At 43.1% G+C, this 230,686-nt stretch carries 198 protein-coding genes, 10 tRNA genes, 3 rRNA genes, 2 pseudogenes and 3 other annotated features (2 of these 216 cut by a window edge); of the genes and pseudogenes, 29 read left to right on the plus strand and 184 right to left on the minus strand.

The features are described 5' to 3' along the window. From ACWPWY_RS13445 to gpr, 15 genes are all read right to left on the minus strand, one after another. Window positions 1-548: the 5' portion of a site-2 protease family protein gene (locus tag ACWPWY_RS13445; RefSeq protein WP_454192141.1), read on the minus strand. 130 nt of this gene lie to the left of the window's left edge; 548 of the gene's 678 nt are visible here — the first part of the coding sequence; it begins with the start codon at window positions 546-548; the stop codon falls past the left edge of the window. Between the two features lie 3 nt (window positions 549-551). Continuing rightward, window positions 552-1,514, minus strand: a complete 963-nt coding sequence (gene prmA, locus ACWPWY_RS13450) for a 50S ribosomal protein L11 methyltransferase (RefSeq protein WP_454192142.1) — start codon at window positions 1,512-1,514, stop codon at window positions 552-554. Between the two features lie 161 nt (window positions 1,515-1,675). After that, entirely contained in the window at window positions 1,676-1,873 is a 198-nt protein-coding gene (locus tag ACWPWY_RS13455; RefSeq protein ID WP_454192143.1) for a YfhD family protein, read from the minus strand. A 26-nt stretch (window positions 1,874-1,899) separates the two neighbouring features. Continuing rightward, window positions 1,900-2,262: a hypothetical protein gene (locus ACWPWY_RS13460; protein ID WP_454192144.1), complete on the minus strand. Its 363-nt coding sequence runs from the start codon at window positions 2,260-2,262 to the stop codon at window positions 1,900-1,902. Between the two features lie 137 nt (window positions 2,263-2,399). Continuing rightward, window positions 2,400-3,524, minus strand: coding sequence for a molecular chaperone DnaJ (dnaJ, locus tag ACWPWY_RS13465; RefSeq protein WP_454192145.1), 1,125 nt, complete (start codon window positions 3,522-3,524; stop codon window positions 2,400-2,402). A 149-nt stretch (window positions 3,525-3,673) separates the two neighbouring features. Further along, window positions 3,674-5,515, minus strand: a complete 1,842-nt coding sequence (gene dnaK / locus ACWPWY_RS13470) for a molecular chaperone DnaK (RefSeq protein ID WP_454192146.1) — start codon at window positions 5,513-5,515, stop codon at window positions 3,674-3,676. 336 nt (window positions 5,516-5,851) lie between these two features. Further along, window positions 5,852-6,448, minus strand: coding sequence for a nucleotide exchange factor GrpE (grpE, locus tag ACWPWY_RS13475; protein WP_454192147.1), 597 nt, complete (start codon window positions 6,446-6,448; stop codon window positions 5,852-5,854). Between the two features lie 196 nt (window positions 6,449-6,644). Beyond that, a complete protein-coding gene (hrcA, locus tag ACWPWY_RS13480; RefSeq protein WP_191798822.1) occupies window positions 6,645-7,676 on the minus strand; it encodes a heat-inducible transcriptional repressor HrcA in 1,032 nt (343 codons plus the stop codon). Between the two features lie 134 nt (window positions 7,677-7,810). Beyond that, complete coding sequence (locus ACWPWY_RS13485; RefSeq protein ID WP_454192148.1) at window positions 7,811-7,972, minus strand: hypothetical protein; 162 nt, start codon at window positions 7,970-7,972, stop codon at window positions 7,811-7,813. 189 nt (window positions 7,973-8,161) lie between these two features. Next, complete coding sequence (locus tag ACWPWY_RS13490) at window positions 8,162-8,626, minus strand: N-acetyltransferase (protein ID WP_454192149.1); 465 nt, start codon at window positions 8,624-8,626, stop codon at window positions 8,162-8,164. A 76-nt stretch (window positions 8,627-8,702) separates the two neighbouring features. Further along, window positions 8,703-9,884, minus strand: coding sequence for a radical SAM family heme chaperone HemW (gene hemW / locus ACWPWY_RS13495; protein WP_454192150.1), 1,182 nt, complete (start codon window positions 9,882-9,884; stop codon window positions 8,703-8,705). 316 nt (window positions 9,885-10,200) lie between these two features. Beyond that, window positions 10,201-12,015 (minus strand): translation elongation factor 4, encoded by a 1,815-nt coding sequence (gene lepA, locus ACWPWY_RS13500; RefSeq protein WP_454192151.1) that lies wholly within the window; start codon window positions 12,013-12,015, stop codon window positions 10,201-10,203. Window positions 12,016-12,139: 124 nt separating this feature from the next. Beyond that, window positions 12,140-12,499, minus strand: coding sequence for a hypothetical protein (locus tag ACWPWY_RS13505; protein ID WP_454192152.1), 360 nt, complete (start codon window positions 12,497-12,499; stop codon window positions 12,140-12,142). Window positions 12,500-12,528: 29 nt separating this feature from the next. Next, entirely contained in the window at window positions 12,529-13,815 is a 1,287-nt protein-coding gene (locus ACWPWY_RS13510) for a stage II sporulation protein P (RefSeq protein ID WP_454192153.1), read from the minus strand. 198 nt (window positions 13,816-14,013) lie between these two features. Continuing rightward, complete coding sequence (gpr, locus tag ACWPWY_RS13515) at window positions 14,014-15,015, minus strand: GPR endopeptidase (RefSeq protein WP_454192154.1); 1,002 nt, start codon at window positions 15,013-15,015, stop codon at window positions 14,014-14,016. Between the two features lie 198 nt (window positions 15,016-15,213). On the opposite strand from gpr, the gene rpsT reads away from it, so the two are divergent. Next, window positions 15,214-15,483 (plus strand): 30S ribosomal protein S20, encoded by a 270-nt coding sequence (rpsT, locus tag ACWPWY_RS13520; protein WP_454192155.1) that lies wholly within the window; start codon window positions 15,214-15,216, stop codon window positions 15,481-15,483. Between the two features lie 227 nt (window positions 15,484-15,710). Here rpsT and holA read toward each other — a convergent pair whose 3' ends face one another. From holA to ACWPWY_RS13575, 11 genes are all read right to left on the minus strand, one after another. Continuing rightward, window positions 15,711-16,733 carry a DNA polymerase III subunit delta gene (holA, locus tag ACWPWY_RS13525; protein WP_454192156.1) on the minus strand — a complete coding sequence of 341 codons (1,023 nt, stop codon included), beginning with the start codon at window positions 16,731-16,733 and terminating at the stop codon, window positions 15,711-15,713. Window positions 16,734-17,035: 302 nt separating this feature from the next. Next, complete coding sequence (locus ACWPWY_RS13530; protein ID WP_454192157.1) at window positions 17,036-18,394, minus strand: zf-HC2 domain-containing protein; 1,359 nt, start codon at window positions 18,392-18,394, stop codon at window positions 17,036-17,038. Continuing rightward, on the minus strand, window positions 18,395-18,940 hold the full coding sequence (locus tag ACWPWY_RS13535) for an RNA polymerase sigma factor (RefSeq protein ID WP_191798812.1): 546 nt from the start codon (window positions 18,938-18,940) through the stop codon (window positions 18,395-18,397). 566 nt (window positions 18,941-19,506) lie between these two features. Next, a complete protein-coding gene (locus ACWPWY_RS13540) occupies window positions 19,507-20,205 on the minus strand; it encodes a DUF1961 family protein (RefSeq protein ID WP_454192158.1) in 699 nt (232 codons plus the stop codon). Continuing rightward, window positions 20,202-22,835 carry an exo-rhamnogalacturonan lyase family protein gene (locus ACWPWY_RS13545; protein WP_454192159.1) on the minus strand — a complete coding sequence of 878 codons (2,634 nt, stop codon included), beginning with the start codon at window positions 22,833-22,835 and terminating at the stop codon, window positions 20,202-20,204. Before ACWPWY_RS13545 ends, ACWPWY_RS13540 begins: the two co-directional genes overlap by 4 nt. A gap of 49 nt (window positions 22,836-22,884) precedes the next feature. Next, window positions 22,885-23,742 (minus strand): carbohydrate ABC transporter permease, encoded by an 858-nt coding sequence (locus ACWPWY_RS13550; protein ID WP_454192160.1) that lies wholly within the window; start codon window positions 23,740-23,742, stop codon window positions 22,885-22,887. A 15-nt stretch (window positions 23,743-23,757) separates the two neighbouring features. Next, a complete protein-coding gene (locus ACWPWY_RS13555; RefSeq protein ID WP_454192886.1) occupies window positions 23,758-24,669 on the minus strand; it encodes an ABC transporter permease in 912 nt (303 codons plus the stop codon). Between the two features lie 128 nt (window positions 24,670-24,797). Then, window positions 24,798-26,405, minus strand: a complete 1,608-nt coding sequence (locus tag ACWPWY_RS13560; RefSeq protein ID WP_454192161.1) for an extracellular solute-binding protein — start codon at window positions 26,403-26,405, stop codon at window positions 24,798-24,800. Window positions 26,406-26,440: 35 nt separating this feature from the next. Beyond that, window positions 26,441-28,384, minus strand: coding sequence for a polysaccharide lyase family protein (locus ACWPWY_RS13565; protein WP_454192162.1), 1,944 nt, complete (start codon window positions 28,382-28,384; stop codon window positions 26,441-26,443). A gap of 94 nt (window positions 28,385-28,478) precedes the next feature. Next, window positions 28,479-29,390, minus strand: coding sequence for a helix-turn-helix domain-containing protein (locus tag ACWPWY_RS13570; protein WP_454192163.1), 912 nt, complete (start codon window positions 29,388-29,390; stop codon window positions 28,479-28,481). 259 nt (window positions 29,391-29,649) lie between these two features. Further along, window positions 29,650-30,651, minus strand: coding sequence for a helix-turn-helix transcriptional regulator (locus tag ACWPWY_RS13575; RefSeq protein ID WP_454192164.1), 1,002 nt, complete (start codon window positions 30,649-30,651; stop codon window positions 29,650-29,652). A 116-nt stretch (window positions 30,652-30,767) separates the two neighbouring features. Between ACWPWY_RS13575 and ACWPWY_RS13580 the strand changes: the two genes are divergently transcribed. Both ACWPWY_RS13580 and ACWPWY_RS13585 read left to right on the plus strand, forming a co-directional pair. After that, on the plus strand, window positions 30,768-31,679 hold the full coding sequence (locus tag ACWPWY_RS13580) for an SDR family oxidoreductase (RefSeq protein ID WP_454192165.1): 912 nt from the start codon (window positions 30,768-30,770) through the stop codon (window positions 31,677-31,679). A 511-nt stretch (window positions 31,680-32,190) separates the two neighbouring features. Then, window positions 32,191-32,586, plus strand: a complete 396-nt coding sequence (locus ACWPWY_RS13585) for a hypothetical protein (RefSeq protein ID WP_454192166.1) — start codon at window positions 32,191-32,193, stop codon at window positions 32,584-32,586. Between the two features lie 132 nt (window positions 32,587-32,718). Here the strand turns inward: ACWPWY_RS13585 and ACWPWY_RS13590 are convergent, their stop codons facing one another. The 3 genes from ACWPWY_RS13590 to ACWPWY_RS13600 form a co-directional block, all read right to left on the minus strand. Then, window positions 32,719-35,586: a ComEC/Rec2 family competence protein gene (locus tag ACWPWY_RS13590; protein ID WP_454192167.1), complete on the minus strand. Its 2,868-nt coding sequence runs from the start codon at window positions 35,584-35,586 to the stop codon at window positions 32,719-32,721. Between the two features lie 121 nt (window positions 35,587-35,707). Further along, on the minus strand, window positions 35,708-36,226 hold the full coding sequence (locus tag ACWPWY_RS13595) for a deoxycytidylate deaminase (RefSeq protein ID WP_454192168.1): 519 nt from the start codon (window positions 36,224-36,226) through the stop codon (window positions 35,708-35,710). A gap of 77 nt (window positions 36,227-36,303) precedes the next feature. Beyond that, window positions 36,304-36,849: a ComEA family DNA-binding protein gene (locus tag ACWPWY_RS13600; RefSeq protein WP_454192169.1), complete on the minus strand. Its 546-nt coding sequence runs from the start codon at window positions 36,847-36,849 to the stop codon at window positions 36,304-36,306. A gap of 119 nt (window positions 36,850-36,968) precedes the next feature. Here ACWPWY_RS13600 and comER point away from each other — a divergent pair. Further along, window positions 36,969-37,832, plus strand: a pseudogene (comER, locus tag ACWPWY_RS13605) (late competence protein ComER); the annotation flags it as partial. Here comER and leuS read toward each other — a convergent pair. The 17 genes from leuS to spoVAC all read right to left on the minus strand — a co-directional run bounded on the left by leuS (window position 37,813) and on the right by spoVAC (window position 55,709). Continuing rightward, window positions 37,813-40,251, minus strand: a complete 2,439-nt coding sequence (leuS, locus tag ACWPWY_RS13610; protein WP_454192170.1) for a leucine--tRNA ligase — start codon at window positions 40,249-40,251, stop codon at window positions 37,813-37,815. The pseudogene comER and the gene leuS sit on opposite strands and share 20 nt — an antisense overlap. A 119-nt stretch (window positions 40,252-40,370) precedes the next feature. After that, window positions 40,371-40,608 (minus strand) — a binding site (T-box leader). Between the two features lie 132 nt (window positions 40,609-40,740). Further along, a complete protein-coding gene (locus tag ACWPWY_RS13615) occupies window positions 40,741-42,435 on the minus strand; it encodes a M3 family oligoendopeptidase (RefSeq protein ID WP_454192171.1) in 1,695 nt (564 codons plus the stop codon). A gap of 143 nt (window positions 42,436-42,578) precedes the next feature. Beyond that, a complete protein-coding gene (locus ACWPWY_RS13620; RefSeq protein WP_454192172.1) occupies window positions 42,579-43,352 on the minus strand; it encodes a class I SAM-dependent DNA methyltransferase in 774 nt (257 codons plus the stop codon). A 323-nt stretch (window positions 43,353-43,675) separates the two neighbouring features. Continuing rightward, on the minus strand, window positions 43,676-44,572 hold the full coding sequence (locus tag ACWPWY_RS13625; RefSeq protein WP_454192173.1) for a CvfB family protein: 897 nt from the start codon (window positions 44,570-44,572) through the stop codon (window positions 43,676-43,678). Continuing rightward, complete coding sequence (gene rsfS, locus ACWPWY_RS13630) at window positions 44,569-44,916, minus strand: ribosome silencing factor (RefSeq protein WP_454192174.1); 348 nt, start codon at window positions 44,914-44,916, stop codon at window positions 44,569-44,571. The genes ACWPWY_RS13625 and rsfS overlap by 4 nt, the downstream gene beginning before the upstream one ends. A gap of 3 nt (window positions 44,917-44,919) precedes the next feature. Next, a complete protein-coding gene (gene yqeK, locus ACWPWY_RS13635; protein WP_454192175.1) occupies window positions 44,920-45,525 on the minus strand; it encodes a bis(5'-nucleosyl)-tetraphosphatase (symmetrical) YqeK in 606 nt (201 codons plus the stop codon). Then, window positions 45,506-46,099 carry a nicotinate-nucleotide adenylyltransferase gene (locus ACWPWY_RS13640; RefSeq protein WP_454192176.1) on the minus strand — a complete coding sequence of 198 codons (594 nt, stop codon included), beginning with the start codon at window positions 46,097-46,099 and terminating at the stop codon, window positions 45,506-45,508. The genes yqeK and ACWPWY_RS13640 overlap by 20 nt, the downstream gene beginning before the upstream one ends. Before the next feature lie 39 nt (window positions 46,100-46,138). Next, complete coding sequence (gene yhbY / locus ACWPWY_RS13645) at window positions 46,139-46,435, minus strand: ribosome assembly RNA-binding protein YhbY (RefSeq protein WP_191798789.1); 297 nt, start codon at window positions 46,433-46,435, stop codon at window positions 46,139-46,141. 100 nt (window positions 46,436-46,535) lie between these two features. Next, entirely contained in the window at window positions 46,536-47,396 is an 861-nt protein-coding gene (aroE, locus tag ACWPWY_RS13650) for a shikimate dehydrogenase (RefSeq protein ID WP_454192177.1), read from the minus strand. A gap of 41 nt (window positions 47,397-47,437) precedes the next feature. Beyond that, complete coding sequence (gene yqeH / locus ACWPWY_RS13655; RefSeq protein WP_454192178.1) at window positions 47,438-48,562, minus strand: ribosome biogenesis GTPase YqeH; 1,125 nt, start codon at window positions 48,560-48,562, stop codon at window positions 47,438-47,440. Further along, entirely contained in the window at window positions 48,559-49,086 is a 528-nt protein-coding gene (locus ACWPWY_RS13660) for a YqeG family HAD IIIA-type phosphatase (RefSeq protein WP_191799429.1), read from the minus strand. The genes yqeH and ACWPWY_RS13660 overlap by 4 nt, the downstream gene beginning before the upstream one ends. 81 nt (window positions 49,087-49,167) lie before the next feature. Continuing rightward, the gene (locus ACWPWY_RS13665) at window positions 49,168-51,387 is read right to left on the minus strand and encodes a DUF4129 domain-containing transglutaminase family protein (protein WP_454192179.1); all 2,220 of its coding nucleotides are present in this window, start codon (window positions 51,385-51,387) and stop codon (window positions 49,168-49,170) included. Then, window positions 51,384-52,631, minus strand: a complete 1,248-nt coding sequence (locus ACWPWY_RS13670) for a DUF58 domain-containing protein (RefSeq protein ID WP_454192180.1) — start codon at window positions 52,629-52,631, stop codon at window positions 51,384-51,386. The genes ACWPWY_RS13665 and ACWPWY_RS13670 overlap by 4 nt, the downstream gene beginning before the upstream one ends. A 6-nt stretch (window positions 52,632-52,637) precedes the next feature. Continuing rightward, entirely contained in the window at window positions 52,638-53,594 is a 957-nt protein-coding gene (locus ACWPWY_RS13675) for an AAA family ATPase (RefSeq protein ID WP_454192181.1), read from the minus strand. A gap of 291 nt (window positions 53,595-53,885) precedes the next feature. Then, a complete protein-coding gene (spoVAE, locus tag ACWPWY_RS13680) occupies window positions 53,886-54,236 on the minus strand; it encodes a stage V sporulation protein AE (protein ID WP_454192182.1) in 351 nt (116 codons plus the stop codon). A 1-nt stretch (window position 54,237) separates the two neighbouring features. Next, window positions 54,238-55,260: a stage V sporulation protein AD gene (spoVAD, locus tag ACWPWY_RS13685; RefSeq protein ID WP_454192183.1), complete on the minus strand. Its 1,023-nt coding sequence runs from the start codon at window positions 55,258-55,260 to the stop codon at window positions 54,238-54,240. Next, complete coding sequence (gene spoVAC, locus ACWPWY_RS13690) at window positions 55,257-55,709, minus strand: stage V sporulation protein AC (RefSeq protein ID WP_454192887.1); 453 nt, start codon at window positions 55,707-55,709, stop codon at window positions 55,257-55,259. The genes spoVAD and spoVAC overlap by 4 nt, the downstream gene beginning before the upstream one ends. 543 nt (window positions 55,710-56,252) lie before the next feature. On the opposite strand from spoVAC, the gene ACWPWY_RS13695 reads away from it, so the two are divergent. Continuing rightward, window positions 56,253-57,326: a M42 family metallopeptidase gene (locus ACWPWY_RS13695; RefSeq protein ID WP_191798781.1), complete on the plus strand. Its 1,074-nt coding sequence runs from the start codon at window positions 56,253-56,255 to the stop codon at window positions 57,324-57,326. Between the two features lie 107 nt (window positions 57,327-57,433). Here ACWPWY_RS13695 and ACWPWY_RS13700 read toward each other — a convergent pair whose 3' ends face one another. Next, window positions 57,434-58,144 carry a metal-dependent hydrolase gene (locus tag ACWPWY_RS13700; RefSeq protein WP_454192184.1) on the minus strand — a complete coding sequence of 237 codons (711 nt, stop codon included), beginning with the start codon at window positions 58,142-58,144 and terminating at the stop codon, window positions 57,434-57,436. Window positions 58,145-58,514: 370 nt separating this feature from the next. On the opposite strand from ACWPWY_RS13700, the gene ACWPWY_RS13705 reads away from it, so the two are divergent. Further along, window positions 58,515-59,258: an ABC transporter ATP-binding protein gene (locus ACWPWY_RS13705; protein ID WP_454192185.1), complete on the plus strand. Its 744-nt coding sequence runs from the start codon at window positions 58,515-58,517 to the stop codon at window positions 59,256-59,258. Further along, window positions 59,258-61,216: an ABC transporter permease gene (locus tag ACWPWY_RS13710; protein WP_454192186.1), complete on the plus strand. Its 1,959-nt coding sequence runs from the start codon at window positions 59,258-59,260 to the stop codon at window positions 61,214-61,216. The genes ACWPWY_RS13705 and ACWPWY_RS13710 overlap by 1 nt, the downstream gene beginning before the upstream one ends. Window positions 61,217-61,221: 5 nt before the next feature. Here the strand turns inward: ACWPWY_RS13710 and ACWPWY_RS13715 are convergent, their stop codons facing one another. The 9 genes from ACWPWY_RS13715 to ACWPWY_RS13755 form a co-directional block, all read right to left on the minus strand. After that, window positions 61,222-62,211 carry a sensor histidine kinase gene (locus tag ACWPWY_RS13715; protein ID WP_454192187.1) on the minus strand — a complete coding sequence of 330 codons (990 nt, stop codon included), beginning with the start codon at window positions 62,209-62,211 and terminating at the stop codon, window positions 61,222-61,224. Continuing rightward, complete coding sequence (locus ACWPWY_RS13720) at window positions 62,208-62,882, minus strand: response regulator transcription factor (RefSeq protein ID WP_454192188.1); 675 nt, start codon at window positions 62,880-62,882, stop codon at window positions 62,208-62,210. The genes ACWPWY_RS13715 and ACWPWY_RS13720 overlap by 4 nt, the downstream gene beginning before the upstream one ends. Window positions 62,883-63,086: 204 nt before the next feature. Further along, on the minus strand, window positions 63,087-63,788 hold the full coding sequence (gene sigK / locus ACWPWY_RS13725) for an RNA polymerase sporulation sigma factor SigK (protein WP_454192189.1): 702 nt from the start codon (window positions 63,786-63,788) through the stop codon (window positions 63,087-63,089). A 135-nt stretch (window positions 63,789-63,923) separates the two neighbouring features. After that, window positions 63,924-67,364 carry a glycoside hydrolase family 2 TIM barrel-domain containing protein gene (locus ACWPWY_RS13730; RefSeq protein ID WP_454192190.1) on the minus strand — a complete coding sequence of 1,147 codons (3,441 nt, stop codon included), beginning with the start codon at window positions 67,362-67,364 and terminating at the stop codon, window positions 63,924-63,926. Window positions 67,365-67,417: 53 nt separating this feature from the next. Next, on the minus strand, window positions 67,418-69,838 hold the full coding sequence (locus tag ACWPWY_RS13735) for an ABC transporter permease (protein ID WP_454192191.1): 2,421 nt from the start codon (window positions 69,836-69,838) through the stop codon (window positions 67,418-67,420). Window positions 69,839-69,843: 5 nt separating this feature from the next. Then, window positions 69,844-70,602 (minus strand): ABC transporter ATP-binding protein, encoded by a 759-nt coding sequence (locus ACWPWY_RS13740; protein WP_454192192.1) that lies wholly within the window; start codon window positions 70,600-70,602, stop codon window positions 69,844-69,846. A 97-nt stretch (window positions 70,603-70,699) separates the two neighbouring features. Next, entirely contained in the window at window positions 70,700-72,127 is a 1,428-nt protein-coding gene (locus tag ACWPWY_RS13745; protein WP_454192193.1) for a HAMP domain-containing sensor histidine kinase, read from the minus strand. Between the two features lie 22 nt (window positions 72,128-72,149). After that, entirely contained in the window at window positions 72,150-72,860 is a 711-nt protein-coding gene (locus ACWPWY_RS13750) for a winged helix-turn-helix domain-containing protein (protein ID WP_454192194.1), read from the minus strand. Between the two features lie 157 nt (window positions 72,861-73,017). Then, the gene (locus ACWPWY_RS13755) at window positions 73,018-73,299 is read right to left on the minus strand and encodes a DUF6509 family protein (protein WP_454192195.1); all 282 of its coding nucleotides are present in this window, start codon (window positions 73,297-73,299) and stop codon (window positions 73,018-73,020) included. Between the two features lie 257 nt (window positions 73,300-73,556). Between ACWPWY_RS13755 and ACWPWY_RS13760 the strand changes: the two genes are divergently transcribed. Beyond that, complete coding sequence (locus ACWPWY_RS13760; protein WP_454192196.1) at window positions 73,557-74,621, plus strand: hypothetical protein; 1,065 nt, start codon at window positions 73,557-73,559, stop codon at window positions 74,619-74,621. 145 nt (window positions 74,622-74,766) lie between these two features. On the opposite strand, the gene ACWPWY_RS13765 is transcribed toward ACWPWY_RS13760, so the two are convergent. Together ACWPWY_RS13765 and ACWPWY_RS13770 are read right to left on the minus strand one after the other, a co-directional pair. Next, a complete protein-coding gene (locus ACWPWY_RS13765; protein ID WP_454192197.1) occupies window positions 74,767-76,194 on the minus strand; it encodes an aldehyde dehydrogenase family protein in 1,428 nt (475 codons plus the stop codon). Between the two features lie 58 nt (window positions 76,195-76,252). Beyond that, on the minus strand, window positions 76,253-76,669 hold the full coding sequence (locus tag ACWPWY_RS13770) for a hypothetical protein (RefSeq protein ID WP_454192198.1): 417 nt from the start codon (window positions 76,667-76,669) through the stop codon (window positions 76,253-76,255). Window positions 76,670-76,880: 211 nt separating this feature from the next. On the opposite strand from ACWPWY_RS13770, the gene ACWPWY_RS13775 reads away from it, so the two are divergent. Both ACWPWY_RS13775 and ACWPWY_RS13780 read left to right on the plus strand, forming a co-directional pair. Further along, on the plus strand, window positions 76,881-77,840 hold the full coding sequence (locus tag ACWPWY_RS13775) for a DMT family transporter (RefSeq protein WP_454192199.1): 960 nt from the start codon (window positions 76,881-76,883) through the stop codon (window positions 77,838-77,840). Window positions 77,841-77,889: 49 nt separating this feature from the next. Continuing rightward, window positions 77,890-78,732 (plus strand): sulfurtransferase, encoded by an 843-nt coding sequence (locus ACWPWY_RS13780; RefSeq protein ID WP_454192200.1) that lies wholly within the window; start codon window positions 77,890-77,892, stop codon window positions 78,730-78,732. A 152-nt stretch (window positions 78,733-78,884) separates the two neighbouring features. Here ACWPWY_RS13780 and ACWPWY_RS13785 read toward each other — a convergent pair whose 3' ends face one another. From ACWPWY_RS13785 to ACWPWY_RS13800, 4 genes are all read right to left on the minus strand, one after another. Then, window positions 78,885-80,492, minus strand: a complete 1,608-nt coding sequence (locus ACWPWY_RS13785) for a hypothetical protein (protein ID WP_454192201.1) — start codon at window positions 80,490-80,492, stop codon at window positions 78,885-78,887. Between the two features lie 90 nt (window positions 80,493-80,582). Beyond that, window positions 80,583-81,182 (minus strand): ATP-binding cassette domain-containing protein, encoded by a 600-nt coding sequence (locus ACWPWY_RS13790; protein ID WP_454192202.1) that lies wholly within the window; start codon window positions 81,180-81,182, stop codon window positions 80,583-80,585. 299 nt (window positions 81,183-81,481) lie between these two features. Further along, a complete protein-coding gene (locus tag ACWPWY_RS13795; RefSeq protein WP_454190226.1) occupies window positions 81,482-82,840 on the minus strand; it encodes an IS1182 family transposase in 1,359 nt (452 codons plus the stop codon). A gap of 236 nt (window positions 82,841-83,076) precedes the next feature. Beyond that, a complete protein-coding gene (locus ACWPWY_RS13800) occupies window positions 83,077-83,958 on the minus strand; it encodes a DUF4850 domain-containing protein (RefSeq protein ID WP_454192203.1) in 882 nt (293 codons plus the stop codon). A gap of 220 nt (window positions 83,959-84,178) precedes the next feature. On the opposite strand from ACWPWY_RS13800, the gene ACWPWY_RS13805 reads away from it, so the two are divergent. From ACWPWY_RS13805 to ACWPWY_RS13820, 4 genes are all read left to right on the plus strand, one after another. Further along, window positions 84,179-84,934: a YheC/YheD family protein gene (locus ACWPWY_RS13805; RefSeq protein ID WP_454192204.1), complete on the plus strand. Its 756-nt coding sequence runs from the start codon at window positions 84,179-84,181 to the stop codon at window positions 84,932-84,934. Between the two features lie 195 nt (window positions 84,935-85,129). Then, window positions 85,130-85,966, plus strand: coding sequence for a YitT family protein (locus tag ACWPWY_RS13810; RefSeq protein ID WP_454192205.1), 837 nt, complete (start codon window positions 85,130-85,132; stop codon window positions 85,964-85,966). Between the two features lie 125 nt (window positions 85,967-86,091). After that, complete coding sequence (gene fabV, locus ACWPWY_RS13815) at window positions 86,092-87,294, plus strand: enoyl-ACP reductase FabV (RefSeq protein ID WP_454192206.1); 1,203 nt, start codon at window positions 86,092-86,094, stop codon at window positions 87,292-87,294. A 136-nt stretch (window positions 87,295-87,430) separates the two neighbouring features. Then, entirely contained in the window at window positions 87,431-88,546 is a 1,116-nt protein-coding gene (locus ACWPWY_RS13820; protein WP_454192207.1) for a glycosyltransferase family 4 protein, read from the plus strand. A 21-nt stretch (window positions 88,547-88,567) separates the two neighbouring features. Here ACWPWY_RS13820 and ACWPWY_RS13825 read toward each other — a convergent pair whose 3' ends face one another. The 14 genes from ACWPWY_RS13825 to thiM all read right to left on the minus strand — a co-directional run bounded on the left by ACWPWY_RS13825 (window position 88,568) and on the right by thiM (window position 105,398). Then, a complete protein-coding gene (locus ACWPWY_RS13825; RefSeq protein WP_191798751.1) occupies window positions 88,568-88,933 on the minus strand; it encodes an HIRAN domain-containing protein in 366 nt (121 codons plus the stop codon). A gap of 443 nt (window positions 88,934-89,376) precedes the next feature. Then, window positions 89,377-90,699, minus strand: a complete 1,323-nt coding sequence (locus ACWPWY_RS13830) for an IS4 family transposase (protein ID WP_454190812.1) — start codon at window positions 90,697-90,699, stop codon at window positions 89,377-89,379. A 199-nt stretch (window positions 90,700-90,898) separates the two neighbouring features. Continuing rightward, window positions 90,899-91,525, minus strand: a complete 627-nt coding sequence (locus ACWPWY_RS13835; RefSeq protein WP_454192208.1) for a 50S ribosomal protein L25 — start codon at window positions 91,523-91,525, stop codon at window positions 90,899-90,901. A gap of 179 nt (window positions 91,526-91,704) precedes the next feature. Then, window positions 91,705-94,590: a type I pullulanase gene (gene pulA / locus ACWPWY_RS13840; RefSeq protein WP_454192209.1), complete on the minus strand. Its 2,886-nt coding sequence runs from the start codon at window positions 94,588-94,590 to the stop codon at window positions 91,705-91,707. 455 nt (window positions 94,591-95,045) lie between these two features. Then, entirely contained in the window at window positions 95,046-96,320 is a 1,275-nt protein-coding gene (locus ACWPWY_RS13845) for an amidohydrolase family protein (RefSeq protein ID WP_454192210.1), read from the minus strand. A 1-nt stretch (window position 96,321) separates the two neighbouring features. Next, on the minus strand, window positions 96,322-97,758 hold the full coding sequence (locus ACWPWY_RS13850; protein WP_454192211.1) for an amidohydrolase family protein: 1,437 nt from the start codon (window positions 97,756-97,758) through the stop codon (window positions 96,322-96,324). An 84-nt stretch (window positions 97,759-97,842) separates the two neighbouring features. Then, a complete protein-coding gene (locus ACWPWY_RS13855) occupies window positions 97,843-98,880 on the minus strand; it encodes an ABC transporter substrate-binding protein (RefSeq protein WP_454192212.1) in 1,038 nt (345 codons plus the stop codon). A 34-nt stretch (window positions 98,881-98,914) separates the two neighbouring features. Continuing rightward, complete coding sequence (locus tag ACWPWY_RS13860) at window positions 98,915-99,727, minus strand: ABC transporter permease (RefSeq protein WP_454192888.1); 813 nt, start codon at window positions 99,725-99,727, stop codon at window positions 98,915-98,917. A gap of 109 nt (window positions 99,728-99,836) precedes the next feature. Beyond that, the gene (locus tag ACWPWY_RS13865) at window positions 99,837-101,159 is read right to left on the minus strand and encodes an FAD-binding oxidoreductase (protein WP_454192213.1); all 1,323 of its coding nucleotides are present in this window, start codon (window positions 101,157-101,159) and stop codon (window positions 99,837-99,839) included. Window positions 101,160-101,203: 44 nt separating this feature from the next. Continuing rightward, complete coding sequence (locus ACWPWY_RS13870) at window positions 101,204-102,010, minus strand: ABC transporter ATP-binding protein (protein WP_454192214.1); 807 nt, start codon at window positions 102,008-102,010, stop codon at window positions 101,204-101,206. A 3-nt stretch (window positions 102,011-102,013) separates the two neighbouring features. Then, window positions 102,014-102,844, minus strand: a complete 831-nt coding sequence (locus tag ACWPWY_RS13875) for a creatininase family protein (RefSeq protein WP_454192215.1) — start codon at window positions 102,842-102,844, stop codon at window positions 102,014-102,016. A 262-nt stretch (window positions 102,845-103,106) separates the two neighbouring features. Next, a complete protein-coding gene (gene thiE / locus ACWPWY_RS13880) occupies window positions 103,107-103,748 on the minus strand; it encodes a thiamine phosphate synthase (protein WP_454192216.1) in 642 nt (213 codons plus the stop codon). Continuing rightward, window positions 103,745-104,557 (minus strand): bifunctional hydroxymethylpyrimidine kinase/phosphomethylpyrimidine kinase, encoded by an 813-nt coding sequence (gene thiD, locus ACWPWY_RS13885; protein ID WP_454192217.1) that lies wholly within the window; start codon window positions 104,555-104,557, stop codon window positions 103,745-103,747. The genes thiE and thiD overlap by 4 nt, the downstream gene beginning before the upstream one ends. A 1-nt stretch (window position 104,558) precedes the next feature. Beyond that, entirely contained in the window at window positions 104,559-105,398 is an 840-nt protein-coding gene (gene thiM, locus ACWPWY_RS13890; protein ID WP_454192218.1) for a hydroxyethylthiazole kinase, read from the minus strand. Between the two features lie 871 nt (window positions 105,399-106,269). Between thiM and ACWPWY_RS13895 the strand changes: the two genes are divergently transcribed. Together ACWPWY_RS13895 and ACWPWY_RS13900 are read left to right on the plus strand one after the other, a co-directional pair. Continuing rightward, the gene (locus ACWPWY_RS13895) at window positions 106,270-108,264 is read left to right on the plus strand and encodes an endonuclease MutS2 (protein ID WP_454192219.1); all 1,995 of its coding nucleotides are present in this window, start codon (window positions 106,270-106,272) and stop codon (window positions 108,262-108,264) included. A gap of 115 nt (window positions 108,265-108,379) precedes the next feature. Then, window positions 108,380-108,589 carry a cysteine-rich CWC family protein gene (locus tag ACWPWY_RS13900; RefSeq protein WP_454192220.1) on the plus strand — a complete coding sequence of 70 codons (210 nt, stop codon included), beginning with the start codon at window positions 108,380-108,382 and terminating at the stop codon, window positions 108,587-108,589. A gap of 86 nt (window positions 108,590-108,675) precedes the next feature. On the opposite strand, the gene ACWPWY_RS13905 is transcribed toward ACWPWY_RS13900, so the two are convergent. Both ACWPWY_RS13905 and ACWPWY_RS13910 read right to left on the minus strand, forming a co-directional pair. Beyond that, complete coding sequence (locus ACWPWY_RS13905) at window positions 108,676-109,956, minus strand: MFS transporter (RefSeq protein ID WP_454192221.1); 1,281 nt, start codon at window positions 109,954-109,956, stop codon at window positions 108,676-108,678. Beyond that, window positions 109,953-110,453 carry an ArsR/SmtB family transcription factor gene (locus ACWPWY_RS13910; RefSeq protein ID WP_454192222.1) on the minus strand — a complete coding sequence of 167 codons (501 nt, stop codon included), beginning with the start codon at window positions 110,451-110,453 and terminating at the stop codon, window positions 109,953-109,955. Before ACWPWY_RS13910 ends, ACWPWY_RS13905 begins: the two co-directional genes overlap by 4 nt. Window positions 110,454-110,896: 443 nt before the next feature. On the opposite strand from ACWPWY_RS13910, the gene ACWPWY_RS13915 reads away from it, so the two are divergent. From ACWPWY_RS13915 to ACWPWY_RS13930, 4 genes are read left to right on the plus strand one after another with little or no spacing between them, the layout of a single operon-like run. Next, window positions 110,897-111,541: a hypothetical protein gene (locus ACWPWY_RS13915; protein WP_454192223.1), complete on the plus strand. Its 645-nt coding sequence runs from the start codon at window positions 110,897-110,899 to the stop codon at window positions 111,539-111,541. Between the two features lie 55 nt (window positions 111,542-111,596). Beyond that, a complete protein-coding gene (locus ACWPWY_RS13920) occupies window positions 111,597-111,734 on the plus strand; it encodes a hypothetical protein (RefSeq protein ID WP_454192224.1) in 138 nt (45 codons plus the stop codon). 1 nt (window position 111,735) lies between these two features. Then, window positions 111,736-113,076, plus strand: coding sequence for an arsenic transporter (locus tag ACWPWY_RS13925; RefSeq protein ID WP_454192225.1), 1,341 nt, complete (start codon window positions 111,736-111,738; stop codon window positions 113,074-113,076). Window positions 113,077-113,089: 13 nt separating this feature from the next. Continuing rightward, on the plus strand, window positions 113,090-113,752 hold the full coding sequence (locus ACWPWY_RS13930) for a DUF2642 domain-containing protein (protein ID WP_454192226.1): 663 nt from the start codon (window positions 113,090-113,092) through the stop codon (window positions 113,750-113,752). A 205-nt stretch (window positions 113,753-113,957) separates the two neighbouring features. Here the strand turns inward: ACWPWY_RS13930 and ACWPWY_RS13935 are convergent, their stop codons facing one another. From ACWPWY_RS13935 to ACWPWY_RS13985, 11 genes are all read right to left on the minus strand, one after another. After that, on the minus strand, window positions 113,958-114,296 hold the full coding sequence (locus tag ACWPWY_RS13935; protein ID WP_454192227.1) for a hypothetical protein: 339 nt from the start codon (window positions 114,294-114,296) through the stop codon (window positions 113,958-113,960). Between the two features lie 199 nt (window positions 114,297-114,495). Continuing rightward, entirely contained in the window at window positions 114,496-116,208 is a 1,713-nt protein-coding gene (ptsP, locus tag ACWPWY_RS13940) for a phosphoenolpyruvate--protein phosphotransferase (RefSeq protein WP_454192228.1), read from the minus strand. Beyond that, window positions 116,201-116,476, minus strand: coding sequence for an HPr family phosphocarrier protein (locus ACWPWY_RS13945; protein WP_160034496.1), 276 nt, complete (start codon window positions 116,474-116,476; stop codon window positions 116,201-116,203). Before ACWPWY_RS13945 ends, ptsP begins: the two co-directional genes overlap by 8 nt. A gap of 105 nt (window positions 116,477-116,581) precedes the next feature. Continuing rightward, window positions 116,582-118,627, minus strand: a complete 2,046-nt coding sequence (ptsG, locus tag ACWPWY_RS13950; RefSeq protein ID WP_454192229.1) for a glucose-specific PTS transporter subunit IIBC — start codon at window positions 118,625-118,627, stop codon at window positions 116,582-116,584. A gap of 246 nt (window positions 118,628-118,873) precedes the next feature. Then, the gene (glcT, locus tag ACWPWY_RS13955; protein ID WP_454192230.1) at window positions 118,874-119,728 is read right to left on the minus strand and encodes a glucose PTS transporter transcription antiterminator GlcT; all 855 of its coding nucleotides are present in this window, start codon (window positions 119,726-119,728) and stop codon (window positions 118,874-118,876) included. Between the two features lie 140 nt (window positions 119,729-119,868). Further along, entirely contained in the window at window positions 119,869-121,389 is a 1,521-nt protein-coding gene (locus tag ACWPWY_RS13960; protein ID WP_454192231.1) for a flotillin family protein, read from the minus strand. A gap of 27 nt (window positions 121,390-121,416) precedes the next feature. After that, complete coding sequence (locus ACWPWY_RS13965) at window positions 121,417-121,935, minus strand: protease (protein ID WP_454192232.1); 519 nt, start codon at window positions 121,933-121,935, stop codon at window positions 121,417-121,419. Window positions 121,936-122,100: 165 nt separating this feature from the next. Then, window positions 122,101-123,264 (minus strand): iron-containing alcohol dehydrogenase, encoded by a 1,164-nt coding sequence (locus ACWPWY_RS13970; RefSeq protein ID WP_454192233.1) that lies wholly within the window; start codon window positions 123,262-123,264, stop codon window positions 122,101-122,103. A 179-nt stretch (window positions 123,265-123,443) separates the two neighbouring features. Beyond that, window positions 123,444-125,060 (minus strand): UDP-glucose--hexose-1-phosphate uridylyltransferase, encoded by a 1,617-nt coding sequence (locus ACWPWY_RS13975; protein ID WP_454192889.1) that lies wholly within the window; start codon window positions 125,058-125,060, stop codon window positions 123,444-123,446. A gap of 13 nt (window positions 125,061-125,073) precedes the next feature. Continuing rightward, window positions 125,074-126,075 carry a UDP-glucose 4-epimerase GalE gene (gene galE / locus ACWPWY_RS13980; protein ID WP_213534292.1) on the minus strand — a complete coding sequence of 334 codons (1,002 nt, stop codon included), beginning with the start codon at window positions 126,073-126,075 and terminating at the stop codon, window positions 125,074-125,076. A gap of 3 nt (window positions 126,076-126,078) precedes the next feature. Next, window positions 126,079-127,257, minus strand: coding sequence for a galactokinase (locus ACWPWY_RS13985; RefSeq protein WP_454192234.1), 1,179 nt, complete (start codon window positions 127,255-127,257; stop codon window positions 126,079-126,081). 223 nt (window positions 127,258-127,480) lie between these two features. Between ACWPWY_RS13985 and ACWPWY_RS13990 the strand changes: the two genes are divergently transcribed. After that, on the plus strand, window positions 127,481-128,368 hold the full coding sequence (locus ACWPWY_RS13990; RefSeq protein ID WP_454192235.1) for an AraC family ligand binding domain-containing protein: 888 nt from the start codon (window positions 127,481-127,483) through the stop codon (window positions 128,366-128,368). A gap of 85 nt (window positions 128,369-128,453) precedes the next feature. Here ACWPWY_RS13990 and mgrA read toward each other — a convergent pair whose 3' ends face one another. From mgrA to ACWPWY_RS14020, 6 genes are all read right to left on the minus strand, one after another. Further along, window positions 128,454-129,455: an L-glyceraldehyde 3-phosphate reductase gene (mgrA, locus tag ACWPWY_RS13995; RefSeq protein WP_454192236.1), complete on the minus strand. Its 1,002-nt coding sequence runs from the start codon at window positions 129,453-129,455 to the stop codon at window positions 128,454-128,456. A 156-nt stretch (window positions 129,456-129,611) separates the two neighbouring features. Continuing rightward, window positions 129,612-130,349 carry an NAD-dependent protein deacylase gene (locus tag ACWPWY_RS14000; protein WP_454192890.1) on the minus strand — a complete coding sequence of 246 codons (738 nt, stop codon included), beginning with the start codon at window positions 130,347-130,349 and terminating at the stop codon, window positions 129,612-129,614. Window positions 130,350-130,379: 30 nt separating this feature from the next. Next, entirely contained in the window at window positions 130,380-131,138 is a 759-nt protein-coding gene (locus ACWPWY_RS14005; protein ID WP_454192237.1) for an HAD family hydrolase, read from the minus strand. A 127-nt stretch (window positions 131,139-131,265) separates the two neighbouring features. Further along, entirely contained in the window at window positions 131,266-132,036 is a 771-nt protein-coding gene (locus ACWPWY_RS14010) for an alpha/beta hydrolase (protein WP_454192238.1), read from the minus strand. 20 nt (window positions 132,037-132,056) lie between these two features. Then, window positions 132,057-132,725, minus strand: a complete 669-nt coding sequence (locus ACWPWY_RS14015) for a bifunctional 2-keto-4-hydroxyglutarate aldolase/2-keto-3-deoxy-6-phosphogluconate aldolase (protein WP_454192239.1) — start codon at window positions 132,723-132,725, stop codon at window positions 132,057-132,059. A 79-nt stretch (window positions 132,726-132,804) separates the two neighbouring features. Next, entirely contained in the window at window positions 132,805-133,767 is a 963-nt protein-coding gene (locus ACWPWY_RS14020) for a sugar kinase (RefSeq protein ID WP_454192240.1), read from the minus strand. Window positions 133,768-134,016: 249 nt separating this feature from the next. Here ACWPWY_RS14020 and ACWPWY_RS14025 point away from each other — a divergent pair, with 249 nt between their 5' ends. Together ACWPWY_RS14025 and ilvD are read left to right on the plus strand one after the other, a co-directional pair. Then, window positions 134,017-134,268, plus strand: a complete 252-nt coding sequence (locus tag ACWPWY_RS14025) for a general stress protein (protein ID WP_332085116.1) — start codon at window positions 134,017-134,019, stop codon at window positions 134,266-134,268. Between the two features lie 347 nt (window positions 134,269-134,615). After that, a pseudogene (gene ilvD / locus ACWPWY_RS14030) lies at window positions 134,616-136,298 on the plus strand (dihydroxy-acid dehydratase); the annotation flags it as partial. A 65-nt stretch (window positions 136,299-136,363) separates the two neighbouring features. Here ilvD and ACWPWY_RS14035 read toward each other — a convergent pair. Continuing rightward, complete coding sequence (locus ACWPWY_RS14035) at window positions 136,364-137,812, minus strand: polysaccharide deacetylase family protein (RefSeq protein ID WP_454192241.1); 1,449 nt, start codon at window positions 137,810-137,812, stop codon at window positions 136,364-136,366. A 159-nt stretch (window positions 137,813-137,971) separates the two neighbouring features. Here ACWPWY_RS14035 and ACWPWY_RS14040 point away from each other — a divergent pair, with 159 nt between their 5' ends. Further along, complete coding sequence (locus tag ACWPWY_RS14040) at window positions 137,972-139,102, plus strand: AI-2E family transporter (protein WP_454192242.1); 1,131 nt, start codon at window positions 137,972-137,974, stop codon at window positions 139,100-139,102. Between the two features lie 64 nt (window positions 139,103-139,166). Here the strand turns inward: ACWPWY_RS14040 and ACWPWY_RS14045 are convergent, their stop codons facing one another. From ACWPWY_RS14045 to cymR, 15 genes are all read right to left on the minus strand, one after another. Beyond that, window positions 139,167-140,978 (minus strand): peptidoglycan D,D-transpeptidase FtsI family protein, encoded by a 1,812-nt coding sequence (locus ACWPWY_RS14045; protein ID WP_454192243.1) that lies wholly within the window; start codon window positions 140,976-140,978, stop codon window positions 139,167-139,169. Between the two features lie 116 nt (window positions 140,979-141,094). Beyond that, complete coding sequence (locus tag ACWPWY_RS14050; protein WP_454192244.1) at window positions 141,095-143,113, minus strand: methyl-accepting chemotaxis protein; 2,019 nt, start codon at window positions 143,111-143,113, stop codon at window positions 141,095-141,097. A gap of 285 nt (window positions 143,114-143,398) precedes the next feature. Continuing rightward, window positions 143,399-144,727, minus strand: a complete 1,329-nt coding sequence (locus ACWPWY_RS14055) for a peptidase U32 family protein (protein WP_454192245.1) — start codon at window positions 144,725-144,727, stop codon at window positions 143,399-143,401. A gap of 18 nt (window positions 144,728-144,745) precedes the next feature. After that, on the minus strand, window positions 144,746-145,675 hold the full coding sequence (locus ACWPWY_RS14060; RefSeq protein ID WP_454192246.1) for a peptidase U32 family protein: 930 nt from the start codon (window positions 145,673-145,675) through the stop codon (window positions 144,746-144,748). Window positions 145,676-145,689: 14 nt separating this feature from the next. Further along, window positions 145,690-146,742, minus strand: coding sequence for an endolytic transglycosylase MltG (gene mltG / locus ACWPWY_RS14065; RefSeq protein WP_454192247.1), 1,053 nt, complete (start codon window positions 146,740-146,742; stop codon window positions 145,690-145,692). A gap of 133 nt (window positions 146,743-146,875) precedes the next feature. Further along, window positions 146,876-147,190, minus strand: coding sequence for a DUF1292 domain-containing protein (locus ACWPWY_RS14070; protein WP_454192248.1), 315 nt, complete (start codon window positions 147,188-147,190; stop codon window positions 146,876-146,878). After that, entirely contained in the window at window positions 147,191-147,499 is a 309-nt protein-coding gene (locus tag ACWPWY_RS14075; protein WP_454192249.1) for a DUF1292 domain-containing protein, read from the minus strand. A 13-nt stretch (window positions 147,500-147,512) separates the two neighbouring features. Beyond that, complete coding sequence (gene ruvX, locus ACWPWY_RS14080; RefSeq protein ID WP_191798717.1) at window positions 147,513-147,929, minus strand: Holliday junction resolvase RuvX; 417 nt, start codon at window positions 147,927-147,929, stop codon at window positions 147,513-147,515. A gap of 16 nt (window positions 147,930-147,945) precedes the next feature. Continuing rightward, window positions 147,946-148,206 (minus strand): IreB family regulatory phosphoprotein, encoded by a 261-nt coding sequence (locus ACWPWY_RS14085; protein WP_160034448.1) that lies wholly within the window; start codon window positions 148,204-148,206, stop codon window positions 147,946-147,948. A 143-nt stretch (window positions 148,207-148,349) separates the two neighbouring features. Beyond that, a complete protein-coding gene (gene alaS / locus ACWPWY_RS14090) occupies window positions 148,350-150,971 on the minus strand; it encodes an alanine--tRNA ligase (protein WP_454192250.1) in 2,622 nt (873 codons plus the stop codon). Window positions 150,972-151,738: 767 nt separating this feature from the next. Then, entirely contained in the window at window positions 151,739-152,809 is a 1,071-nt protein-coding gene (locus ACWPWY_RS14095; RefSeq protein ID WP_454192251.1) for an AI-2E family transporter, read from the minus strand. Window positions 152,810-153,114: 305 nt separating this feature from the next. Continuing rightward, on the minus strand, window positions 153,115-153,324 hold the full coding sequence (locus ACWPWY_RS14100; protein ID WP_454192252.1) for a hypothetical protein: 210 nt from the start codon (window positions 153,322-153,324) through the stop codon (window positions 153,115-153,117). 11 nt (window positions 153,325-153,335) lie between these two features. Then, window positions 153,336-153,857: a PRC-barrel domain-containing protein gene (locus ACWPWY_RS14105; protein ID WP_454192253.1), complete on the minus strand. Its 522-nt coding sequence runs from the start codon at window positions 153,855-153,857 to the stop codon at window positions 153,336-153,338. A 154-nt stretch (window positions 153,858-154,011) separates the two neighbouring features. Beyond that, window positions 154,012-155,166, minus strand: a complete 1,155-nt coding sequence (locus ACWPWY_RS14110; RefSeq protein ID WP_454192254.1) for a cysteine desulfurase family protein — start codon at window positions 155,164-155,166, stop codon at window positions 154,012-154,014. An 11-nt stretch (window positions 155,167-155,177) separates the two neighbouring features. Next, a complete protein-coding gene (gene cymR, locus ACWPWY_RS14115; protein WP_191798711.1) occupies window positions 155,178-155,597 on the minus strand; it encodes a cysteine metabolism transcriptional regulator CymR in 420 nt (139 codons plus the stop codon). Between the two features lie 278 nt (window positions 155,598-155,875). Here cymR and mnmA point away from each other — a divergent pair, with 278 nt between their 5' ends. Further along, window positions 155,876-157,006, plus strand: coding sequence for a tRNA 2-thiouridine(34) synthase MnmA (gene mnmA / locus ACWPWY_RS14120; protein ID WP_454192255.1), 1,131 nt, complete (start codon window positions 155,876-155,878; stop codon window positions 157,004-157,006). Between the two features lie 98 nt (window positions 157,007-157,104). Here mnmA and ACWPWY_RS14125 read toward each other — a convergent pair whose 3' ends face one another. From ACWPWY_RS14125 to ACWPWY_RS14145, 5 genes are all read right to left on the minus strand, one after another. Continuing rightward, window positions 157,105-157,644, minus strand: a complete 540-nt coding sequence (locus tag ACWPWY_RS14125) for a PCYCGC motif-containing (lipo)protein (RefSeq protein ID WP_454192256.1) — start codon at window positions 157,642-157,644, stop codon at window positions 157,105-157,107. Window positions 157,645-157,670: 26 nt separating this feature from the next. Then, a complete protein-coding gene (gene crcB, locus ACWPWY_RS14130) occupies window positions 157,671-158,054 on the minus strand; it encodes a fluoride efflux transporter CrcB (RefSeq protein WP_454192257.1) in 384 nt (127 codons plus the stop codon). Further along, window positions 158,051-158,455, minus strand: coding sequence for a fluoride efflux transporter CrcB (gene crcB, locus ACWPWY_RS14135; RefSeq protein WP_454192258.1), 405 nt, complete (start codon window positions 158,453-158,455; stop codon window positions 158,051-158,053). The genes crcB (ACWPWY_RS14130) and crcB (ACWPWY_RS14135) overlap by 4 nt, the downstream gene beginning before the upstream one ends. An 84-nt stretch (window positions 158,456-158,539) precedes the next feature. Continuing rightward, window positions 158,540-159,859, minus strand: a complete 1,320-nt coding sequence (locus ACWPWY_RS14140; protein ID WP_454192259.1) for a replication-associated recombination protein A — start codon at window positions 159,857-159,859, stop codon at window positions 158,540-158,542. 48 nt (window positions 159,860-159,907) lie between these two features. Then, on the minus strand, window positions 159,908-160,099 hold the full coding sequence (locus ACWPWY_RS14145) for a hypothetical protein (protein WP_454192260.1): 192 nt from the start codon (window positions 160,097-160,099) through the stop codon (window positions 159,908-159,910). A 112-nt stretch (window positions 160,100-160,211) separates the two neighbouring features. Between ACWPWY_RS14145 and ACWPWY_RS14150 the strand changes: the two genes are divergently transcribed. Beyond that, window positions 160,212-160,727, plus strand: coding sequence for a hypothetical protein (locus ACWPWY_RS14150; protein WP_454192261.1), 516 nt, complete (start codon window positions 160,212-160,214; stop codon window positions 160,725-160,727). 118 nt (window positions 160,728-160,845) lie between these two features. Here the strand turns inward: ACWPWY_RS14150 and ACWPWY_RS14155 are convergent, their stop codons facing one another. The 10 genes from ACWPWY_RS14155 to ACWPWY_RS14200 form a co-directional block, all read right to left on the minus strand. Continuing rightward, a complete protein-coding gene (locus tag ACWPWY_RS14155; RefSeq protein ID WP_454192262.1) occupies window positions 160,846-163,014 on the minus strand; it encodes a HelD family protein in 2,169 nt (722 codons plus the stop codon). A 186-nt stretch (window positions 163,015-163,200) separates the two neighbouring features. After that, window positions 163,201-164,502, minus strand: coding sequence for an NCS2 family permease (locus tag ACWPWY_RS14160; RefSeq protein WP_454192263.1), 1,302 nt, complete (start codon window positions 164,500-164,502; stop codon window positions 163,201-163,203). Window positions 164,503-164,613: 111 nt separating this feature from the next. Beyond that, window positions 164,614-165,366, minus strand: a complete 753-nt coding sequence (locus ACWPWY_RS14165; RefSeq protein WP_454192264.1) for a tRNA threonylcarbamoyladenosine dehydratase — start codon at window positions 165,364-165,366, stop codon at window positions 164,614-164,616. 22 nt (window positions 165,367-165,388) lie between these two features. After that, window positions 165,389-167,167 (minus strand): aspartate--tRNA ligase, encoded by a 1,779-nt coding sequence (gene aspS, locus ACWPWY_RS14170; RefSeq protein ID WP_454192265.1) that lies wholly within the window; start codon window positions 167,165-167,167, stop codon window positions 165,389-165,391. Between the two features lie 704 nt (window positions 167,168-167,871). Further along, window positions 167,872-169,116 (minus strand): histidine--tRNA ligase, encoded by a 1,245-nt coding sequence (hisS, locus tag ACWPWY_RS14175; RefSeq protein ID WP_454192266.1) that lies wholly within the window; start codon window positions 169,114-169,116, stop codon window positions 167,872-167,874. A gap of 736 nt (window positions 169,117-169,852) precedes the next feature. Continuing rightward, complete coding sequence (locus ACWPWY_RS14180) at window positions 169,853-170,299, minus strand: hypothetical protein (RefSeq protein ID WP_454192267.1); 447 nt, start codon at window positions 170,297-170,299, stop codon at window positions 169,853-169,855. A gap of 61 nt (window positions 170,300-170,360) precedes the next feature. Further along, complete coding sequence (locus tag ACWPWY_RS14185) at window positions 170,361-170,867, minus strand: type 1 glutamine amidotransferase domain-containing protein (protein ID WP_454192268.1); 507 nt, start codon at window positions 170,865-170,867, stop codon at window positions 170,361-170,363. A 176-nt stretch (window positions 170,868-171,043) separates the two neighbouring features. Beyond that, complete coding sequence (locus ACWPWY_RS14190; RefSeq protein ID WP_454192269.1) at window positions 171,044-171,211, minus strand: hypothetical protein; 168 nt, start codon at window positions 171,209-171,211, stop codon at window positions 171,044-171,046. A gap of 107 nt (window positions 171,212-171,318) precedes the next feature. Next, the gene (gene dtd / locus ACWPWY_RS14195; RefSeq protein ID WP_454192270.1) at window positions 171,319-171,762 is read right to left on the minus strand and encodes a D-aminoacyl-tRNA deacylase; all 444 of its coding nucleotides are present in this window, start codon (window positions 171,760-171,762) and stop codon (window positions 171,319-171,321) included. Between the two features lie 26 nt (window positions 171,763-171,788). After that, on the minus strand, window positions 171,789-173,966 hold the full coding sequence (locus ACWPWY_RS14200; RefSeq protein WP_454192271.1) for a RelA/SpoT family protein: 2,178 nt from the start codon (window positions 173,964-173,966) through the stop codon (window positions 171,789-171,791). A 314-nt stretch (window positions 173,967-174,280) separates the two neighbouring features. On the opposite strand from ACWPWY_RS14200, the gene uraA reads away from it, so the two are divergent. Next, the gene (gene uraA / locus ACWPWY_RS14205; protein ID WP_454192272.1) at window positions 174,281-175,579 is read left to right on the plus strand and encodes a uracil permease; all 1,299 of its coding nucleotides are present in this window, start codon (window positions 174,281-174,283) and stop codon (window positions 175,577-175,579) included. A 137-nt stretch (window positions 175,580-175,716) separates the two neighbouring features. Here the strand turns inward: uraA and ACWPWY_RS14210 are convergent, their stop codons facing one another. From ACWPWY_RS14210 to ACWPWY_RS14235, 6 genes are all read right to left on the minus strand, one after another. Beyond that, a complete protein-coding gene (locus ACWPWY_RS14210; RefSeq protein WP_454192273.1) occupies window positions 175,717-176,229 on the minus strand; it encodes an adenine phosphoribosyltransferase in 513 nt (170 codons plus the stop codon). 26 nt (window positions 176,230-176,255) lie between these two features. Further along, the gene (gene recJ / locus ACWPWY_RS14215) at window positions 176,256-178,658 is read right to left on the minus strand and encodes a single-stranded-DNA-specific exonuclease RecJ (protein ID WP_454192274.1); all 2,403 of its coding nucleotides are present in this window, start codon (window positions 178,656-178,658) and stop codon (window positions 176,256-176,258) included. Window positions 178,659-178,726: 68 nt separating this feature from the next. Then, window positions 178,727-179,674, minus strand: coding sequence for a cation diffusion facilitator family transporter (locus ACWPWY_RS14220; RefSeq protein ID WP_454192275.1), 948 nt, complete (start codon window positions 179,672-179,674; stop codon window positions 178,727-178,729). 88 nt (window positions 179,675-179,762) lie between these two features. After that, on the minus strand, window positions 179,763-180,674 hold the full coding sequence (gene secF, locus ACWPWY_RS14225) for a protein translocase subunit SecF (protein ID WP_454192276.1): 912 nt from the start codon (window positions 180,672-180,674) through the stop codon (window positions 179,763-179,765). Beyond that, complete coding sequence (gene secD, locus ACWPWY_RS14230) at window positions 180,664-181,914, minus strand: protein translocase subunit SecD (RefSeq protein ID WP_454192277.1); 1,251 nt, start codon at window positions 181,912-181,914, stop codon at window positions 180,664-180,666. Before secD ends, secF begins: the two co-directional genes overlap by 11 nt. Window positions 181,915-182,003: 89 nt before the next feature. Beyond that, on the minus strand, window positions 182,004-182,267 hold the full coding sequence (locus ACWPWY_RS14235) for a post-transcriptional regulator (RefSeq protein WP_454192278.1): 264 nt from the start codon (window positions 182,265-182,267) through the stop codon (window positions 182,004-182,006). A gap of 225 nt (window positions 182,268-182,492) precedes the next feature. Between ACWPWY_RS14235 and spoVB the strand changes: the two genes are divergently transcribed. Further along, window positions 182,493-184,067: a stage V sporulation protein B gene (gene spoVB / locus ACWPWY_RS14240; protein ID WP_454192279.1), complete on the plus strand. Its 1,575-nt coding sequence runs from the start codon at window positions 182,493-182,495 to the stop codon at window positions 184,065-184,067. A 4-nt stretch (window positions 184,068-184,071) separates the two neighbouring features. Here the strand turns inward: spoVB and ACWPWY_RS14245 are convergent, their stop codons facing one another. Continuing rightward, on the minus strand, window positions 184,072-184,851 hold the full coding sequence (locus ACWPWY_RS14245; protein WP_454192280.1) for a YetF domain-containing protein: 780 nt from the start codon (window positions 184,849-184,851) through the stop codon (window positions 184,072-184,074). 177 nt (window positions 184,852-185,028) lie between these two features. Here ACWPWY_RS14245 and ACWPWY_RS14250 point away from each other — a divergent pair, with 177 nt between their 5' ends. Further along, on the plus strand, window positions 185,029-185,421 hold the full coding sequence (locus tag ACWPWY_RS14250; protein ID WP_454192281.1) for a TIGR04086 family membrane protein: 393 nt from the start codon (window positions 185,029-185,031) through the stop codon (window positions 185,419-185,421). 59 nt (window positions 185,422-185,480) lie between these two features. On the opposite strand, the gene yajC is transcribed toward ACWPWY_RS14250, so the two are convergent. The 51 genes from yajC to cobA all read right to left on the minus strand — a co-directional run. Then, complete coding sequence (gene yajC, locus ACWPWY_RS14255; protein ID WP_454192282.1) at window positions 185,481-185,795, minus strand: preprotein translocase subunit YajC; 315 nt, start codon at window positions 185,793-185,795, stop codon at window positions 185,481-185,483. Between the two features lie 41 nt (window positions 185,796-185,836). Next, complete coding sequence (gene tgt, locus ACWPWY_RS14260) at window positions 185,837-186,976, minus strand: tRNA guanosine(34) transglycosylase Tgt (RefSeq protein ID WP_454192283.1); 1,140 nt, start codon at window positions 186,974-186,976, stop codon at window positions 185,837-185,839. 7 nt (window positions 186,977-186,983) lie between these two features. Further along, window positions 186,984-188,024: a tRNA preQ1(34) S-adenosylmethionine ribosyltransferase-isomerase QueA gene (gene queA / locus ACWPWY_RS14265; RefSeq protein ID WP_454192284.1), complete on the minus strand. Its 1,041-nt coding sequence runs from the start codon at window positions 188,022-188,024 to the stop codon at window positions 186,984-186,986. A gap of 7 nt (window positions 188,025-188,031) precedes the next feature. After that, the gene (locus tag ACWPWY_RS14270) at window positions 188,032-190,155 is read right to left on the minus strand and encodes a SpoIID/LytB domain-containing protein (RefSeq protein WP_454192285.1); all 2,124 of its coding nucleotides are present in this window, start codon (window positions 190,153-190,155) and stop codon (window positions 188,032-188,034) included. A 107-nt stretch (window positions 190,156-190,262) separates the two neighbouring features. Further along, entirely contained in the window at window positions 190,263-191,267 is a 1,005-nt protein-coding gene (ruvB, locus tag ACWPWY_RS14275) for a Holliday junction branch migration DNA helicase RuvB (RefSeq protein ID WP_213534383.1), read from the minus strand. A 25-nt stretch (window positions 191,268-191,292) separates the two neighbouring features. Next, window positions 191,293-191,907 carry a Holliday junction branch migration protein RuvA gene (gene ruvA / locus ACWPWY_RS14280; RefSeq protein ID WP_454192286.1) on the minus strand — a complete coding sequence of 205 codons (615 nt, stop codon included), beginning with the start codon at window positions 191,905-191,907 and terminating at the stop codon, window positions 191,293-191,295. Then, the gene (ruvC, locus tag ACWPWY_RS14285; RefSeq protein WP_191798681.1) at window positions 191,904-192,407 is read right to left on the minus strand and encodes a crossover junction endodeoxyribonuclease RuvC; all 504 of its coding nucleotides are present in this window, start codon (window positions 192,405-192,407) and stop codon (window positions 191,904-191,906) included. The genes ruvA and ruvC overlap by 4 nt, the downstream gene beginning before the upstream one ends. A gap of 171 nt (window positions 192,408-192,578) precedes the next feature. After that, window positions 192,579-193,241 carry a BofC C-terminal domain-containing protein gene (locus ACWPWY_RS14290; protein WP_454192287.1) on the minus strand — a complete coding sequence of 221 codons (663 nt, stop codon included), beginning with the start codon at window positions 193,239-193,241 and terminating at the stop codon, window positions 192,579-192,581. Window positions 193,242-193,339: 98 nt separating this feature from the next. Then, a tRNA-Pro gene (locus ACWPWY_RS14295) sits at window positions 193,340-193,413 on the minus strand. 9 nt (window positions 193,414-193,422) lie between these two features. Continuing rightward, window positions 193,423-193,502, minus strand: a tRNA-Leu gene (locus tag ACWPWY_RS14300). Between the two features lie 30 nt (window positions 193,503-193,532). Then, window positions 193,533-193,609: transfer RNA gene (locus ACWPWY_RS14305), tRNA-Arg, on the minus strand. A 12-nt stretch (window positions 193,610-193,621) separates the two neighbouring features. Further along, a tRNA-Gly gene (locus ACWPWY_RS14310) sits at window positions 193,622-193,693 on the minus strand. 10 nt (window positions 193,694-193,703) lie between these two features. Continuing rightward, window positions 193,704-193,784 (minus strand) — tRNA-Leu (locus ACWPWY_RS14315). A gap of 10 nt (window positions 193,785-193,794) precedes the next feature. Continuing rightward, a tRNA-Lys gene (locus tag ACWPWY_RS14320) sits at window positions 193,795-193,870 on the minus strand. 51 nt (window positions 193,871-193,921) lie between these two features. Next, window positions 193,922-193,998, minus strand: a tRNA-Asp gene (locus ACWPWY_RS14325). A gap of 11 nt (window positions 193,999-194,009) precedes the next feature. Then, window positions 194,010-194,083: transfer RNA gene (locus tag ACWPWY_RS14330), tRNA-Met, on the minus strand. A gap of 86 nt (window positions 194,084-194,169) precedes the next feature. Next, window positions 194,170-194,241: transfer RNA gene (locus tag ACWPWY_RS14335), tRNA-Glu, on the minus strand. A gap of 2 nt (window positions 194,242-194,243) precedes the next feature. After that, a tRNA-Asn gene (locus ACWPWY_RS14340) sits at window positions 194,244-194,319 on the minus strand. Window positions 194,320-194,374: 55 nt separating this feature from the next. After that, a 5S ribosomal RNA gene (rrf, locus tag ACWPWY_RS14345) occupies window positions 194,375-194,491 on the minus strand. Window positions 194,492-194,709: 218 nt separating this feature from the next. After that, window positions 194,710-197,397: ribosomal RNA gene (locus ACWPWY_RS14350) — 23S ribosomal RNA — on the minus strand. Between the two features lie 324 nt (window positions 197,398-197,721). Beyond that, window positions 197,722-199,269 (minus strand): 16S ribosomal RNA (locus ACWPWY_RS14355). The 16S, 23S and 5S rRNA genes sit together here with 10 tRNA genes alongside, the layout of an rRNA operon. A 383-nt stretch (window positions 199,270-199,652) precedes the next feature. After that, complete coding sequence (locus ACWPWY_RS14360) at window positions 199,653-201,233, minus strand: LysM peptidoglycan-binding domain-containing protein (protein ID WP_454192288.1); 1,581 nt, start codon at window positions 201,231-201,233, stop codon at window positions 199,653-199,655. A gap of 218 nt (window positions 201,234-201,451) precedes the next feature. Next, on the minus strand, window positions 201,452-202,324 hold the full coding sequence (gene pheA, locus ACWPWY_RS14365; protein WP_454192289.1) for a prephenate dehydratase: 873 nt from the start codon (window positions 202,322-202,324) through the stop codon (window positions 201,452-201,454). Continuing rightward, the gene (gene thrB, locus ACWPWY_RS14370; RefSeq protein WP_454192290.1) at window positions 202,321-203,283 is read right to left on the minus strand and encodes a homoserine kinase; all 963 of its coding nucleotides are present in this window, start codon (window positions 203,281-203,283) and stop codon (window positions 202,321-202,323) included. Before thrB ends, pheA begins: the two co-directional genes overlap by 4 nt. 36 nt (window positions 203,284-203,319) lie before the next feature. Next, window positions 203,320-204,606: a homoserine dehydrogenase gene (locus ACWPWY_RS14375; RefSeq protein WP_454192291.1), complete on the minus strand. Its 1,287-nt coding sequence runs from the start codon at window positions 204,604-204,606 to the stop codon at window positions 203,320-203,322. A 38-nt stretch (window positions 204,607-204,644) separates the two neighbouring features. Continuing rightward, complete coding sequence (locus ACWPWY_RS14380; RefSeq protein WP_454192292.1) at window positions 204,645-205,082, minus strand: ACT domain-containing protein; 438 nt, start codon at window positions 205,080-205,082, stop codon at window positions 204,645-204,647. Window positions 205,083-205,233: 151 nt separating this feature from the next. After that, complete coding sequence (gene obgE, locus ACWPWY_RS14385; protein WP_454192293.1) at window positions 205,234-206,544, minus strand: GTPase ObgE; 1,311 nt, start codon at window positions 206,542-206,544, stop codon at window positions 205,234-205,236. 13 nt (window positions 206,545-206,557) lie between these two features. Continuing rightward, window positions 206,558-207,301 carry a Spo0B domain-containing protein gene (locus ACWPWY_RS14390; RefSeq protein ID WP_454192294.1) on the minus strand — a complete coding sequence of 248 codons (744 nt, stop codon included), beginning with the start codon at window positions 207,299-207,301 and terminating at the stop codon, window positions 206,558-206,560. Window positions 207,302-207,447: 146 nt separating this feature from the next. After that, window positions 207,448-207,759 (minus strand): 50S ribosomal protein L27, encoded by a 312-nt coding sequence (gene rpmA, locus ACWPWY_RS14395; protein ID WP_191802270.1) that lies wholly within the window; start codon window positions 207,757-207,759, stop codon window positions 207,448-207,450. Window positions 207,760-207,777: 18 nt separating this feature from the next. Further along, on the minus strand, window positions 207,778-208,110 hold the full coding sequence (locus tag ACWPWY_RS14400; RefSeq protein ID WP_454192295.1) for a ribosomal-processing cysteine protease Prp: 333 nt from the start codon (window positions 208,108-208,110) through the stop codon (window positions 207,778-207,780). A 12-nt stretch (window positions 208,111-208,122) separates the two neighbouring features. Continuing rightward, window positions 208,123-208,434 carry a 50S ribosomal protein L21 gene (gene rplU, locus ACWPWY_RS14405; protein WP_160036361.1) on the minus strand — a complete coding sequence of 104 codons (312 nt, stop codon included), beginning with the start codon at window positions 208,432-208,434 and terminating at the stop codon, window positions 208,123-208,125. Window positions 208,435-208,447: 13 nt separating this feature from the next. Beyond that, window positions 208,448-208,535: a sequence feature (ribosomal protein L21 leader region), on the minus strand. A 76-nt stretch (window positions 208,536-208,611) separates the two neighbouring features. After that, window positions 208,612-209,802: an Rne/Rng family ribonuclease gene (locus ACWPWY_RS14410; RefSeq protein ID WP_454192296.1), complete on the minus strand. Its 1,191-nt coding sequence runs from the start codon at window positions 209,800-209,802 to the stop codon at window positions 208,612-208,614. A 67-nt stretch (window positions 209,803-209,869) separates the two neighbouring features. Next, on the minus strand, window positions 209,870-210,724 hold the full coding sequence (locus tag ACWPWY_RS14415) for a M50 family metallopeptidase (RefSeq protein WP_454192297.1): 855 nt from the start codon (window positions 210,722-210,724) through the stop codon (window positions 209,870-209,872). Beyond that, window positions 210,717-211,613: a peptidoglycan DD-metalloendopeptidase family protein gene (locus ACWPWY_RS14420; protein ID WP_454192298.1), complete on the minus strand. Its 897-nt coding sequence runs from the start codon at window positions 211,611-211,613 to the stop codon at window positions 210,717-210,719. The genes ACWPWY_RS14415 and ACWPWY_RS14420 overlap by 8 nt, the downstream gene beginning before the upstream one ends. Window positions 211,614-211,921: 308 nt before the next feature. After that, window positions 211,922-212,716 carry a septum site-determining protein MinD gene (minD, locus tag ACWPWY_RS14425; RefSeq protein WP_454192299.1) on the minus strand — a complete coding sequence of 265 codons (795 nt, stop codon included), beginning with the start codon at window positions 212,714-212,716 and terminating at the stop codon, window positions 211,922-211,924. 5 nt (window positions 212,717-212,721) lie between these two features. After that, on the minus strand, window positions 212,722-213,384 hold the full coding sequence (gene minC / locus ACWPWY_RS14430; RefSeq protein WP_454192300.1) for a septum site-determining protein MinC: 663 nt from the start codon (window positions 213,382-213,384) through the stop codon (window positions 212,722-212,724). Window positions 213,385-213,460: 76 nt separating this feature from the next. Further along, window positions 213,461-213,994 carry a rod shape-determining protein MreD gene (mreD, locus tag ACWPWY_RS14435; RefSeq protein WP_454192301.1) on the minus strand — a complete coding sequence of 178 codons (534 nt, stop codon included), beginning with the start codon at window positions 213,992-213,994 and terminating at the stop codon, window positions 213,461-213,463. Further along, window positions 213,994-214,833 carry a rod shape-determining protein MreC gene (gene mreC, locus ACWPWY_RS14440; protein ID WP_454192302.1) on the minus strand — a complete coding sequence of 280 codons (840 nt, stop codon included), beginning with the start codon at window positions 214,831-214,833 and terminating at the stop codon, window positions 213,994-213,996. The genes mreD and mreC overlap by 1 nt, the downstream gene beginning before the upstream one ends. 258 nt (window positions 214,834-215,091) lie before the next feature. Continuing rightward, window positions 215,092-216,108: a rod shape-determining protein gene (locus ACWPWY_RS14445; RefSeq protein WP_191802251.1), complete on the minus strand. Its 1,017-nt coding sequence runs from the start codon at window positions 216,106-216,108 to the stop codon at window positions 215,092-215,094. Between the two features lie 154 nt (window positions 216,109-216,262). Then, the gene (gene radC / locus ACWPWY_RS14450) at window positions 216,263-216,952 is read right to left on the minus strand and encodes a RadC family protein (RefSeq protein WP_454192303.1); all 690 of its coding nucleotides are present in this window, start codon (window positions 216,950-216,952) and stop codon (window positions 216,263-216,265) included. An 85-nt stretch (window positions 216,953-217,037) separates the two neighbouring features. Then, window positions 217,038-217,655, minus strand: a complete 618-nt coding sequence (locus ACWPWY_RS14455; RefSeq protein ID WP_454192304.1) for a Maf family protein — start codon at window positions 217,653-217,655, stop codon at window positions 217,038-217,040. Window positions 217,656-217,757: 102 nt separating this feature from the next. Next, window positions 217,758-218,096: a DUF4321 domain-containing protein gene (locus ACWPWY_RS14460; protein WP_404822638.1), complete on the minus strand. Its 339-nt coding sequence runs from the start codon at window positions 218,094-218,096 to the stop codon at window positions 217,758-217,760. 25 nt (window positions 218,097-218,121) lie between these two features. Beyond that, the gene (locus ACWPWY_RS14465) at window positions 218,122-219,426 is read right to left on the minus strand and encodes an SPOR domain-containing protein (RefSeq protein WP_454192305.1); all 1,305 of its coding nucleotides are present in this window, start codon (window positions 219,424-219,426) and stop codon (window positions 218,122-218,124) included. 126 nt (window positions 219,427-219,552) lie between these two features. After that, on the minus strand, window positions 219,553-220,920 hold the full coding sequence (gene murC, locus ACWPWY_RS14470) for a UDP-N-acetylmuramate--L-alanine ligase (RefSeq protein ID WP_454192891.1): 1,368 nt from the start codon (window positions 220,918-220,920) through the stop codon (window positions 219,553-219,555). 7 nt (window positions 220,921-220,927) lie between these two features. Beyond that, a complete protein-coding gene (locus tag ACWPWY_RS14475) occupies window positions 220,928-222,304 on the minus strand; it encodes a bifunctional folylpolyglutamate synthase/dihydrofolate synthase (RefSeq protein ID WP_454192306.1) in 1,377 nt (458 codons plus the stop codon). A gap of 69 nt (window positions 222,305-222,373) precedes the next feature. Next, window positions 222,374-225,052: a valine--tRNA ligase gene (locus ACWPWY_RS14480; protein WP_454192307.1), complete on the minus strand. Its 2,679-nt coding sequence runs from the start codon at window positions 225,050-225,052 to the stop codon at window positions 222,374-222,376. Window positions 225,053-225,131: 79 nt separating this feature from the next. After that, window positions 225,132-225,414: a binding site (T-box leader), on the minus strand. 231 nt (window positions 225,415-225,645) lie between these two features. After that, on the minus strand, window positions 225,646-226,980 hold the full coding sequence (locus tag ACWPWY_RS14485; protein WP_454192308.1) for a LysM peptidoglycan-binding domain-containing protein: 1,335 nt from the start codon (window positions 226,978-226,980) through the stop codon (window positions 225,646-225,648). A 146-nt stretch (window positions 226,981-227,126) separates the two neighbouring features. Further along, the gene (locus ACWPWY_RS14490) at window positions 227,127-228,032 is read right to left on the minus strand and encodes an RluA family pseudouridine synthase (RefSeq protein ID WP_454192309.1); all 906 of its coding nucleotides are present in this window, start codon (window positions 228,030-228,032) and stop codon (window positions 227,127-227,129) included. Continuing rightward, on the minus strand, window positions 228,029-229,333 hold the full coding sequence (gene hemL, locus ACWPWY_RS14495; RefSeq protein ID WP_454192310.1) for a glutamate-1-semialdehyde 2,1-aminomutase: 1,305 nt from the start codon (window positions 229,331-229,333) through the stop codon (window positions 228,029-228,031). The genes ACWPWY_RS14490 and hemL overlap by 4 nt, the downstream gene beginning before the upstream one ends. Before the next feature lie 46 nt (window positions 229,334-229,379). Further along, window positions 229,380-230,381 carry a porphobilinogen synthase gene (hemB, locus tag ACWPWY_RS14500; protein WP_454192311.1) on the minus strand — a complete coding sequence of 334 codons (1,002 nt, stop codon included), beginning with the start codon at window positions 230,379-230,381 and terminating at the stop codon, window positions 229,380-229,382. Between the two features lie 41 nt (window positions 230,382-230,422). After that, window positions 230,423-230,686 carry the end of a uroporphyrinogen-III C-methyltransferase gene (gene cobA / locus ACWPWY_RS14505; protein ID WP_454192312.1) on the minus strand. The gene runs 1,272 nt beyond the window's last position, so the window shows 264 of its 1,536 coding nt (coding positions 1,273-1,536); the start codon falls outside the window, past its right edge — the gene reads right to left on this strand; its stop codon occupies window positions 230,423-230,425.

Below are 230,686 nucleotides of genomic sequence, written 5' to 3' on the forward strand. Positions count from 1 at the left end.
TGTTCCAATTTGTGCAGTTTCATTCGCGCGGAAGGAGACACAAGTTCCTCAACAATTCGGTACCCGTCAAGCGGAGGGAGCGGAATCAAGTTAAAGAAAAACAAGAAAAAGTTGGTTACATTAAAAATGGAGAAAAAAGTAGAGATTGCAAACACAATTCTTTGATTCTCGATGGACTCCATGACTCCTAACTGAACAAGAAGCGCATACGTAATCGTACCGAGAACAGCAAGAAGCAAGTTGCTCAGAGGTCCAGCCGCTGACACAACCACACTCATCATACGGCGTTTCTCAAAATTATCCCGATTTACAGGGATGGGACGTGCCCATCCAAATCCGGCAATGACAAGCAGCAATAGTCCAAAAAGATCGAAATGAACTGCTGGATTGAGCGTCATACGCCCAAGCAATCTTGCTGTTGGATCTCCAAATTTATTAGCAAAATACGCATGAGAAAACTCATGGACCGTAAATGCAATGATAATCGTCAGAATAAAGAAAGGAAGACGATCCAGGTCATAGAAGAAAAACTGATTAAGAAAGTCCATTCTTTATTTCCTCGACACAAAAGCAAGCCAATCATCTTCACGATGAATATCTATGATGTCGAAACCGGCTTCTTTCAGTGCTTTCTGTACAATTTCTTCTTTGTTTTTCCAGATACCAGAAGCGATGTATAGACCGCCTGGTTTTAAACCCTGATACACATCTCCGATGAAGAGCAAAATCACTTCAGCCAGAATGTTAGCAACGACCACATCAACAGGCATGCTTACTCCAAGTTCATTATCCTGTTTGTCCAGTATGGACAGCAGGTCACTTTCATAGACTGTAATGTTGCGTTCTAATCCGTTTAGGTGTGTGTTTTCTTCGGCACTTTGCACAGCAACCGGATCGAGATCAAGCGCCAGCACATGTTTTGCTCCGAGTTTTACCGCACCAATTGCCAGAATCCCAGATCCCGTTCCTACGTCAATAAGTTCCTCCCCGCCTTGGAGATATTGCTCAAGCGCACGCAGACACAGAGAAGTCGTTGGATGTGCTCCGGTTCCAAAAGCCATCCCCGGGTCAATTTCGATAATTTTCTCATCAGGACTTGCAGGTACATATTCCTCCCATGTGGGTTTAATAACCAACTGATCTGATACTTTCAGTGGTTTGAAATATTGTTTCCATGCATTAGCCCAGCTGTCTTCATCTACTTGTTGTACCGAGATATCTACCTTTCCGGCATCTATCCCAAATTCCTGCAGTTCTTCAATGCGAGGACGAATTGTATTCGTTACTTCTGTCATATCCACGGTATCTGCAAAATACCCTTTAATCACAGCTTCCCCTTCAGGAATATCGTTCAGCGGGTGATCATACAGTTCCCCATATTGAGTTGATCTCTTTTTGTTCAGCGTCCCTGATTCTTCAATGGATACACCGCCTGCACCAGCTTCGTGCAGAAAATTAGAGATCATCTCCTCTGCTTCTTCCGTCGTATGTATTGTTATTTCATTCCATAGCATAAGTTTATTATTTCCTCCCCTATCTTCATCTTTCTCATTGTACTATATATCCTGCAGCGAGCACAAAGACTCCATGTTAATAACGTTCACAGTTATGTCCAGGTGCTTATGTAATTATAGCAATACATAAAAAAGCACCGGCTATATAGCCGGCGCTTCTTCTATTTCTGTTTGAATCTAAAATCATGTAATTCTTTCGTTTGTCGACGGTCTGCTGCTGCACTGCGGTTCAAAGCTTCAATATCTTCAAGATCTGCCTCTATACTACTGAATTCCACATCTTCCACCTTCGAGGATTGTAATTCTTTAATTTTTTCTGTTTTTGTCATCACTTTATCAATCCGTTTATTATGTGACATTTGATCTTCCTCCTAACATTGAATTATTAAATAAAGCCACCAGACTGTTCAATAATGGCAAGTGCCTCATGATGAGAAGATTCGTCAACAACCACAGTTAACAGAATATCTTTTCCTGTAGGACCGCCACCGCCTCCATCACTCATTCCGCTCGCTGTAACGTCGGCAGCAGCAAGAACTCCTGCATCTCTCGTAAAAGTGCCATCCTGGGTCACAGAAGCTAAACTGCTCATGGTACTAGTCAAAATCGGATCATTGCTGCCTCCACCCGCATATCTGCTAAAACGATCAATTGACATGTGCTCCACCTTTAAGCCTTGTAGCTTTGCAGCAACATTCTGAGCTTGTTCAGGGGTATTGAAGTAAGCGAGAATATTTTTTTCTGTCACGTCAGTACACCGCCTTTTTCATTTCATAAGAAATCCAATGATCATGTATAGTTCAAGTTTAGAGTGCCGCATAACCTATTTTTTTATACGCAAAAAAGACTGCTCATTCTTAAGATGAACAGTCTTTTTTCAGCCTATTAGTCTCCACGAAACGCACGTTTTACACGATCAAAGAAAGATTGCTCATTCTCATGCGTTTGTTCTCCGTTCAATGCAGCAAATTCACGAAGCAAATCTTTCTGTTCTTCGCTCAGTTTGCTTGGAGTGACAACGACCACTTTTACATGCTGATCTCCTTGACCGCTTCCGCGAAGATGAGGAACACCTTTTCCTTTGAGTCGGAAATAAGTTCCTGTCTGCGTGCCTGCCGGGATTTTTAGTTTCACTTTTTCTCGCAAGGTCGGGATTTCAATCTCATCACCTAGTGCTGCTTGCGCAAACGTCAGTGGAATTTCACAGTAGATATCATTTCCTTCTCTTTCGAAGAAGTCATGTGATTTAACACGAATTACGATATAGAGATCGCCTGCAGGGCCTCCGCGTAATCCCCCTTCACCTTCACCGCTCATACGAAGCTGTGCACCATCATCCACACCTGCTGGAATCCGAACGTGAATCTTGCGTTGTTTACGAACTTTACCGCTTCCTTGGCAAGTCGTACATTTTTCCTTGATTGTTTTCCCAGAACCTCCACAGTTGGAGCAAGCACGGCGATTAACCATACGTCCGAATGGAGTATTCTGAACAACCTCTTCTTGACCGCTGCCATGACATACGGAACAAGTTTCTGGTTTCGTTCCTGGTTTTGCACCGGAACCATGACATGTATCGCAGCTCTCTGTCCGTGGAATCGTAATATCGGACTCTTTACCGAATACTGCTTCCTTGAACTCAATGGTCATCGTGTACTGAAGATCATTACCTCGTTGCGGTGCATTTGGATCTCTACGTCCGCCGCCTCCGCCGCCAAAGAACATATCGAAAATGTCGCCGAAACCACCAAAGTCTTGAGCTCCGCCAAAGCCGCCCATCCCTTGATTCGGATCAACATGACCATATTGATCGTATGTTGCTCGCTTCTGTCCGTCACTAAGAACGTCATAAGCTTCTTTTACTTCCTTGAATTTCGTTTCCGCATCGGCTGCCTTGTTTACATCCGGGTGATATTGACGGGCCAGCTTACGGTATGCTTTTTTAATTTCATCTTCACCAGCGTTTTTACTAACGCCTAGTACCTCATAGTAGTCACGCTTATCAGCCACTCTTCCACCCCCATACCTTTTACAAACATAACTATAAACATAACGTATATACGTGACAAAAGGAAGAATCAAAGCACGAAATTACTCCGGCTTTGACCTTCCCATGCTTGTCACTAGTAAGGCATATGATCGTTTTTACAAACGATCATTTATTTTTTATCTTCATCTACAACTTCATAGTCAGCATCAACGACATTATCGCGTCCGCCTGCATTTTGCTCGGCGTCTGCACCTGCACCTTGTGCTTCAGCAGCTTGCTGAGCTTGCTCATACAGTTTTACAGACAGTTGCTGAACGATTTCAGTAAGTTCCTCTGTAGCTGCTTTGATTTCTTCAGCGTTATCGGATTCAAGCGTTTTTTGCAGTTTTTCTTTCGCTGCATTTGCTTTTTCTACTTCGCCTGCATCTGCTTTTTCGCCGAGGTCTTTAATTGTTTTATCTACGGAGTAGATCAATTGGTCAGCCGTATTTTTCACTTCAACAAGTTCTCTGCGTTTTTTATCTTCTTCTGCATGAAGTTCAGCATCTTTCATCATTTGTTCAACTTCTGCATCTGTCAAACCGCTGGAAGATGTGATTGTGATTTTTTGTGTTTTATTTGTTCCTTTGTCTGTAGCAGATACGTTAACAATACCGTTCGCATCGATGTCAAAAGTAACTTCGATTTGTGGTACACCGCGTGGTGCTGGAGGAATATCTCCAAGCATAAAGCGTCCAAGTGTTTTGTTACCCGCTGCCATTTCGCGTTCCCCTTGAAGTACGTGGATTTCAACGCTTGGTTGGTTATCCGCATAAGTAGAGAACACTTGGGATTTACTAGTTGGGATCGTTGTATTACGTTCGATCATCTTCGTAAATACACCGCCTGCAGTTTCAATACCCAGGGACAATGGAGTTACGTCAAGAAGAACTACGTCTTTTACGTCACCCGTAAGTACGCCGGCTTGTACTGCTGCACCAAGAGCAACAACTTCATCTGGGTTAACCCCTTTATGAGGATCTTTACCAGTCAGTCGTTTAATTGCTTCTTGTACTGCTGGGATACGAGTCGATCCACCAACAAGAACAATTTTGTCGATATCGTTAGCTGTCATACCTGCATCACTTAGAGCTTGACGAGTTGGGCCGAGTGTACGCTCTACCAGGTTCGCAGAAATTTCTTCAAATTTCGCACGAGTCAAGTTCATTTCCAAGTGTTGCGGCACGCCGTCTGCTACTGTAATAAACGGAAGAGAAATAGTAGTTGTCAGTACGCCGGACAATTCTTTTTTCGCTTTTTCCGCAGCGTCTTTCAGACGTTGTACAGCTGCTTTATCTTTGCTCAGATCAATACCTTGATCTTTTTTGAATTCACTTACCATGTAATCAATGATCACTTGGTCAAAATCGTCACCGCCAAGGCTGTTATCGCCGCTGGTTGCTTTTACTTCGAAGAATCCATCACCAAGTTCAAGGATGGATACGTCAAACGTACCGCCTCCAAGGTCATATACAAGGATTGTTTGATCTTCGGATTTTTCAAGACCGTAAGCAAGGGCTGCAGCTGTTGGCTCGTTGACAATACGAAGAACTTCAAGACCTGCAATTTTACCAGCATCTTTTGTAGCTTGACGTTGACCGTCATTAAAGTAAGCTGGAACCGTGATAACCGCTTGTGTTACCGGTTGGCCAAGATAAGCCTCTGCATCAGATTTCAGTTTTTGCAAGATCATTGCTGAAATTTCTTGAGCGGAGTAATCTTTTCCATCAATTGTTTCTTTATGGCTCGTACCCATATGACGTTTGATAGAGCTGATCGTACGATCAGGGTTTGTGATTGCTTGACGTTTTGCAGTTTCACCTACAACACGTTCACCATCTTTTTTAAAACCTACTACGGAAGGGGTAGTACGTCCGCCTTCTGGGTTAGGGATGACTACTGCTTCGCCGCCTTCCATAACCGCTACGCAAGAGTTTGTGGTTCCAAGGTCAATACCAATAACTTTACTCATGGATAATATCCTCCTTCTGTATGTGCAGGCTTTTTAGGCCCTTTTATTCAATGTATATCATTCGTAGAAATTCAGTGACTTACCCCGAATTATTTATTGGAAATCTATATAGATATTTTTAACGTGAACACATTTAAGACATGCGAAACATCTAAAACATGAAGACATGAAAACATTTAAAGCATTATGACTTTAAAACATCTAAGACTTTAAAACATCTAAACACAGAGTATAAACATTTCATGCAGTCTTTTCGACTGGCACCGAAATGTTCATACTAATGTTTTTGTCAATCAATTATTTCGCCATTCTTTCGAATGGCTAGCATAATTGATTTTACATACTTACTTTAACCATCGCTGGGCGAAGTACTCGATCTTTAATCATGTAGCCTTTTTGTACTTCTTCCACAACGAATCCTTCTTCATACTCATCACTTTCAACCTGCATGATAGCTTGGTGGAATTCCGGATTAAACGGCTGACCCACCGTGTTCATAACAGTAAGACCCTCCGCTCCGAGGACACCCTCCAGCTGGCGGAAGATCATGTTCACTCCTTTAATAAAGGAGTCCGTATCTGTATTAGAATCAGCAGTACTCATCGCACGTTCAAAGTTATCAATGACAGGTACAAGTTCAGTGATCAGCTTCGTAGTAGCATACTTCGCTAGGTCTTCCTTCTCCTTTTGAGTACGGCGACGGAAGTTATCGAAATCAGCTTGTGTACGTAAGTAGCGTTTCTCATTCTCTTCAGCAAGTGCTTTGAATTTAGCAGCTTCAGGATCAAGTACCTCTGCTTCAGTTCCCTCCTGTGCTGATTCAGTAGAATCATTCACCGGGTTTTGTTCTTCTGCAGCTTGATCCGCTTCATTCATAACGTTTTCTTGCGGAGTGTTTTCTTCTTTATCTACAAATGTTTGTTCATCTTTCAAGATGTTCACCTCCTTAAAATAGGAATAAGTCCACTACTCTGATAACGCGGTCCTCTATTCATTCCACATCAGAGCGATACAGACCTGCGTTAGTTCATAGATTTCATTATTAATCGAATCTTGTCTATTCTAAACACAACCTATATTTAAAAGAAGACAAGATTTAGAGTTACCAATTGACTGTTTCTCATCAAAATTATTTAAAACGATGAGTTAGTACGGCGGTCAGATCTTTAGATAACACATTAAGAATACTGATCACTTTTGCATATTCCATACGAGTTGGGCCCAAGATTCCAATGGTTCCTAGTGCCTCACCCTCTACCGAATAAGTAGCTGTAATCAGACTGCAATTTGAAAAGGCCTCATGCTTATTCTCGGTACCAATTCGAACCTGTACGCCGGTTGTCCCCATCTTAGGTGTCATCATCTTCAGCATGGTCGGAGTCTCTTCCAGAAGATCAAAGATATCTTTTACTTTCTCCACATCTCTAAACTCCGGCTGGTTGAGCATATTCGTTGTACCACTGAGATAAAGACGATGTTCGGATTCTCCATCCAGTGCCGAGTCAAGCAAGTGCATAAATCCTTCATAATGGGAGATGTGTTTCTCCATCTCTTTTGCAATCTCGGTGTGCAGTCTAGCTTTTAATTTATATAAAGGTACTCCCACCAGTTTGCTGTTCAGCAAATTTACTACTCGCTCCATTTCAGATAATGGGATGCCGGGAGGCAGACTTACCGTCTTATTCTCCACTTGGCCTGTGCTGGTTACGATAATCGCCACTGCCAAATTCTCACCCAGGGGTAACAGCTGAAAATGACGAAGCGAGGTATGAAACACCTCTGGACCCAGCAAGATCGAAGTATAACTGGTCATATGGGATAGGATGGTTGAAGCGTGCTGTATCACTTGTTCCATCGCATTTAATTTTTCAGCGAAAAAAGATTTGAGCTGTTGCAGCTCAGAGGGCTCCGTTTCATTCCAAGGAACCAAATGGTCAACATAATAACGATATCCTTTATGTGAAGGAATGCGGCCGGCAGATGTATGCGGCTGCTCCAAAAATCCCATTTCCTCCAGGTCAGACATTTCGTTACGGATCGTTGCCGGACTAAAACCAACATCGCCCCTTTTTGAAATGCTACGGGATCCCACGGGTTCCGCCGAACGGATATAATCGTCAACAATCGCATTGAGTATCAGTCGTTGTCGCTCGGTTAACATACGTGTGCCCCTCCCTAAATTAAATGTGGTATTCTTCATCGTTAGCACTCAACTCTAACGAGTGCTAATCAATAATACAAAAATACCAAACTGACCTGAACGTTGTCAAGTCGGTTTGGTCTTTTACAGATATCTTAACTCACACCTATTCCAGCACCGATGGCAAAAATAATGATAAATACGAGCAGACCGAGTGTAAGCCATTTTTTATTCCACTTTTCCAGAATCATGGATAATAAGATGAAAAAGAAAAAAATAGCACTCCCGATCAAACCAATATATGCAAGCATCTGCATAGAGCGAGATCTCCTTTTCAGACGGTATTAGTAAACACACCCTCCTACTATATCAGCCGCTCATGAGGCGTCTATTACATTTATCACAATTTAAGCTTTAACCAAATTCAGGCTTTGAAATGTTAATAGCTGCGAAGGAGATAAGAATTAAAAACTCTCCTATATCCTCCGCAGCTAATCGATCTACTTCTATTCACTTAATACTTTTAAAACGGCGATTTCATCACAGCAACTTTGTTTACTGCAATGAACACAATCCGTCCATACCTTTTCCGGGAAAATCTCTTTGCTTACAATAGAGAAACCGTTCTTTTCAAAAAAAGATACCTCATACGTAAGAGCCATGATTTTCGGTATTTGAAGTTCTCTGGCTTCCTCTACGAGTTTGTCTAACAGCAAGGAACCAATCCCTTGGCCTTTGTGACCCTCCGAGATTCCAAGCGATCTGACTTCCACCAGATCATTCCCCAATTGGCATAAAGAGCCGCATCCAACGACGTTACCATCGACTTCGGCCACAACAAAAAGATCAATCTGCCTCTCGAGCACATCTCGCGAGCGGGGAAGCATAATTCCTCTCTCTGCATAGCCTTTAATCATCAGGAATAACGAATCCACATCTTCTGGCGACGCTTTTCTGCATACCGCAGTCATGATTTTCTCTCCTCCTATGTATGATGCCATCAATATTTGTATAAATATACATCATGACGCATAGAAGTTCAAGATATTATTTAACGGTTATCGCACCTATGAATTCCGCAAACACTTCATTCCCGTACAGGACTCCCTGGCTGCTTAAGCGATACATATCACCTTCCGCTTCCAAGAGCCCTGCATGCAACATTTTATGCAGCGGTTTGGCAAATATGTCTTCCATCTTCACATTAAATTGCTGTTCAAACCGTGTACTTGAGACACCTTCCAGCATACGAAGCCCTACCATCAAGAAATCTTCCATTGCTTCTTCTTTAGAAATAGTGAAGGTTTCAAGACGCGGCAGACCTTTTTCAGTCGCTTCATTGTAAGGATTCACCCCACGAACATTCATATGGCGTTGTCTATGAACGTATCCATGAGCTCCCGCTCCAAGACCATAATAATCTTCATTTCTCCAATAAGTGATATTATGACGGCTTTCTTTGCCTGGCTTGGCAAAGTTACTAATCTCGTATTGGTTGTATCCCGCTTCCTTCATGCGTTCCATTAACAATAGATACATTTGAAGTTCATTATCTTCACTTGGCAACGGCAGCTGGTTCTTTTGGAACATGGTGTGGAAGAGTGTATTCTCTTCTACTTTAAGTCCATAGATTGAATAGTGCGGAAGATCAAGTTCAAGCGCCCGTGTAATACTATCAGAAAGCATCTCCACCGTCTGATTCGGCAAACCAAACATTAAATCAATAGAAAGGTTAGTCAGTCCCGTTTTACGCGCATTTTCAAGACTGCGATATACATCATCTATATTATGAATGCGGCCAATCCCTGTTAACAGTTCATTTTGGAAAGCTTGTACTCCAAAACTAACCCGGTTTACTCCGCCTTCTTTCATTACCGCCATTTTCTCTAGATCCGTCGTACCTGGATTTGCTTCCATTGAGAATTCAATGTCTTCGGACCAGTTAGGAAAATAAGTACGTACCGTTTTCAAAAAATAAGCCATTTCATCTGGTTTCAGTACAGTAGGTGTACCTCCTCCGACAAAAATTGTTTTAATTTCACCCGGAGGTGTTTGTGTTACTGTATATTCCATCTCCCGCTCGAGCGCTTCTAAATATTTCATAACCGGCTGATCTTTCAGAACATACGAGTTGAAGTCACAGTAGAAACATTTATTGGTGCAAAAAGGAATATGAATATACACCGCTTGAGGTGCGGATTGTTGCTCTGCAAGCTTCTCAAGAGTCATGCGGGTATACCCCCTTATATTTATACATCGTGTAAAGAATCATTGTATCGTTATTATAGAAAAAAGGAAAGCCAGAGTGGCTTTCCTTTTCGAATGCTTGAACATGAAAAGAGAACTAAATTCTTAAACATTCATTCATCTTTTATGCACACTTTTCGTGGAGCACTAGATGGACCAATCGTTTAATCGACCAATCATGTACACTGTCGTGATGCACCAAATGAATCAATCGTTCAATCGACCATTCATGCACACTGTCGTGATGCACCAAATGGTCGATTGTAGGTCAAATGAAATGTCTTAAAAATTTTGATGATTAATCATCAATTTTTAAGACTGCCATAAACGCTTCTTGCGGAACCTCTACGTTACCAACCTGCTTCATCCGCTTTTTACCTTCTTTTTGCTTCTCAAGCAGTTTCCGTTTACGTGAGATGTCACCGCCGTAACATTTGGACAACACGTTTTTACGCATCGCCTTAATCGTCTCCCGTGCTACTACTTTCGTACCTACGGAAGCCTGAATTGGCACCTCAAACATTTGACGTGGAATAAGTCCGCGTAGCTTCTCACAAATGATCCGGCCGCGTTGATATGCACGTTCACGGTGAACGATAAAGGACAGAGCATCAACTTGCTCTCCATTCAGCAAAATATCCATCTTCACGAGGTTCGACACGCGATACCCACAAACTTCGTAATCGTATGATGCATATCCCTTTGTGCTTGATTTCAGCTGATCAAAGAAATCATATACAATTTCCGCAAGCGGAATCTCATACGTAATCGTTACGCGGTTCGCATCGAGATACTCCATGTTGAGGTATTCACCACGTTTGTTCTGACAAAGTTCCATAACCGTACCTACATAATCATTCGGTACAATAATGTCAGCTTTCACATATGGCTCCTCGACATGATCAATTCGTCCGACTTCCGGATAATTGGATGGGTTATCAATCTCGATCACTTCACCATTCGTCAGCTTAATGCGGTAAATAACGCTTGGTGCTGTCGTAATGAGTGGAATGTTGAATTCTCGTTCAATCCGCTCTTGAATAACATCCATATGAAGCAGTCCCAAGAATCCACAACGGAAACCAAATCCAAGTGCGCTGGATGTCTCCGGTTCAAAGCTAAGGGATGCATCATTTAGTTGCAGCTTCTCTAATGCTTCTCGTAAATCATTATAGTCCGATGTCTCAATTGGGTAGAGACCGCAGTATACCATCGGGTTGATTTTACGATATCCCGGCAATGGTTCAGACGCAGGGTTCTTCGTGTCCGTGATCGTATCCCCGACACGCGTATCCCCAACATGCTTAATTCCGGCTACAACAAAACCTACATCTCCAACGTTCAGCTCGTCTACAATCGTCATACGCGGCATAAATGAACCCACTTCAATGACTTCAAAAGTCTTGTTCGTTGCCATCATCTTGATCTTCGAACCTGCTTTAATCTTCCCGTCCACGACGCGAATATATACGATAACCCCTTTATAAGGATCATAGTGCGAGTCGAAAATAAGTGCCTTCAGTGGTTTGTCTGTATCACCAGTAGGTGCAGGAACTCCCTTAACAACTTGCTCGAGAATTTCCTTAATCCCAATTCCTGCTTTCGCAGAAGCGAGGACCGCTTCACTTGTGTCCAGACCAATTACTTCTTCAATCTCCTGTTTAACCCTTTCAGGGTCTGCACTTGGTAGATCAATCTTGTTAATAACCGGAAGGATCTCAAGGTTATTATCAAGTGCCAAATACACATTTGCCAGCGTCTGAGCTTCAATGCCCTGTGCCGCATCCACAACAAGTAGTGCACCTTCACAAGCAGCAAGACTTCTCGATACCTCATACGTAAAATCGACGTGTCCTGGTGTATCAATCAGGTTAAGAAGATATTCTTCACCGTCATCTGCTTTGTAAGTAAGTCGCACTGCTTGCAGTTTAATGGTAATTCCGCGTTCCCGTTCCAGATCCATCTGGTCAAGTACCTGCTCCTGCATTTCACGCGAAGTAAGTGCACCCGTGTACTCCAGAATACGGTCAGCCAAAGTAGATTTACCATGGTCTATATGTGCAATAATACTAAAGTTTCTAATTTTTCGTTGTCTTGCTTGAATGTCTGTCATGCCTTACCCCCACAAACAGCCTAATGTCAATCATCTCATTATAGCAGTAAGCGGTACAGCCTTCAATAAGAGGAGAGCCAAAGTTGTTCTTATCAGGAAAATCTCCTGTTTTTTCCACGATTATCTAATCTGTTACACCGTTAAATAGCGAAACCACCCAGCGAATCCCGCTTTGGGAAGCTTGCTGTAAGAGTCCGGCCGTCTTCTCCGCAAATCGGTCGACTGCCGGTTCTTTTCCCGGATCGGTCACGAGTACCTCTCTCGGGGTAATGATCTGTGGTCTAGTCTGTACTATTACCGGTTCTTCCTCTAATAATACGGTTTCCTGCTGCATTGCTGGCTTTGTTAAATCTCCGGTTGGCGGCAATTCTGTCCCTTGTTTATCCAGGCTGTCAAGACCTGATCCAGCAATCTGCATTCCAAGCAGTATTCCAAATATGATAAGTACCATAAACATGAATAATCTTTTTGCAAAAGAGGTCATACGCTTTCCTCCGTCCATGTATTCGTGGTCTAGCCCTTATTTGAACTGCTCGGATTCGGATCCGTGCTGGCTTTATCGATTTTCTGATCTTCCATATACACTTCGGCGATAATGTCTGCCAGTGCTTCTGATGTACGTTTAAGCTCTGCATCGGTATTATCAATACCGCCAATTTCAATCAAAATACTGTTCTCGGACAAGGACTGGTTATACTCACCGTTGTTTCCTCCTCCGCCATTCTTTCCCCATACCCCTCTTGAAAGGCCTGGGTACAATTTTTCCATTTTTTTATGAATTTTCGCTGCATAGGCTTCGTTTTTTTCCCAATTGGGATTATCATGACCGATGATGAAAAAGACTTTAGCATAGCTTTTTCCGTTGATCGTGGCGGTTGATTTATCATGTCTAGAAGAATCTCGGTGAATATCGATGAGATACGTAAGATCATCGTTCGCGGCCATTGCTGCTTTAACGGTTTCTCTTGAATATTTATAAGAATAATTCCAGTTGTAATCTTTTTTTGTAGTTACATAATCTTCTGTCTCATGGACAACACCAATCCCTTGTGACTCCAAAGCTTTCGTAAGATAACTTCCTGGCAAAAACACATTCGCACTTGCTTTCGGGGAGGAAGGGTTGTTGCTCTTCGTTCCCAGCAGTGGATTATAGGCTTCATGCGGGTGAGTATGATAGATGAGAACCGTTTTCTTTTTCGCTTCGGCAGGGCTCGGATTTTCCGTAACCTTACCTGGAACTTCCGTGCCAGGCTTAGTGTTGCCCGGAGCCGGTGATTCACCTAGATCAGGTGCAGGTTCAGGATCCGGTTCTGCTTGACCTGGTGTTTCCCCGCTGGACTCAGCAACGTACCCAGGGTCAGGCTGATAGTCTTGCGGAGCCTCTGCCTTTTCGTTGCCTGATCCAATCCGCAGCAGTACCGGTTCGTTAGTCCCCATACCTGAAACCTGACTTGCAATAAGGCTTTTTGGATTCAGTGGATCTACACCAGTTAGCATTTCAAACACAAAGGAGGTGATCTGTTCCCCCGTTATCTCGGATTGCTGCTTGCCCTGAGCAAGATGAGGCAGTTCCATTCCGAGCATATCCATGAATATCCCGCTTGATATCGATCCTGCAAAACCTTTCATAGACGATATAGAAGAGGTGTTAAGTTTTCTCTCCGCCATTCCTCCAAGACCTAACACGACAAAAAATAGGGCAGAAACCATTATAAGTAGCATAAGTGCTCTTCCTGTTGCTAATATCCTAAGAACGCCAGCTCTCCATTTTGCCACATTCCATGTTTGTATTTTATTCACTTGAACTTGTCCACCTCCGTAAGCACTTCAGCCGAAAGAAACATCTATGCTTTTCGTTATGAGCGTAAGAGATTCACTTATTGTTCTTGCAAATCTCTCATACTTCAAAACTATGAACCGGAGGTAACAAGTAGAACTAAAAATAATAGAAACAAAAAAGAAGACCGATAGATTCGGTCTTCTTCTCACCATCTTTTGTTAGTGCGTATAAGAAGCTACGTTACTAAGATCTACGGCCTCATGAAGTGCAGCATTCAGTCCGCTTGCAATAATATTCGCGATATCTTCAATGAAATCATCGATTTCTTTTGGTGTGACAATGAGATCATGTCCAAGCGGTTCAAGTACTTCTTTAACGAGACCCAGTCGTTCCTGTTCACTTATATCATTAAGTACACCAAGGATTTGACTGCCTGATTTTGTTTCTTTGGCAAAATGAGCCTTCATCAACTCGAACGTGGTATTCACTATAGTCGAAGCGTAACAAACCGTTGGTACGCCAATGGCTATACATGGGACACCCAAAATTTCCTTTGTGATTCCTTTTCGTTTGTTACCAATTCCGGATCCGGGATGTATGCCAATGTCCGCAACCTGAATCGTCGTATTGATACGTTCAAGTGATCTGGAAGCAAGGGAGTCAATCGCAATGATCAGATCGGGGCTCGTTCGTTCGACGATTCCTTGCACTGTCTCGCTTGTCTCAATTCCCGTCAGGCCAAGCACACCCGGAGCAATCGCACTTACATTTCGGTATCCTGGGGAAACCTGGTCTGGCATGAGTTCGAAATATTGACGAGTAACCATCGTATTTTCAACAACCAGCGGCCCTAGTGAATCCGGGGTGACATTCCAGTTGCCTAAGCCAACAATCAGCACCTTAGCCGACTTCGATATTCCAATTTTCGCAATAAAATCTTCCATCTCTTTTGTGAAAGTGGCCGTAACTTTTTCCTGAAGTGTCGTATCTCCATTCCGAAGTTTTGGAACTTCCAGTGTGACATAGTGTCCAATGATACGTCCGATTCGATTCGAACCTTCTTCATTCAGTACATCAAGCCTGGTAACTTTAATATCTCCAAACTGCTCTACTTCTTCCTCTACCCCCGGAATAGGGGAACGATCATGCATTTGAGCTAATTCTCTAGCCTCCACTGCTAAATCAGTACGTACGCCATATTTTTGCAAGTCCAGTGTCATTTGGTTATGATCCTCCCTCAAAATACAGATATCCTGTAGTTTGTGACAATGGTCTTTAATTATTCAAATGTTTTTCCGATTTTGTTTTGTAGACTTGTCTTATGTTATCCTTGCTTTTTAAGGGGTCTCGTGCTAGAATATTTTAAGTTGTGAAAGGTTTGTATTTCATAAGTATTGCCTTAACAGGAGGTGAATGTAATGCCAAACATCAAATCCGCTGTAAAACGCGTGAAAACAAATGATAAACGTCGTGCTTTGAACGCTTCCCAGAAGTCTGCTCTTCGCACTTCCGTTAAAGCTGCTGACCAAGCTCTGGCTACTAACGAAGTTGAAACAGCTAAAGCTGCGATTAAAGCTGCTTCCAGAAGCCTGGACAAAGCTGTAACTAAAGGTCTTGTTCATAAAAATGCTGCAGCTCGTAAGAAATCCCGCTTGGCCAAAAAATTGAACGCTCTTACAAACGCGTAAGCAGCGCTTTCCATAACGACTAGGCAAAAAACCTGAACAGCTCTGCTGATCAGGTTTTTTTTAGTATATCCTCCATCAGCAAGAAATAATTATCCTTTACTCCCCTCAACCTAATCCGAACCCAGCATAATCAACTAAAAAACAGCGCCAAAGAGACGCTGTTTCTATCTGTCTAGTATTTTATATACAGAAAAGAGTAGGAATTGAATAGATACTACTCAGGCAACTTACGAATTGCTTCCAAGTCTCAGTAAAAACAACTCCAAGCCAAGCACTTTATCGATGGCCCCCGTTTTCATCTGATAATCAAGATCAGCAAGGGACTTCAATATGAGTCGAAGCCGGTCTGCCGGGAATTTCTTTGATTGTTCGCCTGCTATTTTCACCGCATAGGGATGCAGCCCGAGTTGACTTGCGATTTGCTGTTGTGAATAGCTTTGTCCGCCCAGCTCTTTCACTTGCAAAATAATCCGGAATTGCCTTGAGATCAGGGCGGCAATTTTGATGGGTTCTTCTTTTTGCTTCAGGAGTTCATAGAAGATGTCCAGTGCCTTTCCTAATCTAAGATTCGCAATATCTTCGACCATAGCAAAAATATTTTGTTCCGTATTTCGAGCGACAAGATCCTCCACATTCAACTTAGACAACGTTCCTCCCTCACCCGCATACAAACAAAGTTTGTCCACTTCGGCTGACAAGGTCTGCAGGCTTGTACCTGCACGCTGAATGAGGGTCTCCGCCGCTTCCTGCCCCATCGTTACCTTACGGCTGGCTGCTTGCTTCACTAGCCAACTCGTCAGTTCTTCTCCATGCATGGGTCCAAAAGAGAGTACCGTCGCTTTACTCTTCGTCGTTTTCACGATTTTTTTGCGTTCGTCCAGTTTCTCTCCCTGTACCAGGAAGACAAGAATACTGTAATCGACAGGATTATCAAGATAGGTTATTAAGGTCTCCATCTTGTGCTCTATTTTCGTATCTTTCCCCGCCGTAAATAAATTCTGATCCCGAACAAAGATTAACTTGCGGGGAACAAGAAAGGGAACCGTCTCTGCTTCTTCAATGATCTGTTCAATCGGAGTTTCTGCCGTATCATAAGAAGCCATCGCAAAATCACGGTGCTCTTCTTCTATAAGCTGTTCCTTAAGTACATCGGTAAACTGTTTAATACTATATTTTTCAGTTCCGTACAACAAGTATACGCTAGCCGGCTCTCCCTTTCGAATCGCTTTAACGGCCGTCTTTACGTCCATTCACGTACACACCTCCATCCCTTCTATCCTATCAGAAATCCAGGCAACAACAAAGGGACCTGTTCTGCTAATTTTAAGCAGAACCAGGTCCCTTTATCAACGCATCTATATAAACGAAGGTCCGAAAAATGGCTCTAGAAACCATTCGGCCCGCGGTCATACGACGCCTTCCTTAAAAACTCCGTATAAGGAGTTACCTTATACATATTCATATCAGGTGTTTATGGTGCCTGAATGATGACTCTATTTTCATATTGATTACCATTTGTGCTATCGTCTATTCGTATTAGATGATTCAGAAACTACCTCTTGTTGTCGGTGGATTGTGTTTCAGTTTGCGAAGAAGGATTAGTGGTGCTCTTGTCTTCTATCTTTTCGTCTGTTTTTTGGTCTTCCTTCGTAACAGCGTAACTATATTTCGTAGTTTTTCCATCCAACTCTACTTCATAATTATAGGTCAAGCTATCATCTGACCAGCTGCCTTTTACGAAGGTAGCTGGAATCTCAATCTCTTGCAAAAGTGTTCTTTGGTCTTTCTTTGTCCCGTCCAGACGATACACACTCAATTTGCTATCTTTATAACCTACCAAGTAAAGCCCATCGGGGGAAAGCCATTTTGGTGAGACCGATGTTGCTAGACTTGGAAAATTCTCATCCAAAGAGAGCATGCCTATGCTTGAGGTATCATCACTGCTAAGTGGCTCTTCAATTTCCGTGCTGGAAACACTTGAATCAGGAGCGACTATCTTATCGTTCTCCGACGGAGTTTTTTGTGCAACAGGATCTTGACTGAGGCCACTTCCTTTGCTGTCCGATTTTGGACTCTCATCTTTCTTGTTAGAAGTACCTGAAGAAACCGAATTGTTTGGTGAAGGTGCAGATTTATCATCATTTTTATCTAATGAAGAATTCGGTACTGTTCCCTTATCAGATGATGGAGTCTCTAATGGCGCAGCAGAATTAGGAGAAACAGACTTAGATTTATCAGGGTCGGAAGTAATTGACCTGGATCCATCCTGATTTGCAGGCTCACTAGCGGGTGCCGGCTGCACTTCTTCCACATTCGGATTTGCTTGCGAATTCGCTCTTGGAGTCACCTCAGCATTAGGTTGCTCTGGTCCCTTCTTCACATCAACAGGTTGTGGAGTAATGATATTCTCTTCTTCCTGAACTCCCCCGCCGCTTCCCGTTACTGAGGTCGGTCCGAGCTCATTTAAGCTGTAGTTTTTATCGATCTCCGCTTGATTTAATTCTTCTGGCTGATGTTGGTATACCGCAACACCAAGAACTACAGCTGCCGCTGCTGTACCCATAAGTATTCGTCCCAATCGGGTTTTCCTAAAACTCCGTGAAGCATTTCCTGTATGCACGGACAGAGGTATCATATTATCTTCTTTTTTCATTTCTTGAATAGTGCTGCCTTGCTCTTTACGACCTCGATCTATCTCATCCAACTGTGGCATAATTCGATCTACCAAGCTGAACGGAGGAGATACATCCGGCAATTTTTCGAGATCCTGGGATAGTTTTTGAAGAATTTGAAACTTATCGAAACAGCTTGCGCATGTTTTTATATGGGCTAATAACTCTTCTTTCTCTTTATCATTCAGATCATGATCAATATATCGGTGCATACGCTCTACCACCTCTTGGCATTTCATCTACGTTACACCACCTTTCTGATACTCCTGTAATAGATTCTGCAATTGCTGTCTAGCCCTAAATAAATAAGATTTTACCGTATTCAGCGGCAGATCCAAACAATCTGCAATTTCATTGTAAGAGAGTTCTTGCAAATATCTGAGCACAATGACCGTGCGATGATGCTCCGGGAGTTGGCTGATCGCCTCTTGTACATCTTGTGAAACGTAAGTAAGCATCACTTCATGTTCTACATCTTGGCGACCCTCAAATATCATCTCATGTTCATCAATCGATACCGTAGGCTTCGTTCTTCTGAATTTATCTATACAAATATTTGTTACTATACGCTGTACCCACGTTTTAAACTGTGCTTTCTCTTCGTACGAGTTGATCTTCGTATATATTCTAATTAGTGCTTCTTGCGCAGCGTCTAATGCATCTTGTTCATTATTTAAAATATAATAAGCAGTTTTGTAGACGTGCTGTTCTATATCTCTCAATAGGGTAATTAAAGCGTCGCGATCGCCTGATTGAGCGGCTCTGATGAGTCCCTGCTCTACCACAAAGGATCCCCCTCTCCTTGTATCTTTACTGACGTGCCACAATATAAAATTGTTGCAACATTATGCCAAATTTATACGTTTTATTATCATGCTAAGTATCATATGTAATTTTAACCAAAAATAAGGTAATTGAAGTAAAAGCTTCCTATAGGATATCAAATATGTAGGTCTTCGTCATTAAAATTCCCAGTTAACTATTTGTACTAATGGTTTTAAAAGGTATATAAAGCTAAATACTAGTTTATTCACTGAAGACACAAAAAAGCCGACTTCTTTTACAGAGAAAGAGAAACCAATGTAAAAGTGGGTCCGCGTGTAAGTATTTTCTTATTTCACTGTCTGACCATTCCTATACAGCCGAGACCAGGATTAAATTCATAAAATTGAAATGATAGAGAAAAATCCCCACTTTTTTATATCGGTAGATTGCCGCTTAATTTGAAGAGGAAGCAAATCTTTTTTTAAAAAATAAAAAGCCTCCTGAGAAACAGATCTTCTCCGAGGCTTATATTAATTATTTTGATGACATTCACTGATCTACACAGTGTAAGTATTTATTTTAATGTTCATTTACTGTCCTCGTGAATGAGGCCATATACCTCCAAATTGCCATACTCCGCTATAAATGGTGCCATTTGCCGAAATCCGATTTTACCGCCCCCTAGTAATGGACCGTAAGTAACCCCGTCATCCTCCCACGTAAATATCGGCAGATCATTAACAGCAAATGTAATCTTGGAACCCTGTTTAACCACAAGCATCCGGTACGGCCCATCACTATCAAGCACAGAAGGAATAGGGTCAGCACCTTGTGTAACAAGGTGGAATCCATAGCTCTTACGTAAATTGCACGTATGAAATCTGCGTTCCTCCTGCCACATTCTACGGAAATAACTAACATGCAAAGCATTCATCGCACCGTGATGGTACTGATCGTATTCGCCAGTCCGTACAGGAAGAGAAGGATCAAATAAATCCTTGTCTCCTTCGCCCGAAGCTGAGAAAAACAAAATGGCAAGGCCCGGCTCCCGGATCGGCCAAAAATCCCAAGCCACTGCTACATCGGCCGGAAACTCTTTCTCACACCAGAATACTAGGTTCGCCTTTTGCCCTTCTTTATGCCCCCTAAGGCTCTCCAGCCTCATTCGTTTCATTGGAAAGGTAACAGCTCCGTCACCTTCCATCCGAAAAGATTTCACTTCTTCAGGCGATGCCAAGCGATTCTCGTAAATGACGCTCCATTCCTTTGGAATTAATACGCTCATTTTGCACCCTCACTCCTTAAGCACTGTATGTTCTTCCTATTCATTTGCGGATTTTCCGGTAAATGCTCCGCTATAAGAGCTAGACTAATTATCGTGTTGAGTGACCACTGAGCGGCTTCGTTCGTGTTGATCCAATCGATTTCTTCAAGCGGCCCAACATGCATAACCGGCACTGCTTCCTCCTGCAGTTGGACACGGGCATAGGAGTTGTCCAGCAAAATGGACCATGCCTGCTCAGCGGTGGACCTGTCCTGCTTATAGTACGCGCCAAAAGCAGCCATCGCGATGCTAAGAACGGGATGTGCAAAACGATTTGTACTAACCTCACCAAAGGTGATGGTATCCTTTTGTTCCTGCGAGAGGTTGTAGTAGACTCCGAATTCAGCCATCATTTGTTCCCAAATCGGATCTTTCAGCAAGTCAGCCAATTCAAACCATACCTGCGGTGCTCCCATGCAAATCATCAAATGGCGTCCCCAATTATCGTCGCCCATCGGTGTTAAACGGCCCGTGTTCGGATCGTATCCGTAAGTGGGTCCAGAGATTAGACCGTATCGAGCTGCTTTGATGCTATCCATGCCAGTAAGGATCTTGTCTCGATAAGCGGTATCCTCATAACGCTCCCATCTCGTCATCCAGTTGGAACTAAATGCCGCCCAATCCGGCCCCACCCGGATATGTGTCGGATGCTCGTCCTTCGGAAAATAAGCACGCATGGGGTCGAGATGGACCGTTGTATAATCTGCATCCTTCACTTCATCCATGATATCACCAATCCGTTCATCCGCCGTCAAGTAATAGTAATACCGGTGGAGTCCTGCCATCCCAATGCGTGCTTCCTTGCAGCCACACCCCCAGTGGATTACGTTATGACGAGAGCCAAGACCTGCATACTCCCCAAAATGATAAACATCGACCTCGCTCGTATGTCTGGTCATCGCTTCAGCTAAACGAAACAAATCTTCTCTTCCAGAACGCAGAAAGAGAACCCACAGCCACATGTTTGGCACAAGCTCCGTATTCTGCCAAGCACAACCTCCCAGATCATAATTCCATACATGGCGGACAGAATCGTAGCTGTGCATGAAATCCCCATAATCCCAAAATCCATACCAACCCCGCTGCTGTGTCTCCCGCTGATAGAACGCCGCAACCCCATCCAGTTGATCCTCTAGATAAGCTTTGGAAGGGGAACTTCGATCGGGAAGACTCCATATACCGAAAGCACGCACTTCATGAAAATAGGCCGGCTCACATACGAGCAGCGAAGGAGATTGAAGTTCAGCTGTCATCTTTTTCAGCAGCTCTGTCCCGGGTGTTTCGGAAACGCACCACAACATCAACTCACTCGTATTACCAATTCCATAGGGCGTTGCTCTAAGCTCTTCAGCCCCTTCATATGATGATTCAACATGTGTTTCTGTGTCATAATGACGCAAATCCATGGCTTTTGCATCTGGTGACCAGAACCATACGGTGAATGATGCCGTTTCCTGCGACGTATGAGTAAGCTCAAGTCCTGAAGGGTACTTCTGCCAAAAGTTTCGCAGACCTGCTGCAAGTCCACCACCTTTACTCCCAATAAAGCCGAGTCCGCCGGATTGCCGCCCATCTACTGCTTTTAGCCAACAACACTCCTCTTTTGTCCGCTTCGAGATCCTATAATGTTCGGCACTGTCTTGCACAAGCTTAAAATCATCCCATGTAGCAGAGTCCTGAAGTAAACCTATGAAATTAGCATCCTCTTCAGGATGAAAATACACATGTTCACCCTTCGTTTGTTTTTCAAACCATTCACGATATTTCCCTTGGGTACGCCGCGTATGCAGCGTCTTAGGCGATTCGCTGAAGTAACCGCTGTCACCCGCAAACCGGACATGGCGGTTATATAACGGTCCTCTCATCGGAACGGAAAAAGCAATCCCCACTCCTTTGATGAAGTCCTCATTCGGATCTCCATCATAGAGCAACGTATGAACGATACGAATCGTTTCCTGCCCAGCATAGAAATAGAGACGAAGGGTAAAGGGCAGCCATTCATGACCTTCTGACATGCTGCGATGCTTGCCATCTAATTTGATGACAGCCCGGATGGGACCCTCCTGTTCTAAGACCGTTTTACTGATAACACTATGGAATTTCTCTTCACGGACAACCTTCACACCCGCGGCTTCCGATGATATCATTTCCTTGATACAGACTAGCTCTCCATGACTGCAAAGTTCAATCCCGCTGCGGGTAATGGACTGAATCAGAGCGGAACCCTGCTTAGCAACCTCGCATTCGATGATTCCTGTATCGATGACGAAGGAAGTATCCGTCTCTACCACGGTAATCTTTTGAGCTGATTCCGTAGTCTCGCCCTTGGCAATCGTATAGCTAATGCTACCTTCCGTTAGAATTCCGGTTCCAACTACAGCTGCATGCGCAGTCCATTTAACGCTGCGATCCGGCCAGTAGGCTGTTGCCCAGCTTTGCACTGGAACTTCGATTCCTGTGCTGTCCCGGAGCGAAAGCGGCTCATCCCTGCTAAGCTCGCCTTCCCTCCACGGAATTCCCCATGTCACGCCGACCGGCATTTCTGCCGGCTCTTTCAGCCAACGAAGACTAACAGCTTTTTGTAAATTCAATCATGCTCGCCTCCTTCCTCTCTCTATTTAATTCACTATTCTAGTTCAACTATCCTTTTACAGAGCCTACCATTGCCCCTTTGGCAAAGTGCTTCTGCAAAAACGGGTAAACGATAATGATAGGAATGCTCGCAATCATGACTGAAGCCATCTTAAGCATCTGGCTCGGAGGAGGCTGAACATAACCGCTCGTACTGCCAAGATCCGTATAGTTCCCGCTCAGCAGCATACTTTGCAGCAACACCTGGATCGGCCATTTTGCCGAATCATTCAAATAAATGAGTGCTAGAAAATATTGATTCCAGAATCCAACCGCGTAAAATAACCCGAATGCCGCTAGCGCTGGCAACGACAGTGGAATAATAATGTACAGCCAGGTGCGGATATCTCCGCAGCCGTCGATAAAAGACGATTCCGCAAGTTCATCCGGGATACTGTCAAAAAAGTTTTTCATCAACAGTACATTCCAGCCATTAGCAAGCGCCGGGATAATAAGAGCCCACAAGCTGTCGATTAGATTAAGCTCGCGGATGAGCATATACTGCGGGATAATGCCCGGGCTAAATAATATAGTTAATAAAATAACTATCATCACGGGCTTTCTTCCTACGAAATGTTTCTTCGACAGAGCATAAGCGAGGGAAGAGGATACAATCAGGGCGAGTACCGTACCGACCGCGGCTAAAAATATGCTGTTTCCAATGGAACGGGCAAAAGCTGGCGTAGAAATTAAATAATGATAAGCATCAAAAGACCAGTCGGTCGGAAACAAGATAAGCTTCTGCTGCACATACTCAGCCGGATCGGTAACCGATACTACGGCCACATAATAAAACGGCAATAACATAAGCAAACCAACCAATCCCAACAATACACCGTTAGTGATACGAAATAGACGATCCCCCATCTTCGCACTCCTTTCTTAAAATACGCCTTCTTCGCCAAATTTCTTTGCGATCCGGTTCGCGGCAATGACGAGGATTACGCCCACGACCGATTTGAACAACCCAGCTGCCGTACTGTAGCTAAACTGGCCCTGCTGGATCCCCGTACGATATACGTACGTATCGAACACCTCAGCCACTTCCGCTACCGCTCCGTTATACATAAGGAAAATTTGCTCGAAACCTACATCCATCATGTCGCCAAGACGTAAAATGAACAAAATGACAATGACACCGCGAATGCCCGGCAGCGTTACATGCCACATTTTCCGAAAACGGCCTGCGCCGTCGATGTTCGCGGCTTCATAGATTGCAGGGTTCACACTAGCCATTGCTGCGAGAAATACAATCGTTCCCCAACCCGCTTCCTTCCATATGGATTGCAGTGTGATGTTAATCCAGAACAAATCTGGATCCGTTAGAAAATCGATTCGCGGCCTGCCTGTAAGAACAAGCAATTCATTGATCAGCCCATCCCCTTTTCCAAGCAACAAGAACGTAAGTGCGGCAATAATAACCCATGACAAGAAATGCGGCAGGTATATGACGGTCTGTATCACTCGTTTGTACGCGATACTTCGCAGCTCATTTAACATTAGTGACAGCAGTATCGGCAGTGGAAAGAAGAAGATCAGACTGAGCATATTGATGGCAAGCGTGTTGCGAAACAGCTGCATAAAGTCATCTCGCGAGAAAAAATGTTCAAAATGTTTGAGCCCTACCCACGGACTGTTCCAAAACCCGGCGTAAGGCGAAAAATCCTGGAAGGAAATCAGAACTCCCCACATCGGCATTATCTTAAATACAAAGAAAAATAAGATTCCTGGAAGGGCGAGCAAATATAGCGAACAGCTGCGTTTAAACCTGCCTGAAAGCTTAGTCCACTTCATTAAGGAAAATGTTTGGTTACGTTCTCCTGCAGCGCGCTTCTGCTGCGAGTTTTGTTTTCTATAAGCGAGACTCCGTGTATGTAGCGGCTTCATTTCCATCCCCCTCCTGACTCATAAGAAAGCTTGGGCTATTTGCCCAAGCGCGTCTTATAAGCCTCCGTCATTTCCTCTATCATTCTAATGACTTCTGGGTCTGTACTTGTCTTCTCTACAAAATCATCCCATGCCGAAATCGGTTCCTTGCCGAGAATGATTTTGCTTTTCAAGTCCTGAATTTTCTTGTCCAGTTCAGGCAGAAGCAAATCACCTGTCGGGGAATACAGCCCGATAGCAATATCTCCCACACTTGTTGCTACTCGGTCCTGTTCCACCTTTTTGAACAGTTCATTAGCTTTCTGTTCATCTGCGGTTGGAGCAGCCGTATCCCAATCTCCTTCAATAACATTGACGATCTGGTTGAAGTCGCCGCCATTGTCGTTTTTCAGTTTTTCCTTGTCTACGACCTTCTTGCCATCGACCAACTGATAATGGACTCCCTCAATTCCGTGTTTTTGGATATCAAATACTTCTGGATTCATCCAAGTATCAACAAGCTTTAAAATGCGCTTCATTTTCTCTTCGGGTACCGTTTTGGGAATGGATAGAATGCCATTGAAACCAGAGCCTTTCGGATTATAGCCGTTAATCGATGTTAATGGATAAAAGTCGGATATTTGGAAGTCTGGATCCACTTCCTTCAGCTGATCGGCGTATTGATGAACCGTACCCGCTTTATCAACGACGATGCCAGCTTTGCCACTGCGGAACAAGTCACGTGTATCATTCAGTTTCAGCGATAACAAATCCTCAGGGAGCAGCTTTTCTTGATATGCCTTTGCTAAATATTCGAGTGACTCACGTACCTCTGGCAGAAAAGCCGTATACTGCATCTCGTTTCCTTCCCACTTCCAATGCCCGTTTACTCCTGTGAAAGAATATTCCACAGTTCCAAGCACGGGACTGATATTGCCTGCATATCCCACATCACTTGCATTAATGTACGCAGCAAGTGCGACCGTGTCCTTTTGTCCATTGCCATCTGGATCTTGTTCTACGAAAGCTTTCATTACCTCATAGAGTTCTTCCGTCGTCGTCGGCAGCGGCAGACCTACTTTGTCGAGCCAATCTTTATGGATAATGAAGAAGGAATCGCCAGTTTCAGGACGTGGGCGCGGTATGCCGTAGTTACCTCCATCTTCCATCTTGGTTAGTTCCCACGCCCCTTCTGGGATACCGTTACTAAGGTTTGGATAATCCTTTATATACGGGGCAATATCCCATAGAGCGCCTTGCCTTGCCAGTGACCTGAAGGTGCTAGAAAATGGATTGTTAATCATCGTAAGCTCAGGAAGCTTACCAGAAGCTAGCGTAATGTTCAGCTTATCAGCATAAGCATTGTTCGATACCCACTGGATCGCGAGCTTGGAATTCGTCGCTTTCTCGATCGCAAGTTTAATGACATTATCATCCGCGGCTGGCGGCGTATTTGGCGTAATGGACATGATGCTAACTTCCAGTGGAGATGTATCCTCCGCCGCTTCGCCGGTCTTTCCTTCTGCTTGCGGGGACGTATTCGTCTCCGTTTTGAGCACTTGATTCGAGTTACCACAGGCAGCGGTAAAGAGCAGTAGAAATGCCGCTAAGGAAAGCTTTATTACAGAAAGCCATTTATGTTGATTAGTGAGTCTTTGGTTCATCGTTTATCCAATCCTCTCTGTCCTCATTGGGGAAATTATTCGTTATGTTCATCAACTTCTAGACGAATGGCGTCATACAGAATACTGGTATAAATATCTCCTGTCCGGTTACCCTGTTCGTCATAAACATTTCGTGCATGCTGCAGTGTGATGACATTTTCCCCTTCTTGCAGTAATGAAGCATCAAAGGTAATTTTGAATTCTCGATAAAAACCATGAACCGCACTGCGCGGCATAGAGGAATCGCTTTTAGGTCCCGGCAGGGGATCTAGATTAACAATCTCCGTACCATTCAACTTCGCGTTCAGTGAACCGTTGCGAGAGCCTGCAATCCCAAAAGTTAAAACTGCTGTACCTTCGTAGGACTGCTGCTCGTTGAATTGAATCTTCCATACAGCCGGTGAGGGATCAAATGCTGTCTTTAACTGTGCTGGTTCTCCCGGTGTAGCGTTAACAGGATGAGCATAATTCCAGTCTGTCTGCTCGTCGCTTTCTCCGATGATAAAATTAACGCCGTCAGGAAATTGAAGAGGATAGTTCAGCCAAGATCCCCACTGATGATAGTCAGCACCGTTACGGAATTCGCCCGATGAACGGTCTGGCGTGCCGATCTGCCACAGCCGCTTGCCATTTGTTTCTGGATTCCATTCCAGCGTAGACAGCTTTGTCGTCTTGTTCTTTGTAACCGTCACACCGTCTAGCCGGTATTCTCCGAAATAACCATTAACAAAGGAATACAGCGTATAACTGCCTGCCCGCACATCCGAAATCGTGAACTTTCCTTGCTTATCCGTACGGACATAGTAATTGTAATTCAGGTTCTGGTCCTGAAAGTCAGGTGAGGGATCCGCTAAAATGACCCATGAATTAGCGGCAGCCTTTCCATCGACTGTTAACTTACCGGTTACTTCGCCGCGGCTCTTCGCATCATACAGCGGATTATCTAGCCAAGCGTAAGGCCACTTTTTAGTTTCGCTGGCCGCTTTCTTTTTGGCATCTTTCCATAACTCGCTCAATCCGTCCCCTTCGTTAACGTATAAAAAAGAAGGGCCATATATTTTTTGCCAACCTGCATAAGGAATTACGTTGGAACGACCATAATGAGATTCGTGCTCATGCCAAAGCAGGATGGGAGTCGTCTCGGTCTGATGCAGCGAATTACGCTGAATAGTAGGTCCGCCATCTACAAAATCATTGCTTGGCCTAATGATAGATAAGCCCGTTTGATCGCCGTAAAGACCGCTAACATTAAGATCTCCGACATACTGGATATGGTTATATTTGGTGTACACCTCGCCATTTGGAAGCTTGACCGTAGCGTCCATAACCTCCTCGCCAGCAACCATCTCTTCGGGGGTAGGAAGAAGTCCTTGGCGCTCATCGTCTACCGCATATTGCGTGAAAATATGGGGATCTGCCCGGAAGGCATATCTACCTTGCCCAATCGATACGCCGCCCGGTACATCCTCGGGATACCCAACAACCGTATAGAAGTAAAGTCCTGACTCACCTTTGGATAGAACAAAGTGAAGTTCCCAATCAAAAGGCAGGACCGCTGGATCAGATAACGTCAGTGCCACATCGACATGCTCCTTATCCGATGCAGTCAGCTCGTACTGCAGCTCCGTAGTCGGACCGAACTTTTTGTTCACTCCGTTCACTGCATAATTCAAGATATAATAACCGCTTCCCCCATTACCGAGAAGGTTCGGTCCTCCCTTATGTGTCAACGACTGAACAACACCACTGCTTTTATGAATGATTACGTTTATGATCCCATTGTCCAGCGTAAGAGTCTCCCCATTATCCGTTACCGTCGGTGATGCCTCGTGTTTGTTGGAATGCTTTTTGGTGTCCTGTTCATTCCCTGTCAGAGATTCGGCGAATGCCGGAAATAGCGGAGTGCTCCAGAGTAATACGACGAGTGCAACCACAGTTCCGGATCGCAACGCCTTTTGCCAAGTTTTCTTTTTGTTCATATAAACTCCCTCCAAGTCATCTTTTATAAAAAAGCCTCACTCCCAACCAGCGTCCGGCGATCCGGTCCGTATCTGTATGGGACTGTTATCTCTTCTATGATATTTTTCTCGTTTTAACCTGTTTGCGATATCCGCCCGGAGTTTGACCGAGCATTCGGTTGAATAACCGCGTGAAGAAAGAACTGTCCTTGAAGCCGACGGCTGTTGCAATATCCTCTATACTTAAATCCGTTTCTTTCAGCATCTGCTTGGCCCTTTCTATACGAATAGCATGAAGCAGCTCCGTTACACTCTTGCCCATCTCCAGTTTTAAGACACGGTGGATGTGGCGAGAACTTAGATTGAACCTGTGGGATAGGGTGGTAAGTGTCACCTTACTGCAGTAGTGCAGTTCCAAATATCCTTTGATTCGCTTGGCCAGCAACCAATGCCCTGATGTGCTTGCAACCTCTTCCTGCTCGGAGGTTTCACCTGTCCATATACGGTGGATACGTGATAGCTTAATAAGCAGTTCTGTCAGCTTACTAAATAGAATGGTATCGGAGCCAGGTTCCCGAAGCTTCGCTTCTAGAACCATATCTTCCAGCACCTTGAGAATGACCGATGACTGCTCGGCTGTTAGAGTCATAGCGTGCGGATAATTGGCAGATGTTTTGAAGAAAGGAGCCAAGTAAGATAGATTGGCTAAGGAAAGGTCGGAATGCTGTTTGCAAAACAACTCTTTTATCCGGTCCTTTAGAAAAATGCAATTAATGATGTCGATGCTAGCTCCTTCACTCATGATGTATACATGACTCTCGCCAGGGTGGATAACATAGAAATCACCCGATCGAATTTCATATTGGGTCCCATCTATGAAATGCTTGCCTTCCCCTTGTACGACATACACCATTTCCACATATTCATGACAGTGTTCGTCGATCGTATTATCTGGTCCATGAGAGGAGGGATGCACCCCAATGCCCGCTCCATTCTTCGCGCTGCCATTGAAAGTTTTGATTTCCATTCTGCCTGCCTCCTATATTGGTTACTTATAATACTAATTAAACTCATCGACTTGGTATGGATTAAATATATACTAATTTTTCCAGAATGAACATGTTCAATTCTGCCTGATTTCCGGTCTATTGTGCCATTTCCTTACATCAATTTCTTTGGGAAGTTACGAGTTTAAAATCAATAGCTATAAACTTTCAATTACATCAGGAAATAAAAAAAGGATTATCCCCTATGTTTTGGGAAAAATCCTTTTCGTATAAGATAATTTAGGACTCGTCACGTCCAGATTTTGACTCTTCAGGATGAACAACGTCATAATTATAAAAATCAATAATAGACCTTGCCATCTGAATCACTTGTTCTTTTAGCTGGAAAGGCTGAATCACTCGAATCTGATTACCAAATCCTAAAATAAATGACTTTGCTTCCTCTTCCGTATCGAATTGTAGCCTAACCGAAATCCATGATCCCTCTTGTTTCTTCAGATCTGCTATTTTTACAAACTGTTCGGTAAACTTGAGTCTTGCTAGAATATCAGGAGAAACTTCCACTTGAGCTTCATAACTCGGCAAACTACGAATGAATTGCTGTTTTGATTCTTGCCAGTAACTAGCTAACTGAAAACCCTTTGGTCTTTCAAACGGCTTGTCAAGCTTTTCAGCAGAGATAACCCTGGATGCTCTATAGTTTCTTATTTCTCCTTCGGAAGCGGCAACGACATACCACGTATTTCCTTTGGCTACTAAGCCCAAAGGTTCCACGATGCGTGTAACCACCGTTCCATCAGCCCGTTCATATTCGATCTTTATTTGATGTTGATCCCATACCGCTTGATGCAGTAACTCAAACACTTGAATCACTTCAATTGAGGGACGCCAAGCACTTGAGTCAATGTGTAGTCGATTCGTAACATCTTTCACCTCACTGTGTAGACTCTTTGGAATGCTGGCGATGAGTTTTTCTCGGGCTTCTGTCCAATCTTGTAAATAGCCAAGATCCTGTAGAAGCTCCTGAGAAGGAGATAGAAACAAAGACATGATTTCTTCTTTTTTCAATCCCGTAAGACGAGTTCGATAATTCTCCATCAGCTGCCAGCCTCCATACTTCCCCCGCCTAGCTACAACAGGAATCCCTGCTACACTTAAAGCTTCCATGTCCCGATGGATTGTCCGTTCTGTCACTTCCAATTGTTGAGCCAATTCCTTTGTAGTCAGTCTCTCTTGGTTCTGTAATAACAAAAGAATTCGAATCAATCGATCTGCCCGCACCGTATATCCCCCTTACTTTTTATATAAAAGAAATGATTCCTTACTTCTTAATATGACAATAGATGTCTACATTCATGAGTATACTATACTCATTACCAAATAGGAGCTGAGGCTATATGAAACCATTAGAGGGAAAAGTTGCACTCGTTGCAGGTGGAACCCGCGGAGCAGGTCGAGGAATTGCCATGGAACTAGGTGCGGCAGGCGCAACCGTATACGTAACGGGCCGAACAACCAGAGAGCAAATTTCAGAATATGGACGTCCGGAAACGATTGAAGAAACTGCGGAATTAGTAACGGAACTTGGGGGGATCGGTATTCCAGTTCAAGTGGATCATTTAGTCCCCGAACAAGTAGCCTCTTTAATAGAGAAAATAGAAAAAGAACAAGGAAAACTCGATATTCTGGTAAACGATATATGGGGCGGAGAATATTTGACGGAGTGGGATACACCTGTGTGGCAGCACTCTCTGGATAAAGGCTTACGCATGCTTCGTCTCGGGGTAGAAACACACTTCATTACAAGCCACTATGCCTTAAAATTGCTTATTCAAAATAAAGGAGGACTCGTGGTAGAAATCACCGATGGGACGGCTGAGTATAACGAGGATCGCTACCGAATGTCCCTATTTTATGATTTGACAAAGCAATCTATCATTCGAATGGCCAAATCTCTTGCTCACGAACTAGCCCCTCATGAATGTACAGCTCTAGCTATTACACCCGGCTGGATGCGGTCTGAAATCATGCTTGAAGTCTTCGGTGTTACCGAAGAGAACTGGAGAGATGGCACGAAAAAAGATCCGCATTTTATCATTTCTGAATCTCCGCGTTATATTGGACGAGCGGTTGCAGCGGTAGCGATGGATGAAAACAAACATGTACTAAACGGTAGCTCCTGTTCCAGCGGAGAGCTGGCAAAAAAATATCATTTTACAGATCTAGATGGGTCACAACCTGATTGCTTCCGCTATCTACAAGAAGTACAAGAAGCGGGAAAACCGGCAAACGCTGAAGGATATCGTTAATCTTATTGCAGATATGGTTTGTTATATTCCCTGTTTTTTATTGTTATCGAAATTTATCGCTATGTGCCTTTGGATGAAAGAATGGCAGATGTTCACTATTATCCTTCTGGTTACACCTTTACGATAACACTACTCATTAACCTTGCTATTTTCCTTTTCTTAATTATGCCATTCTCTATATTGGTCGATGGATTACTGATGTACGGAAGAACTAGTAAGTATTTTAGCCTACTTATTATTCTCGCATATTGTTTTTTAGGCTTGGCCGGCGGGGTTATCCTTTCGGCATTTATTCTTAATTTCTATACTTTCACTGCTCAAACTATTTACATCACTGTCGGTTCACTTGTATTTTTAACGATCCAGTTACTATTTAATAGACTTTTCCCTTCAACATGAAGGATGTAAAGTTATTGTATTACAGAATAAAGAATGATATGATTATACAATCTGAGCTCCTGAATATGGATAAAGTCTTATAACCAAATCATGTAGTAAAAGAAGGATCAAAATGAAAAAAACACTTTACATTCCCGCTTTATTGTTATTACTTATTGGATCATTATTCTTAAATATTTTTCTCTATCAGTCCCATAATAATGAACAAGAGTTATATCAGATTAATCTCAATCAAAGGTTAACTAGCGAGCTTACTTTCTTTGCTTCTAAACTTTATGAGGGTAAAATTCCAAATACTTCTCTTTTAAGTTCTGCTTCGATAATTGATACTTTATCGTATTACTCTGATATGAAAATAAGCTTCAACTTAGCAAATATCCTACAAGAGAAAATTGAGAATGAACAAACTTTAAAAAACACAGAAAAAGTTAAAGAAACGATTATGAGTATACAAAAAGCTCCAAATCAAGAGAAAATATTGGAACTGAATATTCTGCTTAAACAATAAGATAAAGATCCCGAAAGGGATCTTTTACTCACCTGCATTCACCGCACCGCACCTCTGATGATCCACGTCTAAGGCTCTTTGTCCCACAGCACAGCCAAAAATTCCGGTCGCTGATCCTTTCTTGTCTTCACCCTATTTCTCAATACCTAAAATACTCCTCGTCTGGATCTTCCCATCCCGAACCCTGATTTGAATCTCTCCCATCGTATCCGTCCTGAAAATTTCACTCCCATAGTCCTGTAGCCTCTCTGTGACAGACGGATGTGGATGACCATACGTATTATTAACTCCTGCCGAAATAACGGAAAGACGCGGCTGAAAGTAATTCAACCAATCTTCTGTCGTTGAAGATTTACTCCCATGATGAGCAACTTTTAGTACATCGATCGGAAGCATTTTGTTTTTGTTGCTATTAATGATGTTATTACTGCTATTGCTGTTAGAGCGACTTTCGTCAGATGAGTTTTTTATACGGTCCAAAATATCGAACTCTGCAGCACTGTCTATATCCCCAGTAAACAAAAAGGATACCTCCTCCATCTCCATCAAAAATACAACGGAAGCATGATTCTGCTCTTCGAGAACAGGAAGTGGGGATACTTCCTCCATACTGTCAGCTGATGACGATGTACGAAGGACATTCTCCTCAGGAGCGATAAAGGATAGGCTCGTCTCCGCATCAGGGCGATACTCCATTCCATCATAAACTTCATACATCGTCACTTTTTGTTCCAATACCGTATGTATAAGTTCTTGATAAAAAGGTTTCTCCGTTATCGTTCCATTACTTATGAACTTGGACACAGGTATATTTTCAAATACGGCTTGCAGTCCTCCCGCATGATCCTGATCCGCATGACTTAGAATAACCGCATCGAGTTTATGAACTCCCCGCTTTTTAAGCAGTGGAACAAGTAGTGACTTCCCGACTTCATATGGATCTCTTCGCTGTTTCCAGCTGGCCTGTTGTCCAAATTGAATCGTGCCGCCACCATCTACAAGAATATGCTTGCCTGTTGGAGTAGTAATTAACATACTATCCCCTTGACCTACGTCAATAAATGCGACTGTTCCTTCCCCCTTGCGATAGGGTCCTTGATAACTGATCAATAGACCTGCTAACAATACAATAGACAAGATAAACACCGTGATTCTCTTTAAAAAAGTAAAAGGTTCTCGTGCAAAATATCCTGCGCCTTGGACCGAAAATAAACTTTCCAGCTCCGGCCAAGCGGATGAAATTTGTACGGCTTGAAATACCTGATGCAGACGGGTACCACCGCTAAGTAATCTTTGTTTTTTCTCGTTATTCAGCATAGGAACAAATCCATTGGCAAAAGAAAAAGTGTGACTTGTCCTCTTTACATCCGGCTGTACCGATTGCAATAATGGCATAAGCGGAACCGTATCCTCTGAACTCAAAGGGATCGGCTGTTTGCTTATTTTCCATTCCTTGAGCAATTGAAATAGGTAATATAGCAATAAATAATAAATAAGAACGATGATATAATGAGGTTTAGCCCAAATCAGTACAAACTGATCAAAAGTATTTAGCCAGGTTACAAAATCAAAAGTCAGTTGATTCAGGGAGGAGATGACCCATACGAATGGTTTCACTGCAGGCTCCCAAATGTAAACAAGCAACAGCACAAGTGCACCGAGCGGGAGAATAAGAAAACTAATAAAACTGACAAGCAGGAAATTGGCACCAAATGATAAAAGTGAGAACTGATTAAAATAAAATACCGTCATCGGAAAAGATAACAACTGAGCCGCAATGGTAATGACCGCCGTTCCCGACAGCCACTTGGGCCATGAATGAAAGTGAGGCTGAAGTAACGGAACATACATCATAAGACCCGCTGTCACCAAAAAAGAGAGCTGAAAACTGACGTTTACCAACATATACGGATCCACCCACAACATGAGAAGAGCAGTAAAGCAAAGAATATTGAGCCCATCTTTCATCAGACCCTGCCTCGTCATATAGAGCCCCATCATCGACATTATACCTGCTCTCACTACAGAGGGAGATGAACCCGACAATAACACATAGAATGGAATCAGCAGAAAAGTCACAACAAGTGCCGTCTCCTTACTGAGCCGAAGAACAGATAATAATAACAGCAGTCCCGAAACATAAATGGCTACATGCATTCCAGATATAGCGAGAATATGGGTAAGCCCGAGTTTAGAAAAATCCCCGTACGTATCCGCATCAATCTCATCACCAATACCGATAACAAGACCTTTCATATATCCAGCATGAGGTTCTTCAAACATAGATTCCATTTGGTTTCCTAGTTCTTTTCGCGCTGAGTCACTAAGTCGGAGCACGATATACTTACTAAACCATGTTTCAAGGGGCTGATGGGCAATCCTTTCGGTACCTTTTCCTTTAAGAAGCCAGTGAATATGAAGACGCTGTAAATACTGTCCATAATCAAAACTACCAAAATTCCTCGCCGTTCCGGGGATTTCTAAGGTACCTGTAAATTGAATCTGATCCCCTCGTTTCCATCCTTCTGCTGTCTCTTGTTCTGCTTCTTCCAGCAGCTTAATCTGAACTTGCACCTTCTCATTAATTTTGGAGAATTCATCTTCCACTTCCTCTTCCTCATCACCTAAGCCTAGCGAGCGAACTCCCTGAAGTGAAAGTACGAATTGTGCCCGGTCTCCGTCCACTTTGACCTTAGAGGCAATCGTCCCCTCCACCTCAACGGACATCTCCACTATTTCAGCAGGTACCACGTTAAGCGTCATCGGCAGTTTGCTCACGTTACGTATTTCTGTCCACTCCATATAACAAGAAGACACAAGAACAGCCATCAGTAATACTAGTGAATATACTCCTTGTATTCGTTGCAGGTAGAGGAACATACCAAGCAGCAATAAGACTCCAAGGAGTATCAATAGTAGAGACCATCCATTATAAAGATAAGCTGTAGAACTCCCTATAATCCAGCACACACAAAATAAGACAAGGGGCCTCCCTTTCAATGTCCTTTTCCTCCCCACAAAAGAAAAAAGAACCCTATAAAGAGCCAGCTTTGACACTGTTCTTCATAAGGTTCTTCCTTATTATTTTCAATCCTCATATTCTATTGTTAATCGTACATCTCTAATCAAGCACGCTCATCATTGTCTCTTTTGGAGCTTCATACGTGTCAAGTGAACGGAAGGTAATTCCTTTTTGCTCCATCATTTGACGCACTTTAGATGTATCTTTCGGATATGGTCGGTGGTATATAATCTCCACGATTCCGCTGTTCGCGAGCATATTGGCACAAGTCCAGCAAGGTTCATCTGTTACATAAACACTCGAACCTTCCCGATCCGCACGATCTGTAAATAGCAGCAAATTTTGCTCTGCATGAATCGTCCGCACACAGCGCTGTTTCTTGATCATTTCTTCCTTGCCATCTTTAACGATTAATTCGTACTCTTCCGAAATCATACATCCTGCTTCTAGACAGTCTGGCACGCCCATAGGCGCTCCATTATATGCGGTTCCAAGCAACTTCTTACCCTGAACGAGAACGGCACCTACATGTCTGCGCGAACACCGGGAACGAGTAGATACCATATAAGCAATATCCATGAAGTACGTATCCCAGTCTTTTCTTACCCCCGTATTCATTCTTCTCCACTTCTCCTTACGTATAAGTTTAAATGATTGCAATGGTAACAATCAGAAAGTCTCACTAAAACAATAGTCTAATTTATCACAACATAGGGTGACATTTTCTCGAGCATCTTCATCCCTATTCCCTTAACCTTTGTCAGATCACTCGGTTTGGTAAAGGCGCCGTGTTCTGTACGATAATCGATAATGGCTTGTGCTTTCTTCTCTCCAATACCAGGTAGATCCATCAGTTCTGCACGTGTAGCTGTATTTACGGCTATTTTGCCATCTGAATTTGCGGCAGATGGAGTGCTCTGAGTAGCTTGCTCATCTATAGAAGCCGTTTCCGCAGGCATTACTGCTTCCTCTGTTGCCGGTTTCGTAGCGACTTCAGTAGGTAGAGCCTTCTCTTTGTCTTCTAAAGGAACTGCCGGCAGTATTTCCGGTAAAGTATCCTTGCCCGAATCCGCTGGGCTCTCCTCTTGCTTCTCCTCTACTGCCGGTTCACTCACAGAGATAGCAGCCCTATCATTAATAGCAGTCCACTCTGCAGGAGCTGGATCACTCTTTCCTCCGAACAAGATCAAACCACTCCCAAGAAAAGCCCCAATCGTTAACAGCACTGTCGCTTTCTTCACCGTATTCAAAACCTCCCAAACGATTATCTCATACTCACGTAAAACTTATCGTCATGTCGTCCAAGTCTTGATGCATACATTAAGAAGAACGTACCCGCGCCAGTACCGTAAAGCAAGAAAGGGGGAACCTCAAGATGTTGAAGGTCGGATTTATAGGAACCGGCAGCATGGGAAGTTTGCTCATTAACGCCTTCCTTGCTTCCGGAGCACTTGACGCGTATCAAATTACTGCAAGTAATCGAACCCGTGGAAAAGTCGTAAGCCTAGCTTCTCTGCATCCAGGTCTTTATCCAGCAGAAACAAATCGTGAAACCGTCAAAAGAAGTAATATTGTATTTCTTTGTATCAAACCGCATGAATTTAAAGAAGTCATCGAATACATTAAACCCGTCGTTACTCCTGATCAGATCGTTATCTCGATTACGAGTCCTGTTCAAATTAGACACTTGGAATCCGTATTGCCATGTAAAATCACTAAAATCATTCCGAGTATTACTCACTTAACTGGCAGCGGTGCTTCCTTATGTATTCATGGAAATCGAATGAATGATGAAGACAAAAAACGGGTTGAAATGCTATTCAGCTACATCAGCAGACCGATTCGCGTGGAAGAAGCCTATACCCGAATTAGTTCTGATTTTAGCAGCTGCGGACCTGCCTTTGTTGCCTTTTTTCTGGAACAATGGATTGACGCAGCAGTACGCAAGACGGGAATCACTTCAGATGAAGCTACTCGTCTTGCGAGTCAAATGCTGCTTGGTACAGGTAAATTACTAGCAGAAGGAGCTGTGACTCCGTCACAGCTCCAAGAACGTGTTGCCGTACCCGGCGGTATAACCGCCAAAGCCTTGAACCTGCTTGATTCAAGCCTCGCGGGTGTATTTGATCAGCTCATCCAGGTCACGCACGCGAAGTACGAAAAAGACCTGGAAGCGCTAGATGCTGAATTTGGTGCAGGTGAGATTAACCGGCAACAATATTAACCAGTTTGCCTGGTACTGCAATCACCTTACGGATGGTTTTGCCTTCTAGTGCTTCCTTGATCGCAGGAATCTCTAAGCTGAATGCTTCAAGACCTTTGGCATCAAGATCAGCTGCAACACTTGCACGCTGTACGATTTTACCGTTAATTTGAATTACGATTTCTACTTCTGCATCAACGGTTAGTGTCTCATCATATTGCGGCCAGGACACATAGCTGATGCTCTCTTCGTGACCAAGACGAGACCACAACTCTTCTGCGATATGCGGAGCAAGAGGAGCAAGTAGTTGTACAAAGTTCTCCATTGCTTCGCGCGGCAGACGGTCTGCTTTGTAAGCATCATTGATGAAGATCATCAGCTGACTGATCGCTGTGTTAAAGCGCAAATGCTCGAGATCATCCGTAACTTTCTTAATTGTTTTGTGCCATGTGCGTTTGAATTCGTCATCTCCGCCATCGCCAATTTTCTCATTAAGTGTACCATCTTCATTAATGAACAAACGCCACACCCGTGCAAGGAAACGATAAGCACCTTCTACGCCATTCTCGTTCCATGGTTTTGTTGCCTCAAGCGGCCCCATGAACATTTCGTAAATCCGCAATGTATCTGCACCGTATTTCTCCACAATCTCATCTGGATTAATTACGTTGCCGCGGGACTTACTCATTTTTTCATTATTGGTTCCAAGAATCATTCCTTGGTTTACGAGTTTATGGAATGGTTCTTTGGTATCAACAATGCCTAGATCATACAGAACTTTATGCCAGAAACGTGCATAGAGCAAGTGAAGTACCGCATGTTCTGCCCCGCCAATATACAGGTCAACGGGCAGCCATTCACGTTGTTTTTCTTTGGATACAAGTTCCTTATCATTGTGCGGATCAATAAAGCGCAGGTAGTACCAGCAACTTCCAGCCCATTGTGGCATGGTATTCGTCTCACGGCGCGCCTTCATTCCTGTTTCTGGATCAATTGTGTTCACCCAGTCCGTTGCATTAGCAAGCGGAGATTCCCCCGTACCGGAAGGTTTGATCTCATCCATCTCTGGAAGCACCAGCGGAAGTTCACTTTCAGGTACAGTTTTCATCGTACCGTCTTCCAAATGCAGAATTGGAATCGGTTCACCCCAATAACGCTGACGGCTAAAGAGCCAGTCACGAAGTCTATACGTTACTTTACCTTCGCCTTTGCCATTCTCTTCAAGCCATGCAATTGCTTTAGCAATGGCTTCTTCATTCTCAAGTCCATCCAGCATACCGGAATTTACGTGTGGGCCATCACCAGTATAGGCTTCTTTTTCCACATCTCCACCCGATACCACTTCAATGATCTCAAGACCAAATTGTTTTGCAAATTCCCAGTCACGTGAATCATGAGCAGGCACTGCCATAATCGCACCTGTTCCGTAACCAGCAAGAACATAATCCGCAATCCATACCGGCACTTTTGCACCGCTGATCGGATTAATCGCATACGCACCAGTGAATACACCTGTTTTTTCTTTCGCAAGATCCGTACGCTCAAGGTCACTCTTACGTGCTGCTTGATCTTGATATGCTTTCACCGCTGCCTGTTGCTCCGGTTTCGTGATCTTCTCCACCAGTTCATGTTCAGGAGCAAGAACTGCATAAGTTGCACCAAACAGAGTGTCTGGGCGTGTCGTAAATACTTTAAGCTGTTCTTCATGTCCTTCCAGCTCAAAAGTCACTTCTGCACCTTTGGAGCGTCCGATCCAGTTACGCTGCATATCTTTAATGCTCTCTGCCCAGTCCAGTTCATCCAGATCATCAAGTAGACGGTCTGCATATTCGGTAATTTTCAGTACCCATTGACGCATTGGTTTACGTACGACAGGGAAGCCTCCACGCTCACTTTTTCCATCAATTACTTCTTCGTTGGCAAGAACCGTTCCGAGCTCTTCACACCAGTTCACCGGAACTTCAGATACATAAGCAAGACCACGTTTGTACAGCTGGATAAAGATCCACTGTGTCCACTTATAGTAGTCAGGGTCTGTCGTGCTGACCTCACGATCCCAGTCATATGAAAATCCAAGTGATTTAATCTGACGGCGGAAGTTATTTACATTCTTCACCGTTATATCACGCGGATGTTCTCCTGTATCAATCGCATGCTGTTCCGCCGGAAGTCCAAAAGCATCCCAACCCATCGGATGAAGAACGTTATACCCGCGCATTCTTTTGTAGCGAGATACGATATCCGTCGCTGTATATCCTTCTGGATGTCCTACATGAAGACCGGCTCCTGAAGGATACGGGAACATATCAAGGGCATAAAACTTTGGTTTATCTGCCTCTTCCCCTGTTTTAAATGTTTTGTTAGCATCCCAATATTGTTGCCATTTCGGCTCAATGGATTGCGGTTGATAGCCGTGCTTCGGCTGCTCTTTCTGACTCACTGTCCATCCTCCTCGTCATATGAAACGTTAGAACCGGATCACGCCTTGCGCATGTCTATGTAACGTCAAAACGTATCACGGACCAACAAAAAAACCTCCGCATCCCATAGCGTGTCATCGCTAGGGACGAGAGGTTAGATTCCCGTGGTACCACCCTAGTTAGCGGACATACGTGCTTCGCTGTCCACTCCCTTAAGCACCCTGTAACGGTGGTGAACCGATGAGGCTTACCCTATAAATATAGCCTGACCTCATATCTCCAAGGCGAGTTCATATAACCATGGCAACCAGCTTGCACCACCCGCTGGCTCTCTGTTATGCATAGGTTCTATTACTATTCCTCTTCATCGAAAACATGTTAAGTTTAATCGCAATCATTATACAAGACAGTGACAGATAAAGTCAAATAACGCTGTAAACCCCTGTCATCCCTTTTGCTAATAAGCAGAAAATAAACACTTATAAAAGGAATTCGCGGTTCCTCTCATTTTATAGAGCTTTGTCATCTATGGAATTAAGATACTCTTCAATACTCGTAATTACAGAAGTTACACACCCGTCTTTAAACGGAGAAATAAGACCTGCCTCTTCCACCAGTTTGGTAAAGGATAAGCTTCCTCCTAATTTGCATAAGTGCAAATAATTCATCCAAGCCGTTTGATAATCCTCTCTGGACTGCTTCCAGAACTGGAACGCACAGATTTGGGCCAGTGTGTAATCAATATAATAGAATGGGGATCTGTAAATGTGAGCCTGTTTTTGCCAGAATCCGCCTTGCTCAAAGTAGAGATTACTCTCGTAATTACGATGTGGCAGATATTTACGCTCAATTTCACGCCAAGCCTGTTTACGCTGTGTGGGAGTTGCATCTGGATTACTATAAACATAATGCTGGAACTCATCTACTGAAACACCATAAGGAATAAACAGAAGAGCACTCGACAAGTGATCGAATTTATACTTTTCCACTTCATTTTCAAAGAATAGATTCATCCACGGCCAAGTAAAGAACTCCATACTCATGGAATGAATTTCAGCCGCTTCATATGTAGGAAATAAATATTCAGGCACTTCAAAATTCCGGCTCTGGTATACCTGGAATGCGTGACCTGCCTCGTGTGTGAGAACATCAATATCATCTGAAGTCCCATTGAAGTTGGAGAAAATAAAAGGAGACTTGTAATCATAAATAAATGTACAGTAACCGCCGCTTTCTTTCCCTTTCTTACTGACCAGATCCATCAGCTCGTGATCCAGCATGTAATTGAAAAACTCGCTCATTTCCGGGGCAAGTTCGTCATACATTTTTTTGCCATTCTGTACGATCCATTCCGGATCTCCCTTCGGCGCTGCATTCCCTGATGGGAATACGATATTCTCATCATAATAGTAAAGCTTATCAACCCCGACACGCTGGCGTTGACGTTCTTTCAGTTTCGTAGCGATCGGAACAATCTCCTCTAGCACTTGTTTACGGAAGTTCGACACCATATCAGCGTTATAGTCCGTTCGATTCATTCGGGCATAACCCATTTCAACAAAGCTCGGAAATCCAAGTTTTTTCGCCATCTTGGTTCTTACCTTCACCAGTTCATCGTAAATCCGGTCGAGCTGCTCTTCATGTCCACTCAAAAAAGCAGTTCGTGCTTCTTCCGCACGTTTACGCATGTTTCGATCTGTAGACCGCATGAAAGGAGCAAGCTGCGATAAGGTACGTTCTTCCCCTTCAAAAAAAATCTTAGCCGAAGCAATTAGCTTCGAGTATTCCGTAGTCAGTTTATTCTCTTGCTGCAAGTCACTGATAATGTCCGGACGGAATGTTTTGATCGTTAGCTCTGCGATCTGAAATAACTGTTTACCGTATTTTTTCTCCAGTTCGGCTCTAAAAGGGGAACTAACAAGCGCCTCGTAAAATTCGGTTGTGTACTTCTGAAAAACTGGCGATGTTTCATCAAAAAAATCCTGCTCTGTCTTATAAAATTCATCGCTCGTATCTACGGAATGACGAATCGACACCAATGTTTCCTGTGTAGATAAAGCCCCGCGGAGTTTGTTAATCTCTGCCATGGCAACATCCTGTTCATCTGCATTTTTTGCTTCGCGGAACGTGGCAAGCAGCCCGTTAAACGTTTCTTCAAATCGCCTCACATCCGGCCGTTCATAAGCATATTCACTAAACTTCATTTACTGAACACCTGCCCTTTACCTACATTTTCTATCCATTATATCCCAAATGGTTTCTTGGTTCTATGTATAGTTTCTATATAATTGAATTGTGGTCAAAAAAAGCACCTTTCTCTTGGAATCAAGAAAAGGTGCTTTGAAATCTACTTTTTAACTGCTACAAAAAATAAACGAGATGTATTCTCATTCGCTGGTTCCCATTCAAAATCCGCATAGATATTCACATCATGAAAACCTGCTTCAAACAGCTGTCGTTTCATCCATTCTGGATCATAGGCTCTCTGATTATGAACTTCTTCAAACCGGTGATATACATCGGGGCCGCTTCCCTCTGCTCGAGTAAAAATACTCAGATGATGCTCAATTTCATAACTGGAACGATCTAAATCACATGTCCAGATATAGGAAATCGATTTTTCATCTAACACAAAAGGCTGCTCTTCCTCATAACGGATAAACGTGTTTGGGTGATGTACATCAAACAGGAACGTACCGCCTGACTTGAGACCTTGATACGTTTGACGGAACGTGCGGATAATGTCCTCTTCTTTTAGCAAATAATTAATACTATCACAAAAAGAAATCACGGTATCAACGGGTTCCGGCAATTCCCAGTTTCGCATATCCTGGTGAATCCAGCGGATCGTTCCTTCACGGAAGAAACGATTACCTTGCGGAGTTTCTTCGAGCTTTTGCCGTGCTACGGACAACATATCAGCGGAAAGATCAATTCCCGTTACTTCAAATCCTGATTTAACTAAAGGAATCGTCAGAGAACCGGTGCCACAGCCGAGTTCCACAACACTTGCAGGTATTCCATGCTTCTCCCAAGCAATTCTAGCAAATCGAATCCATTCGGGGTAAGGCATGTCTTCCATCAGTTCATCATATACGTAAGCAAATTTGCGATAAGACATAGGGAACACCTCCTTGATGTTAAAAATAAAATTGAAAATAAGAAAGCGTTGGTGTCTGGAGCTTGGATAGAGGCTCCAGGCTCCAGTGGATGGATGGTTCTTACGAGCGCTGTTGGTTTCGGATTTATCGATTGTATAAAACCATGCAAGGGGTAAATCCGAAACCAAAGGCGCACGCTACGCTTCGATAGAACCATTCCATCCACTTCCGCACACTCAGCTGGCTCTTTTATTTTCAAAAATAGTTTTACCTCTAAGCTGTGGATGAAAAGCAAAGAGCCCTTAAAGGGCTCGTCACTCCGTTACAACATAAGGTTACTTGCTTATTCTTCAGACGCTTCTTCTTTTTTAACAAGATACGTCCAGTTTTCATCCTGAGTCACGAGGCCATCTTTCATAAGCTTGCCCATGGCACGCTTGAAAGCAGACTTACTGATTCCGAATTTACTTTTTATAATATCAGGCGGTGTCTGGTCAGAATAAGGCATTGCCCCATTTGGCCGTTCCTTAATAAATTCAAGGATACGATCAGCGTCCTCATTACGTCCGATTTCCTTACGTTGAGTCATAGAAAGGTTCACTCTTCCATCCTCACGAACAAGGGTTACACGAACGCTTACCTTCTCTCCAAGTCTCAGCATGCGAGTTCGCTCGGAAGAGTGAATCATCCCAATCGCGCCAAAACCTAATACCCCGCCGTCTACGAGCACAAAAGTACCCATCTGTAGCGGTTTATACACCGTTGCTTCTACCCATTCATTCATCCAGGTCGTCGGTGCATGGAACGTGAAAGGATCAAGTTCTCTTTCACCTGCGAGTTTTGCGCGCAGACGTCCTTGCCGGTCATGCTCCATAATGACAAAGACCTCATCTCCGACTTGCGGATGAAGTTCCTTCATTTCAGGAAGCTCGCGAATCGGCAGCAACAGCTGGCGTCCAAGTCCCATTTCTAGAAAACAACCTAATCTTGGATGTACGTCAGCTACGACCAGCTTCGCCATTTCTCCCAAGGTGAGGTAAGGTTTTTTCATTGTTGCTGCTGGGCGATCATCGGTATCGAAAAATAGAAAAACTTCCACTTCTTCTCCGACTTTAATATCTCGCGTCAGCTCTGAATAGTGCAGCAATACATCTTCACTGCCTGTTGATAAAAAATATCCATACGGGGATACTTCCCGGGATACCGGGAGCGTAACTACCGTTCCTGCTATTAAACTCATACTTTATTCACCACTTTGGCATCTGACCAAAGTCTTTCAATATTATAATATTCCCGCTCATCGCGGTGGAACACGTGTATTATCACATCGCCAAGATCGATTAGTACCCAGCGTGCAGAATTCATTCCTTCAAGTCCTTTTATCTGAACTCCGGATTCTTGCACCCGTTTACGGATTTCTGTAGCGATGGCTTGTACCTGTGTATCTGAATTCCCGTGACAAATAACAAAATAATCAGCAACAAGAGAAACGCCTTGAAGATCAAGGGCTACAATATTCATCGCTTTTTTATCATCTGCTGCTTCTACTGCAATCTGAAGTAATTCTTTGGATGAAATACTCATGAATCAACCTCCGATTTTGAATGTATTGGTTTTACCCATTAGCTTTATTTGCTCGATTAAATCATTACGAGTAAAAATGGTTAAAGGATAGATGACTTTTCTCTGAGAAACAAGATGTGTAATCGTACCATCGAATCCGGCCAAAAGAGCCTCTTCGAGGCTATGCTCTGCAAGTTCCCGGATCCGGTCCACTCCAGGAAAATCTCGTCCCGGCTCCATATAATCCGCAAGACACACTACTTTATCCAGAAGACTCATTCCTACACGTCCGGAAGTATGCCATTTAATCGCACTCAGTACTTCAGGATCTGTCACTTTATAGTCATGTTCCGCTACAAAAGCACCCACTTCTGAATGCCACAACTGTTTATCATGAAGAAGAAGATCTTGATTCAAGTTATTCTCCCGAATGATCTTTTCCATCTCTTTGACAGGCCAGTACTTCGCTACATCATGCAAAATAGCAGCAAGATCTGCTTTAACTGGATCTGCTCCGAAACGTTCAGCGAGTACTACCGCTGTTTGCATGACACCTTCTGTATGTTTCCAGCGCTGAGGAGGCATCTGCTCGGAGACGGCTTTAATTATTTCATCTCGATTCAGACTCATATAATCCGCTCCTTGTAATATACGTAAGGACCGAGTCAGGTACCATGAACCGCACCGATTTACCGCCTGCTAGGCGTCTTCTGATCGCAGTTGAAGAAATTTCAACCAGCGGCATCTCTGCAAGAAGCACACGGCTTTGCAAAAATTCCGGAAGATCATCCAGATGCAGATCAAATCCAGGTCGACCTACACCGATAAAGGTAATCAGCTGGACAAGCTCTTCAATCCGCTCCCACTTCGGCAAATAATTCACCATATCCGCACCGATGATAAAATAGAAATCAGTATTCGGATATTCATTGTGCATGAGCTGGATCGTATCAATGGTATAGGATACACCTCCGCGAACGACTTCAATATCAAGCGTTGAATAATCTTGATAACCTTCCGTCGCAAGTCTGGTCATATCCAGTCTTTGCTCGCCTGATGCTCCTGCTGCTTGTTTATGCGGCGGAATATGAGAAGGCATGAACCACACCTCATCAAGCTTATAAGTATCCTTTACCGTCTCTGCTGCAAGCAAATGCCCCATATGAATAGGGTCGAACGTACCGCCCATGATACCTACCTTCATACGGCCTACTCCTTTTACATCACATAATCAATTCTTTGTTTATTTTCGTGGCAATTCAATCTGCTTGTTATCGCGAGACTCTTTATATAGAGTAATTGTGTTTCCAAGAATTTGAACAAGTTCGCTGCCTGTACGCTCTGCTAGTTCAGCTGCTACTTCTTTTTTATCATCAAGGTTGTTGCTCAAGATGGAAATTTTCATTAGTTCACGTTTTTCAATCGCTTCTTCAATATGACGGAACAGGTGTTCATTTGTACCGCCTTTACCAATTTGGAACACAGGATCCAAATGATGTGCCTGTGAACGTAGAAATCTTTTTTGTTTACCCGTTAACATTGTATTAACCCCTTATAATATGCATTTTCTGTTGGAATCTGCATTCCTCTTATGTTTGTCCATTCGTATGACAGAATATGAGGAATACAGACTACCCTAATTAAAAACTTTCTAGTACTGCTTTTCTCATGGCGTGAACAGGTGCAGGAATACCAAACCAATGTTCAAAAGCAATTGCCCCTTGGTACACAAACATACCAAGTCCACCGTGAATGATACATTTCTTTTCTTTTGCTATGGAAAGCAGCTTTGTCTCCAGCGGATTATATATAAGATCGCTTACTACAATCCCTTCAGGCAAAGACTCTGGATCGATAGGAGTTTCGTGAAGATTAGGATGCATCCCTACCGAAGTCGTATTAATTACAATATCTGCATGTAAAAGTGCTTGATGTGCCTCCGATATAGGTAATCCTTGGACATGACCCATTGCTTTGAAATCCGCAGCCATCATCTCAGCACGTTCAATGGTTCGATTAAGGATGCTGATCGAAGCCGGGCTTTCCAGAAGCAATGCATATACAATTCCCCGGGCTGCACCGCCAGCACCCATCACGACAATATGTTTCCCCTCCAGGGAAGAGACGGCTTCTTCTTTGAGTGATCTGACATAACCCGCTCCATCTGTGTTATATCCGATCAACCTGCCCTCTTCATGAATCACGGTATTGACCGCGCCTGTAAGCTTCGCACTGTCATCCAGCTCATCCATATAAGACATGATCTCTACTTTATGAGGAATCGTTACGTTTACGCCGCGAAATCCCATAGACTTTATTCCTTTAACAGCTGCATCAAGGCCCTCCGGTTTCACATGCAAGGGGACATAATCCCCATGCAAACCTGTTTCATAAAGTGCTGCTTGATGCATAGCGGGAGACTTACTGTGTGCAATCGGGTCACCCATGACCCCAAGAAGCGTATACCCACTAGGTTTAAGTCCTTGTACTTTGTTTGACATCCTGTCTCCCCCTATGAACTCCCATGTTCAGATAGAGCAAATCAAATTAAGGAAGGACGAACCATAACACGAACTCCGCGCGGTGCATGTACTGCAACGAGAGCTCCTTCCTGTCCGTTCACTTTGATCCAGCCAAGACCGGAAATGAAGACATCATTACGACTTCCTTTTTTAATACGGAAATCATGACGTGTCCAAGCTGGAATATCTTCCATATCCTCACGAGATGGAGGGGACAATAGTTCGCCTGCATGATCTTTATAAAGGTCATCTGCACGCTCCAGTTTGGTCCGATGGATCTTAATTGCATTGTTGATATAACAAGTGAAAGACTGACGCTCTCCTTCAATAAAATCAAAACGTGCCAGTCCGCCAAAGAACAGAGTTTGTCCACTGTTCAGCTGATAGACAGCTGGTTTAAGCGGCTTATCCGGCATAATCGCAGATAAGTCTTTGCGTGATACAACTTCGCTATAACGCCATGGATACACGATACCTGGCGTGTCAATGATGGATGCTCCATCATCAAGAGGAATATGGACCATATCGAGCGTTGTACCTGGATATCTAGAGGTTGTAAGTTCCTGGTCTAGATCGCTGTAATCGCGAATTAATCGGTTAATGAGTGTTGATTTCCCAACATTCGTCGCACCAACGACATAAACATCACGATCTCCGCGATGTTCGTTAACGGATTCAAGGAGTTTATCGAAACCTTGATTTTGTTTGGCACTGCACAAAACAATATCTACGGTTTTGAGTCCTTGTGCTTTTGCTTGCATCTGAACCCAGTTGCGAACTTTATTCCAATTCGTTACTTTAGGAAGCAAGTCCGTTTTGTTTACCGCAAGCAATACCGGATTGTTTCCGACAAAACGTTGCAGTGCTGAAATCATACTGCCTTCGAAATCGAATAAATCGACAATATGAATAACGAGTGCATCTTTATCTCCGATTTTACTGAGCAGAGCCAAGAATTCATCCTGATCCACCGTAACGGAAGATGCCTCGCTATAATTTTTAATACGAAAACAACGCTGGCAAATAACAGGATCGCGATCCAGCGCTTTTGTGGGTGTATATCCCGGCAGCTCAGGTTGTTCTGTCTGCAGTAGAATACCGCATCCGCTACATCTTCCTTTTGTGCCGTCATGCATATGATTCATTTTTTCTTTTCCTCCTCAAGCCATAGGCCTTTCCTGCGTAGACGGGATAACGCAATACGTTCAATCCGTCTGTTAAACTTCGTCATAATTCCTTCGTCTGCAATTGCAATAGGCAGCACCAGAACCGTATATAGTCCTAGTCTGTTTCCTCCAAACACATCCGTAAGCATCTGATCTCCGACTACAATCGTTTGCTCTTCTGTTAGTTCCATCATTTTCATCGCCTTGCGAAACGGGGTGTTCGAGGGTTTACGTGCCTCATGTACATACTCAATCTTTAAGGGAGTAGCAAATGTAGACACCCGAGTCAACTTGTTGTTGGAAACAATGACCAGTTTAAACCCAGCATCCCTCACCTTCTCAAACCAAGCGATGAGTTCCGGGGTTGCTTCAGGTGCCTTGGCTCCCACAAGTGTGTTGTCAAGATCTGTAATAATTCCGCGATATCCACGTTCATATAGTGCTTCCAAATCAATATCAAACACGGTTTCCACCTGGAGTTTTGGTATTAGCCTTTTAAACAACATGTTCACCTCAATTTCATACGACAAACTATAACATAATCTGTACAGTTAGTAAAAAGGCAAAACGGACACGGGGAAAGCTTACACCCGTGTCGATTTCAGCCTTTTCTTCATTTGTCCAGCTATGCCTTGTACCTCTTGCCAAGCATTCTCCTGCACATGATCCGGGCTATACCTTGCCATTTCAAATTGTCTTAGCAGTTCAGAGAGCTCAGCTGCAACGACAGGAACTTCTTGTTCCCATCTTGTAACCGATTCTCGAAGCGTTTCGTGCTGCTCTCGGCGCAAACCTTTACGCCGAACCATACGAATCCACCGCTCTGTTTCTACGACGACTTTTTGATCCGGTGTAAGCGGCTTACCTAATCTTAGTCTGAGAACATAAAAATGCAGTACATATCGATTGCGCCATATCATATATCCTGCCCATAGGATTAATACAGATACAGCGGTCCATCCAATAATCGGACTCACGGTAAAAGCACTATCCTTTTCTTGTGTAACCGGTTCAGGTGTTTCTTCTGGTTGGACGTCTTCTTCTTCCTCAGGTGTTTCTTCTGGATCAGCGTCTTCTGTACTGGTAAGAAGCGGCATATTAAATCCTGGAGTCGCTTCCACCGGAACCCAGCCGTATTCCTCACCAAAATACACTTCAGCCCAAGAGTGAGCATCTGCGTTTGTTACCACGTATGACATGGAAGACATCTCACCGTTTATCTGTGAGAGTGCAGCATCCTCAGCAAAGTCAGCTTGACCCGGAGCATAGCCTTTTACCCATCTTGCTGGAATATCTAATGAGCGTGCCATCATGACTAGTGAAGTCGAGAAATAATCACAGTATCCTTCTTTTATTTCAAACAGAAAGCCATCTACAAAATCTTTGCTTTGTTTTAACGATAGATCAGGATTGTTTGTGTAACTGAAATTGGTTGTTAGATAGTTTTGCAGTAAACTGACTTTTTCATACGGATATTCTGATGTTGCTGTAATTTCTTTTGCTAACTCGGTAACTCGTTCAGGAAAACGATTAGGAATCTGTAAGTAATCAGAATTAACCTCATCTGTTCCGTACAGTTCTTCGTATGTTTTCGCTTTGATCGTATCCACTGGAATTAGCGGCACTTCAGACTGGATTGTATAGGTTTTAGGAAAAGGCGTGTCCCGGCTCCCATCCCAGTGAAGCTCAGCTTGTTCACTTTTCCATAATAGCGTATTCGCTTCGCTCTCTCCATCAACCGAGACCACTTCATTAATCGCATATGCCCCAAAAAGAACAGGATACACCTTATCATTAAGCATAGTGACGGATTGGATTACTTCCTTCGTATTTCCCCTCGTCGCAGCGCCGTCATTATTAAGTTCACTTCTCAAATCTGCATCATCAAAGGATCGACGCGAAGAAGAAGGTTCCTGCCAACCTGTACCTGAGTACTCATCCCGTGTCTCACCACGCCAGTAACTCCGATCTGTCGTATTTATCGTCATAACAGGAGAATAATCATAGTTAAAGCCACCGCCGAGCTGATTATCTTCTCTACTATATCCAGATTCAGAATTCGTAAAGTTTCCATTCTCCCCAGTGGAAGATAAATTCGTTGGTGTAATATCTCCTTTATATTTAACCCATGCTGTGTAAGGATCCGTCAAAATAGGAGGTACAATCGGCATATTTACACCGGCAACGATAATCAGTGAGAAGATAACAATAACGTTGGCAACAATTTTAAAAGGATTACGACGTAATCTCTTCCAGCCTAGAGGATATTTCACTTGGAATGTCCGAAGATGCAGACACACAAGCCAAGCCATCCCTGCAAATGTAGTCCAAGCTACTTGTTTCCACAGGACAGCAGGCGTGAAAGAATCCAGAATGCCTAGGGCAACAATGTTCAAACCAAGAAACATCAGCACTTTTCTCGCATCCGTTATCAGCCGAATTATACATTCCATCATTACCCATGTACAAATTGCAAACCAAACATAAGGATTCAGGCTAGAAATAAAGGCGGTAAGGTTCTCAGACAAGGTGCCATTCGGTATAAAAATACCGTAAAAAGACAATACATAATATAAAATAAATCCGATAAGGATTAATTTAAGAACCATTCGAATACTTGTACGAAATGGGATCATCATCTCACAGATCGCTACACTGATTAATGTTACGGCGACAAGTGCAGTCGTCTGCTGAAACCAGACAGGCTCTGTATAAGAGACCCATTGCAACCCGATGATGACAATCCATAATAAGGCGAAGGCGTCATACCAGGAACGTTTTTGTCTGCTTGAAAAGATTCTCATGCATTCCCTCCTCCTAGAACTGAGGGCAGCTCTTGCAAATCAGACACCCTGTACCCTTTCATTCCTCGAGTACGAAGCATTGAGATCCATTCGATGTTTGACTTTGGTTCGGATTTACTGACGATTTGAATGTGGCAAGCCGTCATCCCCCTCGAACCTGCAAAACGCAATGTTTCGAGGACCTCTGAATTACGTTCAGCAGAAATCAGAACAAAAAATGCACCTTGTGGAAAGAAACGAATTGACTCCTGCACGCTAAGCAGCAAATTTCCGGTTCCACTCGAATCCAGATCAACTAGATGATGCATCATTCTATAGCGATCATTCAAGCTATCGGTCGGCTGAAAACAAGTTGCTTTCTCGCTAAGGGTACACAGTCCCATTCCCATCCGCTCTCGGCTTCCGTACTCGAGAAGTGAGGCAGCCGTAGAAACGGCAAGTTCATATTGCTCTGAGTTTTTATAGCCGAGTGCTCTAGAATCTAAAATAATCATCGTTTTCGGCACAGACTCGTGTTCAAATTCCTTTGATTTCCATTGCCCTGTTTTAGCTGTAGCATTCCAGTGAATCCGTGATAAACGATCACCATACACATAATCACGAACGCCATTAATTTGTGTTGTCTCTCGGCGAGACTTCATCATTGCTGTCTGCGGCCCAGATAACTTGGAATTTCGATCATACAGCTGCCAGTAAGGGATAAAAACCGTTCTCGGCAGTATCCTGAATGAACCTTGGGCTTGAAATTTCCCTTTATGCTCAATCAGGCCGAAAATATCTTCACTCACGCATTCGGTATCTGTGAAGTGATATTTCCCGCGTTCGAGCGGTGGGGTCTGAAAAACAAGCGTACCGTTCCCTCGCATATTTGGAATCAGACTTTCTTCAAATGACCAAGATTCTCCATTATGCCGCTTTAACACTTCTCTAATTACAACATATGGCAATGGAAGTATACCTGGGATCTGTAAATCCAGTCGTACCTGAACTTGATCGCCTGCATGAAGCAGCTCCGCATGTTCATTTCCCGCAGTTAACTTTCGTTCTCCCCTTGTCCGGCCAACCCCGTTAAACTTGCCAATTACTAAATATATACTGAGTAAAGTGACCATACCAAAAAGCATAATCGAGGTTTTGCCGCCCTGAAACAAAACGTAAAGCAGACATGTGATCCATACTAACAGCACCATCCATAGTCTGGATCTCATAAATTGCCACGGCCTAAACCGAGCCAGTTTCAGCATTTAATATCAGCGCTCCATCGAGACAGGAACTTTTTCGTTTCGAAGCACCTGTGCAAGAACTGTTTCCTGACTGACATTATCGAGCCTAGCTTCTGGTTTCAGTACGATCCGGTGCGAGATCACATAAGGAGCTAGAACCTTCACATCATCAGGAATGACGTAATCTCTTTCATGCAAAAAGGCGTAGCTTTTCACTGCGTTCATAAATGAGATCGCAGCACGCGGACTCGCACCGAGCAGTGCTGCCGGATGTTCCCTTGTACTGCGGACGATGCCAAGTAAATAATCGGTAACCGCTTCTTCCATGTACACACTGCGAATTTCATCTTGAATGGATGCGATTTCTTCCATTGTAGTTACCGGAGTGAGTTTGTCTGCCGGTTGTCCCTGCTGATGTTGTTTTAATAGATACTTCTCTGTCTCTGCATCCGGGTAACCGAGACTAAACTTCAGCATAAACCGATCCAGCTGTGCTTCTGGAAGCGTATATGTACCTTCAAAATCAATCGGGTTCTGCGTGGCACAAAGCATAAACGGTTTAGGAAGATCATACGTATCTCCATCTACGGTTACACTGCGCTCTTCCATTACTTCAAGCAAAGCGGACTGAGATTTAGTTGTCGCCCGGTTGATTTCATCGGCGAGCAGGATATTTGTCATCACAGGGCCAGGTCTAAAATAGAACCGTTCATCTCGAGGATGAAATACGGAGACCCCTGTAATGTCACTTGGCAAGATGTCTGGATTACACTGAATTCGACGATACTCTCCCTTCATCGAACGAGCGAGTGCTTTAATCATTTGTGTTTTTCCCGTTCCAGGAACGTCTTCTATAAGCACATGCCCTCCGGCCAGCAAAGCCGTCAGAAGCAACTTAATTTCAAATGATTTGCCTAATATAGTAGATTCGAGATTCGATTTGACTCTGGATATAGTATGTACTGATTCCTTAGTCACAGGCATTTATTGTATTACCTCCTAATAGTCAGTAGTTTTTCCTTATATTGTACATGAAATAAGTGCGGAAAGTACAATTTGTAACTAGGATATATAATGAAAGAATGTATCCTTATTGTTCATTTCATACAAAAATAGGGAAGTGTGGATAGTGTAACTTACATCGGGTAGTGCAATCAAGCTGCAATCTTTTAAATGAAAGAAAAGATAGAGTTAACTTCCCCATTGTAAAATCATAAAAAAAAAACCTCATGATTTTTCTCACAAGATTTCTTTATTATTAATATTGGATACAAATTACCCTTTCGGTCTAACAAACACAGTCATGAGAAAAGAAAAGATAATCGCTGACGAAATACCGGCACTTGTGACGTTGAATATCCCTGTAATTACACCTAACCAGCCATCTTTTTCAAGCTCAATCAGCGCGCCATGAACAAGGGAGTTCCCAAAACTTGTGATCGGCACGGATGCGCCTGCACCCGCAAATTCCACAAGCGGATCGTAAATACCAAAAGCATCAGCGATTGCGCCAGCAACAACGAGTGTACTCATCGTATGTGCTGGTGTTAGTTTAAGTACATCAAACATCAACTGTCCTATCACACAAATTGCTCCGCCGACTAGAAAAGCCCATAGAAACTGCATTTTAGTTAGCCCCCTCTTTCTCAATCGCAACCGCATGTGCAATACATGGTATCGTCTCGCCTTGTTGAAATGATAAAGGGGACAATAAAGCACCTGTCGCTACGACCAATATTTTGTTTAGCTCCCCTTGCTCCATTCTCTTTAGAAGATGTCCATAAGTTACCGTTGCTGAACACCCGCATCCACTACCGCCGGCAAAGACATACGTTTGTTTCTTGAGGTCGTAAATCATGAGCCCGCAATCATTAAAGACCGTTTGCTCCATTGGAATTCCTTCTTTTTTGAGCAAATCCTTAGCAATGGGTAGTCCCACCGATGCGAGGTCACCTGTAACGACAAGATCGTAGTAACCTGGTTCAAGTCCTGTGTCGCGAAAATGAGCAATAATCGTATCTGCAGCTGCTGGCGCCATTGCGGCTCCCATATTGAAAGGATCTTTTATTCCTAGATCCATAACTCGTCCGATTGTCGCACGCGCGACAATCGGGCCTTTGCCTGTACTACTGACAACAGCACACCCAGAGCCGGTCACCGTATTTTGAGCTGTTGGCGGTTTTTGAGCACCATACTCTGTAGGATAACGAAACTGTTTTTCCACTGTGCAGTTATGACTGGATGTACCGGCAAGGACCTTGTCCCCCCCGCCAGAATCTACAATAAGCGCGGCAAGAGCTAAGCTCTCCATCGATGTGGAACATGCCCCGAATAATCCTAAGTATGGAACTCCTAGCTGCCTTGCAGAGAAGGAGCTGCTTATGATCTGGTTCATTAAGTCGCCGCCAATAAAAAACTGCAGATCATTTTTCGAGATGCCGGCATTCGCAATTGCCATTTGAGCTGCTTGTTCAAAAAGTCTTCTTTCGGCTTTCTCCCATGTCTTTTCACCAAGTTCCAAATTATCGTAAACATAATCGAAGTAGTCCCTTAAAGGACCTTCGCCTTCTTCAGGTCCTACCACACTAGAGGCTCCAATAATCTTTGGTTTGTTCTCAAATTCCCAGCTCTGCTTTCCAACTCGTTTCATAGATGGTAACCCCCAAATCCGAGACAAGCGTAAATAACTCCAATAATAAAGGCAGCGACCACACCGAAGACGATAACCGATCCGGCCAGCTTAAACATGTTCGCACCCACGCCTAAAACAAGTCCCTCGGACCGATGTTCGAGTGCAGCTGAACACATGGAATTGGCAAAACCGGTAACCGGCACAGCAGAACCTGCACCCGCAAATTGCGCCAATTTATCGTACACTCCAAAACAAGTCAGAATGACAGATGTCAAAATAAGTACTGCAACCGTAGGGCTAGCAGCATCCTTCTGCGTCATATCAAATCCGGTCATAAAAGCCTGCTGGATACATTGTCCAATCAGGCATATGGTCCCTCCAACAAGAAATGCGCGAATACAGTTTTTCAAAACAGGCCTTGAAGGCTCATGCTTCGATGCAATCTTTTTGTATTCCTTCGTATCCATCGATAGCGAAGAAGATTTCGCGCTTGTTTCCGGAGTTTTCTTTTGATCCGAAATAGCTGACACCCCCCTCATAACCCTTCGTAATTTCTCTCACACGTTCGTCGTGCCTGAGATATGTTCATTATGGGTTACTCTCACCAATCTTATGTTTGGTAAATCATCCTTTTGGATGGATAATAAAGGGGGTATTCATCTATTGCTATATCGCCACTCTCCCGTGAATTTATGTGTCATTTATAAAAAAGAACAAAAATAGTTAAAATAATTAAAACGCCGAGCATAATTAATCCTTTTCTTACGTGAGGATCCATATCTCGTCCGCTCCCTTCATCAATTTGGCAGTCTTTCGAGGAACTTTTGCATTCATTATTAGTCTATGCACTAGGCAGTTGTCTTGTGAGCAACTCTGAATCTAAGTTATGAAGTAACGTCCTAAGGACCTAAATCAGGGGAAGATGACAACATAGACAATCAGGATTTCCCAGTTCATAATAGAGGAATTGAACATTGGTACATAATTAATAAATGACAGGAGAGATGATGATGGAACAGAAAACAAAAGAACTGTTTAAAACGCTAACCGAGTTCCCTTCAGCACCTGGTTTTGAAAGAGAACTTCGTGCCTATGCGAAAAGCTTGATGTCTGAGTATACAAATGAGTTCGTTCAAGACCGTCTTGGCAGCTTATTTGGTGTATTACGCGGCAATGAAGAAGGACCAAAAGTGATGGTCGCTGGACATTTTGATGAGGTAGGATTTATGACCTCGGGTGTTACGGAGACAGGTATGGTTACTTTCCGTCCAATCGGCGGATGGTGGAGCCAAGCTGTATTATCACAAAGGCTGCAGATCATTACACCGAATGGTCCGATTACCGGCGTTGTCGGTTCCACCCCTACTCATTTGTTGTCGGAAGCACAGCGCAGCAAGCCTGTTGAGCTGAGTACCATGTATTTAGATATCGGTGCAGATAACCGCGCGGAAGCAGAATCCTGGGGGATTAAACCGGGTATGCAAATTGTACCGATCTGTGAATTCACGCCACTTAAAAACGAGAAAAAAATCATGGCAAAAGCGTGGGATAATCGTTACGGAGTCGGACTCTCTATAGAACTGCTGGAAGCCTTGCATAAAGAGAAGCTCCCGAATATTTTGTATTCTGGTGCAACGGTTCAGGAAGAACTGGGGCTACGCGGAGCACGTACCGCAGCTAATCTAATTCAGCCGGATATCTTCTTTGCGCTCGATTGCAGTGCAGCAAACGATATGACGGGAGATAAGAGTCAATTTGGTCACATCGGCAAAGGTGCGCTTCTACGGATTCTCGATCCGGGTATGCTTACCCATCGCGGTATGGTTGAGTACGTGCAGGATACTGCCGAAACGAATAAAATTAAATACCAATATTTTATTTCTCCAGGCGGTACGGATGCAGGACAAGTTCATTTGAGCGGTATCGGTGTTCCATCTACGGTGATTGGAATCTGTGCAAGATATATTCATACATCCTCTTCGATTATTCACACCGATGATTATGATGCAGCCAAAGAGCTGATCATCAAGCTCGTTCGTGGACTGGATCGTACGACAATGAATACGATTATTGAGAACTCCTAATCTGTCTGTAAAGGCATAAAGTAAAACAAAAAAAGAGGTGTCCTATTAAGCACAACGCTTAAAAAGGGCACCTTTTTTTGGATAAAATCCTTCCCAAGGAAAGATACTTATAGAAATAAGGGTGAAAAGGACAGCCAGGCAATAATAAACGTAACTCCGATAAAGAAGATTTCTACCCAGGCTCCTTGCTTTGAACCCGTACTCATCAGTTTAAATTTAATCTTCCACTTGAACGGCGGAAGTGGGCGAATCCCCCGGCTTGTTAAACTGTCAGCCAAGAGGTGAAGAGTATACGACAATCCTCCGGCAATCCATACTGCATCTCCATATGACTTGGTTGTCCCGTATAGTAGAAACGTCCAGACGGCAATGGCATACAAGGTATGGGTCAGTCCCCTATGAGGAACAAGGGTAGCCAAGATCAAAAGACTGCCAACAAGCAGATTCCATGGATGGAATGAGTGACCATACACGATGAGACCAAGTCCAATAAAGAACATAATCCACTGCCTGAGCGACCTTGAAGGCATAAAAGAAACCGTGGCAATGAGCGCAGCAAGAATCCAGTTCCACGGTGAATGAGCCATCCCATATATACCAACAGCCAGTGCCAGAATAATCAGCGCAATCTGCACAATCCTAAGCAGCCAATTGGGAATTACCCGTGTCACAAGTAGTGAGTTCGGTTCATCGATATCCGGCAATATGGAGCTTACGAGAGCAATAGCCACTGCAGGAACCGTGATTGGTATGCCACTCAGCTCTAAAAGGGATAAAGATATCCCTGTTCCAACAATAATATGGGTTCTACCCATCATGGTAATAATACTTCCCTTCTGTAATATGTATAATTCTGAGGTGTCCGGCGCTTAGAAAGCTGCATTCCATCTGAAATATCTTGACCATTATAGCACGTACGTTCGTATAGGTATACCCAAATTTAACCTCAATGTATTATAAAAAAAGTCCTTCCTCCATCGATCATCCCATCTACCTCGGTACAATATTAATAAAGGTCTTTATGTGGTTTATTCCTCTTATCATCTATTCTGTTCTATTTATTCCAAGTTATTTATTAAAAATCAATCTTCAATCTAACGTGTCAAAAATGTCACTTTAGATGTTGTTATATCGATGGTTTACGGAAAAGATAGTCGGTATAGTGTGGTGATGAAGGAGGTCGAACTTATGACGACAATTATACAAACAAAAAATCTGTCAAAATCTTACGGAAAAATACAAGTCTTAAATAATATTGATATGACAATTGAACAAGGGGAATTCACTGCGATTATGGGGCCTTCCGGCTCGGGTAAAACAACATTAATGAACACTCTCGGGGCGATTGACTCTTTTAACAGCGGAGATATTTGGATCGAGGGAAAATCCCTGTTAGATATGAAAAGAAAAGCTTTACGAGAATTCCGTCAAAAAAGAATAGGATTTATATTTCAAGACTATAATCTGCTGGATACTTTAACGGTAAAAGAAAATATTTTGCTTCCACTCGCACTGCAAAATACACCCGTTGCTGAGATGGAACAGCGTTTAGAGAAATTGATTGAAGCGTTAAATATAGAATCCATCTTACATCAGTATCCGTCTGAAATTTCTGGCGGCCAAAAACAACGCACGGCTGCAGCGCGGGCGATTATTACGAACCCAGCGATTGTGTTTGCTGATGAGCCTACAGGTGCACTTGATTCTCGGTCCGCTACTCAGTTATTGGAACAAATTCAATTGCTCAATAACGTATTTAAGACAACCGTTCTGATGATTACTCACGATCCATATGCAGCGAGTTACAGTCGGCGCGTCATTTTTCTTCGTGACGGAAAAATTGTTAATGAAATGTTTAAAGGAGAACAATCGGAAAAAGAATTCTTTGACCAGATATTAACGATACAAAGTGCATTAGGAGTGAACCGCTGATGAATGTATTTGATTTATCAAGGAGGAATATGAAACGGAACTTCCGTTTGTATACCATATATTTCATTTCTATGATTGTTGGGGTTGTCATTTACTTTACCTTTTCGGGTCTTATGTTTAACGAGGACGTAGTTACAGCCATACAAAATAAAGAAAACTACAAAATGAGTATTTTCATTGCCTCCATTATCGTCTTTTTATTTATCATGTTCTTTATTCTGTACGCGAACTCATTTTTTATGAAGCAGCGAAAAAAAGAGTTTGGCATGTATTTACTTTATGGAATGAAAGAAACACAAATTGCTGCAATGGTCTTTTTTGAAACCTTATTTCTAAGCGCTATTGCTCTAACTAGTGGGATACTAATCGGTGGGTTACTGTCCAAATTCTTCGGCAGAGTATTAATGAACTTAATGCACTACAAGGACGATATTTCGTTTTCTTTTCCACTCGAAGCTATTGCCACAACGATTCTGTTATTTGCTTTATTAACCTGCATTATTACAATTCAAAGTTATTTTAGTGTCCGTCGTGTGCAGTTAGTTGAGTTGTTTCATGCAAAAGAAAAAATGGACAAACCGCTTAGGTTTTCCATGCCTTTGGCTATATTGTCCATCCTATTCATTATTGCATCTTATTACACGATTACCCTGGCGGAAGGTACAGGTCTATGGAAAGATCATTTTGAAGAAACATTAATCGCTACAGCCGTAGCATTAATTGTCGGAACGTATTTGTTTTTCCGGCAGTTCTCTGGTTGGATATTGCAGAAAATGAGTCAAAATAAAAATTACTTAAAAGGTAACAAAATGTTGTGGATCTCCTCCCTTCGTTTTTCTATTCGGGGAAACACACTAAACTTTACATTCAATTCACTGCTTAGTGCTGTGATTATCTTTTCTGTTGGATTTATAGCTGTAGATTACGCCGTAAAAGGAGAAGTTGTAAAAAAAGAGTTTCCGAACCACATTGCCTTTTCGACGCAAGATGACGAGACACAAACATATATTGAACAACTGATAAATGACTCGCATCCTATTGTAGGTCATGAAACCATTACAGGAATTAAAACCGAAAAAAATTCATATAGAGAAACATTCTTTAGCTATCCGGAATATTACACTGAAGAGTTTTACCTTTTTCCTGAATCACAATTTAATAATGTTGTTGATTTACGTGAAACTGATGAAAAAGTTGACTTATCTGGTGAAGAGGCCCTTGTTTTAACAAGAGGAACCGATGGACAAACAACATATGAAAATCCTCAACCTGAAATCACGGTATTAGATCATCATACCTTTCGTGTAGTAGAAAAAATGAGTTTTCCGCTGTTAGGTATTCCAACGAGTCCTGGTGGAAATACAAAGCCTCAACCTTCTGTGCTCGTTATATCTAATGAAGCATTTGAGAATTTAAAACAAAATCAAACCCTTTCTTCGTATGAAATCTATCAAATCGAAGATCCGAAAACATCCAATGACTTATCAAGAAAAATATACGATATCGTGATGAAAACAGAAGGAGCCTATTATTCAGCCTATATAGATATGTATTCTGTTGATACGGAGTCATCGTCTTTAATCCTGTTCTCTGTTGCCTTTTTTGCCGTCATCGCTTTGTTTGCTTTAGGAAGTGTCATTTACTTTAAACAGCTGCGTGAAGCCACAGAAGAGCGAGAACATTACGCGATTTTACGTAAGATCGGTGTTGGTGAAAAAGAAATTAAAAACATGATTCGAAAACAATTGTTATTCGTATTTTTACCACCACTTCTACTTGGTTTAGTACACAGTTGGTATCTGTTATATTACTCCGTCATTGTATCTATAAAAGATTTACCTACCTTAACTGCGATTATTTTCTCTGTTATGGGATTATATGTAGTAACGTATTTTATCTTTTATGTATCGTCAACGTCTATTTACTATAAGATTACAAGCGAAAAAAACACACGATGAGTGAATCATCGTGTGTTTTTTAACATTAAATAGGGGTCATCACCCTTTGGAAAATGAATGGTAAATTGGGTATATACATGGGCCTCGGATGTACAGCTAATATAATGACCGAGCTTGTTCGATAATTGCTGTGCCAAATACAACCCCATACCTGTAGACTTTGTATACATCCGACCTGTTTCTCCCGTAAATCCGCGGTTAAAAATCCGCGGGAGGTCCTTTTGACGAATGCCAATTCCACTGTCTCGAATCAGCAACTGTTTTTCTTGTAAGGATTCTACTGCTGATATGGTAATCTTTCCGCCATGCCCTGTATATTTCAAACTGTTCGTGATTAACTGATTGATGATAAACCTTAGCCATTTCGGATCACTTTGAACTTGAAGTGAATCCGTCTGTAGATTAAGGCGAATCTTTTTCGAGAAAAAGGTTTGAGAATGTGTCTTGACGATCTCTTTGGTAATCTGGATTATGTCACAATTTTGAATATCGTAATCTTGGTTAAAACTATCCAGTTTGGCGTGATAAAGAGCTTGATCAACGTAATTTTCAATCTTCGTGATTTCTTCCCTTAAACTATCCACATCCATATCCGTTTGCTGCAGTAATCGAATAACCGCAATCGGTGTTTTTATCTCATGGAACCGGGAGACGATAAAATCATAGTGCTCCTTCTGCCTGTCTTGAATCTGATTCATTTCGCGGATATGTTGCTTTTTCAGATCATCGATGTATGCTTTAGCGAATTCCCCTTCCAGCGACAAACTCTCCTCATCCTCATTACTTATATGACGAATCAAACGTATATTTTGCTGATAGCGATATAATAAAAAACCGAGTAACACAATGGAAGATAAGGCAAAGGCATATAAAAAGGACCCCCATCCCCAGCCACCACTGTTATCGGTAAAATATATGGCTGCCGAGATCAGGAAACTAGTTAGATAGAGATAAATATAAGGCTTTTCATAAGTTAGAAAACGCAGGAAGGTCATTCGATCAAATACCCCATTCCTTTTCGGGTAACAATGAAATTATCCAGTCCTAGTAAAGCGATTTTCCTGCGCATTCGGTTCACGTTCACTGTCAGTGTGTTATCATCGACGAACTGATCTTCATTCCACAAGGCTTGCATTAAGTCCTCACGTGAAACAATTTTGCCGATATTCCTCATCATCAATTGCAAAAGGATGAATTCGTTCCGGGTTAACTCTGAACTCTGCCCGCCATATTCAAAGGTTGAATTGGTTATATTCAATTTCAGACCCCGATGAATGAAACTCATGGTCTCTTCCTCCGAATAGGTATATTTCCTGCGAATAAGTGCACTGATTTTTGCCACAAGGATATCAAGGTCAAATGGCTTCTGGATAAAATCATCCCCACCCATATTAATCGCCATAATAATATCCATATTCTGATTTCTAGAGGAAAGGAAAATAATCGGCACCTTAGAAATCGAGCGAATCTTTTGGCACCAGTAATATCCATCAAAGACCGGAAGATTGATATCTAATAGAACAAGGTGTGGTTCTATCTGTTCGAATTCCGTTAGAACCTGATCGAACTGGGTTACTTCCATCACATCATAATTCCACTTTTTCAGAGTATCCGCGACGATGCGTCTAATTTTCTCATCGTCCTCAATTAACATTATTTTATACATGAAATCCCTCATCATTTTAAGAATGGTCATTTCATTATTTTAGCACAATCCATAGAACCATTTTTATGACAAGAAATAACCGGACTGAGGTTCTATACTAGGATATTCTTTGCTTCTCCTACTGATTTAAAACAAAAAGCAACCCATCCGAGGATAAGTTGCTTTCTAAACGTTTACGAATCATATTTTAAAAACATCTTATATTTAATTCTTCGCCTTATAAAACTCATGATACAGTTTCATTAGTGCTCTTTTCTCGATACGAGAAACGTAGGAACGCGAAATACCAAGCTCTTTTGCGATTTCTCGTTGTGTCCGCTCTTCTCCGCCGGTTACAAGACCAAACCTGCCCACTACCACTTCTTTCTCCCGATCATCGAGAATATCAAGGTTCTGATAGATTTTACTCTTCTCAATCTTCAGCTGAACCTTTTCCATCACCTCATCTGCTTCGGTACCCAGGATATCGATAAGGGTAATTTCATTACCTTCCTTATCAGTTCCTATCGGATCATGGAGAGAGACATCTTTTCTTGTCTTCTTCAAGGAGCGGAGATGCATCAGTATCTCATTCTCTATACAACGTGCAGCAAATGTCGCCAGTTTCGTCCCTTTTCCTTGCTGGAAACTCTCAATTGCTTTGATCAGGCCGATCGTTCCAATGGAGATCAGATCCTCTTGATCTTCACCGGTATTATCAAATTTCTTCACAATATGAGCAACGAGCCGTAAATTATGTTCAATAAGCAAATTTCGTGAGCGGGCATCGCCTTCCGCCATTTGCTTTAAATGCTTTGCTTCGTCTTTCTCAGACAAAGGCTGAGGAAATGCATTATTTTTTACATAAGACACCAGTAAAGAAAGCTCTTTAATAAATAGTGCAATCGCCGTAAATAATCCAGGCACGGGTGACACCTCCTACAATTTTCGGGACAGTTCTTGGTTTGTCGTCTAATCATTGTATGTAGGCATACACCTATTCGTGCCTGTACGGTGGAAATAGCTAGCTACCGAAATCCTTACATTTCATTTCAGTAACCCTTATTGTTCGAATCGGAACCAGCCAAAATCAAAATGGCTTCCAGGCAGGAAAATAAAGGTAACTTTTTGTAATCCAGTAACTCTATTCAACTCAAATACACGTTCCACATATCCTTCGGACTCGGTGAATTCGATAAGTTGATTGTTTGAGTCCTCACTATTCTCAAAGCGAACATGAATGGTATTTTTATCTAGCTGCGATCTTCCATAAATGACAAGCTTTGAAGCTCCTTCTGCTGCGAAATCCATCTGTTCGAACGTAAGGGACACGTTGTTTCCGATTCCTTCCACTGCCTTTTCAGACAAGGTAAACGTATCCCCATAGATCCGATCACAATCTCTCGCCATATTCATCTCGAAGGCCCGATTCTTCTTCTCAAACGAGAAGCCTTTGATATGCACCTTCTTCTGCAAAACGAAGCAAAGGGATGTAACCCCGCGGAGTCTTTTGGATATTTGATACGTTTCCGCTTGATAGACATTCCACTGGGATTTTTTCTGATACACTACATCGGCCAGCAGCTCACTGCCTTCTTCCTCCGGCATACCTTCCCAAATCTGCAGTTCATAAGGCTCATCATCTAAAGCGAAGATAGGAATTGTAATTGAATCCGATCCATAGTCACCGAAATCGATATTACGATAGCAGACGTGTGTTTCCCCATCACGGCTTGTTGCTACACCTCGTTCATTACCATTGCCGACTTCCCCTTTTACTTCATCGTATAGACCTCCAAAGACAAAGCTGTATGGATCTTTAAAAGCCGTACCCAAACCTTTTGCAGTGAATTCCAACTGGGATATCATTCTGGTCTTGTCTGAACCATTCTTACTCATACAGCGTACTCGAAAGCTTCCATCCCCGAGTGCCGTAATCTTCGCTTCATGGCCAAAGGATTCAATTTGGGCTAGGTTGGACTCAATCCCTGAATCATTTACCACACTCCATATCACATCTCGGTACGAAGTGTCCGCAGGGAATAAATTAGCTTTTACCGTCATCTCTTTTGTCGATTCATCAAACTGTTGTCCGGAAGGACTCAGCAGTTCAATTTTGCGAAGAGGGATTTCATCCACATTTCCTAGATTAGGCTGCAGCTGTTTGTTTTGCACACTTGCAGAAATTCCATCTAATACGCTTTCATCTACTGGCAGAGATGTAATCTCAAGCTTTTGGCTTTCTAACCCTTTCGAAGAAACCTCAACTTGGATCGTATCTGGCTCTAAAGTTGTTCCAATGATCGCCATAAGTTTGCCGCTGAATAATCTTCGGCTTGTGCCTTTGTATGGATCGTAATCTGTACTGTCACCATTGTCTAAGCCTAATAGACGTCCGGCTCCTGTAACCTGTACTTGTACGCGGTTGCTCGCATTCTCTACCGGATTACCATGCTCATCTTTCATCGAAATCTCGACAAAAACGACATCGGTTCCACTCGCTATAACCTCATTCTGATCCGAATTCAAACCGATTTTGCTTGCATTACCAAAGGATTTTCTCACATCGACTGCAATCACTTGATCTGACTCATCATAGGCAATTGCTTTGAGTTCTCCCGCTTCATAAGGAATTTTCCACCAGCCTACCAGCTGATCTCCGTGCTCATGATCGATTTCATAAGTTCCTACTGTTTCCCCCTTGAGCTGAAGTTCAATCTTCGGTGCATTCGAGCAGACACGAACATCAATGATTTGACCCGGGTTAAAATCCCAGTATGGGAAAATATGAACCATAGGCTTCTTTTTATAATCCGTCCATGCAGCTTGATAGATATAGTAAGAGTCTTTCTTAAAATTAGCGGTATCGATCTGTCCAAAATACGAATTCTTCGTATGATACGGTGTCGGCTCACCGATATAATCAAAACCAGTCCAGATGAATTGTCCTAGCGAGAACGGCGCGTCTCTTTCTGCGATAATACATGCTTCTGCTGACTTTGCTCCCCAGCTCGTCGTGCTGTTCCCGAGTGCTGAGCACTGTTCATCATCATCATCAAGAATGGATTGTTCGAATGGGAAGTGATAAATCCCCCTACTTTGAACAACCGATGCCGTCTCACTGCCGTAAATGATCCAGTCCGGATGCTCTTCGTGATGCTTGTGATAATATTTTTCCGCATAATTATAGCCAGCAAGTTTCACAATATCCGCGCATTTCTGAGCATTTTCCCATGGCATATAGTTTGAGCCGATCGTTACTTTGGCATTTCCTTTGTAATCATGCAGGTGTACTTCTTCCATCAGCATCTTCGTTATTTCTTGTCCCCGCTCATCTGCATGCGTATCATAAATTTCATTTCCGATACTCCACATGAGCAGACTCGGACGATTGCGGTCCCGCCTTACCCAGCTTTTCACATCAATAGGGGCCCATTCCTTGAAAAAGCGTGCATAATCATAGCTTGTCTTCGGTCTTTCCCACATATCAAAAGCTTCCGAGACAATCAGCATCCCCATCTCATCGGCTAAATCCATAAATTCTACTGCGGGCATATTATGCGCTGTCCGAATGGTATTAACGCCCATATCCTTCAGAATTTCAAACCGTCTTCGTAGAGCCGTTACATTAAAAGCTGCCCCTAACGAGCCCAAATCATGGTGCTCGCATACCCCATTTAGCTTTATCTTATTGCCATTTAGCATCAATCCCTGCTGCGGGTCCATCACGATCGTTCGGAAGCCTATATTCTGAGTGATGCTTTCAACGACCTTCCATTCCTTCTCCGCTTTATCATCTGACAAGCGGCATAATAACTCTGTTTTAAGCTGATACAAATGCGGTTCATCTGTACTCCATAACAGCGGATTCTCTGTATATAGAACCTGACTTACCTTCGAACCCGCTTGCTCATCTCCAGGGATGGTCTCTACACAAGTCGTAATCATTTGGTCGTTATACAGTAAAGTATGCGATAGCTGAGTATCCTCAGCGCTATGTACGTCAGTGTCCATTTCAACACTCCATCTATGCCCTTCTTGGTTCGTGTGGATATATACTCCATCCGTCTCGATATAACTACTTTCTCTTGTCTTAAGCCATACATTGCGATAAATACCCGCTCCCGAATACCACCGGCTGTTAGGACTTTGATGCACGACTTTCACGAGAATCTCATTCTCCCCTTCAATGAGCGCGTCTGTAATCTCATATTCAAAGGAGGAGTAGCCATATTTCCATTCTCCAACATACGTATCATTCACATAAATGGTAGAGTCCATATAAACACCATCAAAGCAAATTAGCGTGTGTGTTTCTTTCTTCGAGATAGTAAAGCGCTTACGATACCAGCCAATACTATTTTCATATAAATCTAATGTGTTATAAATTAGCCAGTCATGAGGGATATCTACCGGCCCAAAATCAAGTTCTGTGGTAGCCGTTGTTTCTACATCACTCTTACAAAACTCCCAGCCATCGTTAAACAATTTTTTATGATTCACTGTGCATATCTCCCTTTCTTCCACCCTAAAATGTGTTCTCGATTAACGCCGAACTAATCAATCACAAGAATTCGTGGAGATGTGGCAGCGATTACTCTTGAGGAAGCCCACGAACCTATGCCTACAGCAATGAAGGTAACAGCCGCAAAAGAAAGAATCCCTCCCCAGTGCAAAATCAAAGGAAGCTCCGCAATCCCATAATCCGATAGAATCGTTCCTAGCAAGCTTGGAAGTAAATAAACCCCTAGTAGAATACCGATGATGACTCCCACAGCAGAAAGAACGATCTGCCCTATCGAAATCGATAATCGAAGATCATGTGAAGATAATCCAATCGATTTATAAATGCCGTAGGTTTTACTTTCTTTTCGAATAGTCATTCGGCTGATACTGTATATGATGATAATCGTTACTCCAGTGAACAACAACCCCATCATGCTCATCGGGAGAAGCAAAGAGGCTACCGCTTGTTTAAAAGTGGCATCTAATAAACTCTGCATCGTCGACGCTAACAATGCATTTTCATACTTCCGATTTATTTCACTTACAATTTCATTCGCATCTTCTTCCTGATTGATATTCACAAATCCAACAATATACTCGCCAAATTGATCGTGCAGGGCGTCTGACATAATTCTTGCAGATACAGACTGGTTTGCAATCGATTGAAAAATACCGCTGACGAGAAAGGATTGTTTATTTCCTTCAATATAAACCTGGGCGACATCTCCTACATCTTTGCCTAACTCCTCTGCAACGCGGATCCCGATAGCAATCTCATTCTTCACTTGCGGATTTCTTCCTTTAAGCGTGGTATATCCTACTTCATCATAACTTCCATCAAGTACCGAAATACTAAAATTCATAGACTTTCGATCTTCGTCTTGAGAGACTCTGTGCTCTTCAGAAGACACGACACCATTCACGTACCCTTGCCATGTTATATTTTTGATCCTGGGGTCAGAAGACCATGTTTGATGAAATGACTCACGGGAGAAGGTAGAAGAATTCACAACTCGTAAGGAAATATCTGAGGAATCATACCCCCAGGATGCCGATGTCTGCTTAATGTAACTAATGCTGTATAGAAGAACAAATCCCAGAACAAGGACAGCCGTCATAATCGTAGCCAGAAGCGTCATGAGCATAGAAGCTTTCTTGTTTTTACGTATGTTTTTTAATCCAAGTACAACCAGAAGCGGTGCCTTACCAAATGAGAAGAATCCTGTTTCTTTTTCTTTCCCCATAAATGGCTTCGTTTTCTTGCTATAGTCTATCTCTGACATTCCGTACCGAATCGCCTGCATTGGTTGAATATGGCGTGCTTTACTAGCATATAGAAAAACGGAGAGCATGATTAACACACATACGAAGCAACCCGAAGCGATAGGAATAAAATAGGCTCCGATCTTTTCTTGTGAATCCACTAGTTTTAACGATGATAATGAGCTTTCTATGATCACCCTCGATACCCACTGGCTCACTAATAAGCCTGGAATAATCGAAATTATCGAAATAAAAGCATATTGCACTAGATAAATACCTACCATTTTACCTGAAGATAAACCTAATGCTTTCATCACACCAATCGTTCTATAATTCGATAACACATCATCTGAAATGGTGTAACCAATCGTAAATAAGGCGACCAGCGTCATCACAACACCTAGAAAAATCATAATAAATCCAATTGCTTTATTCATGATTAAATAAAAAGAAGACATCTGTTCATAACTGATCTTGGTCTCCAAATAAGGAGTACCCATCTCCTGTTCAAATTGCTCCCAGTGCCCCTGACTCTGATCATAATCATCATATCGAAGTCCAATCATATACTGTTCTTTACCTTGCATACCTTGAGTCTGCTGTATATAATCCTCATGATTCATCCATATTCGTGCTTCTGTAGCGAAGGGTGCGCCAAATGGCATATCAATGACAAGGGCAGATACTTCCAAGGTGAATGGACGCTCTCCATCGGTGAACTCCAGCCTGTCTCCGACCGTTATCTCATATAGATAAGCGATCGAAGTAGGAATCCAGATCTCCCCTCTTTCTGGAGTGACACGCTCCTTCCCTTGCGCAAATAATAACTCATCTACTGCATACGGACGGCTCGGCGTATCCATCATATAGAGAGTGAGATTGGAAAGTTCAGCAGCCCGATCCTCCCCCTGTACCGACATGCCAGCTAACATCCGATAAGGTATCAAAGAGGAGGTTTCTACCCCTTGCTGCTCTTCCCACCACTGAGCGATCTGCTCCGGATGGTGCAGTTCGTCTCGTAAAAGCAACATCTCATGCGATCCTTGTGTTCTCGTATGCATCTCTGTAAATAAATTGGTAGTACTGAAGATCACATAAATAGAAGTGGTCAAAAGTAACGTCGATAATAGAATTAAGAGCCCAATCAGTCCATTCTGGATTTTCTTTTTTCTAAGGTTTGCTAGACAAAGAGTGAATACAGCATTCATAAGGCTTACTCCTTCCCTGAGATGCAAGAAAAGATAATGGATTCCCGATCCAGCAGATCACTAGAATCAAATTTGCCAAATTCGAGCACTTCTGCTACTTTTCCATCTTGAATCATAATCAGTCGATCTGCCCTAGCCGCTGCTTTCATATCATGCGTTACCATGACCACCGATTGTCCTCTTCGATTCATTTCCGTTAGAATATCAAGTACGGCTACCCCCTGATCGTAGTTCAAGCTTCCTGTCGGTTCATCTGCAAAAATGACGTCTGGATTGTTTATCAATGCTCTAGCAATCGCTGCTCGTTGTTGCTGTCCTCCTGAGGTTTGAGACGGCAAACGATGCTGCTGCTCGTCAATCCCCATCGCTTTTAGAAGTGAACGCACCGATTCCTTCACATTCTTAGTAGACTGCCCGGCAATATATCCAGGCAAAGCAATATTCTCGAACAACGTAAGATCAGGAACTAAATTTATGCTTTGATAAATATATCCGATCCGGTGGGCTCTAAACTCGGCTAATTGCTTCTCTGTGTAGCGGTCTATTCGCTCTTCTCGAAAATAAACATCCCCCACCGTTACTGCATCCAAACCACTTAGCAGATAAAGCAGTGTGGATTTCCCTGATCCCGAGTTCCCCATGATGACCGTGAAATCTCCTTCATACACTTCTAAATCTAAATTACGAATCGCATGGAATTGTTCCGTACCTGTAATATATGTTTTACACAGGTTTTTTGCCTGAATCACTGCCTTTTTCAACAATAAAAGCCTCCTCAAGATAACGTATAATCTCATTGTAGGGAGTATTTATGTATAAATCCTTATCTAAATATGAATGAAATATTACAGCCGTTAAGAGTTACCTTACAGGGATGAAGCAATAAAATACCGTTCCTTGATCAGGTACACTTTGAAAAGAAATCGAACCCTGATGTGCTTCTATAATATGTTTACAAATAGATAGACCGAGCCCCGTCCCAGCGGCCTCGGGTTTCATTCTTGATTTCCCTTTAAAATATCGATCAAAAACAAAAGGCAGATCCTGCGGAAGAATTCCTTTTCCCGTGTCTGCTATCGTTATTTTTAAATGCCCACGTTCAAGCACCGTATCCACACGAATTGAATCTCCGGAAGATGTATGTTTTAGAGCATTAGAGATTAGGTTTGTTATCACCTGCTCCAGCCGGTTCGCATCGACATGAATCAGTACATTTGGAATATGCTCGGGCTCCATAAAGACCACCCCAGTAGAACGAACGTAATGCCCGACCGGCTGCAAGATTCTAGTCAAAACGTCCTGACTGTATTGTTCGGTAAGCGTGACGGAGATTTGTCCTAATTCCTGTAAGGCGTGCTGCAGTAAATCTTCTGTTAATTGCGTCATTTTCAGCGCATTGTTATGCATCACTTCTACATATTCCATCACAGAGGGCATATCCCGGCATCCCCCCTCTCTTATCATCTCAATATAGGCGGTAAGGGTAGTAAGAGGGGTCTTCAGTTCATGAGAGATCGTAGAGACCAATTCTTTCTGTGCTTGCTCTTGTTCATCTCTCCGGCGGCTATGATGCATAATTTCCATTCTCATTTGGTCAAACATCGCATAAACCTCACCCATCTCGTCCATCGTTGTATACTCCATTGTATTTTCGTAGTTCCCTTTTAATATCGCTTCGGAATACTCTTTTAACTGATGTACCCGTCCTAGCATATTGGTTCTGATTTTCTTGGCTAGAAGAAATAACAGGAAGCATAGAGTAAGAAACAGCACCGTCATCATAATGAATAAAGAAGCAGGAACTGCATGGGGTTGTTGTGTGAAAATCTCGCTTTCAGGCATAGTAAAAATTGCATTTCCCACTTGAATATCCGTTGTTTCATCAACGATGGGAAAAGCAATCCTATAATTGCCATGGTTCTCTTTTGCATGATATAAATCGTAATGAAGTTCCGTACTTACATCGATGTTCTCACGTGTATTTTCTTCTAAGGTATCGAATAAGATCTTTCCCGCTAGATTTGTATAAAGTAAGCTCACTTGCTGATCTTGAGCCATGGACTCAAGGGTCTGCTGTAACGTAGGATCATAAGCAATCTGCTCATGATGCTCTGCTATGTATAACCTAAGGGCGTTCACTTGCAGCCGGACCTGGTTTATAACAGATTGAGAATCATTATTTTGCCTACTATCATGCGTCAGGAGCAAACCTGCACCGCATCCCCATAGTAGAATGAGACAAGTCATCCCGGCGATCAGCCATTTCCGCATCCAATCTTTCAAATACATTATGTTCTCCCACCCTGACTCGTCATTCGTTTGTACTAAACTTGTAGCCCACACCCCTCACTGTCCGAATATATTCAGGTTTTGAAGGATTTGCTTCCAGTTTTTCACGCAATCTGCGGATGTACACCGTAATCGTATTTTCATCACCATAAGCAGCGTATCCCCATACGGCATCTAACAGCTGACTTTTTGTGAACACTTGGTTTTTATGCTGGGATAGAAAAAATAGTAGCTCCAGTTCTTTGGCGGTGAGCGAGATTTCTGTCCCCTCTTTTGTTACTTGGTATGCCTTCTTATCAATCCGAATCTTTCCGATATGTAAAATTTGATCATTACTTTGCTGCATTTGCTGTGTGCCTAGCATTTCAACTCTTCGTAGGTTCGATCCAATTCTCGCAAGTAGTTCCCGTAAAGAGAATGGTTTTGTCATATAATCATCAGCACCAAATCCAAGGCCAAGCACTTTATCTGTATCACTGCCTCGCGCACTTAATATGAGGATCGGCACAGGGTTATTTTCCCGGATTTGACGGCAGAGTTCGATTCCATCTATATCCGGCAGCATGATATCTAGAATAATAAACTCCGGATTTTCTATTTCTACTACTTGTAATGCTTCGATCCCGCTGTGTGCAACACGAACTTCATAGCTATGAAGGACAAGATAATCTTTTATTACCCGAGCAATATCTTTGTCGTCTTCTACAATAAGAATCTTTCGATTAGGACTCATTTCTACTCTCCTGAACTTGAATATGTAATAGCATTCATCATAACATATATATCCATTCCATCTAGTAAAAGGAGAACAAAATAAAAAGCATACCCTGTACAGCCATGCGGCTGAACAGAATATGCTTTATTAATCCATGTCGCTACTTAAACGACATTTAGATGTGTTCTTTGCAGAATGTTTCAAGCACGATAAGTTCGTCTTCTTCAAGATCAAAATCAAGATATTTCTCTGTTACTTTTTCATACAAATCGTACTTAATAATTCCATCTTTAGGCTCGTCCGCTCTATAAATAACGCGAATGTAGATCCCATTCTCAGAGTACAACTCATCATCTTCCTCTGGATCGATTACGATTTGGAACTCATATCTTTTCCCTTCCACAATACCAAAGGGGTCGTTAATTTCCTGTACCTCAAATTCTGTAATTTTCAACATATGTTTTTATGTCACCCTTTCTGCCTTGTCTTGAAAGATTCATTATAACTGATCTTATGTACTCATACTATCCCTTGAATACTTCTTTAAAACAGAAAACTGCGTATTTGCATAAAACTACAGTCTTTTTCGACAATTTCCGATATACTTTACATAGCAACTTATTATTAACAGGAGGAGAAGTAACCCATGGCTAAATACCGGTGTAGAACAATTTTAGAACACAGAATGCCCAGAAAAAATAGGAGGGTCTTCTTGTGACTGATATTGAACTCACAAAAAAAAGAAATAACCGTTTGGTTTATGTCCTTGCAGCAGCTATAACGGTAAACGAAATGCTTAGTTTTACAATCGGAATCTCACTTCAATTTATACTTCTTGCTATGGGTACCATATTTCTCATTATTATACCTGTGACACTGATATCCAATCATCCCAAATTCGTTCGAACGATCCCGTACATCAAATACTTTATTACCATCGTAATTGGTATTGCTTTGTTTTTATTAATCAAGATCGACCCTCATATGATTAATATTATGACGATGTATTTTTTTGTGGCTATCATGGGCATCTACCAGGATCGAATTATAAATGCACTCACTCTGCTCATTACCTTGTTTATCTTATGCTTTTACTTTTTTACGCAAGGAGAAAATATATTTCATTCAACAAATGTCCAAGACCTACTTTTCTATATCATTACTTTTACTTTGGTATCTGTGGTAAATCTAATGTATTCGCAGTTTAATAACACCTTACAGCAAGAGAAAGAACAAGAAAGACAGCGAGCATTAGAAGCCAAAAGCGCCATGGAAACCATGCTCACCAAAATAACAGAATCCGTTCAATCTGCAAGTCAGTATCAAAATGATCTCCATGTGGCCACATACGAAACCAATCAACGATCGATTGAAATTGTGTCTTCCATCGAAAACATCATTGAATCGTTTGAAATGCAGAACAAACAATCTTTGCTACTTGCTAATCAGTTCAGTCAGGTTAATGAGCAGATTAACCATCTACTGTTGCCCACTCTTTTCCCAAACAAACAAAACTCTCCCTCCTTAGCTACAGCTTTGGCTGTAAATCCAGCTGTAACCGCACCTGTAGAGGAGACTCTTTTTGAGATAAAATCCATGTTACAGGACCTGGGAACGGCAACAGAAATAACAGTAGACATGACCGAATACAATAAAGGTAGTCTGAATGATGTACTCCATCTGGTCTCTATTCAACAGCAGGAAATCACATCTCTATCTGAAAGTTTTGCCAAACTCGAAAAACAGCTCAGCCGGATGAACCGGAGAAGTCAACTATAATTCTACATGGGCATTCCGTTTTGGGGATGTCTTTTTGGGTTACCATCTAAAACGTTCTAAAACCATAGCCGCCACATTCTCAGAAGAAACCGCCGAGCTAGAACTCGGCGGTTTCTTTATTCCGTTTATTTCATTATCATTCACGTTATTTCTTCTTTATCATCACGGTTCTTGAATTCGTAAACGCAGCAAGCCCTGCTCTACCATGTTCCACACCAATTCCCGACTCTTTATGGCCGCCAAATGGGAAGTCTGGTTGCATCACTTGGGATTCATTAATCCAGACGGTTCCTGTTTCAAGACGTGAAGCCACATCATATGCCAGCTCCAAATCTTTGCCCCATACAGAACCTGCAAGACCATACTTCGTATTATTGGCACGCTGTACTGCCTCATCAATATCTTTATATTTCAGGAGCGGTACGATGGGCCCAAATGGCTCTTCCTGAACCAGACGAGAATCTTCCGGTGGATTATCTACAATAGTTACAGGAATATAAAATCCTTTACCTTCAGGGATTTCTCCTTCATAGGCAATCCGAGCACCGCCGTCTTTCGTCTCTTGAATAAGATCTTTGACCTTATCATATTGCATTTTGTTCTGCAGTGGACCCAGACCCGTCTTCGGATCAGAAGGATCTCCTACCTGAATGGTCTTCGCATAAGCGATCATTTCTTTCAGAACTTCATCATAAATCTCTTCATGAATATAAAGTCGTTTTGCATCAACACACACTTGCCCTGTATTTGCAAAAGCTACCCAAAATAATCCTTCCGCCACTTGCTTCGGATCTGCATCAGGTAACACAATCGCGGCATCATTCCCGCCCAGCTCAAGAGTTGTCCGTTTTAGATTATCTGATGCGCTCTTCATTACTTTTTTCCCTGTTTCCGTTGAACCCGTAAAGGAAATTTTATCTATTTCTTCATGCGCTGTCATCCAAGGACCCAGATCATCTCCACCCGAGATGATATTCAGTACTCCTTCAGGGAATATATCCTTAACGAGTTCTGCCATACGAAGAGTGGACAGCGGCGTATTCGGTGATGGTTTAACAACGAGTGTATTCCCGGTAAGCAGTGCCGGTGCAATTTTCCAAGCCGCCAAATTCATAGGGAAATTCCAAGGGACAATCGCTCCTACTACACCAAGGGGTACATACTGCAGAACCACCTTATGTTCTTCGGAATCCTCCAAGATCTCTTCGTCCAAACGCTGCGAGGCAATTGCCCGGTACCACCGGATTGCGTCTTCCATCTCAGCCTGGCTTGCCTGAAGCGGCTTCCCATTCTCATTCATAAGCAGTTCCGTTAATTCTTCTTTGTTCTTCTCTATTACGTCAGCCAATTTCGTAAGCAGCCCTGCACGTTCCTCTGTTGATCTGCTAGACCATGCGGGGAATGCTTCCCTAGCTGCGGCAACCGCTCTATCTAAATCCTCACGTGAGGCATCAGGAACTTCAGCGATGACCTCTTCGTTGGAAGGATTAATAACGGGGATCGTTTTCTTTGTATGGATATATTCGCCGTTAATTAACATACCTACAGGTTTATTCATTGTAATCGTTTTCATTTTTGGTTCCTCCGTTTCGTTTTTACAGTTCCCACACCGGAGCTGTTTTTAAAGATTACTATTTTACTTGATTTATGTTATGCAGAATAAACTGCTTCACATCTGGCATACCAGCAAAGGTTTTGATGCTGTATGTAAATTCTACAGACTGCTCAGCATCCCATGCTTCCACCTTCTCCATAATGCCTTCCTTTAGTTGAAAGCAAATCGCTTCACCATCTACTTCAATTTCCGCAGTATGTGGATCCGCAAGACCGGTGTACATTCCTTTAGCTTTTATTTTATTAGAATCATTTGTTTTGATCTCAGTTTTGTCTTGAATCGTCTCTGTGGTTGTTTCATATATGATCGGCGTTTCATGGGAGTCTGCTGTATTCATCTCTGCAGCCGCCGCCTGTTCTGCGTTAAATGTAGCAACAGCTAACATCAATATACTTCCCGTTAACAAGGTCGAGTGATGTTTTCGTCTTTTCATAAGATTGTCCTCCCAATTCTGAGTTAAGCTTACTTTTCATTACACGAAAAAAGATGGGTTCAATCAATTTTCTGCGAAGAAGCCATGCATGACAAGTTTGTTTTTTTGCTTTTCGGCTTTGTTTTTTATCGGTATAATATGAAAGGTTGTTCGTGATTAAGATACATCTAGAGACAATGACAATACATACGATTAGATTGGGAGATAAGAAATGCAAACCAAAGAACGCTCATTTAGTAAGTATGAACTGCTTTATATCATTGGAATTGTTGCCATCTCGTTTTCTTCTATTTTTGTAAGATGGTCCGAGGCAGAAGTTTCTGTCGTCGCCATGTATCGGCTTTTTTTAACAAATCTATTGATGACTCCCTTGCTCTATAAATACCGTCATGACATCTTTCGGTTAAGCAAAAAAGAGTGGCTGACACTTGGGATCTCCGGCATCATGCTTGGACTTCACTTTTTACTATGGATGAGCTCCTTACGGCTGACTACCGTAGCCAGTTCTACGGTCATTATGACACTTGAACCTATTCTCGTTATGCTGGGTTCGATGTGGATTTTTGCAACCAAACCAAACCGCAGTATGCTCATTGGAATGGGTATGGCTGTCGCTGGTTCCGTCATTATTGGGGCTGGTGATTTCCAGGTATCTGGGCATGCACTCAAAGGAGATTTCCTCTCTTTTCTTGGCACGATTGCGGTTGCTATACATATGATTATTGGGCAATATGCGCGGAAGAACATTAGCGCTTTTGTGTATAACTTCTGGGTGTTCCTGTTCGCTGGTTCCTCCCTGGCCATGTATAATGCGGGAAACCAGATCCCTTTTACAGGTTACGATGCACGGGAATGGGGAATTTTTCTTCTTCTTGCGATTGTACCTACTCTGCTCGGTCACTATCTATTTAATTGGCTGCTAAAGGTAATGAATGCAACCACGGTATCCATGTCTGTACTTGGAGAGCCGGTGATTGCTTCTCTCCTCGCTTGGATGCTGCTTGGAGAAGCACTAACCATTCTGCAGCTCATTGCAGGAGGAATGATCCTTGCCGGGGTGTGGTTTTTTCTTCGGTATGGCGCGAGCCCTCTTCATACAGAGCTAGGGCCACTGGATGAAGGAGTAGATCCCTTGTCTACGATAAGCCCCGTTCCTCAAGCAAAAGGATAATGCGTAGATTTTTAACAACTATAGAAGCTTTCAAGAAGGAGGAAAATGAATGAATTCCATCGTAAGTATGAGATGGGTCCTGGCAAGAATGTACGAATCCGACATCTTTATTGCAGACTGCCGCTTTTCCCTGGCAGATCCTGAAGCAGGAAGAACGGCATTTCAACAAGATCATATCCCTGGAGCGGTTTATTTTGATCTAGAACATAATATGTCGTCTCCTCTACAAGATCAGGGACACGGAGGACGCCACCCTCTGCCAGATATAAACGACCTTGCGCAGCAACTGCGAAAATCAGGCGTAAGTAACGAGACACGTATTGTTGTGTATGATGATCAGGGCGGTGCGATGGCTTCCCGTCTATGGTGGCTATTGCGCTACATGGGCCATGAGGAAGTGTACCTGATGGATGAAGGATACAGTGCCTGGAAAGCAGCCGGATTTCCGGTTACGGCAGAGGTGCCAGTTCGTATACCTGCTTCTTTTACACCGCATATTCAGCAGAATCTACTCGCCAGCTTGGAAGAAGTTCGAGAAGCTTCTAAGCAAGGTTCTTCCTTACTCATTGATTCTCGTGAACATGCACGTTATTTAGGTCTTGAAGAGCCGATCGATCATACTGCAGGACATATTCCGGGTGCGATCCATTTATTTTGGAAAGAAAATCTCAACTCGGACGGTACATGGAAATCCCCAGAAGCACTTGCGTACCGCTTCCGTCACCTGCCGAAAGATCAGGAGATCATCGTATACTGCGGTTCAGGTGTCACCGCTTGTCCTAATGTGCTAGCTTTACGTGCAGCAGGATTTGACCAAGTTAAGCTATATGCAGGAAGCTGGAGCGACTGGATCTCTTATCCGGAGAATCCGGTGGCTACAGGAGATGAGTAACAACGGAGAGACCGTGTTCTTAGCATTCTTTATTATTTGATCCTATTAACGGTGGATCTCCGAGCTACTGAGAGAAAGTGGCGGTGGCTTGATCACATACATTCAAAACAAAAGGGAGCCTCTATAGGCTCCCTTTATGTTAAAGTATCAATTTATTTCACTCGTAATGTGCGGCTTCCGTATTTTCGAACAACAATAAGCGAAATGAGGAAGTAAACCAGCGTAAGAGTAACCACGGTAGCAGTAAAAATTCCTGCTGGCGCTCGTACGATAACGCTAATGCCACTTGCGAATGATACCAACATGTTTATCACATGATACAGCGGATTCTTCACATTTAATTCCGTAGCATAGGGCTGAAAGATATAATACATAAACAGATGATGGATAGAGAAAAAGACGGACAGAGATAATATGCACACCCACATCATTAGTAACTCTTTACTTAACCCTTCTCCACTCGCAGCTAACATTATAACTGATAATACCGTAGCTAGCGTTGTTGCGATCCATAAATTGAGAACTATTATTTTAATTAGCCGAATCCTAAAATGCTCGAAAGATGCAGCTCTAAAGAAGCTATACCGTAGCATACTGAGATCACAGTTATAGAACATAGCTCTGCACATTTTCTCTCCCACAGACAAGAAATACATAGCCAGTACAAGGAAGGGAAAAACAACTCCCTGATCCAGTATTAGCAACTCTTCTCTCTGTGATAGCATCATAACGACTGTCACTCCTACCACACCTAATGCACCTATAATGGCCATCCTCTTGTAAACTGGATCATAAATAAGACTGCGATGCCTGGAGAAGAACAACATATTCAGATAGCCGTAGCCTTCCTTTGTACCGATCTTCTTCTGATGCTTCTCATCCAAGATATAATCGCTTTCTTTCGATTTCACACTCGTTTTTTGCGCTTCCGACACCATACGCCCAAGATCTAGCAAGGGATCATCCCTTTTGGTTGCGGCATCGACAGCCCCACGATAGTTAGAATAACGGGCAAGTCGAACAGCTGCAAAGATACCCCCAACCACAATGACGAGACAGATTGGCAGGCTCAGCAGAATTGACGAGGTCACCGGTACCGAGTCGAACAGTAGCGGCAGATAAGCTGCTACATAGCCAAGCCCGATAACGCTCCAAACCATCACGTTATTTTTGATTAAGACCATACCCGTTTTATCAAATAGCTTAAGATGTAGATACTCCATTCCAATCCTCCACAAGGTGACAGACACCATCAACAAGATCGTCTCTGTGATGGAGGCTCCCAGCAGTGAGGTGAATAGCAGCATTGCGGGCATTAAATACACCATAAACGTTACATAACGATAACCAAGAGAAGCCTTCATATATCTTGTAGCCGATTGTCTCATTAACTTCACAGCTACGTACTTCTCCCGTTTTGGCTCCAATATGGTGGCACTGCTAACCCCTGCGACCACAAAGCTGAGTAAGAAATAAATATGTACAAATTGCTGAAGCTGAACTTCCTCAGAGAGTCCATTACCTAATCCAACTACGGGCACGTAGATAAATATCCCTAGATAGGCTAGCCTGATTACAAATCCCCATAGCAGGCTTATCAGAAATACGATAATGGAAATGGCCTTTTTCAAGTTTATATTGGCATAGATACGGTCCGTCACAAGCTTACCAATCACCGGTATCTTTTGGATGTAATAAATGAACAGGTTCGCTGTAGTAGAAGTCCGTATGGCAACAAGCGTATTAAGAGTTCTCAGCATAGCTATCAACCTTCAGCAGATTTATTATATTTTGTTCAAATTCCGCACTGTGCAACATTTCTGTTGGTACGGAAGACAATAGTCCATTGTTCAACATGACGAGCTCATCGCATAGATCGGATGCCAACTGCAGAATGTGCGTAGAGAAGACAAGAATATCATCTCTCTAAGCATCTCCTTCATCTCCGAGGCCACGATGATATCAAAAGAGGTAAGCGGTTCATCGAGCAAAATTACGGGTGGTTTCGTTATAAGGAACAGCAGCATTTGTAACTTGTTCTTCATCCCATGGGAGTAACCCTTAATGAGCCGGTGCCTATCCTCCTCTGACATACTCATCATGTCAAAATAACCGTCGATGCTTTGATCCATTCGCAGCTTATCACGGTTTATATCCATAAAGAACTTAACGAATTCATAGCCAGTCAGGAACTCAGGCAGAATCGGTAGTGAATAGACATAACCAATATCCTGCTCGCTTAGCTCTCGAACATGTCCATTCTCCTCCAAAAACACGTTCCCTTCATCCATAGCCATCTCTCCGCTCAAACAGTTGAACAAGGTCGTTTTCCCTGCGCCGTTCCGGCCGAGCAACCCATAAATCTTTCCTTTCTCAAAAGTATAACTTGCTCCCTTGAGCACCTTTTTCCCGTCAAATTGTTTAACAACATCTTCTATGATCAGACGCAATTATAAATCCCCCTTTCGACTAAAATAAGATTTAATTTTTATTTCTATACGTAAAGGAGGCAGTGTAGTTTCATTAATGCATAGACTGAACAGAGGAAAAAGCAGGGTGGAATTACCAAATGAATTGTGGGTATACACGAAAAATGCCCACCCTTTTCAGGCCGCGTAGTGACGAAAAAACCCACGCAGAGCGTGGGTTCCAGATTGTAGACAAAAGGCATTCGGAATGTATACATTCGGAATGCCTTTTGTCATTTCTACTTCTTTTCAAGAATAAATCAGACGGGTTTCTACCTGATTTACGCCGGGATTGGTCTGTTCCACGACCATCTCGCGATCTTCTTCAGATTCATGGCAGCAAACGTAAGCATCGCCTGCATGGACAATTTTTTCAGCCCTCGTAGGGTTGTCCATCGCATGCCATGCTTTTCTTTTGCATCTGCAAATACCCGTTCCACCGTTTCTTTTCGTTTCGCATAGATTTGTTTTACATGCTGGTGCTGTCTTAGATGCTCTACTTCTTCTAAGTGGTTTTGCCATACATGTCGCGTCACTACTTTTTGGTGGTTTTTGCTCTCTGTACACATGGACAAATAACGACACGATTTACAAATTTCTTTTGGAGATTTGTATTCTCGGTACCCTTCTTTATTGGTAGTCGAGTAAGGTAATACCACGTTAGCAGGACATAAATAGACGTCAAAATATTCATCATACATGTAGTCATTTTTTTGAAAACCTTCTTTTTGAGAACGTGGACGCGTATAAGGCAGCGCAGGAGTAACCCCTTGCTCTAATAAATACTTGCTAATCCAAGGTGTTTTGTAGGCCGCATCGGCTGCCACTGCTACAGGTTTTCCAATCTTTTCTTTTACCAATTCTACGAGGGGCACAAGCAAGTGACTGTCATGTTCATTTCCGGGAGTGACGATGTTACCGAGTACAAATCCGTTTCGGTCTACTGCTGCGTGAAACGAATAAGCAAATTGTTTGGTCCGTTCATCTTTGACATAGTAGCCGCTGTCAGGGTCCGTTGTGCTTTGTTTGATTTCCTTTTCTTCTTCTTTTTTGAAAGAGTCCGGCGGAAATGGCTTTTTATCGTGGTCGTCCCGGTCTTGGTTAATTTCCTCTTCCAGTTTGCGTTGGTACGCTCTTGTTTCTTTGCGTACAACCTTCTTTTCGAATTTTCGTTTGTTCGCGCTCGCTTTTACGTGTGTAGAATCGATGAAAACATGCTCCGCACTGAGTAAATGTTTCTCTGCTGCAGTCCGCAAAATACGGTAGAAAATCTGTTCGAATAGATCTGTATCTTTAAAACGACGTTCGTAGTTCTTTCCGAAAGTAGAGAAATGCGGAACTTTATCATAAAATCCATAGCCCAAAAACCAACGATACGCCATATTGGTCTGTACTTCTTCGATCGTTTTTCGCATGGAACGAATACCAAAGGTATATTGAATAAGAGGTAGTTTAATTAAGATGACCGGATCGATGCTAGGTCGTCCAATTTCCGAATAATGATCCTGAACCAAATCGTAGATGAAAGAAAAGTCGATCGCTGATTCGATTTTGCGAACCAAATGATCTTCTGGCACGAGTTGATCCAGGGCAACCATTTCAAGTTGGTCACGCTGAGTGGATGATTGTTTCGTTAGCATGATTGTCACCTCAAATAAAGTAGTTACTACTATTGTAAAATAAAAAAGACTGCAGGCAAACTAGTTTAAGCTAGTTTGTCTACAGTCTGAAACCCACGCAGAGCGTGGGTTCTTTTTTAGCGTATAGCGATGTTTCTCTTGTACAGTCCGCAACGAAGGATTCGTATTTGGTATTAGCAGCAATTCTTTTATCAGTGTGTAGGTTTACTATCAGCGTCTTCTACAGCTTTATTATCTTAATCGCCAAATTCTTTGTTCACATTAGCTACAGTCAGAGGTCCATGATGAGCATTGAAGAAATCGATCACTATATCCTGAAGATCACCCCGAGTTGTCTCTTCAGAAAGTGTAAAATCCAATTGACGAAATAGGTACCACTGGCCAACTGCATCTTTTTCGTAAGAGGCTATGCCCGTATTGTAATATCCTTCATTAATTTCTGTTGTATAAGTCGCTGTTCCCCCATCTTCCTCTCCTGCGGCTGACTGTTTCCATTCAGTAAATGACAACGGCTCATATACGGTAAACCCTTTTTCATCAGCCCACTCCGCTTGATCAGGAAAATACGTACCTATTTGAGTAATCGCACAGCCATGACAAGACCCAGCCGTGTCACTATAATGGAGCGTTTGCTCTTTATCACTTGGATCGGTCAACGTTACCCCATAAGAACCATTCGCTCCAACGATCGCGGAAGCTTCCCAACCGATGGGCGCAAGCAGCAGATATCCTGAAGCCATGTCTGAACGATAGATTAATACCGCTTGCAGGTCATCCTTCATCTCAGGTGGAATCTTAAAACTTACAGCAGTCGGTGTAAGAATTGGAGAAGGGTCTGACCGAGTACCATCATCTACGCTGAGATCTGCTTTCGTTATTTGTAATGGTAGCTCTACTTCTTCACCATGGGTACCTGGGAATTTGATAACTTTTTCTGTAGAACCGGTTAGATCAGCTTCCTTGTTCACTGCTGCCTGACTTGGAGAGGTTATTTGTGTTAGAGGTTGCTGATGATCTGTATCACCCCAAGTACTATAGATTATATAAATAGTACCAGCCAGTATAGGCAGCATAATAGCGGACATTATCCATTTTTTAAAACCTGACTTTTTCATCATTATTTTACCTCCTCTATTCCTAGCATCTTTACTGAATAGACTTGTTTATAACGATAAAAGTTACATCATTTATTTTTCATTTATTGTATTCATCTAAAATCGCATTATTTTTTCGGATCTTTTAAGGATCGATCTCGCAATCAGACAAAACACTAGACTGAAGCACGGTCCGACTTCATTGCTCTCTCATATGTTAGGGAGAAAGGGGTGAGCAGATCGTATGAACTATCAAAGTACAACCATTAAAAGCAAATGGACCAAAACAAAATGGCTTTTAAACAGCAAAAAAATAAAAAAGTATATTCCTAAAACCCTGCCCTTTACCTATGATCATTTGAAATATATGCTTTCTGAATATTCCAATGTCTACTTCAAACCTACAAGCGGCTCCGGCGGATTTCATATTATACGGATTACAAAAATAGGCGGCAGCTATCAAACGCAGCACAAATCCCTAAAGAAGCGTTTTTCTACCATGGAAGGACTCTATGAATACTTGAAAAAGCGGACGAATGGACGAGATTATATCTTACAAAAAGGGATAAAACTTGCCACGGTGAAAGGCAGACCTTTTGACATTCGTGTCATGGTTCAAAAAACAAATCAAGGCGTGTGGAAAAGCACGGGAATTTTTGTTAAGATCGGCCGACCGAATACCGTCGCAACAAACTATAACCAAGGTGGAACTATCGGATTTTTACCACAAACACTTACTCAAGCAGGATTCAAAACGAAACAAATAAATAGGATCACTGGAGAACTGATTACTCTAGGCGAATCAGTCGGAATCTTATTTAACATGTATGATACTGGATTTCAAGAACTCGGGCTTGATGTCGCCTTAGACAAGGGTGGTAACATATGGATCTTGGAAGTAAATACAAGGCCACAATTCTATCCGCTTAAACAAATGAAGGACAAAAGTATGTATTACCGCATTTTATCCTATGCCAAGCAGTATGGAAGAAAAAAATAATTTATGCGGAAGCACTGCAATAGGTATAGGTCTCCTTAGGTTTCAGTTATTCACATATTTACAGTCAGAATGGAATTCATTATAATGAGTCTATTAAAAGAGCTGCGCAATTTAGGTTTGCACAAAGCGATTAAAGGATATCCTTTCCTTTAGTCGCTTTTTTTGTGAGTAAAAGACAAACGGAGGAATACACACATGAAAAAAAGAATGTATGACATGGTTATGCTCATCGTTGGAGCCTTCATTTTTGCACTTGCTGTCAATTTATTCATTATTCCTAATGACTTCGGAGAAGGCGGCGTTACGGGAATCTCGATCATTCTATTTTATTTATTTGAATGGTCCCCTGCTATTGTGAGTTTGGTTGCAAACAGCATCTTGCTGATTATTGGATATCGACTGCTCGACAAAACAACTACGGTCTATACGATCATTGTAGTCGCATTTAACGCCTTGTTCCTGCATCTTACCGAGCATTGGTATATTGCATCGGATGAACCGGTTATCAATGCGATATTCGCCGGTTTATTTGCTGGAGTCGGCATCGGACTCATTATCAGAGTCGGGGGAACCACAGCAGGAACAACCATTCTTGCCCGGCTTGCCAATAAGTTTTGGGACTGGAATATCAGCTATGGGTTACTTTTCTTTGATCTCATTGTAGCTGGACTTTCCGTTTTTGTTATTGGGATCGAAAAAACGATGTTCACCGTTCTCATTCTCTACATCGGTACGAAAGCGATGGAATTTATCATCGAAGGATTGAACCCGAAGAAAGCAGTAACTATCATCTCTCCTCATCACGATCGAATTGCTAAGCAAGTAACCGACATCATGGATCGCGGCGTCACCGTCTTGCGGGGATATGGATATTACACGGGGACAACAAAAGATGTACTGTATATCGTAATCAATAAACAAGAAGTATCGACCCTGAAAAAAATTGTAAAAGCGGAAGATGTAAATGCATTCGTCACTATTCATGATGTTCGGGATGTATTTGGCGAAGGATTTATCGATATTTCTAAATAGGAGCGTCCTTCATTTATTTTCGTAATCATATTAGGTTTCTCACTCTCGTGAAAAATTGTTACAATAGGGTATGAATGTGTGAATATAACTGAAGATTAGAAGCGAAAGCGAGGCCTATCCATTACATGATTATAAAACCGAGAACACGCGGATTCATCTGTACCACTTCCCATCCGGTGGGTTGTGCGCGTCACGTAGAACAGCAAATGGAATATGTAAAATCAAAACCGGCAGTTAAAGGTCCTAAAAACGTCCTCGTTATTGGAGCGTCTACCGGATATGGATTATCATCCCGGATCGTAGCCGCGTTTGGCGCAGGGGCGAATACGATTGGCGTGTATCGCCCAAGTGCGGGAACTGAGAAACGCACAGCTTCTGCAGGCTGGTATAACTCAGCCGCTTTTGAAGCAGCTGCGGAAGAAGCAGGACTTATCTCTTATAGTGTGACAGGCGATGCTTTTACGGAAGAAACGAAGCAAAAAACGGTAGATGTTATTCGTGAAAAACTGGGACAAGTAGATCTTGTCGTATATAGCGTAGCAGCTCCTAGACGTCAAGATCCTGCTACGGGCGAGATGGTTAACTCGGTGCTTAAGCCGATCGGTGAGCCATACACCAATAAAACAGTCAACTTCCATACCGGTGAAGTAACGCCGATCACGATTGATCCGGCAACGGAAGAAGAAGTTCAGCATACGGTTACCGTTATGGGCGGAGACGACTGGCAGCTATGGATTCAAGCTCTTAAAGAAGGCGGCGTACTTGCAGAGAATGCATTGACCGTTGCTTACTCCTATATCGGTTCTGACATTACACAAGCGATCTATCGCGAAGGTTCGATCGGACAAGCGAAAGATCATCTTGAGGCAACGGCCCATACCTTAAACGAAACACTTGGAGAAACAGGCGGCCGCGCTTACGTAGCAGTAAGCAAAGCACTTGTAACCCAATCGAGTTCAGCAATTCCTGTCGTTCCCCTGTATGTGTCTGCGCTTTATAAAGTAATGAAAGAAAAAGGACTGCATGAGGGTACGATTGAACAAATGTATCGTTTATTCGCAGATCGTCTATATCATGCTGAAGGCACAGCCGTAGATGAAAAAGGCCGTATTCGAATTGATGACTGGGAACTTCAAGAGGATGTACAAGAAGAAGTTCGCCGTATCTGGAATGAAATCTCTACAGATAATATCAATGAACTTTCTGATCTTAAAGGGTATCGTAAAGAATTCTTCCAATTATTCGGATTTGAGATGGATGGCGTTGATTACGAAGCGGATGTGAATCCGGATGTAAAGATCCCGCAAGCTATTAACGTTTCAGAGTAAAATCATAAAAAAATAGCGATTCGATCGACAGTTCTTTTCTGACGATACGGATCGCTTTTTTTATATTAGGCTGTCTTCCTTACGAAGTGACGCATATATTATGAAAACCAGGATAGACAAGGAGGATGAATACAGGGTGCATATCCTCATCGTCAGCCCGGAGCAATTTCCTTTGCCAGGAAGCGGCTCTGTTGAAATCTGTATTCTTGCCATTGCTGAGCAGTTATCCTATCACCATCAAGTTACGGTAATCAGCCCTCTATTCTCCCATCAAAGCGAAGAAACAAGCTGGAACCCTCAGCTACGGATTAAAAGAGTAGACGCTAAACTTCCCACAGAATATAGTAAAGCGGTGATTAAAACCATCGCTCAGCTGGAACAGCCTGTCGATATCATACAAGTGGATAATCGCCCTAGATCCATGTCGAGAATAAAAGAGGCGTTCCCTTCCATTCCGGTCGTCCTTTTTCTTCATTCGTTAACCTTTATCCCGCAAAAACCCCTCATTACTTCTTCCCTTCAAAAAGCTGACCTTATCGTAACCAATAGTAAGTCGCTAAAACGAGCTGTCCTCAATCGCTTTCCTATACAGGCAACAAAACTCATTCATATCGCTCTCGGCGTTGATCATTTTCGCTTCAAACCGTTACAGGATGTAGAAAAGCGAGTTTACTATGAACTTTATGGGCTCCCGGCAGATCGATTTTATATTCTTTATGTAGGAAGACTTATTCCCCAGAAAGGGATTTCTACCCTTATTCGTGCGATTCACTATCTAAAGCCAAGCATCAAATCAAAAGCCCATCTAATCATTGCAGGAAAATCAAAAAACAGAACTTACAGGAACAACTTAAGAAAGCTTGCACGAAAACTGCACGTTCCCGTTACTTTTCTTGGTGAAATACCGCATGAACAAATTCATACGCTCTATCCGCTAGCTTCTTGTATGGTATGTCCCTCTCAGAAGCACGAGGCCTTTGGACTCGTCAATATAGAAGCCCTTTCTTGCGGGATCCCCGTGATCGCCTCCAGTAATGGAGGGATGAAAGAGATTATTAGTGATGGTTATAATGGTTTCTTAGTAACCAATTATAAACAAGCAAAAAGCTTTACTTCTCCTCTCTCCCATCTGGCTCAATCAACGGAACTCTCAAACTTGATGGGGGATAACGGAAGAACAACTGTACTAGAAAAATTTGCTTGGCAAGTAACCGCTCAAAAGCTGGAGTCCGCTTATAGGAGCTTGCTTTGATTCCCATGTACCTGCCCGCGATCAGAGTTGTTCTGATGGAGTACGGTACATAATGAACACTTCCTTCTCTTCCGCTCCCGGTTTCGTCGCTACTTCCTTTAGTTCAATAATCGCGATATCATGAAAAATAAACTGCACTACCCCTAGGGTCTGTTGCCGAAAGGAATCATAGATCCGGCCAGCACTGCGGCATCCTCGGGGAACCGAAGTTGAATTATTTGCAATATAACCAACCTGTCCATGGGAAGGCAAAACGACCCGAATCGCTTCAGGATCAGACAGATTGTCAGGATCTTTTACAAGGAATACGGGATCTCCCACTTTTACTTTTAAAGAACTTGGATAATATTTCATACCTATAATGGCGGCGTAAATCTTTTTATGCATGGTTCTTCCTCCTTCATCTCTTCAACACGCTCAACATGTAATACTTACTATATCGGTATCGTATATTCGTTCTTTTACACTATTAACTAAAACTTTTGAACTATATGAGATATTTTAATTGAATAAATTGGTCCTAAAGTCACTATTGTAACCATGATTTTTCACTTGTTATTTTTCACTGACACATGGAAAATGAGTTTTTAGATCGATTCGTTTTTCATAATTATGCAAAGTGGTTATCTTTTCTCCTTCTTCTTACGGAGAACATAAAAAGAGCTCGACCCTTAGGGTCAATGTCATTTAGTTAAGCTTTAAAGACAAAACCTGAATTAAATTTAAAACAGCACGGGAAAAAGTCCTGTGCTGTTTTTTTGTGTAAGTAAAAAAACGCACAGCAAACAAAGCGGATGAAATATCCGCTAAAAAAGTTGGTGTGAAACGGATTATGCTACTCTATAGACGAAGCTAACAACGGATCTATACCGGATTTTTCGTGTATTCTTCTGTCCTTGACGAATGGATCGAATCGGCAACATGTTTTTACGAATCAGCGCTTCCAAATCGGGTGGGGGTTCATCGTCTCGTAAGCGCAGGAAATGTCTACAAACATAAACAGCGACTGTAAAATTGACTTGATATGGGTACCGTTTATCCATTTGGGAGATAACTACGCGCGAGGTAATCATTTCAGTAAAATTGTACATGATCATTTTTGCGAAAATCTCTTGGATAATGGAATCTTGCCTCTTTGCGTGAAAATTTGTCAGACCAACGGTGTATTTTAATGCTCTGAAAGAGGTTTCAATGCCCCAACGCATGTTATAAATTGATTTGATTTCATCAGGTGGGAAATCAGTAGAGGAAAGATTGGTAATGATCGTTTCATAAGTGCCACTCGGCAGGATAAAACGAACAACCCGAAAGGAAATGGGATAAAAGATGCGCTCATGCAGATCCAAAAAATCAAATGTAGAAGTGGAAGGGATGAACTTGTAAATCTCGGGCTGAGCCTTGACCTTTTTGGTTTGTTTTTTGGTGAGTGTCCGATGAACATCAATATCAAACTCTCTACTAGAAGGCAAACGTAAGCCCGAAAGAATACCATTGGAGTTTACATCCTTTACCCGTATGACGTAGTTCCAGCCTTTTCGTTCAATATGCGCGAAGTTATTGTAACTTTCATAGCCTCGATCGGCAATAACAATGGCTTTGCCTTGGATAGGAGAACGGTCAACCATATCTGCCATTGCCCTTCCCTCGTTGCACAATCTTCGTGGCTGAACAAGGGCATCCACGTAAAGTCTGTTGCAAAGGTCATAGGCTGCGTTCAAATGCAGAAGGTTATAACCTTTTGTGTTCGGTCCACTTTGAAAATAGGTATCTGTGTCCGCAGAGTTCGTTGCGATATGCATATCCGAACCATCAACGGCAAGTAATCGATACCCACGATAGTGCTTAATATCCGTAAACAAACGCGTAAATTCATGAAATAAAAATTCCACAGCAGAGGGTAGAATTTTATTTCTCTGTTGTACAAAAGCGGACGTGGTTGCGGTGTTTACGTCATAGCCCTCTGATTCCAAGAGTTCCTTATATATACTATTGCCACCCATTGAGATGAGAAGTTGCATGACCGTTTCAAAGGGCAGTTTTTTCTTTCTGGTAAAATCTGTTTCAGGGTTTTTGACATAAGGTGCAGGTGCAGCAGACATTTCGTGTATAAGGGATGTTAGTGATTGTTTTAGTGAATTAGCGTACTCGTTCATTGGCGTAACCTCCTTGTCTCAAGGGGCTTCGCCACACATTTCCACCTGCTTGTCAAGTCTCATTTCTCGTTTGTTCACAAAAAAGAGCAGGTTATCTTTTCGATAACCTGCTCTTTTAGCATGCGCCTTAACTAAATGACATTGACCCTTAGGGTCGAGCTCTTTTTACTTTCTATTCAAATACCAATTTGCATGCATGTTATTCCTCAGTCGAACCCTCAGCTGGCTCTTCAGAAGTATCTGTGTCTTCTCCTGTATTCGTATCAGCGGCTCTAAGCACCGTTACAGAAGCAACCAACATATCTTCCGAAGAAACTAAAGTGACCCCTTTCGGCAATTTCAGATCAGACGCGGATAATTTATCTCCAACGTCCATTCCCGAAATATCCACTTCAATGGAAGCTGGAAGAGTATCGGGCAATCCTTCGACAATCAATTCTGTTTCCTGTGTCTGTAGAACACCGGCTTTTTTCGTCCCTTTTGGTGTTCCTTGGAACTCAATTGGGATCGTTACTTGAATCGATTTGTTTTTAGAAATTTGAATGAAGTCAATATGAATCAATTCATCATTTTTCTTTTGCATATCTTTAATTAGCACGGGTACTTTTTTGCCGTCTTTCACTTGAAGGTCAAATGATTCAGAACGTCCCGTACGAGCTAGACGATTTACTTCCTTCTCGTCTACGTGAATGGAAATACTATCAAACGATGGACCATATACGACGCCAGGAACTCGTCCACTTTTTCTGAGGGTAGCAAGTGCTGCACCTTTGTTCTCTGTTCTTTGTTCAGCGGTAAGTTGGGCTGTTTTTCCGTTGGATTTCATTGTAAAACATCCTCCTTCAAAGATCCGTGGTTCCATAATTTGGCCACTTGGTCATAATCTACATTACCCACGAGAGGAGGAAACCTAACGCTTTCTTGAATATTTTTCAAAATACTAGATGAGATGTCTCTCAATACATGAGAAAAAGGACTACCGAATAGGCAGTCCCTTCTCCACGATTATGCACTGCTTAAACCATGCAGCTTCATTAGTCTTCCCCCGACAGCCACCACGACTTCTCGTGTACCGCTCTTCACTTTAACCTTAATGCGCTCGTTTCCTGGAGACGAAGGAAGCTCGATGAACAAATCACGATCACCTTCTCGCCTCTCCCATTCATTGAGCCGAATGATATATCCAATTCGTTTCATACCTGGAGCAACCTTGACCTGTGCAATTACGCGCCCATCTGAAGTAGGATGGAAGGGTATCTTCCCATCATGCATTCCCGTGCCCCATACCCAAACGTTCCACCCCTCATAATGATGGTCAGGCCGTTCATACTCGATCTCAACCGTCCGGATAAAGAAGGGATGAATCTGTACATTCCATTCCGCGGTAAGTGAACCACACTGCCCCGTAATTACGCCTTTACCAGGACGAATGGCTATAAGCTTCCCTGTATGATCTATAGATACAATTCTGGGTGTTGTCGTAGCAAGCTGGACCGTTTGACTAGGAAGGACTTGATTGTACTGATCCCACACGGTCATCTGTAAACGGTAGTTCTGGGTCGCATACATCATTGGTTCTCCCGTAACCTCGATACGGGCAGGTACAAGATCATCTACGATGATACGGATAGAAGCTTGAACTTTTCCACACACAGCGGTAATGATCCCTTCACCTAGAGCTGCTCCTATTATTTTCCCTGTTTGACGAACGATAATCTTCTCCTGATCCGAAGATATCCACTGCGGCTGCAGTCCTTCTATTATTCTGTCATACTGATCCTTAAACACGACCTCAAGCTTCATTTCTTCTGCAATTTGTATAGCTTTTTTAGGAGCCCGGATGTCCATGGATGTAAGAATCTGAGCTTCCACTCCGCTTTCCTTGTCGTAGAGAACCATCATAGATAGCCGCGGAACGGTCACACTTCCTTGGACAATCTCCAGCACCTCCACTCCAGCAACATGATCATTAACGACCACATTCCATGCGCTGTCCTGAGGCAAATCCACCTTACTCTCCTGTTCTTTCCCATTATAAATAATCAAAATCCGGTTCCAGGAGTCCTTAACCTCTGTTCCTTCTAGAAGATAAGCCAGTATTCCATGCCCACAGCTGAGAACCTTCAAATGACGTTCTACTTGTTCTCGGTGCGCCATCTTAAACGCCGAATGCTCTTTACGCAAACGAAGAAGTCCGCGGTAATAGTTAAATACAGGACGAAACCTCGCCTTATTGCTCCAGCGCATTGCATTTACAGCATCCCCGCTGCGGTAACTGTTATGGTCACCGTATTTGGATCGAAGCATCTCATCTCCCGCATGAAGGAACGGAATTCCTTGGGAGGTGATCATGATTCCATTCGCAAGAAGCGAGCGTCGTACGATGTCATTACTGAGCATATTGTCAGATTCTACAAATCGGTACGGATCCGCAGATTGCACAGCATCTTGAGCCGTATATCCTCCAGAGGGTGATCCATTATGCCACTCCGGAAAAGAGAGCGCATGCCGCATACCTTGGGAAGTAACAATTTTGTCCCACAAGTTAAGATTATCGTGGGCTGTTACGTAATTGATCGTTTCCGAAGGATGGTAAGTGAAATCATAAATGGCTCCTTGAACTCCCTTTAGGACAGCACCTTCAACCCCCCACCAGCCTGTAGCAAAGCCGCTGGCATAACCATCGTTGTCCCCTTTTACAGCAGATCGATAGTTGTCATTAAACACAGCAAACCCTTTGCCTCTTTGTGCACCTTTTAAAGTTTTATCCCATAGCGGTGAATCTCCACCCGTCCACGGCTCCCCATAGACAAGAATCGTACGATCTATTTCTTGATGGAGCATAGTCGTAATTTCCGTCATCGTCCGTACATCAATCAAACCCATAAGGTCAAACCGAAAGCCGTCGATATGATACTCTTCTGCCCAATAACGAACAGAATCTTTAATATATTTCCGCACCATGGGCCGTTCTGAGGCAAGTTCATTTCCCACACCTGAACCGTTCGTAAGGTACCCCTCGCTGTTCGTGCGGTAGAAATATCCCGGTACAATCCCTTCGAATGGTCCATCATCAACGCCGAATGTATGGTTATATACCACGTCCATGATGACACGGATTCCTTTTCGATGCAGCGCCTGAACCATTTGCTTAAACTCTAAAATCCGTGTAGCTGGATTGGTTGGATCACTCGCATACGACCCTTCCGGAACATTAAAGTTTTGCGGGTCATATCCCCAATTATATTTCCCATCCGCTATAGAAGGGTCATGAACCGTCAGCTCATTCACCGTTTTAAAATCAAATACAGGCAGCAGATGTACATGTGTAATCCCTAGTTCCACCAAATGATCAATACCAACCGGACTGCCATCTTGATCGGTTAGCCCTTCCTCTGTAAAAGCACGGTACAGACCTTTCTGCTGAAAAAAGGTTTCTTCATCAATCGAAAAATCTCTTACATGCAGTTCATAAATAATCGCATCCGTTGGCCTGATCTGCGGAGGCCGTACATCATCTTCCCAATCTGCGGGATTTGTTTCCTTCATATCTATAATAGCGGTACGTGCCCCCCCTGCGGCAACTGCTTTTGCATAAGGGTCCACGGCATAATTTATTGTTCCATCTGAAAAAGAAACCCGGTACATATAAAACTTCCCGCTATAATTCCCTTCCAGTTCCAGAGACCAGGTCCCTTGTTTTCCTGCGGTCATGAGAAAAGCCAAACCGCCCTCATGGTTATGCACCATACCATACTGATCGTATTCCCCGGCATCCTCGTAGAGAACAACCTCCACTTGATTCGCCGTAGGAGCCCATACCTTAAACCTGCAGGCATTGCTCGAATACGTCAGACCCAAATCATTGTTTTTATAGTGTAAATCCTGCATACAACTCACCGCCCGTTATTGTAAGATCATTGTTTACGGACCCTGCTCTCGTATCAGTAGGTTTGTGGGTTACACCACAATTACGTTTTCGAACTGTATCATGTGTACCGACAGCAAGGTAATTAGCCTACGCTATAAAGCTCGTTCATTCCGTTACTATCAGTAATGCCATTTCATAGAGAAACTATAACTAAATGAACAGAGAATATTACGATACATCGGACTTGAACAAGCACGGAAAACGCTTACACCATGTAGTATATGTCGATATCAGCAAAGGTTGTCGGCTATTTTTCCCATAGTCACAAAAAAGGCTCCTATCTATGTTTTAAATGGAATATGAAGACTCTATTCAGTACATTTTCATCCTGTCCATAGATAAAAAGCTGCCCGGTAACGCCTTGTTAGTGGCGGATTCGGACAGTTTTTGTCAGCTCTAGCATATGGGGATTTGTCTAGCACCTCGTGATAGTTTCATGGATGAACGCAGTCTCTACGGCTGGGGTATGGGCAACTACTTCTCCCTTACATAGGACATACAAGGGTTTGGGCCGCAAACGAATGGCCTCTGCCGGATTGTTAACCGGGAGTACAACGAGATTCGCATGACTGCCTTCTGTGGTCCCGTATCCTTCGGTTAGCCCGAGCACTCCCACTGCATGTTGTGTAATCGTATCAAGGAGCGGCAGCACATCATTCCTGCCAGTCATGTGGGCTAGATGTGCTGCCATGTGCACTGCCTGCAGCAGATTTCCATCGCCGTAAGAATAGAATGGGGTGAGCAGATCATCATGTGCAATGGCAACCGGGATCCCTCCACGAAGCATCTCTTGTATACGAGCAATTCCCCGACCTTTCGGATAGGAATCAAACCGTCCCTGCATGGAGCTGTTAATCAGCGGGCACACCACAATATGAATACCTGAAGATAGAATGAGGCCGAGCACTTTTTGAAAATAGGGTTCGTTGTAGTAAGCAGAAGCGCAGCAATGGCTTGCTGTTACCTTGTCCCTGAGACCGGTCTCCACCGCAAGTGTGGTCGTCCACTCGAGAAACCGAGATTCCGGATCATCCGTTTCATCACAAAAAACATGAACAAAGCAATTTGCCTTTTGAGCCAGCTCAAAGCAAATTTGAAGGGAAGAAATCCCATGTTCACGTGTTTTTTCTCCATGTGGAATGGCGCTGACACCATCCGCTCCGAGCCTTAGTGCTTCCTCCATCCGCACCCGGTTGCCAGGGCAAGATATAATCCCATCCTGCGGAAAAGCAATAACCTGAAGGGTTACGATCTCAGCAAGCTCCTCCTTGAGTTCAAGCAGCACTTTTAAAGCCGTCATATTTGGATCCGAAATATCCGCATGACTGCGTATAAAAAGGACACCGTGGGCGATTAGTTCCCGGATCACCTTCATCGCCCGATCCCGTATATCTTCGCGGGTCAACTGTTGTTTTCGTTCACTCCAAATCGCAATCCCTTCGCTTAACGTCCCACTCGTATTCCACGCTGGCTGACCTGCCGTAAGTACGGTGTCCAGATGAATATGAGACTCTGCAAAAGCCGGCATGACTAGCCCGCCCTTACCATCCGTTATCTTGGTAGACGTAGGGATTTGGTTATAATCTGAAGTACTGGATGTCCTTACTGCAATAATTTTACCTCGATCCATATAAATATCAGATCGCTGTCCATTTAGCAGCACGACATTTTGCAAAATATGCTCCGCCATATTACACTCTCCTTTCCGGTAAAAGTGTTTCTGAGGCTTTTTCCCACATTGCTGTCATTTTAGCCGAACCCCACTGCCTCATGAACGGAGTCATACTGACCCATGTGCCGGATTTTGCAACCCAGCGTCCTGCGGGAAGCATAGTAAAGATGTCTTCCACACTACTTGCATCGATAATGACAAAATCAGCCGAACATCCCGGATGAATTCCATAATCCCCTCTACAACCGTAGATGTCAGCAGGAGCTGTCGTGATCATCTCAAGCAAGCTATTCATATCGTCCGGACTACCATAATGAGAAGCGTATCCTGTAAGCAAAGCCATTTGCACCAAATCTCCTCGTCCAAAGGGGTGGAATGGATCGTTAATATTGTCGGATGCTGTGGCAACCGGTATTCCTGCCTTCCGAAGTTCACGAACTCTCGTTACCCCTCTTCGAACCGGACCATGATCAGCTCTGCCCTGCAGATAAAGATTTGCCGCTGGTAAGGTGACCGCACACACACCCGCAAGCGACATTTTATCTATGATTTCTTCGGCTTCTTCTGGCAGCATGGAGGACAACGAACACAGATGCCCTGCGGTTACCTTGCCGTGATATCCATATTTCAGTGATTCTTCCGCCACCTTCAGCACCGTGCGCTTCATAGGGTCATCCGATTCATCACAGTGAAGGTCAATCTGGACGTCCAACCTTGCTGCAAGTTTGAATATGTCTTCAATATCTTGATCAGGAGTTGCGGATAGATGTGGAGCACCGCCAAGGCCATCAATCCCCATACGAATCGATTCTTCGATGAGTTCGAGTCCTCTTTTTCCAAGATCACGATACGGAACCATCGAAAAAAACTGAATATCTACGATACCCTCTAGCATCGATTTTGCTTCTAAAGCTGCTTCCACAGTTCTCATGGCTACCTCTTCACCTGCTGCAAGCTGAAAATCCAGGTGAGAACGCAGCTTTGTTGACCCATAGGAGACAGACTGAAGTGCGGTTCGAATCATCCGTGAACGGATGACCTCCTTCGTAAAATAGGGAGCCGCTTGGCTATATCTTTGAATGGCTTCAAGCAAGGTACCGGAATCATTCCCGACTTCACGAAGGCTGAACGCTTTATCTAGATGCATATGAATATCTACCATGCCCGGCAATAGCATTCGTTGCTTAAGATCAATTACAAGCTCACCTTCCGGATCATGACAAATTAGTTCAGAGAGATGAGAGAACGATTCTAGAGGTCTTGCCTGCTCATTATGCACAACAAAAGGTTGTTCTTCTACACTTCTAAATCGTCCGCGATCCACCACAATTTCATACGGTTTCCCTGTGTGCATCTTACCTTGCAGTGCCGCATTTATGAGCCGCATTCTACCCTTCATACAGATCACTCCTTGAAACGGAAATTGAATATGGCAGCCGCCGAGAACTGTAAGCATAAATAACCTCCTGCCATAGGGCAGTCATTTACCAGAAAGCAGATCATGACTGCCCTATGGCAGGAGGTACGCTATTATCTATTTTTATTCGGCCCGTGGAAGATATGCTGTTGTAAAAACCCCTGCGATGTCTTCCTTACTCTTAAGCAAACCAAGATCATACATATCGCCCTGTAGTTTGGTCCAGCGTTCTTCGGACATCATCCCCATGCCGCCAGCATCCGTTTCCTCTGTAAAAATCAGCTGCATCTCCTGTTCCGCCCCATATTTCATCCCTTCTAGTGTCAGATCCGGATTTCTCTCCTTTAGTACTTCATTCATTTCTTCATAATTATCCTTGTAGTAATTCCAACCTTTTACGGAAGCGGCGAGGAACCCTTTTACTACATCAGGATGTTCCTTCAGAAACGCCTCTGTCGTGTATAAAACATTGGAATAGGGCTGGAAACCAGCATCGTAAGTAAGTAAATATTTGGTCTCAACCCCTTGTTGCTTCAGTGTAAAGGGCTCCGACGTTATATAGGACTGCGTGACCGCATTCTTGTCTTCGATAAAGTTAACGAACTGTCCGGTGTAAGCCATATCTTTCACTTCATTTAGATTGTACTTCTTCTTAATGAAGTCCCAATAACCAGAGCCAGGTGCCGTATACACACTTCGACCGTCCAGATCTTCAAAATCTGTAATGTCCGCATCGGCATGAAACAACATGGCTTGGGGGCTTTTTTGAAATATTGCTGCAATAGCAACAACGGGAATCCCGGAATCTCTGGCGGTGAGCACTTCATCAGCCTGCCCCATTCCAAACTGTGCTTTACCGGAAGCCACAATCTGCATAGTAGACACTTGAGGTCCGCCAGGTTCAATGGTCATATCAATGCCCTCTTCTTCATAGTACCCTTTCGCAAGTGCAGCATACTGTCCGCCGTGCTCGGGCTGTGCAAACCAGTTGGTGACTTGCGTAATCTTCACCTTCTTCGCCGGCTCTTTCTCTGCACTTGCATCCCCGCCTGTTGTCCCCGTTCCCGTACTCGCATTACAACCAGCAAATATAAGAGTGAGTGTCATCGATACGGTAAATCCGAGCATTCTTTTCTTTAACGGAAGTCCCTTTTGATTCATTCGCCGCTTCCCCCTTATCATATGAACTCTGTTCCTAGTTCTCTGATTTCATTTCTGATTCATGCCAAGAGCTGAGTGCCCATTTTGAAAACGCACTAACGATCAAGAAAAAGGTAATTCCAAGGACAGAAGCAGAGAGTCCACAAGCAAAAAGGTAAGGCGTTTGAAGTCTCGATGAAGCTACCGTAATTGCATAACCAAGTCCACCTTGACCGCCGCCAATACCCGCAATGTATTCACCGACAATGGCCCCGACAACGGAAAGTGTACAAGATATCTTAAGTCCAGCAATAATGTATGGCAGTGCAGCTGGCAGGCGAAGTCTCCACATTACTTGCCAGCGTGAAGCATTGTACAGTTTGAACAGATTTTGCATGTTGCCTTCGGTAGAGTTCAGACCAATCAGCGTGTTAGAAATCATCGGGAAGAATCCGATCAGAAAAGCGATAATGACGATGGAGTTAACCCCCGCTCCAAACCAGATAACAATAATCGGTGCAATCGCAACGACCGGAATCGTCTGCAGGACGATCGCGTAAGGATACACTGCTTTTTCAATGATTTTGGAACTGGCGAGCAGTACCGCCCCAGCTACCCCGATTACGATACTAAGCAAAAAACCGAGTACCGATTCATACACTGTTGTGAGTACAGACGTCATCAGATTACTCCAGTTCTCTACAGCAGCAAGTACAATATCAGAAGGCTTTGGCAGCAGGTAAGGAGCATATCCCAGCATTCGGGTCACAATCTCCCACAGCGCGACTACCACAACAAAAGCAATGGCTGGGGGAATGAATTTCTCTAAAAACTCATTATTTTTCTGTGCTGGAGGGATTGCCAACATCTCAGTAGTAGAGGTGGGTGTTCCATTTCCGTCCTGACTGCTCTTCTCATATGCAAGCTTTGGTTGATTCATTGCCATGTCGCGCACGTCCTTTCTTTCTTAGGGCACTTTAGTCGATTTTTCCTGGGTTCAGCAGTCTTAGCGGATCATTCTCCAGCTTCCGCTGTTTCATCAGCGGCAAAATTCCGCGGCCGCCGGAATCCAAAGAATAGGTGTGTGGATTTGCTACGTAAATACCATTTTTATTAAAGAAATCAATGATCTCATTCAGTCGCTCCTCCGTTGTATACCGGATGATAGGAAGAGAAGCAGGACTTACCTTCCCTCGGCTCCGCATCCACTCAAAATGAAGCAGCACTTCGTCCTGAAATGTATCTTTTACGAGCTTGATCTGTTCTCTGAAATGTTCTAGGGAGAATCCTGCCTGCAAATACGTAACATTATTCTCACATTTGAGCGCCCATAGGGTAGTGTGATTCCATCCAAAATCAGACAAGCCAATGCCGCTTCGGTATTTCTCGGATGGAACAGAGTAACCTACCTCGCCGCCAAAGGTCTGTGCAAGTTCGTTAACTTGCGGAAGCGTCCTTTCTGCTGTCTCTAGAAGTACTGCCGCCTGATTCTGGCGAATGAATTTTTTGATCGGTCGGAAGAAAGAGGGTATGGGCCATTCATGCGGGGAAACGAGTCGTTTGCAAATCGATTCATCAAGAGACAAGGTATAACAGAATTCCATAGACTGCATAAAATCCTCAAAAAATACGATGGATTGTATCCATTCTGTTTTTGGTGCTAGCGGAATAACAAGTTCCGTCAAAATACCGGTTGTGCCATAGTTATGAATATAGGCATGAAGCTCATCGCCGCTTACGATCATCTTTTTCGGCTGTTCTTCCATCGTATACACGGTGGCCTCTAACACATTTCCATCCCACAGGTCTCCCCAAGTGATCGACCCGATTCCGCCCGAACCTCCGCAGACAAAACCGCCAACCGTTGCTTTCATATACGTGCTCGGGTAAATTCGAAGTTCCCTATCTCGTAACCGAGCTTCCCGCTCTAACATGCCTAATTTCACGCCGCACTGTACCCGGGCCCATCCTTCACCCCACTCTACAATGCGATCCAGTTTACTCAGATCGAGTACAATTCCACCGTTCAGCGGAACGGCCTGTCCGTAATTTCCTGTTCCTGCTCCTCTGACCGTAACAGGCATTTGATGCGCATAGGCAATCTCCAGCACCTTCACCACTTCCTCATCGGTCTCAGGTTGAATAATGCCATCCGCTAACTTATCATGCAGTTTCTTCTCCAGTACGGGAGAATACCAGTAATAATCCTTGGATAATTTCTCTCTTGAGCCTGAATCAAGCAGTACTCGATCTATCCCTAGTCCAAGCATGAAGGCTTTTTCCGCTTCGATTGCCATCATGATTCCCTCCTTTGTTTACATAACAATCCAGGGTAACCTGTTACTTAGTGGTGCAGTACATCCGAGACTTGACCCACAAGCTGACTAAATTCGGATGCAGTACGGAAAGTCTCATTGCGCGGAAACGGAACGGGAACGGGAATAGTTTCTGCAATCTTACCGGGTCTAGATGTCATAACCACGATGGAGGTGGACAAATAGACGGCTTCAAATACGTTATGTGTAACAAACAATACCGTCATTTTTTTATCCTTTTGCCATATACCAAGCAGTTCATCTTGCAGGGTCTGCCTTGTCATTTCATCCAGTGCTCCAAAAGGCTCATCCATCAAAAGCAGCTTTGGCTCAGATGCCAATGCTCTTGCAATAGACACCCGCATCTTCATCCCGCCGGACAGCTGTCTTGGCAAAGCATGAGCATAATCTTGAAGACCGACCATTTCCAGTACATGCATGGCCTTGTCGATTCTCTCCTGCTTGGGTATTTTGCGCAGTTCCATCGGCAGCGTCACATTATCAATCACTTTGCACCAGGGGAGCAGTGTGGCATCCTGAAAAACAAATGAAATATCACTTTGCTTCCTTGCTTCTGCCGGGTCCATTCCCATGAGCCGCATCGTTCCTGACGTTGGATCTCCAAGACCGGCAATCAGCCTGAAAATCGTTGATTTACCACAGCCAGACGGACCTACAAAGCTGACAAACTCCCCTTCGGGAATACAGAGATTTACATCTTGGAGTGCAATGGTACCTGTTTGATAAATTTTACTGATTCCTTCCATTTCTACGAGCGGAGTGGATCCTTTTTTTACAGCTGGCATTATCCCTGATGTGCTAATGATACTGCTCATATGTCATCTCTCCCTTGGTAAGAATCCAATTGGACCATTCTTCTGATTAAAACTAAATACAGCCATCATTTTAAATAGTTCTGCTGCATTTCTACCAGCGGAGGCAAGAATCGCCTTCCCCTTCTCTTCCGTTGCCAGCTGTGCATTACCACAAGCACCGGAAGAAGACAGATCTTTCATCAGCCAAGCAAATCGTTTATTGCTAAATTGAAGTTTTCTATCTGGTATAATGGGAGGGAATTCATTTGGAAGTTTATTTTCATGAACCCAATCCCTATGTAAAACCATGATCATGGAAGTCTCGGAATCTCCAGCATGAATGCCATACATTCGTTCTTCCTGTGTAAGCAGGTCCTTCTCATCATCTAATCCGCCGCCGTCCAGTCGAAAAACGTACATGCCTGTTTTTTCGCGGATATCTCTCGCTACTAAATTTAGAGCATCTATGTTACCGCCATGTGTATTAAATAGAACGAGTCTCTGGAAGCCTGTTTTCGCAAGACTATCCGCTATATCCATCAGCACAGCCATTAAAGTGGAAGCGGACAGTGTAACTGTTCCATTCCAGCCAGTATGTTCGTTACTTTTTCCATAAGGTAGATGGGGCAATAGCCAGATATGATCGTCACGAGTAAGATGCATGAATGCTTCCGTTAATATCCCTTCTCCAATCAGTGTGTCGGTGTAAACAGGAAGATGCGGACCATGCTGTTCCATTGCACCAATTGGTAAGATAACCATTGCCCCTGTTTTTGCTAATTCGCCGATTTCCGGTCCTGACAATCTGGGCAGGAACAGCTGATCATATGCCATTCCTTGATAACGTTCGCTCATCACATCACCACTTTCTCGTTCGTTGTTAAGACCAATGTACTGGGAAGATGCCAACCATGTAAACTAAATTAACGTAATTTTGGATAAATATATAAAATATCTCGGTTAATTTGTGCCTTCGGCACTTACAGCTTTATATCCGTGTTATGTTTAACAGGAAATTCAAGGAGGTTAGGAAAATAACAAGCAAATGATGATTTTGTTCATGAAAAAAGGATACCTAACTGATGTCAGGTATCCTTCTCATTTTATTCTTATGTTTCTAACGTCGCAGCCGCTTAACGCTCTTTGCAATATCATCTGCCAGGCTGATCGCTGAAATCACCGCTACTCCGTCTGCTCCTGCCCCCAGCACCTTAGCTGCATTCATCCCAGTAATGCCCCCAATCCCAACGATGGGCATGTCCATGCCTTGCAACCTCATAGATTCAATAATCTCCGGTCCCTGCACGGCATGTGCATCCTCTTTGGAACTCGTGGGATAAATCGGCCCGACTCCGATGTAATCAGCACCTTGATCTTCTGCTATTCTGGCTTCCTCCATTGTATGGGCAGAAACGCCGAGAATCATATGGCCGATTCGCTCTCTTACCTTTGCTGCCTCTTCATCGTCTTGCCCGATATGCACACCATCCGCTCCGATCGCAAGCGCCAAATCTACATCATCATTGACAATGAAGGGAACGCTTTTTTCTCGGCAGAGCTGCTGCAATCGAATAGCAAGTTCCGTCCGTTTCGCTCCACTAAGTGATCCGAGACCCTTCTCTCGAAACTGAAATAAGGTAATACCGCCATTAAGCGCTTCGGTTAACGTAACCACCGGTGATCTCTTGCAATTTTGACTCCCCATCACAAAATACACTTGGAGTAATCTCTTCATACGATTGTTAGAAATTCGGGTCATACCATCACTCCCTTATGCTTGGCGTATGCCCAGTGATTCGTAGGACCATGTCCGCTTCCAATACCCAGTGCATCGGTAAGAGCAGCTTGCACGAATTCTCTCGCGATCCATGTTGCTTCTCTCATATCTGTTCCCTTGGCCAATTGTGCCGTAAGTGCCGCTGCGAACGTACAGCCCGTCCCATGAGAATGAACGGTATCAACGCGTCTTCCCGAAAGCTCTGTGAAAGATGTACCGTCATATAAAATGTCCATTATGATGTCGTTCACCGCATCATGCCCACCTTTGATGATCACATTTGCCGCACCTAGATCGTGTAATCGTCTTGCCGCTTCCTTCCGATCGGCAACGGTGTGAATCTCCATTCTCGTCATGACCTCGGCTTCCGGAATGTTTGGCGTAACGACAAGCGCAAGCGGAAGCAGATGCAAGATAAGAGCTTCCACCGCTTCCGACTTCAGCAGAGAGGTTCCACCTTTGGCAATCATCACGGGATCTATGACCAGCTTGTTCACATGGTACCTACTAATCCTTTCCGCTACCGCTTCAATAATTTCACTGCCAAACAGCATCCCTGTCTTCACGGCATCCGGTCTCAAATCAGAAAATACGGAATCGATCTGCTCCACTACGAAATGAGCAGGCAGGGGATGAACTCCCTGTACCCCAAGTGTATTTTGCGCAGTGACCGCAGTAATTGCCGACATGCCAAAGGTACCCAGCTCCTGAAAGGTCTTGAGGTCAGCCTGAATACCAGCCCCGCCTCCGCTGTCTGATCCTGCAATGGTTAATGTTTTCACAACGGGCATCCTAAATCCCCTCCTTACTGAACAAAGAATGAAGATCCAAGACCGTTACATAATCTTCAAAAGAAGATGGAGTAAGATTCGATAATTCATCCAGAAAAGCAATCTGAAAACTACCAGGCCCCGCTTGTCCTCTGTTCTCTGCTGCCTTTAACGCTGCGGCTCCGTAAAATCCAAGACCAGCAGTTCCTGCTTCCATTATGGAAGGTTCAACAGCTAAAAACGCACCGATGACAGAAGTAAGCAAACACCCTGCTCCTGTCACGCGCGTTAATAGAGAATGGCCTGACTTCACGACATATCCCACATCTCCATCCGTAATCACATCTTCTGGTCCGGATACAATGACGGCGGTTCCAAGCGTACGTGCAGCACGTATGGCTAACTGTGCTCTTTCTAATATCTCGGTTTGACCTGCGTCCACCCCTTTAACAGTCATGAATTCGCCAATCAGGTGGCTGATCTCCCCTGCATTGCCTCGGATCAAAGTTACATTCACCTCACGGATCATGCGAAGGGCCGCATCCGTACGATAAGGTGTTGCTCCCGTACCAACTGGATCAAGCAATACTGGGACTCCATAAGCATTCGCAGCTTTTCCTGCCACGATCATGACGTTTACAAGGTCAGTCGTTAAGGTGCCGATATTGAGTACCAGCGCACGAGCATTTTGGACCATGTCGGACACTTCTTCCTCCGCATAGGCCATAACGGGTGATGCGCCAAGTGAAAGCAGACCGTTAGCCGTAAAGTTCGTGACTACCGTATTTGTTATGTTATGGATTAAGGGCTGTTCTTCATGAATGCGGGTAATGAGGGATGATAGTTTCTTTATATTCGGCATGTTTCATCAGACCTTTCTTTCTCGAGATAAGGGAGTCTGATCTAATGTCTTTGGCGGTGAAAAGATAGATAACTGAGGCATGAGATAAGCCTTACATTATCCCAAGAAGAATCATGATTTTTTTTGCAGAATGCACAAAAAAACGCATGCGAATGCATGCGTAAATATACATGTTCGCTCCCTACGCTGGCATTATCCATGGCAGGTTCCACCGGTCAACAACAGATTAGTTGTACTCTCAGCTTGCTTCCGCAGGCTCCCGTTCTACGATTTAGTTTTAGAATCCTTTCCAGTTTACACCAGGATATGATCATGGGCAACCCAGGTTTGACATTTCATCTGTTGCCGCATATAGTAGTTTATAACATCTATTCAAAGGAGAGAATTTCATGTCGGGGTATGTTCTTAACTAATCAAATTTCATACTGAGGATTTCTTTTTTTCGTCTCTATAGCGACGTTTATTTTTCGATGCCCTGCTATGGCGGCTAGATCATCCTCGTGAAATCAGTTAAGAACAGCGGACAACATAACTCTCCAGCGGGTAGTCACCCCCCGGATATTATTGTGAACGTAAGGCCGTGCTGTTTTTCAGCACGGTCTTTTTGTACCTCCATTACTTCTTGAAGGTAACGTTAACAAAAAAGGTTGCGTAGATATACAGATATGATTGGCGAAGAATTTATGTATGCTCTGTAAGCCACAAGCTTTTAGAGGATGCAGATCATACCTTCTGCGATCAATCCTTCTTATCGTACGCCTTACCTATCCGAAACTTCCCCATAAAAGGCAGAGCAATGAGCGCAATCGTTCATTGCTCTGCCTTTTTCTGTTTTTCACCACACTTTATAAAAGGAAAAGGAGCTTATCACATGAATAAGAGCAGTAAACAGCGTCTTGAATTCGGCATGGTAAAAGAACAACTGAAAGGTTATGCAGTATCCTATCTCGGTGAGGCTCAAATAGAGCAACTTGAACCGATCATGAATGTAAAGCTCATTCGTCAGAAACTTGGGGAAACAGAAGAAGCTCTGGAGCTGATCCGTTATAGTTCCAGCATTCCGCTTCCTTCCCTAACGGGGATGGAGAATATCATGCATCTACTGGGTACCGGTTATCTGTTTACAGAACAAGATTTTATGAATCTGCTGCAGTTTTTGAGAAGTTGTCATCAACTCCAGAAATATATGATCAGCAAACAAGACATCGCTCCAAGCGTGGCATCCTATGCGAATTCCATGCATACCTTGGATTCCCTTAGGGAGGAAATAGAAAGATGTATTCATCTAGGACGAATTACGGATCAGGCTAGCAAGGAACTGGCGAAAACCCGTAAACTAGTAGCAATCACCGAAGATCGACTGAAAAAGAAACTGGACACTTTATTAAACAAGCACCGTTCCATTTTACAAGATCAGTTAGTTGCAAAAAGGGGCGATCGTTATTGCCTTCCTATTCAAAAAGAGTTTCGAAAACAGCTAAAAGGTACCATCATCGACGAGTCAGCAAGCGGTCAGACCGTATTTATTGAACCCGTGGATATTTCGATGCTCCAAATGGAACTGAACATGCACAAAGTACAGGAACAACGTGAGGAAAGTAAAATCCTTAGTGAGCTTACCCAGCTAGCTGATTCTTATCATTATGAACTACAAGTGAATACCGATACGGTAGGTCTGTACGATTTTCTATTGGCAAAAGCACGTTATGCTCTATCTATACAGGCACGATCTGTGGAAATAACGAGTGATGGAAGCATCCATTTACATGAAGCAAGGCATCCTCTTGTAAAAAACATGGTCCCGCTCAATTTCCATATTGGTGATTCCTATCGGTCTCTCATTATTACAGGGCCCAATACAGGCGGAAAAACGCTTTGTTTAAAAACGATTGGTTTGCTTACGCTAATGGCACAATCGGGTCTGCTTATTCCTGCTGGGGAAGGAAGTCAACTCAGCATGTTTGAACAGATTTCCGTGGATATTGGAGATGGACAGAGCATTGAACATGCACTGAGTACTTTTTCTGCACACATTAAGAACATGATTGATATTCTGCGTACAGCGATTGCATCGACTCTCGTCCTGATTGACGAAATGGCTTCTGGGACAGATCCTGGTGAAGGCACCGGATTATCGATTGCCCTGCTTGAAGAATTGCATAAAAGAAAGGCGGTTGTTGTTGCCACGACTCACTTTACCGAGATCAAAAACTTTGCCGGCAGTACGCCTGGTTTTGAAAATGCGCGGATGGAATTCGACACAGAATCGCTTAAACCGCTCTATCGACTAACGATTGGGCAAGCGGGCCAAAGCTACGCTTTTGCGATTGCACTGAAGCTCGGAATACCACCTCATATCATTGAACGGTCAAGAGAAATTGCAGCTAAACCAGTCGCAATTGCCTTCCCCTTCTCAGTGGCATCTGCAGCGACTACACCAGCAAGAACGGTGGAAGATTCCTCTACCGCTCAGCCTAATCGCCACGAGGAAGCACAACAGCAAGATTTACAGCCGAAGATCCAGAAGGAGCAGCCTGCTCTCTCAAGTCCTCAAGAGGACAGTGAGGAGAAACAGAAGGACAAACCGATAAAAACGGGAGATCGTGTACTGATTCCTTTTATGAAGGAGTCTGGTATTGTTGTAGATACGGATGCAAGAGGTCAATGTACCGTGCTGGTAAGAGGCAAACGAATTCAGATCGCTCGTAAAAGATTACAACTTCAAATCTCTGCCGAAGAACTGTATCCAGAAGAGTATGACCTTGATATTGTATTTGAGTCGAAAGACGTCCGTAAGAAACGGAAATTAATGTCCAAAAAACATGTGCCCGGACTAACCATCGAAAAAAAACCTGAAGATCTGTAAGGTAGGAATTTTATTTTTACATGCGCCATTCTGTTCTGTCACACAGAGCATCTACGGCTCCCGGCACAAATATGATAAACTAAATGAAATTATAATTCAGTTAGAGAGGTTCGATATGGACACACGCTACATGAATAATCCGCTGATCTGCCCTCTATGCCGTAAACCTAATCATTGTGCTTTTGCTGCGGGAAGACCTGCTGAGGAGTGCTGGTGCATGAATCTATCTGTACCCAAACTACTACTTGCGCAAATTTCAGACGAACAAAGAGGGAAATCTTGTGTATGCGAAGCCTGTGTAAGTGCGTATATGGCAGATGCCTGAAGGTAAAAAGCACCCTAAAGAATGGACACTCACGGAAAATGTCTACTCTTTTAGGGTGTTTTTTTAGATTAGCTATACAAAATTTCTTATGCCTGGAATACTCTATCCGTCACATGATCAGAGCTTGGGAGCTTCCGGGTTGTCTTATCAAACAACCAATACAGACCAATCAACAACACAGACAGTCCGCTTAAGCCAATAATCACTTCACTTCCAAACAACTCTCCCAAAATACCTCCGCATAACGATCCAATAGGCGCTGCAATACCGCTGAGGCTATATGATGCTGAGAATACTCTACCTAATAGATGCTGAGGAATTCCTTTCTGAATATAAGAATTGATCAGAATATTAGTCACTCCACCGGGAACCCAAGACAAACCGTATATAATCATCATCATCCAGATATTTGGGCTTAGTACACTAAGGGTCCACAATATACCGCTCACCGAAAACGCAACAGCATAGATAAGCCCCATACCGATTCTCTCCAGTTTCAAAAAAGGAGCGATCAAAGCTCCAAACATACTCCCCATCGCTTGCGCCATCAGTAAAAGCCCATACAATTCGGGCCCCCCATGTAATTTACTAAACGCAGGCAAAACCACAAACGTTGCTCCCCCGACCAAATTAATGACAATCATCCCCCAAAGAAGTCTCGAGAACGATTTACCTAATAGAATTTGGATTCCTTCCAGGAGTTCTGTTTTATAGCGTTGTAATATCGCTGATATGTTCTCCTCTTTAGCGGGCTGACTCTGTTCAAGTTCCATTTGCTGCTTATGCTTCGGAATTCGGAGGAAAGAAAATAAAATAGCACTGATTATGAATAAGACGGAATCCAGTAAATAAATGGAGACAGCTCCGATGATTACGATAAGTACACCGGATACTGCATTACAGAAGGTATCGATTCCCTGACCTGCAAAGGTGAAATAGGAGTTCGCTTTGGTGAGATCTTTTTTACTAACGAAAGAAGGTAACGATGACATCTGTGCGGGGTATATGAGTGTGTTGAAGATTGATATAATCGGTGAAATGATAAGAACAAGGACAATATTCAGCTGACCAAAATAACTTGCTGCAGGAATAATAAAGAGTAGAAAAGCTTGGATGAGCTGAGTATGGATGAGCAGATGCCGTATCGATATTCGGTCGATGATCGGGCCGCTGAAGAATTGAATAAACCTGGGGATTAGTGAGAGGAAACCAGCGAGTCCCGTATAAAAAGTAGAGCCGCCAAGCTCCGATACCAGCCACATCGCCGCTACCGCATAGATAGAGTCTCCTACATTCGTGACGAGCCTTCCCAAGAACATAAATAGAAAATTCCGATTCATGAACAGATTCATTGATGGATCACTCAACCTTTCTTCTCTTGCTTAGGCTCTGTCGATATGATCTTGACTCCAATACTAAATTCTTGTTTATCATCATTCCTATCCGCTGTAGATTTTTCAAGCCAACGTTCCAGAAAGCCTCTAAATTCATTGGCCATTTCTTCTTTCTGCGCCCCAGTTAACTCCAACCGAATGCTTAATTTGGTTGCATCTGCGGACTCATATTGATCACTGAGTACGGGATCAATGATTTCTGCTCCTTCTGTGTTAAACCATTTCGACTTGGATTGATAGTACTTTTCGGTAACCCCTCCGTTCTTTTTCTCTTCCACGATGTCAAGCAGACCGCCATCATACAATTTTTTGATGTGGTAGTGAACATTCCCACCTGATTCACCAAGAAGATCAGCAACTTGCTTTGAGGTTTTCGGAGAATCGAGCAAGTACTTCATAATTTTCACTCGCAACGCACTGCTTAATAATTTGGATTGTTGAACGGAAATATTCAGCATTTCCTCATTCATAAATAAGTCTCCTTTTATCGATCTGTTTTTATAGATCATCAATCTGTGAAATTAGATTATCATTTCGAACTGGAATTGTAAACCATCATACGCTCATCTATATACGAAATTGAAGTTTGAGCTTGATCTGAAGGTAGATAAATAAAATAAGACTATTAACTGTTCACTACAGTTATAGCCTTCCACATGGTGAAAATACTATTCCTTCTCTTATCTTCTTCATTGAATTCCGATGACAAGTAAACAATCTACCTGTAAATCATAGTTAAACAACTAGATTCTACTCATTTGCAAGCCAATTGTATGTTTGGCTAGTCCCTTTTTGCTACAAGTCACATATTAATAAACTACAGATAGACTTGAAGGACCAATGGAGGGGAACATTTCTGAAATTGATTCTTCTAATCTATCAAATTTTAAGTAAGAGGAAGGGGAAATAAATAATGAATAAAAAGGGACAAAGCATGAGAGGTTTAATAGGTAAAGTAGTGAAGATTAACCGAGGTGGACCGGAATCATTTGAAGGAACATTAGTAAAGATCAGTTCCGACTATATGGTTGTACGTAACAAAGAAGGCTTCATTTATGTGAATGAATCCCATGTTAAAAGTGTAACCGAAGCAGGACATTCCCACCGTGAAAAAGGACCAAAACAGAAGCTTATCCAATCCAATGATTTTCATGGAGTACTAAAATCTTTACGTCTTAAACGCGTTCAGATCAATCAGGGAGGACCTGAAAAATTAGAAGGGGTACTCGTAAGTGTGTCTCATAATCGATTGATTATCATATTGAAAAACAATGAAATTGTTCGTGTTTTCATTCATCATGTTAAAACAATCTCTGTTCATGTCCACGGCCACAATAACGAAAACAATGAAAATAATAACCAAGCTAAAGATAATCAATCCAAGGACAACCAATCGAATGACAATAAATCGAAAGATAACAAATCGAATGATAACCAATCGAGAGGGAACCAATCCGGGGCGAGAAACAATCAATCCAGAGGGAACCAATCCGCTGGCAGACAATCCCGGGGCGCTCAATCCCAAGGGAATCGCAATGCAAAGAAAACAGCAAAATAAGATAAAGAGATAAATTAAAAACCAATTTTCAATCAAACTAAAGGGGGGAATCATCATGTTGATATTTATCGCAATCATTTTAACTGGCGTACCTCTATACTTCATTGTCCTTCCTAAGAGATATATGCCGTCCGAAGAAAAAGCCATACAGCTGACACAAGGAATTCTTCCCTTAGGAGGTGAATCCCAATAGAATGCTTGATTATCAGCTTTGGCTGACCTTTGGTGTATTCATCACTACTGTGATCTTCTTAATGTGGCGTCCACGCGGAATGAATGAATCTATTCCAACCTCTTTGGGCGCCCTTCTTCTTATCATCACTGGGGTAACCAATTATACCCACATTGTTGACATTTTCGGTATTGTCTCTGGTGCTGCCGTAACCATTCTATCTACCATCGTCATGTCCATTATCCTAGACAGTATCGGTTTCTTTCGCTGGATTGCGATCAACATAATCGATAAGGCAAAGGGGTCCGGGGTTACATTATTTTGGCTTACCATCTTACTTTGTTTCCTGATGACCATATTTTTCAACAATGATGGCAGTATATTGATCACAACCCCCATTATCATCCGCATCTGCTCTATACTTCGTTTGAAATTGCATCAAAAGCTTCCTTACCTACTCTCTGGGGCTTTAATTGCAACCGCTTCGAGTGCTCCTATCGGGTTAAGTAATTTAGCAAATCTGATTGCTCTGAAAATGGTGGGACTCGACTTAAACACCTACACACTCATGATGTTTGTCCCTTCCATGCTGGGTATTATTAGTATTATGTTATTACTCTATTATTACTTCCGCAAAAATATCCCTAAAAAGATTCATCATTTCCCTAACCAGGTCTCTTCTCCAAACTATCATCCATTACAGACACCACCTGATGAAGGAGAAAAGGTGGATTGGTGGTTATTCCGGGTCTGCATCAGCATCGTCGTTTTCATTCGCGGAGGTTTTTTTCTAGCCGAGAGCGTAGGTATCCCCATGGAGATCGTTGCAATCACTGGCGTTGTTCTCTTGTTATCCGTTAGATATTACCGTACTCGTCAAGGACTGCGAGATGTGTTTACACAGACACCTTGGCATATCTTATTGTTTGCATTCAGTATCTATGTAATTGTGGATAGCCTGCATCGGGCTGGTATCACTGAATCGTTAATTGATCTATTAAAGCCGATTGCTGAAATGGGAGATGCTGCTTTGATTGTATCCTCCGGCATTTTGCTTACCCTTCTATCCAATCTAGTAAACAATTTACCTTCCGTTATGATTGGAACTTTTGTAGTTACAGATCTCGGCTTAACAGACCATCAACTTCACCTAGCTTATCTGGCTAATATCTTAGGAAGTGATATTGGAGCACTGCTAACACCCATCGGTACCCTGGCAACACTGATCTGGATGTATATTTTAAAAACTCACCACATTCGTATCTCTTGGAAACAGTATATGAAAGTCACGTTTATTGTGATACCCATCGGACTAATCATCAGCCTGGTCTCCCTATATATTTGGACATTAATTTTGTTTTGAGAGGAGGTAAACCGTGCAGCTGATCACATCTTGGTTAGGTAAACAAACGGAATTCGTACTTTCGGGTTGTAAAAATCCGATTCAAGGAGAAATGATCGATATCGGAAATGATATTGTTGTCGTCTATGAAAATAACCGTTATATTTATATTCCGATTCATCACCTGCAGCAGATGAGACTTGCTCCCCGTAGAAGTAATATGACGGCCAACACGCCTGCTGATCCTGCCATTGATCATAGTAAAATTTCTTATCGTAAAATACTAATGAACTCAAGAGGAATCTTTAGTGAAATCTCATTAGGCGATCAATCGATTCATGGATACGTCACTGCGATTATGAATGATTACTTTGTATTTTTCTCTCCCCTTCACCACTCGGTTTATATTTCTGTAAAGCATCTAAAATATATCGTACCCTATCCGATTAACACTACTCCATTCTCCCTGAGGCATGAACATTTTCCCGTGCAACCTACCGCTATATCGCTATCCCGAACACTAGATCAACAGCTTCATAAACTGGAAGGACAACTTGTTACTTTGAATCTGGGAGCTAAACCGTACCGAGCTGGATTACTAAAAAAAATAGACGGTAACCTGCTTGAATTGGTAGAAGCCGAAGGCACATCCGTAATGATGCACACGGACCATATCCAAGCGATTCATGTACCTTAATCAACACTCATATCACAGTTTGGTGAAAATGAAGGACCCTTTGTGGTTCTTTTCCTTTTACGGTAAATCCAAATAAAATACAAGAAGACCTTACTGAGGATCTAGTCCCTGCAAGGTCTTTTTTTGATATTCTTATTTCGCTATTCTTATTTCTATAAACATTTTTATATATTCAGCATGACCATTTTATTAAATCTATCTAGGGCTACTTCTTCTCCCACACTAACTCAAGATTTGTTTCATCTGATCCCTGAATATATATTTTGTGTAGGTCATTATATTTATTTTTGATGATGAGGTGGAAGTCACCGCTAGATTTTTGAAGGCTGAGTATATTCCCTTGAATTTGTATATATAGGGCATGATCACGGTAATCTACTTTGTAACCTTTATACAGACTGGCACTATCTATAATTCCACCTGTTAAAGATATAGATTGTTCTGATACCTTGCTTTCCGATATATAGATGGATTCTGGATTGATTACATTAAAGTACGGTAACAACATGATTCCAATAATGACGATAAAAAAGCCAATTATCATTCCTATCCTCATCATAATGCTCTTCAAGAAATATTCACCTCATCCTTTTGACTAAAAGTCTAACCTGCCCTTCATGAAGAAGCAATGCTTTACCCCTTTACGGTTCAATATAAAAAAACGGTATCCGCATATAGCGAATACCGTAGTTACTGCAAAAGCAGTTATAAATTACATTGGAAAATGATAGAGGTCTTGAAAACTATTGTCCGATACTGCGAACAAGTTCAACTACTTGTTCTGCGGTTTGCATATCCAGCGCTTTTGCTGCAAGTTCTTTCATTTCTGCTTGAGACAGCTTAGTTAGCTGACTGCGAGCAGGAAGAATAGAAGTTGCGCTCATACTGAATTCATCAAGACCGAGGCCGAGAAGAAGCGGAATAGCTGTTGTATCTCCTGCCATCTCACCGCACATTCCTGTCCATTTACCTTCACGATGCGATGCATCAATGACCATTTTGATCAAACGAAGGATGGATGGGTTATATGGTTGATACAAGTAAGATACACGCTCATTCATGCGGTCTGCTGCCATTGTGTACTGAATCAGATCATTCGTTCCGATACTGAAGAAGTCCACTTCTTTAGCAAATTGATCCGCTAATACCGCAGTTGAAGGAATTTCAACCATGATACCGAGTTCAATTTTATCCGCAACTTCGATACCTTCCTTCACAAGCTTTTCCTTCTCTTCAAGAAGGACTGCTTTTGCTTCACGGAATTCACCAAGCGTTGCGATCATCGGGAACATGATTTTGAGGTTCCCATGGACACTTGCCCGCAGCAATGCGCGTAGCTGCGTACGGAAGATATCCTGACGATCCAGACAGAGGCGAATTGCACGGAAACCAAGGAAAGGATTCATTTCTTTTGGAAGATCAAGGTATGGAAGTTCTTTATCGCCACCGATATCGAGTGTACGAACAACAACCGGTTTGCCTTCCATTTTTTCAAGAACCGCTTTGTACGCGTTGTATTGTACATCCTCGGAAGGAAGCTTATCGCGTCCCATATAGAGGAACTCAGTACGATACAATCCTACGCCTTCTCCACCGTTATCAAGCACACCTGCTACATCATTAGGAGTTCCAATGTTAGCAGCAAGCTCAACATGAACGCCATCAACAGTTACAGTCGGCTCATCGCGAAGTTTTCTCCACTCTTCAACCTGAGCAGCATAAGCCGCTTGTTTGGATTTATATTCTTCTACCACGGAATCGTCCGGGTTAACAAGAACTAGTCCGTCTAATCCGTCTACGATGATCAGATCGCCATTCTTAGCTTGTGTAAGAATGTCTTTTGTTCCTACAACTGCAGGAATTTCAAGGGATCTTGCCATAATCGCAGAGTGAGAAGTACGTCCGCCAATGTTCGTTGCAAAACCAAGAACATATTTACGGTTAAGTTGTGCTGTATCCGAAGGAGTTAAATCTTCAGCAAGAACGATTACTTCTTCATCAATCTCTGCTGGATTCACAACGGTAAGACCAAGCAAGTGACCAAGCACACGTTTGGTTACGTCCCGCATATCCGCAGCACGTTCTTGAAGATAAGCACTCTTCATATTTTCAAACATTTGAATAAATGTGGTTGCTGTTTCATCCAAAGCAAACTCAGCGTTTACTTTTTCATCAGCAATTTTGGATTTTACTGGATCAATAAGTTCAGGGTCATCCAAGATCAAAAGATGAGATGCAAAGATCTCTGCTTTTTTCTCTCCAAGTTCCTGTAACGTTTTTTCTTTGATTGCTTCGAGCTCGGCTCTGGATTTCTCCAAAGCCGCCTCTAGTTTAGCAATCTCTGCGTCTACGTCGTTAATCGAGCGTTTCTCTACAGAGTAATCAGGGTGCTCCAAGATAAACGCTCGGGCAATGGCAATACCAGCCGAAGCAGCAATCCCGGAAACATTAGGCATTAATTTCGCCCAACCCTTCGTTAACCATAACATCAGTCAAAGCTTGAAGTGCTTCTGCTTCGCCTTCGCCGTTAACGATGATGCTGATTTCATCACCTTTTTCAAGACCAAGGGAAAGTACTCCCAAGATGGATTTCAAAGTTACTTTTTTACCTTTTGCTTCTGCGAAAGATTCTGCACCTTTGAATTTGTTAGCTGTGTTTACCAGCGCTGTTGCTGGACGTGCATGGATACCGTCTTCGTCTGTAATTCTGAATGATTGTTGCATATAAATTCATCCCACTTTCTGTTATTTTAGTTTGGATTTCATTTCAACCATAAAACCACGTAATACATATTACCTTTTTTTTAATGGTTGTGAACCTCAAAATTATTAATGAATTGTGATAATTTTTTCTTCTCCAGCCTTTTGGACCCCTGATTTTTCCAACTTAACCACAGAACCCTCAGGCAGATTAGAGAAAATTACCGGGGAAATAATAGATGGTGCATGTGCTTTCACATATTCCACGTCTACTTCCATAATTGGTTGACCAGCGGATACAAGATCGCCTTCTTCAACCAACACTTTGAATCCTTGTCCTTTAAGTTTAACGGTGTTAACCCCAATATGAACAAGCACTTCTTTTCCACCATCGGACAAAATGCCGATCGCGTGCTTACTAGGGAATACATTAAACACTTTTCCGTTAACCGGAGAATGTATCGTATTCTCATATGGCAGGAAGGCAAAACCATCACCTGTCATTTTCTCAGAGAAAACAGGGTCCGGCACTTGCGTAATATCCAGAAGTTCACCATTTGCAGGCATTACAATTTGCTCAGGAATAATTGCTTCACCAGACTCACCTTGAGCTTGTTCTACCTCTGGTTCTGGATCAACTTCCGGTGCCGCAGGAATACGGCCATCCATAATATCTTTCATTTGCGACTTGATTGTGTCTGAACGTGTACCGAAAATAGCTTGTACATTATTACCCACTTCAAGAACACCCGAAGCGCCTAAATCTTTCAGACGATTCTTATCAACTGTCGATTTATCTTTAACTTCAATACGAAGTCTGGTGATACATGCATCCAGGTGTTTAATATTATCCGAACCGCCAAATGCTTTCAAGATTTGATGAGGCAATTCGTCTTTAGAACCTGCACCTGTCGAACCTGTTTCAATGACTTTGTCTTCACGGCCTGGTGTTTTGAGATTAAATTTCGTAATAACAAAACGGAAACCGAAGTAGTATATTACCGCAAATGCAAGACCCACGACAATAACAAGGTACCATGGCGTACGGTTAGGAATAACTCCAAACAAGATGTAGTCAATTAAACCGCCCGAGAATGTCATCCCGATCTTAACGCCTAGAATTTGCATTACCATAAAGGATAGACCAGCAAATACAGCATGAACTGCAAACAAAAGTGGTGCAACAAACAAGAAAGAGAATTCAAGTGGTTCTGTAATACCTGTTAGAAATGCGGTAAGAGCACCGGATACCATCAGGGAACCAACAACTTTTTTGTTCTCTGGTTTAGCTGTGTGATAGATCGCCAGCGCTGCTGCAGGAAGTCCGAACATCATGAACGGATATTTACCAGTAGTAAACGTACCTGCTGTGAATTCAACTCCATCACGAAGTTGAGCCATGAATATACGCTGGTCACCACGAACCACTTCACCTGCTTGGTTGATATATTCTCCAAATTCAAACCAGAATGGAGAATAGAAAATATGATGAAGACCAAAAGGAATCAGCGAGCGTTCGATGGTACCGAAAATAAATGCTGACAGTGTCTCGTTCGAACTAATCATGCTCTGAGACACAAAGTTTAGTCCATTTTGAATCGGTGGCCATACGAGCGTAAGGATCAATCCGATTAATAATGAAAATGCTGCTGTAGCAATAGGTACAAAACGCTTACCTGCAAAGAACCCTAAGTAAGATGGAAGTTCGATTTTGAAAAACCTATTGTACATGGATGCAGCCAAGATCCCGATTATGATACCCCCGAAAACCCCGGTTTGCAACGTAGGGATACCCAGTACACTAGCATAAGCAGGTTCCTGTAGGGAAAGTACATAACTGTTTACACCCATTACGGTACCCATCGTTACATTCATGATGAGGTAACCAATAATCGCTGCGAGTCCGGCAACTCCGTCTCCGCCAGCAAGTCCTACTGCAACACCAACTGCAAACAGTAAGGATAGGTTATCAAATACGATTTGCCCTGAGTTCATAAGAACGTTGGCAATCACCTGTACCCAATGTGCTTCAAGGACAGGTACGTATTGCAGAAAGTCTGGATTGACTAACAAGTTACCAATCCCTAGAAGCAAACCGGCAGCCGGCAAGATCGCAACCGGAAGCATGACCGCTTTACCGACACGCTGCAACACGCCGAAAAGCTTTTTGAACATTTTCGTCACTCCTTCTGTAAAATCCACATAGTGTTAATTGAAAACGAAAAAAAGCATGAGTTAATAGAGTATTCTTGTTCGACCTATGGGTTATCTTGCCCCAATATAGTCTTCATCAATCATACTTTTCTCAACTCATGCCTGATCGTATCAGTAACACGTTGTAAGTATTAAGTTGTTAAGCTTGTCAAGGACTACATAATAGCACCATCTAAAAAAGAGTGCAAGCCTTTTCAACAAAAAAATTCATTTTTTTGTTTCCTGCTCTTTTTTTTGTGATAACCGCTGCAAATGTAACGCCAGATAGCTGACTTCTGCTGCATACACCGCGTGCTTCATACGTTTCTCCATAACTTTGGTTAACGTCCATGAAAGTGAATACATCTCTGGATATTCTTTACTAAGCAAAGAATCCAGTTTCTGAACCTCAGCCACTTCTTCTCCGCGCTTGATCCGTTCAATTGCGAACCTTAAATGGGTGACAAGCCTAGAATAATCTAAAGATTGCCTAGGAATTTGATAATCAAGTTTATCTTCCACGATCGCTACAAGATCGGCAATTAATTTAGAATGTTGCTGCACTTCACTTAGGTTCTGATTCGTCATTGCACTATAGATATGGAGAGCGACAAATCCTACTTCTTCTTCTCCTAAATCTACACCAAGCCGTTCCTTGATCAGATTTATGGCATAAGAAGCAAAGCGGTATTCCACCGGATATATCTCCTTAGTCTCATACAAAAAAGGATTGTGCATTACAATACCTTGTTCCATCCGTTTCATTGCAAATGCAATATGATCCGTAAGGGCAATGTGAATATGTTCATTCAACTGAACATTGCTTTCACTTGTTATATATAAAATAATATCATTTATCGTTTCAATTAGTTTTTCACTCACTCGCGGAATGAGTTGTTTGTACTGCTCTTGTTCTTCCTGATTGGTTAAGATAAACATCTTCTCTACCGTTTGAAGCGGGATGATATCTCCAGACTTTCGATGAAAACCAATCCCCTTACCGATAACAACAACTTCCTCGTGTTCTGGATGGGTTCCAATAATAACGTTATTGTTCAGCACTTTTGCCACTTTCAGGTTCACTTTTGCACCTCTTTTGCCCCATAATTCTTGTAACATCCGCGTAGTAAATTTAGATAAGGCATACTGCTAAAAGTAACAAATTATGAGGCAGAGGTCAAATGTAGATCTTATTAAACAAGGCTAATCAAACAGGTAATTGTTTAAATAGAATCTTTGGTCGCTGCAACTTCAGCAGGAATGTTGATTTGCTCTATAGCTGCCGGCTCTTCTTTACTTAGTTTTTTGGTAAAACCTTGGATAAGTTGCTCTACATCGATACCGGATACACTCTTAAGCATTTCTGGTGCAGTGGCCATCAGTTCTGTCACATAATTACTTACGCGCGCAGCACCTTCACCTTTACCTGTATCTACGACGGTTAACTTATCAATGGAAGAGATTGGCTCAGCAATTTTACCGGCAAGTTCAGGCAGCATTTTCACGATAATATCGAGTACCGCAGCTTCTCCAAATTTTTGGAAGGCTTCGGCCAATTTTTCTTTTGCTTCGGCTTCAGCTAAACCACGCAGACGAATAACTTCTGCATCTGCTGTACCTTTTGCGAGTTCTGCATCCGCCATCGCTTGACCTTCGAGTCTTTTTTGTTCTGATGTAGCCTTTGCCTGAGTTTCGATAGAATACTGCACAGCATCTGCTTCACGCATTCTTTTTGCTTTATCCGCTTCCGCTGCCTGTTCAACCGCATAACGATCAGCTTCGGCCTTTTTCTTCACTTCTGCATCGTATTGTTTTTCACGAACCATAATTTCTTTTGCTTGCAAGTCAATTTCACGTTCTTTACGTACGAGTTCAACTTTCATTTGTTCTTCAACCATCGTCTGTTTTGCACGTGCTTCTTGGATATGATAAGCCTGATCCGCTTCTGCTTTTGCTGTATCTTGATCTTTCTTAAAGGAAGCGACTTTCAATTCTTTTTCTTTAGCAGCTTCTGCAATGTTTGTATCCCTTAAAAGTTCTGCTTTTTGCCCCTGCTCTTCAGCATTGGCTTTTTGTATTCTTGCATCCCGCACTGCTTCAGCTTCGGCAATTTCAGCATCCCTTTTCACCATAGCAATACGCGGTTTACCTAGAGCATCCAGGTAACCATGTTTGTCACGTACATCTTTAATCGTAAATGATACAATGCTTAGACCCATTTTCTTGAGGTCTCTTGCCGCTACCCCTTGCACTTCTTGAGCAAAACGGTCCCGGTTACGGTACACTTCTTCTACGGTCATCGTTCCTAGAATGGCTCGCAGATGTCCTTCAAGTACTTCTTGCGCCTCACCTCTTAGGGCTTCTACCGGTTTTCCAATGAACTGCTCTGCTGCAGTTGCTACATCTTCAATGGAACTTCCTACTTTGATAATAGCTACGCCATCAGCAATAACAGGAACTCCTTGCTCTGTATATACTTCTGGAGTCGTTACATCAAGTTTGTGAGATAATAAAGAGATAAATTCGGATTGCTGGAATATCGGCCATACGAACGTACCGCCACCTCGAACAATTTTAATTTTTCGTCCGCTGTCATCATCTGAGATATATTTGTTTCCTAAAAAAGAACCTGTTACGATCATAGCCTCATCCGGACCCACTGTTTTGTACCTCGCCCAAAAAGCAATACCCAATACAAGAATCACACCTACAACAATAGCGGGAATTATAAACACATCTGACACACTCATCTCTCCTTATACATATCCATTTTAATAATCCAGTTCAGCCACTTGAAGAACGCCATCAGCAACATCGACAACAACGACTTGGGTTCCGGCAAGAATAGGTTTGGCTTCAAAACTAGTTGCGGTATGTACCGTATTTCCGCTCACCAGCTTAATCATGACCTCTCCATACCCCTTTTCTGGAACAGGAATTGTAATTTCACCCATCTTGCCTGTCAGCTCTCTTATGGAAAACCCTGTCGACATCTCACTATTCCGTGCTGGCTTTATGTAGGCAAAAAATACAAGTACGCCGCCTAGCAGTCCAATGAGCAAAGAAAGAAAAAGATGCCCTGCAGTATCAAGCTCTGTGTACTTGGAGAGCATGATTCCTGCTCCACCAAAGATGGTAATCACACTTGCAATGACCGTTGTATTCAAAAATTCAAACCCCGGCAGTTCAGCAACCCCTTCAAGCAAGCCATCCAGCAAATCTCCAAATATAACGCCGATCACTGCGAAAAGCGCTCCTCCAATCAGACAAGACCAGTATAAAGTTTCCATGTTCCACCCCCTCTCGTCTCCTTTGCACATGTAAATTAATACGTATGAATTAGGAAAATGTTTCAATATTTTGAAACCAAGGGAAAACGAATAAAAAAAAGCCCTTCGCAGAGTAAACACCTGCAAAGGGCTTTTGGTTATACCTATTATATATACAAGTACTAATTACAATGAAGCTTTGTAGATCGCCACAACATCTTCACGTTGTAACTTATTGAAATTACCAAATGGTCCGAACACCATAGCTTTATCTGCCATTGCATCAATTTGACTGTCGTCAATATCATAATCAGCTAAGCGGCTTGGCGCTCCAATGGAAGTCCAGAATGCACGAAGTGCTTCAATCCCTTCGAGGGCAATTTGCTCATCGCTTTTGCCTTCTGGATTCACTTCAAATACATTAATAGCTAAACGTTTGAATCGAGCTACATCTACATGAAGGTTATGTTTCATCCAGTTCGGGAACAAGATCGCAAGTCCACCACCATGAGGGATATCATATACAGCAGATACCGCATGCTCGATGTTGTGGGTCGCCCAGTCACCTGCAAGTCCCATACTTACCATACTGTTTAGAGCCATCGTTCCACAGTATAGAATCGTTTCGCGAAGTTCATAGTTTTCAAGATCATTGATCAGTTTTGGCGCAGCTTCCATCACTGTACGAAGCAGCGTCTCACAGAATCCAAGCTGAACCGGAGTGTTTGGATCCAAATGGAAGTAATGCTCCAGTACATGAGACATCATATCAACCATTCCATATACCGTTTGATCTAGAGGTACAGAGTACGTATGTTCTGGATCAAGGATGGAGAATACTGGGAAGACGAATGGACTTCCCCAGCCCAGTTTTTCCTGAGTATCCTGGTTTGTAATAACAGACCCGCTGTTCATTTCTGAACCTGTTGCAGCCATTGTCAGCACCGTTGCCAGTGGCAAAGCATCTTGAGGCATTGCTTCACGTTTGCAGAAGTCCCACATATCTCCATCGTACTTCGCGCCTGCTGCGATCGCTTTTGAACAGTCAATTACACTGCCTCCGCCAACCGCAAGAATTAAGTCAATTCCTTTCGTTTTACAAATCTCTACTCCTTGATGAACAGTAGACAGGCGCGGGTTTGGTTCCACACCAGACAATTCATGTACTTCTGCCCCAATTTCGTTAAGAAATGAAAGGACCCGATCATAGAGACCGTTACGCTTTATACTTCCTCCGCCATATACAAGCAGAACTTTTTTACCGTATTTCGGAACTTCTGTTTTTAAAGCTTCTAGCTGTCCTTTCCCGAAAATTAGACGGGTTGGATTATAAAATTGAAATGATCTCATCGTGAGAATCGCCTCCAGATTGGTTTGAAAGAATAGCGCCTATATTTTAATGACGTTCTCTCATTATAAGTGCCAGAGTATAGTAAAACAAATCAATAGACGAACCAAAACGAAAGATTACTAGATTTTAATGTAAAATTAGAATAAAGCACACCCTCGCTCAAGGGTGTGCTTTATTGTTAGTTCAGTTCTGTGAAACCAACATGTTGTACAAAACGGCGGAATGCAGCTTTACCTGCTTCATCCCGTTTAAATACACCGGCATGTTCAAGAATTTTCGCGAATTTGATACCTGCTTCTTCTTGAACTTTACCCACTGCTTCTTCCTTCGATAAGGAAGTTCCATATTTATCTGTAAGCTCTTCAATCCATGCTTTGTGCTTATAGAGAGCAGATTGTTCATTCGTTACGGTTTGTTGTCTAAGTTCTTGATCTCCTGCAAGCATGTCTGCGATGAGATCGAGTTCTTCTTTTAAACGACCTGGCAAAATAGCTAGTCCCATAACTTCGATTAGGCCGATATTTTCTTTTTTGAGATGGTGCATCTCTGGATGCGGGTGGAAGATTCCGTCTGGATACTCGCTGCTCGTACGGTTATTACGCAGTACTAAATCCATCTCATACTGTCCATCTTCTGTACGGCGAACAATAGGAGTTACGGTGTTATGCGGTACCCGTTCTCCACTTCCCTCTGTATGTGACAGGATATCAACTGCAGCATCACTGTATTCCTTCCACGCCTCGTAAATCTCATTTCCTGTTTCAAGAAGCGCATCCGGACTTTCGGACGTCAGACGAAGTACGGACATTGGCCATTTCACAAGACTAAGCTTCACTTCTGGAGCTTTTTCACTCGTAAATACAGCTTCCTGTACAGCCTTCTGAATTGGGAATGTATGACGTCCTCCCTGGAAGTGATCGTGCGTAAGAATACTTCCGCCAACGATCGGAAGATCAGCATTGGATCCAATAAAATAATGCGGATACTGATCAACAAATCCAAGCAAACGGCGAAGAGTATCCTTAGTCAGTTTCATCGGTACGTGATCATGATGGAACACGATGCAGTGTTCGTTATAATACACATACGGGGAGTACTGGAACAACCATTTTTCTTCATTTATAGTTAGCGGAATCGTTCTTAGATTCTGACGAGCTGGATGGTTAATCCGGCCCCGATATCCTACATTCTCCCGGCATAACTGACATTTTGGATATACAGGAGGCGGCAAAAGTTTTGCCATTGCAATCTCTTTCGGACTTTTTTCCGGCTTGGATAGATTGATTGTAATCTCCATATCGCCATACTCTGTAGACTGTTTCCAGTATACATTCTTCTTAACTCGTTCCATCCGAATATAGTTGGAGTCTATGGACAGTTGGTAGAAACGGTCCGTAGCTGCCTGAATTCCTGATTTGGACTCATTCTCGCGGAACTCCCGAATCACCTCAGATGGACGGGCCATAAGAAGACCCATAATCTGAGCATCAAGCAAATCACGATACGTATCCGTATTCTCTGCGATCAGTCCAATCTGAGCACCATAATCAATTAAAATATCGAGAACAGGCTGCGGTCCTGAAAGCTCGGACTCATCTACCTCTCCTGCAAAAGGCTCATCGAATTGAAACAAGCTCAGCAGCTGATTACGGCTGTAGTCTACATCTGCATCTTCAATGAGTGTGTGTCTGTGAGCAAACAATACCAGCCTTTCAATGGCATGAAGCGCTTCTTCTGCAGCTGGTAAGGACTGTGAAATTTCTGGAGTTGTTTCTGCACCGGCGTTCATATTCATTTCAGACATTAGTTTACTCTCCTTTGTTGTTCGTACTATAACCTTCTGGATGAGACTGATGCCAGCCCCATGCACTTGCAATTACGTCTTCCAGATTTGTATACTTCGGTTCCCAACCAAGAACAGAGCGAGCTTTTGCGGAAGAAGCTACAAGAACTGCCGGGTCTCCTGCTCTGCGTGGTTCCATTACCACTGGAATTTCAAGGCCAGTTACTTTTTTTGCGGTTTCGATCACTTGTTTTACACTGAATCCTGTGCCATTTCCTAAGTTAAATACATTGCTTTCTTCGCCTTTGCGAAGATAATCTACAGCCCGTAAATGCGCATCTGCCAGATCGCTCACATGGATGTAGTCACGAATACAAGTACCGTCTTCTGTCGCATAATCATCACCAAAAATAGCGATTTGTTTGCGCTGTCCAAGTGCAGTTTGCAGTACCAATGGGATCAGATGGCTTTCCGGTTGATGATCTTCCCCAATTTTTCCGTCCTTATGAGCACCTGCTGCATTAAAGTAACGAAGGGATACATACTTAATGCCGAGTACCTTATCAAACCAAGACATCATGCGTTCCATCATGAGCTTCGTCTCACCATATACATTTGTAGGTTCGGTACGATCTGTTTCTTCAATCGGTACTTTTTCCGGCTCGCCGTAGGTAGCAGCGGTGGAAGAGAATACGATTTTGCTAACCCCTGCATTATTCATTGCTTCCAGAAGAGTCAACGTACCAAATACGTTATTGTCATAATATTTCGCCGGATTCTGCATGCTTTCACCAACCAGTGAATTCGCTGCAAAATGGATGACAGCTTCAATCTTATTCTCGGCAAACACTTGATCCAAAAATGCTTTGTCTCGCAAGTCACCTTCGTAAAAAGCTCCGCCAAGTACCGCTTCACGGTGCCCTGTCTGTAAGTTATCCACTACAACTACTTCTTCTCCGCGTTCAAGGAGTGCCGCTACCGTATGAGATCCAATATATCCTGCTCCACCTGTAACTAAAATCGCCATTTTTTATTCCTCCCCATCCCATTCTTTAACTCCATCGCCAACACCGCATACGTAGAATTCGCCTTCAAGACCTGTACGCTCTTTATATGCAGTTCCTACTTCTTTAACAAAACGTTCTACATCATCTTCATGTACAAGAGATACCGTACATCCGCCAAATCCTGCACCTGTCATTCTAGCACCGAGAGTTCCCGGAATTTTCCGTGCTTCTTCTACCATGACGTCGAGTTCTGTACAGCTTACTTCATACAAATCACGAAGGGAGTCATGCGAAGCGTTCATCAGCTGACCGAATGTCGTAAGGTCGTTTGCGCTTAGCGCTTCAACAGAAGCTAGTACACGCGCATTCTCTTCTACAACGTGTCTAGTCCGGTTCTTCAGTACTTGTTCTCCGAGGTGTACTTCGAGCTCTTCATATTGTTCTGGCTTCAGCTCAGCAAGATACTCGAGTGACGGTACATGTTCTTTCAGAATCGAGAGAGAACGGTCACATTGCTCGCGGCGTTCGTTATATGCGGAATCTACCAATCCCCGGCGTTTGTTCGTGTTACCGATAATGAGTTTGTAAGATCCCGTTTGGAAAGGAACATGTTTGTATTCCAGCGTATCGCACATGAGCAAAATCGCGTGATCCTTCGCTCCGTTTGCAACCGCGAACTGGTCCATAATACCGCTGTTTACGCCAACATACTGATTCTCTGCACGCTGAGAAAGAAGGGAAAGTTCTACCGTATCGATCTTACCGCCTTCCATCGTTAGCAGTGCAAATCCAGTAAGAACTTCTAGCGAAGCGGAAGAAGACAATCCTGCTCCATTTGGAATTTCGCCGTGGAATAACAGGTCATATCCTCTGGTTACAGGAGTTCCTGCTTTTTTCAGTTCAACCATGACACCGACTGGATAATCGATCCACTCATCTGTCTTGGATGCACCAATTTCTCCTACCTTAACAGTTGCTGTATAAGGAATATTGGTAGAGAAGAAGTGAATCTCATCATCTTCACGCTCGCGAATGAGCAAAGTTGTACCAAATTCAAGTGCTGCTGGCAGTACATAACCGCCGTTATAATCAATATGTTCACCGATCAGATTTACACGTCCCGGAGCATAAAATACACGAATGTCAGAAGAGCTGTTACCGTACTGGTTAATAAAAGAAGCTGTAAGATTTTGCACGTTCACGGGTATATCACCTCTTGTATAAGTTGTTTTGATTTATAGGTTTAGTATACTTGAAAGCGTTACACATGGTAATGTAGTGATGTGTTTTATATATGGACAAATGTGACCTTCAAATAAAAATATGTATGGAAAACATTGGTATTAAGGGCGTGTTCACCCTGTTTTTTATGGTATAATCCTTATATCAATAACTAGATAAATCCATAAGGGAGAGCCCATCCCCATGACGCAAAACGAAATTTCATATACGTATTCTATAGCTTCTAATCCAGTTTCTTACGAAAATAGTTCTTTGCACGTTCTGTTTGCAGGCGAAAGTCAAACCAAGCCAAGTCATGCACTTGGGCCTAAAATTTATGATTACTACCTTCTTCATTACATTGAGTCTGGAAAAGGGATTTATAAAACGGAACATCACACTTACCATTTAAAAAAAGGGGATCTGTTTCTTATTCATCCTTCTCAGCTCGTAAGCTATGTATCTGATGAGAAAGAACCTTGGCGATATCGATGGATTGCTTTTACAGGGACAGAAGCCGATGAACAAGTGCAGTATACCGGATTCACTTTAGACTTACCCGTATCATCTGCAGGAGAACAAGAGGAATTTTCGAAGCTCCTCGGTATGATGCAGGAGGCCTTTTACGAGAAAAAAGAGAGTTCACATCTTACCTCCTTAGGATGTTTGTATCTTGTTTTCGCTTTAGCTAAAGAACGGCTTCTTTTAGAGTCAGCATTGCCTCTTGTGGATGCAAGAGTCGGAGGAACGGTCAAGCAAATGATCCAGTACATGTCGACGCAGTATGCTCATCCCATCTCTATAGAGCAAATGTGTTCGAGTCTTGGATATAATCGGGCCTACCTCTCTCGTATTTTCAAAAAAGAAACGGGATTATCTCCTGTAACCTATCTGCTCAAACTAAGAATTGATAAATCAAGACAACTGCTGCGAGAGAGACCCGAGTTATCCGTGGAACAGGTTTCTGCTTCGGTCGGGTTACCGGATGCCCTTTACTTTTCAAGACAATTCAAGCGTTTTTATAAACAATCACCAACCGCCTATCGAAAACAGGTACAAGAGCAGCCTGGTGACAAAAAATCATTCCCTTGAACATTCAAAAAATCCTGCCCCGAGATCACACAAGGCAGGATTTTTTATTAATTTATCATGTTCATTCGTCTATATAAGTACTGCCCTAGGATTCATTGTCTCGAAGAATATTCTCGATTCGTTCTAGTTCTTCGGGAGAAAAATCGAGATTTTGCAGCGCATCGACATTCTCCTTAATCTGATCAGGGCGGCTCGCCCCGATCAGAGCAGAGGTGACTTTTCCACCACGAAGTACCCACGCAAGAGCAAACTGTGCCAGACTTTGTCCTCTTGAAGCTGCAATCTGATTGAGTGCGCGTACTTTACGCAGTGTTTGAGGAGTGATCTGACTTTCGTTTAAGAATACAGACGAACTTTTTGCTCTTGAATTGTCAGGAATTCCATTCAAATATTTACTCGTGAGAACCCCTTGTTCTAATGGACAAAAAGCAATGCTTCCAACTCCATTTTCCTCGAGTACATCCTGAAGTCCATTTTCAATCCAGCGATCAAGCATTGAATATCTCGGCTGGTGGATTAATAGCGGTGTTCCGAGTCCATTTAGAATACGAACCGCTTCTTTGGTCTGATCCGCAGAATAGTTAGAAATCCCAACATATAAGGCTTTTCCCGAACGAACAATATGGTCTAGTGCCTGCATCGTTTCCTCAAGCGGAGTCTCTGGGTCAAAACGATGAGAGTAAAAAATGTCTACATAATCTAATCCCATTCGTTTCAGGCTTTGATCAAGACTTGATATTAAGTATTTACGTGAACCCCATTCTCCATAAGGTCCTGCCCACATGTGATATCCCGCTTTCGTAGAAATCACAAGCTCATCTCGGTAGGGTAATAGGTCACTCGCAAGTACTTGGCCAAACATCTCCTCTGCTGATCCAGGAGGAGGTCCATAATTGTTAGCTAAATCGAAATGAGTAATCCCTAGATCAAAAGCGGTACGAATCATCTCACGACCGTTCTCTAGACTATTAATTCCACCAAAGTTGTGCCAGAGTCCAAGTGAGATGGCAGGCAATTTCAAGCCTGAGCGTCCCAGCCGATTATATGTCATCGTCTCATATCTTGCTTCATTCGCTATATAAACCATTATTGTTCATCCTCTCCCTATTCCTCATGCCACACCATTCATTTCTACTGTTTATGATAGACCTTACCTCCATTCTACGCAAGAAAACGTTTACAACTAGAATAAAAATAAAAGCCCGTCTTGATAATTCAAGACAGGCTGTATTGTAACCTTTCTCTACAACAACGCATTTACTTGATCCATCACGTTACCAATCGGATCCGAAATGAGAAGATCTGCTTTGTTATCGTACGGTGTAGGCGTAGCGTTTAGGAGTGCGATGTGCTTTCCTTGAAAATACGTCACGAGCTGTGCAGCAGGCTGCACGGTGAGCGAAGTACCACCAATGATAAGCAAGTCTGCCTCTGACAAGGCATCAACGGCATGATACAGCGTACCTTGATCGAGCGATTCTCCGTAGAGCACGACATCCGGTTTTACGATGCCGCCACATTTTTCACAGTACGGCACTCCGCTCCCTGATTGCAGGATATAGTTCAAATGATAAAATTTAGAGCAGTCCATACAGTAGTTACGATGAACGGAACCGTGTAATTCATGTACAATTTTACTGCCTGCTGCTTGATGAAGTCCATCAATATTCTGGGTAATGACAGCCGTCATCTTCCCTTCTTTTTCAAGACGAGCCAGCAGACGGTGTGCTCCGCTTGGTATGGCATCCGGGTGCAGCATCTTATTACGGTAGAAATCATAGAAGATATCAGGGTGCAGTTTAAAAAAATCGATACTTAATAGTTCTTCCGGTGAGTACGGAGAATGCTGTTCCGTTTGATAAATACCAGCCGCAGAGCGAAAATCAGGAATACCACTTTCCGTGGAAGTACCTGCGCCGCCAAAAAAAACGATTTTGGAACTTTGCTTTATCCAGGTTGTTAATTGTTCAACGGGTTCCATCATGAAAGTGCACTCCATTTCATAAAAGGTCTATTCAAGCGATATTTGGGTATAACTCGTAATCACTGTATCCGCATCATGTAAATAAAACGGATCATGCGATTGTATGAAACCAACAGCAAGTGCTGATTCTGCACTTTTAGCCATCTGCATATCACCATTACTGTCACCAATGACGGCACAATCTTGCGGAGATAAACCGAGCTTGGCGCAGGCAACATGAACACTTTCTGGATGAGGCTTACTGTTCTTTACCTGATCATATCCGATTATAACATCAAAATAATCTAATATCCCGAGCCATCTCAAATGAAGCTCAGCAGTATCTGTTGAGTCAGCGGTCACCACGCCGAGTCTCAGCCCTTTTTCCCGGCATTTGATGAGAAAAGGGATTAATCCCCGTGTGGGATGAGCATGCTCCTGCTTTACTTTACTCATCGCCTGCCTGCTGATCATTCGTACATAGGTAATTGCATCATTCCATGGCATTCCTGCTGCGTACAGCTGCCAGGCAAGTACTGCCGTAGATTCACTTACGGTAGCAATGGCAAACGGCCCTTGTACATCGTAACCAATGACTCTACCACTATTGTCATACTGCGTGCCCAGTACCTGATCTCTATGCCCTGTAAAAGAATGTCCTAATGAAGCAAGCTTCTTCTCTAATTGATCCAGTACAGATGTGGCCCATGGCGTCCAAAGTTTATTTAAATCAAGCAAAGTTCCATCTTTATCAAACAAAATCCCAGAGACATATGCCTCTGCTTTTTCTGTTTTCAGTAAAGCCATCTCCAAATCCTCCCCTCTCCTATTCCATAATTAAACAATCGTCGCCTTATCATACAACAGCTTATGTAAAAAAAATTCTGACCGGATACCCGATCAGAATGAGTTATCATTTCTATAGATTACTACCTTACTTTGTGGATTCTATCTGATCCATCCAAGAAAGAAGAGAATCAGCAGTTAAGGTTAGCTGTTCTTCCATCGTGATATCAGCGGTGCCGTCCCCTTTTTGCAGACCATAGTCACCATACTGCGCATGATTTCCTCCAGGCAGATTGTAATAGATAGTATCTTGCGGAAGATAGTCTCTGCCTACCTTTACATTCTCACGATTTACTACATCATCTTTCTCCCCAATAATACTGATGACAGAAAGCGATGTATCACTCACATCTCCTTTTTCATCTGCATAAGCACCTAATAAAAACATGCCTGCAAGATCATCCGCATGACCAGCTGCAAACCTTGCAGCCATAGCTCCGCCAAGTGAATGTCCACCAATCACAAACGTTTCATCAGGATACGCTTCTATTACTTTACTAGCTGAATTTCCTCCAGCCACCGACAGATTAGCTGGCATTTTCATGACATACACGGGATGGCCGCCTTCTGCAAGCAACTGAGCTAAAGGAGCATAACTTGCTTCTTCAACAAAGGCTCCTTGATAAAAAATCACACTCACACCCTGTGGTTGTTTAGGTTGAAATTCGATCCAATTCTTCTGATCTATCACTTCAACTTGCTCTGTAGACTGCATTGCAGCTTGAGCTTTCTCCAGCGGTTCAAGGGTATTCATGGATAGATAAGCCCACATACCTCCAATAACAAGCACTACTAATATGATAATGCTCCAAATTGTTATTTTTAATTTTCGATGTTGTTTTGTCTTGCTGCTGTTCAACTCGGTCACCTTTTCTTTTCTTATTTCTCGAGGATCGCTTTTCGGTAAGCGTCGATATACTCTTCAGCCTTTCGCTTCACGTAAGTCATATCCCCTGTTTTTACTGCTTGCTGTGTTAGATCAGAGCCAATTCCTACTGCAACAGCTCCGCCCTTAATCCAATCACCTAGATTATCCAAGGACACACCGCCCGTAGGCATAAAATTAGCCTGCGGAAGCGGACCTTTCATCGTTTTGATGATGGATGGATCGTATACGTTGCCTGGAAAGAGTTTGACTACATCTACACCCAGTTCAAGCGCAGCTTGAACTTCAGCAATCGTCATCACCCCTGGCATCACAGGCACTCGGTATAAATTACACAATCTTACCGTGTCCGGATTTAGAGAAGGTCCTACAATAAAAGCGGAACCTGCCATAATAGCAGCTCTTGCTGTCTGAGGTTCAAGCACCGTCCCCGCTCCGATGATCGCAAAACGCTCTTCATCTGCTGTATCCCAGCTGTAAGTTTTACTTAGTTTTTCGATAGCCTGCAAAGCACCCGGTACGGTCAAGGTAATCTCAATTACTTTAATCCCTCCCGCAATCGCTTGCTCTGCCATTTCAACTACCTGCTTTGCAGAATCTGCACGTAAGACAGCTACGACACCATGTTCCACGATTTTTTGGATTAACTGCAGTTTTTTCATCGTCCTCACAACTCCTTATATTATGTATGATTTGTTCTACGATTTCAAAAGGTAAATTCGTTAGACCGAAGACCCCATACTATCGTTCAATATGCTGAATATTGTTCAGGGCAGCTTCTACTTGAGCATGTGTCGGGAGCGCTTCCCAGTCTCCTACCGCCTGAATAACCATGCTTCCAATTAAACTTCCGAGTTTCGTTGCCTCTAAAGGTGTCTTCCCTTGTAATAAACCAGCAAGGAAACCAGCGCAAAATCCATCTCCCGCCCCTACAGTATCAAGTACCTGCTCTGCTTTGACATAAGGAACCTGATCTATTTTGCCGTCACCCAGCACATAGGTAAGATCGGGGCCGCCTTTTACGATGGACACTGCTTGCAAAGTCGATAACTTCTCGAAAATTCGTTCCGTATTTTCCTCATCATATAAAAGTTTCAATTCATCAAGACCCGGCAGAAAATAATCTGCCTGCTCGGCTAGAGACAGAAGAACAGGTCTAGCCTCATCAATTGTCCATAACTTCAACCTTACATTAGGGTCAAAACTCACTTTCACACCAGAATCTTTAGCGATCTGGATCGCTTCCTGCACCGTCTTTAAGCTGGATGGACTAATAGCAGCTGTAATCCCGGTGACATGAAGTATTTTGGCACGGGCAATATAATCCCTGTCGAGTGCTGATGGTGTCATGTAGCTTGCTGCAGACAGCTTCCTATAATAATGCACCGAAGACTTGCCCGGGAGATTTTCTCGAATCATAAGCCCTGTTGCCATCTCTTCCTTCAACTTCGCTCGGGATACATCGACTCCTTCCCCGCGAATCGACTTCATGATCATCTGACCTAGAGGATCATTACCAAGCCATCCACACCATCCACTTCGGTGTCCCAGACGAGCAAGACCAATGGCTACATTGCTCTCTGCTCCGCCAAAAGATTTATGCAAGGTTGAAGCGTACTCGAGTCCCCTGGTATCTTGCGCGGTGAACAACCCCATGCTTTCCCCAAAAGTAACCACTTCGGGCTGAACGGATGTAATTTGCATTTTCCTGATATCCCACCTTTTCATCACAAAAACGGAGGCGTTTTTGCTTTTGATAATTTCCGTTTCGGTTCATAAACTTCCATTAAGGTTCATTAACTCCATTGTCATCTGCATTGAAACCGTTGTCAATTATAAAATTGTTAAAATAATATACTTAACAACATTTTTTTACAGCCATTGATTTTCTTCGTTTCACCGCAATTCAGCTGTGGTAATTAGATGATAATAATGATAAAGGAGAGAGTCCAAATGCCAAATTCGAAAACCAACCGTCCCAAAATGACTCGTGCAGAAGCTGGGCGGCTCGGCGGAGAAGCCACTTCAAAAAAATTTGATCGATCTTTTTATGAAAATATAGGAAGAAAGGGTGGAATCACGACATCGGAGAACCATAATGCAGATTTCTACCAAGAGATTGGAAGCAAAGGTGGACAAGCTACGGCCCGCTCCCATGACCGTACATTTTATCGTGAGATTGGACGCAAAGGGGGCCTTCGTTAAGATATCTTGCATTCTTGATTTTAAAAACATGAAAAACTTGATAAATAAAAGAGACTTTTATTTCACATGACAAATCATCTGCTCACATAAAACGAATCTAGCAAATCTTTTTAGAAGAAAATGCGAGTTCGTCGTAAAGTCATGGAGTCTTGCTCACTGGGAAATTCAGGTCTCTTTTTTGTTTTTGTATACCTAAGATCCCTTAATTTTGTAGAAATATGCCGGAAACTGTGATAGACTCATACAAATTATATATTCTATTTACGGTAAAGCCTATTTGCGGTAAAGCATTACAGAACAACGAAGCGTAATTCAAATCATTTTGATTCTGGGGGGAAACAGTCATCATGGCACCGAAAAAAATGCGTTCAGACATGATTAAAAAAGGTTTTGATCGAGCACCGCATCGGAGTTTGCTTCGTGCAGCTGGAGTAAAAGAGGAAGATTTCGGTAAACCGTTTATTGCCGTATGTAATTCATATATCGATATCGTACCAGGACATGTTCATCTTCAGGAATTCGGGAAAATTGTAAAAGATGCCATTCGTGAAGCAGGCGGCGTTCCTTTTGAATTCAATACCATTGGTGTAGATGATGGGATTGCAATGGGTCATATCGGGATGCGCTATTCGCTTCCAAGCCGTGATATTATTGCGGATTCGGTAGAAACTGTAGTTTCTGCTCACTGGTTTGACGGTATGGTATGTATTCCTAACTGTGACAAGATTACACCGGGCATGATGATGGGTGCACTTCGTGTGAACATCCCAACGATTTTCGTCAGCGGCGGACCCATGAAGGCAGGGCGTGATAGTAATGGCCGTGCATTATCTCTTACTTCTGTATTTGAAGGAGTAGGTGCTTACCAAGCAGGTAAAATTGATGATCAAAGCCTGCTCGAACTAGAACAATTCGGTTGTCCTACTTGTGGATCTTGTTCCGGTATGTTTACAGCAAACTCGATGAACTGTCTTGCTGAGGCGATGGGACTTGCCCTACCGGGTAACGGTACCATTCTTGCCGTTTCGCCAGAACGTCGTGATTTTGTACGCAAGTCTGCAACTCAATTGATGGAACTGATCAAACTGGATTTGAAACCTCGCGATATCGTAACTCATGAAGCTATTGATAATGCGTTTGCACTGGATATGGCGATGGGTGGTTCCACGAATACGGTACTTCATACGCTTGCTCTTGCTCATGAAGCAGGAATTGACTATCCAATTGACCGTATTAATGAAGTAGCGAATCGAGTACCTCATCTGTCAAAATTGGCACCTGCTTCGGATTACCATATTGAAGATGTTCAGAATGCGGGCGGTGTAAGTGCCGTTCTAAACGAACTTCTCAAAAAACCAGGTGCAATTCATGGAGATTGCATTACCGTTACTGGGAAAACCATTCGTGAGAATGTTGAAGGAGTAGAAATTCAAGATCATAACGTTATTCATGCCTTGGATAATCCTCACTCCGAACGGGGTGGACTGGCTGTACTCTTTGGTAATCTAGCACCTGAAGGTTCCATCATTAAAGTCGGGGCAGTAGATCCTTCTGTTGGCGGATATCATAAAGGTCCTGCGATCTGCTTTAACTCCCAAGAAGAAGCACTCGAAGGCATTGCAAACGGAAAAGTAACCGAAGGAAACGTAGTAGTTATCCGTTACGAGGGGCCAAAAGGCGGACCGGGTATGCCGGAAATGCTCGCTCCTACCTCCCAGATTGTAGGGATGGGATTGGGTGCCAAAGTGGGGCTGATTACAGACGGACGTTTCTCGGGCGCATCCAGAGGAATCAGTATCGGACATATTTCCCCTGAAGCCGCAGAAGGCGGACCGATTGCTTTCGTACATGATGGGGATTTGATTGAACTAGACCTGAACAATCGTAAGATTGAACTGCTTATTAGTGAAGAAGAAATGGAACGTCGTCGTGCGGAAGAATGGACAGAGTTTGAGCCTAAAGTAAAAACCGGATATTTGGCTCGCTATTCCAAACTTGTTACAAACGCAAGTAACGGCGGTGCTCTAAAAAAGTCTCTTTTACACAACTCCGGGTTCATGAGAACAGAGGATCCTTTTATGATATATATTTCTACTTAAGCTACTGGCGGCGTTCTGCTTAAATCAGAATTTCCCGCAAGAATTCCTGATTCCTCTTCTTCATACCTTTCGTCTTTTACTTCTCTTGGAGCAGTTCGCTCAGGCTTATGTACGCTCCCGAATCGTTCATAGAGTACATCCATAGGCATGATGATCATTTTGGGTATCATTTGCTGGCTGCCTTCCTTTAGACGCTTCTGCCCTTGCGGATGAATTACACTCATCAAAATTTTGAGATAAATAGAACTGGAAGCAGCAAACCATCCTTTTGGTAAATCTTTGACAAGAAACCCGAATTGCTCTGGTCCTCGGTTAATCATCGTAACACCATACAGTGCTTTTACCCCCGCTGCATCCGGATCCTTTGCAATAAGATGAGCAAGATCAGGAAGCTGTTTTTCCATTGCCCGGATCATACGAATAGCTAAATGAACCGATGACCGTGATGTCGTTCCCAGCTGATATAATTTTTTATTATCAAAATGAAGTTCAACGATCGAATCGCCTTTTTCAAGAAATTCCCCATCTGTCATGGCTACCCGTTTTCCTTGATAGGGACGAATTCGATAATGCAAAAAAGGATTCTCTGGGGTAATCGTCTTTAGATGAGTAACAAGATGAAATACTTTCTCCCAGCCTAACCATAGTTTAACGACTACTTTTTTCATACCTGTTCTCATCGTCGCAAGCCCCTCCTTCCCGTATTGTAGTGTCCTAACCGAATTTGCATTCTTTGAAGCATTGTGAAGATCAATCATCTCGTCAATGCGGATGCTTTTCAGTCCTTCGTGCTTCGCCATTTCTAGTACTTTTTCCAGCGCAAGAAGCATAATTTGCGGCGCATGTTTGTCTGCTCCTGGTGTCGTTCCGCAATCATGAAGAACCATGACTTCTCCACCCCGAAGTTTTTTCTTCATCCGTTCCGTTAAACGATCCACACCGATACGTTCTTTCCAATCGCCGAACATGCCAGACCAGAGAATAATGCGATGGTGATGCTTTTTTGAAAAGTCAAATAAATTGGTAATTCCCCACGGCGGGCGATAATATTCCGTATGCGACCCTGTTATCTGAAACACAATGGTATCTGTACGTTCAATTTGCTGGCGGACAAGCTTAGGTGACATCAACCAGTTCGTATAGTGTTTATAATTGTGGATACCAATCAAATGACCTTCGTTATGAATTCGTTTTAGCAGGTCGGGATTACGTTCTGCATGTTCTCCCACTACAAAAAATGTAGCCTTTGCATCGTACCTTTTCAACAAATCTAACAGAAGCGGTGTATAATATGGATCTGGTCCATCATCAAAGGTAAGTGCATAATCCTTTACGTTTTTCCCTTTTCGAAATACACGAAAACCGAATAACCGGCTGATTAGACTAGGAATAAATGCATAAAAGGATGTAATATAAAAAAGCAAAAGCAACAAATTTTGCATCATGTAATTCCTCACTTCTCTCGCTTTACTCGCCTGCCAATCCAAACCACACTAATTGTTATTTTATCATATTGTGAATAAAATGAACCTTTGAATTCAAATTTTACGTATACTCTAAAGTAATCCCCATTAAAAATAAAAAAAAGGAGTCGTTGTTAACGTATGCTTCCCCTATATAAAAAGTATTGGCGCACTGCTTTTGATATCGGCCTGATTGCACTCACCGTGTTCTTAATTATGTTTGTCTCAAGCAAGCTGTATCACATTGCAGCACCTGTATTTCTTTCATTTCTTGTATTTATTATTATTGAGCCACTGGCCAAGTTTCTGCACCGAAAAGGAATAAAAAAAGCAATTGCCTCCGCCATTTCTGTCCTCATGTTTCTCGGTATACTACTCGGTATATTTTTCGGACTGGGAGTAATCATCGTCTCGTCTATCATTCAATTTCAGGAAAATATCCCTTACTATACTGAAATGATTCAAACCCAATTTAATCAGTTTATGACCTTTTTACATACCCAAATCAATGCACTGCCAGCAAGCGTTATAAATCAGATCAATGATTACTTTGAGATCCTTACTGCAACCTTGTCGAACTGGGGTAAAACATTTCTTGGTTATATTATTACTATGCTCAGCTCCTTCTCTACATTTATAGGAAATTTCGCGGTTGCTATTATTCTTGCCTTTTTCCTTAGTGTAGAGATTGATATGTGGCGGGCTCTTACCAAAAGAAAAGCACCAAAAACGATCAAGAAAGCCTATCTGTTTTTAAAAGATCATGTCCTCAGTTCGATCGGTTCTTATTTGAAAGCACAGTTGATTCTCATTTCGATTACCTTTGTACTTGTATATGTAGGGTTACTGATTGTCGGAACCGGCAACGCCCTTACAATCGCACTTATATCTGCATTTTTTGATCTGCTGCCACTGCTGGGTATTCCCGTTATCTTTATTCCATGGATTATCTATTTGTTTATTGTAGGTAATACAGGGACAGCCATCGGACTGATTATTGTATTAGTAGTGACCATGCTGACAAGGCAACTGGCCGAACCTAAAATATCGGGAAATTCAATTGGAGTCACATCTGCCTATTTAATGCTGTCTTTCATGCTCATTTCCTTATCTATTTTTGGAATTGCCGGAGTGATCCTATCGCCAATCTTGCTGATCTTAATCAAGGAATTGCTTCAACAAGGATATTTACAGCGGTGGATCCATCTGCCTGAAGATGAGTTCCAATCCTCACCTTTCGTAGTAGATAAACCGGCTCCTCCTGCCGAGTAATCATCATGCAAATAAAGAAACTCTACCGTCCATCCTTATGGTGACTGTAGAGTTTCTTTATTTGCTATAGCTTAGAATGAGTCTTTGCAAGCATGTCCATAACTTGTTTAAATAAGGAGGTCGCTTTGTGCTTTGATGAGGGGGATACATTCTTGATCAGTACAGCGACCGCATATTCCGGAGACTCCACAGGGCCATAGCCGATGAACCACTGATGGTTTCGCTTCACCTTATTTTGCATTATCTGGGCTGTACCTGACTTCCCAGCAAGATGCCACGAGGCTTCATTGAGAGTCTGTCCCGTTCCCTCCTCCACTACTTTATCCATAAACTCTAACAACTTACTCGCTGTTGACTGATGAATGGCCGGCACATTTTTATCTAACAAACGCTGATGAGGAATTTCAGCGAGCAGAGATCCGTCCGCATAATGAATATGAGAGACGATTCGTGGAGACTGCACTTTTCCCCCATGAAGCAGTGTCACCATAAGATTAGCTGCTTGCAAAGGAGTAACCTGTACATCGCGCTGTCCAATAGCCGTTTGTATCCTTGTTCCTTCATCATTAAGCTGAATACTTTCATCTGTATTAAAAATCCGTCCTTTCTCCTCATGATCGAACAAGTGAAAATGATCCTGTCCTAAATAATGATCTTTTTCAAATCCAACTGTTCTGCCAAGGCCAAGCGACTCTGCTGCATCTGCTATCTGTTTAGAATTCAGACGTGATGCCACTTCTGCAAAAGCAATATTACATGACTTCGCAAAACCTTCTGCAAATGTCAACGTTCCATGACCTTCTGTTTTCCAGCAGCTTAGTCCATATTTCCCATAATGACCGGTACAGTGAAATTTTTCTTGCGGATGTATCAATCCCTGTTCGAGGGCAGCTGCAGCAGTGATTATTTTGAAAATTGATCCGGGTACAGCCGCCTTTAGCGCCTGATTTGCCCATTCATTCTTCTCTAGACTGATCTGCTGCGGATTATAGAATGGTCTTGAAACCATAGCCACCACATCCGCATTCTTGGCATCCAGTACAACAACGGCTCCTTCCGTCACTCCTGCCTCTTTCGTTACTTTCTCTATTTGCTCTTGCAGATCAATATCAATTGTTGTCTCTACATTTAGCGGGTATCGCGGATTGTGAGGTGCAATCACTCTTGCCCCGTGGGTTTCGTTTAACGGCTGTTTATGCCCGTCAACCATATTTGATACAATGGTTGGTCCAAGACCTTTTAATACCGGTTCTAAGGTCCGCTCGAGCCCACCTGCTCCTGACTTTACATTAAAAGGATCTTTCACTTCCTGATGAAGTTTACTCTTCGTTGTCTTTTGGGGGAGTTCTGCAAGATATCCGAGCCACTGCATCCCATTCTCTGAGTCTAGATATCGTTTCATATAGGGTAAAGCTTTCATCATTCCTATATTTTTCTCTTGCATCGTTTCTACTTCCCGAGTTGTGAGAATTCGCGGTTCTCCATTAGCAAGTGTCCACCATACAGGTGAAGTTAAAGCATTCCATTTCGTCCATAGGGTATCCCGATTAATTTTTAAGAGGTCCGCCATTTCTAACAGCTCACTTCTTTGTTCTTCCGTAATCCGATCAGGGAGTGGAAATAGTACCGGAACATAAACCATCTTCCCCGTAAAAGATTTATGGTGACGGTCAAGAAATTGTCCACGACCTGGGTCCAAAATAATTCCTTGTTCCCGCTGCAATACGGACATTTCTCTCATCGTTCTTCCGGTTTCAAGAACTTCTTGGTTCACCCTAACAAACTGGATATAGCCCAGACGAAACATTAATACAGCTAGCAAACCACCCAATAGAAGCAATGTGAAAAATATTCGTCTTTTTCTTAACAGGTCCATACCCAGCTGCCTACTTTCGACTTTTTATGGGTATTATCCCCTTTTTCAGCATATTAAAAACCCTGCCTCCTTCATCAGGAAAACAGGGCTTGAACATATCGTTTACGAATACCGTTTTAATATCTAAAAACAGATAATGTTGCCTTTAGCTCACCGGATACCTTCTCCAATTTGGCCGACAATTCGACCAGCTGATAGCCGATACTTTGCTGTTCACTGCTTAGTGATGCGACCTCTTGAGATGTTGCAGAAGATTGTTCGGCAACCGAACTCACATTCATCATCGTATCGGAAAGGGTGATCTGGGACTGGTTCAGAGCTTCAATAGACATTGATGTTTCATCTAATCTTTTCACGAAGATGCCCATCTGGTCTTCAACCGTTTGAAAAATCTCCCCTGTATCTTTTACAGCTGTAATCTGATCTTGGAATAGTGGATAAGCCTCAGACAGAGCGGATACGGTTTCATTCATTTCGGTCATAATGCGATCCGTCATCCCTGCAACCATATCTATGGATTCTTTCGACTGATCCGCAAGCTGCCGAACTTCACCAGCAACGACCATAAAACCACGACCTGCTGCTCCTGCTCTAGCTGCCTCAATCGTCGCATTCAAAGATAAAATATTGGTTTGTCTTGCGATGTTGTGCAGTACATCGAGAATATTCAGAATAGAACTTGTACTCTGCTTAAGCTGATCTACTTTATGAACAAGCGATCGAATCATTTCTTCACTTTGTTCTGTTTTACGAATTAACCCTGTTAAGTAGGCACTTCCTTGTTGACTTGCTCCTTCTACTTCGCGTGCTGAACTTCCAAGCTCCTCATTAGTGACAACAACTTTCTGCATCTGTGCAGAGATGAGTTCCGTCATTTCTGAACCTCGCTCGGCTTCACTCGCCAGATTCGTTGCACCTCCCGCGATTTGTTCCGTTGCTACGGCTACTTCCGTAGCAGATGCTGCCGTCTTCTGTGAAGCAGTGCTTAGTTCGGATGCAGTCTGTAATACATCCTGTGCTGTCTGATTGGTTTGCTGAACCAAACGCGTAATCTGCTCCATCATTTGGTTAAAGCTTGTTGACAGCTGTCCGATTTCATCTTTTGATTGGTGTGCTGTTCGTACTGTTAGGTCCCCTTTTGCACCTTGTTGCATGAGATCTTTCAGAACAGATAAAGGTTTCGCAATCATGCGTACCATCCACATTCCAATCAACAAAGCCATGACGGTAGCAGCAACAGCAAAAATAATCGTCACGAGCAAAATCTGATTTGCTCCCTTCACTAGTTCACTTACAGGAATCATCCCAATGATTTTCCAACCGGTAATTTCGAGTGTAGTGTACACAGCGAGCATTTCCTGATTTTTTCCATTAATTGTGTTCATTGTATCTCTAAAACCGCTTTTCTCCGAGAGATCCTGTAAAAATGTTAGCTGAGTTTGCTTTCCTTCTCGTTCTGCTATGGTTGATCCTATAACCGTACCATCTTTGGAAATGGCTTGAACAACTCCATTCTCGCCAAAGTTAACTTTCTTGAGTTCCTCTTCTAAGGCACTGGCTTTAATCTCAAAAACAATCATAAACGTGTCAATATTGGCATTAATATTTTTAAAAATACGTGCCATACGGTATGTACTTTCTGTTCCATTTTCTTTTTCTTCCGTTGGAAGCCATAATATTCCGCCATTTTCAAACAGAGACGTGAACCATTCCTCTTCTCGAAGTTTGATTAAATCCGAACTCGTTCCTGTACTTATTGTTGGAGTATCTGGATTCTCATGTACTAAGGAAATCGATGAAATGGATTGATTCGTAAATTGTAAGTTCGTCAATTGTTCACTGAGCAGGGAACTGGATTGATAAATATCAAAAGCGGAAGCGTTGCTTTCATTTAAAGCTTCTAAATTCTTTTGTAAGTTTGTATCAAAAAAGATTTGAGTCGACATATCTACGTAACGTTCCATAATAATATTTAATCTCTGTGCCGTCTGTTCCATTGTCTCCTGATTAGCTTCTGCTGCCTTTTCTTTAATTGTCGCTTTGGCCGTTTGATAGGACAAGGTACCGAGTCCAAATACAACCAGCAGAATGGCAATCATAAAAATAAGGAATAATCGAACCCCTACAGATTCCATTGGATTTAGCCTCTTCATTTGCCTCCATAATAATTTTGTTTGTACTCCCTCCTTATTTAAATGAGTTGAGTTTTGTAAATCTGGTTTCTTTCTAAACTTAAAAACCGGTTTCATTCTGTTCACCGCCGTCAATTGTTATCGTTTTCAAAATGAATTTATAACTACTATTTCGGTAATTCAGGAGCAAAACCTTTGCTTTTACGGAAAATAATTGAATATTTCTTCCTATTTTTTCATAAAAAAGTCCTCATCTTTTGATAGATGAGGACTTTAGACCTGATTGTATTATTTTTTCTTGCGCATCATGTCAAAATACGCAACGGGCTGATCGACTTTTATTTTCACCATTTGCAGTGGATGACGAGCTGCATCTAGTAAATTTCCAGCTTCATCATAGATTTCTCCCACTTTTTGCTTGAAGAATGTACCATTCGGACCAAAGAACTCAATCTCGTTTCCGGTTTTAAAATAGTTCCGTTGTTGAATCGTGGCCAGTTGTGACTTCTCATCATAATCCATCACAAGTCCTGCAAAGTCATAAGGAACCGCTTTTTCTTCCGGTTCGTAAATATGATCTTCATGATCCGGAGTATCGTAGAAAAATCCAGTATTCAGCGGGCGATTGGCTGCTTTTTGAATTTCTTCGAGCCATTCCGGCTTCAGCACATAATTTTCCGGATCAGCCATGTAGGAGTCAATGGCTTGACGATATACATTTACAACCGTTGCCACATAGTGAATGGATTTCATTCGTCCTTCGATTTTGAAGGAGTCAATCCCTACATCAATGAGATCCGGTATATTTTCGAGCATGCATAGATCCTTAGAACCCATCGAAAACGCTTGATCTCCTTCTTCATATAGCGGAAGCTGATTTACACCAAGCTCAAAGTTCTTCAGTATCTGAGAATCTCTTGTATCTTCTTCCGATACCCATACTTCATTCTCTCTCGCATCCTCAAACAGGTCATATTTCCAGCGGCAGGACTGACAGCATCCTCCGCGATTAGAGTCACGGTCTGTAAAATGGTTAGATAATACGCAGCGTCCGGAAAAAGAGGAACACATTGCACCATGAATAAATGCTTCTATCTCGATATCTACATGTTCTTTGATCTCCGCAATCTCCTCGAGACTTGCTTCCCGCCCAAGAACAACACGCGGCAGACCTTCTTCTTTCCAGAACTGCACTGCTTGCCAGTTGATCGTGGATTGCTGTGTGCTAAGATGTACCTCAAGACCAGGAACGGCACGCTGTGCCACCTCAATAATGGCAGGATCTGCTACGATAATAGCCGAAATTCCTGCTTTATATAGCTCTTTAAGATAGGCTTCAATACCTTCTATATCTTCATTATGTGCATAAATGTTTGTTGCTACAAACACTTTTGCCCCATACTTATTAGCGAATTCAACACCTTCGCGCATTTCTTCAAAACTAAAATTGTCCGCATTGGAACGAAGGCCGTACTTTTGTCCTCCGATATATACAGCATCGGCACCATAGTGGATAGCAAACTTCAGCTTTTCTAAATTTCCTGCCGGAGCGAGCAGCTCAGGCTTGTCAAGCCGATAACGTTTGCCCGTATACTTAGGTTTCGTAATCGTGTCCATCCCTTTTACCACCTCATATTAATAAACTTGTTCTTTATAGAAAAATCCAAATGACAGTTCGCGCTCAGGATCCTGCATTTCCCGTACTTCAGCAAGCCAGGATTCATCAAATTCATAGTTTAACGGGTCAACCGTATAGGCATCTATGGCTTTACGATAAGCTTTCACAACCGCTTCATTGTATGCTGTACTTTTTAGAATCCCTTCAATTTTAAAAGAATGCACGCCTGCGTTCATTAATAGGTGGAGATCTTCCATGATACAAATATCTTCGGAACTCATAATGTGGGTACCGTTCACATCTTCATAGATGGGAAACTTCTCATCCCGGCGCTCTGCCTCAATGAGGAATAATCCTCTGTGCAGTCCCAAATCACCCTCTACAGGACGTCCTTGTTGCTGCATGTAACTCGCAACCAGCTGACGTTTGGAATGATATATGTTCGTCATCCCATGAATCTGTACTTGCGCTTCAACTTCGAGCATAGGTACCATTTCTGTAATCTCATCCATGTTCAGTTCTCTTGCAAGTACGACTCGGGATGCGCCTTTACGTCCCCAATAATTCGATGTACTGTAGTTGGTAGAAGTCATTTCCGCATTCCAGTGAAGCTTGATTTCAGGAGCAATCTCACGCACAGCCCGCAAAACCGATGGATCGTTGAACTCAACACCATCAACTCCCGCTTCTTTAAGCCCGCGTACATAGTCCGGTATTTCTGGCAAAAGCTCATTTGTCATAATGTTATTCATCGAAACGTATACCTTGGCATGATGATTCTTAGCAAGCTTAACTGCTTCCTTCGTGTCTTCCAAAGTAAAACTGCCGGGTAATCGCATCCCAAAACGATCGTTCCCGATAAGTATTGCATCCGCTCCCGCTGTAAGCAGCACTTCTGCTTCCTGTAAATCACTTGCCGTCACTAGCAACTCATAAGGCCGAGTCAAAAGTCATCCCTCCGTTATTCCGCACTTTCTTTACTTTTTTCTATATTTTTCAAATGTTCTTCATAGGTCTTGGCAAAAAGATGTCCCGAACTTCCGTCTTTCTTCGTAACATAAAATAAATAATCGGATGTTTCTGGAGATAAGGCAGCCTCAATGGAGCTAAGACTAGGGGCTGCAATCGGCCCTGGAGGCAATCCCGCGTTTCGGTACGTATTATATGGACTTTCCACTTCTAGATCTTTATAAAGCAAACGTTCTTTCTGCTTATCCAGTAAATATTGAACGGTCGCATCGATTTGAAGTCTCATATTATTCTCTAACCGGTTATAAATCACACTTGCTACCAAAGGTCTTTCCTCAGGAACAACCACTTCTCTCTCGATCAGTGAAGCTACAGTGAGGAGCTCATGCACCGTGAGACCACTTGCTTTTAGTTTGGCCTCAAAATCCGGAATCGAATCCAGTTTTTCCTGCATTTCGGTCAGCATACGTAAAATAATATCTTCTGCTGTACTTCCTTTTGCAAGTTCGTAGGTTTCGGGGAATAAATAGCCTTCCAGCTTAAATAGATAGTCTGTGTTGTCTGGAATTTCAGCTATGATCGGAATATCACTGAATAACTCCGGTTGGTTTACAATATCCATGAAAAGTTCATTCACTGTCGCACCTTCAGTGTCCAGCTTCTCTGCCATTTGTTTTAGTGTATATCCCTCAGGAATAGTAAACTTCAATGTTTCTGCTTGCTGTACATCTCCATTATTTAAAGCAGTAACAATTTCTTTGTAACTTTGACCAGGAACAAATGCATACGTACCTGCTTTAAAATGGGAGCCTTCATTATTCAGTTTCAAATATACTTTAAAGAATAAACTGTTTCGAATGATTCCATTTTCCTCTAGATTATCAGCAATCTGAGATGTGCCTGTCCCTTTATCAATCGTGAAAATAACGGGTTCTGTTGATGTTGCAACCGGTTTTGTCGATTGCCATACATATAATGCACTGCCGGCAAGAATCACCATAATGACTATAAGGAAAATGAATCGCCTGAAGTATTTTGCTTTCAAAAAATCACAACCCCTTCACAGCCAAAAAGAGCGGACTTGCTCCGCCCTCTCATCAACCGTATTTTAAGTAAGTATACCAAGAATTCTATAATAACATACAAAGCAGGCACCTCGGTAGAGGTGCCTCCTCGTATTAACCTTGGTCATCAGGTAATGACCATTCATCATAGAGTTCCGCAATATTTTCCCATTCTTCATCATCTTCAATGGTATGAAGCTCTGGAAGACCTTCTGCTGTAATTTCTACACGCAAAAGTTCATATTCCTCATTCTTACTTGTTAAGGATTGCAGTACAGCATAACCCTGTCCTTGCACTTCGAACTCAGCGAGCAGTTTATAAGGAACGGATTTACCATTCGCTTCTTCGAGCTCAACCTCTGTTCCAAATGCTTCTTGCAAGCGAGTCGTAATTATCAGATCCGCTCTTGTAAAAGGAAAATCTGTCATCTATACATTCTCCTCGTCGTCTTCTGAATCTACGAGAGTATTAAAAGTTTCTTCCACAATCGCCCATTCTGCTTCATCTTGAATCATAAACAGCTTGATGTCGTCCCCTTCTTCTTCATAACGGAAGGCATAAACCTCAGACTCTTCTTCGTCCTCGTTCACATCGACAGGTACAACCATCATATACTTAGCGTCTGATCCATCTACATCGAAGGTCATGAGCACCTCAAATTCTTCGTCGTTACCTTCTTCATCCGTGATATATATGATCTCGCGATCCTCTTCCATACCCATATGAATATCAGTCATAGTAAACTCCCCCTCACCTTGTACTTTTGGCATCTAAATAATTTTGTAATATTAGGCTTGCGGCCATTTTGTCCACAACCTTTTTACGCTTCTTTCGGCTTACGTCGGCATCAACCAGCGTTCGTTCCGCCGAAACGGTGCTGAGCCTTTCATCCCATAGGTGTACGGGCAAGTCCAATGTTTCCCGTAGCGTTTCTGCAAATTCGATGCAGATCTCACCACGAGGACCCACGGTGCCGTTCATGTTTTTGGGTAACCCGACGACGATTTCACTAACCTCATTCATTTTGACAAGTTCAGTGATTCGTACGATCTCGTCCCCTGCGCGGCGCCGTTCAATAACTTCTAAACCCTGAGCAGTCCAGCCAAAGGCGTCACTAAGAGCAACGCCAATTCTGCGGTCGCCATAATCTAAGCCTAAGATCTTCATTCATTTCTCCTTATTCTTATCGGTGATTGGCCAGATAAGAACGTACTAATTCTTCAATCAGTTCGTCGCGTTCTTTTTTGCGGACCAGACTTCTTGCATTGTTGTGGCGCGGGATATAAGCAGGATCCCCGGAAATAAGATAACCCACCATTTGATTAATGGGGTTGTAATCTTTTTCTTGAAGGGAGTCATACACTTTAAGAAGAATCTCTTGTGCAGAAGCTTCTTCCACATCGCCTTTCACATTAAATTTAACTGTCTTATCCATGGAGTCCATAACGACACCTCGCTTCTGCATAAATCAAAATTATTCATTTTGGATATGCCGAATTGATTTCTTCTTTATAATAACATATTCTGTCCTCTGTAAATATAGCAGGAAAGTGAGAATATTTTGTTTTTTGCAAACGTTATAAAACCTTACCCTGCAATGATTTGTTCAGCAAGACGAAGTGCTTCATCAAGTTTAGCCGCATCTTTACCGCCAGCTTGAGCCATATCAGGGCGTCCACCGCCTCCGCCTCCGCATACTGCAGCGACTTCCTTCACAATTTTACCGGCATGCAGGCCTTTTTTCACCTGATCTTGTGGGACAATGACAACGAAGTTAACTTTTTCCTCTGCTGCAGCACCTAGAACAATTACCGTATCAGGCAATTTCACTTTAAGCTCATCAGCCAGTGTACGAAGAGTATCCATTCCCGCTGCTTCAACCCGAGCTGTAAGTACTTTGGTGTCTCCATGCTGAACTACTTTATCTGTAAGTTGTCCTGCTTCAATGGAGCTGAGTTTTCCTTGTAGAGATTCATTCTCACGAGTTAACTCCTTAACTTGAGCATGCATTGCATCAATACGTTTAGGTACATCATTTAGATTCGACTTGAGCGAAGCAGCTGCTTGTTTCAGAAGATCTAACTGACTTTCCATGTATTCATATGCACCGCGTCCTGTCAAAGCCTCGATCCGTCTAACGCCAGATCCAATTCCGCTTTCACTCACAAGTTTAAACAAACCGATCTCCGACGTATTATTTACATGACAACCTCCGCACAGTTCAAGGCTGTAATCACCCACCTGTACAACGCGAACAATATCACCGTACTTCTCGCCGAATAGAGCCATAGCACCCATTGCTTTTGCTTCGTCAATGGATTTGTATTCGATAACAACCGGAATTTGTCTCCAGATTTGTTCGTTTACTTTGCGTTCAATAACAGCCAGTTCTTCCGGTGTAATTCCGCCAAAGTGGGAGAAGTCAAACCGCAAGCGTCCTGGTTCTACAAGAGAGCCTGCCTGATTAACATGATCTCCTAACACTTCTTTTAGTGCCTTATGCAGCAAATGTGTTGCTGTATGATTTTTTACAATGGATTCACGACTCGTTTTATCTACTTCAGCTTTGATAGAATCTCCTACACGAAGTTCCCCAGAATCAATGGTTCCCATATGAACATGTTGACCTAGAGGCGCTTTAAAGAGACCTTTTACTTTAGCAAATACACTTTCACCGCGCAAAATACCTTCGTCACTTACTTGACCGCCGCTTTCAGCATAGAAAGGAGTACGGTCTAGCACGATCTGGCAAGTATCGCCTTCGCTTACGGAATCCACCATTTGTTCGTCACGAAGAATGGCTACGACTTTTGCTTCGGTCACGAGGTCATTATATCCAACAAATTCACTTTTAACCGTAAGCTCCGAGATCGCTCCGCCCTGAATTTTCATGCTCGCATTATCTTGGCGTGCGGATCGTGCACGATTACGTTGTTCTTCCATTGCTTTATCGAAACCTTCACGGTCCACCGTAAGTCCATGTTCAGCTGCATAATCTTCCGTAAGATCAAACGGGAAACCATAAGTATCATACAATTTGAAAGCATCACTGCCGCTGATCATATGCTCTCCATTCGCTTTTGCTTGTTCGCTGATGTCAGCAAGAATAGCAAGACCATCGCTTAGAGTTTCATGGAAGCGTTCTTCTTCTGTTTTAATTACTTTCGCGATGAATTCGCGTTTTTCTACAACCTCTGGGTAGTAGACGCCCATTACATCAGCAACCTGCTGTGTCAGCTGATACATGAATGGACGATCGAGTCCAAGTACTTTTCCGTAACGTACTGCACGGCGCAGCAATCGGCGGATGACATATCCACGGCCTTCATTAGAAGGAAGTACCCCATCACCAACAGCAAAAGCAACGGTACGAACATGGTCAGCGATGACTTTCAGAGCGACATCAATCTCTACACTGTCGTTATATTTCACACCAGCTAATTCTGCTGTACGCTGAATCGTAGGCTGGAATAGATCCGTATCAAAGTTAGAGTCTACATTCTGCAAAATGGATGCAAAGCGCTCTAGTCCAGCACCTGTATCAATGTTTTTATTTGGAAGCGGCGTATAGCTGCCATCTTTGTTATGGTTAAACTGGGAGAATACCAGATTCCATACTTCCAAGTAACGTTCGTTTTCTCCGCCAGGATACAGTTCTGGATCTTCTGGATCATTGCCATACGCTTCACCGCGGTCATAGAAAATTTCTGTACAAGGACCACAAGGACCTTCACCGATATCCCAGAAATTCTCTTCTAATTTGATGATGCGTTCTGCAGGCAGACCAATTTTTTCATTCCACAGTTTGAAAGCTTCTTCATCTTCTGGATATACAGTAACGGACAAACGCTCTGGATCAAATCCGATCCATTTTTTATCAGTCAAGAACTCCCAAGCCCACGTTACCGCTTCTTCTTTGAAATAGTCGCCAATAGAGAAGTTCCCCAGCATCTCAAAGAAAGTATGGTGTCTGCGTGTTTTCCCTACATTTTCGATATCGTTGGTACGAATACATTTCTGAGAGTTAGCAATACGCGGATTCTCCGGTTTTACACGGCCGTCAAAGTAAGGCTTAAGCGGCGCCATACCTGCATTGATCCATAATAGAGAGGGATCGTTATGAGGTACAAGCGATGCACTCGGTTCAATTTTATGATTTTTGGTTTTGAAAAACTCGATCCATTTAGAACGGATTTCACTTGCCTTCATGGTCATAACCTCCGGTTTAAATTGTATATTGGATTAGCTCCGGTATGAATGTTCAAACTTTCGCTGCTCCATAAACGATTTGTCTCTCGGTCGTCGTTGTTTTGAACACCGGGCTGGAGAATAATTCTCCCACCCCTGAATTACAAACCAAATACGAGCGCTTCGCTCCTCCAAGCCAATTCGTTTATTACGCAAGATCCATGCCTATATCTCCCGGGCTAAAAAATATAAAGATTGAAAAGGTTACTCCCTACACTAAAAACAGGAGTAACAAACAAATAAAAGCGAGCGGAACTTCTCACGTAAAAACAAAAAAACGCCCCTGAAATAAATCAGGGACGAGAAGTTCGCGGTACCACCCTGGTTATCGCCATTGATCTATCGCAAGGGAGCTATGCATAAGCATGTCCTAAGCAAAAGAGTAAATCCGGCGATCGCCTTGTAGAACCCGATAACGGAGGTCATCCGGCGGCTTTTAACCGCACTCCGAAATTAGCTTTCCGCCGCTTCATTTCAGGACTCTTCCAGCCTGCTATCCAAGAGTACTCATGTACCTTAGGTAATAGGAGTCCATTCTCTGTAGAAACACCCTGACGTACTTGATTTCATCACTGTATTTTACGATATACATATATATCCGATTATATCTTTAGTGCAGAATGGTGTCAATGCAAGCAGGCGAAGCCCCATAAGCTTCTTTACTGATCCCATCAAGGAACTTAAGGAGGCATATCGGAGAAAATAAGCTCTCTTTTTCGTTGTCCTTGCTACTCAATGGTTTTCCGCTTGATATAGTACAAAAAGAAATGCTGGCATACCACCTTTAACACCGCAAAGACCGGAACAGCCAGAATCAACCCCACAATTCCTGCAAGTTCTCCCCCTACAAGTAAGGCAAAAATAATGCTCAGCGGATGCAGGTGAAGCGTTCTCCCCACTACCTGAGGAGAGATCACATTACTTTCGAGAATTTGGCATAGTGTATTAACAACAATGACGAAGATCAACATTTTTACGGATATCGTTGAAGCCATCACCACGGCAGGTGCTGCCCCAAGAAACGGCCCCAAATAAGGGACGATGTTAAACACACTTACCAGACTTGCTAGAATGAGTGCATAAGGCATTCCGATCACCATATACCCAATATAGGCAAACACACCCACAATAATACACACCAGGAATTGTCCTCTTATATAATTGCCGAGGGCAGTATCAATCTCCTTAAGAAGCATGACAATTGATTTCCGCTGGGTCCGGGGTAAATAAGAAACAACGGCTTTTTCCATCACATCAAAATCTTTAAGCATATAAAAGATTAAGAAAGGTACGATGAAAATATTGAAAATGGTGCTGATGGTAGCCCCGATATTATCCATAAAGACAGAGATGCCGGAAGCGAGCTTATTCTCCATCTGATACATCCAGCCATTGATCCCTACACGAACGCCTGGTGGGATGAGATTACTGTTCATATTATTCAGCAAGCTTTGAGCATGCATATTCAGCTCAGGCAAATGTTCATTCAGTTGTTCCAATTGCTCTATAAACATCGGTATGACATTCATCAAAATGACAGCCAAAGATGTCAGAAATACAGCATAGATGAGCAGCACAGCGATAGTTCGCGGAACTTTACGTCCCCCAAGCATAGATACAATCGGATTAAGAACATATGAAATAATTAATGCTACTAGAAAAGGGGCAAATATAGCTTTCAAAAAACCGTAAATCCCCAGTAGCATGGGACGCAGCAGCCACACAAAATACAGAATGACGAGGGCCAGCAGCACGAGCAGTCCGTAACGGAACAGCTTATTTTTCGTTAGATGCTCCACATCAAGATTCCTCCTCGGACAGGCTTATCCTTGTAAGTATATGTAGTGAGTGGATAAATTAATCCTGAAGATCGAGGTGAAATCTCCTTACATCCTTTATAAAAATATAAAAACACTTGTACAGCTCGAAAAAGTTATCTCAAGCTGCGCAAGTGTTTTTATATTAAAAAGCATTGTATTATATTCGTGTCTTCATCTCCTATGTACCTTGCCGGCCTCTAATCAGAACTGCTAAACACCACAATCATGTCATAGTTACGACAAAAGTGTGCCAGACCGTTTATAGAGGAAGTTATTAACAAAGGTTAAGGAGCTATATGCAATCCTGGATACTCCTGAACGATCTCTTCTCCAAAGAAAAGATCGTCAAGTGAACTCAGTGTACCGTCTTCTTCGACTTGATACACCGACATTTTTTCTCCATTTACATTTAGTTCTATAAAGCATCCCCAACAATAGAATTGATGAGAACCAATCTTACCTATATCTTTTGAATTACAATTTGGACATTTCATTACATTTCCACCTATCCGTTAACAGAATGAATAGCATCTACTAAATGCTGCTCGCTTGCCGTAGGAACTACGACTGTATGTTCACCTATCTTCATTTCATCCGTGCGAGGCAACCATTTTCGGCCTTCCATCAGATCCATTACAAACCCATCACTGATTTCGAGCCCTAGTATATCTTTTCCCATTTTTTGGTCAAAATAAACATCTGTGATACGTCCGAGTTGCAGACCTTCCTGCGTCATCACCGTCATATCCCTGAGTTTATGATTTCCTTTTAAATAATTATATTTTATGTTGTCAGCATCCGTTTTACGGACAGCCTGTTTGTTTCGAATCATCACAGCATCATTGCCATAAGCAAGGATGTCTTCCCAAGACACCGTTTTGACTTGTTTAGAAAAAAAGCCTCTTCCATCCAGTTCAATTCCGGTGAGTTGCCAATCTGTTGTTAGAGTAAAATCGCATATTTTGCCGATCTTCTTACCTTCTTCGATATCAAATACGGCAAGTCCAATCATTTCTTGAAGTTTCATGACAGGATTATCCCTTCCATCACCTAAAGTCAATTATGAAACAGTGTGTTCACCTTAGTATGCACAAGAAAACATATTAAGATTAACAACCCTTTCATTGTGGCTGGTGACAACAGACGCATAATCCCTCCTCTGTCCCTATACAAGGAAACCCTTACGCTCTTTTACGCAAACGTTTCAGAATGGTTCCAACTTTTTTTGCTGTATATTCCAAATCATTTTTACTATTACCCAAACCAAAGCTAAATCGAATCGCTGAATCCATAACTTCTTTTGGTAAATTCATAGCTTCAAGGACATGAGAACGTTCAAGAGAACCCGAAGTACATGCCGAGCCGCTTGCCGCAGCAATTCCTTCCACATCTAAATTCATCAGCATCGTTTCTGTTTTCACTTCTGGGAAACTGATATTCACAATGTGTGGTACCGTTTGCTGTGGGTGTCCGTTTACAACGACCGCATTTTCACCAGCTTCTTTTTGAAGCTCTTCAATAAAAAATTGACGCAGAGCCGCATCCTGAAGCATCCGTTCCTCCATCGTCTTCTCTAGGATTTCCAGTGCTTTAGCGAAACCGGCGATCCCTGCCAAATTTTCTGTACCCGCACGGCGCTTACGTTCCTGCAGCCCGCCATGGGCCATTGGTTCAAGCTTCATTCCTTTGCGGACATACAGCAGTCCAATTCCTTGAGGTCCGTTGATTTTGTGAGCAGAAAAACTCATTAAATCTACAGGAAGCTGATGCAATTGTATGGGAATAGAACCTAGTGCTTGAACAGCGTCGACATGAAAAGGAATGTCGTGAGCTTTTGCAATCTTGCCAATCTCCTCAATGTTTTGGACCGTACCTACTTCATTATTGACATACATGATGCTTATTAAAACCGTATCTGGTCTGATTGCTGCCTCTACGTCAGCAGTATCGACCATTCCATAGGAGTCAACAGGGAGATAAGTAACTTCGTATCCTTGCTTCTCAAGTGATGCACAGGCGTGAAGCACTGCATGGTGCTCGATTTGTGTTGTGATAATATGCTTTCCTTTATGCTGCGCAGCAGCTACTGTACCAAAAATGGCTAAATTATCACTTTCTGTCCCACCGGAAGTAAACACGAGTTCGTCCGGAGAAGAGCCCAAATAAGCCGCCATCTTATCCCTAGCTTCACTTACGGAACGCTTCGCGACACGCCCGAAAGCGTGCACGCTTGATGCGTTACCGAACTGGCCAGTCATTACCTCAAACATTGCAGTGGCAACTTCTGGATGCACAGGAGTAGATGCAGCATGATCCAAGTAGATATTCACTTTCATTTCACCCCGCATTAAATATAGAACATATAGTTATCCGCGTCGGATTTCTCTTTATAAGATATTAGGTCTTGTAACGTAGTCGAATCGAGCACATCTGCAATGCTGTTGCGGATGCGGATCCATAAATCACGTTTAGCCGGATCATCTTCTTCCGTGAAATCAACAGGTGAGATCGGTCCTTCTAGTACGCGTATTACATCTCCTGCTGTAATCGTATAGGGTTCACGAGCTAAAATATATCCGCCATATGCACCGCGAATACTTTTTACGAGTCCCGCATTACGAAGAGGAGCTATGAGTTGTTCTAGATAATGTTCTGAAAGTTGATTTTTCTCTGCAATACTCTTCAGTGAAGTCGGCCCTTCGCCAAAACGACCAGAGAGTTCCATCATAATTGTTAATCCATAACGGCCTTTGGTTGATATTTTCAAAGTAGGTACACCTCATTAATTTATAGTCATTTGTTTGTTATATCAGTAAAAGTTTCTTTGTCTTTTTCTATATTTCACCAATTCACTCTATTCCGATCATAACCCTTTGATAATGGTAACATAAGTACGGTGAATATGGAAAATAAACCTTGACGATAATAGTAAAATTGTCCGTCCTGTAAGGACATAAACACAGCTTTTCCATTCTATCGTAAGTTAACCACGAATGTGTTACAATAAAACGCGTAAAAACATTCTAATTAAAGATGGTGATGACGATGTCTAACGACAACAAAAACACCCGCGTCATCGTCGGCATGTCTGGAGGCGTTGATTCCTCCGTCACAGCACTGCTACTCAAAGAGCAGGGTTACGACGTCATCGGTATTTTCATGAAAAACTGGGACGACACCGATGAATTCGGACACTGCACGGCAGAAGATGATGCGGAAGATGTCCGCCGCGTCTGTGAACAACTGGATATCCCTTATTATACAGTTAACTTCGAGAAGGAATATTTTGATAAAGTATTTTCCTATTTCCTCGATGAATATAAGTCCGGACGGACACCGAACCCTGATGTCATGTGTAACCGCGAGATCAAGTTCGGAGAGTTTCTTAACAAAGCGCTTGATCTTGGTGCAGATTATGTGGCAACAGGTCATTATGCAAGGCTCATACAAGAAGATGGAAAATACACACTTCTTCGCGGCGTAGACAATAACAAGGACCAAACTTACTTCCTGAATGCCCTCAGTCAGGAACAGCTTTCAAAAGCGATGTTCCCTATCGGGCACCTTCCTAAACCGGAAGTTCGCCGCTTAGCGGAGCAAGCAGGTTTATACACTGCCAAGAAAAAAGACAGTACAGGCGTATGTTTTATTGGTGAACGTAATTTCAAAGAATTCCTTTCGGGTTATTTGCCAGCGAAATCAGGAGATATGATTGATATCGAGAGTGGTGAAGTAAAAGGCCGTCACGACGGACTCATGTACTACACCCTCGGGCAACGTCAAGGTCTTGGTATCGGCGGTTCAGGTAACGGACAACCTTGGTTTGTAGCTGACAAAGATCTTACGAAGAACATTCTTTACGTCGTTCAAGGAGATCAGCATCCTAGTCTGTATTCAACAGGACTCATCGCGACAGATGTAAACTGGATTGCTGGCAGCGATCAAACGCCGAAGGAACCATTCCATTGCACTGCCAAGTTCAGATATCGTCAGCCGGATCAAGGCGTTACTCTGACATGGCGTGAAGACGGTACTGTTCACGTTGCTTTTGATCAACAGCAAAAAGCAATCACCCCGGGACAAGCTGTCGTTTTCTATGATGGTGACGTTTGTCTTGGAGGCGGAACGATTGATCAAGTTGAAAAAGTACCGTACGAGTCTAACGTTCTGGCATAAAACAGAATTCTAAAATAAAAGCCATCCCTCATGTATTACCATGAAGGATGGCTTTTTTCCTGCCTAAATAAAGAATCATTTTTTATTTATGATAAATATCATACTTCCGGGAGCGGAGTTGGCGTTGGTTTCGCATACCCTTCCTTATAAGTTGCCTCCATTGCCTCACGAATTTCAAGGAGTGAACTTCCTTCATGCCCCATTTTTGCGGAAGAAACAGCGATATCAAGACAAACATTACATCTTGTACCATGGTCGTCCCATATAACGGCTCCATCCTCTTCTATCTCTTTAATGAAACAGTTCAAGTTACTTTTATGCCCCGCACTATCGCCACAGCCGCAATAACAAGGGATAAATTCCAGTACATCTGCATACTGAGCAGACAGTAGATAAATGTTACGCATTTCCTCTGATTGTCCATCAAGAAAAGCAGGAAGATCTTTTTGCGATCCTGTCCTCTCCTGAATATCTCCGTTTGCTGACACATGATGAGGCTGACCGCTATGTTCCTGATTTGAATCTACATGAGTATGATGATTCGTTGAGACTGTTTTTGTCTCTGCTCCCTCATCTCCACACCCCGATAATAGAACGGATAATACCATTACACCTGTCAACCATGCCTTTTGCTTCATTTGTTCCTCCTTGGAAGATCTTATCCCTAATGAATGAAGATGCCGACAACCCAAATTCCGATCCAAGCAGCCATAAGTCCTAACGTAACGGAACTGACCACATACAAGCAAGCTTTGCGTAACTTATTTGCAGTGATCAGCTGCATCGTTTCATATCCAAAAGTAGAGAACGTGGTATACGCTCCACAAAATCCGACGCCAAGTAAGGCCCACCATAAGGAGGATAGTAGCTCTGCTATCGATAGGGCGAACAATACACCAAGCAGGAACGAACCGCTGATATTAATAACCCACGTTCCCAAAGGAAATGGATGCGGTAATTCACCGCCTGCCCTTTTCATGATGTAACGTCCTAGCGTGTATCTCATAATAGCTCCGGCAAACCCGCCCAACCCTGCTAACCAAATCATAAACTATTCTCCTTGGATAAGCGGCTTGAAATCATTCGTTCGCCTGTTTTTATACCGATGAAACTCATGAGCAGACCAATAACAACACTGAGCAAAATATAGCTTACTGCCAGTCCTATTTGACGATCTTGGAGCAGCTGAATACTATCTACCGAGAAAGTAGAAAAGGTGGTAAAGGCACCTGTAAACCCTGTACCGATCAGTAATCTCCATTCTGCTGAAATTCGCCATTTCGCAGGGGTTATGGTAAAAAACCACCCTAGAAAGAAACACCCTGCTAAATTGATCAATAGCACCGCTAGTGGAAAGTTAGCAGATGCAGGTTCCAGCCACAACTGGACTCCATATCTAAAAACCGTGCCTAGAAACCCTCCTGCCCCTACATATATCAGCTCTCTCATAACTCCGAACTTCTCCTCTGTAAACATGGCTAGGGATAGAGTCAAAACAAATTCCCTACGCCCATCCAGTTCATAATTCTATGGTCAACGTCCTTGATTGCGTATACGTCTACGGTCTTGGTTAACTTTTATCTTTGCTTCATTGCCTTGTTCCGTAGCTTCATAGAAAACGTAGTTGCTGATTTCGTTAGGCAAATATTGCTGCTCCACATAATGACCTGGAAAATTATGCGGATATTGATATCCGACATGACCAAGCTTGATTGAACCTTTGTAATGACCATCTCTGAGGTGTAAAGGAACATCGGCCGACTTCAGGTCCTCAATCGCATTCATCGCACTTGATATGGCCGTATATACCCGGTTCGATTTTGGACTTTCCACAGCAAACAATATAGCCTGCGCAATATTCAGTTTCGCTTCGGGCCAGCCGTTATTTCGATAGGCATCCAGCGCAGCCACTGCCTGTACCATTGCATTTGGACTTGCAAGTCCAATATCTTCACTGCTTGCCGCAATCAGTCTGCGGATAAACACCATGGGATCCATGCCCAGTTTTTCAACTGCATATAAAAACCAGAATAAAGCGGCATCACTTGATCCGCGGATACTTTTATGAAAGGCAGATAAAACGTCATACTGGGTTGATTCATCTGCTTTTACAATCGGCCGGCGTATCGATTCTTCTGCTACTGCTAGCGTAATATGCACCGTTCCGTCCTGCTCGGGAGGCGTAGTGAGCGCCGCAAGTTCAAGAGCATTTAGTGCTCTACGAATATCCCCATTCGCCATCGTGGCAATATGAAGAAGAGCTTCATCATCAGCTGCAAGATCCATGAATCCAAGCCCTTTTTCGGGATCCTTTAGCGCTCTTTTCATCGCTTCCAAAGAATGTTCCTTCGTTAAAGATTCAAGCTGGAACAAAGTCGAGCGGCTGAGGAGGGCTCCATTCACATAGTGAAAAGGATTTTCCGTTGTTGCCCCGATAAAAATAATCGTTCCTTTCTCAACTGCAGGTAGGAGTGCATCCTGCCTTGAGCTGTTAAAACGGTGGACTTCATCCAAAAACAAGATGGTCTTCGTTCCATACATTGCTTTATTATTCTGGGCTTGTTCTATCACTTCGCGAACATCTTTAACCGTTGCATCAACCGCATTAAGACGAACGAAATGTCCCTTTGTATGATGAGAAATAATATGTGCAAGTGTTGTTTTTCCGCAGCCAGGCGGTCCATACAGAAGAATGGAAGATACCTGGTCTGCTTCAATCGCTCGTCTAAGCAGTTTCCCGGGACCAACGATATGTTCCTGACCAATATATTCATCTAAGTTCTGTGGCCGCATCCGGTCAGCAAGAAGCCTTGCTTTCGGCTCTGAGTCCTGACTAAACGAGAATAAATCCATGATGCATTCACTTCCTTTACTTACTTAAGACCTTAATCACTCTACCTTCTATGATAACATACTGTCTTCTTTAACTTGTTCTTCTGGCAATACATATACATTCTGAATGGGAACCGAAGGTCCATATTGTTTACGAATCACTTTTCTTGCTTCTATGGCAGTTCTAGCTTTTACAATCGTTTCCTTCGTTTGACCGCCTGCTTCTGTAATCACGACGTACCGTTTGGCGCCACATCTCATGAGAACACCTCCAAAACAAACTTATTTTCTAACATTCCAGTTCAGCCTCATGAAACCCTTTTTTATATGGTAATATTAGTTAATCCAAACAAAGTAAATGAGGGACTCTTTTATGAAAATTTCAAAATATTATCCCATCACCGCAGCCCTATCCATTAATATCATTTTATTAGGTCGTTTTTTTCTATCTTACCACTATGATAAAGAAATCCTCTTGTTAGAATACAGTATCTGTTTTGTAATAACTGTTTCTCTTTTATCTATTTACTTTATGAGAAAATACCGTGAGCAAAAAAACACTGTTTTGACAGTTCCGATGGTTACGTCTGAGATGAGAAATTTTTGGCTAAATTTAGTCATCTCCATTTTTGGATTAGCAACAAGTGCTATAGAAATTTATTTTACAGTCATCTATCATGAGTCGATACCCTTGTTGAGAGAACTTGGATCAAAGTCACAAGAACACATTATTACTGATATCATATTCACCATATTACTCCACTCTTATTTACTTGTCCTATGGTTCGTAAATCTTATTCGGCTCTATTTTAATCATCGGGAGCTACAACGTAAAAAGCAACAAGCTATTACCCCCACTCCTAGAATCACGGGAGGACAAGTAAAATGAGTAATACAGTTATTACGAAAAACAAAAAAGCTGAGGGCGATGCATAGCTCTCATAATGAGATTATGATTCTCCCTCCAGCTTCTTTATTAAAGACATTCAATCCAGGTATGAAGCTGCTTATTCGCTTGGCCAACCGTGTGTTACCACTTCTTTAGCTTCTTGCTCGACGTAAACGGGACGCTCACTACCATTCATAAGCCACAACTCATGGAGTGCACGGGTACATCCTACATACAGCAGTTTCGCATCCCAGGAGCTGTTTCCATAGTGATCCTGATCGGCATCAGCTACAATCACAGCATCAAATTCAAGCCCTTTTGACAAATACACAGGCAATACAGAGTAACCGCCCTCGTACTGTTTTTTCCCATCATCAATCAAATTCACTTCTACTCCAGAACTTTTTAGCTCCTCGTATAATTCCTTTGCTTCACGAAGGGTACGTGTCACGATGGAAACCGTTCTATATTCCTTATCGATGAGATGCTGCATTGCCTTTTGAAGAGCATTCTTTCTTGAATCCTCTCCATAATTAATAAGTCTGACCCCGTCACCGCTCCGAAACACAGGAACCGCGGTTATGCCGCTTTGTACCCCTTTTTCGAGAATGGTATTAGCAAACTCAATAATCTCCATTGTGGAACGGTAACTTCGAGTAAGCGCAAAGTAGTCATTATGTTCTTCGGAAAAAAGTTGACTCATCTCTTCCCAACGATGAACTCCCCGGTAAGCATGAATCCCTTGTGACAAATCGCCAAGAATCGTAAACGAATGACCCTTCACAAACAGATCCAATAATGCGACATGAAACGGTGAAAAATCTTGTGCTTCATCGATAACCACATGATCAAAACGCTGATCGCTTGAAATTTCATTGACGAGCACATGTAGATAAACAAGTGCAGGAAGGTCCTCTTCTCGAACGAAATTCTGCTTAAGATCAGCTGCTGTCGATTTCAAAACCGATTGTGGAATCTGCTTCCGTATTTCGTCTGGTATGACACTTCCACCTTTAGCTACCTTAAATATATGTTTATACAAAGTAAGAGGCTCATATTTAGGCCATTTATTTGCGTATGCTTTTTCTCTTGCTGAAGCTTTTTTCTTTCTCTCTTTCTGCACCACTGCAGAAGGAGCTTTCTTCAGTTCCATCTCGATCCAGCGGTGGATACGGGCCATCACCCGTTCTTTTCGCTTAGCAAGGGGATAAGGTTTATATTCCTCGTCAAACCATTTGATAATTTCTGTCCGAGGCAGTACTTTTCCATCCCATGGAGAGAAATCCATATCAGGAACCGAGGTCATCTCCATCTGCTCTACACAGCTGCGCAAGATGTCCATGAACTTCATTGAACCCTTAAATCTACCTGGGACTTCATCTGTAATCTCAGGCAGTTCTCCTTCTCTTTCGAACCAATAATCCAGTGTCTCTGTCGTATCGGCAAGCCGTAAATCAAGGTTCAGCACCTGAAGAGCCCAGTCAGAAAATGTACTTTGCTGAATATCCCCAACACCCAGTTCAGGCAGCACATTAGAAATATAATCAAGGAACATATTATTAGGAGCAAATATAATCATTTTATCTGCAGATACTTGTTCTTTATACTGATACAGTAAAAAAGCAAGTCTGTGCAGAGCAACGGTAGTCTTACCACTTCCCGCCACCCCTTGAATGATCAGCGCTGTATTCCGCGCTGCCCGAATAATCCGGTCCTGTTCAGCCTGAATTGTAGATACAATGTCACGCAGTTTATTATCTTTATTTTCGCCCAGTCGGTAAACGAGAAACTCATCCGATACAGCTGGCTGATCACTATTCCGATTATAGGTATCTGCCACACGTTCTAAAATTTGTTGTCGAATTACGATATTTCGTTTTAGATATACAAGTCCTTCAATGATTCCTTCTGGAGATTCATACTCCGCAGGTCCCTCTCCTCCCGTAAAGGAATAAAAAAGACTTGCTATAGGGGCACGCCAATCGATTACCAGCGGCTGGTCTGTATAATCCTCCCGATCTACACCAACCTTGCCAATATACAGCGGCTTCATCTTGTTCGTTCCTTGTTCTTCAAAATCAAGACGTCCGAAATAAGGCTCTTTAACACTTTTGGAAAGACGCTGACGACGCTCTTCTCGTCCTGCTTCAAGCACTTGCTCTGTAAAGTCATGCCCTGTATACACAGGTATAGACTTAAACTTAGCGAGCTGCCGGTCTACTTCCTCCATCGTGTTTTTCAGCCTCTGTTCTTCTTCTTGATAGGCACTTTGAAACGTTTCATCCATATTCAGTTACCTCCTAAGAATTTTATTTGCATTCGGACGTTCATCCGTACCGCAAAAGGAGTATCAATATAACACAATTGATGGAAAAAAGCTATTCTGTTTGCCTGCCCTAAATTGCATAAAGAAAGAAGCCTTGCCACTTTAGGCGAAGCTTCTTTCTTTATGCAATTTCATAGCTTATTTTATTTACAAAAGTGCATAAATAATAAAGTTGAGTAAAAATAGAGCCGCAATTCCATACATCACTTTAGGCACTTCTTTTGATTTTCCAGCTGCAATCTTTGCTACGGGGTATGCAATAAAGCCGAAAGCCATTCCATCAACAATACTGTATGTGAATGGAATCATCACCATAATTAGAAATGCCGGGAAAGCTTCCGTATATTCGGAAAAGTTCATATCTTTCACACTTTGTACCATTAGTCCACCGATCACAATTAGAATTGGAGCAATTGCACTATCGGGAATCAGCGTAAGAACAGGAATGAAAAAAAAGGTCGCACAGAATAGTATAGCAGCCGTAAACGATGTAAGTCCGGTCCTTCCTCCTGCAGCGATGCCTGCCGTTGTTTCCGCAGCCGCTACTACAGGACTTGTTCCAAAGATACCGGCAAACACATTTGTAATGGAAAGTGCACGCAGACTTCCAGGGAACGTTTCAGTCCGGCCAATAATACTTGTGTGAGATGCAATGAGTCCAATGTTCTCGAACACAACAATAAGCAGCAATAAAAATACAGCAATCCAAAAAGATAACTGTACCAGTCCCCCAAATGACAACTCAGCGAAGAGCTGGCCATATTGCTGAAGAGGCTCCGCTGCTGACATCATTTGTGCAGGAAGTTCCGCAGCTCCCAGCAGATAAGCAAGGCCCGTTCCCGATACCATACTAATCAGTAGACCTCCAGGCACATTTCGGACAAATAGAACAAACGCGAGCAGTAATGTTATACAAGCAGTCAGCACACCCGGGTCATCAAAATGTCCGATCGTAACAAATGTTGTTTGATGTGCGACCACGATCCCACTCTTCTGCAGCCCTATAAACGTAAGGAAGAGCCCAATCCCTACTGTAATTCCATGTTGTAGATTGTGCGGTATTGCCTCGCTGATCACTTTATATAAACTCGTAAAAGCAACAACGGCAAACAAAATCCCAGTTACGGTAACTACAGCAAGCGCTTCTTGCCAGCTCAAATTCATCGAGTGAACAAGCGTATAGGTGAAAAATGCATTAATCCCCATACCTGGAACGACAATAATAGGCGATTTACCGATAAAAGCCATCAGTAAGCATCCTGCAATGGACGTCAGAAGCGTACCTACCATTGCTGCCTGCAGCGGCATTCCCGCATCCGCCAAAATAGAAGCATTCACCATCACAATGTACACAATGGCAAAATACGAGATTACCCCCGCTCCTATTTCTTTCTTCACTACATCCTCCTGCCTCAATCCAAGAGAACGAGTCCAGCCATTTTGTTTCATGTTTATGTTCCTCTTTCCTTTTCCACATTCACCTTTAGACATAGAAAAGCGTGAACACCAAGCGTTACGTGTTCACGCGGATAAATCTAGTTTGTACAATTATCTCTTACATTACACAGAGATGTCAGCGAGTAAATCACGAATGGCTTCACTGACCATAATCAGTCCAACGACAGGAGGGACATAAGCATTGCTTGCCGGAGGCTGCTTTGCCTTACGGATTTCAGGCGCATTTTCGGGAACAATTTTTTCAGTCACATCTTGACGTGGCTTCATCGGTTGTTCCGTAGAGAAGACGACTTTAACTCCTTTTTTAATTCCTTCCTCTTTACGAAGCTTATTGCGTATGACTCTTGCAATGGGATCCATTGATGTTTTGGAAATATCCGCAACCTGAAACTTGGTTGGATCCATTTTATTCGCTGCGCCCATACTAGAGATCATCGGAATGTCTCTCTTGCGGCATTCTTTAATCAGATGAATTTTGTAAATAATCGTATCGGACGCATCCAGTACGTAATCCAGATCGTATTTAAAAAGTTCCTCATATGTTTCGTCTGTATAGAACATATTTAGTGCAATTGCATCACATTCCGGATTAATGAGTTTTACTCGATCTACCATGAGATCCGCTTTTTTCTGACCGATTGTTGTTGTCAGCGCATGAATTTGACGATTAATATTCGTAATATCCACGACATCTTTATCGATCAGAATAATCCGTCCTACTCCCGATCTCGCCAGTGCTTCCACTGCCATAGAACCTACGCCCCCGATTCCAAGAACAGCTACTGTGCTGTTCTTCAGTTTGTCGAGGCCTTCTGTTCCGATGGCAAGTTCCGTTCTTGAAAATTGATCTAGCATGGTGACTTTTTGTCCCCCTTACTTAATTCTTTTCTGCTTTAACTTTACGTGCCACTCGGATATGAAGTTGTTCAAGCTGTTTCGCATCCACTTCGGAAGGAGCATTCATGAGCAGATCTGTTGCGCTTGCTGTTTTCGGGAATGCGATCGTTTCACGCAAGTTCGTACGGCCAGCAAGAAGCATAACCAGACGGTCAAATCCAAATGCAATACCGCCGTGTGGTGGTGTACCATATTCAAATGCTTCCATCAGATAACCAAACTTATCATTTGCTTCTTCTGGAGACAAGCCAATTGCATTAAACATTTTCTCTTGGATGTCCCGTTTGTAGATACGCATGGAACCGCCGCCTACTTCATAACCATTTAGTACAAGATCATACGCTTGAGCACGAATCTGACCTGGATCTGTGTCGAACAGGTGAAGGTCTTCGTCTTTTGGACGTGTGAACGGATGGTGTTCCGCTACATAACGTTTTTCATCCTCATCATATCCGAGAAGAGGGAAATCTACGACCCAAGCAAACTTGAATTTGTTTTCATCGATCAGACCTAAGTCACGGCCAATTTTCAAACGAAGCGCACCAAGTACATCCGCTACGACTTTTTTGTTATCTGCAGAGAATAACAACAAGTCTCCATCTTCTGCGCCTGTACGTTCTCTAATCGCTTCAATTTCTTCAGGGGACATAAATTTCACGATCGGTCCTTTAAATTCCCCTTCTTTTACTTGAATCCACGCCAGTCCTTTAGCTCCATAACGAGCTGCATAAGGTCCAAGTTCGTCGATTTCTTTACGCGTCCAAGTTCCGCATCCTTTCGCATTCAAGCATTTTACTTCTCCGCCTTTTTCAATAACAGAAGCAAATACTTTCACACCGCTTGTAGATACAATATCATTCATTTCTACGAGTTCTAGACCGAAACGAAGATCTGGTTTATCTGAGCCGTATTTGCCCATTGCATCCGCATAAGTAATACGCTGGAAAGGAGTTTCCAGTTCAATTCCTTTTGTTTCACGGAACAATTTAACCATCAATTCTTCCATCATTGGGAGCAGATCATCCTGTTGCAAGAAGGAAGTTTCGATGTCGACTTGCGTAAATTCTGGTTGACGGTCAGCACGCAGATCTTCATCACGGAAACAACGAGCGATTTGGTAGTAACGCTCTAGTCCGCTCACCATTAACAGCTGTTTATAAATTTGTGGAGATTGCGGAAGAGCAAAGAATTCTCCATCATGCACACGGCTTGGTACCAAATAGTCACGCGCACCTTCTGGTGAACTTTTCGTCAAGATTGGTGTTTCTACTTCAACAAAGTCTTGCGTGTCTAGGAAGTCACGGAATACTTTCGCTGCTTTTGAACGCAGTTTAAGCGTTTTTTGCATTTCAGGACGACGCAAGTCCATATAACGATATTTCAGTCGTAGAGATTCATCTACTTCAATCCCATCCTCAATGAAGAATGGAGGTGTTTTTGCTGCATTCAGTACTTCGATTTCTGTGATTTGAACTTCAATTTGCCCAGTCGGCAAGTTTGCGTTAACCGTTTCTTCGTCACGTTTCACTACTGTTCCTGATACTGCAATAACATACTCGGAACGAACGCGATCTGCGATACTCAGTGCTTCACCGGAATATGCCGGGTTAAATACAACCTGTACAATACCACTGCGGTCACGCAGGTCAATAAAAAGGACGCCTCCCAAGTCACGGCGAGTTTGTACCCATCCGTTCAGTGTAACGGTTTGTCCAATATGTTCGGTCGTAAGCGTACCGCAATAATGACTTCTTTTCATTTGTGATTGCTCCCTTATAATTATAATGCACCCACCTAAATCCTCCCTGACAGGGAGGACCCCAGAGGGCGCTGCCCTCTGGACACCCGGAACTAGCGAACTGATCTCAGGTAGTGGATGGTAGAAAAAACTTATGTTTGCGGAAGGAGTCGCTGCTTGCCCGGCGTACTTTGCTTTGCAAATACGCCGACGCAGCTTCCATGCGCTAATTACGCCTTCGGCTGATGTATGCTCGGCTTCGCTTCCAGCCTGTAAGAGCTTAAAAGAGTATGAACCCTTGTAGCCTTCGGCGTAATCTGCCCTGCTTCGCCTTGGGCAGTACAGGCAAATGATTTAGACCTTAGCCTTCGGCGTGTTCTGCCCTGCTTCGCTGGAGCAGTAAGACAAGTGATTTAAAACCTTAGCCTTCGGCGTGATCTGTCCTGCTTCGCCTCGGACAGTAAAGGCAAGTGACTTTAGACCTTTAGCCTTCGGCGTGTTCTGCTCTGCTTCGCTGGAGCAGTAAGAGCAAGTGATTTAGACCCTTAGCCTTCGGCGTGTTCTACTCTGCTTCGCTGGAGCAGTAAGGGCAAGTGACTTTAGACCTTTAAGCCTTCGGCGTGTTCTGCTCTGCTTCGCTGGAGCAGTAAGGGCAAGTGATTAGACCCTTAGCCTTCGGCGTTGTCAGCTCTGCGTCGCTAAAGCTGTATGTTAAATTGTAACTTCTAACGTAATACGGATTCGATATCTGTTAGTTTTACAACTTGTTGCTCACCGTTTTCCATCGACTTGATGGCAATTTCTCCACGCTCAAGTTCATCATCACCAAGTATTGCAGTGTAACGTGCTTTGAGGCGATCTGCAGATTTCATCTGAGCTTTCATTTTACGACCCAAATAATCTCGTTCGGCACTATAACCGGCTTGACGCAGTTTGAAGATTTGTTTTCCTACTTCATGTTCAGCAGCCTCACCTAAAGCTACAAAATAAACATCAAGTGGTTTAACCGCCTGTAAATCTACTCCCTGTTTATCTAGGATGAGTAGAATTCTTTCCAGTCCGATACCAAAACCAATACCTGGTTGATCCGGGCCTCCGACATTACTCACAAGTCCGTTGTATCTTCCGCCTCCGCCAATGGTATCAATTGCCCCAATACCTTCAGCTTTGAGTTCAAATGCCGTCATCGTGTAGTAATCTAGACCTCTAACTAAACGGTGATTGAGTGTATATGGAATCTCAATTTCATCCAAGAATTGTTGCACTTTTTTGAAATGAGTCATTTCCTCTTCACTAAGACTATCCAAAATAGAAGGTGCATCTGTAAATTTATCCTGATCCACTTTGCAATCCAATACGCGAAGCGGGTTACGCTCCATCCGAGATTGACAATCCTTACACAAGGTATCTTTCATTGGATTCAGGAACCCTAGCAAAGTCTCACGGTACGCAGCGCGGCTCTCCGCATTCCCTACAGAGTTTAGCTCTACGCTAACCCCTTGAAGCCCTAGCTCACGACAGAACTGATATCCAAGCGCAATAACCTCAGCATCAATCGCAGGATCTACAGCTCCGAACACCTCAACACCAAACTGGTGAAATTGACGCTGGCGACCGGCTTGCGGACGTTCATAACGGAACATAGGTCCGGTGTAATACAATTTGGTTACATCCGGTTCTCCATACAACTTGTTCTCTACATAAGAACGAACGACACCCGCTGTTCCTTCAGGGCGAAGTGTCATACTACGGTCCCCTTTATCTCGGAACGTGTACATTTCTTTCTCTACAATATCTGTTGTTTCTCCCACTCCGCGCTCAAACAAGTTCGTCTGTTCAAAGATAGGAGTACGAATCTCGCGGTAGTTAAACCGTCTGCAGAGATCTCTTGCTTTCTCTTCGACATACTGCCACTTTTCTACGACACCTGGTAACAAATCCTGAGTTCCTGTCGGTTTTTGAAAAGCCATCTTTATCCCTCCATAACATCCTGATCAATCTTTATACAACAAAAAAATCTCTCGCACTGTTTCATTACTGAAACAGGGACGAGAGATTGCTGAATCGCAAGAATCTACCGTGGTACCACCCACATTTCGAAAGATGAACTAGCACACACCCTTTATAGAGGTATGAAAAAAACTAGCCATTCATTCGCTTCAACGTGTAACGCTCGTCAGCGCGCAATGGCTACTCATCCCTATCGAACCCATCAGGGTTCAACATTTCTTTCGCCACTCGTTCTCGAGGAAGTCATTCGTCCGGTCATCATGAGAATCCTTCCAGCCAAAGGGATTCATCTCTAGGCATGTGGGGCACGGAGTACTTGGTCCTGTCATCGAATCTTTTATATTATCTATTATTGTTCGATTGTAATGAACCCATACATCAAAGTCAAGCATTTCACATCATAAATTTACACAACAGGTGAGATATATCCATTTCAAATGACCTGATTGTGCAGACCAAATAAAAAAGGACAGAAAAAAACCTACAAAAACGGTTTGTAGGTTAAAAGAAAAATATATTAAAAAAGGGGGTCATGCTGTTATTATAAACAGCCCATATTAACGAACGATGTTGTTTATATTACAAGTATGTTACAAATATGAAAACGCTTTAATTATTTTGTCGATTCTCATACAGCTCATAACCAAACAAGAGCCTTTTCCCCTGGGAAAAAGCCCTTGTCTTGACTAACTCTTGCTATTCAAATGTTTCTACAAAACCGCCGTTTTGACGAATTTTGTTCACTACATCATTATATTCTTCATCTTTCACTTTACAAGAAAGTACATATCGGAGGTCGTCATAATCTGCTGATGATACATCCTCCGCATTTAGAATGCCGCCTTCCCGGTTGCCGTTAATATCAGCAGAAGTTACTTCCCCGCGGTCATCGTTTGTAATAACAGGTACTATGGGAACGCCTTGAGCCGATCCTGTACCTGCTACCCCAACTCCTCCAGTTCCGCTTGCAGTGCCCGAACCTCCGTTATTGGGTACAAACGGGAGTAGAATATGGTTTTCCCTTCCTACTCCGGACTCTAAATTACCAACTTCAAGCTGTTCTGTCGCATAGACCTGTAGGGAAGTTCTTGCTCCTTCTGCCTCATCTTCCGTTCTAAAATACGCTTGTATCCTCTTTGACATGACAAACCCTCCTTTAAAATGGTGTATCAGGTAAAGTGATAGATCCAGTTAAATTTAATTATTAAATTGCTTTTAGAATTTCACGAACGAATGCTGGTTCATCTTCTGGTGTACGGGAAGTAATGAAGTTACCATCAACAACTACTTCTTCATTCACGAATTTAGAACCCGCATTAACCATGTCGTCTTTCAACGGTGGATAGGAAGTAATCGTCCGACCGGACAACAGCTCCGCACTCGCTAAAATTTGTGGACCATGGCAGATCGCTGCGATTGGTTTTTTCGATTTATTCACTTCTTTTACAAAATTCAATATGTCTTCATTGCCACGCAGAGCTTCTGGAGAAGAACCGCCTGGAATAACTACCCCATCAAAGTCACTTGCTTTAACATCCGCAATTGCTTTGTCAATTGTATATTCTGCTTTCTCTTGTTTCCCTTTTACTGTCTTGCCTGCTTCAAGTCCGACAATAACGACTTCGTGTCCTGCTTTTTTCACCTCATCGTAAGGTACCTTCATCTCGGAATCCTCAAATTGGTCTGCTAATAAAAATGCGATTTTACTCATCGATATCGTCTCCTTTCTGGCTAATGTGCCTCGAGATGTAATTACCCTGCTATGGGGAGTTTATAACATAAAAGGCAAAAATACTTGATATCGTACGCTTCATAACCCATCAAAAAAAGCGATCCTCTTTGATTGACTGAAATTCAGCAGTCAATCAAAGAGGATCGCTTCAACGTTTATGGGCGAGGCATATTTTCCCTTGCCGGTTTATCTAATTGTCTTACTTCAAAAATAGCCGGTAAATGACTTGATGCCTGCCTGGCAAGGTGCATCGCTTCCGAAACACTACTCGGCAGAAGCAAAGATGAGTAACTCATGTTCGCTTGCTTGAAAGATTGACGCATAATAAAAGCACCTTCTTTTTACGGATCATTTCGGTTATATCTCCTATTATGTCCGGGTCCTTTTATTATTAGTCAGGGTTTTACTTAAACAAACTTACGAAGCATCCTCACACTTTACTTTCAAGTATCAAGGTAACAGGACCATCGTTTGTGAGCGACACATCCATCATCGCTCCAAACTTTCCGGTCTCCACTTGCAGCCCTTTTTTTCTTAACTGCTCGTTAAAGTATTCATACAATGGTTCAGCTACATCTGGCTTTGCTGCAGCCATAAAGTTCGGTCTTTTTCCTTTGCGTGTATCTGCGTATAACGTAAATTGGGATACCGATAAAATAGCCCCTTGCACATCAAGAACACTGTAATTCATTTTACCGGATTCATCTTCAAAAATACGCAGACCCGCAATCTTCTCAGCCAAATAATCTGCATCTTTCTCCTCATCCTCATGAGTAACACCCACAAGAAGCATAAGACCTTGATTAATTTGGCCAATAATTTCGTTGTCCACCGTAACTTTAGCGCTGCTGCAACGCTGGATAATCACTTTCACTATTTACATACCCCTTACCTTACAGCCTATTGCATAATTCGATGTACGCTATATACGTCCTTCACTCGTTTAATCTTCTCCACAACAGACTGTAGATGATCTGTATTCCGAATGAGGATCGTCATATGCACTTGAGCCAGTTTATTCTTATCTGTTCTGCCTGTAACAGCGGAAATATTCGTCTTGCTTTCAGAGACAGCTTGAAGCACCTCATTAAGCAAACCATTCCGATCATGTCCTGTGATTTCAATATCGACACTGTAGTTTGCTGTTTCGCTTTCGACTTCCCACTCCACTTCAATAACGCGGGCTGCTTCTTCCTCTTCTCCATCGAGAGATGGCAAGTTAGGGCAGTCCGTTCTATGCACAGACACACCTCGTCCGCGCGTAACATAGCCGACAATCTCGTCACCAGGTACAGGATTACAGCATCTGGCAAAGCGTACGAGTAAATTGTCAATTCCCTTCACACGAACACCATTGGTATGCTGTACTTTACGTTCAGGTGCGACTTTGATTTCTTTCCGTTCCGTAGTTAGTTCTAAAAGATTCGTTTCTTCTTGCTCTCTACGGAGTTTTTCAGTAAGACGTGTGACGATTTGAGATGCTGTAATGCCGCTAAATCCGATCGCACATAACATATCATCAATATCATTAAAAGCAAAACGCTTAGCTACTTCTTGAAGTTTGTCGTCTGTCAGCCACTGAGAAGGTTCAAGACTGAGGCGTTTAATTTCACGCTCCAGGCTCTCTCGCCCTTTTTCAACATTCTCTTCCCGCTTTTCTTTCTTATACCATTGCTTAATTTTGCTGCGCGCATGAGAAGACTGCGCAATTTTCAGCCAATCTCGACTCGGGCCATAAGAATGCTTAGAAGTCAAAATCTCCACGATATCTCCGGTTTTCAGCTGATAATCCAGAGGAACAATCCGACCGTTCACTTTTGCCCCAATGGTTCGATTACCGACCTCAGTATGAATCCGGTAAGCAAAGTCCAGCGGTACCGATCCTGCCGGAAGCTCAATGACTTCTCCTTTTGGTGTAAAGACAAACACCAAATCAGAGAAGAAATCCATTTTCAGAGATTCAACGAATTCAGAAGCATCTTTTGCTTCATTTTGCAGTTCAAGAATTTCCCGGAAGAAAGTGATGCTGTCTTCAAGATTACTTGCTCCGCCTTCTTTGTAAGCCCAGTGAGCAGCAATACCAAATTCAGCAGTCCGGTGCATATCCCAAGTACGAATCTGAACCTCTGTAGGCTCACCGTTTGGTCCGACAACCGTTGTATGAAGTGACTGGTACATATTTGCTTTTGGCATCGCAATATAATCTTTAAATCTGCCAGGCATCGGCTTCCATAAAGTATGGATAATGCCTAAGGTTGCATAACAGTCCTTAATATTATCAACGATAATACGAATAGCAAGCAGATCATAAATCTCATTAAACTGCTTGTTCTTTGTCGTCATTTTCTTATAAACACTATAGATATGTTTGGGTCTTCCTGAAAGATCCGCTTGGATTCCCATTTCTCCCAGTTTCTCATTAATTCGGTCAATAACGTTATCAATATATAGCTCACGCTCTGCCCGTTTCTTATGCATCAGGTTTGCAATCCGGTAATATTGCTGCGGGTTCAGATATCTCAAAGCGATATCTTCCATCTCCCATTTAATCGCAGAAATACCTAACCGATTAGCAATAGGACAGAAAATTTCCAATGTCTCATATGAAATTCGACGTTGGCTTTCTTCTGACTGATATTTAAGAGTACGCATATTATGAAGACGATCCGCTAGTTTAATCACAATGACACGTATATCTTGCGCCATCGCTATAAACATCTTACGATAGTTCTCGTTTTGCTGCTCTTCCTTCGAGCGGAACTTAATTCGTTCAAGCTTAGTTAAACCATCAACCAGCATGGCACACGTCTCGCCAAATTTCTTTCTGATTTCATCCAGAGGAACTGTAGTATCTTCTACAACATCATGAAGCAGGGCAGCAATAATTGATATGCTGTCCATCTGCATATTCACCACGATGTCTGCCACCGCCAGCGGATGCAATATATACGGTTCACCTGATTTGCGCGTCTGTCCGTGATGGGCTTCTTCAGCAAAGTCATAAGCCTCACGGATCAGGGTAAGCTCAGGTTCTTTGATATAGGCTCCAGCCTTCTCCAGTAATTGCTCTATGCCCATCTAGATTTGTCCGATTCCTTTCTATAATAAAATGGAACCCGCCGATCTTACGTCTACACAGGTTCCCCGAAAAAGTGATTTTATAATATTATGACGCTTACCCGCTTCTACGTCAACCATCGCCAGTAGATGACATATTCTGAGGGTTATCTCCATTTCTCCTTATTCCTTTCCTTTATGTCTAATCCAACATCCCCGTTTTTCCGCAAAAAATTACATTGAAAAATGACGGAAATCTGTATATCCTAGTAAAGATTGTTGGAGATTACGACTTTTACAGCAAGACATGAAAATTGAATAGGAGTGGACTCATTTTGCAACGCGAAATACAAGTTAATGAGAAATTACCATTGGGAAAAGGTTTTTTACTCAGCATCCAACATTTGTTTGCTATGTTTGGAAGTACTGTTCTTGTTCCTAATCTTTTCGGTGTAGATCCTGGGATGATCCTTTTAATGAATGGTTTAGGAACACTTCTCTACATATTTATATGTAAGGGAAAAATTCCTGCCTATCTTGGATCAAGTTTTGCTTTTATTGCACCTGTAACTATGGTAATACAGAATGATCCGAGTAATGGATACTCATTAGCACTGGCTGCTTTTATTATTACCGGTATTATCTTCTGTCTCGTAGCCCTAATTGTAAAGTTTGTTGGGACCAACTGGCTGGATGTACTTTTTCCGCCCGCTGTAATGGGAGCTGTTGTTGCCCTGATTGGACTTGAGATTGTCCCCGTTGCCGCAGGAATGGCAGGACTGATTAATCCAAACCCGGCAACCAATCCGAATTGGTCTCCTGACGCTACCACAATTACACTCTCTATGGTAACTTTGGGTGTAACCGTACTAGGTGCACTCTTGTTCCGTGGGTTTGCTAAAATCATTCATATTTTGATTGGAATCGTTACAGGTTATGCGCTAGCCTTTTTCATGGGTGTAGTCGACATTCATTCCATTACAAATGTGGATCTTATAACTGCACCAACAATTACTACTCCTTCATGGGATATAGGTGTTATTGTTACCATTGTACCTGTAGCACTCGTTGTTATTGTAGAACATATTGGTCATCTACTCGTCACAGGCAGTATTGTTGGAAAAGACTTATCGAAAGACCCCGGGCTTCATCGCTCTCTTTTAGGTAATGGAATCTCTACCATCGTATCTGGTTTTGTCGGCTCTACACCGAATACAACATATGGTGAGAATATTGGTGTTATGGCACTGACAAAAGTATATTCCATTTTTGTCATTGGCGGTGCTGCAATCATTGCTGTTGTGTTGTCATTCTCAGGTACGTTCACAGCTGTAGTCGCTAATATTCCCGATGCAGTAATGGGCGGCGTATCACTTTTGCTCTTCGGGATCATAGCTGCCTCTGGTTTCCGTATTTTTGTAGAACAGAAAGTAGACTTTTCCAAAACAAGTAATATGATACTTACTACCTTAGTATTTGTAACTGGGCTCAGTGGTGTAACACTTACCATCGGTACCGTTGAACTAAAAGGAATGGCACTAGCAACTGTAGTGGGTATGATTGCAAGCCTCCTGTTCGGTCTGTTCCATAAACTTGGTTGGATCAATGAATCCGTTGAAAACAATAATCACTAAAATCAAAAAAGGTATCCTCCGTATGGAGGATACCTTTTTTAAACCTAAAAAGCAGGCTACCAGTTTTCAGGATATTTCCCGGGAAACCTGTCACCTAGAATCTAAAATTCAGTTTGAGAATGATTAGTGCTTACAACTTAGTATTTCATCAAAGAATATACATTGATATCGGTCAATTTATTTCTTCCTTTAAGGTCTTCCAGCTCGATCAAGAAAGCAGCACCTACCACTTTGCCTCCAAGTTGTTCTACAAGGCTTACCGAAGTTGCGATTGTGCCTCCTGTTGCGAGCAGATCATCTGCGATCAGTACATTTTGTCCTTTTTCAATTGCATCTGAATGCATTGCAAGCTTGTCTTTTCCGTACTCTAGGTCATATCCAAGTTCAATTGTTTCACCTGGAAGCTTTCCGCTTTTACGAATCGGAGCAAACCCAACACCTAGTGCATAAGCTAGCGGTGCACCTACTACAAATCCACGTGCTTCAGGACCCGCAATAACATCGATCTTCAGATCAGAAACCATTTCTTTCATTTCATCTATAGCTTTGCGATACATCTCGCCGTCTTTCAGTAGGGTTGTAATGTCCTTAAAACTGATTCCCGGTTGTGGGAAGTCAGGTATAACCCGAATGTAATCTTTAAAATCCAAAATAATCTCCTCCTAATTTAAATGAGCTAGGATGCACCCTTCGTCTGAGATTTCATCCATTGCATCAGTTGGGGCGCTGCCAAATCAAACATGGCTTTCTCCATTTCAGCCAGCTGTTCAATAGCCTGGTAGTTCCTGGAATCCGTCAAACTCTGCTTCGGCGGATTTGTCACAAAGGTCAATGTACCTGAATGACGTTTGACAAATGATAACTCTTCAAACACGTCCATGACTTTTGACATCATTCTTACAGAATATCCACATTGTCGGCTTAAAGCCTCAATCATCTCTTTTTCAGGCACAGCTTCCTGTCCCCATTTCGAAATAAGGACATATATACGTTTAAAGTCATCACGACTCGGTCGTTGTAATCGTTGTTTAGGCTCAACCGTACGGTGAAGAAGAATGACATTATTCGCTTTCACAATCATGCTTTGCATGGCTGTCCATTGCTCTGCAGTTTCAGGGATGTCCAGCACAAACAGACTTTCCAGATGCTTATCGCCAATTTTTTTGGCTGAATCGTTCCACGGAACGATCCCAACCTTCCTATCATATACCCAAACGGCCTTTTCATACAAATGGTTTTCGATAGAAAATAAGTTTTTCTCTTGAACAAGAACCGCAATCTTTCCAGCATTAGGAATTATTCTATTGGATAAATCTTTTAGAATGGTTTTCATTTCCTCAAGAGGTTCTCTGCATCCACGATAATCAAACACCTGACGTGTTTTCACTCGGATATCTTCCATCATGAATTGGGGTTTTCTAGACCCATTCCATTCATTGATTTGGAGCGTCCCCATCACATCAATTACAGACCCCTCTGGGATATAGTCAGCCAGTTTGCCTTTTCCAAATGAAATAGCATCCATCATTTTTCCATCTTGTTCGATCGTTAACTTCAAATGAGTCAAATCTTTCCCCATTTTTCGGCTTGCCATCAGTTTAGCATCCCGAATAATAAATTTAGGAGTAGGATTATTCATACCGAAAGGCTGCATTTGTTCCATTTCTTCAATTACATTCAGCGGTACTTCGGATATACGACACTCTCCATCTGTCTCTGTAACAGGAATAAAATGTTCGGGTTTCATTACTTGACCGGCATACTCATTCAGCTTGTGCTCTAGCAGCTCCAGTTCATCTCGATGAAGCGTCATTCCTGCCGCAGCCGGATGTCCCCCATAATGATCCATGATGTCTTTACAAGCGGTCAAAGCCTCATACATATCAAGTCCAGGAGTGGACCTAGCCGAACCTTTGCATTTTCCTGTGGCAGGGTCAATCCCCAAGATCAATGTAGGCCGATAATATCTCTCAAGTACTTTCGAGGCAACGATACCCACTACACCCGGATTCCAACCTTCACCTGCTACAACGATAACATCAGGAACTTTACCATCCACTTTTTTTTGCTCCAGTATCTCAAAAGCTTCCTGCGTCATTTGTTCTACCACCTGCTGCCGCTCACGATTAAGCAGATCCAGTTCCTCCGCAAGGTGAGAAGCTTCATCATGGTCTTCTGTTGTTAGCAAGGAAACAGCTCTGCCTGCATGGGCAAGTCTGCCACTGGCATTAATACGAGGGGCGAGAGCAAATGCGACATTCGTTGAATTAACAGTAGACATGTCCACTCCACTTATTTCTAACAAAGCTCGAATTCCGGGAAATGAGGTGTTTCTCATTTCTTCGATACCTCTTTGAACAATAACCCTATTCTCATCAATAAGCGGCATGAGATCAGCGACCGTCCCGATCGTTGCGATTTCCATCCAGGCACGAGGTACACTTCCTAAAAGCGCTTCTGCCAATTTCATTGCAACACCAACCCCGGCAAGCCCTTTAAAAGGATAAGGACAGTCCTTCTGTTTAGGATTAATTAAGGCGTATGCTTCAGGAAGAACTTCAGGCGGCTCATGGTGATCCGTAACAATGACGTCTATTCCAAGTGTTTTAGCGTAAGCAATCTGTTCGACGGCACTAATTCCTGTATCTACGGTAATGACTAAGGTAACTCCTTGTTGGTGCGCCCAATCCAGTGCATGATTATGAAGACCGTATCCTTCATTCGCTCGATGAGGAATATAGATATCGTACGAGGCAGACAGTTCTCTCATAAGATAAATCATAAGCGAAGTGCTAGATACTCCATCGGCATCATAATCACCATAAATCAAAATATGTTCTCCTTGATCAAGGGCTTCACGAATACGTGGAACAGCTTGGTCCATTCCTTTCATAAGGTACGGATCATGAAGCACCTCATCAGAAGGACGCAAAAACTGCTCTGCTGTTGATTTACTATCGATACCTCGGTTTAGCAATAATCTTGACATTACATGAGAAATCGATAATTCCTCTGATAAGCTGTTTACCTGCTCATCTGTAATTTTAGGCTCGTTCCAATGATATTGAGAATAAAGCACTCATTAATCACCTTTCTTTCTAGCAAAAAAACAAAACTCAGATAATCCTGAGTTTTCATTTTACATTCTTATTGTAGTAACGTGTTTGTCTCTCTTTCGGCAAGATCACAATTACTTTTATATGGGTATTCTGATTGGTAAGGAACGACTTTCAGTTGAACGTTAGATACTTGTTCAAAACGTCCCATTAGTAGTACTTTCGATCTTTCCGCTACTTCTTGTGCTTCTGCTACGGTCATACGCGGATTGACGGTTATTGTTAAATCAATATGAATTCCTGCTTCACGTTCATAGGCACAAATATGCTCCACGGTAACAATACCATGAACACGCTGAACTGTCTGCATGTAATCATAGGTATCTAGGAAAGATTCCTCTTTTTGCCGAGGTATATGAGCTGTTATAAGCAGATAGCTTCTCCAGATCACAATTCCTGAAGTTGCAAAAGCAGCCATAGGATCAGCATAAAGAAGATAGAAATAGTCAAATGATTTACCAATCATAGCCAAAATAATTCCGGTAAGCACCAATAAAGAAGTATAAAATGCGTATCTGTGCTGTTCAAAATAACGTCTCATAATTGAACGTTCAGCATCTTTATATGTATGGCGCCACTCATATTGAAACCAAATTTCAGCAAAAGTAAAAGCGGTAACTGCTGCAATTAATGCGCTGAGATGCGGAGGCTCCGGATCTGCCTTAATCATAACTTGGACAGAAGATATGGCAAGTTGAAGCCCGCCCAGTAGAACCATTAGCGGAACAATGAGTGCTATGAATCGTCCAACTTTCTCCACTTTTTCAGAAGATTCTGTGGATGTTTCTTTACCGCTCCATACTTGATAATGTCGTATAAATAGAGATCCTGCTTCACTTGCGGAATATAGAGCATCGCTTAATAATGCTTTATTTCCCGAAAAAATGCCGACGCTTCCCTTTACCATTGTTAAAGCTGTATTCTTACAAACTTCCATCCAGAACATTACATGTATGGCTCGGTGTTGTTTGGTGGTCATCCGTGTTCCCCCTCTACACGTAAGACAGTAATATTAGAAAACCGCGCCTATAATCATAAGACGCGGTTTTCAGTAATCCTTGAGTAAGTTATGGAGTCGTCTTAGAAGGATTATTGTGATTTGGTTTTTGTTTACCTTTAAGCATTGCCCATAACGGACTTGCGATAAAGATGGATGAGTAAGCCCCAAATACAAGGCCGATCACCATCGCAAGTGAGAACATCCGAATGGATTCTCCGCCAAGCAGGAATAAGAACAGCGATGCAATAAATACAGTAACCGTTGTGTACAGAGAACGAGTCATCGTTTGTGAAATACTGCGATTTACGACTTCGTTTAAATCGGTTCTTGTTTTAATTTTAGAGAAACGCAAGTTCTCGCGAATACGGTCAAATACAACAATAGTATCATTAATCGAGAAACCAACAATGGTTAATACTGCCGTTATAAAGGTAAGATCCACTTCCAATCGGAATAGCGAGAAGATACTAATGACTACAAACGCATCATGCAGTAGTGCTACAATTGCAGCAACCGCAAATCTCCATTCAAAACGGATCGTTACATAGATCATGATACCCAAACTTGCAAGTAGAACAGCATAAATGGCATTTCTACCCAGCTCTTTGGCCATTTCTGGATCAACCGTGTTCACTTCAAAGGAAGCCTCAGGATCGATTTTCTCGTTAAAGGACGCTTTTAAGTTGCTTTCTTGTTCTTCATTAAGTACAGAAGGAAAACGAATACTAATCCGATCACTTCCTGCAGAGATCTGAGGTTCATCCGCTGCGAGTCCGATTTCTTCGATAATCGGCTCGATCTCTTCCTTAGTTACTGATTTGCTTGCCGTAATATCCACATTCGAGCCTGATCGGAAATCTACACCGTAGTTAAGTCCAAAGACTGCCAAACTTAGAATACCTAGCAGTGTAATGATAATAGAAAAGGTATAGAAATACTTACTGATTTTTATATAGTCATAATCCCATTTAAAGCGCACGAATTTCACTCTCCTTCACTCCGAAGTAACTAGGCTTCTTGATGAGATTTGCTTTAACAAGCAGGTTCAATAAGAAGCGGGAGAAGAAGACATTCGTGAGGATACTTGTCACAATATCAATAATTAGTACGATGGCGAATCCTCTTACCGATCCGGTTCCTAACCAGAACATAACGGATGCAGCAATAATCGTTGTAATATTGGAATCCATGACAGTACGGAACGAAATTCTCTCACCTGATTTCACAGCAGACAGGATACTTTTGCCGCTGCGAAGTTCTTCCTTAATCCGTTCGTAGGTAATGATATTGGCATCGACTGCCATCCCAATACCTAGAATGAAGGCCGCTATACCCGGGAGAGTCAGAACAAAATCACCAAGATAGAAAATAGCGAGTACAAGCCAAGTATGTGTGATGAGTGCAAAGCTTGCTACGAGCCCTGGAATACGATACAAACTAATCATAAAGACGAGTATAAAGATAGAAGCAATAATCCCCGCTTTTATCGTTTGATCAAGCGATAATTGACCTAGACTTGCTCCGACGCTCTGCGAATATTTCTCTGTCAGTTTAAGAGGCAATGCCCCTAAGTTAATCGTATCACGAAGTTCATTTGCTTCTTCTCTTGTATAACTACCTGAAATTTGCGCTTTACCATCGGTTAGTGGCTGTCTAACCTCAGGAGCGGATAACAATTCATCGTCAAGGTATATAGCCAGTGCTTTACCTTGGAGACGTTTTGTAATCTCAGCAAATTTTTCTTTATCTTTCACCTGAATATCGACCATCGGTTCATTTAGAGAGCCATAAACGACGGATGCGCCGTTTTCAACAAACTCATTACCACGAAGCTCGATTTTGCTGTATGTTCCAGGCTCATCATCTTCTGTCGCACTCCGAAATGTCAGTTCGGCAGGTTCTTTCATTTTACTACGTACCTCTACCTCATCCGTAACGCCTGCAAGCCTCAATCGAATGCGGTTCGTACCCTCTGTAGTTACTTCGGGTTCACTTGTACCTAGTGCATTCGCACGTTGTTCCAAGCTTTTTGCCGTTTGTGTAAGTGATTCTCTGGTGATTGCTTGTCCAGCTTCGAGCGGCTGTGCTTCATATAGAATCTCAAAGCCTCCCTTAAGATCGAGGCCCAAGCGTATATCTTTGAGCAGCCCCGGACTTGTATAGGCCATAACACCGACCATTACAAGTACGACCAGAATGAAACTGACTATTCTCTTCATGCCGTCCATAGTTCCCCCTTCATTCTCAATATTCCCATTATAGCGATGCAGGAAATCTCAGTCAATTTTCATTAAAAAAGTCCTCTTCCTTAGAAAGAGGAGCCTCGGTATGCAGATACTGTCATAAAGTTCATAAAACTGGTAGCTTTCAGCGACAAAATATCATTAACCAGTTGATGGAGTGGGGGAAGATTTCCTTGTTTTTCATATTTGCGGCTGACGCAATTCCAAACATCCTTACTTGTTACATATTGATATCCCACTAATTGAAGTTCTTCTGCCTTACTGCAGCATAAGAGCTCAATTGCATTTTCCAGCTCGTGGGCGTCCATTTCTTCAATAAATGATTCCATGGCGTTAAATCACTCCTTTTGTGCTCCTGCTTACATATTCGACATCTTCCTACAGTATTCCTGCCTAACTGAACGAGCATCTCCCTGGTGAATTAAGGGAAATCCTCTGATTGATAACTAATAGTCATGAGATGGGACAGGTTCGGCATATTCATGAAGTAGAACTAGTACCATATGACAAAACCTTATTATGTACTAACCCATGGGGAAGAGGGATTAACACTTATGAAAAAACAAACGTTCATCCAGGGGACCATGATTTTGCTTGCAGCCGGCATCATTAATCGGATCCTGGGATTCATTCCCCGAATCGTTTTACCACGGGTCATTGGGGCGGAAGGCGTTGGCTTATATCAGCAAGGTTACCCCTTTTTCATCGTTATCGTAACACTCATTACAGGTGGAATTCCGCTGGCCATTGCTAAGCTTGTAGCGGAGGCTGAATCCCATGGAGACGTAAAAGCGTCAGAGAAAATTTTAAAAACGAGCCTGTTCTTTACTTTGACCGCTGGTGCCGTCTTCACAGCATTATGCCTCCTATTTGCTCCATTTGTAACGAGCCGAATTCTCACGGATGAAAGGGTTTATTACACATTTGTTAGTATGACGCCTATGATCTTAATCGTCGCCGTCTCATCCGTATACAGGGGCTATTTTCAGGGGAAACAAAATATGATTCCGTCTGCAAGTTCCTCCATTGCTGAAACACTCATGCGTATTCTGTGCGTACTATGGTTCTCCTACCTTCTGTTACCAAAAGGAATCGAATTTGCAGCAGCGGGAGCCATGCTCGGTGCAGTAGCCGGAGAGCTTATCGGCATGTTTGTTTTACTTTGGCAGCATGAACGCAATAGAAAAGCTGGTATATTGGTGCCTGTAGCTATGCCACAGCCCAACAAAACTAAGGTGGAAAGTAAATCTATATTCAAACGAATCATGTCTATTTCAATCCCCGTTACAGCGGGACGTTTGGTTGGTTCCATCTCCTATCTTCTCGAAACAATTATCACAGCTCAAAGTCTTGCCCTCGCCGGATTCACAAAAGCAATGGCAACAGCACAGTACGGAGCCATGCAAGGTATGGTAATTCCTTTACTTCTTTTACCTGGTGCACTCACTTCTTCACTCGCTACGTCTTTAGTTCCTTCTCTATCTGAAGCTGCGGCAAGAAAAGATTACAAAACCATTCATAAAAGAATGCACCAATCTCTACGTTTAGCACTTGTGACCGGCGGTCCGTTTGCAGTCATTATGTATGTCCTCGCAGAACCGTTATGCTTGCTTCTTTACAATAACAGCTCCATTGCAGATATGCTGAGGACGATGGCTCCTTTTGCTCTATTTATTTACACACAAGCTCCCTTACAAGCAGCTCTTCAAGCTTTAGAACGTCCTGGTAAGGCGCTCTTCAATACAATGCTGGGTGCCATCATTAAGATCAGTCTCATTCTTTATCTTGCCTCGAAGCCCGAATACGGCATTTATGGAGCTATCATTGCCATCTGTATTAATGCCCTTGTCGTAACCCTATTGCATGGCAGAAGTCTAAAGCAGCTCCTTGGGTTTCGTTTTCGCTGGCTGGATGCTCTGAAAGTAGGCACAGGAATGATCATAATGGCAGCCGTAGTTCAATATTTATTTCATCATCTTCCTTGGCCCAACTTACTGTTCCTTCAGTTTCTTGCTTCTAGTTTTATAGGTCTGCTTCTATATTTATCGGTTATGGCAGCTTGTCGCTTAATTGATCTGCACGATTTATCTCGTATTCCAATCCTAGGCACTTGGATTCGTCGTAAATAATGAATTACGTTTTTTTCTTTACGTTAACGTAAAGCTCTCCTTTATGATCAATGGAACATAAAAATACATCCTTGAAATCTTTGACTCCTTTTTCTTGAATCTGATTTTTAAGCCAGAAACGATTTTTCTCCATTAATTCCAAATTAGAATCCTGTACTTTCCCGTCCATAATCAGCGGTAAGGGCAGAGCTCCATATCGTATATTTTGTAGTGCTTTTATATGTTCTTTACTTTCATCGCTCTTTGTATTGTCTTCTTTCAATTTCAAGTCACTCTTATTTGCTGTTTCTGCGGATCCCGAATCATCTGTGTGGCCAGACGACACAGACTCGTCCTCCTTTTTAAATACGGTGAGTTTACCCGTCGTCTCGAGGATTGCAAACTGTAGATCATCAACATTATCAATACTTTGCTCCCTGAGCTGCTGCATTAGATCATCTAAATTATAACGCTGCTTTCTCATCTCTTCTCTTTGCAGTTCACCATTAGAAACAAGGATAACCGGTTTACCATCAAGAGCAAGTCGAAACCAGCGGCTTTTTAGTCCGATTAGAGCAATGCCCACTTGCAGAATAATGAGAACAATAATGGGAACGATCCCCTCATAAAGTGGTCTATTAGTATCTTCAATAGCAAACACGGCAATTTCAGCAAGCATGATGGATATTACCAGATCAAAAACAGATAATTTCCCGATTTCTCTCTTACCCATCAGTCGGATTGCTAATGCAGCTATTAAGTACATGAGTATGGTTCTTCCAATTTGTAACATGACATGATCCATCTTTATCTTATCCTCCCGCATAGTGAGTCGCACTAATTTGTACCATAACAGTTCTCATAGGTTGACCGAACACAGAAAAGTCATGCCCATTAATTAATGGAAAATCAGTTCATATCATGGGTAGCTTGACCATACAATGTATTAATTAGAACCGAATGATTAAGGGAGGTCACCTTCATGCAATTTGTTCGCCGTTTGTTTTCTGTAAGAATTAATAGTCCTCTGCTTTCTGGTTTAAATGCTGCTTTCATCTGGCTGTTTATCGGTGCATTCGTCTTATCACTTTTTCTTTGGCTTACAGGTATGCGCGAGCAGGATTTATCGTTCTATACTTACGTAGTACATGCTGTTTCATTGCTTATCGGAGGTTTTATATCAGGCAAAAGATCAAACGAACGCGGATGGTATCACGGTGGAATTATGGGAGCGGTATACGGACTTCTTATCCTTGTCATTGGTTTTCTTGCTCTTGATTCTTCCTTGCAACTGAATGATGTACTGCAATGGGGGGCTGCCTTTGTTTTAGGAGCAATCGGCGGAATTTTTGGAGTGAATGTAGAAAAATCATAAAACATGAAGAACAGTAATAAAAAAAGAGGACTCCTAATCAGGAGTCCTCTCTAGTTTGCTTATGCCTTGTCTTCAACGCTCTCTCTAGGAGATACGGCACTAACACTGCTACGGTTAAATGTCAGTTTCGTAACATCGTTTACACGCAGTACAACAGTATCGTCCATTACCTCTGTAATCGTACCATGAAGGCCGCCAATCGTTACTACTTTGTCTCCCTTTTTCAAGGAATTCAATAAGTTCCGATGTTCTTTTTGTCTTTTTTGCTGTGGTCTAATGAGCAGGAAGTAAAACACTGCAAACATAAGTACCATCATAATGATTAGCTGCAAACCACCACCAGCTGCATTTGTTGTTGCTGTGAAATTCAACATTTGATTCCCCCCTTTCAAAGAATTGGTTATAAGTAGTTTACTTAGAACCCTTTGTCATTATCATGCAATCCATATTGATCAAAAAATTCATCCCGGAAATCAAGCAACCGGTCATCCATAATAGCTTGACGTACTTTCTTCATCAAGTCTAACAAGAAATGAAGATTATGGTACGTTGTAAGCCGCAGACCAAATGTTTCATCAGCCTTGATCAAGTGGCGAAGATAAGCCCTTGAATAATTCCGGCATGTGTAGCAATCGCACTCAGGATCAAGTGGACTAAAATCACGGGCGTATTTCGCGTTACGAACAACGAGTCTACCCTGACTTGTCATCGTTGTCCCATTCCGGGCAATACGAGTTGGAAGCACACAGTCAAACATATCTATACCACGAATTGCACCTTCAATCAATGCGTCTGGTGAACCTACCCCCATTAAATAACGAGGTTTGTTACTAGGCAGCAAAGGTACAGTGTAATCCAGTACATCGTACATTAAATGTTTGGGTTCTCCCACACTAAGTCCACCAATAGCATACCCCGGGAAATCCATGGAAGTCAAATCCCGAGCGCTCTGTTTCCGTAAATCTTCATGCATTCCACCTTGAACGATGGCAAACAATCCTTGGTCATTTGGCCGAGCATGACTTTCAAGACAACGCTCTGCCCAGCGGCTTGTTCTTTCGAGCGATTGTTTAACATATTCATATTCTGCCGGATACGGTGGACACTCATCAAATGCCATCATAATATCAGAACCTAGTGAGTTCTGAATATCCATGGCAACCTCAGGAGAAAGGAATAATTTATCTCCATTCAGATGAGAGCGGAAGTGCACGCCTTCTTCTGTTATTTTTCTCATTTCACTGAGGGAAAACACCTGAAAACCACCGCTATCGGTCAAAATAGGACGATCCCAGTTCATGAATTTGTGAAGTCCGCCTGCTTCGCGAACAATATCGTGCCCTGGTCTGAGAAACAAATGATAGGTATTGCTCAGAATAATCTGTGCTTCCATCTCTTTGAGTTCTTCAGGACTCATCGTTTTTACTGTTGCTTGTGTACCTACCGGCATAAAAGTGGGAGTCTCAATTACTCCATGCGGGGTATGAACGCGTCCAAGACGTGCTCCTGATTGCTTACAAGTTTTAATGTGTTCATAGGTTATCGCTGCTGACATTTTTCTCTCATCCTCTATCTGAATAAATAAACATCGAATCTCCAAAACTAAAGAAACGATATTGTTGTTTCACTGCCTCATTATAAGCTTCCATAATTTTCTCTCTGCCTGCAAGTGCACTGACCAGCATCACAAGAGTAGACTTGGGAAGATGGAAATTAGTAATGAGCGCATCCACTACTTTGAACGTATAGCCGGGATATATAAAAATATCCGTCCAGCCACTGCTTGCAACCAAATCTTGTCCTTCAAATTGATTCCCCACCGTCTCCAGCGTTCGGCAGCTCGTGGTCCCAACCGCAATGACTCTTCCGCCATTCTTCTTGGTTTCATTAATTAAATCTGCTGTCTCCTGTGAGATGGAGTAATACTCGGCATGCATAACATGATCTTCTACTACGTCTACTGACATCGGTCTAAACGTTCCAAGTCCTACATGGAGAGTAAGAAACCCAATGCGAACTCCTTTTTGTTTAATTTCCTCAAGCAGTTCAGTAGTAAAATGAAGCCCTGCCGTTGGAGCGGCTGCAGACCCTTCATGTTTCGCGTAAACCGTCTGGTACCGCTCTTTGTCTTCTAATTTTTCTTTAATATATGGAGGCAATGGCATTTGACCAAGCCGGTCCAATATTTCCTGGAAAATACCTTCATAATGGAAACGGATAATCCGTCCCCCCATGTCGGTCTCTTCTTCAATGGTAGCTGACAACTCGTCTCCAAAACGAATGACGGCCCCTTTTCTGAGTCTTTTCCCTGGTTTAACTAAGGTCTCCCAGCGATTGTCGCCCAGATTATGGAGAAGCAGAACTTCTGCTTTAGCTCCCGTATCTTCTTTTACACCAAACAATCGTGCAGGTATAACTCTTGTATCATTCAGAATCAAGGTATCCCCAGGATGAAGATAATTAATGATATCTGAAAATGTATGGTGTTCCATTTCCCCACTGTCCTTGTTCAGGGTCAGGAGTCTTGATGCCGTTCGATTTTCAAGTGGTGTCTGAGCTATCAAAGATTCAGGTAGCTCAAAATCATATAGATCTACATTCATTATGTCGTCATTCCTTAACTATAGTTACGTTCTGATAATAGTGTTTCAAAATAGACTGGTAATCATACCCTTCATCAGCAAGTCCTTTTGCTCCCCACTGAGACAGACCCAGCCCGTGCCCATATCCTTGACCTGTAAACAGAAAAGCTTGGGACTTGCTAATGCTAACTGCTCTTGCCTCGCTGTCTTTATTCATAACAACCAGGGAGTTTCCAGAATAAGATGACGTACCGGAAGCCGATACTACAGAAGCTCCAGCCGCCCCAGATGTAGTCACAACTTGTCCATTTGCACCTAGTACAGTATAACTTCCGGTATTCGTAATATCAAACAAAGTGCTCGGTAAACTTCCAAAAGCACTGCGATATGCATCTCCGTATTTAACACCAAGCACTTGTCCATTCGCTTTCACTTCTACTGCTCTACCCGATGGACCCCGGCTTGTTACTTCCAAGCTAGAAATAGTGGATGGAACGGTCGTTGATATTTTCCCTTGAAGCATCGCTGAAATCTCCGTAGATGTAAACGGTCCACGCATCCAGCTGTACGTACCCGATTCTTTTGTTTTTCCAAGAATAACCGACTCCGTACCTGGATTTAGTTGGGCTACAGGAGAGACACTCGACTGGATAAGGGGAATTTTTCGAACATTCGTATTTTTAGCAGTAACCGTAAGTTTAGACAATCCCGCTGCAGTCGTTCCTTCTAGCAGTTTTGTGTTATCTTCCCGAATATAGCCTGTCTTTCCATCACTTAGAAGTACATGATACCAATTATGTGTCCCTTCTTGAGCGGATTTATCTCCTGAACTATCTACGCTTGCGAATAGTGTCCCGCCCCCATTCCATACTTCAGACGGATCCGCAGTTATTCCTCCCGCATTGGAAGAGAAAATAGCCTCAATGACTTTTCCACCGGTTTTAATAACTTCTCCGGCGGTAGCGTTTACGGCATTTGTTACATTCTGATGCTCTGATCCGATTCCGTTATAAGCTTGGCTTAACGTCGTATCTACCACATTAGCGATCTTAAATTTATTCCCTTGATAGAGGGCATAGCTTCGCGCAGCAACGGATTGTGCTTTTAAAGATTCTGCTGGCCAAGATGTGTATACTTCAGCTCCAACAACTGAATACAAATACTCTTCAAGTGGTACTTGATTGACAAGAGCGAGTTGCCCGTTATATGCACTGATTTCAAAATCTCCTCGATATGTACGTGCCGAACGCTCCGTTACTTTTATGCCCGTGCTACTCGAATCTAGCAATAACTTCATGTCGGTCCCGCTTACTATATAGTGGTTGGTTACTTCAGGAGAGACCAAATTAAGAGTCACATCTTGCCTAATGATTAAAGCATTCATTCCCGTTCTTACCGAACTTAAAGATAGTTGCGGCATTTTTACTTTCACGAGTTTTTCTAAGGCAGCTAGAGAAGCATCCGTTGTTTCTTCACCAACCCATACTGCATATTCAGGCCTACCGCCTTCCGACTGGATGACTGTAAAGGCATCATAACCATTGGAAGTTATCGTATCACGCGTTGTATCCGCATCTTTCTTACTCGCAAATACACCTGCTTGACTATGCTTGCTTCCTTTCACAACTGGCTTTTGTCCAGCCAAATAAGAAGCAGCTGACTTCTGTGCTCGTACTGCAGCTGCTTCCGCAAGAGCTGATGTGGAGTAGTTTCCTGTGTAAACTTGGTATATTGTTTTTCCGTTTTTAGAAGATTGATAAATGATGGGTTTATCGACTGTTCCCTGCAATACCTTTGCAGCCCCAGAAGCCGTCTTAAACACATCTGTTTCTAGCACTTTCACACGAAAACCATCGACACTAAAACGTGTTTGTGTGGAAGCTGGCAATGATATCCATGATTCATAACCTGAGGCCCCATTTATCCCAGCAGTCCAATCTCCATCCGTTTGAAGTGTAACTGCTGGTGTAGTGGATCTATAGGTGCTTCCGAGATCTGCGAATAGTGCAACACGAATGGTGTCGTTTATTGCAGCACTAGCTGAAGGAAGTGGTCCCCATAAACTACCTGCCAGCAGTGCTGCAGCAAGGGTCATCTTAGCTCCCTTTGTCCATAAGGAGCGGACACTTTGAAATTTTGTTATTCGCTTCATTTATCGTTCTCCTCCCCGTTCGTTGATCCAGAAATTCCTGTTTGCTAGTTTTCATCCTCGAGCTACGTACGCACAACACAAAAAATTTGTACTGCGTCAGTACCCAGTTATCTATCTGTAGGCATCGGAATTCCTAGATGCGCATAAGCAGCTGGAGTCACCATTCTGCCTCGTGGAGTTCTTTGCAGAAAACCAATTTGCAGGAGATACGGCTCGTACACATCTTCAATCGTTTGACTTTCTTCCCCAATTGTAGCTGCGATTGTATCAAGACCTACAGGTCCTCCGCGGAAGCTTGTGACCATCGATTTCAGCATCTTATAATCTATATCGTCAAGTCCACGCGGATCGATTTGCAGTCTTTTCAGAGCCTCTTCTGCTAGTGACGAAGTAATAATTCCATCGCCTCGTACCATGGCAAAATCACGAACCCGTTTGAGAAGACGGTTTGCTATACGCGGTGTCCCTCTCGACCGAAGTGCAATCTCTTCAGCTGCATCCCCAACAATTTCAATACCAAGTAAATCGGCTGTACGGGAAACGATAAAAGTTAACTCATCCACAGTATAAAACTCAAGCCGGCTGATCACGCCAAACCGATCTCGAAGTGGAGCAGATAACAGACCTGCTCTTGTCGTTGCACCAATCAAAGTAAAAGGTGGGAGGTCTAGACGCACAGAACGCGCACTTGGGCCTTTACCAATCATAATATCGAGTGCAAAATCCTCCATCGCAGGGTACAGCACTTCCTCTACAGAACGATTAAGCCTGTGAATTTCATCAATAAAAAGGACATCCCCTTCTTGCAGATTGGTTAGTAAAGCTGCAAGGTCACCAGGCCGCTCAATCGCCGGTCCAGAAGTAGTCCGCAGGTTCACACCAAGTTCATTCGCAATAATGTTTGACAGCGTAGTTTTACCTAATCCTGGAGGACCGTATAAAAGCACATGATCCAGTGCTTCATTTCTCATCTTAGCAGCTTCAATGTATACCTTTAAGTTTTCCTTTACTTGATCCTGTCCAATATATTCATTCAAATAGCGGGGACGTAAACTCAGCTCCACCGCTTGATCTTCCATCATCAGGTTGGCCGATATAATCCGGTCATCCATACTTATCCCTCTATTCTATTCCTGTTTATCCTGTAAAAAGCATTTTAAGAGCTTTCTTCATAAGTAAGTCTGCTGTATCTTCTGCCGTTGTATCGTTTTTCATGCGAAGCCATACTTTATCAAGCTCACTGTCTGTATATCCAAGGGCTTTCAGACCTTCTCTAGCCTCGGACCAGTATGAGCCGTCACCTTCATCTGCTACATTAGGAGCAAATAGTCCAGTAGCATATATCGCCCCACCAAAGCCATCCAGCTTGTCTTTTAAGTCAAGAATCATACGCTGTGCCGTCTTCTTCCCGATCCCTGGAAGTTTTGTCAAAAAAGTAATATTCTCTTGATGTATCGCCGTAACCAGTTGTTCTGGTGTACCTCCAGTTAAAATCCCGAGGGCAACACGTGGACCAATTCCTGATACCTCAATGAGTTTTCGAAACAGTTGTTGTTCCTCGCGAGTTCCAAACCCATAAAGCAGCATCGCATCTTCTCTTACATGGTGATGGGTGTATACTGTAACGACACCTTCTTGCTTAGCAAAAATATAAGGATTCGGACAAAAAATCTGATATCCTATTCCCTGCACATCAACTACGACATGATCATTCTCAATGATCACAATGGGTCCTTTGATATAGTCGATCATTTTTTCAAAACCTCATTTATCTTAGAATTTAGCGCGTAAGAATGAGCGTGGCAAATGGCTACAGCCAGTGCATCAGCTACGTCATCCGGTTTAGGGATGGTTTGTAACTTAAGATACATTCGGACCATTTCCTGAACTTGTCTCTTCTCTGCTTTACCATAGCCTACGACAGCCTGTTTGACTTGCATCGGTGTATACTCAGCAATAGGCAATCCTCTTTGGATTGCTGCGAGAATCAACACACCCCGTGCCTGACTGACCGACATCGCTGTTGTCACATTCCGATTAAAAAACAGTTTCTCTAATGCCACAGCATCAGGTTTATATTTATCAATTAATTGCAACATAGCCTCATACACATGAAGCAGTCTTTCCTCATCGGGTGTATGTGCCTCTGTCTGTATACATCCATATTGAACGGGAGTGAGTTTACTCCCTGTTTTATCTATAAAACCAAAACCAACAATAGCAATACCCGGGTCAATTCCTAAAAAACGCAAATACATCTCTCCTTAACATACTGCGAACATATGTATCGTTTATTCATTATATCAAATGTTCCAGCCCTATAACGAAAAAGTTTGCACTTCGACGAAAACTCCGAATATTCCTTGAATTTTTTGTATAAAAAACAAAAAAAGACGGATCTTCATCCGCCTTTTCTCGCATATCTATTCTACAATATTCCCTACAGGGGCAACCGCATAATCGCCAAAAGTAGAAAGCACACTATTATATTCCTCTATATCCTGCACACGTATGCCATTTTGCAGTTGTGCAAGTACACCCGCTGGTAAAGAGGTTTCCATTGACCCGACATCAAGTTGAAAAAAAGTACGAATGGTCTTCTCTTCCTTTGGCTTCCCATCAAAGAGTGTTAGGTTTCCTTCTTTATCTAAACTCATATATGCGTTTTCTTTACAATACGGAGATAGGTCATTGACCGTTTCCTGTACGACTAGATCATTTTCCGACTCAATATAGCCAGACCACCCAGGATGCTGCTTGACCAGAGTGATCATTTCTTCAGGAGTAAACTCACCCAAGTTTATAGTTTCTGTACCGCAAACATAGTTTTTCTCTAAAAAAATGCGGCGCAACTTGTCGTTTGAACGGATTTGTTCCAACAGACTAGCTTGGGCTAAGTTGCTGTCTTCTTCAAGGGATGAGTTTTCTTCTAACACTTCAATGCTTCCTGCTGTTAAGAGGGATTGTACCATCTGAGAGATGGGTAAGCCCGCTCCAGCTATTAATGCAAGTAAAATACATATCGTGAATGTGGTTAGCGTTCGTTTGATTTTCTTCCATCGTTTATTAAAATTAAGAAACTTCAATTGGATCCCCTTCTAACACACTTTTTAGTCTATTGTGACCGAGATCCAATCTTTATATACAAAAAAAGGTTATTGCCTAAGCAATAACCTTTTCATAATCGGGATGACACGATTTGAACATGCGACCCCCTGGACCCAAACCAGGTGCTCTGCCAAGCTGAGCTACATCCCGAAATATATATGCCGGTGAAGGGACTCGAACCCCCACGGTTTCCCTCACGATTTTGAGTCGCGCGCGTCTGCCAATTCCGCCACACCGGCTTGTTTTTTATTTCTTATTTAAAAATATAATGGCGCGCCCTGAGAGATTCGAACTCCCGGCCTTTTGATTCGTAGTCAAACGCTCTATCCAGCTGAGCTAAGGGCGCAAAAAATATAAAAGCGGACGACGGGAATCGAACCCGCGACCCTCGCCTTGGCAAGGCGATGCTCTACCGCTGAGCCACGTCCGCAATTAAAGGATGCGCGTGAAGGGACTCGAACCCCCACGTCATAGACGCTAGATCCTAAGTCTAGTGCGTCTGCCAATTCCGCCACACGCGCATATAAATGATGGTGAGCCATGAAGGGCTCGAACCTTCGACACCCTGATTAAAAGTCAGGTGCTCTACCAACTGAGCTAATGGCTCCTAACGATAAGGAAGCTAGTCCCTCAATCAGTAATACTTCTAGAATAAAAATGGCGGAACTGACGGGATTCGAACCCGCGATCTCCTGCGTGACAGGCAGGCATGTTAGGCCTCTACACCACAGTTCCAAGTATTACAATTGCGGGGGCAGGATTTGAACCTGCGACCTTCGGGTTATGAGCCCGACGAGCTACCGAGCCGCTCCACCCCGCGATATTTGATATGGTGGAGATTGAGGGGATCGAACCCCCGACCCTCTGCTTGTAAGGCAGATGCTCTCCCAGCTGATCCATATAAAGTGACCCGTAGGGGATTCGAACCCCTGTTACCTCCGTGAAAGGGAGGTGTCTTAACCCCTTGACCAACGGGCCGCTGGCTCCCCGAACAGGGCTCGAACCTGTGACAACTCGATTAACAGTCGAGTGCTCTACCAACTGAGCTATCAGGGAATATGTATTATAATTAGGTATCAATAAAATGGGTGTCCCAGATTATTAAAACTTTGCTTGGCGACGTCCTACTCTCCCAGGACCCTGCGGTCCAAGTACCATCGGCGCTGGAGGGCTTAACGGTCGTGTTCGGGATGGGTACGTGTGGAACCCCTCCGCTATCGCCACCAAACATGATTTTTGCGCTGTGATATCTTCAGTGAATACTCACCAGCAAAATATCAGACCTTAGAAAGGACATGCAACTTAAAATCTTCGGAAAATCCATTCGCTCTTCGCGTTCACTTGGGTTCAACACGGAAGTGTGAATCAAGAAACAAGCGTCAGGTTCTCCTCAAAGATTTGCTCCCTGAAAACTAGATACGAAACAATCTTTGCGATTTTAATATTTAGGATAAGCCCTCGACCGATTAGTACTGGTCAGCTCCATGCATTGCCGCACTTCCACCCCCAGCCTATCTACCTCGTCGTCTTCAAGGGGTCTTACTAATTGGGAAATCTCATCTTGAGGTGGGCTTCGCGCTTAGATGCTTTCAGCGCTTATCCCTTCCATACATAGCTACCCAGCGATGCTCCTGGCGGAACAACTGGTACACCAGCGGTATGTCCATCCCGGTCCTCTCGTACTAAGGACAGCTCCTCTCAAATTTCCTACGCCCACGACAGATAGGGACCGAACTGTCTCACGACGTTCTGAACCCAGCTCGCGTACCGCTTTAATGGGCGAACAGCCCAACCCTTGGGACCTACTTCAGCCCCAGGATGCGATGAGCCGACATCGAGGTGCCAAACCTCCCCGTCGATGTGGACTCTTGGGGGAGATAAGCCTGTTATCCCCATAGCTTTTATCCGTTGAGCGATGGCCCTTCCATGCGGTACCACCGGATCACTAAGCCCGACTTTCGTCCCTGCTCGACTTGTAGGTCTCGCAGTCAAGCTCCCTTGTGCCTTTACACTCTGCGAATGATTTCCAACCATTCTGAGGGAACCTTTGGGCGCCTCCGTTACTCTTTAGGAGGCGACCGCCCCAGTCAAACTGCCCACCTGACACTGTCCTCGCACCGGATCACGGTACCAAGTTAGAACCTAGATACGATCAGGGTGGTATCCCAACGTTGCCTCCACACAAGCTGGCGCTCATGCTTCTTAGGCTCCCACCTATCCTGTACAGATCGTACCCAAATCCAATATCAAGCGCAGTAAAGCTCCATGGGGTCTTTCCGTCTTGTCGCGGGTAACCTGCATCTTCACAGGTATTAAAATTTCACCGGATCTCTCGTTGAGACAGCGCCCAAGTCGTTACGCCATTCGTGCGGGTCAGAATTTACCTGACAAGGAATTTCGCTACCTTAGGACCGTTATAGTTACGGCCGCCGTTTACTGGGGCTTCGGTTCATAGCTTCGGATTACTCCTAACCACTCCCCTTAACCTTCCAGCACCGGGCAGGCGTCAGCCCGTATACTTCGCCTTGCGGCTTCGCACAGACCTGTGTTTTTGCTAAACAGTCGCTTGGGCCTTTTCACTGCGACCCCCTCGTGCTATTCACACTACCGGGGTACCCCTTCTCCCGAAGTTACGGGGTCATTTTCCCTACTGCGTCCCCCCATCGCTCGTAACGATTTACGGTGGTACAGGAATTTCGACCTGTTGTCCTTCGACTACGCCTTTCGGCCTCGCCTTAGGTCCCGACTTACCCTGAGCGGACGAGCCTTCCTCAGGAACCCTTAGGTTTTCGGCGGATCAGATTCTCACTGATCTTTTCGTTACTCATACCGGCATTCTCACTTGTATACAGTCCAGCAGTCCTTCCGGTCTACCTTCAACCCGGTATACAACGCTCCCCTACCCCTGATACATAGTATCAAGCCATAGCTTCGGTGGTGTGTTTAGCCCCGTTACATTTTCGGCGCAGAGTCACTCGACCAGTGAGCTATTACGCACTCTTTAAATGGTGGTCGCTTCTAAGCCAACATCCTGGTTGTCTGTGCAACTCCACATCCTTTCCCACTTAACACACACTTGGGGACCTTAGCTGATGGTCTGGGCTGTTTCCCTCTTGACAATGGATCTTAGCACTCACTGTCTGACTCCGGAATACAAGTCTATGGCATTCGGAGTTTGACTGAGCTTGGTAACCCTTGCGGGCCCCGCACCCAATCAGTGCTCTACCTCCACGACTTACTTGTTCCGAGGCTAGCCCTAAAGCTATTTCGGGGAGAACCAGCTATCTCCGAGTTCGATTGGAATTTCTCCGCTACCCCCACCTCATCCCCGCACTTTTCAACGTGCGTGGGTTCGGGCCTCCAGTGCGTGTTACCGCACCTTCACCCTGGACAGGGGTAGATCACACGGTTTCGGGTCTACGTCCACGTACTAACTCGCCCTATTCAGACTCGCTTTCGCGCGGCTACGGCTTTTCACCTTAACCTTGCACGGGAACGTAACTCGCCGGTTCATTCTACAAAAGGCACGCCATCACCCATAAAACGGGCTCTGACTTTTTGTAAGCACACGGTTTCAGGTTCTATTTCACTCCCCTTCCGGGGTGCTTTTCACCTTTCCCTCACGGTACTGCTTCACTATCGGTCGCTAGGGAGTATTTAGCCTTGGCAGATGGTCCTGCCGGATTCATACGAGGTTTCACGTGCCTCGCACTACTCGGGATGGGTCTCGGAGGGAACAGACTTTTGACTACAGGGCTTTTACCTTCTCTGGCGGGCCTTTCCAGACCTCTTCAACTAATCGGTTCCTTTGTAACTCCATGTGAGACGTCCCACAACCCCAACCAGCAAGCTGATTGGTTTGGGCTAATCCGCGTTCGCTCGCCGCTACTGACGGAATCACTATTGTTTTCTCTTCCTCAGGGTACTTAGATGTTTCAGTTCCCCTGGTCTGCCTTCAACTACCCTATGTATTCAGGTAGAGATAACTATCCATTACGATAGCTGGGTTTCCCCATTCGGACATCCCCGGATCAAAGCTTGCGTACAGCTCCCCGAGGCAGTATCGTTGTTCGCCACGTCCTTCATCGGCTCCTAGCGCCTAGGCATCCTCCGTGTGCTCTTAATAGCTTAACCATATGCTCATTTTTGACTGATTCACTCCGGTTGGCATTCGCCAAAAGTCGTTCATCATTCAAAAATTTCGCTATGCAATCTATTAATCTTCACTTGTTTAACACAAGTTCAGCTTAAAGGATATTTCTAAAATCGCAAAATTGTTTCGTTATCTAGTTTTCAAGGAACAACAACCATGTGTTCTTGGGTTCAGCACGGATGTGCGAATAAAGAATACATGTGATTTTGAGAGATTAAACTCTCAAAACTGAACAACGAGTGAGTGTGTTTGGAAGCTTAGCTTCCGATTTGAATGTTTCCATTGCAGGAAACGATTCTCCATAGAAAGGAGGTGATCCAGCCGCACCTTCCGATACGGCTACCTTGTTACGACTTCACCCCAATCATCTACCCCACCTTCGACGGCTGGCTCCTTGCGGTTACCCCACCGGCTTCGGGTGTTGTAAACTCTCGTGGTGTGACGGGCGGTGTGTACAAGACCCGGGAACGTATTCACCGCGGCATGCTGATCCGCGATTACTAGCAATTCCGACTTCATGCAGGCGAGTTGCCTGCAATCCGAACTGAGACCGGCTTTTAAGGATTTGCTCCACCTCGCGGCTTTTCTTTGCCCGTTGTACCGGCCATTGTAGTACGTGTGTAGCCCAGGTCATAAGGGGCATGATGATTTGACGTCATCCCCACCTTCCTCCGGTTTGTCACCGGCAGTCACCTTAGAGTGCCCAGCTTTACCTGCTGGCAACTAAGATCAAGGGTTGCGCTCGTTGCGGGACTTAACCCAACATCTCACGACACGAGCTGACGACAACCATGCACCACCTGTCTCCTCTGTCCCGAAGGAAAGGTCTATCTCTAGACCGGTCAGAGGGATGTCAAGACCTGGTAAGGTTCTTCGCGTTGCTTCGAATTAAACCACATACTCCACTGCTTGTGCGGGTCCCCGTCAATTCCTTTGAGTTTCAGTCTTGCGACCGTACTCCCCAGGCGGAATGCTTAATGTGTTAACTTCGGCACCAAGGGTATCGAAACCCCTAACACCTAGCATTCATCGTTTACGGCGTGGACTACCAGGGTATCTAATCCTGTTTGCTCCCCACGCTTTCGCGCCTCAGCGTCAGTTACAGCCCAGAAAGTCGCCTTCGCCACTGGTGTTCCTCCACATCTCTACGCATTTCACCGCTACACGTGGAATTCCACTTTCCTCTTCTGTACTCAAGTTACCCAGTTTTGGGTGCGACCCGAGGTTGAGCCCCGGGATTAAACACCCAACTTAAATAACCGCCTGCGCGCGCTTTACGCCCAATAATTCCGGACAACGCTTGCCCCCTACGTATTACCGCGGTCGCTGGCACGTAGTTAGCCGGGGCTTTCTTCTCAGGTACCGTCACTCCTTGAGCAGTTACTCTCAAGGACGTTCTTCCCTGGCAACAGAGCTTTACGATCCGAAAACCTTCATCACTCACGCGGCGTTGCTCCGTCAGACTTTCGTCCATTGCGGAAGATTCCCTACTGTCGCCTCCCGTAGGAGTGCCGTGTCTCAGTCCCAGTGTGGCCGATCACCCTCTCAGGTCGGCTACGCATCGTCGCCTTGGTAGGCCTTTACCCCACCAACTAGCTAATGCGCCGCAGGCCCATCCACAAGTGACAGATTGCTCCGTCTTTCTTTCTTCTCTCATGCGAGAGAAGAACCTATCCGGTATTAGCTACCGTTTCCGGTAGTTATCCCAGTCTTATGGGCAGGTTGCCTACGTGTTACTCACCCGTCCGCCGCTAAGTTTCAGAGAAGCAAGCTTCTCATTAACTCCGCTCGACTTGCATGTATTAGGCACGCCGCCAGCGTTCGTCCTGAGCCAGGATCAAACTCTCCAATAAAGTTATTGAAAAGAGCGATATGCTCATTTAGAAAATGCTGACGAGAACTAAAAGTTCTCTATTCAATTTATTATGACCAACAAATTGAACTTGTATTGATTCACTCACGAGTTTTACTTACGTAAAACTCCTCGTTGTTCAGTTTTCAAAGATCAATCTCGCTAACAACTTTCGTCATCAGCAACTCTTATATAATATCATGTCTTTGGGATGCTTGTCAATAGTTTTTTTAATTTGTTTTTCTATTAATCTAGTAAAACTATTTCTCTTTATTCCCGCCTGTCAGTGACAGGACTTATAATATATCATGGATATCTCATTTGCGCAACCCTTTTTTATAAAAAAAAGAAAAGCGGAATAATTCCGCCTTTCTCATGAGGATATTATCGTTTAATCCATGGGTTTCTCCGTTCTTTACGTGCTCTGCCTTGTCTTGATGCTTGACTATTATTACTTGCGGCTTTGATTCGTTTATTCGATGATACTGCTGCTTTTTTCACTTTATTTGATTTGCCGATCGTTTTGTTTTTCTCTGTCGTCTTCTCTTCTTCTAATATAGGGAGCTGATCGAGTCCATTTAAATCAACAATCGGCTCCTGTTGCACCTGATCCCCATTTTGACTGCTAGTTTGGGTAGTTTCTGCTTGGAAAGACGTCTGCCCATAACCATTCGAGTAATTAAGATTATAATAAGGCGGTTGAACTCCGTATTCAGTCGCTCTGAAATAATTCGTGTACTGCGGGCTGTGACCGTAGGCTTGTGGATGCAGCATAGGCTGTGCATTTTGGGCTGTTGCCGCTTTCCAGTCCGCTTCTGCTTGCATATAACTATATGGTAATGGTTTAGCATGACCGCATCCGCAATCTCCTCCATATGAAGGAACATCAACAAGTTCATAATTTACAATGTAACCGCCATGTTCATAAGTGGTATATGGTTGCTGACTTACATCTCCGCTTTTCCCTGATTGATAAGGCGCGTTCTGAACACTCTGCGGCTGCTGGGTATACGGCAGTGGCTGAGGATAACCTTGCTTATTATCATTTACATATCCCATTGGTTGTTGATACGGGTTTTGGTATCCTTGGTATCCTACATTTCCCCCGTACATCCCTTTATCATACACTAGGTTCTGATATGGATTCATATACTCGTTGTTACAATCCTCTTTTTTAGAATGATACTCTTCCTTCTTAGGTTCGTACTCTGGTTTTTTTATTGGTGGTATTGGAATAGGCAGCGGTGTAGGTTTGATCATCTCTGGTTTAGGTACGGGTAGAGGCAGCGGCTTGGAAGGTGGAGGAGCTATTGGTTTCACTTCAGGTTTTGGAGCAGGTTCAATTGGTTTTTTAACTTCTTCTTTAGGTGGTACAGGCTTTGGTTTTGTTATTTCCTCTTTTGGCGGGATTGGTTTGGGTTTCGTGATCTCTGCTTTTGGAGGCATCGGCTTTGTTATCTCTGCTTTTGGTAACACAGGCATTTCCGGCATCTCTGGTAGCTCTGGAAGCTGCGGATAATTGGGCATAGGAGCGGTATTCTTTTTCCCAGTATGTGCTTTGGTGCCAGGTGCTGGTGGGACCGGAGTGCCCTTTTGCAAAATCTCTGTTGTTGTAACATTCGGGGCACTGGTAGATCCAGATGGAATAAACACAGTCTCTCCGACGATCAGTGCATTCGGATTCTTTAACTGCGGATTTGAAGCAATCATATCTTGAAGCGAAACGCCCCAGGCTTTAGAAAGCTTCCATAATGAATCTCCTTGCACTACCTTGTGCTGATGCAGAATCGATCCACCTGGATGTGTCGTAACCGGGGCAGAAGGAATTTTCACCTTCGTACCAATGGTTAATTGATTGGGGTTTGCAATCTCCGGGTTCGCACTGATAATTTTCTCTAACGATACGTTATATTTCTTGGACAAGAAATACAGGGTATCTCCTTCTTTGACGATGTGTATTCTCACAGGTTTATAACCTCCTTACAATCTTCAGGCATGACATTCGCCCTTTCTTTCGTTACTCTCATCCTATGCAGGACTTTTCACATTGACATCATTTCTCGCAAAAAAAACCTCATTTAGCAAAAATCCTATTCGAGATAGGTTGCTAAATGAGGTTCAACGCGATTATATAACACAATCATCTGTTTCTAAATTAGAAGTAAAAAGTGCCTGGACCCGAATTATACTTCCCTGTATATGTAACAAGGATAGGAGCCCAATACACGCACTTGGCAACCGAGTGCCTCAATTTCTGCAAAAGCTGCTGGCAGTAATGCAGAATCGACGGACTCCAGTACATCAATATAAAAATGATAATTACCCAATCTTTTCTTCGTAGGTCTGGATTCGATTCGCGACAAATTTAACTTTCTCCAAGCAAATGCGGATAAGACCTGATGAAGCGCCCCTGCAAAATCCTCTGGAGGAGTAACTAAGACACTGGTCTTAATATGATCCGCTTCTCTATCCAACTGAATAGGATCATGTCCAATTAATACAAACCGAGTATAGTTATTATCATGATCTGTAACGCGCTCAGCCATTAGATCAAGACCGTGTTTTTGAGCTGCAAGACGCGTAGCAATGGCAGCCCAACCTTTTCCTGGATTTTTCTTCACAATCTCCGCTGCTTCAGCCGTGCTTCCTACACTCTCAAGTTCTGCTTGAGGTGCATAGGTACGGATAAACTGTAGACATTGCGGGATTGCTACGGGATGAGACATGATTTTTCGAATACGTGTGAAGTCAATCTCATCACTGTCATTCAAAAACTCTGATTGATCCCCAATCAAATTCTGAATAGAAGGATATACCCACTCACATTGCATGGGAATGTCTACTTCATGTATCAACCAATCCATATGTAGGCTTACGGAACCGTCTATTGTGTTCTCCACCGGAATAACACTGTAATTACTATTCCCCCGATCTGTGGACCGAAATACGTCGGAGATCAATTTGTAATGATTCCCTTCATAGGGCTCGTCCCCAAACAAAAAATCGAGTGCTTCATGGGATACCGTGCCTTCTGGCAATAATGCAACTCGTTTCATGCTTTAACTTCCCCTTTTAACATGTCCAAAAATGAGTCCGTGTGCATTTTTGTCATTATTTGCACTCCATTATGATCCGGTTGGAGCCATAGTGTATCTGCCTCAAGACCATGTGATTTCATCGTTTCGAGCATATAGTCCTCGAGTTCGTATTTCCGAGCTTCCTCTCTATGCACAAGCGCAAGCACAGTAGGTCCTGCTCCACTAAGCGATGCTCCAAGAGCACCTCTATGAGGAGCTTGTTCCAAAATTTCTGCCATTCCAGGTACAAGTTCTGCCCGATAAGGCTGATGAAGCCTATCTCTCATAGCAGCCGCGAGCAAATCATAGCGCCCTGCAGCCACCGCTCCAACTAACAAAGAAGATCTGCTAATGTTATAGACCGCATCTTGAAGGGAAAGACTTTTCGGTAATGCATCACGCGCTTTGGTTGTTGATAACTGGAAATGCGGAATCACGACCAGAATTTCTAATTCTTTTGGTGGATCAATCTTCACATAATGAGCATTGTTTCCATCCCAAGCTGTGGCAACAAAACCACCGAATAGCGAGGCACCGACATTGTCGGGATGCTTCTCTATTTGTGTAGCTAGCGTAAATAATTGATCCTTTGTTAATGGTGAGCCAATAAGTGCGTTGGCAGCCACAAGAGCGCCGATAATAGCAGAAGCACTGCTTCCAAGCCCGCGTGTAAGCGGGACCTCAGAATACATAGATATAGAAAGTTCCGGAATCTCCACTCCTGCTTCTTCAAATACACTCTGCGCTACTTTATAGATTAGGTTTGATTTATCCGTTGGAATCCCGTCCAGATGTTCACCATGCAAAGCGATACAAGTCTCCTCCGCTTGCTGCATTTCTATATAAGAATACAAGGTGAGTGCCATTCCCAAAGAATCAAAGCCTGGACCAAGATTCGCTGTGCTGGCCGGGACTTTCACTCTTACGATGTTATTCATAACTAGTAATTCCCCTCCAAGTCATCCGAAATGAGTTCAGCCTTCTACGCGGTACACGCTTTTCACTTTACGAATTACATCAAGCGAATCAAAATGCTTTTGTACCTTATCCATATTGGCTTTACTTGCATCATGTGTCACGATAATAATCTCTGCATCCGGATTCAATTCATTTGGCTGTTGTACGACCGATGCAAGACTCACATTATACTCAGCAAATATTTGTGTGATCTGTGCGAGAACGCCTGCCTTATCATCCACATGAAGCAAAATAAAATATTTATACTTAATATCTTCATCGCTAATCAATCTTTTCTCTTTATATGGAGCAATTGCTTTCAGTCCACTGACACCAAGCTTCAAGTTACGGATAATCGACACAAGGTCAGCTACAACAGAAGTAGCTGTAGGCATTTCTCCTGCACCTGCTCCGTAAAACATAGTCTCTCCAACAGCTTCTCCATGCACGTAAACGGCATTGAATACTCCATTAACCGAAGCAATCGGATGTTGTTTCTTCACCATGGTCGGTTGAACACTAATCGAGATTTGGTCGTCTTGACGCTCTGCGATACCAAGCAGCTTCATCTCATAACCAAGACGCCGTGCATAACCAATATCCTCTTTTGTAACGGAAGAGATTCCAGAAACCGATACATCGCGAAGCTCCACATTCGTATGGAATCCTAGTGTAGCCAGAATCGCCATTTTGCGAGCAGCATCAAGACCCTCTACATCAGAAGTTGGATCTGCTTCTGCATATCCAAGATCCTGTGCTTCTTTTAATACTTCCTCATAAGAAACGCCTTCTTGGCTCATTTTTGTTAATATATAATTCGTTGTTCCATTCACTATTCCCATGATTTTAGTTATACGGTCAGAGGAGAACCCTTCAATTAACGTACGAATGATTGGAATTCCGCCGGCTACACTAGCCTCATAGTATACGTCACAACGTTTTTCTGCTGCTTTGGCTAAGATTTCCGATCCATAAAGTGCCATAAGATCCTTATTGGCAGTTACAATATGCTTTCCTCGCTCAAGCGCTTCTAAAATATACTCTTTTGTTTGATCTACTCCACCCATGACTTCCACAATGACGTCAATGTCCGGGTGACGAATCACTTCCCAGGGATCTTCTGTTAATTTATTGGAATCCACATTGATATTACGGGCTTTTTCTGTATTCTTAACAGCAATCTTCTCAATCACAATCGGTGAACCAACCTGACTGCTAAGATCCTCTTGATTCCCTTCCACGATGCGAACCACACCAGTTCCTACAGTCCCTAAACCAAGCAAACCTACTTTAATTGGTTTCATATCATTCATCCCCTAATGTACGATTTAGTGTTTCTCCTCTAACCCTGGCCTATCAGTCTTGTACGTTTCACTCCATGCAAATTTTCAAGTTGATCCAACATATCACCGATTTCTTCGGTTACATGCGAGATTTCCACAGAGATTACTACATTCGCCCTTCCTTGAAGCGGAAGACTTTGATGTATCGTAAGTACATTTCCCCCACATGCTGCCACTAAAGACAGTACTTGAGAAAGCATACCTGATTCATGCTCCAAGTCAATAGAGATGGTAACAATCCTTTCTTTCTCTAACTGATTAACGAGATGAATTCCATCCTTATATTTGTAAAATGCACTCCGGCTAAGACCTACCCGCTCGGCTGCCTCATGCACTGTCTTCACTTCACCTGTCGCAAGCAACTGCTTCACTTGCATGGTCTTAACGACCGCTTCTGGTAAAATATCTTCCCTAACTAAGTAGTAACGCTCTTTCAAAACGTCCTCTCCTCAAAGACTATTGTATTCGCATAGTGGACATTATATAGGATAGCCACGAAAAGGGCAATAGACATATGGAATGAAAAACATAAAAAAAAGCGGATACCCTTTTAAAGGATATCCGCTTTCTTATGTTTTCTAGCGTTGGTTAAAAGTAACTGCTGCTCTCAACAAATTCAAATTCAAAATCAGAAATACGGACAATCGTACCATCTTTTGCACCACGTTTACGAAGTTCGTCATCTACTCCCATATAACGAAGAGTACGAGCCAACTTCATAATGGCCTCATGTGAATTAAGCTGCATTCGTTTCATCATACGCTCAATTTTAGCACTGTGTACAACAAACATCTCATTCTCACGGACAATGGTAAACCCTTCGTCTTCTGCTTTTTCAAGTTTGTAGACTTTACGCTCACTCACCTCAGAAACTTCTTCTACCACTAGTTCTTCTGGGATGGCATCCAAAAGATCTGCTGCTTTATAGAGAAGTTCTTTGATTCCTTGTTTAGTTAATGAGGAGATCGGCAAAATTTCTATATCTGGACGAACTTCTTTAACTTTCTTCGCAAAGGCTGCCAGATTCTCTTCTGATTCAGGCATGTCCATCTTGTTAGCTGCCACAATTTGCGGTCTAGACATCAATTTTTCATTATACTGACGAAGCTCATCATTAATTTTGATCCAATCTTCAAAAGGATCTCTTCCTTCTGAACCACTCATATCCACAACATGAATAATAACGCGAGTACGCTCGACATGTCGTAAGAATTCATGACCTAGACCGATCCCTTCGCTTGCCCCTTCAATTAGACCAGGCAAATCTGCCATTACAAAGCTGCGCCCTTCTCCTACTTCAACCACACCTAAATTCGGAGTAATTGTTGTAAAATGGTATGCACCGATTTTCGGTTTCGCACCGGAAACGACGGACAGCAAAGTAGATTTGCCGACACTAGGAAATCCTACAAGCCCTACGTCTGCCATTACTTTCATCTCAAGAACAATATAACGCTCTTGACCTTCTTCCCCATTCTCCGCAAGTTCTGGAGCTGGATTGTTAGCCGTTGCAAAACGGATATTCCCCCGTCCTCCGCGGCCACCACGAGCAATTACAACTTGCTGACCGTGACGCGTCAGGTCCGCAAGGATTTCTCCCGTATCCTCATCTGTAACAACTGTACCCGGAGGAATTCGAACAATCATATCCTCTGCATTAGCACCGTGTTGACTTTTGTTACGACCTTTTTCTCCACGTTTTGCTTTGAAATGACGCTGATAACGAAAGTCCATGAGTGTTCTTAGGCCTTCATCAACTCGGAAAATAACGCTGCCGCCTTTTCCTCCATCGCCACCTGCAGGTCCACCCTCTGGTACATACTTCTCACGTCTAAAGGAAACAAGACCGTCCCCTCCATCGCCGCCTTTTACATATATCTTCGCTTTATCTACAAACATAACTGCTCCTTCCTCATATACCGCAAGTCACACGAAACTGAAATAATGCATGTTCTTCCGTGGTCTGTTCCGCTTCGACTTTTACTTTAATACCTTGCTTTATGGTAAACAGATTACTCCAAGCTTCGGTCTCAGGCGATACCTTCTCTCCTTCGAAACGCACGATGATATCACCTTGATCCTGATGAAAAAGTATCATCAGCTTGCGGATCTCTCCCCAAGACGATCGGCTACTGAATTGATAAGCTCTGACCGTATCTGCAATCGCCCCTGTCAATATCTCACCGTCCTCGGGAGAAATCAAGGTGTCCAGTCGCAAGCCTTCTTCAACTTCAATATGAAGTTCTAGCGGGCTGCCACTCGTTCTGTACGATTGCAAATAAAAAACAAGAGAAGATATGCCGAGCTTGGAGATTTTACTTTCTTCCGTAGTTCTCTCTTTTATTCTTTCCACAGCTTGTATCAATTTATCAGCTTTTCCTAAACGAATATATCCATACAATACTTGCAGATCATTCATCCAGTCATGTCTGTGATGGTTTAATGTTGCTATTGCAGCATTCTCCATCCTCTGTGTAATATGCCTGCGCTGTTCCTCAAGTTGTTTGTCTATTCTTTTACAAATGAATACAAAGACAGCAATGATCCATATGCTAAGCAGCAAACACGAAATCAAACTCTTCGAGATGATTACCAGTACTAACGGAAATAGAATTGAGGTTAAGGCCGCATAGGGAACTTTTTTCCAGGAATTCATAACTTCTCCCCGTTCATCAAATCTTGTTAGCCCTTCTCTACAGGCTATACAGGCAGTATATCATACACAAAGTTATCAGACAGTAACACGATATAAAAAAAGCCTTCGGCAAACATGCCGAAGGCTCCTTAGGCTTAAATGCCTTATTACGCTTCTACTGCAGCTGCTACAGGAGCAACATCAACAGGGTAGACGCTCACTTTTTTGCGATCGCGGCCCAAACGTTCAAATTTCACAACGCCTTCTACTTTCGCAAACAAAGTATCATCTTTACCGATACCTACGTTCGTACCTGGATGAATTTTCGTTCCACGTTGACGAACAAGGATGCTTCCGCCACTAACTGTCTGACCGTCTGCACGTTTAACACCAAGACGTTTAGACTGAGAATCACGACCGTTCTTTGTGGAACCTACCCCTTTTTTGGATGCGAATAACTGAAGATCCAATTTTAACATTGTAGTCTACCTCCTTCTTTAGTTATTGTGCTGCTTTATCTGAATATACTCACCGTATGAATCGACAATCGAATTCAGCATAACCACAAGTGATTCAAGCAGCAGCTGTACCTGAGAATAGATATTGTCCTGAATTCCGGAAGGAAGATAAGCACTGACAAGACCATGCTCCATTTCCGCATCAAGTTGAACACCCGTAAGGGCTTCAATTGAATTCACGGCACCCACGGTTACGGCAGATACACCCGCACATACAATATCTTCACCGGCTTTTGCATAATTCGCATGGCCCTTCACTGAAAAACCACGAATGCTGCCATCACTAAGACGAAAAATGTGTACAGTAATCACTGTTCCACCCTCTTACGCTTGGATTTTGCCGATTGTTACTTTAGTGTAAGGTTGACGATGACCTTGTTTTACACGGTAGTTCTTTTTAGGTTTGTATTTGTAGATAACAACCTTTTGACCTTTACCATGTTTTTCAACAGTCGCTGTTACAGTTGCGCCGGCTACTACCGGAGTTCCTGCAGTCAATCCATTTTCACTGGAAACAGCTAAAACACGGTCAAACGTTACAGTTTCACCATCAGCTGCGTTCAATTTCTCGATGAAAAGAACATCGCCTTCTTGAACTTTGTATTGTTTACCACCAGTTTCAATAATTGCGTACATTTGCTTGCACCTCCTCATGTCTCAGACTCGCCTAATCCAGGTGACTGCACGTCCATACGGAGTGTAGTACTTCAACCTGATCGGAGCGGTTGCAGCATGTGCAGCAATGAATACTAAACACATACTTAGTGATTGTAACAGATTCAATAATAAAAATCAATAATTTCTCCAAACCTTCTAGTCAATAAAAAGTGTGCTTTCTTCTCTCACTTTTTTGCGTGTCAGCTCAAGTAATCCAAGCCTTGTCCATCCAACTACAACAGACTTTGTTCGATCTTTCTTAATTTCTACTTCAAGTGTCCGTAAGACTTCACTGCGGTTTTCTTCCTTCTCCATATCAATAAAATCAATAATAATAATTCCACCGATATCCCGAAGACGAATAAGCCTAGCGATCTCCGCTGCGGCTTGGAGGTTCGTTGCGGTTACGGTCTCCTCAAGATTTCGTCCACCAATATACTTACCTGTATTGACATCAATTACGGTGAGTGCTTCCGTATGGTCGATAACGACATACCCACCACCGCCAAGCCAAACTTTTCGCTTAAAATCTCTCTCCAGCTGTTCTTGAACTCCGTAAGCTTCAAACACCGTTTGATTACTATGATGGACATGAATTTTCGGGATTTCGTTATATACCATTTCCATAAAATAAGCTGCAGCTTCTTTTGCTCTTTGCTCATCGTCGATGACAAATTCATCGCCGCCTTCTGTATAGCTGTCACGTATAAATCGTTGTACAATACTTAAGTCCTGATGGAGTAAACGCGGAGCGTTACTTGTCTCTGCCCTGAACTGAATTCTTTCCCATTGTTTACGGAGCTGAATCAAATCGCCATCAATGGATTCCAAACTTTCTGATTCGGACACAGTTCGAATGATCATTCCTTCATTCTCTGCTCTGCACTTTTCACTGATTGTCTTTAACCGATTTCGTTCACTTTCTTTTGCAATTTTCTTGGAAACAGCAATGTATCCAGCAAGCGGCATGTACACTATATAGCGTCCAGGGAGCGCGTAATGTGTCGTCACTCTAGCTCCCTTACCTCCTACAGGTTCTTTGAAGACCTGTACGATGATCTCCTGACCAGCGTGAAGTAGTTCCGTAATCAAAGGTTTTACCTCGGGCTGCTTATCCAAATGCGGGTGCAATACATCATCAATGTACAAAAAGGCGTTTTTTTTCTGGCCAATATCCACAAAGGCAGCTTGCATACCTGGTAATACATTGACCACCCGTCCTTTAAAAAAAGAACCAAGTAATCCACGTTCCCCTGTCCGTTCTGCTGCGTACTCAACTACCTTGCCTTTCTCCAAAAGTGCCATTTGCGTTATGTTTGGTTGGCAGTGTACAATCATTTGTTTCATGGCTTCACCTCTAGAGACTTTTAAAAAAAGAAAATAATAGTAATCGCGCGCTCACTTATTTTGTGAATTACCCCTTTTTCTCGAAATATGACTCAATAATGCGCTGTTCCGGCAGAACACCTATGATCTCGCCCTTAGCATTCATGACATAGATCATATGATATCGCTCTCTCTTAAATAAACGCAAGATTGCATCTAAAGGTTTCGTAGGGATTGAAATTATTGGCTGTGCAAGACTAGCAGAGGATAGATGATAAGCAAACAACTTATCCCTATTCACTAAAAACCGAACAAATCGGTAAGGTATGTTGCGGTAATCTTCGATTCCCGAATATAGTAAAAAACATCCCATAAGCAGAATGTTTAACTCTATTTTCCCTGACTCCTTCATTAAAAAGGGAGACAACGAGATGATAATCATAACGACACTAGCGACAATACTCAGCCTGTAAGTAATAACGAGTGTTCTATAATAAGGAAGAAATAAGCTGATCAGAGCTTGAGCGATTTTCCCTCCATCGAGCGGAAGAATAGGTAGAAGATTAAACAAGGCAATGATTGCATTCGCCTGAATAAAATATATCAGAAACTCCCCATCCCACCATTGTAAGCTGAGCATTCCTACTGCAGCTCCCATCATAATTACATTCTGAAGAGGCCCGGCTAGTGAAATAAGGATTTCTTTTCCCGCAGTCAAATCACCTCTGTCTTCAATGACTGCAACGCCGCCAAACGGCAGCATTTGAATAGACCTTACCTGAATACCAAGCAGTGCTGCTGCTGATGCATGTCCTAATTCATGAATAAACACAATCACAAATAAAGTGATGAGTTCAATAAACTGTCCCGTGGCAACGGACAGCATCATTAAGAGAACAAATACCGGATGCATGGACAGCCGAACACCCATCACATTAATCAAATGATATCACTTCCGTCGGATCAATATAGGTGTCTCCTTCTTTAAGTGCAAAATAAAAAGTTTGATCCTGATCGGAAGTACTTGCCGAGATTTGACCTATGCGATCTCCCTCTTCTACCCATGAACCGACGGTTAATTTGGTTTCTTCCAGACGACCATAGATACCAGTTAGTGTCGCTGTGTGCTGAATGACTACCGTAGTTCCCACCTCAGGACTTTTGCTCACTTCAATGACCCGTCCCGCGTCCATACTCTGTACTTGCTGAATTCCTCCCCCATCCGAATCGGGGACAATTTCAATCCCTTTCATCGTAATCGCGAACGGCTGCGCTATGGTCCCTTGTATCGGAGTCATATATTTACGCGAGGCAGACACTTTCAGCGGGGATGGATCATCATTTTGAAAGATCGGAAGAAAAGAAGGCGCCCCGCCAAAATGGTCTGTATACCATACAGTAGCAGCCGTAAAATCCATCTCTCGGTGAAGACTGTCAGCAATAAACAGTTTGGCCGGCTGTAGAAAAGAAGCATCCCACTTGAATGCACCCAGAACTGCTCCAAACAATATCACACTGACCGCAAGCCTTTTTACAAAACCTCTCCTAAATCGTCCCGGACGGACAGGTGGACTTTCATCAGGAAGTTCCCCCCAGCCTCGGTATCCCTGTTTCCATAGAACTTCAGGATCCCGTTCTTCTTCTGCCTGATCTGTTCGATCATATCGGTAAAGCCGCTCTGTCGGCTGTTCTATAGGCTTCTGTTTCTCCTGTAATTCTTGTCCTATGAATTCCTGTCCCATCACATTTTTCTCCAGATGGCTTGCCTCGGGTTCAAGAAGCTCCCTAATACGTTCTTTTCTTCGTTCTTTTATATTTTGTTTGATGTCCATAAACTCAGTCCTCCTAGTGAGGTATACTTCCACTATTTGATTTTATGAGCAGAAACAGATGAATATGAACAAGCCTTCCTTTTATATCAAAAAAGGCACGGGAGCTTTTAAGCTCCCGTGCCTTTTAACCATTCTTTAAGCATCGTTTTTGTCCCATTTATTTCAGTGCCGACAAAAATACGAGAACGATCAGAAATAGACCAATCCCGTAAATATCGCACGATATTTAAGTACTTACGAGGATGAACAACATACGAAGAAGCATTCAAATGCCAATTCAGCTGTTTCATTTGTGTAGATAAATTAAATTAACCCATCCCAAAAAATTTCTTAAAGCGTGTAAACACACCTTTTTTCTGTTCAAGCAACATAAGCGGGACCGTATCACCAAGAATACGTCTTGCTATATTACGATACGCAATAGCTGCCTGCGAATCGGGATTCATAACCGTTGGTTCACCTGAGTTTGCAGCTTTGATAACCAGCTCATCATCAGGAACAATTCCAATAAGGTCAATGTTTAACACCTGTAGAATACTATCAATATCCAGCATATCTCCTGATTTTACCATATTATTACGAATTCGATTGACCACAAGTTTTGGAGATTTCACATGCGAACTTTCAAGTAGACCGATAACTCGGTCAGCATCACGTACAGCTGCATTCTCAGGTGTTGTTACTACAATCGCCTGATCTGCTCCTGCAATCGCATTTTTAAATCCTTGCTCAATTCCGGCTGGGCAATCAATAATGACATATTCGAAATCTTTTTTCAGTTCTAACACGATATCTTTTACCTGATCGGGGGATATCGAATTTTTATCTTTGGTCTGTGCAGCAGGAAGCATATATAGTTCATCAAAGCGCTTGTCTTTGACTAAAGCTTGACCTAATCTACACCGGCCCTCAGCCACATCTACCAGATCATATATAATCCGATTTTCAAGGCCCATAACAACATCTAGGTTGCGAAGTCCGATATCTGTATCTACCAGACATACCTTCTTGCCCAATAAGGCAAGTGCGGTGCCTATGTTGGCGGATGTCGTTGTTTTTCCAACGCCGCCTTTCCCTGAAGTGACAACAATCGCCTCTCCCATGTATGCTACACCCCTTTAAACGCGTTAAAATCACGGTGCAAACGAACGATATTACTCGTCTTGTCGATCTGCATTTGTCCGTTCTGCAAGTAAGCAAACTCCATTCCCGCTTCACGCTTCTCCCATTCGTCCGGAGGACGGCTGATAACCTCTGCAATCCGCAGTTGAGTCGGGGCAAAATGTGCCGCGCTAATGATCGCTTCTTCATTACCAGAACTTCCGGCATGAGCCATCCCGCGCAGCGCACCCATAATAAAAATGTGACCCGTACAGCTAACGGTACCGCCTGGGTTTACGTCTCCGAGTAATAGAAGGTTACCCTCATGATGTAAAACTTGACCAGACCGGATGATTCCGGTGATAGTCGTAATCGCTTTTGCATCGGTAAGGTCATTCTTGGCATCCGGAGATTCAATGGAACGGATCAGTAGATTTCCTTTCTTTTTCAAAATTTCAAGAATGGCATCTTTCTGCTCTTCGGTAACGACACGCGAACCTAGTTTGATATCGACATGAATAATGGGACCAGACAATATATTTTGATGGCTGTGCTCCAGTTTATATCGTAATTCACTCAGCAGCTCTTCTAAATCACACTCGTCATCCATCAGAAAAACCAGGCCATCCTTGATGCCTTTAATCGTCACATGATTCGATTTTACTGTCATAAGCCTGTCCCTCCCATCTCAAACATTCGTGCCGAAGCGCAGCAGTTCCTTCTTTTCCTTGCAAAATGAAAAAACATTACGTCTTATCCTTACTTAGTGATCTATGTCGAGACAGCTTATCCAGCTGTTTACGCAAAGGTACATAGATAATAAGAGCAAATATAAAATGAATAAATACCGTAGGTATCATGTATTCTACAAGCGCCCAATCATAGGAAACGTGATTGAGCTGAAAGAGTTTATATATAAAAAACAAAATCGTATCAAACAATAAACTACCTAAAATGACAACCATCATCATAACCGGCATCGTAGTTCGCTGTGACTTAAAAATAAGACCCAGTAAATACGCGGCCAGTCCCATAGAGAAGGAAAATGGTCCGATCATGTGTCCATAATAAACAACGTCATGCAGCAACCCAAAAATAATACCAAGGACTAGTGCCGTATGCCTGTGATAGTATACCGTCACAAACAAAATCGCAATAAACACAAAGTTATAACCTAACCGAGGAAGCAACGCATCCGGAATAATCCACGGCATAATTGTGCCTTCGAGCACAAAGAGGAAGAACAACAGAATGATGAGCACCTGCTTCCGGCCCGCCATTATGGAGTTACCTCCGGAGGAATGACAACAAATACTTCCTTCCAGTCAGTGAAGTTTGCCGCAGGCTCAATGTAAGCTACTTGTGCCAACCCATATTCACTCACTTCTATTTCCTTAACAGTACCAATAACCATATACTTCGGAAAACCTTCAATAATCCCGGAAGACATAATAACATCTTCTTCCTTTATGTTGGAACTTTCTGGAATTTTCGTCATTTGCAGGTAACCTGTTTTAGGATCAAATTTTTCAATCATGCCAAATGTATTATTCTCTTTGCCTACAACGGTGGCTGCAATCGCATTTGCATCGCTTGAGCTTGGGTCGAGTGCTGTAAGAAGAGTGACGGTCGCAGTAAAGTTACTTACATGACTAATTGTTCCTACCAATCCATCAAGGGATGTTACTGCCATTCCCTCTTTAATTCCTGCGTTCTCACCGATGTCGATATTCAGTACTCGGTTGTTAGGATCGGAATTTACACTGATAACTTGTGCCGTTCGAAGTGTATAGTTATGTCTATTCTTCTGTTCTTCTGTGAACTTCAAATCTTCTTGAAGCCGCTTATTCGTCTCGGCGAGATTACCGTATCTCACAGAATCCTGTTTATACTGTGCAACTTTTGTTTTCAATATTTCGTTTTCTGTCTGAAGTCTCTTCAGGTTGGCTATATCTTCAAAAAATCCGGAAACATAAGACGCAGGTTTATAAAAAACTTGCTGAACAAATCCAACCATATCTTTGGTGAATTTCTCAGGCAAGGATAACCCTGCTCTTGACCCCACAGTGAAACCCATTAGGGCTATAAATATAATGATACCAACAAGTAAAATAAACAATCTTTTGTTGCCAAGCCATTTAAACAGTTATAACACCCTCTTACATCCCTTATTTCGCTATCATGTCTACTACTTAAAAAGGGAAAGCAAGTGTAGCGAGGCCAAAGGCCTGTTCTCTACTTTCTTGCGATCCCAACAGTAGCATCAACATAAAAAATGAATGGTGCATTGATGCCATATCGCATCAACACCTACGGCCATACCGGCTCAGCTCGCAGCGGATGCAGCCAGCGGGCTGAAAGTACAAACTATCGCGGCTTAGCGTTTACTTCTTGATTTGAATAAATGAATATTGTCCAGCGCTTTACCTGTACCGATCGCTACACAATCCAGAGGATTCTCAGCTACTATAACAGGCATACCTGTTTCACCAGCAAGGAGCTTGTCTAGATTACGAAGAAGCGCACCTCCACCAGTTAGAACAATACCGCGATCCATAATATCGGCTGCGAGTTCCGGTGGACATTTTTCAAGTGTAACTTTTACAGCTTCTACAATAGAGCCTACTGTGTCTGCCAAAGCTTCGCTGATTTCATCAGATGTAATAGTAATCGTCTTAGGCAGCCCAGTAACAAGGTCACGACCACGAATCTCCATTGTCTCTACTGCATCTAGTGGAAGGGCAGAACCTACCTCCATTTTGAGCTGTTCTGATGTACGTTCACCAATCATAAGGTTATACTGACGCTTGATGTATTGAATGATCGACTCATCCATCTCATCCCCTGCGACACGTACAGAACGGCTTGTAACAATACCTCCAAGAGAGATGACTGCAACTTCCGTAGTACCTCCACCGATATCAACAACCATGCTGCCTGTCGGTTCCCATACCGGGAGATCAGCACCAATCGCAGCTGCGAATGGCTCTTCAATGGTATAAGCTTCACGTGCACCTGCTTGTTTTGTTGCATCTTCTACAGCGCGTTGTTCAACAGCAGTAATACCGGAAGGTACACATACCATTACATTCGGATGACGATGGAAGAAAGAACGCTGTTTTTGTGCTTGGCGAATAAAGTACTTAATCATTGTAGCTGTTGTATCAAAATCAGCGATAACGCCATCTTTCATCGGTCTAATCGCACGGATATTTCCTGGTGTACGACCAATCATCTTTTTGGCAGATTCTCCGACTGCCTCAATGACTTGTGTATCCGTACGTATAGCAACTACGGATGGTTCTCTTACGACAATTCCTTTTCCGCGGACATAAACGAGCGTATTCGCCGTTCCCAAGTCAATTCCCAAATCTTTTGTAAAGCCACCTAACATGCTGTAATCTCCCTTTCTTTTCCCTGCATTATTAACGTTGCTTGTTTCATGAGCAACTGCAACTTTATGATCCGATTCAATAAATAGCTAGATCAGAACACAAGGTATGTATCCTGTTATTCCGCTTCATAAACCGTTAACGTACCACATTATATTATATGAACCCTTGTTCCTTCAAACTTACAAATTTCCCATCCCCGATCACGACGTGATCCAAAACCTCAATTCCTACAATTTCTCCTGCCTCAAGAAGACGCTTTGTGAGCTTTATATCTTCTGGACTTGGAGTAGGATCTCCGCTGGGATGGTTATGTGCACAAATCAGAGATGCGCTGCTGCATTTGATTGCTGCACGAAAGACTTCTCTTGGATGAACAATAGCAGCATTAAGACTGCCCATCGAGAGCGTTTCCTGAGCTATTACATGGTTTTTGGTGTTTAGAAACAGACATACAAAATGCTCTTTCTGCAAATACCGAAGCTGTTCCATTAATAAATCCGCTGCATCTCTTGGACTTCGTATTGTTGGATTGCCAGGCAACCTTGACTGAGACAATCTTTGTCCTAGTTCAATTCCCGCTTTGAGCTGAACGGCTTTGGCAGGACCAACTCCTTTAATTTGTACCAGTTCCTCGATACTTAAATCAACAAGATTACGAAGACTACCTGCCTCACTCAGAATTCGCTGAGCAACATGTATAGCAGATTCCTGCCGAGTTCCTGTCCTTAGTAAGATAGCTAATAGTTCTGCATGACTAAGCGCACCCGCCCCATGATGAAGCATGCGTTCTCTCGGGCGCTGTTCTTGGGGGATGTCGCGCAACATGTACCCTGGCGAACTCATCTTTTCCCTCTTTTCAATAACAAACCTAGAACTTTCCCCACCATTTGAATCTATAAGGTCTCATTGAATCTAATAATATCTAATTTTACGTTTCATCTATGGCAAGCACATGCATACCAAGCTCGGCAAGCTGTTCGCTTAGCAAGGATAGTGGCAAACCTACAACGTTAAAATAACAACCTTCAATAGATTCAACCAGTATGGAACCAATGCCTTGAATTGCATAGGATCCTGCCTTATCGAATGGTTCTTTGGTTGCAATGTAGGCACGTATTCCTTCATCCGTTTGTGCTTTCATCTTCACTTTTGTCTTACGATGGTCTACGATGATACGTCCTGTATCTCCCGATATGCAGGCCACTCCGGAGTACACCTCATGAGTACGATTCTGCAGCATACCTAGCATTCGAAAAGCGTCTTCCTCATCCTTCGGTTTACCAAGTATCATTCCGTCCATTACGACAATTGTGTCGCTTCCAACTACTATTGCACCCTCCATACTGGATTCGTAGGAATCATAGACCGTCTTTGCCTTGCGAAGCGCTAATTCTTCAACGACTTGATCAGGTGTATAGTCTGCTGGTGTGTCCTCATCTGCATGACTTGGAACAACTTCAAATGGTAACCTAAGAGAAGCAATAAGTTCGCGTCGACGTGGAGATGTTGAGGCTAGAATGATTCGATGGTTCTGCTGCTTTTTCAAAGGGATAACTCCTTACTTCACCGATAATGCTATAAGCATCTCTGTTTTAATCGTTTCTGTACTGACTTAAAACTGCTAAGATGTGCAAAGTGAATATACTGCTTACAATTTGCGATAGAGCCAAATAGCTGACACCATACCCAGCAGACTAAGCAGGCTCATTTTTAATTGAATGTTTAGGTTATAACTAATGATGTCGAAATTTGCTTTTGGCGACCAACTTATTGTCGTCGTATTCGTTAGAATAGAAAGAGCCTTGAATTGCTCTAGACCCTTGGCTATGAAGGCTCCTATCAGCCAACCCAGGAGCAGAAACAGTAACAACATGCCGAAATTTTTTTTCATTGTACTCTTCCCTCGCCATATTTTGACACCTTCATTATTATACGGGAAGCAACGCGTAAGTACAAATACAAATCCGGCCTGGGGAAGTATTTCCATTTCCCGGCCGGACCAAAGGGACGCCTTATGATTGTTTCATTACCTCTAACAGCTGTTTTTCTTGAAGGATATAATCCATTACAGCAGACTGCACCTTCCACATATGCTCTTTATTAGGGTTTTTATTATATTCGGAGACTGCACTAATAGCGGTATTCATAGAGGACTCCATCTTCCGTTCAATTTGCTTTCCGTTCTCAGAGAGTCCTGCATGAACCGCTCCAACACTGCTCGTAAATCGCTGATGTGCATCCGAGATCTCACTTAATTTGTCCTTTGGTACAGCAGTTTGAACTTGTTCGCCAATATGAGTAATCGATAAAGAAGCAAGCAAGTCAGTAAGTATTCTATTATTTTCAAAAAAAGGACTGACCACATCTGCATTCCCTATGAATACCACATCTGAAACGGCAGGCAGCGAGATCTCTCTTACGTATAGCTCTACCCCTTCTGTCTTCAGCTGATTACTTATTAGTTTTGCTTCCTCCCGATTGGAAGATACCCCTGCATATACTCTTGCTTCATCCATTGGGTCACTTCCTGCTGCAATCCCTGCCTGGGTGAGCTCTTTCTTCGCTTGACTTGCACCTTCTGTCGTGCTGAACACACCATACTGAAGCATGAAATAAGTCGCTCCTGGTATAGATACAGTGGTGCTAGCAATATTGGGAGTTTCCGTTCCCAACGTTTGTGTCTGTGAATTTTTAGTAGGAGAAATAAGGTCTGTCCCTACTGCCGTTTCCGTTACAGTCTGAGGAGCTGTACTCGTCTCAGGATCCAACATAGACATGGCTACAAATCCAAATAACACGCCTGTCATTACCGCGGCAGTTACCGATCCAAATACTTTCCATCCTCCTGGCGATTTTCGATGATGGACAGAATATGATTTAGTGGTTACCTCCGGGTAATGCTGCATAGGCAAATCATCATATGGATCCCTATGATCTTCCCTGTCAGAAGAGTCCTCGGTAACTGTCCTTTTCTCGATCATCGAAGAACCAGCATAGGGACCAAAAGGTTCGCCCCAATCATCATAGATTGGATTTCCGTAATAGGTATCTTCCTTTCCTGCTTGCTGCTCTGCGGAAAGATTTTCTGAAAGATTCCGTTCACTGTAACCTGACCGATCTTTTTCCCCATCTAACTGGTGATGTGTTTCGAGTGGAGGGACGCTACGATCCAGCGAGATTGGATTTATTTTAGTTCCCAAAGCAATCATTTGATTAGTACGAGGAGACTCCTTTTTTTCTGTTATGTGGTTGGGAAGCTGATGAGAAGTGTTCTGAGATTCCTCACCAAAACGAAATGTCATTCTCGCCTTATTCACGGTGTAAGCCCCTCCCTTGTCCTTTTTATCAGCTATATGTGTGAAACATGCGATATATGCATAAAAAGCACCATCTCTGCCCTATCGCAGAAATGATGCTTTTTATGATTGTTCTTGTCGAGTCGCCTATTTCAAGCCTTTAGCCAGCTCATATCCAGCTTTCCAAATATCCCCTGCTCCCATAGTTAGCACTAGATCGCCTGGGTTTAATCGGTGTTCCAGATGTGTAACTACATCCTCTTTTGTTGGGAAGTAGGTTGCATTTGGATTACTGTTTTGTTTGATAAGCTCAACCAATTTAGAGGAATGAACCCCTTCAATTTGTTTCTCCCCGGCAGGAGAGAAAATATCCGTAATAATAACTTCATCCGCTTCCGCAAAAGCGCGACTAAATGCATCTAGCAAGAAGAATGTTCGCGTATAACGTTGCGGCTGGAATACGGCAATAATCCGCTTCCCTGTCGCTTTTGCAGCACTGATTGTAGCTTCGATCTCTGTAGGATGATGAGCATAATCATCAATAATCAGAATATCACGTGCTTCACCAAGCACCTGGAATCTGCGTTTTGCACCGCTGAATTTCACGATTGCTTTTACGACGGATTCAAATGGAATTCCTGCTTCTAAACAAGTGATAATCGTTGCCATTGCGTTGCTTACATTATGTTTACCAGGTACTGATAGCTCTACTTTGCCGAGCGGAGCTCCGCGATGATTCATCGTAAATGAGATACGACGATCGCCAAGTGTAAGATCCGTTGCTGTATAATCCGCTTCCGCATCAATTGCATAAGTAATAATGTTAGATTTGAGTTGTGGCATAATGCTCTGAATGTTCTCATCATCTGCACAAACAATTGCACAGCCCTCAGGTTTTACCTGATTTAAAAACTTCACGTAAGCATTTTTCAACTCGTTAAAATCGTTGTTGTAATTTTCAAGATGGTCGGCTTCCAGGTTGGTTACAATCCCAATCCAAGGATGGTAATGCAAGAATGAACCATCACTCTCGTCTGCCTCAGCAACGACACAATCGCCTTTACCTGCCTTGGCATTCGTTCCGAGATTCATAATCTCCCCGCCGATGATGTAAGTAGGATCTGTTTCGCATTCTTCCATAACAAGCGCGATCATAGAGGAAGTCGTTGTCTTACCATGCGCTCCCGCAACGGCTACTCCCTTACGCTCGTTAAGTAAACGTGCCAACATTTGTGCACGATGAAGAACCGGAATTTTTAATTGTTCCGCTTCAACCCGTTCCACGTTGTCTGCAGTCGCAGCCGTTGAATAAACGACCAAATCTGCGCCGTGTACCTGTTCCGCCGTATGGCCGATATATACTTTTGCTCCTTTTGCGGCGAGCTTTTCAGTTAGCTCCTGGGATGCCACATCCGAGCCTGTTACCGTATAACCCATCTCTAGCATAACTCTTGCAATGGCGCTCATCCCATAGCCGCCGATACCGATAAAATGTACATGTTCCGTAGTATTCAACAAGTTTTCACCAACCTTTTTCAGAATCGGTTTGATACAAAAGACTGGCCCGAACATCTGCAATTAAATACAATGTGCCGGACACAATCCCCAGATCGTCCGCTTCCGTCCGTAACTTAAGTAAGCTCAGTGCATTTTTCCATGAAGGTTCTACAATGATGTCAAGGTTTGGTTTGGCAAAGGATGGACGAAGCTCTTCTACCATATTTTTTAACTGTGCCGCATCCATTTTACGTCGGAAATCAGGCTCAGTCAGGATAAGCGTATCCACTAGTGGCAGTATATGCTGCAAATATGATTTGTGATGCTTATTCTCCAGCATGCCCATCATTAAAATTATTTTCCGATCTGCATACAAATCCTTTATCGTTCTGGCAAGTGTTTCTGCACCTTCCGGATTGTGTGCCCCATCCAAAATAAGAAGCGGATCATCGGACACTTTCTCAAAACGTCCGGCCCAGAAAGCCCTTTGAAATCCTTTTTTCAAATCTTCCTCTTCCATATAGAACGCCATGTACTGGCGCAGCACTTCAAGTGTCATCAGAGCACAGGCAGCATTTGCACTTTGGTGCTTGCCCTGCATTGTCAGCTCCACATCAAGTTCACGAAACGGTCCATTATAATGGAATCTTTGACCATTCTTATTAACCTCAAGTTGCTCATAAGTAAACTGTTCACCTGCAACATACAGGGTTGATTTTTTCTCAGCACAGGTTTCACGAATGATACGAATTGCTTCCGGCTGTTCAACCGTAGTGACCACAGGGACGCCGGGTTTAATAATCCCTGCTTTTTCAGATGTAATTTGTTCAATCGTATCCCCAAGAATATCGGTATGGTCAAAACCAATACTCGTAATCACCGAAATGATAGGGGTCACGACATTAGTTACATCAAGCCTTCCCCCAAGCCCAGTCTCCCATACTACCACATCGGGATAGCATACCTCCGCATAATACAGAATTGCGAGCGCTGTCGCAACCTCAAACATCGTCGGAGATCCAAGTTCTGTAGCAGCCACTTCTTCTACAAGAGGCTTCAGCTTGTTAGCCAGCTGCAACATAGTGTCTTCCGGGATGTCTTCTTCATTATACTGAAAACGGTTTGTAAACTTGGTGATATACGGAGAAGTAAATGTCCCTACATCATACCCGCCCTGTCTAAGGGTAGAAGTCAGAAAGGCACAAGTCGATCCTTTTCCGTTCGTTCCCGCGACATGAATGAATTTTAGATGTTTATGAGGGTCGCCCAGCTTAGATAATAACAATTCAATACGGGATAGCCCCGGTCTAATTCCAAAAGGAATTAGATTGTTTATCCAAGCTACTGCATCATTGTAGGTTTGTAAAGGAGCTGCACAAGCAGCCCCCGTATTTTCAGACATTTTCTTCACCCTCCGATTGCGAAATTTGTGAGACTATTCTTTAAGGGATACCGCGAAATTATAACCGAATTAGCTTTGTAGTTCAGCAATACGAGCAATGACTTTACTGCGTTTATCCGAATAATCCGCAAGTTTTGCACGCTCTTCTTCAATTACTTTAGCTGGTGCTTTGGATACGAAACCTTCATTGCCAAGTTTTTTCTCAATGCGAAGCACTTCTTTATCTAAATTCTCGCGTTCTTTCTCAAGACGAGCGATTTCTTGGTCAATATCGATAAGTCCTGCGAGCGGGAAATAAATTTCAGCACCTGATACAATGGCCGTCATCGCTTTCTCCGGTGTAGGTAAAGAAATACCTGTAGTCAGATCAGAAGTATTACAGAATCTGCTAACATAAACAAGGTTGTTGTCGATGATCTGCAGCGCATCTGCATTACTTGCATTTACATTCATTTCAATCTTCTTACTCATTGGCACATTTACTTCTGCACGAACATTACGAACAGCACGAATGAGATCCATCAGCATATTCATCTCAGCTACAGCCTGATCGTTAACCAGTTCTTCGGTAAATTCAGGCCATGCTGCAAGCGAAATGGTCTCTCCTTTATGCGGCAAATGCTGCCAGATTTCCTCGGAAATAAACGGCATGAACGGATGAATAAGACGCATTGTACGATCCAGTACATAAGCAAGTACCGACTGTGTCTTACGTTTTGCCTGCTCATCCTCACCATATAACGTCAATTTGGAGAATTCGATGTACCAGTCACAGAGATCATCCCATATGAAGTTATACAGCGCACGTCCGGTTTCTCCAAATTCATAAGCGTCCATAAGACGAGTTACTTCTTTTGCAGTTTCATTTAGGCGATGCAGAATCCAGCGATCAGCTGTGGATAGTTCACCTGTAATGTCAATGTCCTCATATTTAATGCCTTCCAGATTCATGAGAGCAAAACGGGAAGCATTCCAAATCTTATTCGCAAAGTTACGTGCTTGTTCTACACGTTCCCAGCGGAAACGAAGATCTTGTCCTGGTGTGCTGCTTGTTGAAATCATATAACGCATTGCATCTGCCCCATATTTTTCAATAACTTCAAGCGGATCTACCCCGTTGCCAAGCGACTTCGACATTTTGCGTCCTTCTGCATCTCGTACTAGACCATGCATCAGTACATCCTTAAACGGAATTTCATCTGTAAATTCAAGTGCTGTAAAGATCATTCGAGCTACCCAGAAGTAAATGATATCGTACCCAGTCACGAGCACAGACGTTGGATAGTAGCGTTTCAGATCTTCTGCGTCTTCAGGCCATCCTAGAGTAGAGAAAGGCCATAACGCCGAACTAAACCAAGTATCAAGAACATCTTCGTCTTGACGAAGATCTGCAGACCCACACTTGGTACAAGTCGTGAGGTCTTCCTGGCTAACATGAAGCTCTCCGCAAGCATTACAGTACCATGCTGGAATACGGTGTCCCCACCAGAGCTGACGAGAAATACACCAGTCGCGAACATTCTCAATCCAGTGCAGATACGTTCTCTCAAAACGATCTGGAACAAAATTCACACCTTTTCCGCTCTTCTGAGCTTCAATAGCTCTTTCCGCAAGCGGCTGCATCGCAACAAACCACTGTGTAGACAGATAAGGTTCTACAACAGCACCTGAACGCTCACTATGACCCACTTGATGCACATGGTCTTCAATGTTAATAAGAACACCGAGTTCCTTAAGGTCAGCAACGATCTGCTTACGACACTCACTACGGTCAAGCCCTTTATATTTACCAGCTTCCCCGTTCATGGTACCCGTCTCATCCATAACCGTGATTTGGGGCAGGTCGTGTCGAAGACCGACTTCAAAGTCATTTGGATCATGTGCAGGCGTAATTTTTACCGCTCCGCTACCGAACTCTTTGTCTACATATTCATCTGCAATAACAGGAATTTCACGGCCAATAATCGGCAGTACAAGTACTTTGCCAATCATATCTTTGTAACGGTCATCTTCGGGATGAACCGCAACAGCCGTATCACCAAGCATGGTTTCTGGTCTTGTCGTTGCAACGGTAATAGAGCCGCTGCCGTCTTTTAAATCATATTTCAGATGGTACAAGTGACCTTGTACTTCTTTATATTCAACTTCAATATCAGATAAAGCCGTACGTGCTGCCGGATCCCAGTTAATGATACGTTTTCCGCGGTAGATAAGACCTTTATTATATAGTGTAACAAACACTTCACGTACCGCTTTTGACAACCCTTCATCCAGCGTAAAACGCTCGCGAGAGTAGTCAAGAGACAAGCCCATTTTTGCCCATTGGGAACGAATCGTACTGTTATATTCTTCTTTCCAGTCCCAAACCTTCTCAAGAAACTTTTCGCGTCCGAGATCATAACGAGTAATTCCGTCTTCTCTCAATTTTTGCTCTACTTTGGTTTGAGTTGCAATCCCTGCATGGTCAGAACCAGGCAGCCAGAGCGCGTCATAACCTTGCATCCGTTTCGCACGGATAATAATATCCTGAAGTGTAAAGTCCAGCGCATGACCGATATGAAGCATACCCGTTACGTTTGGCGGTGGAATTACAATGGTAAAAGGCTGTGCATCCTTACGCTGACCTGCTTTAAAGAAATTGTTTTCCATCCAATACGGGTACCACTTCTGCTCCGCAGCATGCGGATCATAAGTGGTTGGCATTTCCGTCTGATTGGGTTGATTGGGTTGATTTGTTGCTTCAGACATATACATTCCTCCTGTTAATTTAGAACTTCAAAATACATTTTCATCAGTAGCGATAAAAAAACAAAAAGACCCTTCATCCTCAAAGGACGAAAGGTCATTCTTTCGCGGTACCACCTTTGTTTCATACCAAAACATAATTACCACAAACTTTAGTTTGCGGGCTTGATATGACACTTTGTTAGACAGTATAACGGCTGCAGCCGGCCACATTCTAGTGCTCTCTATGTACAAAACATACGAAAGCATTCAAAAGGGCAACTCCCGGGTGACTTCGGTCAGTAAAGTATCCTGCGGAATCTCACACCACTCGATTCCACTCTCTGAAGGGTTCACTGCTTACTACTCCCGTTCTTCGTTGTTCCATGTGTAATTCAAGGGATCTATACGAACCACAATGAATTATATTCATTGTATCCCCAATCCTACAGACATCATACATTTCTAGCCTAAATTCGTCAACAGGCGAATGCCTATTTCCCGCATAGGGAAAGACTGGAGCGGGATAATAGCTGAATTCTATGTAACACAAAATAATTAAAAAAAGTGCCCCTGGTCGTTATTACGCCCAAGAACACATTATTTTAATATTAGGCCTAAGGAATGTAAAGCACCTGTCCCTCTTCAATCGACTGCTCAGATAAACGATTATACAGCTGTAACTCACGCGTGCTTAGTTGATACCTATCTGCAATCGTATCCAAAGTTTCTTCCCGTTGTACTATACAAAGCTTGACCCTCTTGAATGGCGTCTGCTCAGAACTACCGCCAAGAAATAGGTTTTTCCACTGTACATCTTCTGTCTGCTCTTCTTCACGCTTTTCTACGGGAATCTGTTCCTCTAACTGTAGAACTTCTTCTGTTCTCTTGCTCTTCTGAAGAAGAGAGGTAATTCCATACGAATCAGCGGCAGGGGCATCACTCTCTTTTTTACTGCCAAAAGCAACTTTTAGCTCCGGCTTTTCGTCTTCTTCCTCTGGCTGAGGTACATCTGCTGTAAGCAGCACTCCCTCATCCTCCCAGGTAATCTCCTGATCGTCTCGCTGCACCGTGGCAGGTTCTGCAGTTTGTTCTTCTATAGGCAGTTCTGCATCTTGAAGACTTACAACAGGTTCCGCAGGCGTTTCAAAATGCCAAACTTCTGGCGCGGCAGAGAGTTCAGTCGCAGAATTTCCTTCTTCTGCATCCTGATTATCTTTTGTCTCTCTTAGCTCCCAGTTCTCTTGATTCTTTATTCTCCGCTCTTCTATATTAGAGTCTTCCTGCTGATTAGAACCTTCATCTACCGATAGAGTCTCATAAGGAAGATTCCAAACGTCTCGCTCCTCCTGTTCTTCATTATGAACCGAAGTCGGTGTTATATAAGGAGCATAAAATGTAGGTGGTACCGGAGAAGTGTCACTCGTATGCTCTTGCTCAAATGAAGCTTCACCACCATCCGTAGCAGGATCGCGTTGATATGGATTATATCCGGTGTACTCTTTTGGTGCGTTATTCTCCTGTTCAGAAGCGGAGTTCGTGTGAACTACAGTAAATTCGTCCGAATTCCAAGCAGGAGTTTCCTCTGTTTGAATTCCTTCTATTCCTCTGAGAGACAACACCCCGGTAATATTCAAACTTCTTGTAGACAATAGGTCGACATCAAAATTCTCAATCTCAACAGCGATCTCATCCACAGAGGCAACCCGGCTAAGCGGAATCGTAATCTCCACCGGAATGAGGTGCTGCAAACCTTCCTGTTCCTTATTCTCACCAATATACACACCTGACAACAGCAAATGCCCCCGAAGCGCTGCATGTTCCTGATCTGTAATCACCTGTATTCGAGGATAGAGTTCAATCTCTTCAAGCTCTGCAATGGCGGGAACATGTTCTGGTAATTGAACACGTTCATAAATATCAAACCGAAGTCCGTAGGGCGGGTTTAACATAGCTGTAGTCCTCCTTTCGGGCATATAGTTACCATGAAAAAGACCATGGCTTTCGCTCATGTAACGAGAGTTTAACAATAAGTTTCTTCTCGTTGACATGTATATGCTCTAAATAGAGGACTCATACCAATTTATGAGTATTCGATCTATTCCACTTTTTTTCTCGCTTCATATAGTTCCGTAATATCTTCCGGCCAAGGTGCCTCAATACGAAGCAACTCTCCTGTAAACGGATGATGAAATGTAAGCCTCTCCCCGTGAAGAGCTTGCCTGCGAATCCCTTCACTTCTGCCCCCGTAGAGTGTATCACCGAATAAAGGATGACCGACGTGGCTGAGGTGAACTCTGATCTGATGGGTTCTCCCCGTCTCCAATTGCAGACGAACAAGAGTTGCCTCATTTAAACGTTCAGAGACTTTCATATGAGTTACCGCATGTTGCCCTGTAGGCGAAACTCTTCTTCTCTGTTTGTGATGACGATCTTTGCCTATTGGATATTCTAACACTTCTTGATTCTGAGTAATGACTCCATGAACGATTGCCACATAGGCTCGATCAATCGCTTTTTGTTCCATCATCGAATTTAGTTTTAATTCAGCATATCGATTCTTGGCATAAAGCACAGGCCCGGATGTATCAACATCAAGCCGATGAATATGGCGTACCGCAATCTCTTGGCCCTCAGATTCATAGTAGGCAGCGACCGCATGATCCAGCGTAATAATTCCCTCATGTCGCTCATTCCCATCAGGATGGACTGGCATACCTGTCGGTTTATTAACGACAAGACAAAAATCATCCTCGTATAAAATATCAAGCAAGAAATAACGCGGAGAGATACCTAGCGGTACAGACGGAAAAAGGGCCAGCCTCAGCCGGTCCCCCGCAATTTTGATTCCTTGATTTCGCTTCAATTCATGAAGAAGTTTAGGCGGCATGCCCAGCTCCTGCAAGAGCCAAGCTTCAGCAGCTTCATTTCGATTCTCACCAGAGAGTGCCTTTTTTCCTGGAGTAAGCTCCAGCCATTCTCCTCTTCTTTTGGAAGTAATCATAGTTTTCTCAGCGCATTATAATTAGCTTCAATTGTTTCTTCGATATCTTGTTCGGAATGCACACCCGAAATAAACATTCCTTCAAATTGAGATGGCGCTACGCTGACTCCTTCTTGAAGCAAATGTCCGAAATAAGCCCGGAAGCGATCGAGATTACTTGATTTCGCGATATCATAGTTCGTTACAGGCACCTCCGTAAAGAAAGGACATACCATCGAACCTACCCGATTAATTGTTACGGGAATACCCAGCTCACGTGCATTTTTCTCAAAACCAGCTTGCAGCTTTGCTCCTAACATCTCCAAACGATCATAGACTTCTTGATTGAGCAAACGAAGCGTAGTCAAACCTGCTGCCATAGCAAGCGGATTGCCGCTCAGTGTACCCGCTTGATAGATCGGTCCCGAAGGAGCGATCTGTTCCATAAGATCCCGACGACCGCCATAAGCACCCACAGGCAGTCCGCCACCAATTACTTTACCAAGGCATGTCAAATCCGGTGTTACTCCAAATCGGCCTTGAGCACTGTTAAGTCCCACCCGGAAACCAGTCATAACTTCATCAAAAATGAGAATACTTCCGTAATCTTCTGTCATTTGGCGAAGCCCTTCCAAGAATCCAGATACGGGCGGAACGACCCCCATATTCCCAGCAACCGGTTCGACGATAACAGCTGCGATCTCTTCTCCAAATTTCTCAAACGCTACGGCTACCGATTCGAGATCATTATAAGGTACGGTGATCGTATTTACAGCAACACCTTCTGGAACACCTGGACTATCCGGCAGACCAAGCGTAGCTACTCCAGAGCCTGCTTTAATAAGCAAACTGTCTGCATGTCCATGATAAGAGCCTTCGAATTTCAAAATTTTACTTCGTCCCGTTACTCCCCGAGCCAGCCGGATTGCACTCATCGTTGCTTCGGTTCCCGAATTGACCATTCGCACAATATCAATGGATGGCACCCGTTCGCAGACAAGTTTCGCCATTTCCGTCTCTATTAAGGTTGGTGCGCCAAAGCTTGTACCTTTTACTGCCGTCTCTTGGATCGCAGTAATGACCTCTGGATGAGCATGTCCCATAATAAGCGGTCCCCAGGAAGCCACATAATCAATAAATGAATTCCCATCGATATCATAGATTCTTGATCCAATACCGTGATCTGCATAGATTGGTGTAAGTCCAACGGATTTAAAAGCACGAACGGGACTGTTCACTCCGCCCGGCATATATTGTTTTGCTTCTTCAAAAGCTTTACTTGACCGTTCCTCCATACGAGGCTGACGTTGATTGCTGCTCATTACTTTCACTCCTCTTTGTGTAGTCACTTCCTACTTCTGCCGTTCCTTATTTTTCTGAGAGCCAGCGAGCCGCATCTTTACCATAGTAAGTAATGATCATATCTGCACCTGCTCGTTTCATGCTCAGCAAAATCTCCATAGCCACTGATTTCTCATCAATCCATCCGTTCATTGCTGCTGCTTTCACCATCGCATATTCACCGCTTACGTTGTAAGCGACCAGCGGGAGATCAAACTGATCTTTGAGGGTTCGCATCACGTCTAAATAGGAAAGAGATGGTTTTACCATCAGCATATCTGCTCCTTCGAGAACATCACTTTCTGCTTCACGAAGTGCTTCACGTGCATTCGCTGGATCCATCTGATAGCCTTTACGATCCCCATACTGCGGAGCAGAGTCAGCTGCTTCACGGAAAGGTCCATAGAAACCGGAAGCATATTTTACTGAGTAGGACATAATGGGAATATTTTCATAACCAGCTGCATCTAAACCTTGACGAATTGCACCAACAAAACCATCCATCATGTTAGAAGGAGCAATAATATCCGCCCCTGCTTCCGCTTGGGATATCGCCGTTCTCACCAGTAGATCAAGCGATTCATCATTCAGAACATGTGCATGTACATGCCCATCTCTTTCATGAGTATGAATCATTCCGCAGTGTCCATGATCTGTAAACTCACACAAGCAAGTATCAGCAACAACCAGAAGGTCTGGATACCATGATTTGATCAGCCTTGTCGCTTCCTGGACAATTCCATCTTCGACGTAAGCAGATGAACCCACTGCATCTTTCGTTTCCGGAATTCCAAACAAAAGCACAGCCGGAATACCGAGTTCAGCAATCTCTTGTACTTCTTCTTTTAAAGTATCTAATGAAAAACGGTAGACACCAGGCATTGAAGAAATCTCCTGTTTCACTCCTGTTCCGTAAGTTACATAAATAGGTTGAATAAAATCACTCACATGAAGATGTGTTTCACGCACCATACTGCGAATTGCGGCCGTACTGCGCAAGCGACGAAGTCTAACATTTGGAAATCCCATAATTAATAATTCCCCTTTCTATCTTCCTTTTTATATCCTAATTATTTATCTTTTAGTTCGCACAAAGCATCCGTTAGACTGTCCATTGTAGCCTTATTTGATATGATGCTTACAGAAAGACCAGCCTTCTCTGCTTCTTGAGCAGTAACGGGACCGATACATACGACATGCACTTTATTAAGTAGCTCTACTGGATTGTCATTCCCCATTTTCTTAAGCAATGCAAGCAAGTGTGTTACGGTAGAAGAGCTTGTGAATGTAACAGCATATATTTTCCCTTTTTCCAGCAGCTGAATGACATCATC

It is taken from the genome of Paenibacillus sp. Marseille-Q7038 (genome assembly GCF_965111595.1).

Coding starts and splice junctions, on each gene's coding strand:
- aspS (WP_454192265.1), bottom strand. CDS start 167,167: ATGAAAAGAAGTCATTATTGCGGTACGCTTACGACCGAACATATTGGA.
- ACWPWY_RS13825 (WP_191798751.1), bottom strand. CDS start 88,933: ATGCATAAAAAGATTTACGCCGCCATTATAGGTATGAAATATTATCCA.
- ACWPWY_RS14165 (WP_454192264.1), bottom strand. CDS start 165,366: ATGCTAGATCAATTTTCAAGAACGGAACTTGCCATCGGAACAGAAGGC.
- ACWPWY_RS14270 (WP_454192285.1), bottom strand. CDS start 190,155: ATGAAGCGAATAACAAAATTTCAAAGTGTCCGCTCCTTATGGACAAAG.
- ACWPWY_RS13665 (WP_454192179.1), bottom strand. CDS start 51,387: ATGAGAATCTTTTCAAGCAGACAAAAACGTTCCTGGTATGACGCCTTC.
- ACWPWY_RS13720 (WP_454192188.1), bottom strand. CDS start 62,882: ATGTATAAAATAATGTTAATTGAGGACGATGAGAAAATTAGACGCATC.
- ACWPWY_RS14070 (WP_454192248.1), bottom strand. CDS start 147,190: ATGACAGATTTTCCTTTTACAAGAGCGGATCTGATAATTACGACTCGC.
- ACWPWY_RS13505 (WP_454192152.1), bottom strand. CDS start 12,499: ATGACCTCTTTTGCAAAAAGATTATTCATGTTTATGGTACTTATCATA.
- minC (WP_454192300.1), bottom strand. CDS start 213,384: ATGACAGTAAAATCGAATCATGTGACGATTAAAGGCATCAAGGATGGC.
- mnmA (WP_454192255.1), top strand. CDS start 155,876: ATGTCTAACGACAACAAAAACACCCGCGTCATCGTCGGCATGTCTGGA.
- ACWPWY_RS13925 (WP_454192225.1), top strand. CDS start 111,736: ATGCTTGATTATCAGCTTTGGCTGACCTTTGGTGTATTCATCACTACT.
- ACWPWY_RS13965 (WP_454192232.1), bottom strand. CDS start 121,935: ATGGAAACTTTATACTGGTCTTGTCTGATTGGAGGAGCGCTTTTCGCA.
- ACWPWY_RS14155 (WP_454192262.1), bottom strand. CDS start 163,014: ATGGATGAAACGTTTCAAAGTGCCTATCAAGAAGAAGAACAGAGGCTG.
- ACWPWY_RS14020 (WP_454192240.1), bottom strand. CDS start 133,767: ATGCAAATTACATCCGTTCAGCCCGAAGTGGTTACTTTTGGGGAAAGC.
- mgrA (WP_454192236.1), bottom strand. CDS start 129,455: ATGGTTTATATAGCGAATGAAGCAAGATATGAGACGATGACATATAAT.
- ACWPWY_RS14410 (WP_454192296.1), bottom strand. CDS start 209,802: ATGAAACAAATGATTGTACACTGCCAACCAAACATAACGCAAATGGCA.
- hemW (WP_454192150.1), bottom strand. CDS start 9,884: ATGACTCTTGAGAAGCTTGCAGAGCAACAATCCGCACCTCAAGCGGTG.
- ACWPWY_RS13900 (WP_454192220.1), top strand. CDS start 108,380: ATGGACACACGCTACATGAATAATCCGCTGATCTGCCCTCTATGCCGT.
- ACWPWY_RS14485 (WP_454192308.1), bottom strand. CDS start 226,980: ATGTTAAACCCGCCCTACGGACTTCGGTTTGATATTTATGAACGTGTT.
- ACWPWY_RS14490 (WP_454192309.1), bottom strand. CDS start 228,032: ATGATTACTTCCAAAAGAAGAGGAGAATGGCTGGAGCTTACTCCAGGA.
- ACWPWY_RS13560 (WP_454192161.1), bottom strand. CDS start 26,405: ATGAACCAAAGACTCACTAATCAACATAAATGGCTTTCTGTAATAAAG.
- ACWPWY_RS13620 (WP_454192172.1), bottom strand. CDS start 43,352: ATGTCTTATCGCAAATTTGCTTACGTATATGATGAACTGATGGAAGAC.
- ACWPWY_RS13745 (WP_454192193.1), bottom strand. CDS start 72,127: ATGTATTTGAAAGATTGGATGCGGAAATGGCTGATCGCCGGGATGACT.
- ACWPWY_RS13595 (WP_454192168.1), bottom strand. CDS start 36,226: ATGAATACGGGGGTAAGAAAAGACTGGGATACGTACTTCATGGATATT.
- crcB (WP_454192257.1), bottom strand. CDS start 158,054: ATGATTTGGTTAGCAGGGTTGGGCGGGTTTGCCGGAGCTATTATGAGA.
- ruvX (WP_191798717.1), bottom strand. CDS start 147,929: ATGAAGATCTTAGGCTTAGATTATGGCGACCGCAGAATTGGCGTTGCT.
- ACWPWY_RS14445 (WP_191802251.1), bottom strand. CDS start 216,108: ATGTTAGGTGGCTTTACAAAAGATTTGGGAATTGACTTGGGAACGGCG.
- ACWPWY_RS13555 (WP_454192886.1), bottom strand. CDS start 24,669: ATGAAGTGGACTAAGCTTTCAGGCAGGTTTAAACGCAGCTGTTCGCTA.
- ACWPWY_RS13640 (WP_454192176.1), bottom strand. CDS start 46,099: ATGAAGGTAGGTATCATGGGCGGTACGTTCGACCCTATTCATATGGGG.
- ACWPWY_RS13835 (WP_454192208.1), bottom strand. CDS start 91,525: ATGAAATCCAACGGAAAAACAGCCCAACTTACCGCTGAACAAAGAACA.
- ACWPWY_RS13550 (WP_454192160.1), bottom strand. CDS start 23,742: ATGGGGGATCGTCTATTTCGTATCACTAACGGTGTATTGTTGGGATTG.
- ACWPWY_RS14055 (WP_454192245.1), bottom strand. CDS start 144,727: ATGGACACGATTACGAAACCTAAGTATACGGGCAAACGTTATCGGCTT.
- ruvB (WP_213534383.1), bottom strand. CDS start 191,267: ATGGATGACCGGATTATATCGGCCAACCTGATGATGGAAGATCAAGCG.
- hisS (WP_454192266.1), bottom strand. CDS start 169,116: ATGGCTTTTCAAAAACCGACAGGAACTCAGGATTTGTTACCAGGTGTC.
- ACWPWY_RS14035 (WP_454192241.1), bottom strand. CDS start 137,812: ATGATGCAAAATTTGTTGCTTTTGCTTTTTTATATTACATCCTTTTAT.
- ptsP (WP_454192228.1), bottom strand. CDS start 116,208: ATGCCTAATGTTTCCGGGATTGCTGCTTCGGCTGGTATTGCCATTGCC.
- ruvA (WP_454192286.1), bottom strand. CDS start 191,907: ATGATCGACTATATCAAAGGACCCATTGTGATCATTGAGAATGATCAT.
- ACWPWY_RS13830 (WP_454190812.1), bottom strand. CDS start 90,699: ATGAACGAGTACGCTAATTCACTAAAACAATCACTAACATCCCTTATA.
- pulA (WP_454192209.1), bottom strand. CDS start 94,590: ATGCAGGATTTACACTATAAAAACAATGATTTGGGTCTGACGTATTCG.
- ACWPWY_RS13490 (WP_454192149.1), bottom strand. CDS start 8,626: ATGACTGCGGTATGCAGAAAAGCGTCGCCAGAAGATGTGGATTCGTTA.
- alaS (WP_454192250.1), bottom strand. CDS start 150,971: ATGAAGGCAAGTGAAATCCGTTCTAAATGGATCGAGTTTTTCAAAACC.
- ACWPWY_RS14005 (WP_454192237.1), bottom strand. CDS start 131,138: ATGGCTTTACTGAAAACAGAAAAAGCAGAGGCATATGTCTCTGGGATT.
- ACWPWY_RS14475 (WP_454192306.1), bottom strand. CDS start 222,304: ATGTCTGAAAATACGGGGGCTGCTTGTGCAGCTCCTTTACAAACCTAC.
- thiD (WP_454192217.1), bottom strand. CDS start 104,557: ATGCCCGTTGTGAAAACATTAACCATTGCAGGATCAGACAGCGGAGGC.
- ACWPWY_RS13695 (WP_191798781.1), top strand. CDS start 56,253: ATGGAACAGAAAACAAAAGAACTGTTTAAAACGCTAACCGAGTTCCCT.
- yqeK (WP_454192175.1), bottom strand. CDS start 45,525: ATGAGTCTGAATCGAGATGAAATAATTAAAGCCGTCTCCGAGCAGATG.
- aroE (WP_454192177.1), bottom strand. CDS start 47,396: ATGTCAAACAAAGTACAAGGACTTAAACCTAGTGGGTATACGCTTCTT.
- fabV (WP_454192206.1), top strand. CDS start 86,092: ATGATTATAAAACCGAGAACACGCGGATTCATCTGTACCACTTCCCAT.
- ACWPWY_RS13625 (WP_454192173.1), bottom strand. CDS start 44,572: ATGAGTTTAATAGCAGGAACGGTAGTTACGCTCCCGGTATCCCGGGAA.
- ACWPWY_RS13970 (WP_454192233.1), bottom strand. CDS start 123,264: ATGAGATCATTTCAATTTTATAATCCAACCCGTCTAATTTTCGGGAAA.
- ACWPWY_RS14375 (WP_454192291.1), bottom strand. CDS start 204,606: ATGAAACCAATTAAAGTAGGTTTGCTTGGTTTAGGGACTGTAGGAACT.
- yqeH (WP_454192178.1), bottom strand. CDS start 48,562: ATGAATCATATGCATGACGGCACAAAAGGAAGATGTAGCGGATGCGGT.
- ptsG (WP_454192229.1), bottom strand. CDS start 118,627: ATGTTCAAAAAGCTTTTCGGCGTGTTGCAGCGTGTCGGTAAAGCGGTC.
- ACWPWY_RS13920 (WP_454192224.1), top strand. CDS start 111,597: ATGTTGATATTTATCGCAATCATTTTAACTGGCGTACCTCTATACTTC.
- yajC (WP_454192282.1), bottom strand. CDS start 185,795: ATGTTGAATTTCACAGCAACAACAAATGCAGCTGGTGGTGGTTTGCAG.
- ACWPWY_RS14125 (WP_454192256.1), bottom strand. CDS start 157,644: ATGAAGCAAAAGGCATGGTTGACAGGTGTAATGGTATTATCCGTTCTA.
- rplU (WP_160036361.1), bottom strand. CDS start 208,434: ATGTACGCAATTATTGAAACTGGTGGTAAACAATACAAAGTTCAAGAA.
- ACWPWY_RS14200 (WP_454192271.1), bottom strand. CDS start 173,966: ATGGGCATAGAGCAATTACTGGAGAAGGCTGGAGCCTATATCAAAGAA.
- ACWPWY_RS14145 (WP_454192260.1), bottom strand. CDS start 160,099: ATGAGATGTGGCGCCAAACGGTACGTCGTGATTACAGAAGCAGGCGGT.
- dnaK (WP_454192146.1), bottom strand. CDS start 5,515: ATGAGTAAAGTTATTGGTATTGACCTTGGAACCACAAACTCTTGCGTA.
- ACWPWY_RS14420 (WP_454192298.1), bottom strand. CDS start 211,613: ATGGACATCAAACAAAATATAAAAGAACGAAGAAAAGAACGTATTAGG.
- ACWPWY_RS13670 (WP_454192180.1), bottom strand. CDS start 52,631: ATGCTGAAACTGGCTCGGTTTAGGCCGTGGCAATTTATGAGATCCAGA.
- ACWPWY_RS13765 (WP_454192197.1), bottom strand. CDS start 76,194: ATGAAAACGATTACAATGAATAAACCTGTAGGTATGTTAATTAACGGC.
- ACWPWY_RS14100 (WP_454192252.1), bottom strand. CDS start 153,324: ATGAAATGTCCAAATTGTAATTCAAAAGATATAGGTAAGATTGGTTCT.
- ACWPWY_RS13800 (WP_454192203.1), bottom strand. CDS start 83,958: ATGATGAAAAAGTCAGGTTTTAAAAAATGGATAATGTCCGCTATTATG.
- ACWPWY_RS13805 (WP_454192204.1), top strand. CDS start 84,179: ATGAACTATCAAAGTACAACCATTAAAAGCAAATGGACCAAAACAAAA.
- ACWPWY_RS13570 (WP_454192163.1), bottom strand. CDS start 29,390: ATGGAAATCAAAACTTTCAATGGCAGCGCGAAGAATGGAGCGGGCATT.
- ACWPWY_RS14190 (WP_454192269.1), bottom strand. CDS start 171,211: ATGCGTCAATCTTTCAAGCAAGCGAACATGAGTTACTCATCTTTGCTT.
- ACWPWY_RS14000 (WP_454192890.1), bottom strand. CDS start 130,349: ATGGAACCCGTTGAACAATTAACAACCTGGATAAAGCAAAGTTCCAAA.
- ACWPWY_RS14390 (WP_454192294.1), bottom strand. CDS start 207,301: ATGAATTCCTGGAAAAAAGTTCCCTATGCGGCCTTAACCTCAATTCTA.
- ACWPWY_RS13990 (WP_454192235.1), top strand. CDS start 127,481: ATGACGCAAAACGAAATTTCATATACGTATTCTATAGCTTCTAATCCA.
- ACWPWY_RS13910 (WP_454192222.1), bottom strand. CDS start 110,453: ATGAATGAGGAAATGCTGAATATTTCCGTTCAACAATCCAAATTATTA.
- ACWPWY_RS13770 (WP_454192198.1), bottom strand. CDS start 76,669: ATGAAAAGACGAAAACATCACTCGACCTTGTTAACGGGAAGTATATTG.
- ACWPWY_RS13540 (WP_454192158.1), bottom strand. CDS start 20,205: ATGAGCGTATTAATTCCAAAGGAATGGAGCGTCATTTACGAGAATCGC.
- ACWPWY_RS14025 (WP_332085116.1), top strand. CDS start 134,017: ATGCCAAATTCGAAAACCAACCGTCCCAAAATGACTCGTGCAGAAGCT.
- ACWPWY_RS13775 (WP_454192199.1), top strand. CDS start 76,881: ATGCAAACCAAAGAACGCTCATTTAGTAAGTATGAACTGCTTTATATC.
- ACWPWY_RS13845 (WP_454192210.1), bottom strand. CDS start 96,320: ATGGCGGAGCATATTTTGCAAAATGTCGTGCTGCTAAATGGACAGCGA.
- secD (WP_454192277.1), bottom strand. CDS start 181,914: ATGAAGAGAATAGTCAGTTTCATTCTGGTCGTACTTGTAATGGTCGGT.
- mreD (WP_454192301.1), bottom strand. CDS start 213,994: ATGGCGGGCCGGAAGCAGGTGCTCATCATTCTGTTGTTCTTCCTCTTT.
- yhbY (WP_191798789.1), bottom strand. CDS start 46,435: ATGTTAACGGGTAAACAAAAAAGATTTCTACGTTCACAGGCACATCAT.
- ACWPWY_RS13700 (WP_454192184.1), bottom strand. CDS start 58,144: ATGATGGGTAGAACCCATATTATTGTTGGAACAGGGATATCTTTATCC.
- ACWPWY_RS13565 (WP_454192162.1), bottom strand. CDS start 28,384: ATGAACAAAAAGAAAACTTGGCAAAAGGCGTTGCGATCCGGAACTGTG.
- ACWPWY_RS14015 (WP_454192239.1), bottom strand. CDS start 132,725: ATGAAAAAACTGCAGTTAATCCAAAAAATCGTGGAACATGGTGTCGTA.
- ACWPWY_RS14045 (WP_454192243.1), bottom strand. CDS start 140,978: ATGGACCTGTTAAGAAAAAGACGAATATTTTTCACATTGCTTCTATTG.
- lepA (WP_454192151.1), bottom strand. CDS start 12,015: ATGACAGACATTCAAGCAAGACAACGAAAAATTAGAAACTTTAGTATT.
- ACWPWY_RS14110 (WP_454192254.1), bottom strand. CDS start 155,166: ATGAAAGTGAATATCTACTTGGATCATGCTGCATCTACTCCTGTGCAT.
- ACWPWY_RS13875 (WP_454192215.1), bottom strand. CDS start 102,844: ATGAGCGAACGTTATCAAGGAATGGCATATGATCAGCTGTTCCTGCCC.
- ACWPWY_RS13715 (WP_454192187.1), bottom strand. CDS start 62,211: ATGACCTTCCTGCGTTTTCTAACTTATGAAAAGCCTTATATTTATCTC.
- galE (WP_213534292.1), bottom strand. CDS start 126,075: ATGGCGATTTTAGTTACAGGTGGAGCAGGATATATTGGATCTCATACG.
- ACWPWY_RS13755 (WP_454192195.1), bottom strand. CDS start 73,299: ATGTTGAAAATTACAGAATTTGAGGTACAGGAAATTAACGACCCCTTT.
- ACWPWY_RS14185 (WP_454192268.1), bottom strand. CDS start 170,867: ATGAGTAAAATCGCATTTTTATTAGCAGACCAATTTGAGGATTCCGAG.
- queA (WP_454192284.1), bottom strand. CDS start 188,024: ATGAATGTAGATCTATATGATTTTGAGCTACCTGAATCTTTGATAGCT.
- ACWPWY_RS13780 (WP_454192200.1), top strand. CDS start 77,890: ATGAATTCCATCGTAAGTATGAGATGGGTCCTGGCAAGAATGTACGAA.
- ACWPWY_RS14460 (WP_404822638.1), bottom strand. CDS start 218,096: ATGGAAATACTTCCCCAGGCCGGATTTGTATTTGTACTTACGCGTTGC.
- hemB (WP_454192311.1), bottom strand. CDS start 230,381: ATGGGATTTCCAAATGTTAGACTTCGTCGCTTGCGCAGTACGGCCGCA.
- pheA (WP_454192289.1), bottom strand. CDS start 202,324: ATGAAACGAGTTGCATTATTGCCAGAAGGCACGGTATCCCATGAAGCA.
- ACWPWY_RS13945 (WP_160034496.1), bottom strand. CDS start 116,476: ATGCAACAATCATTCAGAATTACAGACGAAGACGGTATCCATGCACGT.
- thiE (WP_454192216.1), bottom strand. CDS start 103,748: ATGACCCGAATTTCTAACAATCGTATGAAGAGATTACTCCAAGTGTAT.
- ACWPWY_RS13855 (WP_454192212.1), bottom strand. CDS start 98,880: ATGAATCAAAAGGGACTTCCGTTAAAGAAAAGAATGCTCGGATTTACC.
- ACWPWY_RS13675 (WP_454192181.1), bottom strand. CDS start 53,594: ATGCCTGTGACTAAGGAATCAGTACATACTATATCCAGAGTCAAATCG.
- hrcA (WP_191798822.1), bottom strand. CDS start 7,676: ATGTTAACCGAGCGACAACGACTGATACTCAATGCGATTGTTGACGAT.
- tgt (WP_454192283.1), bottom strand. CDS start 186,976: ATGTCAGCAGCGATAACCTATGAACACATTAAAACTTGTAAGCAATCA.
- ACWPWY_RS14140 (WP_454192259.1), bottom strand. CDS start 159,859: ATGGATTTATTCTCGTTTAGTCAGGACTCAGAGCCGAAAGCAAGGCTT.
- ACWPWY_RS13895 (WP_454192219.1), top strand. CDS start 106,270: ATGAATAAGAGCAGTAAACAGCGTCTTGAATTCGGCATGGTAAAAGAA.
- ACWPWY_RS13585 (WP_454192166.1), top strand. CDS start 32,191: ATGAAAAAAACACTTTACATTCCCGCTTTATTGTTATTACTTATTGGA.
- radC (WP_454192303.1), bottom strand. CDS start 216,952: ATGAGTTCGCCAGGGTACATGTTGCGCGACATCCCCCAAGAACAGCGC.
- ACWPWY_RS13795 (WP_454190226.1), bottom strand. CDS start 82,840: ATGCTAACGAAACAATCATCCACTCAGCGTGACCAACTTGAAATGGTT.
- ACWPWY_RS14220 (WP_454192275.1), bottom strand. CDS start 179,674: ATGACCACCAAACAACACCGAGCCATACATGTAATGTTCTGGATGGAA.
- ACWPWY_RS14085 (WP_160034448.1), bottom strand. CDS start 148,206: ATGGACTCCATGGATAAGACAGTTAAATTTAATGTGAAAGGCGATGTG.
- rpsT (WP_454192155.1), top strand. CDS start 15,214: ATGCCAAACATCAAATCCGCTGTAAAACGCGTGAAAACAAATGATAAA.
- ACWPWY_RS13705 (WP_454192185.1), top strand. CDS start 58,515: ATGACGACAATTATACAAACAAAAAATCTGTCAAAATCTTACGGAAAA.
- ACWPWY_RS13580 (WP_454192165.1), top strand. CDS start 30,768: ATGAAACCATTAGAGGGAAAAGTTGCACTCGTTGCAGGTGGAACCCGC.
- rsfS (WP_454192174.1), bottom strand. CDS start 44,916: ATGAGTATTTCATCCAAAGAATTACTTCAGATTGCAGTAGAAGCAGCA.
- ACWPWY_RS14160 (WP_454192263.1), bottom strand. CDS start 164,502: ATGAAACAAAATGGCTGGACTCGTTCTCTTGGATTGAGGCAGGAGGAT.
- ACWPWY_RS13850 (WP_454192211.1), bottom strand. CDS start 97,758: ATGCTTACAGTTCTCGGCGGCTGCCATATTCAATTTCCGTTTCAAGGA.
- ACWPWY_RS14050 (WP_454192244.1), bottom strand. CDS start 143,113: ATGGAATCTGTAGGGGTTCGATTATTCCTTATTTTTATGATTGCCATT.
- spoVAD (WP_454192183.1), bottom strand. CDS start 55,260: ATGAAACGAGTTGGAAAGCAGAGCTGGGAATTTGAGAACAAACCAAAG.
- prmA (WP_454192142.1), bottom strand. CDS start 1,514: ATGCTATGGAATGAAATAACAATACATACGACGGAAGAAGCAGAGGAG.
- hemL (WP_454192310.1), bottom strand. CDS start 229,333: ATGAGCAGCAATCAACGTCAGCCTCGTATGGAGGAACGGTCAAGTAAA.
- crcB (WP_454192258.1), bottom strand. CDS start 158,455: ATGAGAGAGCTGATATATGTAGGGGCAGGAGGGTTTCTAGGCACGGTT.
- ACWPWY_RS13935 (WP_454192227.1), bottom strand. CDS start 114,296: ATGATAATTGGCTTTTTTATCGTCATTATTGGAATCATGTTGTTACCG.
- ACWPWY_RS13785 (WP_454192201.1), bottom strand. CDS start 80,492: ATGCTGAGAACTCTTAATACGCTTGTTGCCATACGGACTTCTACTACA.
- ACWPWY_RS14250 (WP_454192281.1), top strand. CDS start 185,029: ATGCAATTTGTTCGCCGTTTGTTTTCTGTAAGAATTAATAGTCCTCTG.
- ACWPWY_RS13915 (WP_454192223.1), top strand. CDS start 110,897: ATGAATAAAAAGGGACAAAGCATGAGAGGTTTAATAGGTAAAGTAGTG.
- ACWPWY_RS14480 (WP_454192307.1), bottom strand. CDS start 225,052: ATGTCTGAAGCAACAAATCAACCCAATCAACCCAATCAGACGGAAATG.
- ACWPWY_RS13735 (WP_454192191.1), bottom strand. CDS start 69,838: ATGAATGCTGTATTCACTCTTTGTCTAGCAAACCTTAGAAAAAAGAAA.
- obgE (WP_454192293.1), bottom strand. CDS start 206,544: ATGTTTGTAGATAAAGCGAAGATATATGTAAAAGGCGGCGATGGAGGG.
- ACWPWY_RS13860 (WP_454192888.1), bottom strand. CDS start 99,727: ATGTTGGCAATCCCTCCAGCACAGAAAAATAATGAGTTTTTAGAGAAA.
- spoVAC (WP_454192887.1), bottom strand. CDS start 55,709: ATGGATACGAAGGAATACAAAAAGATTGCATCGAAGCATGAGCCTTCA.
- ACWPWY_RS13615 (WP_454192171.1), bottom strand. CDS start 42,435: ATGAAGTTTAGTGAATATGCTTATGAACGGCCGGATGTGAGGCGATTT.
- ACWPWY_RS13455 (WP_454192143.1), bottom strand. CDS start 1,873: ATGTCACATAATAAACGGATTGATAAAGTGATGACAAAAACAGAAAAA.
- ACWPWY_RS13810 (WP_454192205.1), top strand. CDS start 85,130: ATGAAAAAAAGAATGTATGACATGGTTATGCTCATCGTTGGAGCCTTC.
- thiM (WP_454192218.1), bottom strand. CDS start 105,398: ATGCCGAATATAAAGAAACTATCATCCCTCATTACCCGCATTCATGAA.
- ACWPWY_RS14150 (WP_454192261.1), top strand. CDS start 160,212: ATGAAAATTTCAAAATATTATCCCATCACCGCAGCCCTATCCATTAAT.
- spoVB (WP_454192279.1), top strand. CDS start 182,493: ATGAAAAAACAAACGTTCATCCAGGGGACCATGATTTTGCTTGCAGCC.
- ACWPWY_RS14075 (WP_454192249.1), bottom strand. CDS start 147,499: ATGACTGATATTCATATGGGTATGGAAGAGGATCGCGAGATCATATAT.
- ACWPWY_RS13710 (WP_454192186.1), top strand. CDS start 59,258: ATGAATGTATTTGATTTATCAAGGAGGAATATGAAACGGAACTTCCGT.
- gpr (WP_454192154.1), bottom strand. CDS start 15,015: ATGACACTGGACTTGCAAAAATATGGCGTACGTACTGATTTAGCAGTG.
- ACWPWY_RS13485 (WP_454192148.1), bottom strand. CDS start 7,972: ATGCAGATGCTTGCATATATTGGTTTGATCGGGAGTGCTATTTTTTTC.
- ACWPWY_RS13750 (WP_454192194.1), bottom strand. CDS start 72,860: ATGAGTCCTAATCGAAAGATTCTTATTGTAGAAGACGACAAAGATATT.
- spoVAE (WP_454192182.1), bottom strand. CDS start 54,236: ATGCAGTTTCTATGGGCTTTTCTAGTCGGCGGAGCAATTTGTGTGATA.
- ACWPWY_RS14105 (WP_454192253.1), bottom strand. CDS start 153,857: ATGAAACTTCAAGAAATGATTGGACTTGCCGTATTTGATATCGAAGAA.
- ACWPWY_RS14245 (WP_454192280.1), bottom strand. CDS start 184,851: ATGGATCATGTCATGTTACAAATTGGAAGAACCATACTCATGTACTTA.
- minD (WP_454192299.1), bottom strand. CDS start 212,716: ATGGGAGAGGCGATTGTTGTCACTTCAGGGAAAGGCGGCGTTGGAAAA.
- ACWPWY_RS14040 (WP_454192242.1), top strand. CDS start 137,972: ATGCTTCCCCTATATAAAAAGTATTGGCGCACTGCTTTTGATATCGGC.
- ACWPWY_RS14235 (WP_454192278.1), bottom strand. CDS start 182,267: ATGGAATCATTTATTGAAGAAATGGACGCCCACGAGCTGGAAAATGCA.
- ACWPWY_RS13530 (WP_454192157.1), bottom strand. CDS start 18,394: ATGAAATGCCAAGAGGTGGTAGAGCGTATGCACCGATATATTGATCAT.
- ACWPWY_RS14180 (WP_454192267.1), bottom strand. CDS start 170,299: ATGTCAAAGAGGATACAAGCGTATTTTAGAACGGAAGATGAGGCAGAA.
- thrB (WP_454192290.1), bottom strand. CDS start 203,283: ATGAATAACATCGTAAGAGTGAAAGTCCCGGCCAGCACAGCGAATCTT.
- holA (WP_454192156.1), bottom strand. CDS start 16,733: ATGGACGTAAAGACGGCCGTTAAAGCGATTCGAAAGGGAGAGCCGGCT.
- ACWPWY_RS13870 (WP_454192214.1), bottom strand. CDS start 102,010: ATGAGCAGTATCATTAGCACATCAGGGATAATGCCAGCTGTAAAAAAA.
- ACWPWY_RS13975 (WP_454192889.1), bottom strand. CDS start 125,060: ATGAATATGAACGCCGGTGCAGAAACAACTCCAGAAATTTCACAGTCC.
- ACWPWY_RS13865 (WP_454192213.1), bottom strand. CDS start 101,159: ATGATGGCAATCGAAGCGGAAAAAGCCTTCATGCTTGGACTAGGGATA.
- rpmA (WP_191802270.1), bottom strand. CDS start 207,759: ATGTTAAAATTGGATCTTCAGTTATTCGCATCCAAAAAAGGGGTAGGT.